Annotated in this window: 182 protein-coding genes and 2 pseudogenes (2 of these 184 only partly in view); 101 read left to right on the top strand and 83 right to left on the bottom strand. The window is 73.7% G+C overall.

What is annotated here, in order from left to right; all coding sequences use genetic code 11:
• Together GXW83_RS17265 and GXW83_RS17260 are read left to right on the top strand one after the other, a co-directional pair.
• Positions 1 to 85, top strand: the final stretch of a protein-coding gene (locus GXW83_RS17265; RefSeq protein WP_182443946.1) for a hypothetical protein. The gene continues 473 nt to the left of window position 1, outside the view; the window shows 85 of its 558 coding nt (coding positions 474-558); the start codon falls outside the window, past its left edge; the stop codon is at positions 83 to 85.
• Between the two features lie 56 nt (positions 86 to 141).
• A complete protein-coding gene (locus GXW83_RS17260) occupies positions 142 to 528 on the top strand; it encodes a hypothetical protein (RefSeq protein ID WP_182443945.1) in 387 nt (128 codons plus the stop codon).
• Between the two features lie 39 nt (positions 529 to 567).
• Here the strand turns inward: GXW83_RS17260 and glgX (GXW83_RS17255) are convergent, their stop codons facing one another.
• The gene (glgX, locus tag GXW83_RS17255) at positions 568 to 2,664 is read right to left on the bottom strand and encodes a glycogen debranching protein GlgX (protein WP_182447380.1); all 2,097 of its coding nucleotides are present in this window, start codon (positions 2,662 to 2,664) and stop codon (positions 568 to 570) included.
• 114 nt (positions 2,665 to 2,778) lie between these two features.
• Between glgX (GXW83_RS17255) and GXW83_RS17250 the strand changes: the two genes are divergently transcribed.
• A complete protein-coding gene (locus GXW83_RS17250; RefSeq protein WP_182443944.1) occupies positions 2,779 to 2,982 on the top strand; it encodes a hypothetical protein in 204 nt (67 codons plus the stop codon).
• 22 nt (positions 2,983 to 3,004) lie between these two features.
• Here the strand turns inward: GXW83_RS17250 and GXW83_RS17245 are convergent, their stop codons facing one another.
• Positions 3,005 to 4,270 (bottom strand): MFS transporter, encoded by a 1,266-nt coding sequence (locus GXW83_RS17245; protein WP_225447055.1) that lies wholly within the window; start codon positions 4,268 to 4,270, stop codon positions 3,005 to 3,007.
• A 155-nt stretch (positions 4,271 to 4,425) separates the two neighbouring features.
• On the opposite strand from GXW83_RS17245, the gene GXW83_RS17240 reads away from it, so the two are divergent.
• The 3 genes from GXW83_RS17240 (at position 4,426) to GXW83_RS17230 (ending at position 7,216) form a co-directional block, all read left to right on the top strand.
• Positions 4,426 to 5,193: a helix-turn-helix transcriptional regulator gene (locus GXW83_RS17240; protein WP_182443942.1), complete on the top strand. Its 768-nt coding sequence runs from the start codon at positions 4,426 to 4,428 to the stop codon at positions 5,191 to 5,193.
• Positions 5,194 to 5,259: 66 nt separating this feature from the next.
• On the top strand, positions 5,260 to 5,763 hold the full coding sequence (locus GXW83_RS17235; RefSeq protein ID WP_182443941.1) for a metallophosphoesterase: 504 nt from the start codon (positions 5,260 to 5,262) through the stop codon (positions 5,761 to 5,763).
• A 199-nt stretch (positions 5,764 to 5,962) separates the two neighbouring features.
• Positions 5,963 to 7,216: a PP2C family protein-serine/threonine phosphatase gene (locus tag GXW83_RS17230; protein ID WP_182443940.1), complete on the top strand. Its 1,254-nt coding sequence runs from the start codon at positions 5,963 to 5,965 to the stop codon at positions 7,214 to 7,216.
• 74 nt (positions 7,217 to 7,290) lie between these two features.
• On the opposite strand, the gene GXW83_RS17225 is transcribed toward GXW83_RS17230, so the two are convergent.
• Both GXW83_RS17225 and GXW83_RS17220 read right to left on the bottom strand, forming a co-directional pair.
• Positions 7,291 to 8,304 (bottom strand): sensor histidine kinase, encoded by a 1,014-nt coding sequence (locus tag GXW83_RS17225; RefSeq protein ID WP_182443939.1) that lies wholly within the window; start codon positions 8,302 to 8,304, stop codon positions 7,291 to 7,293.
• Entirely contained in the window at positions 8,301 to 9,191 is an 891-nt protein-coding gene (locus tag GXW83_RS17220) for an MEDS domain-containing protein (protein WP_182443938.1), read from the bottom strand. Before GXW83_RS17220 ends, GXW83_RS17225 begins: the two co-directional genes overlap by 4 nt.
• Positions 9,192 to 9,407: 216 nt before the next feature.
• On the opposite strand from GXW83_RS17220, the gene GXW83_RS17215 reads away from it, so the two are divergent.
• The 5 genes from GXW83_RS17215 (at position 9,408) to GXW83_RS17195 (ending at position 12,293) form a co-directional block, all read left to right on the top strand.
• Positions 9,408 to 9,776 carry a hypothetical protein gene (locus GXW83_RS17215; protein ID WP_182443937.1) on the top strand — a complete coding sequence of 123 codons (369 nt, stop codon included), beginning with the start codon at positions 9,408 to 9,410 and terminating at the stop codon, positions 9,774 to 9,776.
• 186 nt (positions 9,777 to 9,962) lie between these two features.
• Positions 9,963 to 10,679, top strand: coding sequence for a DUF1345 domain-containing protein (locus GXW83_RS17210; protein WP_182443936.1), 717 nt, complete (start codon positions 9,963 to 9,965; stop codon positions 10,677 to 10,679).
• A gap of 103 nt (positions 10,680 to 10,782) precedes the next feature.
• On the top strand, positions 10,783 to 11,202 hold the full coding sequence (locus tag GXW83_RS17205; RefSeq protein WP_182443935.1) for a phage holin family protein: 420 nt from the start codon (positions 10,783 to 10,785) through the stop codon (positions 11,200 to 11,202).
• The gene (locus GXW83_RS34125) at positions 11,199 to 11,669 is read left to right on the top strand and encodes a DUF3618 domain-containing protein (RefSeq protein ID WP_225447054.1); all 471 of its coding nucleotides are present in this window, start codon (positions 11,199 to 11,201) and stop codon (positions 11,667 to 11,669) included. Before GXW83_RS17205 ends, GXW83_RS34125 begins: the two co-directional genes overlap by 4 nt.
• A gap of 165 nt (positions 11,670 to 11,834) precedes the next feature.
• The gene (locus tag GXW83_RS17195; protein ID WP_182443934.1) at positions 11,835 to 12,293 is read left to right on the top strand and encodes an SRPBCC family protein; all 459 of its coding nucleotides are present in this window, start codon (positions 11,835 to 11,837) and stop codon (positions 12,291 to 12,293) included.
• 123 nt (positions 12,294 to 12,416) lie between these two features.
• Here GXW83_RS17195 and GXW83_RS35070 read toward each other — a convergent pair whose 3' ends face one another.
• Entirely contained in the window at positions 12,417 to 14,762 is a 2,346-nt protein-coding gene (locus tag GXW83_RS35070) for a glycosyltransferase family 39 protein (protein ID WP_304940960.1), read from the bottom strand.
• A gap of 235 nt (positions 14,763 to 14,997) precedes the next feature.
• Positions 14,998 to 16,044 (bottom strand): aldo/keto reductase, encoded by a 1,047-nt coding sequence (locus tag GXW83_RS17185; protein WP_182443933.1) that lies wholly within the window; start codon positions 16,042 to 16,044, stop codon positions 14,998 to 15,000.
• Between the two features lie 72 nt (positions 16,045 to 16,116).
• Between GXW83_RS17185 and GXW83_RS17180 the strand changes: the two genes are divergently transcribed.
• A complete protein-coding gene (locus tag GXW83_RS17180; RefSeq protein ID WP_182443932.1) occupies positions 16,117 to 16,656 on the top strand; it encodes a TetR/AcrR family transcriptional regulator in 540 nt (179 codons plus the stop codon).
• A gap of 140 nt (positions 16,657 to 16,796) precedes the next feature.
• Here the strand turns inward: GXW83_RS17180 and GXW83_RS17175 are convergent, their stop codons facing one another.
• Both GXW83_RS17175 and GXW83_RS17170 read right to left on the bottom strand, forming a co-directional pair.
• Complete coding sequence (locus GXW83_RS17175) at positions 16,797 to 17,885, bottom strand: 3D domain-containing protein (RefSeq protein WP_182443931.1); 1,089 nt, start codon at positions 17,883 to 17,885, stop codon at positions 16,797 to 16,799.
• Positions 17,886 to 18,142: 257 nt separating this feature from the next.
• Positions 18,143 to 18,982 carry a polysaccharide deacetylase family protein gene (locus GXW83_RS17170; RefSeq protein ID WP_225447053.1) on the bottom strand — a complete coding sequence of 280 codons (840 nt, stop codon included), beginning with the start codon at positions 18,980 to 18,982 and terminating at the stop codon, positions 18,143 to 18,145.
• 270 nt (positions 18,983 to 19,252) lie between these two features.
• Between GXW83_RS17170 and GXW83_RS17165 the strand changes: the two genes are divergently transcribed.
• From GXW83_RS17165 to GXW83_RS17155, 3 genes are all read left to right on the top strand, one after another.
• Positions 19,253 to 20,509: an FAD-dependent monooxygenase gene (locus GXW83_RS17165; RefSeq protein WP_182443930.1), complete on the top strand. Its 1,257-nt coding sequence runs from the start codon at positions 19,253 to 19,255 to the stop codon at positions 20,507 to 20,509.
• 876 nt (positions 20,510 to 21,385) lie between these two features.
• Positions 21,386 to 22,615, top strand: coding sequence for a hypothetical protein (locus tag GXW83_RS17160; protein WP_182443929.1), 1,230 nt, complete (start codon positions 21,386 to 21,388; stop codon positions 22,613 to 22,615).
• 14 nt (positions 22,616 to 22,629) lie between these two features.
• The gene (locus tag GXW83_RS17155) at positions 22,630 to 24,846 is read left to right on the top strand and encodes a tetratricopeptide repeat protein (protein ID WP_182443928.1); all 2,217 of its coding nucleotides are present in this window, start codon (positions 22,630 to 22,632) and stop codon (positions 24,844 to 24,846) included.
• 295 nt (positions 24,847 to 25,141) lie between these two features.
• Here GXW83_RS17155 and GXW83_RS17150 read toward each other — a convergent pair whose 3' ends face one another.
• Together GXW83_RS17150 and GXW83_RS17145 are read right to left on the bottom strand one after the other, a co-directional pair.
• A complete protein-coding gene (locus GXW83_RS17150) occupies positions 25,142 to 25,618 on the bottom strand; it encodes a hypothetical protein (protein WP_182443927.1) in 477 nt (158 codons plus the stop codon).
• 31 nt (positions 25,619 to 25,649) lie between these two features.
• Positions 25,650 to 25,949: a hypothetical protein gene (locus GXW83_RS17145; protein ID WP_182443926.1), complete on the bottom strand. Its 300-nt coding sequence runs from the start codon at positions 25,947 to 25,949 to the stop codon at positions 25,650 to 25,652.
• 439 nt (positions 25,950 to 26,388) lie between these two features.
• On the opposite strand from GXW83_RS17145, the gene GXW83_RS17140 reads away from it, so the two are divergent.
• Entirely contained in the window at positions 26,389 to 27,351 is a 963-nt protein-coding gene (locus tag GXW83_RS17140; protein WP_182443925.1) for an NADP-dependent oxidoreductase, read from the top strand.
• Between the two features lie 12 nt (positions 27,352 to 27,363).
• On the opposite strand, the gene GXW83_RS17135 is transcribed toward GXW83_RS17140, so the two are convergent.
• Positions 27,364 to 30,552: a BTAD domain-containing putative transcriptional regulator gene (locus tag GXW83_RS17135; protein WP_255431303.1), complete on the bottom strand. Its 3,189-nt coding sequence runs from the start codon at positions 30,550 to 30,552 to the stop codon at positions 27,364 to 27,366.
• A gap of 368 nt (positions 30,553 to 30,920) precedes the next feature.
• Positions 30,921 to 31,151 carry a Sec-independent protein translocase subunit TatA gene (gene tatA, locus GXW83_RS17125; RefSeq protein WP_225447052.1) on the bottom strand — a complete coding sequence of 77 codons (231 nt, stop codon included), beginning with the start codon at positions 31,149 to 31,151 and terminating at the stop codon, positions 30,921 to 30,923.
• 278 nt (positions 31,152 to 31,429) lie between these two features.
• On the opposite strand from tatA, the gene GXW83_RS17120 reads away from it, so the two are divergent.
• The 3 genes from GXW83_RS17120 to GXW83_RS17110 all read left to right on the top strand — a co-directional run bounded on the left by GXW83_RS17120 (position 31,430) and on the right by GXW83_RS17110 (position 33,571).
• Positions 31,430 to 32,212, top strand: a complete 783-nt coding sequence (locus tag GXW83_RS17120; protein WP_182443923.1) for a ferritin-like domain-containing protein — start codon at positions 31,430 to 31,432, stop codon at positions 32,210 to 32,212.
• Positions 32,209 to 33,042: a ferritin-like domain-containing protein gene (locus GXW83_RS17115; protein ID WP_225447051.1), complete on the top strand. Its 834-nt coding sequence runs from the start codon at positions 32,209 to 32,211 to the stop codon at positions 33,040 to 33,042. Before GXW83_RS17120 ends, GXW83_RS17115 begins: the two co-directional genes overlap by 4 nt.
• A gap of 148 nt (positions 33,043 to 33,190) precedes the next feature.
• Positions 33,191 to 33,571: a cupredoxin domain-containing protein gene (locus tag GXW83_RS17110; RefSeq protein WP_225447050.1), complete on the top strand. Its 381-nt coding sequence runs from the start codon at positions 33,191 to 33,193 to the stop codon at positions 33,569 to 33,571.
• Positions 33,572 to 33,597: 26 nt separating this feature from the next.
• On the opposite strand, the gene GXW83_RS17105 is transcribed toward GXW83_RS17110, so the two are convergent.
• Complete coding sequence (locus GXW83_RS17105; RefSeq protein ID WP_182447375.1) at positions 33,598 to 34,164, bottom strand: TetR/AcrR family transcriptional regulator C-terminal domain-containing protein; 567 nt, start codon at positions 34,162 to 34,164, stop codon at positions 33,598 to 33,600.
• A gap of 79 nt (positions 34,165 to 34,243) precedes the next feature.
• Between GXW83_RS17105 and GXW83_RS17100 the strand changes: the two genes are divergently transcribed.
• Positions 34,244 to 35,557 carry an FAD-dependent monooxygenase gene (locus GXW83_RS17100; protein WP_182443921.1) on the top strand — a complete coding sequence of 438 codons (1,314 nt, stop codon included), beginning with the start codon at positions 34,244 to 34,246 and terminating at the stop codon, positions 35,555 to 35,557.
• Here GXW83_RS17100 and GXW83_RS17095 read toward each other — a convergent pair.
• Positions 35,531 to 36,895 (bottom strand): MFS transporter, encoded by a 1,365-nt coding sequence (locus GXW83_RS17095; protein WP_225447049.1) that lies wholly within the window; start codon positions 36,893 to 36,895, stop codon positions 35,531 to 35,533. The two genes, GXW83_RS17100 and GXW83_RS17095, sit on opposite strands and share 27 nt — an antisense overlap.
• 385 nt (positions 36,896 to 37,280) lie before the next feature.
• On the opposite strand from GXW83_RS17095, the gene GXW83_RS17090 reads away from it, so the two are divergent.
• From GXW83_RS17090 to GXW83_RS17060, 7 genes are all read left to right on the top strand, one after another.
• On the top strand, positions 37,281 to 40,370 hold the full coding sequence (locus tag GXW83_RS17090) for a bifunctional diguanylate cyclase/phosphodiesterase (RefSeq protein WP_182443920.1): 3,090 nt from the start codon (positions 37,281 to 37,283) through the stop codon (positions 40,368 to 40,370).
• Positions 40,367 to 43,777 carry an amino acid adenylation domain-containing protein gene (locus GXW83_RS17085; protein ID WP_182443919.1) on the top strand — a complete coding sequence of 1,137 codons (3,411 nt, stop codon included), beginning with the start codon at positions 40,367 to 40,369 and terminating at the stop codon, positions 43,775 to 43,777. Before GXW83_RS17090 ends, GXW83_RS17085 begins: the two co-directional genes overlap by 4 nt.
• Entirely contained in the window at positions 43,767 to 44,579 is an 813-nt protein-coding gene (locus GXW83_RS17080; protein WP_182443918.1) for a leucyl/phenylalanyl-tRNA--protein transferase, read from the top strand. Before GXW83_RS17085 ends, GXW83_RS17080 begins: the two co-directional genes overlap by 11 nt.
• Before the next feature lie 128 nt (positions 44,580 to 44,707).
• Entirely contained in the window at positions 44,708 to 44,926 is a 219-nt protein-coding gene (locus GXW83_RS17075) for a hypothetical protein (RefSeq protein WP_182443917.1), read from the top strand.
• A gap of 277 nt (positions 44,927 to 45,203) precedes the next feature.
• Positions 45,204 to 46,835: a glycoside hydrolase family 71 protein gene (locus tag GXW83_RS17070; RefSeq protein ID WP_225447048.1), complete on the top strand. Its 1,632-nt coding sequence runs from the start codon at positions 45,204 to 45,206 to the stop codon at positions 46,833 to 46,835.
• 42 nt (positions 46,836 to 46,877) lie between these two features.
• Positions 46,878 to 47,240, top strand: coding sequence for a UBP-type zinc finger domain-containing protein (locus GXW83_RS17065; RefSeq protein ID WP_182443916.1), 363 nt, complete (start codon positions 46,878 to 46,880; stop codon positions 47,238 to 47,240).
• An 86-nt stretch (positions 47,241 to 47,326) separates the two neighbouring features.
• A complete protein-coding gene (locus tag GXW83_RS17060; RefSeq protein ID WP_182443915.1) occupies positions 47,327 to 47,473 on the top strand; it encodes a hypothetical protein in 147 nt (48 codons plus the stop codon).
• A 19-nt stretch (positions 47,474 to 47,492) separates the two neighbouring features.
• Here the strand turns inward: GXW83_RS17060 and GXW83_RS17055 are convergent, their stop codons facing one another.
• Complete coding sequence (locus tag GXW83_RS17055) at positions 47,493 to 48,047, bottom strand: helix-turn-helix domain-containing protein (protein WP_182443914.1); 555 nt, start codon at positions 48,045 to 48,047, stop codon at positions 47,493 to 47,495.
• 100 nt (positions 48,048 to 48,147) lie between these two features.
• Between GXW83_RS17055 and GXW83_RS17050 the strand changes: the two genes are divergently transcribed.
• On the top strand, positions 48,148 to 49,659 hold the full coding sequence (locus GXW83_RS17050) for an MFS transporter (RefSeq protein WP_182443913.1): 1,512 nt from the start codon (positions 48,148 to 48,150) through the stop codon (positions 49,657 to 49,659).
• A 53-nt stretch (positions 49,660 to 49,712) separates the two neighbouring features.
• Here the strand turns inward: GXW83_RS17050 and GXW83_RS17045 are convergent, their stop codons facing one another.
• Both GXW83_RS17045 and GXW83_RS17040 read right to left on the bottom strand, forming a co-directional pair.
• Complete coding sequence (locus tag GXW83_RS17045) at positions 49,713 to 53,633, bottom strand: ABC transporter ATP-binding protein (RefSeq protein WP_182443912.1); 3,921 nt, start codon at positions 53,631 to 53,633, stop codon at positions 49,713 to 49,715.
• A complete protein-coding gene (locus tag GXW83_RS17040; RefSeq protein ID WP_182443911.1) occupies positions 53,630 to 54,121 on the bottom strand; it encodes a MarR family winged helix-turn-helix transcriptional regulator in 492 nt (163 codons plus the stop codon). The genes GXW83_RS17045 and GXW83_RS17040 overlap by 4 nt, the downstream gene beginning before the upstream one ends.
• A gap of 166 nt (positions 54,122 to 54,287) precedes the next feature.
• Between GXW83_RS17040 and GXW83_RS17035 the strand changes: the two genes are divergently transcribed.
• From GXW83_RS17035 to GXW83_RS17025, 3 genes are all read left to right on the top strand, one after another.
• The gene (locus GXW83_RS17035) at positions 54,288 to 54,572 is read left to right on the top strand and encodes a DUF3761 domain-containing protein (protein ID WP_182443910.1); all 285 of its coding nucleotides are present in this window, start codon (positions 54,288 to 54,290) and stop codon (positions 54,570 to 54,572) included.
• Between the two features lie 180 nt (positions 54,573 to 54,752).
• Complete coding sequence (locus tag GXW83_RS17030; protein WP_182443909.1) at positions 54,753 to 55,394, top strand: TetR family transcriptional regulator; 642 nt, start codon at positions 54,753 to 54,755, stop codon at positions 55,392 to 55,394.
• Positions 55,395 to 55,407: 13 nt separating this feature from the next.
• Complete coding sequence (locus GXW83_RS17025) at positions 55,408 to 57,078, top strand: acyl-CoA dehydrogenase family protein (protein WP_182443908.1); 1,671 nt, start codon at positions 55,408 to 55,410, stop codon at positions 57,076 to 57,078.
• Positions 57,079 to 57,106: 28 nt separating this feature from the next.
• Here GXW83_RS17025 and GXW83_RS17020 read toward each other — a convergent pair whose 3' ends face one another.
• The 3 genes from GXW83_RS17020 to GXW83_RS17010 form a co-directional block, all read right to left on the bottom strand.
• Positions 57,107 to 58,465: a DUF2254 domain-containing protein gene (locus GXW83_RS17020; protein WP_225447047.1), complete on the bottom strand. Its 1,359-nt coding sequence runs from the start codon at positions 58,463 to 58,465 to the stop codon at positions 57,107 to 57,109.
• Positions 58,466 to 58,641: 176 nt separating this feature from the next.
• Entirely contained in the window at positions 58,642 to 60,216 is a 1,575-nt protein-coding gene (locus GXW83_RS17015) for an ATP-dependent DNA ligase (RefSeq protein WP_182443907.1), read from the bottom strand.
• Between the two features lie 407 nt (positions 60,217 to 60,623).
• The gene (locus GXW83_RS17010; RefSeq protein WP_182443906.1) at positions 60,624 to 60,995 is read right to left on the bottom strand and encodes a hypothetical protein; all 372 of its coding nucleotides are present in this window, start codon (positions 60,993 to 60,995) and stop codon (positions 60,624 to 60,626) included.
• Positions 60,996 to 61,147: 152 nt separating this feature from the next.
• Between GXW83_RS17010 and gndA the strand changes: the two genes are divergently transcribed.
• The gene (gndA, locus tag GXW83_RS17005; RefSeq protein WP_182443905.1) at positions 61,148 to 62,629 is read left to right on the top strand and encodes an NADP-dependent phosphogluconate dehydrogenase; all 1,482 of its coding nucleotides are present in this window, start codon (positions 61,148 to 61,150) and stop codon (positions 62,627 to 62,629) included.
• Positions 62,630 to 62,660: 31 nt separating this feature from the next.
• Here gndA and GXW83_RS17000 read toward each other — a convergent pair whose 3' ends face one another.
• Positions 62,661 to 63,923 (bottom strand): NAD(P)/FAD-dependent oxidoreductase, encoded by a 1,263-nt coding sequence (locus GXW83_RS17000; RefSeq protein WP_182443904.1) that lies wholly within the window; start codon positions 63,921 to 63,923, stop codon positions 62,661 to 62,663.
• Positions 63,924 to 64,124: 201 nt separating this feature from the next.
• On the opposite strand from GXW83_RS17000, the gene GXW83_RS16995 reads away from it, so the two are divergent.
• Positions 64,125 to 65,435, top strand: coding sequence for a M23 family metallopeptidase (locus tag GXW83_RS16995; protein ID WP_225447046.1), 1,311 nt, complete (start codon positions 64,125 to 64,127; stop codon positions 65,433 to 65,435).
• 52 nt (positions 65,436 to 65,487) lie between these two features.
• Complete coding sequence (locus GXW83_RS16990; protein ID WP_182443903.1) at positions 65,488 to 66,240, top strand: glycerophosphodiester phosphodiesterase family protein; 753 nt, start codon at positions 65,488 to 65,490, stop codon at positions 66,238 to 66,240.
• 45 nt (positions 66,241 to 66,285) lie between these two features.
• On the opposite strand, the gene GXW83_RS16985 is transcribed toward GXW83_RS16990, so the two are convergent.
• A complete protein-coding gene (locus GXW83_RS16985; RefSeq protein WP_182443902.1) occupies positions 66,286 to 67,146 on the bottom strand; it encodes an SDR family NAD(P)-dependent oxidoreductase in 861 nt (286 codons plus the stop codon).
• 138 nt (positions 67,147 to 67,284) lie between these two features.
• Here GXW83_RS16985 and GXW83_RS16980 point away from each other — a divergent pair, with 138 nt between their 5' ends.
• Both GXW83_RS16980 and GXW83_RS16975 read left to right on the top strand, forming a co-directional pair.
• Entirely contained in the window at positions 67,285 to 68,346 is a 1,062-nt protein-coding gene (locus tag GXW83_RS16980) for a MerR family transcriptional regulator (RefSeq protein WP_182443901.1), read from the top strand.
• A gap of 133 nt (positions 68,347 to 68,479) precedes the next feature.
• The gene (locus tag GXW83_RS16975) at positions 68,480 to 69,043 is read left to right on the top strand and encodes a DUF4383 domain-containing protein (protein ID WP_182443900.1); all 564 of its coding nucleotides are present in this window, start codon (positions 68,480 to 68,482) and stop codon (positions 69,041 to 69,043) included.
• Between the two features lie 86 nt (positions 69,044 to 69,129).
• On the opposite strand, the gene GXW83_RS16970 is transcribed toward GXW83_RS16975, so the two are convergent.
• From GXW83_RS16970 to GXW83_RS16905, 14 genes and pseudogenes are all read right to left on the bottom strand, one after another.
• Positions 69,130 to 71,103, bottom strand: a complete 1,974-nt coding sequence (locus GXW83_RS16970) for an acyltransferase family protein (protein WP_182443899.1) — start codon at positions 71,101 to 71,103, stop codon at positions 69,130 to 69,132.
• 121 nt (positions 71,104 to 71,224) lie between these two features.
• The gene (locus tag GXW83_RS16965) at positions 71,225 to 71,539 is read right to left on the bottom strand and encodes a zf-HC2 domain-containing protein (RefSeq protein ID WP_182443898.1); all 315 of its coding nucleotides are present in this window, start codon (positions 71,537 to 71,539) and stop codon (positions 71,225 to 71,227) included.
• Positions 71,540 to 71,683: 144 nt separating this feature from the next.
• A complete protein-coding gene (locus GXW83_RS16960) occupies positions 71,684 to 72,013 on the bottom strand; it encodes an STAS domain-containing protein (RefSeq protein WP_182443897.1) in 330 nt (109 codons plus the stop codon).
• Positions 72,014 to 72,170: 157 nt separating this feature from the next.
• Positions 72,171 to 73,055, bottom strand: a complete 885-nt coding sequence (locus GXW83_RS16955; RefSeq protein WP_255431302.1) for an NAD(P)-dependent oxidoreductase — start codon at positions 73,053 to 73,055, stop codon at positions 72,171 to 72,173.
• A 51-nt stretch (positions 73,056 to 73,106) separates the two neighbouring features.
• Positions 73,107 to 73,331 (bottom strand): hypothetical protein, encoded by a 225-nt coding sequence (locus GXW83_RS16950; protein WP_182443896.1) that lies wholly within the window; start codon positions 73,329 to 73,331, stop codon positions 73,107 to 73,109.
• Between the two features lie 150 nt (positions 73,332 to 73,481).
• Positions 73,482 to 74,324 (bottom strand): PaaX family transcriptional regulator C-terminal domain-containing protein, encoded by an 843-nt coding sequence (locus GXW83_RS16945; protein ID WP_182443895.1) that lies wholly within the window; start codon positions 74,322 to 74,324, stop codon positions 73,482 to 73,484.
• Between the two features lie 67 nt (positions 74,325 to 74,391).
• Positions 74,392 to 75,189 carry an Asp/Glu racemase gene (locus GXW83_RS16940; RefSeq protein ID WP_304940958.1) on the bottom strand — a complete coding sequence of 266 codons (798 nt, stop codon included), beginning with the start codon at positions 75,187 to 75,189 and terminating at the stop codon, positions 74,392 to 74,394.
• Between the two features lie 32 nt (positions 75,190 to 75,221).
• Entirely contained in the window at positions 75,222 to 76,127 is a 906-nt protein-coding gene (locus tag GXW83_RS16935) for a fumarylacetoacetate hydrolase family protein (RefSeq protein WP_182443894.1), read from the bottom strand.
• Between the two features lie 44 nt (positions 76,128 to 76,171).
• On the bottom strand, positions 76,172 to 77,293 hold the full coding sequence (locus tag GXW83_RS16930) for a cupin domain-containing protein (RefSeq protein WP_182443893.1): 1,122 nt from the start codon (positions 77,291 to 77,293) through the stop codon (positions 76,172 to 76,174).
• On the bottom strand, positions 77,290 to 78,303 hold the full coding sequence (locus GXW83_RS16925; protein WP_182443892.1) for a carbon-nitrogen hydrolase family protein: 1,014 nt from the start codon (positions 78,301 to 78,303) through the stop codon (positions 77,290 to 77,292). The genes GXW83_RS16930 and GXW83_RS16925 overlap by 4 nt, the downstream gene beginning before the upstream one ends.
• Before the next feature lie 76 nt (positions 78,304 to 78,379).
• A complete protein-coding gene (locus tag GXW83_RS16920) occupies positions 78,380 to 80,773 on the bottom strand; it encodes an FAD-dependent monooxygenase (RefSeq protein WP_182443891.1) in 2,394 nt (797 codons plus the stop codon).
• Positions 80,774 to 80,831: 58 nt separating this feature from the next.
• Positions 80,832 to 81,170 (bottom strand): annotated as a pseudogene (locus GXW83_RS16915) (acyl-CoA thioesterase); the annotation flags it as partial.
• A gap of 184 nt (positions 81,171 to 81,354) precedes the next feature.
• A pseudogene (locus GXW83_RS16910) lies at positions 81,355 to 82,976 on the bottom strand (AMP-binding protein).
• Between the two features lie 139 nt (positions 82,977 to 83,115).
• Positions 83,116 to 84,636, bottom strand: a complete 1,521-nt coding sequence (locus GXW83_RS16905) for a peptide MFS transporter (RefSeq protein ID WP_182443889.1) — start codon at positions 84,634 to 84,636, stop codon at positions 83,116 to 83,118.
• Positions 84,637 to 84,860: 224 nt separating this feature from the next.
• Here GXW83_RS16905 and GXW83_RS16900 point away from each other — a divergent pair, with 224 nt between their 5' ends.
• From GXW83_RS16900 to GXW83_RS16815, 18 genes are all read left to right on the top strand, one after another.
• On the top strand, positions 84,861 to 85,691 hold the full coding sequence (locus GXW83_RS16900) for a methyltransferase domain-containing protein (protein ID WP_182443888.1): 831 nt from the start codon (positions 84,861 to 84,863) through the stop codon (positions 85,689 to 85,691).
• Positions 85,692 to 85,752: 61 nt separating this feature from the next.
• Positions 85,753 to 86,439 (top strand): GNAT family N-acetyltransferase, encoded by a 687-nt coding sequence (locus GXW83_RS16895; protein WP_225447045.1) that lies wholly within the window; start codon positions 85,753 to 85,755, stop codon positions 86,437 to 86,439.
• Between the two features lie 348 nt (positions 86,440 to 86,787).
• Positions 86,788 to 90,768, top strand: coding sequence for a type VII secretion protein EccCa (eccCa, locus tag GXW83_RS16890; RefSeq protein ID WP_225447044.1), 3,981 nt, complete (start codon positions 86,788 to 86,790; stop codon positions 90,766 to 90,768).
• Positions 90,769 to 90,827: 59 nt separating this feature from the next.
• Positions 90,828 to 92,228 carry a type VII secretion integral membrane protein EccD gene (gene eccD / locus GXW83_RS16885; protein ID WP_182443887.1) on the top strand — a complete coding sequence of 467 codons (1,401 nt, stop codon included), beginning with the start codon at positions 90,828 to 90,830 and terminating at the stop codon, positions 92,226 to 92,228.
• Positions 92,229 to 92,241: 13 nt separating this feature from the next.
• A complete protein-coding gene (eccB, locus tag GXW83_RS16880; protein ID WP_182443886.1) occupies positions 92,242 to 93,582 on the top strand; it encodes a type VII secretion protein EccB in 1,341 nt (446 codons plus the stop codon).
• 6 nt (positions 93,583 to 93,588) lie between these two features.
• Complete coding sequence (locus tag GXW83_RS16875; protein WP_182443885.1) at positions 93,589 to 96,591, top strand: hypothetical protein; 3,003 nt, start codon at positions 93,589 to 93,591, stop codon at positions 96,589 to 96,591.
• Positions 96,588 to 99,953 carry a right-handed parallel beta-helix repeat-containing protein gene (locus GXW83_RS16870; RefSeq protein ID WP_182443884.1) on the top strand — a complete coding sequence of 1,122 codons (3,366 nt, stop codon included), beginning with the start codon at positions 96,588 to 96,590 and terminating at the stop codon, positions 99,951 to 99,953. Before GXW83_RS16875 ends, GXW83_RS16870 begins: the two co-directional genes overlap by 4 nt.
• Positions 99,954 to 100,062: 109 nt before the next feature.
• A complete protein-coding gene (locus GXW83_RS16865; RefSeq protein ID WP_182443883.1) occupies positions 100,063 to 100,404 on the top strand; it encodes a WXG100 family type VII secretion target in 342 nt (113 codons plus the stop codon).
• A 47-nt stretch (positions 100,405 to 100,451) separates the two neighbouring features.
• A complete protein-coding gene (locus GXW83_RS16860; protein ID WP_182443882.1) occupies positions 100,452 to 100,739 on the top strand; it encodes a WXG100 family type VII secretion target in 288 nt (95 codons plus the stop codon).
• Between the two features lie 6 nt (positions 100,740 to 100,745).
• Positions 100,746 to 101,291, top strand: a complete 546-nt coding sequence (locus GXW83_RS16855; protein ID WP_182443881.1) for a hypothetical protein — start codon at positions 100,746 to 100,748, stop codon at positions 101,289 to 101,291.
• Positions 101,292 to 101,435: 144 nt separating this feature from the next.
• On the top strand, positions 101,436 to 104,348 hold the full coding sequence (locus GXW83_RS35065) for a WXG100 family type VII secretion target (protein WP_182443880.1): 2,913 nt from the start codon (positions 101,436 to 101,438) through the stop codon (positions 104,346 to 104,348).
• A gap of 54 nt (positions 104,349 to 104,402) precedes the next feature.
• The gene (locus tag GXW83_RS16845; RefSeq protein WP_182443879.1) at positions 104,403 to 104,840 is read left to right on the top strand and encodes a YbaB/EbfC family nucleoid-associated protein; all 438 of its coding nucleotides are present in this window, start codon (positions 104,403 to 104,405) and stop codon (positions 104,838 to 104,840) included.
• 43 nt (positions 104,841 to 104,883) lie between these two features.
• The gene (locus GXW83_RS16840) at positions 104,884 to 105,255 is read left to right on the top strand and encodes a WXG100 family type VII secretion target (protein WP_182443878.1); all 372 of its coding nucleotides are present in this window, start codon (positions 104,884 to 104,886) and stop codon (positions 105,253 to 105,255) included.
• On the top strand, positions 105,252 to 115,028 hold the full coding sequence (locus GXW83_RS16835; protein WP_182443877.1) for a hypothetical protein: 9,777 nt from the start codon (positions 105,252 to 105,254) through the stop codon (positions 115,026 to 115,028). The genes GXW83_RS16840 and GXW83_RS16835 overlap by 4 nt, the downstream gene beginning before the upstream one ends.
• A 107-nt stretch (positions 115,029 to 115,135) precedes the next feature.
• On the top strand, positions 115,136 to 116,278 hold the full coding sequence (locus tag GXW83_RS16830) for a glycoside hydrolase family 3 N-terminal domain-containing protein (RefSeq protein WP_182443876.1): 1,143 nt from the start codon (positions 115,136 to 115,138) through the stop codon (positions 116,276 to 116,278).
• A 109-nt stretch (positions 116,279 to 116,387) separates the two neighbouring features.
• Positions 116,388 to 116,552, top strand: coding sequence for a 50S ribosomal protein L33 (rpmG, locus tag GXW83_RS16825; protein ID WP_182443875.1), 165 nt, complete (start codon positions 116,388 to 116,390; stop codon positions 116,550 to 116,552).
• A 129-nt stretch (positions 116,553 to 116,681) separates the two neighbouring features.
• A complete protein-coding gene (locus GXW83_RS16820; RefSeq protein ID WP_182443874.1) occupies positions 116,682 to 118,382 on the top strand; it encodes a PP2C family protein-serine/threonine phosphatase in 1,701 nt (566 codons plus the stop codon).
• A gap of 52 nt (positions 118,383 to 118,434) precedes the next feature.
• Positions 118,435 to 118,917 (top strand): STAS domain-containing protein, encoded by a 483-nt coding sequence (locus GXW83_RS16815; RefSeq protein ID WP_182443873.1) that lies wholly within the window; start codon positions 118,435 to 118,437, stop codon positions 118,915 to 118,917.
• Positions 118,918 to 119,008: 91 nt separating this feature from the next.
• Here GXW83_RS16815 and GXW83_RS16810 read toward each other — a convergent pair whose 3' ends face one another.
• The 3 genes from GXW83_RS16810 to GXW83_RS16800 form a co-directional block, all read right to left on the bottom strand.
• Positions 119,009 to 119,386: an STAS domain-containing protein gene (locus GXW83_RS16810; protein WP_182443872.1), complete on the bottom strand. Its 378-nt coding sequence runs from the start codon at positions 119,384 to 119,386 to the stop codon at positions 119,009 to 119,011.
• An 89-nt stretch (positions 119,387 to 119,475) separates the two neighbouring features.
• Complete coding sequence (locus GXW83_RS16805; protein WP_182443871.1) at positions 119,476 to 119,910, bottom strand: STAS domain-containing protein; 435 nt, start codon at positions 119,908 to 119,910, stop codon at positions 119,476 to 119,478.
• A gap of 5 nt (positions 119,911 to 119,915) precedes the next feature.
• Positions 119,916 to 120,323 carry an ATP-binding protein gene (locus GXW83_RS16800; RefSeq protein WP_182443870.1) on the bottom strand — a complete coding sequence of 136 codons (408 nt, stop codon included), beginning with the start codon at positions 120,321 to 120,323 and terminating at the stop codon, positions 119,916 to 119,918.
• Positions 120,324 to 120,541: 218 nt separating this feature from the next.
• Between GXW83_RS16800 and GXW83_RS16795 the strand changes: the two genes are divergently transcribed.
• From GXW83_RS16795 to GXW83_RS16785, 3 genes are all read left to right on the top strand, one after another.
• Complete coding sequence (locus GXW83_RS16795; protein WP_182443869.1) at positions 120,542 to 121,396, top strand: PP2C family protein-serine/threonine phosphatase; 855 nt, start codon at positions 120,542 to 120,544, stop codon at positions 121,394 to 121,396.
• Positions 121,397 to 121,536: 140 nt separating this feature from the next.
• Positions 121,537 to 122,322 (top strand): DUF4389 domain-containing protein, encoded by a 786-nt coding sequence (locus GXW83_RS16790; protein ID WP_182443868.1) that lies wholly within the window; start codon positions 121,537 to 121,539, stop codon positions 122,320 to 122,322.
• A 30-nt stretch (positions 122,323 to 122,352) separates the two neighbouring features.
• Positions 122,353 to 122,985 carry a hypothetical protein gene (locus GXW83_RS16785; RefSeq protein ID WP_182443867.1) on the top strand — a complete coding sequence of 211 codons (633 nt, stop codon included), beginning with the start codon at positions 122,353 to 122,355 and terminating at the stop codon, positions 122,983 to 122,985.
• 60 nt (positions 122,986 to 123,045) lie between these two features.
• Here the strand turns inward: GXW83_RS16785 and GXW83_RS16780 are convergent, their stop codons facing one another.
• On the bottom strand, positions 123,046 to 124,476 hold the full coding sequence (locus GXW83_RS16780) for a S9 family peptidase (protein ID WP_225447043.1): 1,431 nt from the start codon (positions 124,474 to 124,476) through the stop codon (positions 123,046 to 123,048).
• 220 nt (positions 124,477 to 124,696) lie between these two features.
• On the opposite strand from GXW83_RS16780, the gene GXW83_RS16775 reads away from it, so the two are divergent.
• Positions 124,697 to 124,969, top strand: coding sequence for a DUF6296 family protein (locus tag GXW83_RS16775; RefSeq protein WP_182443866.1), 273 nt, complete (start codon positions 124,697 to 124,699; stop codon positions 124,967 to 124,969).
• Here GXW83_RS16775 and GXW83_RS16770 read toward each other — a convergent pair.
• The gene (locus GXW83_RS16770) at positions 124,966 to 126,186 is read right to left on the bottom strand and encodes a PP2C family protein-serine/threonine phosphatase (RefSeq protein WP_182443865.1); all 1,221 of its coding nucleotides are present in this window, start codon (positions 126,184 to 126,186) and stop codon (positions 124,966 to 124,968) included. The two genes, GXW83_RS16775 and GXW83_RS16770, sit on opposite strands and share 4 nt — an antisense overlap.
• Positions 126,183 to 127,808, bottom strand: a complete 1,626-nt coding sequence (locus GXW83_RS16765; protein ID WP_182443864.1) for an ATP-binding protein — start codon at positions 127,806 to 127,808, stop codon at positions 126,183 to 126,185. The genes GXW83_RS16770 and GXW83_RS16765 overlap by 4 nt, the downstream gene beginning before the upstream one ends.
• 176 nt (positions 127,809 to 127,984) lie before the next feature.
• Here GXW83_RS16765 and GXW83_RS16760 point away from each other — a divergent pair, with 176 nt between their 5' ends.
• Both GXW83_RS16760 and GXW83_RS16755 read left to right on the top strand, forming a co-directional pair.
• Positions 127,985 to 128,419, top strand: coding sequence for a response regulator (locus GXW83_RS16760; protein ID WP_182443863.1), 435 nt, complete (start codon positions 127,985 to 127,987; stop codon positions 128,417 to 128,419).
• A 70-nt stretch (positions 128,420 to 128,489) separates the two neighbouring features.
• Complete coding sequence (locus GXW83_RS16755) at positions 128,490 to 129,059, top strand: gluconokinase (RefSeq protein ID WP_182443862.1); 570 nt, start codon at positions 128,490 to 128,492, stop codon at positions 129,057 to 129,059.
• A 10-nt stretch (positions 129,060 to 129,069) separates the two neighbouring features.
• Here GXW83_RS16755 and GXW83_RS16750 read toward each other — a convergent pair whose 3' ends face one another.
• From GXW83_RS16750 to GXW83_RS16740, 3 genes are all read right to left on the bottom strand, one after another.
• Positions 129,070 to 129,522, bottom strand: coding sequence for a MazG nucleotide pyrophosphohydrolase domain-containing protein (locus GXW83_RS16750; RefSeq protein WP_182443861.1), 453 nt, complete (start codon positions 129,520 to 129,522; stop codon positions 129,070 to 129,072).
• Between the two features lie 72 nt (positions 129,523 to 129,594).
• On the bottom strand, positions 129,595 to 131,613 hold the full coding sequence (locus GXW83_RS16745) for a discoidin domain-containing protein (RefSeq protein ID WP_182443860.1): 2,019 nt from the start codon (positions 131,611 to 131,613) through the stop codon (positions 129,595 to 129,597).
• 241 nt (positions 131,614 to 131,854) lie between these two features.
• The gene (locus GXW83_RS16740) at positions 131,855 to 132,064 is read right to left on the bottom strand and encodes a hypothetical protein (RefSeq protein ID WP_225447042.1); all 210 of its coding nucleotides are present in this window, start codon (positions 132,062 to 132,064) and stop codon (positions 131,855 to 131,857) included.
• A 342-nt stretch (positions 132,065 to 132,406) separates the two neighbouring features.
• Between GXW83_RS16740 and GXW83_RS16735 the strand changes: the two genes are divergently transcribed.
• The 3 genes from GXW83_RS16735 to GXW83_RS16725 all read left to right on the top strand — a co-directional run bounded on the left by GXW83_RS16735 (position 132,407) and on the right by GXW83_RS16725 (position 135,900).
• Positions 132,407 to 133,627 carry an AI-2E family transporter gene (locus GXW83_RS16735; protein ID WP_370466722.1) on the top strand — a complete coding sequence of 407 codons (1,221 nt, stop codon included), beginning with the start codon at positions 132,407 to 132,409 and terminating at the stop codon, positions 133,625 to 133,627.
• A gap of 217 nt (positions 133,628 to 133,844) precedes the next feature.
• On the top strand, positions 133,845 to 134,207 hold the full coding sequence (locus GXW83_RS16730; RefSeq protein WP_182443859.1) for a hypothetical protein: 363 nt from the start codon (positions 133,845 to 133,847) through the stop codon (positions 134,205 to 134,207).
• A 67-nt stretch (positions 134,208 to 134,274) separates the two neighbouring features.
• Complete coding sequence (locus GXW83_RS16725) at positions 134,275 to 135,900, top strand: SDR family oxidoreductase (RefSeq protein ID WP_182443858.1); 1,626 nt, start codon at positions 134,275 to 134,277, stop codon at positions 135,898 to 135,900.
• An 82-nt stretch (positions 135,901 to 135,982) separates the two neighbouring features.
• On the opposite strand, the gene GXW83_RS16720 is transcribed toward GXW83_RS16725, so the two are convergent.
• The 5 genes from GXW83_RS16720 to GXW83_RS16700 all read right to left on the bottom strand — a co-directional run bounded on the left by GXW83_RS16720 (position 135,983) and on the right by GXW83_RS16700 (position 138,492).
• On the bottom strand, positions 135,983 to 136,390 hold the full coding sequence (locus GXW83_RS16720; RefSeq protein WP_182443857.1) for a PPOX class F420-dependent oxidoreductase: 408 nt from the start codon (positions 136,388 to 136,390) through the stop codon (positions 135,983 to 135,985).
• Positions 136,391 to 136,506: 116 nt separating this feature from the next.
• Positions 136,507 to 136,761, bottom strand: a complete 255-nt coding sequence (locus GXW83_RS16715; protein WP_182443856.1) for a WhiB family transcriptional regulator — start codon at positions 136,759 to 136,761, stop codon at positions 136,507 to 136,509.
• 93 nt (positions 136,762 to 136,854) lie between these two features.
• Complete coding sequence (locus GXW83_RS16710; protein ID WP_182443855.1) at positions 136,855 to 137,649, bottom strand: Fpg/Nei family DNA glycosylase; 795 nt, start codon at positions 137,647 to 137,649, stop codon at positions 136,855 to 136,857.
• 20 nt (positions 137,650 to 137,669) lie between these two features.
• Complete coding sequence (locus GXW83_RS16705; RefSeq protein ID WP_225447040.1) at positions 137,670 to 137,933, bottom strand: DUF6296 family protein; 264 nt, start codon at positions 137,931 to 137,933, stop codon at positions 137,670 to 137,672.
• 115 nt (positions 137,934 to 138,048) lie between these two features.
• Positions 138,049 to 138,492, bottom strand: coding sequence for an SRPBCC family protein (locus GXW83_RS16700; RefSeq protein WP_182443854.1), 444 nt, complete (start codon positions 138,490 to 138,492; stop codon positions 138,049 to 138,051).
• Positions 138,493 to 138,650: 158 nt separating this feature from the next.
• Here GXW83_RS16700 and GXW83_RS16695 point away from each other — a divergent pair, with 158 nt between their 5' ends.
• The 4 genes from GXW83_RS16695 to GXW83_RS16680 all read left to right on the top strand — a co-directional run bounded on the left by GXW83_RS16695 (position 138,651) and on the right by GXW83_RS16680 (position 144,140).
• Positions 138,651 to 138,878, top strand: coding sequence for a hypothetical protein (locus GXW83_RS16695; RefSeq protein WP_182443853.1), 228 nt, complete (start codon positions 138,651 to 138,653; stop codon positions 138,876 to 138,878).
• Positions 138,879 to 139,021: 143 nt separating this feature from the next.
• Positions 139,022 to 142,207, top strand: coding sequence for a glycoside hydrolase family 3 C-terminal domain-containing protein (locus GXW83_RS16690; RefSeq protein ID WP_225447039.1), 3,186 nt, complete (start codon positions 139,022 to 139,024; stop codon positions 142,205 to 142,207).
• A 47-nt stretch (positions 142,208 to 142,254) separates the two neighbouring features.
• The gene (locus GXW83_RS16685; RefSeq protein ID WP_182443852.1) at positions 142,255 to 143,139 is read left to right on the top strand and encodes a patatin-like phospholipase family protein; all 885 of its coding nucleotides are present in this window, start codon (positions 142,255 to 142,257) and stop codon (positions 143,137 to 143,139) included.
• On the top strand, positions 143,136 to 144,140 hold the full coding sequence (locus GXW83_RS16680; protein ID WP_182443851.1) for a 1-acyl-sn-glycerol-3-phosphate acyltransferase: 1,005 nt from the start codon (positions 143,136 to 143,138) through the stop codon (positions 144,138 to 144,140). The genes GXW83_RS16685 and GXW83_RS16680 overlap by 4 nt, the downstream gene beginning before the upstream one ends.
• 32 nt (positions 144,141 to 144,172) lie before the next feature.
• Here the strand turns inward: GXW83_RS16680 and glgX (GXW83_RS16675) are convergent, their stop codons facing one another.
• The 6 genes from glgX (GXW83_RS16675) to GXW83_RS16650 form a co-directional block, all read right to left on the bottom strand.
• Positions 144,173 to 146,302, bottom strand: a complete 2,130-nt coding sequence (glgX, locus tag GXW83_RS16675; RefSeq protein WP_182443850.1) for a glycogen debranching protein GlgX — start codon at positions 146,300 to 146,302, stop codon at positions 144,173 to 144,175.
• A gap of 46 nt (positions 146,303 to 146,348) precedes the next feature.
• Entirely contained in the window at positions 146,349 to 147,431 is a 1,083-nt protein-coding gene (locus tag GXW83_RS16670) for a B12-binding domain-containing protein (RefSeq protein WP_182443849.1), read from the bottom strand.
• Positions 147,432 to 147,550: 119 nt separating this feature from the next.
• Entirely contained in the window at positions 147,551 to 148,468 is a 918-nt protein-coding gene (locus GXW83_RS16665; protein ID WP_182443848.1) for an RNA polymerase sigma factor SigF, read from the bottom strand.
• Positions 148,469 to 148,679: 211 nt separating this feature from the next.
• A complete protein-coding gene (locus GXW83_RS16660) occupies positions 148,680 to 148,937 on the bottom strand; it encodes a hypothetical protein (RefSeq protein ID WP_182443847.1) in 258 nt (85 codons plus the stop codon).
• Positions 148,938 to 149,046: 109 nt separating this feature from the next.
• Positions 149,047 to 149,832 carry a mechanosensitive ion channel domain-containing protein gene (locus GXW83_RS16655; protein WP_182443846.1) on the bottom strand — a complete coding sequence of 262 codons (786 nt, stop codon included), beginning with the start codon at positions 149,830 to 149,832 and terminating at the stop codon, positions 149,047 to 149,049.
• A 43-nt stretch (positions 149,833 to 149,875) separates the two neighbouring features.
• Positions 149,876 to 150,292 carry an ATP-binding protein gene (locus tag GXW83_RS16650; protein ID WP_182443845.1) on the bottom strand — a complete coding sequence of 139 codons (417 nt, stop codon included), beginning with the start codon at positions 150,290 to 150,292 and terminating at the stop codon, positions 149,876 to 149,878.
• Positions 150,293 to 150,503: 211 nt separating this feature from the next.
• Here GXW83_RS16650 and GXW83_RS16645 point away from each other — a divergent pair, with 211 nt between their 5' ends.
• The 4 genes from GXW83_RS16645 (at position 150,504) to GXW83_RS16630 (ending at position 154,366) form a co-directional block, all read left to right on the top strand.
• Entirely contained in the window at positions 150,504 to 150,857 is a 354-nt protein-coding gene (locus tag GXW83_RS16645; RefSeq protein ID WP_182443844.1) for an STAS domain-containing protein, read from the top strand.
• A gap of 149 nt (positions 150,858 to 151,006) precedes the next feature.
• Complete coding sequence (locus GXW83_RS16640) at positions 151,007 to 151,432, top strand: SsgA family sporulation/cell division regulator (RefSeq protein ID WP_182443843.1); 426 nt, start codon at positions 151,007 to 151,009, stop codon at positions 151,430 to 151,432.
• Positions 151,433 to 151,744: 312 nt separating this feature from the next.
• The gene (locus GXW83_RS16635) at positions 151,745 to 152,662 is read left to right on the top strand and encodes an aldose 1-epimerase family protein (protein WP_225447038.1); all 918 of its coding nucleotides are present in this window, start codon (positions 151,745 to 151,747) and stop codon (positions 152,660 to 152,662) included.
• A 165-nt stretch (positions 152,663 to 152,827) separates the two neighbouring features.
• The gene (locus tag GXW83_RS16630) at positions 152,828 to 154,366 is read left to right on the top strand and encodes an MFS transporter (protein ID WP_182443841.1); all 1,539 of its coding nucleotides are present in this window, start codon (positions 152,828 to 152,830) and stop codon (positions 154,364 to 154,366) included.
• 56 nt (positions 154,367 to 154,422) lie between these two features.
• On the opposite strand, the gene GXW83_RS16625 is transcribed toward GXW83_RS16630, so the two are convergent.
• The 4 genes from GXW83_RS16625 to GXW83_RS16610 form a co-directional block, all read right to left on the bottom strand.
• Positions 154,423 to 154,665, bottom strand: coding sequence for a hypothetical protein (locus GXW83_RS16625; protein ID WP_182443840.1), 243 nt, complete (start codon positions 154,663 to 154,665; stop codon positions 154,423 to 154,425).
• Between the two features lie 60 nt (positions 154,666 to 154,725).
• Positions 154,726 to 155,793 carry a YihY/virulence factor BrkB family protein gene (locus tag GXW83_RS16620; protein WP_182443839.1) on the bottom strand — a complete coding sequence of 356 codons (1,068 nt, stop codon included), beginning with the start codon at positions 155,791 to 155,793 and terminating at the stop codon, positions 154,726 to 154,728.
• 125 nt (positions 155,794 to 155,918) lie between these two features.
• Complete coding sequence (locus GXW83_RS16615) at positions 155,919 to 158,282, bottom strand: SpoIIE family protein phosphatase (protein ID WP_182443838.1); 2,364 nt, start codon at positions 158,280 to 158,282, stop codon at positions 155,919 to 155,921.
• A gap of 78 nt (positions 158,283 to 158,360) precedes the next feature.
• Positions 158,361 to 162,932: a HAMP domain-containing protein gene (locus GXW83_RS16610; RefSeq protein ID WP_182443837.1), complete on the bottom strand. Its 4,572-nt coding sequence runs from the start codon at positions 162,930 to 162,932 to the stop codon at positions 158,361 to 158,363.
• 265 nt (positions 162,933 to 163,197) lie between these two features.
• Between GXW83_RS16610 and GXW83_RS16605 the strand changes: the two genes are divergently transcribed.
• Complete coding sequence (locus GXW83_RS16605; protein WP_182443836.1) at positions 163,198 to 163,779, top strand: hemerythrin domain-containing protein; 582 nt, start codon at positions 163,198 to 163,200, stop codon at positions 163,777 to 163,779.
• Between the two features lie 98 nt (positions 163,780 to 163,877).
• Here the strand turns inward: GXW83_RS16605 and GXW83_RS16600 are convergent, their stop codons facing one another.
• From GXW83_RS16600 to GXW83_RS16585, 4 genes are all read right to left on the bottom strand, one after another.
• Positions 163,878 to 164,318, bottom strand: a complete 441-nt coding sequence (locus tag GXW83_RS16600) for an ATP-binding protein (protein ID WP_182443835.1) — start codon at positions 164,316 to 164,318, stop codon at positions 163,878 to 163,880.
• 107 nt (positions 164,319 to 164,425) lie between these two features.
• The gene (locus tag GXW83_RS16595; RefSeq protein WP_182443834.1) at positions 164,426 to 164,806 is read right to left on the bottom strand and encodes an STAS domain-containing protein; all 381 of its coding nucleotides are present in this window, start codon (positions 164,804 to 164,806) and stop codon (positions 164,426 to 164,428) included.
• 81 nt (positions 164,807 to 164,887) lie between these two features.
• Positions 164,888 to 165,790 carry an RNA polymerase sigma factor SigF gene (locus GXW83_RS16590; RefSeq protein ID WP_182443833.1) on the bottom strand — a complete coding sequence of 301 codons (903 nt, stop codon included), beginning with the start codon at positions 165,788 to 165,790 and terminating at the stop codon, positions 164,888 to 164,890.
• A 117-nt stretch (positions 165,791 to 165,907) separates the two neighbouring features.
• On the bottom strand, positions 165,908 to 166,882 hold the full coding sequence (locus GXW83_RS16585; RefSeq protein ID WP_182443832.1) for an alpha/beta fold hydrolase: 975 nt from the start codon (positions 166,880 to 166,882) through the stop codon (positions 165,908 to 165,910).
• Positions 166,883 to 167,073: 191 nt separating this feature from the next.
• Here GXW83_RS16585 and GXW83_RS16580 point away from each other — a divergent pair, with 191 nt between their 5' ends.
• The gene (locus tag GXW83_RS16580) at positions 167,074 to 167,388 is read left to right on the top strand and encodes a hypothetical protein (protein ID WP_182443831.1); all 315 of its coding nucleotides are present in this window, start codon (positions 167,074 to 167,076) and stop codon (positions 167,386 to 167,388) included.
• 28 nt (positions 167,389 to 167,416) lie between these two features.
• Here GXW83_RS16580 and GXW83_RS16575 read toward each other — a convergent pair whose 3' ends face one another.
• Both GXW83_RS16575 and GXW83_RS16570 read right to left on the bottom strand, forming a co-directional pair.
• A complete protein-coding gene (locus tag GXW83_RS16575) occupies positions 167,417 to 167,860 on the bottom strand; it encodes a response regulator (RefSeq protein WP_182443830.1) in 444 nt (147 codons plus the stop codon).
• The gene (locus GXW83_RS16570; RefSeq protein ID WP_182443829.1) at positions 167,860 to 168,240 is read right to left on the bottom strand and encodes a hypothetical protein; all 381 of its coding nucleotides are present in this window, start codon (positions 168,238 to 168,240) and stop codon (positions 167,860 to 167,862) included. The genes GXW83_RS16575 and GXW83_RS16570 overlap by 1 nt, the downstream gene beginning before the upstream one ends.
• A 209-nt stretch (positions 168,241 to 168,449) precedes the next feature.
• On the opposite strand from GXW83_RS16570, the gene GXW83_RS16565 reads away from it, so the two are divergent.
• The 8 genes from GXW83_RS16565 (at position 168,450) to GXW83_RS16530 (ending at position 176,564) form a co-directional block, all read left to right on the top strand.
• Positions 168,450 to 169,295 (top strand): STAS domain-containing protein, encoded by an 846-nt coding sequence (locus tag GXW83_RS16565; RefSeq protein ID WP_182443828.1) that lies wholly within the window; start codon positions 168,450 to 168,452, stop codon positions 169,293 to 169,295.
• Positions 169,292 to 169,687, top strand: a complete 396-nt coding sequence (locus GXW83_RS16560; protein ID WP_182443827.1) for an STAS domain-containing protein — start codon at positions 169,292 to 169,294, stop codon at positions 169,685 to 169,687. The genes GXW83_RS16565 and GXW83_RS16560 overlap by 4 nt, the downstream gene beginning before the upstream one ends.
• Positions 169,684 to 170,094 (top strand): anti-sigma regulatory factor, encoded by a 411-nt coding sequence (locus tag GXW83_RS16555; RefSeq protein WP_182443826.1) that lies wholly within the window; start codon positions 169,684 to 169,686, stop codon positions 170,092 to 170,094. Before GXW83_RS16560 ends, GXW83_RS16555 begins: the two co-directional genes overlap by 4 nt.
• A complete protein-coding gene (locus GXW83_RS16550; RefSeq protein ID WP_182443825.1) occupies positions 170,082 to 171,254 on the top strand; it encodes an ATP-binding SpoIIE family protein phosphatase in 1,173 nt (390 codons plus the stop codon). The genes GXW83_RS16555 and GXW83_RS16550 overlap by 13 nt, the downstream gene beginning before the upstream one ends.
• Positions 171,254 to 173,065: an ATP-binding protein gene (locus GXW83_RS16545; RefSeq protein WP_182443824.1), complete on the top strand. Its 1,812-nt coding sequence runs from the start codon at positions 171,254 to 171,256 to the stop codon at positions 173,063 to 173,065. Before GXW83_RS16550 ends, GXW83_RS16545 begins: the two co-directional genes overlap by 1 nt.
• Complete coding sequence (locus tag GXW83_RS16540; protein ID WP_182443823.1) at positions 173,052 to 174,677, top strand: fused response regulator/phosphatase; 1,626 nt, start codon at positions 173,052 to 173,054, stop codon at positions 174,675 to 174,677. Before GXW83_RS16545 ends, GXW83_RS16540 begins: the two co-directional genes overlap by 14 nt.
• A 106-nt stretch (positions 174,678 to 174,783) precedes the next feature.
• Positions 174,784 to 175,602, top strand: coding sequence for an MEDS domain-containing protein (locus GXW83_RS16535; RefSeq protein ID WP_182443822.1), 819 nt, complete (start codon positions 174,784 to 174,786; stop codon positions 175,600 to 175,602).
• On the top strand, positions 175,599 to 176,564 hold the full coding sequence (locus GXW83_RS16530) for a sensor histidine kinase (RefSeq protein WP_182443821.1): 966 nt from the start codon (positions 175,599 to 175,601) through the stop codon (positions 176,562 to 176,564). The genes GXW83_RS16535 and GXW83_RS16530 overlap by 4 nt, the downstream gene beginning before the upstream one ends.
• Positions 176,565 to 176,605: 41 nt before the next feature.
• On the opposite strand, the gene GXW83_RS16525 is transcribed toward GXW83_RS16530, so the two are convergent.
• From GXW83_RS16525 to GXW83_RS16510, 4 genes are all read right to left on the bottom strand, one after another.
• Positions 176,606 to 177,937 carry an MFS transporter gene (locus GXW83_RS16525; RefSeq protein ID WP_182443820.1) on the bottom strand — a complete coding sequence of 444 codons (1,332 nt, stop codon included), beginning with the start codon at positions 177,935 to 177,937 and terminating at the stop codon, positions 176,606 to 176,608.
• A gap of 159 nt (positions 177,938 to 178,096) precedes the next feature.
• Positions 178,097 to 178,546, bottom strand: a complete 450-nt coding sequence (locus GXW83_RS16520; RefSeq protein ID WP_225447037.1) for an ATP-binding protein — start codon at positions 178,544 to 178,546, stop codon at positions 178,097 to 178,099.
• Between the two features lie 85 nt (positions 178,547 to 178,631).
• Positions 178,632 to 179,531 (bottom strand): RNA polymerase sigma factor SigF, encoded by a 900-nt coding sequence (locus GXW83_RS16515; protein WP_182443818.1) that lies wholly within the window; start codon positions 179,529 to 179,531, stop codon positions 178,632 to 178,634.
• 119 nt (positions 179,532 to 179,650) lie between these two features.
• Positions 179,651 to 180,316 carry a DedA family protein gene (locus GXW83_RS16510; RefSeq protein WP_182443817.1) on the bottom strand — a complete coding sequence of 222 codons (666 nt, stop codon included), beginning with the start codon at positions 180,314 to 180,316 and terminating at the stop codon, positions 179,651 to 179,653.
• Between the two features lie 124 nt (positions 180,317 to 180,440).
• Here GXW83_RS16510 and GXW83_RS16505 point away from each other — a divergent pair, with 124 nt between their 5' ends.
• Positions 180,441 to 180,797, top strand: a complete 357-nt coding sequence (locus tag GXW83_RS16505; protein WP_182443816.1) for a hypothetical protein — start codon at positions 180,441 to 180,443, stop codon at positions 180,795 to 180,797.
• A 44-nt stretch (positions 180,798 to 180,841) separates the two neighbouring features.
• On the opposite strand, the gene GXW83_RS16500 is transcribed toward GXW83_RS16505, so the two are convergent.
• Entirely contained in the window at positions 180,842 to 181,168 is a 327-nt protein-coding gene (locus GXW83_RS16500; RefSeq protein WP_182443815.1) for a hypothetical protein, read from the bottom strand.
• A 224-nt stretch (positions 181,169 to 181,392) separates the two neighbouring features.
• Here GXW83_RS16500 and GXW83_RS16495 point away from each other — a divergent pair, with 224 nt between their 5' ends.
• The 11 genes from GXW83_RS16495 (at position 181,393) to GXW83_RS16445 (ending at position 206,658) form a co-directional block, all read left to right on the top strand.
• Positions 181,393 to 187,737, top strand: a complete 6,345-nt coding sequence (locus GXW83_RS16495; RefSeq protein WP_225447036.1) for a non-ribosomal peptide synthetase — start codon at positions 181,393 to 181,395, stop codon at positions 187,735 to 187,737.
• Positions 187,738 to 187,837: 100 nt separating this feature from the next.
• Positions 187,838 to 188,593 (top strand): SDR family NAD(P)-dependent oxidoreductase, encoded by a 756-nt coding sequence (locus GXW83_RS16490; protein WP_182443814.1) that lies wholly within the window; start codon positions 187,838 to 187,840, stop codon positions 188,591 to 188,593.
• A gap of 37 nt (positions 188,594 to 188,630) precedes the next feature.
• Complete coding sequence (locus tag GXW83_RS16485; protein WP_182443813.1) at positions 188,631 to 189,650, top strand: TauD/TfdA family dioxygenase; 1,020 nt, start codon at positions 188,631 to 188,633, stop codon at positions 189,648 to 189,650.
• A gap of 55 nt (positions 189,651 to 189,705) precedes the next feature.
• A complete protein-coding gene (locus GXW83_RS16480; protein ID WP_182443812.1) occupies positions 189,706 to 199,824 on the top strand; it encodes a non-ribosomal peptide synthetase in 10,119 nt (3,372 codons plus the stop codon).
• Positions 199,825 to 199,869: 45 nt separating this feature from the next.
• The gene (locus GXW83_RS16475) at positions 199,870 to 200,097 is read left to right on the top strand and encodes an MbtH family protein (protein WP_182443811.1); all 228 of its coding nucleotides are present in this window, start codon (positions 199,870 to 199,872) and stop codon (positions 200,095 to 200,097) included.
• A gap of 164 nt (positions 200,098 to 200,261) precedes the next feature.
• Positions 200,262 to 201,584 (top strand): cation:proton antiporter, encoded by a 1,323-nt coding sequence (locus tag GXW83_RS16470; protein ID WP_182443810.1) that lies wholly within the window; start codon positions 200,262 to 200,264, stop codon positions 201,582 to 201,584.
• Positions 201,585 to 201,630: 46 nt separating this feature from the next.
• Complete coding sequence (locus GXW83_RS16465) at positions 201,631 to 201,840, top strand: hypothetical protein (protein ID WP_182443809.1); 210 nt, start codon at positions 201,631 to 201,633, stop codon at positions 201,838 to 201,840.
• Positions 201,837 to 202,646 carry a thioesterase II family protein gene (locus tag GXW83_RS16460; protein ID WP_182443808.1) on the top strand — a complete coding sequence of 270 codons (810 nt, stop codon included), beginning with the start codon at positions 201,837 to 201,839 and terminating at the stop codon, positions 202,644 to 202,646. Before GXW83_RS16465 ends, GXW83_RS16460 begins: the two co-directional genes overlap by 4 nt.
• Positions 202,633 to 203,877 (top strand): cytochrome P450, encoded by a 1,245-nt coding sequence (locus GXW83_RS16455; RefSeq protein ID WP_182443807.1) that lies wholly within the window; start codon positions 202,633 to 202,635, stop codon positions 203,875 to 203,877. The genes GXW83_RS16460 and GXW83_RS16455 overlap by 14 nt, the downstream gene beginning before the upstream one ends.
• Positions 203,878 to 203,928: 51 nt before the next feature.
• Complete coding sequence (locus GXW83_RS16450; RefSeq protein ID WP_225447035.1) at positions 203,929 to 204,210, top strand: phosphopantetheine-binding protein; 282 nt, start codon at positions 203,929 to 203,931, stop codon at positions 204,208 to 204,210.
• A gap of 3 nt (positions 204,211 to 204,213) precedes the next feature.
• Positions 204,214 to 206,658, top strand: coding sequence for an amino acid adenylation domain-containing protein (locus GXW83_RS16445; protein ID WP_182443806.1), 2,445 nt, complete (start codon positions 204,214 to 204,216; stop codon positions 206,656 to 206,658).
• 147 nt (positions 206,659 to 206,805) lie between these two features.
• Here the strand turns inward: GXW83_RS16445 and GXW83_RS16440 are convergent, their stop codons facing one another.
• From GXW83_RS16440 to GXW83_RS16410, 7 genes are all read right to left on the bottom strand, one after another.
• Positions 206,806 to 207,849 (bottom strand): class I SAM-dependent methyltransferase, encoded by a 1,044-nt coding sequence (locus GXW83_RS16440; RefSeq protein WP_182443805.1) that lies wholly within the window; start codon positions 207,847 to 207,849, stop codon positions 206,806 to 206,808.
• Between the two features lie 129 nt (positions 207,850 to 207,978).
• On the bottom strand, positions 207,979 to 208,998 hold the full coding sequence (locus GXW83_RS16435; protein WP_182443804.1) for a histidinol-phosphate transaminase: 1,020 nt from the start codon (positions 208,996 to 208,998) through the stop codon (positions 207,979 to 207,981).
• Positions 208,999 to 209,036: 38 nt separating this feature from the next.
• A complete protein-coding gene (locus GXW83_RS16430) occupies positions 209,037 to 209,774 on the bottom strand; it encodes a thioesterase II family protein (RefSeq protein WP_182443803.1) in 738 nt (245 codons plus the stop codon).
• A gap of 72 nt (positions 209,775 to 209,846) precedes the next feature.
• A complete protein-coding gene (locus tag GXW83_RS16425; protein ID WP_182443802.1) occupies positions 209,847 to 210,131 on the bottom strand; it encodes an acyl carrier protein in 285 nt (94 codons plus the stop codon).
• A complete protein-coding gene (locus GXW83_RS16420; protein ID WP_182443801.1) occupies positions 210,128 to 211,075 on the bottom strand; it encodes a chlorinating enzyme in 948 nt (315 codons plus the stop codon). The genes GXW83_RS16425 and GXW83_RS16420 overlap by 4 nt, the downstream gene beginning before the upstream one ends.
• A 17-nt stretch (positions 211,076 to 211,092) precedes the next feature.
• Positions 211,093 to 214,596 (bottom strand): non-ribosomal peptide synthetase, encoded by a 3,504-nt coding sequence (locus tag GXW83_RS16415; protein WP_182443800.1) that lies wholly within the window; start codon positions 214,594 to 214,596, stop codon positions 211,093 to 211,095.
• Between the two features lie 126 nt (positions 214,597 to 214,722).
• A complete protein-coding gene (locus GXW83_RS16410; RefSeq protein ID WP_225447494.1) occupies positions 214,723 to 215,928 on the bottom strand; it encodes a cytochrome P450 in 1,206 nt (401 codons plus the stop codon).
• 296 nt (positions 215,929 to 216,224) lie between these two features.
• Between GXW83_RS16410 and GXW83_RS16405 the strand changes: the two genes are divergently transcribed.
• On the top strand, positions 216,225 to 217,562 hold the full coding sequence (locus GXW83_RS16405; RefSeq protein ID WP_225447034.1) for an MFS transporter: 1,338 nt from the start codon (positions 216,225 to 216,227) through the stop codon (positions 217,560 to 217,562).
• A gap of 94 nt (positions 217,563 to 217,656) precedes the next feature.
• On the opposite strand, the gene GXW83_RS16400 is transcribed toward GXW83_RS16405, so the two are convergent.
• The 4 genes from GXW83_RS16400 to GXW83_RS16385 all read right to left on the bottom strand — a co-directional run bounded on the left by GXW83_RS16400 (position 217,657) and on the right by GXW83_RS16385 (position 221,301).
• Complete coding sequence (locus GXW83_RS16400; RefSeq protein WP_182443799.1) at positions 217,657 to 218,919, bottom strand: helix-turn-helix domain-containing protein; 1,263 nt, start codon at positions 218,917 to 218,919, stop codon at positions 217,657 to 217,659.
• A gap of 227 nt (positions 218,920 to 219,146) precedes the next feature.
• Positions 219,147 to 219,923 (bottom strand): thioesterase II family protein, encoded by a 777-nt coding sequence (locus tag GXW83_RS16395; protein ID WP_182443798.1) that lies wholly within the window; start codon positions 219,921 to 219,923, stop codon positions 219,147 to 219,149.
• Between the two features lie 198 nt (positions 219,924 to 220,121).
• Complete coding sequence (locus GXW83_RS16390; RefSeq protein ID WP_182443797.1) at positions 220,122 to 220,478, bottom strand: hypothetical protein; 357 nt, start codon at positions 220,476 to 220,478, stop codon at positions 220,122 to 220,124.
• 97 nt (positions 220,479 to 220,575) lie between these two features.
• Positions 220,576 to 221,301, bottom strand: a complete 726-nt coding sequence (locus GXW83_RS16385; protein WP_225447033.1) for a TetR family transcriptional regulator — start codon at positions 221,299 to 221,301, stop codon at positions 220,576 to 220,578.
• A 174-nt stretch (positions 221,302 to 221,475) separates the two neighbouring features.
• On the opposite strand from GXW83_RS16385, the gene GXW83_RS16380 reads away from it, so the two are divergent.
• The 7 genes from GXW83_RS16380 (at position 221,476) to GXW83_RS16350 (ending at position 230,007) form a co-directional block, all read left to right on the top strand.
• Positions 221,476 to 221,877, top strand: a complete 402-nt coding sequence (locus GXW83_RS16380; RefSeq protein WP_182443796.1) for an SHOCT domain-containing protein — start codon at positions 221,476 to 221,478, stop codon at positions 221,875 to 221,877.
• A 137-nt stretch (positions 221,878 to 222,014) separates the two neighbouring features.
• Positions 222,015 to 222,899 (top strand): universal stress protein, encoded by an 885-nt coding sequence (locus GXW83_RS16375; protein ID WP_182443795.1) that lies wholly within the window; start codon positions 222,015 to 222,017, stop codon positions 222,897 to 222,899.
• Positions 222,900 to 223,254: 355 nt separating this feature from the next.
• Positions 223,255 to 225,786 (top strand): class III lanthionine synthetase LanKC, encoded by a 2,532-nt coding sequence (lanKC, locus tag GXW83_RS16370; protein WP_225447032.1) that lies wholly within the window; start codon positions 223,255 to 223,257, stop codon positions 225,784 to 225,786.
• A gap of 124 nt (positions 225,787 to 225,910) precedes the next feature.
• Positions 225,911 to 226,036, top strand: a complete 126-nt coding sequence (locus GXW83_RS16365; RefSeq protein ID WP_182443794.1) for a SapB/AmfS family lanthipeptide — start codon at positions 225,911 to 225,913, stop codon at positions 226,034 to 226,036.
• Between the two features lie 161 nt (positions 226,037 to 226,197).
• Positions 226,198 to 227,985, top strand: coding sequence for an ABC transporter ATP-binding protein (locus GXW83_RS16360; protein ID WP_182443793.1), 1,788 nt, complete (start codon positions 226,198 to 226,200; stop codon positions 227,983 to 227,985).
• A 13-nt stretch (positions 227,986 to 227,998) separates the two neighbouring features.
• Positions 227,999 to 229,774, top strand: a complete 1,776-nt coding sequence (locus GXW83_RS16355) for an ABC transporter ATP-binding protein (RefSeq protein WP_182443792.1) — start codon at positions 227,999 to 228,001, stop codon at positions 229,772 to 229,774.
• A 32-nt stretch (positions 229,775 to 229,806) separates the two neighbouring features.
• Positions 229,807 to 230,007, top strand: coding sequence for a DUF6011 domain-containing protein (locus tag GXW83_RS16350; RefSeq protein ID WP_182443791.1), 201 nt, complete (start codon positions 229,807 to 229,809; stop codon positions 230,005 to 230,007).
• Positions 230,008 to 230,022: 15 nt separating this feature from the next.
• Here the strand turns inward: GXW83_RS16350 and GXW83_RS16345 are convergent, their stop codons facing one another.
• Positions 230,023 to 230,686: the 3' portion of an ATP-grasp domain-containing protein gene (locus GXW83_RS16345; RefSeq protein WP_182443790.1), read on the bottom strand. It continues 206 nt past the right edge of the window; the window shows 664 of its 870 coding nt (coding positions 207-870); its start codon lies off the right edge, out of view; its stop codon occupies positions 230,023 to 230,025.

Here is a 230,686-nt window from a genome sequence, read left to right as displayed (position 1 = left end):
CGATCAGGCCCTGCAGACCGACGACGAGCCGGCCTCGACCGACAACCCGCGCAGGCCCAACCGCTGGCACCGCTTCGCCCACTGACCAGCCGTCACGCACCGTCAACGCACCAGGGAACCGACAGGAACAGGAGAACGGTCATGTCGAAGGAGAACACCGAGCCGACCGCGCCGACGCAGGGCAAGCAGACGACGGGCATGCAGCGGGACGTCCCGGAGCACGGCTGGGGCCCGAGCGTGGACGCCACCCCCACCCAGGACAACCCGAGCGCGCACCGCTCCTTCCATCCGGATGAGTACGCCCCCAAGCCGGGCCCGGGCCGGACCGTCTCCAAGGAGGAGACCGGCAAGGTCACCGGCAACACCGTCAAGAGCGACGGCCGCCGGGGTGAGGACCACGCGAAGAAGGGCGGCCAGCAGGGCCACCACGACACCGGGCCCAAGGGCGCCTCGCAGCGGCCCAGCGGCGGCAGGGACGCCTCGTCCGTCACCGGAGTCGACCCGCAGGACCCCGCCCCCCAGGACTGACCGGGGAGCGAGGCCCTGACGGGTCACCGCGCGCGGTGATCAGCGGCGGATGAGGACCAGCGTGCTGCGCCCTTCGATGCGCACGGTGCTCTCCGCCTGCCGCTCCTCGGCGGCGCCCTGGCCGAGCGGGTCGGCGGTGTCGACGGCGACGGCCCAGGTCAGGCCGTACTCCTTGCCGGGGAGGCGGAAGTCCAGGGGTTCGTGGTGGCCGTTGAACAGGATCAGGAAGGAGTCGTCGGTGACCCGGTTTCCCTGCTGGTCGGGCTCGGTGATGGCGTCGCCGTTGAGGAAGACGGCGACCGAGCGGGCTTCCTCCCAGTGCCAGTGCGTGTCCTGCATCTGTCGGCCGTCGGGCAGCAGCCAGGCCAGGTCGCCGATCTGCTCGCCCTCGGCCGCGCCCTGGAAGAAGCGCCGACGGCGCAGGACGGGGTGGTCGCGGCGCAGCCGGACCAGCCGCCGGGTGAAGTCCAGCAGCTCCCGCCGTGCGTCGTCGAGGTCCCAGTCGACCCAGGAGAGCTCGTTGTCCTGGCAGTAGGCGTTGTTGTTGCCCTGCTGGGTGCGGCCGAGTTCGTCGCCGTGGGCGATCATCGGGACGCCCTGGGAGAGCAGCAGGGTGGTGAGCAGGTTGCGCTGCTGGCGGGCGCGCAGCTCCAGCACGGCCGGATCGTCGGTGTCGCCCTCCGCGCCGCAGTTCCAGGAGCTGTTGCTGTTGTCCCCGTCGTTGCCGTCCTCGCCGTTGGCCTCGTTGTGCTTGTCGTTGTACGAGACCAGGTCGCGCAGGGTGAAGCCGTCGTGCGCGGTGACGAAGTTGATGCTGGCCAGCGGGCGCCGCCGGTCGTGCTTGTACAGGTCGGAGGAGCCGGTGATGCGGGAGGCGAACTCGGGCAGGGTGGCCTCGGCTCCGCGCCAGAAGTCGCGGACGGTGTCGCGGTAGCGGCCGTTCCACTCGGTCCACAGCGGCGGGAACATGCCGACCTGGTAGCCGCCGTCGCCGATGTCCCAGGGTTCGGCGATGAGCTTGACCTGGCTGATGACCGGGTCCTGCTGGACCAGGTCGAAGAACGCGGAGAGCTTGTCGACCTCGTGGAACTGCCGGGCCAGGGTGGCGGCCAGATCGAAGCGGAAGCCGTCGACGTGCATCTCGGTGACCCAGTAGCGCAGCGAGTCCATGATCAGCTGCAGCACGCTGGGGTGGTGCATCAGCAGGCTGTTGCCGGTGCCGGTGGTGTCGAAGTAGTGCGCCGGGTCGTCGTTGACCAGCCGGTAGTAGGCGTTGTTGTCGATGCCCCGGAACGAGAGGGTGGGGCCGAGCTCGTTGCCTTCGGCGGTGTGGTTGTAGACCACGTCGAGGATGACCTCGATCCCGGCGGCGTGCAGGTTCTTGACCATCTGTTTGAACTCGGTGACCTGCTCGCCCCGGGTGCCGGAGGAGGCGTAGCCGTTGTGCGGGGCGAAGAAGCCGATGGTGTTGTAGCCCCAGTAGTTGGACAGCCCGCGCTCCCGCAGGTGGCCGTCCTGGACGAACTGGTGCACGGGCATCAGTTCGACGGCGGTGACGCCCAGTTCGCTGAGGTGCTCGATGATCGCGGGGTGGCCGATGCCGGCGTAGCTGCCCCGGATCTCCTCGGGCAGGCCGGGGTGGGTGCGGGTGAGCCCCTTGACGTGCGCCTCGTAGATCACCGAGTGGTGGTAGGCGAGGTCCGGGGCGCGGTCGTCCCCCCAGTCGAAGGCGGGGTCGGTGACCACGGAGAGCATGGTGTGGCCCAGGCTGTCGGCGGTGTTCGGCTCCCCGGGGTTGTCGAAGAGGTAGCCGAACAGGGAGGGGTCGTCGTCCGTCTGCCCGTCGATCGCCTTGGCGTACGGGTCGAGCAGCAGCTTGGACGGGTTGCAGCGGTGGCCCTGGTCGGGCTGGTAGGGGCCGTGGATCCGGTAGCCGTAGCGCTGGCCCGGGCCCACCCCCTCCAGGTAGGCGTGCCAGACGTAGCCGTCGACCTCGGTGAGGGTGACGCACTCCTGGGTGCCGTCGTCGGCGATCAGTGCCAGTTCTACACGTTCGGCGATCTCGGAGAAGAGCGAGAAGTTGGTGCCGGAGCCGTCGTAGGTGGCTCCCAGCGGATAGGAGCGACCGGGCCGCATCGTCGTCATGGGACGCGGCTGCCCCGTGGCGGCGTCGGTACACCGGTCCGGCGCCCGGTGCCCGCGCGGGTCGCCGCAGGCATGGCTGGGGCGCTGCGGGGGAACAGGTCCGCCATGACTGATCGACGTCCCTTGGGACTTCCGTCCTTCTCCGAGCCCGCGGCCCCGGTCGCCGCCACGGACAGGCCCCTGGTACCGCCGGTGGACCGAGCGCTGTTCCAGGCCCCGCCGCCGGATCCGTCCGACCGGCCCGCCCCGGCGCGGCGCGCCCTGGCGGCCGGGGGTCTGACGTTCTCCGACGGCGGCCCGTCGGCCTGACGGCGGCCCCGGACGTCCCGCCTCACCGATCAGTGCGGTAGTGCCAGAAGGGCCGGACGGCGAGGGCTGCGGCCAGGACCAGTACCAGGCAGAGCAGGGCGCTGCCGGACCAGGCGAGGGTGAGCGTGGTGGTGGCCGCCATGGCTCCGGCGCGGAGGTCCCCCAGCCGGGGGCCGCCGGAGACGACGACGGTGAAGACGCCCTGCATCCGTCCCCGCATCTCGTCCGGGGCGTGGGTCTGCAGGATCGTCTGCCGGTAGACGGCGCTGACCAGGTCCGCCGCGCCGGCCAGGGCGAGCAGCAGGACGGCGAGCCACAGGGTGCGGGCCAGACCGGCCAGCGCGATGGCGACCGCCCAGCCCAGCACGGCGAAGGTGAGCGCCCTGCCCTGGCGCCGCACGCGTCCGATCCACCCGCTGCACAGCCCGGCCAGCACCGAGCCGATGGCGACCGACGAGTACAGCAGGCCGACCCCGCCGTGGAACCGCGCCGCGGCTGCCTCGGGGAACAGGGCGTTGGGCATGGCCAGCACCATGGCGGCGATGTCCACCGCGAACGACATCAGCAGCACCGGGCTGCCGCTGATGAAGCGCAGGCCGTCGAGGACGGCGCGCGCGCCCGAACCGGCTGGCGTCCCCGTCGGTCTGATGGAGGGGAGCCGGTAGGTGGAGTACAGCGACAGGGTGAACAGCAGGGCGTCGACGCCGTAGGCGTAGGCGAAGCCGTGCGGCAGGGCGACGAGGGCGCCGGCGGCGAGCGGGCCGAGGATCTGGCTGACGTTGCCGACGGTGAAGCTCAGTGTGTTGGCGGCCGGGACCAGGTCGGGCGGCACGATGCGCGGGATGATGGCGCCGCGGGTCGAGGAGGACACGGCGAAGCCGGCTCCCTGGACGGCGACCAGGACCAGGACCAGCGGCACCGATCCGACGTCCCACAGGGTCCGGGCCAGGAGGGCCAGGGTCACCGCCCAGGTCACCAGGGACGACCACAGGCACAGCTGCCGGCGGTCGACGGCGTCGGCGACGGCCCCGCCGTACAGCCCGAAGACGACGATGGGCACGAACCCGGCGAGCCCGGCCAGGCCCACGTACAGCGACGAGTGCGACATGGCGTAGATCTGCACCGGGACGGCGACCTCGGTCACCATCGTCCCCACCAGCGACGCGCCCTGCCCGAGCACGACCCGCCGGAACTCGGGGACGGCGAGCGGGCGTACGTCCACGGCGGCGCGGCGCAGCCGGCCCGCGAGGCCCGGCTGCGGGGGCGCGGGCTGCTCGGTCGTCGTCACCGCTCGGCCCCGGGGCCGGCCACGGGCAGGGCGGGGGGCGTCGGCCGCCGGCGGTGGCGGCCGTGCCGTGGACGGGCCTGGGCCCCGGGTGCTGTGTTCATGGCGCCACGCTGTCATGGGCGCCGACCGCCGCACTTCCCATATTCTGCCTGATTGTGTCGCAGAACAGCCTTGGACCGCTCGCACCCACCAACGCCCACGATCATGCCCCCGGCGAGGTCATCGACCGCCACCGGCACGACTACCACCAGCTGGTGTACGTCAGCCGGGGCGTCCTCGCCGTCCAGACCGAGGGCGGGGCCTGGGTCGCCTGCGCCGACCGGGCGGTGTGGATCCCCGCGGACACCTGGCACGAGCACCGGGTCTACGGGCACTGCTCGGTGCACACCCTCGGGTTTCCGGCGGGCGAGCCGCCGCTGCCGGTCGCCGCGCCGACCATCGTGGCCGTCGACGGCCTGCTCCGCGAGCTGCTCATCGCCTCCACCGAGCCCGGCCTCCCGGCGCCCGAGTCGCAGCGGCTGCGGGCGGTGCTGGGCGATCGGCTGCGGCGCGCGCACGTCCAGCCCCTGACGCTGCCGGTGGCGCGCGACCCGCGGCTGGCCCACGCCTGCCGGCTGGTCGCCGACGACCTGAGCCGGGCCCGGACCATGGCCTGGCTGGCGCGCAGCGTCGGGGTCGGCGAGCGCACCCTCACCCGGCTCTTCCGGACCGAGTTCGGGATGAGCTACCCCCAGTGGCGCACCAACACCCGGGTCTTCCACGCCATGATCCAGCTGGCCGAGGGAGCGAGCGTCACCGCGACCGGGCAACGCTGCGGCTGGGCCACTGCCAGCGCCTTCATCGACACCTTCGCCCGCACCATGGGCCAGACCCCCGGCGCGTACCGGGCCGCAGCCGGTCTGGAGCCGCCGACCCGCCCCTGACCGGGGATAGTCGTAGCAGGCCGACTGTCCGGCACGGTCACGGCCGCTCATCCTCGGGAGACTCACGTGCGCCTTCTGCTGACCTCGGACACACACGTGCCGACCCGCGCCCGGCACCTGCCCCGTCCGCTGCTCGACGCGGTGGACGAGGCCGACGTCGTCCTCCACGCCGGCGACTGGACCGACACCGCCACCCTGGACCTGCTCCAGGCCAGGTCCAGGCGGCTGGTCGCGGTCCACGGCAACAACGACGGGCCGGCGCTGCGGGAGCGCCTGCCCCTGGTGGCGCGGGTCGAGCTCCAAGGCCTGCGCTTCGGCGTGGTGCACGAGACCGGCCCCGCCCAGGGCCGCGAGCGGCGCTGCGCGGCGCAGTTCCCCGACGTCGACGTCCTGGTCTTCGGGCACAGCCACATCCCCTGGGACAGTCAGGCCCCCGGCGGCCTGCGGCTGCTCAACCCCGGTTCACCGACCGACCGCCGCCGCCAGCCGTTCGCCACCTACCTGACCGCGCGCGTGGCCGAAGGCCGACTCACCGACGTCCTCCTGCACCGCCTGCCGCCCCGCTCCTGACTCCCCGGACGCCGCCGCGGCCGCCGGACCGCGCATCCGCCCCGCCCCGCCGCGCGGGCGGTGCGGGCCGTCCGGGTGAACGGCCCGTGTGGCTGCGGGGCTGAGCCGGGCCGGAGAGAATTGACTGGACAGGCACGGCCGCGCGGGGCTGCGGAGCGGGAGGGTCTCGCCCCGGGCGCGGGGCGCCTTGGAGGACGGCATGGCGGCAGACCGCGCGGGAGCCCCGCTGGACTTCGCCGCGCTGTTCCGCGCCGTACCGGCCGCGTGCGTGGTGCTGGACCGGGAGCTGCGCATCGTCGCGCTGAACGACGCCTACGCCCGGGCCACCGGCCGCACCGCCGGTGAACTGACCGGGCGCGGCTTCTTCGACGCCTTCCCGCCCGAGCCGGGCGCCCCGGAACCGAGCGGCGCCGAGGTCCACCGCCGCTCGCTGGAAACGGTGCTCGCCACCGGCCTGCCGGACGTGCTGGTCCTGCTCCGCTTCGCCATCCCCGGGAAGGCCGGAGAACAGCTGGAGCCGCGCTGGTGGAACGTGGTGAACGAGCCGCTGGCGGACAGCTCCGGAAAGGTCGAGCTGATCATCCACCGCATCGACGACGTGACCGAGTTCGTCCGGGCGGAGCAGCAGCAGGACAAGGCGCCCGGCTCGGACGGCCGGGCGGCGCCGGGGCTGCGCTCGCAGGTCTACATGCGCGTCCGGGAACTCCAGGAGGCGCACGCCAGGCTGGAGGAGTCGGCCGCCTGGACCAGCGGCGTCGCGCTGGCCCTGCAACGCACCATGCTGTCCGCCCCGGACCTGGAGGCGCACCCGGAGATCGCGGTGCGCTACCGCCCGGCGCTGCAGGGGATGAACGCCTGCGGCGACTGGTACGACGTGGTGGACCTGCACGACGGCCAGCTCGGCCTGACCGTGGGCGACGTAGTGGGCCACGGGGTGGCCGCGGCCAGCGTCATGGGCATGCTGCGCAGCGCGCTCAGTGCGGCGATCCGGGTCGCCGACAGTCCCAGCGGGGCCCTGGAGACGCTGGGGCTGTACGCCCGCTCGCTGGAGGGCGCGATGGCCACCACCACCTTCGCCTGCCGGATCTTCCCGGTCAGCAGGCTGCTGACGTACAGCAACGCCGGCCATCCGCCGCCGGTCCTGATGCACCCGGACGGGACGTACGAGCTGCTGGACCGGGCCACCGATCCCCCGCTCGGCGCGCGCCCGGAGCACGTCCCCCGCCCCCAGGCCAGCACGGACTTCCGCACCGGCGACACGCTGGTGCTCTACACCGACGGGCTGATCGAACGCCGGGCCGAGGACATCGACGTCGGCCTGGCCCGGCTAGTGGACGCCGTACGGGAGCTGCGCGGTCAGCCCCCGGAGCAGCTGGCCGACAGCCTGCTCCGGGCCATGGCCGACCCGACCGGCCAGCACGACGACATCTCCCTGCTGATCGCCCGGCTCTGACCACCGGTCCGACCCGGCCCGGCCCGGCCTGCCTGCCGACGACGGCGCCGGTGCGCAGTGCGGGGCGGGCGCGGTCAGGGCAGGCTGAGCTGCACGCGCACGGTGGTCGTGCCCCGGTCGGCGACCACCTCGACCAGGTCGCACAGCTGGCGCACCGTCCACAGGCCGTGGCCGCGCTGCTGCTCCGGGCCGGGCGGCAGGTAGCCCAGGTACCAGTCGACGTCGCCGCCGCCGGGGTTGGTGACGTCGCAGACGATGCGGCGCCCGCTGCGGCGCACGGCCACCCGTCCGCCGGCGCCGTGCTGGACGGCGTTGGTGGCGACCTCGTTGACGGCAAAGACCAGCCGCCGCACGCCGCTGCCGGGCAGGCCCAGGGACGCGGCCTCACGGGCCACGAAGGCCCGTACCGGGGCCAGCTCGGCGCCGAAGCGGAGCGCGGCCCCGCCGCCGTCGGCGGGCGCCGGGGCGAGCCCGCGCGTCCAGGGGCCGGCTGCCGCGTCGGGCGCGGCATAGCGGTCGCTGGCGTGTGGGGCCGGGCCTGTCACCAGCTGCGGATGGGTGCGCCGGGCGCCGGCCACCACCTCATCCGGCAGCACCCGGGTGTCGTAGGGGCAGATGATCCACGCGGGGCAGTCGGCGAAGGCGACGTTGATCACCGACTCGTAGCGGGCCCACTCGGCCCGTTCCAGCGCGTCGCGGCCGTGCCACACCGGCTCGCCGATCACCCGCGTCCGGCGGGGCCGGTCACCGGCGGCGTGCCGGTCGACATAGCGGTGGTAGGCGCCCAGCGTGCGGCCCGGCGCCCGGTACCACTGGTCGGCGTCGACGAACTCGATGTCCTCGGCGGCGTCCTTCAGCGCCCGGCGCAGCAGGCCGATGTTGGCGTCGGTCGTCACCGCCAGGACCGCGTCGCCCTGCTCCAGGCCGTCGAGGCAGAACGGCACCGTGGCGTCCAGGAACGCCTCGTCGTCCCCGTAGACCAGGCCCTGGTGCACCAGGCCCCGGTGGACCCGTCCCCGGCGCGCCCGGCCCGGCACCGCACCGCCGCGCACCGCGCGCGCGGGGCGCCCGGTCGTCGTGCCGGTCATGCGGGCCCCTCCCCCGCGCTGACGGTCAGCGAGGGGTGCTCGTCCCAGCCGATCACGCTGACCACCTGGCACAGCATCGGCGCCAGCTCCACCACGTGCATCCGCCGCCCGGCCGGAAGCCGCTCGGCGGCGCGGGCCAGCGCCCGCATCCCGGCCAGGTCGATGAACTCCAGGGCGCTCATGTCCACCCAGACGTCCCCGGGCCAGCCCAGTACCGTCTCCAGCACCCCGGCCAAGGCCTCGGTGGTGCGGTAGTCCACCGTGCCCACCACCCGCAGTGCCCGCTGACCGGCCCGGAAGGCCGGCACCAGCCGCAGCGCGGCATCGCTGTACAGCGCGTCCAGCTCCACCGCGCCGGGGTGGCGGCGGTCGAACTCGTGCAGCTGCGCGGTGCCGAAGCGGCGGGCGTCGTACTGGCAGATCGCCAGGGCCGGGCGTCCGGCGAAGACCGCGTTCACCTTGGTCTCGTACGCGCCCAGCTGCTCCGCTCCGGGCACCCCGCGCAGCGCCCAGCCCATCTCACCGCTGACCCGCAGGCCGTTCCAGCCGGCCGCCAGGGCGTCGTGGACCTCCTGCTGCAGGGTGGCGACCATGGTGTCGGCGTCGAAGGAGCCGGCCGCCAGATAGCTGTCGTCGGCGGTGGTCACCGTCAGCTGTCCGCGCCCCAGCGCCGCGCCCGGGTCGGCCCCGGCCGCCTCCAGCCAGCCCAGCACCTGCCCCGGCTCGTTCAGGTCGGCGAAGTACAGCACCCGCTCGCCGCGCTGGAGGCCCGCCGCCAGGTAGGCGGTCACCACCCGGCGCTGCTCGGCGTCGTCGGCGAACGCGAGGCACAAATGATCGCCATGGCCCATGTCCTGGACCTGGCGTTCTCCGCCCTGTCGCGTCATCACCTCGACCACACGGCACTCACCGCGTCCATTCCCGGCCAGATCTCCTTCGTGGCGCCGCCGACATGTCTGGACCACTGTAGCGGTGTTCCGCTGCGGGACCCGTACGTCGGACCGCCCCGGACGGCGGTCCCGGAATCCCCGGCACGGTGAGGGATGGTCATGGCGTTCCGGGGCAGATCGTCGCCAGGAAGCCTGTCTGGGAAAGGAATTGCCGTGAAGGTCTTCGGTCGTGAGCCCGTGCTGTGGCTGTCGCTGCTGGCGATCATAGTAAAGGTCGGGAGCGCGGTGGTGTTCCACGCCTCGGGCGATCAGCAGGCGGTGGTCAATGCCGTCGCCGCCGCGCTCGCCGGTCTGGGCATGGCGTTGAGCACGCACGACGGGATCGCCGCGGCGGTCCTGGGGCTGGTGCAGGCGATGGTGGCTCTGGGGGTGGGCTTCGGGCTGCACTGGTCGCCGTCCGAGCAGGCCATGGTGATGTCCACCGCCGCTGCGGTGGTCGGGATGTTCACGCGGACGCAGGTCACCGCCCCGGTGCCGGCGACGGCGCTTCCCCGGCCGGCGGCGGCAGGTCGGCTCACCTGACGCCCGGCTGCCGGTGGCCCGGGCGCGGTCCCGGGCCGCGGCGGCCTCGCCCGATCACGCATGAGTCGCCCGGAGCAGGACAGGAGGATCTTCACAACAGCGATACCGGTCGTGCCAAGGAGGAGATCACGGACTCCCCGGAGTTCGACAGGATGATCACCGGCGGCCGACAGGAAGAAGCACGACATGGGTCACCCGCGCGAGGAAGCACGGACCAGGCATCCGCGCCACGAACGGCGCGGCGAGGCCCGGCTGCCCGCGGTGGCCGCCACGCTGGCGGCCATGGCGCTGTACGTGCTGCTGCCGCAGAACCTGCTGTTCGCACCGCGTTACGTCCTGCCCGCCCTGGAGCTGCTGCTGCTGGTCCCGCTGGTGGTGGTCAACCCCCGGCGGATGACCCGGCAGACCAGGATCTCCCGGGTGCTCTCGCTGGCGCTGGTGGCGGTGATCGCGGCCAGCAACCTGGTCGCGCTGGGCATCCTCGTCCACGACCTGGTCTCGGCCGGCGTGCAGAACGGCGACTCGCTGCTGGTGGCCGCCCTGCAGGTCTGGCTCACCAACATCATCGTCTTCGGCCTGGCCTACTGGGAGCTGGACCGCGGCGGCCCCGTCAGCCGCACCCAGGTGCCGCGCGAGGAACTCCCGCTGGCGGACTTCCGCTTCTCCCAGGACGAGAACCACGACACCGTGCAGGAAGTCGCCGACGGCTCCAGCATCACCACCGACTGGGTGCCCACCCTCACCGACTACCTGTACGTCTCGGTGACCAACTCGACCGCGTTCAGCCCCACCGACACCATGCCGCTGTCCGCCCGGGTCAAGCTCATGATGGGCGTCCAGAGCATCGCCGCCCTGCTCACCTCCCTGCTGGTGATCGCCCGCGCGGTCAGCATCCTGCACTGAGCGTCCGCGCTGACGGGCGCGGATCGTCGGCGGGCGGCCGAGTGAGGCCCCGGCAGGCGGGTAGTCGCCCTTCCTGGGACACGGAAGGATCAGTGACCGGCACATGGAACACCTGGAGCACACGGCGGCCCCACGGACCGACGACCCCTCGGCAGGGGAGCTGGTCTCCCGCGTCACCCAGCAGCTCTCGCAACTGGTACGCGAGGAAATGCAGCTGGCGCAGGCCGAGATGAAGGAGAAGGGCAAGCGGTTCGGTATCGGCGGCGGCCTGTTCGGCGCCGCGGGACTGCTGGCCTTCCTGGGCCTGGCGACCCTGGTCACCGCCGCCGTCATCGCCCTGGCGCTGGTACTGCCGTGGTGGGCGTCGGCGCTCATCGTCGCCGGCGTCCTGCTGCTGGTCGCCGCCGCGCTGGCGGCGGCCGGGAAGAAGGAAGTGGACCGGGCCTCGCCGCCCGTGCCCGAGCAGGCCCTCACCGGCCTGAAGGCCGACGTCACCACCATCAAGGAGAACGCGAAGCGATGAGCAACGACCCGAAGGCCGAGACCGGCAGCCCCTCCCCCGAGGAACTGCGTGAGGCCGTGGAGGAGACCCGCGGCGAGCTGGGACGCACGGTCGACCAGCTGGCGTCCAAGGCCGACGTGAAGCGCCGCGCCAAGGACCGGGCCGCCGAGCTCGGGGCCCAGGCTCAGGAGGCGGCCGCCGACGCGAAGAACCAGGCCCAGCAGGCCGCGGCCGACATGGCCCAGCGCGCCCGGGACACGGTGCGGGCGTCCGAGCCCGCGCGCGAGAAGGCCGCCGCGGTCGCCTCCAGCATCACCGACAGCGGCGCCGCGGCAGCCGCCAAGGTATGGGCCCGCACCCCGGAGCCGGTCACCGACGCCACCGAGGCCGCCGCCGGCGCCGTACGCCGCAACCCCGGCCCGGCGATCGCCGCGGCGCTGGTGGCGGCCGCGATCGCCTTCGTGCTGGTGCGCCGCGGACTCCGCTGACGGCACGGCCGGGGCCGGTGCTGCGTCGCCGCGGCCCGCCCCGGCCCGCCCCGGCCCGCCCTGGCGCAGGAAATCCCGCCCCTGCGTCTGTGCCGGATGACACCGCTGTTGCCGGGCAGGCGCAGAGAGACCCATTCGCCGCACGACAACAGACAGGAGCCGACCGTGAGCACAGTGAAGGAATCCGTCGAGGTCGCGGTGCCGGTCCACACCGCCTACAACCAGTGGACCCTGTTCGAGGAGTTCCCCCGGTTCATGGAGGGGGTCGAGGAGATCGTCCAGATCGACGACCGCCACAGCCACTGGCGCACCAAGGTCGCCGGCGCGTCGCGGGAGTTCGACACCGAGATCATCGACCAGCTGCCCGACGAGCGCATCGCCTGGCGCACCGTCGGCGGCGAGGCCAGCCAGCGCGGGCTGGTCACCTTCCAGCGCCTCGACGACGGGCACACCAAGGTCAACCTGACGATGGACTTCGAGCCGGAGGGCATGGTCGAGAAGGCCGGCGACATGCTCGGCGTCGTCGACCGTCGGGTCAAGGGCGACATGAAGCGCTTCAAGTCCTTCATCGAGGACAAGGGCATGGCCGAGGGCAGCTGGCGCGGCCGGATCACCCCGGCCTGACCGGCCCGACCAGCTTGGTAGTACCTGCCCACGGCAGGAGGAGAAGCGATCGGCGGGCGGGGCGCACCACAGCCCCGCCCGCCGACGCATGCCCCGACGCCCCTGCCGACGCCTCCGCCGACGTCAGGCCGGGGAACCGCACGCGTACAGGGTGCCGGTGCCCTCGCCTCCGGCGGACCGGAAGAAGCCCATCGAGGCTGACGCCGTGGCGGAGGCGGCGCTGACCCCGTAGCTGGTGGAGGGCGTCTCGGTGCAGTGGCTCCGCACCCAGCTGTCGATGGCGGTGACGGAACCGGTGCCCCCTCCCCCGCCCGCGCCGGGGAAGCCGCCCCGCGCGCCGCCGGAGATCAGCACGTACCGCAGCTGCCCGTGCCGGACCAGGGACTCGAAGGCGGTCAGCGAGGGCTGCGGGATGGAGCCGCTGAAGCCGCCCATAGGCATGATCGTGTCGCCGGTGGCCAGGATGTACGGGGACGCCGCGTTCCAGCCGTCCGTCGCCAGGACGTACCGCGCGCCCTTCTGCCGGGCCTTGACGTAGTCGTAGAGCTTGCGCTGGTCGGCGGTGAGCCGGGTGGTGACCGTACCGCCGGGCGTTCCGATGGTGCCCCTGGCCGAGGGCCCGGCGCCGGCGTCGAAGGCACTGCCGGAGTACTCGGGGTCGAGCACCGAGGCCGACCAGGCGACCGGGGTCAGCACCGCGCCGACCAGGGCGGCGGCGGCGCCGACGGCCAGGACCCGGGAGCGTGCCCGGCGCGGGGCCCTGCGCCACACCAGGGCGGCCAGCCCGACCAGTCCGGCGGCCAGGGCCAGCCAGCGCAGCCAGGGCAGGAAACCGGTCTCCGCGGAACTGAGGTACCAGCTCCACGCCGTCTCGGCGGCGACCGCGACCGGCAGCGCCCAGCCGCTGCGGGCGCCCTTGCGGTAGGCGTCCCACATCAGCACGCCGCCGGCCCCGGCCAGCGCCGCCAGCGGAGGCGCGAGCGTCGCCATGTAGGCGGTGTGCGGGATCGAACTCATCCTGCTGAACACCAGGCCGACGGTGACCAGCCACGTCCCCCACATCAGGTAGCCGCCGCGCAGCCGGTCGGTGCGCCCGGCCCTGCGCCGCCACCACAGGCCGAAGCCCAGTCCGACCAGCGCGAACGGGTACATCCAGCCGATCTGTGGTGCGAACCGACCCTGGAACAGCTTCAGCCAGCCCGAGCCGCTCATGCCGCCGAAGCCGCCGCCGTGCCCGCCGCCCGGCAGCGCCCGGCCCCCGGGAAAGGTGCCCCCGGCCCCGGAGCCGCCCGGCACACCGCCGCTCGGCACACCGGCGCCGCCCGTACCCGCCGATCCGGGCGTCCCGGCCTGGCCGGACGCTCCGCCCGGCCCGCCCGAAGCGGTACCGCCGCCCGGCGCGGAACCGGCTGCGCCTCCGGCACCCGCAGCCGACCCGGCCCCCGGGAAGCCGCCGGAGCCGCCTGCCTGAGCGCCGCTCGTCCCCCCGCCGGGGAAGCCGCCCGCACCGGAGGAGCCGCGCAGACCGGCCCCCGCGCCGCTGCCGCCGCCCGGCGCACCGCCGCCCATCCCGGCGACGGCCCCCGGTACGTGGATGCCGAAGCGCTCCAGCCCGTTGTAGCCGAAGACCATGGCCACCGCGCTGTTGTTGGTGCTGCCGTCCACGTACGGGCGGTCCCGGGCCGGTACCACGGTCATCAGGGCCACCCAGGACAGCGACACCGCCGCGCACACCGCCCCGGCCGCCAGCAGGTGCCCGAGCCTGCGCGGCAGCCGCACCGGCGCGGCCACCGCGTAGCCGACGGCGAGGGCGGGAAGGATCATCCACGCCTGCAGCATCTTGGCCTGGAAGCCGATGCCCACCCACACACCGGCGAGCAGCAGGGAGCGCAGCCGTGCGTCAAGGACCGCCCGCTGGTAGCAGTCGGCCGCCATGACCAGGCAGAAGACGAGGAAGCCGTCCTCCATGGAGTGCCCGAACATCGAGGCGGCCACCGGGGTGAAGGTGAACAGCCCCGCGGCGGCCAGACCGGCCCGGGGGCCGGACCAGCGGCGGACCACCCGGTACATCACCAGGACGCTGATCACGCCCTCGACGCACTGCGGCAGCGTCACCGCCCAGGCGTGGAACCCGAAGATCCGGGCGGACAGCGCCTGCGGCACGAAGGATCCGGCGATCTTGTCCGGCGTGATGGTCGCGCCCGGGTCCAACGCCCCGAACAGCAGCGCCTTCCAGCTGACCGACATGCTCTTGACCGCGTCGGAGTAGAAGTACGCGTAGCCGGAGGAGGTGATGTTCCAGGTGTACAGCACCGCTGCCACCACGGCGACGGCCAGCAGCGCCGGCCTGGCCCAGCCGGGCTGCCCGGCCGGGGAGCGCCAGAAGCGCCAGGCCGGACGCCACCTGCGGCCGTCCGGGCGGGGGGTACCGGAGGAATCCCGTAGGGAATCCTCGACGATCGCAGACAAGGCGAACTGCCTCCGGGGAGAACCGAATGCGCCGGCGGGACGGCGGGCAAGGGGACATGACCGCTGCGGGAGGTGCGGGCCGGACGCGCGTGGCGCTGACGGCCCTTGGTGGTCCACCGCTCGATCGTGGCGAGCACGCCTGTGAAACCGCCATGAATTCGGTCACGAAGCGGTTGCAGCCGCCGCCGGTGGGCTGACCGAGCCACGGGCCGTGCGATGACCGGATGACGGTGTTTCAGATGACGGGGACGGCCGGAGCTTCGAGGAGCGTGCGGTCGCCGTCGATGCCGTGGCCCAGCGCGGCCGTGACGTCCTCGTGCGGTGTCCCCATGCGCACGGCGCTGACCTGGTCCAGGCGGTGGTGGTGCTCATCGCTCAGTTCGAGGTGGAGGGAGCCGAGGTACTCCTCCAGCTGGGTCAGCGAGCGGGGGCCGACGATCGGGACCAGGGCGGTGCGGGCCAGCGCGGCCCGGCGCAGCAGCCAGGCGAGGGAGACCCGGGTCGGGCTGGCGCCCGCCTCCTCGGCGACGGCCAGGACGGCGTCGACGACGGCGCTGCGCTGAGCGGTGCCCTCGACGGCGTCGCCGCGCGCACTCAACCGGCCCTGCTCGCCCAGCCGGTACTTGCCGGTGAGCAGCCCTCCGGCCAGCGGGGAGTACAGGAGCGCGCCCAGCCCGTGGGCCTGGGCCATCGGCAGCAGCTCCCGCTCGGCGGACCGTTCGGCCAGGCTGTACTCGGTCTGGATGCCGACCAGCGGGGCCAGGCCGCGCAGGTCGGCCCGCACAGCGGCACCGGCGACCCGCCACGCGGGGAAGTTGGAGAGCGCGCCGTGCAGGATCTTCCCGGAGCGGATCAGGTCGTCGAACCCGGCCAGGATCTCCTCGAGAGGGGTGGTTCCGTCGGGGAAGTGCGGCATGAAGACGTCGACGTAGTCGGTGTCCAGGCGGCGCAGACTGGCCTCCAGGGAGCGGACCATGGTCTTGCGGCTGTTGCCGGTCGTTCCCGGTCGGGGCCGGCTCTGCCGCGTCCCGCTGTACTTGGTGATCACCACGAAGTCGTCGCGCCGGCTGCCGAGCAGCCCACCGAGCACGGTTTCGGCCTGTCCGTCCTGGTAGAGGTTGGACGTGTCGAACGTGGTGCCGCCTGCGGCGACGAAGGCGTCGAAGATCTGCCGCGCGCCCTCGGGTCCGGCGCTGGCGGCCGACGTCCCGAAGTTCGCTGTGCCCAGGGCGTACTGCGACACGCGCAGTCCGGTCAGACGGCCGAAGGTGAGGTAGCGCATGGCAGCTCCTGAAAGGTGGTCGTGCGGTAAGATCACCCACTGTAGCAAGTAAAACGAGGGGTCGCTCTTTTTATGCCCAGGGTCAGTCAGGCGCACCTTGACGCTCGCCGCCAGCAGATCGTGGACGCCGCCCGTGCCAGGTTCGCCAGCCACGGCTTCGCCCGCACGTCCATGGCCGACATCGTCACCGAGTCCGGGCTCTCCAACGGAGCCATCTACCGGTACTTCACCAGCAAGGACGAGATCGTCGTCGCCGTCTGCGAGCAGGGCAGCGAGGCGCTGCCGAAGGCGCTCACGGCCGAGGCCGTCGAGGGCTTCCTCGAGCGGGTACGCGCTCTGGCGCGCGAGACGGACCATGCCCGGCTGGTGGCCCAGATCTATGCCGAGGCCGCGGTGTCGCCGTCGCTGGCTGCGGTCGTGCGGCAGCAGCTCTCCGCCATGCGGGCCGCAATCGCCGCCTTGGTGCCCGACCGTCGGCGTGGGCGGGCCGAGGAGATCGCCGAAGCGTTCGTGGCCATCAGTGGCGGCTACAACCAGCAACTGGCCGTCCGCGGCGACGTGGACCCTGCCCCCTTCGCCGCGGCGCTGATGGCGATCGTCAACGGCGTCTGACCGCGCAGCGGCGGCCCGGCCCGGACGCGGCGGGGTGCTCGACCGCGCGCTGACGCACACGCAGTCGAGCACCCCGCCTGCATCCCGTTGATCCCGAAGGACCGAGGCAGCCCGGGACCGCTGCCGTTCCAGCCGCAGGCTCAGCCGCAGGCTCCGTCGGCGGTCCACACGGCCCAGGAGGTCGGGGCGCCCGGGACGGCGCCGGTCGACCCGAAGGTCGCGGTGTAGTTCGCGCCGCTGTAGGAGACGACGGCGCCCCGCGCGTAGGTGGTGGACGCGCTCCAGGCCGCTGCGCAGGTCCCGCCGGTCGTGGGCGAGGCGGAGGCACTGGCCGAGGGGGACGGTGTCACGGTCGGAGTCGGGGTGGGCGTGACCGTCGGAGTGGGCGTGGGCGTCGGCGTGGGCGTCGGGCTGGAGGAGGCCGATGCCGAGGGGGTCGGTGCGGCTCCACCCGCGTAGGGGTTGGCGATCACCGTGACCGTCTTGTCCTGCACGCCCCAGTTGTTCGCCTGCGCGTCGGGCAGCCAGACGTCGACGGTGTCGTTCTGGATCCAGGTGCCGAGGTCGCCCGCGTAGCAGGTGCCGTACCCCGGAATGGTGAAGTACGTGCCCCACGGAATCACCCGCGGGTCGGTGGCGCAGACGCCGAGCTGGGCGTTGTAACCGGAGGCCGTCTGGCCGGTGTTGTCGTACGAGGTGACCATCATCGGGATCTGGGTTCCGACCGCGACGTCGCCCGCACCGGGCGCGAGCGTCCCGTCCGCGCCGAGCCAGTAGGGCACGGAGAGTTGGCCGAGCGAGGCGTCCGAGTTGCTGGTGTCGTACATGGCCACGACGTCATAGGACGCGCCCTGGCAGGGTGCGGTGTCGGTGACGGTCAGCGGGCCGGTCTGACCCCAGTAGCTGATGTAGCCGATGTCCACTCCGTCGCGCCACACCTTGTAGGCAACGGCGTTGGGCACCGGGCTCACGGTGACGGTGACCTGTCCGTTCACCAGCGAACCGGTGATCGTGGGAGCGGCCGGCCGGGTGGAGAAGTTCACGGCGGAGGCGGTCTGCAGCGGTGGCACCCAGGGCGTGGTGGTGCGGGGCGGCGGAGTGATCCCGGACGCCCAGAACGGACAGGCGGGCAGCGAACTCGCCGCCTCGGCCTGCCGGGCGGCCGTGACATGGGCGGAGGCGGGCGACCCGAGCAGCAGGGTGCAGACGGCGACGGCGGCCGTGGCCATCGCGGCGAACCATAACCGCGTGCGGGTGGGGAGTGGAGGCATGGGGGTGCTTCCTTCTCGACGGGATGTGGGGGAACCCGTGGGGTGCCATGGCAGGGACACCGTGAGGCTGTGCGGCTCAGTGAACTTGACCCCGCAGTCGCCGTCAAGGGGTCTAGACCACTATCGTCTAGACCAATCCCGGCGCGGCCCGCCCCCGCTTCTCACCCCGTTCGCCGTCGTAGCCGCCCGCAACGGCACGGGCCCCCGGCCTAGGGCTACTTGTACACCAGCCCGGGCTGCGGCTTTCCGGGCGCGAGCAGCTGGGAGACGGTGACGAAGGTGTAGCCCTTGGCCTGGAGCGCGGAGATGATGCCCGGGAGCGCGGCCACAGTGCCGTTGTAGCCGTGGTTGGTGGGGTCGACGTGGTCGTGCAGCAGGATGATCCCGTCGGGTTTGGTCTGGCCGAGGATCCGCTGGGTGATCAGCGCCGGGTCGGTCGTCTCGAAGTCCGAGGCGGTGGCCGTCCATTCGACCTCCGCCATGCCGAGATCGCGGCAGACCGCGGTGATCGCGTCGCTGGTGCGGCCCTGCGGCGGGCGCAGCAGCCCGGGCACCTCGCCGGTCACCTGCTTCACGGCGGCCCGTCCCTGGACGATCTCCTTGCGGACGTCGTCCTTGCTGATGCTGGTCAGGATCTGGTGGTCCCAGGTGAGCGTCTCCATCTCGTTGCCCTGCGCGGCCATGGCCTTGGCCGTCGCCGGGTACTTCATGACGTTCTGGCCGATGGTGAAGAAGGTGGCGTGCACGTGGTAGGTCCGCAGGATGCTCAGGATCTGCGGCGTGCGGATGCTCGGCCCGGTGTCGAAGGTGATCGCCACGCACTTCGCCCTGCGGCAGTCGACCGGGCCGTTCGGGCCCTGCGCGAACGCCGCCGCGGCGCCCGTGGCCGGAGTCTGCTTCCTGGCCGTGGCCGGGGAGGTCGCCTGGTAGCCGTTGCATCCGGACAACCCCAGGGCCAGCGCAGCCGCGACCACGGCGACGACCGAGCGGCGGGAGTGGAGCGCCGTAGCCGCGTTCCGCCGGGCAGCACGGATGGTCGAGGCAAGATGCGGCACCGTGCGGCTCCTGGTGGGTGTGGCTGGTCCATGGTCGGAGTTCTCGGTCAACAACCTAGCCCGTGGCGGATCACGGCTCGACAGCGGCTCACCCCGGCGTCCGGCGCCGGCGGCTCCGGCCCAGCCGACGAGGCACCGCCGCCGCAACCGACCGTCCGCACCCGTACCGCCGTCCGGGGCAACCTCGCTCCGACTCCGCGCGCCGTGCTGCCACTGTGCGTCGACTCCCTGTTACCTGGAGTGAATTTCACTGTCTCGGTGGGGATTTCCATGCGGATCGTGTGCGTTGGCGGCGGCCCGGCCGGCCTCTACTTCTCGATCGTGATGAAGCAGCGGCACCCGGACTGCGACATCACCGTCCTGGAGCGCGAGGCCCACGGCTCCACCTACGGCTGGGGGGTGACGTACTGGGGCACCCTGCTCGCCCGCCTGCGCCAGAACGACCCGCCGAGCGCCGAGGCGATCCGCGGCGCCTCGGTGCGCTGGGACGAGGGCGTGGCCCACATCCGCGGCGGGACGACCACGCACCGCTCGGACGAGGCGTTCGGCATCGGACGGCACCGGCTGCTGGAGATCCTCTCCGCACGCGCCGCCGAACTGGGCGTCCGCGTCGAGTTCCAGCGCGGGGTGGACAGCCTGGACCAACTGCCCGAGGCCGATCTCGTCGTCGCCGGCGACGGCGTCAACAGCCGGATCCGCCAGCTGTACGCGGAGCACTTCGGCACTGCTGTGACCGAAGGCCGGAACCGGTACGTCTGGTTGGGCACGAGCAAGGTCTTCGACTCCTTCACCTTCTCCTTCGTGGAGACCCCGCACGGCTGGATCTGGTTCTACGGCTACGCCTTCAGCGGCGAGACGAGCACCTGCATCGTCGAGTGCTCCCCCGAGACCTGGTCCGGGCTCGGCCTGGACCGGCTCGGCGACGAGGAGGGCACCGCTCTGCTGGAGCGACTCTTCGCCGCCCAACTCGACGGTCACCCGCTGCTCCGGCAGGCCACCGGTACCGGCGCGCAGTGGCTGAGCTTCCGGACGCTGACCAACCGGAGCTGGCACCACGGCAATGTGGTCCTGCTCGGGGACGCGGCCCACACCACGCACTACTCCATCGGCGCCGGAACCGTCCTGGCCCTGGAGGACGCCATCGGGCTCGCCGAAGCACTCTGCGAGCAAACGGAGTTGAGCGCCGCTCTGGCCGCCTACGAGCGCGGACGCCGGTACGCCATCCTCTCCACGCAGAGCGCGGCCCGCTACAGCGCCCGCTGGTACGAGAACATCCACCGCTACGCCCGGCTGACGCCCGATCAACTCTTCGCGCTGCTCGGCCAGCGCCACTCCCCGCTGCTGCCGTACCTCCCGCCACGGCTGTACTACCGGCTGAACCGAGCGGCGGAGTCCGCCACCGTTCTGCGTCGGCTGCGCGCCCGCCTCGGACACCGCCTCGCCCGCTCGCTGCACGCCCGACAGCAGCCCACGGACGCGGTGAGCGGCACGCCCGCCGTGGCGGCCGACAGCCTGACCCCGAACTGACCTGCACCTGGCAGAAGTTGTGGCCACCGAGTGGTTGACGGCCCCGGCGCGGCATGGAAATCTACAACCCTGTCCGACATTGAAGAGCAGCAGCACCATCTGCACCACAGCACCGGCACACGCACCTGCAGGGCGGGCCCGGCTCGGACCCGGGGACCGGTAGCAAGAACGCGCACTCACGGGGGGACTGCGGCGTCGGCGCGCACAGCGGCGCTCCGCCGGTAGCCGACTCCTCCGTGCCCCGCTGAGTTCGGCCGCTTTCATGTCGGCCGGGCGGAGCGATTCACCCGCGCCCGGGCCGGCCGGAACAGTCGGCCGCCTCGGCATGCGGGGCATTCCATCGCGTGGGCGATGCGATTCCGGGAACGCACCCGCGCTTCTGCGCGCGGTCACGGGATTGTGCCCGGTTATCGGCCCGGGGAAAAGCCCGACCCAGATTTTGTTCATTGTTGAATTACTGGGTGCGGGCTTTCCCCTGCCCTGCGAGTGGTAATCACCGGCGGTGAGTAATGCTTTCGGCATGCCCGGGTAACCCCGCCCCAATCGCCGCTCCTCGTCCGGGAAAACCGATCCGGTTCCACCCATTGACATGGCCGCGAAATCTCTCCGACTATATGCGTGGCGCCGCCGGGAAATACGCTGAAATATTCCCGGGGACTCCACTTTCCGCACATCTCGTCAAAGCCGAGCTTCCGGAAGGGGGTGCACACCATGAAGAAGGTCGTCGTCCGCAAGGCAGGCCCTGTCCGCCTGACCAGCACGGTCCGTCCGCTGTACGTCTGCGGCTGTCCCGTCGTCGTCGCCTAGTTGCGCAGCTGGGCCGGTCGCAGCGCGCGGTGGCCGGCCCAGCACCGATGAACCGAACCGAGGAGCGGTATGTCTTCCCCTGGTGACGGCGCGGCCGCTGGGCCGGACCTGGACCGCCCCCTGCCGCTGTACCCCCTGGTCTACCTGGAGGAAGGCGACGAGGTCACGGTCGGCCGGCTGGACACCGACTCCTACGCCGTCTTTCCCGCCGACGGCGCGCAGTTGCTGCGGAGCCTGGCCGACGGCGTCCCGCCCCGGGAGGTCGCCCGCTCCTACGAGGCCGCCAACGGCGAGAGCATCGACATGCTCGACCTGCTCTCCACCCTCGACGATCTGGGCTTCGTCCGGGCGGCGAGCGACCCGGCACCCGCCGCGAGCGCCGCCCCGGTCCGCTGGCAGCGGCTCGGCCAAGCGGTCTTCAGCAGACCGGCCCTGGCCTGCTACCTGCTGATCGCCGTCCTGGGCACGGTGGAGACCATCCGGGTGCCGCAGCTCGCTCCCCGCCCCGGCGACCTGTTCTTCACCTCGTACTTCTCCCTCATCGAACTCACCCTCTACCTCGGCCAGATCCCCTTCCTGCTGGTACACGAAGGCTTCCACGCCCTGGCCGGGCGACGCCTGGGCATCCCGTCCAAGCTGAGGATCAGCCACCGGCTGATGTTCGTCGTGCTGGAGACCTCGCTGGACGGCCTGGTCGCCGTCCCCCGCCGCAAGCGCTACCTGCCGATCCTGGCCGGCATGCTCGCCGACGTGCTGGTCGCCGCGCTGCTCACGCTCGCCGCCGACGCCACCCGCAGCGCGGACGGCGCACTCCCCTTCGCGGGCCGCCTCTGCCTCGCCCTCGCCTACGCCACCCTGCTGCGCCTGGTCTGGCAGGCCTTCCTCTACCTGCGCACCGACGTGTACGTCCTGCTGTGCACCTTCCTGCACTGCCAGGACCTGCACGGCACGGCCGGCGGCCTGCTCCGCAACGCCGTCCGCAGGGTGCTCGGGCGCCCGCTGCTGGACGAGTCCGCCTGGCACCCCTCCGACCGCCGGGCGGCCCGCTGGTACGTCTGGCTGATGGTCGCCGGATACGCCCTCACCCTCGTGCTGTTCGCGGAGGTGGCCCTCCCGGTCGGATACCGCATCGTCGCCGGGGTGTTCGACCGCTTCACCGAACACGCCCGGCTCGGGCCGCTGCTCGATTCCACCCTGCTGCTGGCGCTGACCGTCGGACAACTGCTCGCCGCAGGCGTCATCGCCGTCCGCGACCGCCGCCGCGCGCGTCCCCCTGCCCCTGTGACCGTCCTCGGATGAAAGGCCGCCCCAGCATGAGCACGACCGAGCAGCGCCACCACTGGATCGTCGCCCCCGACGCCGCGTCCCGGACCGCCGCCCACGAGCGGCTGGCCCTGCCGCCCGTGCTCGCCGCCGTCAGCGCGGACCGCCGCCTGCGCGGCCCGTACACCGCGGCCGGCAGCCTCCTGCGCGCCCTGGTCGCCGACGCACTGGTCCGCTGCCCGGCGGCGGTCGCCCGGCACGACATCGAAATCCTCACCGTGGCACCGGAGTTGAAGGGCTCCGTACCGGCCTCCCGGGAGACCCTGACCTCCCTGGCCGCGCCCAGGGAGCGCACCCGCTTCTACGCGCGGCTGCGCACCCTGCGGATCGCCCACGGCCTGGTCGAGTTCCTCAACCGGTACACCGCCACGCTCGGCGACGGGCCGCGCACCCTGGTCGTGGACGCGGCGCAGCACGCCGACCCGACCGACCGGGAGTTCCTGGCCGTCCTGCTGCGGCGCGCCGATCCGGCCCTGCTGGTCGTCGTCGTCACCACCGACAGCGACAGTCTGGACGAGCCGGAAGACCCGCTGGCCTCCCCGGACACGCTGCTGACCCGGGCCCTGGGCGAGTACTGCGTCCGTAGGGCGGACCCCGTGCGAGGCGAGGAGCCGGGCGGCGATCAGGGACTTGCGCAGCGGGTCGGCGCGGCGGACTACGTCAGCAGCGACGGCACCCACGAGAATCCGCGCGCGCTGGCGGCCTACCAGGCGCTGGAACCGGGTGCGCGTGCCCGGCTGCACGACGCGCGCCGCGCCGAGTTGGAGGCCCTGGACGAGACCTCGCTGCGGCTCGGCGCAATCGTCTGGCACGCCGAGCAGGGCAGCGATCCGGCCGGTACGGGCGCCGACGCGGCCGCCCACGCCCTCAACTACTGCATGGACTTCGGCTTCTACCATGCCGTCGTCGACTACGGGGTCCGCGGGCGGGCGCTGGTCGGCTACGACCAGAACCCGGACCACTGGTGGACCTTCACCAGCAAGCTGGCCATCGCCTTCTCCGCCCTCGGCCTGTCCGACGAGGCGCTGCCGCTGCTGGACGACGCGCGGGCGGTCAGCACGGAGCCGGAGATCCACCTGCAGGCGGCGTACGCCACCGCCATGCTCTACACCCGGCACCTGGACGCCGAACGCAAGGACCACCACCTGGCGCGCGGCTGGATCAACGAGGCCATCGCCTTCGCCAAGGCGCTGCCGGACCCGAAGGAGCGGGCCATGCGCACCGCCTTCAACCGCAACGGCCTGGCCCTGATCGAGACCCACCAGGGCCGCCCGCAGGCCGCCCTGGCCCTGCTGGACCAGTGCATCACCAGCCTGGACAGCTCCCTGGAACCGCACGAGCACGCCCTGCACCGCTCCGTCCTGCGCCACAACCGGGCCCAGGTCAACGCCGGTCTGCGCCGCTACGACGATGCCGTCGCGGACTACACGACGGTGATCGCGGCCGACCCCAACTACGCCGAGTACCATTTCGACCGGGGCGTCACGCTGCGCGGCGTCGGGCAGTTGGAGGAGGCGCTGACCGACTTCGACGCGGCGATCCGGCTCTCCCCGCCGTTCGTCGAGGCGTACTACAACCGCGCCGACGTACGATCCGCCCTCGGCGACGTCGAGGGCGCCGTCGCCGACTTCGGCTATGTCATCGAGCTCGACCCGGCGTTCGCCGACGCCTACCTCAACCGGGCAAGTCTGCACGCCGATCTCGGTGAGACCGACGCCGCCGCAGACGACGTCCGGGCCGGGCTGGCGGTAGCCGCCGACCACGCCGGCCTGCTGACCCTGTCAGGCCAACTGCACGCCGCCGCAGGGCGACCGGCCGATGCGCACACGGCGTACACGGCCGCGCTCGACGCCGACCCGCAGTTCGCCGCGGCCTGGGCCGCACGCGCCGAACTCGCCTACGAGCAGGGCGATCTGGCCGCCGCCATCGCCGGTCTGGAACATGCTGCCGAGCTCAGTGACGAACCGGGCATCGCCTTCAACCTGGCCGTGGCCCTGCACGACGGCAGCCGCTTCCAGGAGGCCGTCGACCGGCTCAGCGCCGTCATCGAGGAGACCGGCGACCCCTCGGCCCAGCTGCGCCGCGCCGCCTCCCTGCTCGCCCTGGGCCGCGCCGCCGACGCCCGCACCGACGTACGCCAGGCCCTGGAGGCCGACCCCGGCCTGACCGACGAGGCCACCGACCTCGTCCCCGAACTGATCGCCTGAGTCGGCGTCTCTGCGACGATTCCCCGGATATTGCCCGCCCTGTCCGTCCGGTCTCCGCAGCGCATTCGGAATCCGCCGTTCCCTGCCGAAGGCGACAGCTGAAACCCGGCCCCGGGCGTATACCGCCGTGCCATTTTCTCGAGGACGCCTCGAAATGCGATCGCGGCGGCCCGCCGGACCGGAAATGGAGCTGACTGGGGCACGACGACGTCAGCCCGGCGCGCAGAAGCGTGCCGGGCTGACGCCTTTCGATGCCGTTCTCCTACTGGGGTGCCGGTCCCGGAGGGGAACGGCGTCAGTCGGTACCGCTCTCGGTCGCCGCCGAGCCGACTGCCACGGCCACCTCCTCGGGGGTGGTGCGGGGGTTGCTCACCAGGTTCCCGAGGTCGTCGTCCACGGTGACCGTGGTGACCACCTGCGGGCAGCGGTGGCATGCCTCCACGCCGGACTGGCGCCACCACTGGCAGTTGGGCCTGAGGTGGCAGCGGGGCACGGACGCGGAGTCCGCCTGCGCCGGGAGGGCCGCCACCCGGTCCATCAGCGTGCAGTGGCTGCCCTCCCGGTTCCCGCATCCGGAGACGCAGTGGGAGGCGAACCTGAGGACCCGGGTGGGAGAGATGTCCTCCGGTACCAGGCTCAGCGCGTCCCGGGCCGGGATCGGCGCCGCGAGGTAGGTCAGCTGGCCCGGGGTCGCGTGCACTCCCAGGACAACGGACTCCGCCGCGTCCGCCCTGCCGCTCGGACACCACGTCATTGTGTCTTCACTGTCCACGGCTCCCCGCTCCTTCCGGTGCCGTCGTCCGTCAGGCGGAGAAGTAGCCGACAGGGCCGGTGCTGAATTCCGGGAGCTTGACGTTGGAGAGCACGTCGGATGCCAGGCCCACGGGGTGGGTGGCCAACTGCGGGGCGGCGTTGCTCCGCTCCGCGGTCACGGCCTGCTGGATTCCCTCCTTCAGCTGGGCGATCGAGGTGATCCGCGTCTGAGCGGCTCTGTGCGTCGCGGCCGGCGCGGTCTCCGCCGAGGCCACGCCGGTGCCGGCGATGCCGGCGGCAATGATCACGCCGACGGCGGTCGCCGCCCGTGCACCACGCTTGCTGTCCATTGCTTCCTCCGATTGCTCGATGTGCTCGGATTGCGTGCTGTGTACAGATCAGACCAGTACGGATCCCGCGAGTAAAGAGTGCGGATGGACATCCTTTGGCTCTTTCCCGACCATATGACGTAGCGTCACCAAGGCTTTGTACAAAGAGAATTCGCTGAACGCGCGCGACAGCCCTCCGCCGGGGGCGGATGCCGCCGGGGGCGAGCGTGACGGACACGTTCGCATGGGGGTTCCTCGCGGCAGCCGCGGGCCGACCCGACACCGCCTCGGGACACACCCATATGCATTAGCAGCAATATACTTATTGCTATAGCATCGAGGGACGGGGCGGACCAGCCCTGCGGGGCCGTGCTCCACCGGCTCCGGACTGCCGCGCCCCACGTCAGGCCCCTGCAAGCAGCCGACGACGAACCGCTCCGCCGTCCCCAGAGGAGTTGTCATGAGCAACCAGGCCCAAGCCGTCCGCTTCGACCAGTACGGCGACCGCAGCGTGCTGTACATCGCCGACATCCCCATGCCCCAGCCGGCCGCCGGAGAAGTCCTGGTCGAGGTGCGGGCCGCGGGGATCAACCCCGGCGAGGCCTCCATCCGGTCCGGCGCCCTGCACAGCCGGTTCCCCGCGACCTTCCCGTCCGGCCAGGGCAGCGACCTCGCCGGTGTCGTCACCGCCGTCGGAGCGGGCGTCACCGACTTCACGATCGGCGACGACGTGCTGGGCTACTCCTGGCAGCGCTCCAGCCACGCCACCCACACCGTCGTTCCGGTGACCCAGCTGATCCACAAGCCGCAGGCGCTCAGCTGGACCGCTGCCGGCAGCCTGTACGTCGCCGGCTGCACCGCCTGGGCGGCGGTGGAGGCAGTGGCCCCCAAGCCCGGCGAGACCGTCGCCGTCTCCGGCGCGACCGGCGGTGTGGGCACCATCGCCGTCCAACTCCTCGCCCTGCGCGGTGCGCACGTGCTGGGCATCGCCTCATCGGCCAACGCCCCCTGGCTGACCGCCCACGGCGCCGTCCCGGTCCCCTACGGCGACCGTCTCGCCGCAGACCTCACGGCAGCCGCACCCCGGGGGGTCGACGCCTTCATCGACCTGTTCGGGCCCGAGTACGTCCAACTCGCCGTCGACCTGGGCATCCCGCCGGAGCGGATCGAGACGATCATCTCCTTCGAGAAGGCGGCACAGTACGGCACCAGAACGGCCGGTAGCGCGGAGGGTTCCAGTCGGGAGGTGCTCGCCGAGCTGGCCGCCCTGGCCGCCTCAGGGCAGCTCGACATCCCGATCGCCGCCACCTACCCGCTCGACCGCGTCCGCGACGCCTACGCCGCGCTCGAGGAGCGCCACACCCGCGGCAAGATCGCGCTCATCCCCACCACCGACAACTCCGCGCCGCACAGCGGCGACTGACCCCGGCCGGTATCAGTCGCGGCGGGATTCGGGGGGAACGCCCATCGCGGTGAACAGCTCCTCCGCCGCCGCGCGGTGGGCCTCGGCCTGCCCACTGTTCCCCAGGCCCTCCTGCGCGGCAGCCATCCCCGCCAAGGCGTACGCCACCTCGATCCGGTACTCGATCCCGGACGCCGCCTCCAACGCCGACCCGTGCAACTCCAGCGCCTCACCGAACCGGCCCCGGCGCCGCAGCACCCGCCCCGCCATGTTCTCCACCTTCGCCCGCCGCAAGGCCGACGACCCCGACCTCACCAGCTCCAGCGCCCGCGCCATCTCCCCCAACCCACCGCCGTCCGCAGCATCGGTGTCGGTGCCTGCGGCGGCGGGCTCACCGTCCCGTGCCCGCAGGCGATCCCGCACGTCCACGCCCAAGGCCAGTACCAATGCGACGTTCCGCGGATCCTCGCCCCCGTCGCACAACACCCCGGCCCGCTCCACGCACTCCAGGGCTACCCCCAGCTCACCCAGCCCCACGCACGCAAACGCCAGATCGGTCAGTGCCACCAACTCGCTCCCCCGGCGTCCCGACCCCGCGTGCAACTCCACCGCCTCACCCGCCGCCACCCGCGCCAACCCGAACCGGCCCCACTGCTCGAACAACGTACTCAGCAACGTCAAACTGTCCGCCAGCGCCCGCACCGCTCCCAACTCCCGCTGTGCCGACACCGCCCGCTCCAGATGCTCCAACGCCACCGGAAAGCACCCCAACAGGCTGTTGAACTGCCCCAACGTCGCATCCGAATACGCCACCGTATAGCGATCCCCCAGGCACGCCGCCACCTCCCGCCCCTCCCGCGCCGCCTCCACCCCGTCCGCGAAACGACCCAACGACCAGCACGCCACCGCCAGATTCGACAGGCTCACCCCCAGCAGCTCGAGATCCCCCAACCGCCGCGCCGCCACCACCCCCACCCGCGCCACCTCGGCGAACTCCTCCAACCGCCCCCGCGCGTGCAGCTGGAAAACCACATTCCGCACCAAGCACACCACAAACCGGTCCAGCCCCCGCCGCTGCGCCAACGACACCGCCGAGACCAGCGCCCCCAGTTCACGGTCGAACCACAGTCGCGCACCACCCCCCGCACCCAGAACCGGCAGCTCGGCCGTCGACGGTTCGATCCCCGTCACCCGCCGCGCCCGGTCCGGGAACAGCACTTCGCACGCGACTTCCGTCGCCGTCAAATAGAACCCCAGCAGCCGCTCCACCGCACCGGACACCTCGTCCACCCCGGACTCCCGCGCCAAGCCCAGAGCAAAGCTCCGCACCAGATCATGGAACGCGTACAACCCCAACTCCGGCTGCTGCACCAAGTGCACGTCCAGCAACAGCTCCAGCAGGTCCTCCGCGTCCCGGCTCGCCACCCCCAGCAACGCCCCCGCCGAGAACACGTCCACCACCCCGCCCGGATGCAGGGCCAGCAACCGAAACGCCGACCGGCACTCCTCGTCCAGGGCCTGATACGACAACCGCAGCGTCGCCCCGACGCTCCGCACGCCCAGCGACAGCTCGTCCAACCGGCGTGTCTCGTCCCGCAGCCGGTCCACCAAGTACCGCACCGTCCACCGCGGACGGTTCCGCAGCCGCGCCGCCGCTATCCGCAACGCCAGCGGCAGATGACCGCACAACCCCACCAGCTCCCCCACCGCCTCCACCTCACCCAGCACCCGCTTCTCACCCAGCATCTCCACCACCAGCCCCACGCTGTCCCCCGGCTCCATCACCCCCACCGACACCCATCGCGCCCCGTCCAGATCCACCAGCCGCGCCCGACTGGTCACCAGCACCACACACTCACCCGAGCCCGGCAGCAACGGGACTATTCCTCCCGCATCCGCCACGTTGTCCACCAACAGCAACACCCGCCGCCCCACCAACAACCCCCGCCACAAGGCGGATCGCCCCGCCAAGTCCTCCGGCACCCGATCGCCCGGCACGCCCACCAAGCCCAACAACACACCCAGCGCCGCAAACGCCGACACCACCGGCTCCCCCGGCGTGTAACCCCGCATGTCCACATACAGACGACCGTCCGGAAATCCACCCGCCAACACGTGCGCCACCCGCACCGCCAACGACGTCTTTCCGCACCCGCCCATCCCATCCAGCGCCACCACCCGAACCCCACCACCCCCGGCGCCCTCACCCACACACCGCAGTACCTCGCCCAACTCCCGCCCGCGCCCGGTGAAATCCACCAAGTCCCCGGGCAGTGAATCCCCGACGCACCACTCCCAACCCCCACCCAGGACAGAGACAGGGGCAGGCGAGGCAGCGGCGGCAGGGGCGAGGACAGGGGCCGGAGCCACCGCCGCTGCCTCCGCGGGCTCCACCATGTCGGATATGTCAGCCGCACCGGGACCGGCAGGGGCCGAACCCCCCGACCCCGGCGACACCCTCCCGCCTGGCAACCGGCCTCCACCGAACAGCGAGCCACCGCCGCCCACGCCGACCCCCACCACCTCCGGGTCCTCCCGCAGGATCCCCTCGTACACCCGCACCAGCCCCGGCCCCGGATCGACCCCCAACTCCTCCACCAACAGCCCCCGCACCCGCCCGAACTCCTCCAATGCCTCCGCCTGGCGACCCGACCGGTACAACGCCAGCATCAACTGCCCCCGCAGCACCTCCCGCAACGGGAACTCCCCCACCAGACCCCGCAAATCCCCCACCAACTCGCCCGCCTCGCCCAGCCCCAGCCGGAGACCGAAGAACCGCTCGCAGACCTCCAGCCGGCGCTCCTCCCACACCGCACCCACCGCGCCCAGCACACCACCGCCCAACCCCGACAACACCGGCCCCCGCCACAGCCCCAGCGCCCGACGCAACCCCTGCACCGCCTCCACCATCCGCCCCTCCCCCACCAACACCCGTGCCCCCTCCGACAGTTCCACGAACTCCGCCACATCCAGCTGGCCCGCCCCCACCACCGCCCGGTACCCCGGGCCCTCCGTCACCAGCACGCCACCGCCGCCCGGCAGCCGCCGCCGCAGATCCCCCACACACTTCCGCACCTGATGCGCCGCCGTCACCGGCGGCGCCCCACCCCAGCCGACCTCCACCAACCGCGACACCGACAACACCCGGCCGTGCTCCAACAACAACGCACCCAGCACCCGTTCCTGGATCACCCCGCCCAGGCGCAATCGCACCCCATCCACCCAACACTCCAACACACCCAACACATTGAAACGCAAAGCACCCCCACCCACACCAGCACCACCGACCACCACACCCACCCCCTCCCAACACGCCACCCCGGACCCGCCATCCTAACCCCCGACACCCCCGCGCCAACACTGTCCCAGCACCAAACAATCGCCCGGCCCACACCGAACAGCCACCCCACTGAAACCGCCGTCGGAGCAGCCATCCCGACTGCTCACAAGGGTTTCTGAGCACAGCTCAGCAACAGCCGGGCCCCGACCACAGCACCGCCGACGTGCCCGCCGCGCCGGACGCCGCCCGCTGACACCGGCGGTCCGCCCCTCGCGCGGGCACATGCCGACCGCCGGGGCCGGCCGTACGGCTACGAACCGGCCGCGACCTCGGTCTCCCCCAGCGGCCGGGCGTCGGCGGCCTCGGCGGGCGCGCCCGGCCGGACCGGTACGTCGTCCGCCTTCATCGCGCCCACTTCGGACTTCAGGATGCGCAGCGACTTGCCCAGGGCGCGGGCGGAGTCGGGCAGGCGCTTGGCTCCGAAGAGCAGCAGCACGACGACGGCCAGGATGACGATTTCCAGTCCACGGCTCTCGAGCACGGGGTTCCCTCTCCATACGGTTCTCGGGCACGGGCCGTTCGGCCTCGCAGCTGACTCTTCGTAGCCGACCGCCCCGGCGATGGGTGGCATCGCCGACGAAGTGTCCGGCCGCCCTCGGCGGCGACCGCCGCGCATCACCCGTTCGAGTGAAGCGCGGTTTGAGTTGGCATTCGGACCAATCCGCCGGGGGGCTCGGTGGCGAAGGAGGTCTCAGAAGGTACCGCCGGGAGGCTGGTACGCCACCGGTTGGACGACCTTGTGAACAGAGATGGGGCGTGATGGGCGAGGAGAACCTCGATACCCGGTTGCTCGCGGAGCTGACCGAAGAGTCGCAGGATCTGAACAGCGACGCGGTCAGGATCACCCGTGAGGCACTCACCGAGTACGGGCAGCAGCAGGAGCCGGTGCGGCGCTGGTGGCAGCGCGGCGGGACCGTGGCGGCGCTGGCCGGGGGTGCGGCGCTGTTCGGCGTCACCCGGGCGGCTGCCGCGTCGAGTGACGATGTGATGGCGCTGCAGACGGCGGCGTCGATCGAGAACCTGGCGGTGAGCGTCTACACGACCGCCGCCGGGCTGCCGTTCATCAAGGACGGCAACAAGACGGTGGCGGCGTTCATCGCCAAGACCACCACCCAGCACCAGGCGCACGCGCAGGCGTTCAACGCGGCGGTCACGCAGGCGGGCGGTACGGCGCAGAAGAATCCGGACCCGAAGTACGCGGCGGTGGTGAAGCAGATGCTGCCGTCGATCAAGGGCCCGGGTGACGTGGTGAGTCTGGCGATCACGTTGGAGGACGTGGCGGCGCAGACGTACACCAGCTACACCTCCAAGGTGTCGGACGCGACGATGCGCAAGCTGTTCGCCTCGGTGGCGCCGGTCGAGGCGCAGCACCGGGCGACGTTGCTGGCGGTGCAGGCGCTGCTGGCCGGTGGGGACGCGTCGCTGATCGCCATCCCGACCGACCTGGCGAAGCTGCCTGCGGCGGCGGGCAGCGTGGGCTTCCCCGACGCCTTCTATCCGACGAAGAACGCTTCCCCGATCAGTGAAGGGGCTGTGCAGTGAGTGCTGGCAACGGCGGCTGGGAGCTGCCGATCTCCGAGGGCGAGCTGTCACGGCTCACCCGCGAGCTGGACCAGGCGCACCAGGAGTACCTGCCGCGGATGCACGCCGCCGCGGCGGAACTCACCGAGGAACTGCGCGACACCCAGCCCACGCAGGCGGGGGTGGAGCGGCTGCGGATGGGTTCGCGGCGCGGGTTCCTGCTCGGCGCCGGCGGCGTGGCCGCCGCCATGGCGCTGGCCGCCTGCTCCAGCAGCTCCACCAAGTCGGCGGTCGCGGCGCCCAGCGGCAGCCCGATGGCGTCGGGTTCGGCGTCCTCGGGCAGCATGTACACCGGCGATCTGCAGGTGGTTGCGTTGGCGACGGCGTTGGAGAACCAGGCCGTGGGCGCGTACGCGGCCGCGCTGTCCGCCGCCAAGGCCGGGAAGCTGGGCACCGTCCCGCCCGCGGTGGGGACCTTCGCCACCACCGCGATGGCCCAGCACGCCGACCACGCCAAGGCCTGGAACGCGGTGCTCACCGGCGCGGGCAAGCCCGCCATCACCAATGTGCCGCTGTCCAACCAGCCCGCGACCCTGAAGGCCCTGGGCGCCGCCACCAGCGCCGGCGCCGTGGCCCAGCTGGCACTGGACCTGGAGAACCAGGCCGCGCAGACGTACCTGTTCGCCACGTACAACGTCAGCAGCGCGGGCGGCATCGCCACCGCCGCCAGCATCGCCCCGGTCGAGGCCATGCACGCTTCCATCCTCAACTTCGTCCTGGGACAGTACCCCGTCCCCGACGACTTCCTCCCCACCGACAAGGCCGCCAGCCCCACGCTGCTGACGGTCTGACGGCACGACAGTTCAGCGGGGCGTCACCACCACATCTCAGCGGTGGTGGCGCCCCGTTGTCGCACCGTCATTTTTCGGCGGTGCGGCTCCGACCATCGACTCCCGAACGAGGATGTGTGTCTTGGCCCGTATACCGTTTCAGACCGCTGTGACCGCCGTCAGTGCCGGCGTGCTGGTGTTCGCGCTGGCCGCCTGTTCCAGCGGCGGCACGTCCGGCGGCTCCGCCGCCCCCGCGACGTCCGGGATGTCGACGGCCATGGCGTCGCCCGGCGTCTCCGGCACGCAGATCGTGATCAGCAACTTCGCCTACACGCCGATGGATCTGACCGTCTCCCCCGGCCAGAAGGTGACCGTGGTCAACCACGACTCCACCGCCCACACGCTGACCGCCGCCACCGGTGGCGCGTTCGACACCGGCAGCATCGCACCGGGAGCGTCCGGATCGTTCACCGCCCCTGCCAAGCCGGGCAGTTACCGGTACATCTGCAGCATCCACCAGTTCATGCACGGCACGGTGACCGTCCGTTGACCTGAGTTACGGAACGAGGTCTGCTCCTAGGCGTCATCGACGCGACACGCCAGGCCGTCCAGGATGAGGGCCAGCCCGGCTTCGAAGGTCGAGTCGTTGTCCGTGAGCAGGGCGTCGGCCGGGTGGTCGGCGCTGTCGCCGGGGTCGGGGGCGGCCTGTTCCTCCAGGACGCTGCCCAAGGTGTAGCGGCCGGCGGCCAGCATGGCCGTCCGGGCGGCCTGCTCCGGCACTCCCGACGCGATCAGGAACGCCGTCTTGCGGGCGAGCCGGTCGAGGTCCGTTCCGCCGGGCATGCTGCCGGCGTGGAGCCGCGCACCGTCGCGGCGTATCAGCAGGGTTCGCCGGAAGCTGCGCATGTTCTCCAGGAACCAGTCGCGCCAGTCATCGGCGGCCGTCGGCAGCGGAGCCGTCGCGTGGGGTGCCATGGCGGCCTCGGCCATCGCGCCGAGCAGCTCCTTCTTGTTGCGGAAGTGGTAGTAGAGCGACGGCTGTTCGACGCCCAGCCGCTTCGCCAGCTGTCTCGTGCTGACGGCGTCCAGGCCGACCTCGTCCAGCAGGTCGAGCGCCGTGGAGAGGACGGTCTCGCGGTTCATTTTCGCCACCTTGACATTCTATCGGTGATAGATGACCCTGGCAAGGGTCCACCTATCACCGATAGAAATGGAGTGCGGCATGGCATCCGACGCAGGAACCCCCTCCCTGAGGATCCTCATCTGCGGCGGCGGCATCGCCGGGCAGGCCCTGGCCCACGGGCTCACCCGGGGCGGCCACCGGGTGACCGTAGTCGAGCGCTTCCCGGCGCTGCGGGCCACCGGAGCGCAGGTCGACCTCCGTGGCCAGGGCATCGACGCGGTCAAGCGCATGGGGCTCCTCGACGCCGTCAGGAGCAAGCGCGTGGACGAGCCCGGCGTCGCCCTCGTGAACGCCCGCGGCAAGGTGCGGGCGACGATCATGGCCAACACCTCCGGCCAGGGGCGGCAGAGCCTGACCTCCGAGTACGAGATCATGCGCGGAGACCTGGTGCGCATCCTCCATGACGCGACGAAGCAGGACGCCGACTACGTCTTCGGCGTGAGCGTGGAGCGTTTCGAGCAGGACGGCAGGAAGGTCGTCGCCCACCTCTCCGACGGCTCCTCGGACGCGTTCGACCTCCGGGTCGGCGCGGACGGGCAGGGCTCGCGCATACGTCGGGCCATCCTTCCGCCGGGATCGCCCGATCCGTACTGGCCGGTGGGCATCCACATGGCCTACTGGTTCGTTCCGCGCGTCGCCTCGGACGGCAACATCCGGGACGCCTACATGGCCCCCCGCGGCCGCATGATCATGCGCAGGAGCCACAACCCGACCGAGACCCAGGCGTACTTCGCGCTGCGCGAGCAGTCCGCGGAGGCCTCGGCCGTCCACCGGGAGCCGGTCGAACGCCAGAAGCAGTTCTGGTCCGAGAGGTTCCGCGATGCGGGCTGGCAGACCGGGCGGTTCCTCGACGGCATGAGGACGACCGAGAACTTCTACTCCCAGGAGGTCGTGCAGGTACGCACGGACACCTGGTCGCAGGGGCGCGTGGTGCTGGTCGGAGACGCCGCGCACTGCGCCTCCCCGTACAGCGGCATGGGCATCTCCGGCGGCCTGGTCGGGGCCTACGTCCTGGCCGGTGAGATCAACCGGAACGCCGACGACCTGCCCACGGCCCTGGCGAACTACGACACCGTACTGCGACCGTTCGTCGACGAGATCCAGGCCACGGTGAAGCCGCGTCTGCTGCGGCTGGGCATGCCCACGAGCCGGCTGGCCATCGACGCCTTCCACTCCCTCGCGTCGCTGGCCTGCTCGCTGCACGTCCCCGACCTCCTCGCGCGCCGCGCCAAGGAGGATCGGGGCGGCAGTTGGCAGCTCCCGGACTACCCCTGGTCCTACGGCGGAGCCGCTGAGCAGGATGCTCCTCACCCGTCCGGGCGCGGGTCATCGCGTCGGGAGCAACGCCTTTGATGGTTGGTCAGTTTCCACGGTCGCCGTCTGCGCGTCCAACCGGCGCAGGCAGGTGCGTCGTTGGACGACCGACAGGGACGCCACCGCGGCGCCGAGGACGATCCAGCCGACCGGTCCGGCGGTCAGCACCGCGCCGGTCAGCAGCAGCGGTCCGGCGGATTTCTGGGTGGACTGCGCCATGCCCGCCACCCCGAGGTAGGACGCCCGCGCCTCTCGCGGGGCGAGCGACACCGCCAGCTCCCAGGAGCTGACCGAGCGCATCAACTCCGCTGCGGTGACCAGGATCGCCGCGCCCAGCAGGGCGACCGAGGCGCTCCAGGGGCCGCCCGCCGTGGCGGTGGCCAGGACGGTGCAGCAGGCCAGCATGGTCAGGCCGTATCCCAGCACCGCCCCGGCGGCCTGGCGCGGCAGCCCGACCCGGGCCGACACCCGCATCTGCAGCACGACCACGAGCACGGTGTTGACCACCAGGAACACCGGGACGAAGGCATGCGGCGCGGCGGTGCGGTTGACCAGCCACAGCGGCAGTCCGACGTTGAGGATCGAGTCGTCGAGGTTCATCGGCGTGTCCAGCAGCACGAAGAGCAGGTACCCCCGGTCCCGCCACGGGCTCGGCGCCCTGCCCCGGACGGCGGCGGCCTCTCCCGGAGAACCCGCAGAGCCAGCCACTTGACGTTCCGTCATCAGTCCCTGGTGCCGCGGCTCCTGGGTCCGCCACACCAGCACCGCCGCCGCCAGGAAGGACAGGGCGTCGGCGAGGATCAGCGCATGGTAGGCGTCACGGGTGCCCACGGCGAGCCCGATGGCGGCGATCCCGGCGCCGAGTGCGTACCCGGCGTTGGCCGCGCTGCGGGACAGCGCCTGGTAGGTGGAGCGCTGTTCGCCCGCGGCCCGGGTGGCGAAGAGCATCTCCAGTGTCTTGGCCGCCCGGTCGCCCAGGTAGGTGGCGGCGACCACGGGCAGCAGTTCGCCGAGGCCGCCGCAGACCAGCAGCAGGCACATCGTTCCCAGCCGCAGCAGGTGACAGCCGATCAGCAGCGAGCGCCCGGCGAAGCGGTCGGCCAGTCGGCCCGCCAGCGGGGAGCCGGCAATGCCCGCGACCCCGGCGGCTCCGAGCAGCAGGCCGAGCCGGCGGGCGTCCAGCCCCGCCACGAAGGTGAAGTACAGGACCGAGGAGGAGGCCCATACGCCCGAACCGGTCCGGTCCAGGAACTGGGCGAGCAGCATGGTCCGGGCGTCGCGGCCGCCGGGCGGGTGGCGCAGTTGCGCGGCCAGTCCGGCGCGGCCCTCGCGGGACGCGTTCCTGTGCAGGCTCCGTATGCCCTGGCCCCGCCGCATGCACGGCCTCCTCGTCCACTGAAAATCCACCGGGAAGATATCTCGACATCAAGAGATCACGGGGCAGCCTGCCGCAGCTTCATCTTGATGTCAAGATACTTGATGTCAACAGACATCGGCGGACGGGTGACGTGTTAATGCGAGGGGCCCGGGCCAGGTATAGCGTGTAATGAGGCTGTGTCGATCTCTTCAGGCGAAGGAGGCTCGCGCCAGGAGACCAGGGTCGCAATCCGACCACGGAGCGATCTGTGCTGCATACGCCCCCATCCCTCGGACCCGCCCGATCCCCGGCGCGCTCCGAGGCATGCCCCAGGGCGCGCAGGAGGAGGCAGCGTTGAGGACCCGGCAGCGGTGGCCTGTACTGATGACATGCTTCGGCGTGTGGATGGTCGCACTGACGTGCGTCTACTACGCGTTCTCCAGCCAGCGGCTGATCTTCGTGGGAATCGGGCTGAGCGGCGTCATCGGCATCCTCATCGGTGTCGCGTACCACCGCCCGTCGCACAGCCTGCCGTGGTACCTGCTCGCCGCCGCCAACCTCAGCTTCACCGCGGGCGAGTTCGCCCAGATCGTGATCATCCAGTATCTGCACGAGAGTCTGTTCCCGTCCGTGGCCGACGCCTTCTACCTGGCCACGTACGGCTTCTACGCGGCCGGGCTGCTGGGCTTCGTCCGCTGGCGCACCGCGTGGCGCGACCGGGCCAGCCTGATCGACGCGCTGACGCTCACCGTGGGCCTGGCGCTGGTGTGCTGGATCTTCGTCATCGTCCCCTACGCCAACTCCCCCGGCCAGAGCTGGATCCAGAAGGCCACCTCGATCGCCTATCCGCTCGGGGACATCCTGGTCCTGGCGATGCTGCTCCGGCTGCTGGCACCGCGCGGCGGCAAGAGTGTCTCGCTGGTGCTGCTGACCTTCGGCACGCTCGGGCTGCTCTCCGCCGACATCGCCTACGCCCTCATCCAGCTGCACGGCGTCTGGCGCACCGGCACCGCGGTCGACCTCGGCTGGGCGGTGCTGTACGGCGCCTGGGGCGCGGCGGCGCTGCACCCGTCCATGGTGACGCTCACCCAGCCCATGCGCTGGCGCCCGGACACCGGCGGCGTCAGGCTGGGCCTGCTCACCCTGGCGTCGCTGATCGCACCGGCCATGCTGCTGCTGGCCGCGGCGCGCGGCGACACCCGGAGCGCGGGGGTGATCGGCGCGTTCTCCGCCGTGCTGTTCCTGCTGGTCCTCTACCGCCTGGCCGGGGTGGCGGAGACGCACCGCCGGGCGCTGACCCGGGAGCGGGCGCTGCGCGGGGCGGTGGCCTCGCTCGGCGCGGCCGGCGAGGTGTCAGCGGTCTCGACCGCCGTCCAGCAGGCGATGAACGCCCTGGTGGGCGACAGCCCGCGACACCATGCCGTGCTGGCCCTGCGCAGCGGCGACCGGCTGAGCCTGACCCGGGCCGCCGACGGCTCGCCCATCGCGGCGCAGCCGCAGACCAGCGCCCTGGTCCACGCCCAGGCCGAGGGCGGCCGGACCAGGCTGCTCGGCGTGGACGCGCTGGGCGCGGAGCTGACCGCGCACTTCCGCCCGGTGCGCAGCGCGCTGGTGTGCCCGCTGGCGGCACGGGAGCAGTCGGCGCCGGATCCGCTGATCGGCGCGCTGATCGTGGCCGGTGACGAGCGGGATCTGCTGGTGCTGCGGGACAGTCTGACCACTCTGGCCACCCAGGGCGCGCTCGCGGTCGAGCGGATCGCGCTCAGCCAGGAGGTCAGCCGCCGCAACAGCGAGGCGTACTTCCGGACGCTGGTGCAGAACGCGTCCGACGTCATCCTCATCCTGGACGAGGAGAACCGGATCAAGTACGCCAGCCCCTCGGCCCGCCAGGTGCTCGGCTCCGGCACGCTGGCCGGTTCGCGGCTGGCCGACCTGATCCCCCCGCAGGAGAGCGGCACGGTCAGCCGGGCGCTCAGCCAGATGCGGATGCGCGACGAGCCGGACCGGCGCGAGCACTGGCAGATGCTGCGCACCGACCGGGCCACCATCGAGGTCGAGGTCAGGTGCAGCGACCTGCGCCGGGAGGCGACCGTCGCCGGTCTGGTGCTGACCCTGCGGGACGTCACCGAGCAGCGCCAGCTCGAGCGCGAACTGACCCACCGGGCCTTCCACGACTCGCTGACCGGGTTGGCCAACCGGGTGCTGTTCCAGGAGCGGGTGAACCACGCGCTGACCCAGAGCCAGCGGGAGGGGACCGTGGTCGGGGTGCTCTTCGTGGACGTGGACGACTTCAAGGTGGTCAACGACACCCAGGGCCACCCGGTCGGGGACGAGCTGCTGGTCGCCATCTCGCTGCGGCTGTCCACCGCGGTGCGGGTGTCCGACACCGCGGCGCGGATCGGCGGCGACGAGTTCGCGCTGCTGGTCGAGGATCCGATGACGCCGCGGGATCTGGAGATCTTCGCCGACCACGTGCTGGACGTCTTCGCCGAGCCGTTCCGGCTGAGCGTGGGGCCGGTCAGCGTCAACGCCAGCGTGGGCATCGCCACCACCGAGGACAGCTACGACTCGGTGGAGTTGCTGACCCATGCCGACCTGGCGCTGTACGAGGCCAAGACGGCGGGCAAGCGCCAGTGGCGCCGCTACCACCCGGCGCTGCAGAGCGGCATGGTCGAGCGGCACGAGCTGATGGAGAGCCTGGACCGCTCCCTGGTCGAGCAGTTCGTGGTGCTCTACCAGCCGATCGTGGAACTGGCCTCCGGGACGATCGTGGGCTTCGAGGCCCTGGTCCGCTGGCCGCACTCGACCCGCGGCACGGTGCTGCCGGAGCAGTTCATCACCCTCGCGGAGGAGAGCGGGCAGATCGTCCCTCTCGGCGCCTGGGTGCTGGGCCGGGCCGCCGCCGAGGCCGTCAGCTGGCGCGGCGCGACGGCGGATGCCGCCGGTCGGAGCGCCGGGCTGAAGGCGCCCTACGTGAGCGTCAACGTCTCGCCGCGGCAGTTCCGCGACCACGGCTTCCTGGAGGTGGTGCAGCACGTCATCGACCAGTCCGGGATCCAGCCGTCCTCGCTGGTGATCGAGCTGACGGAGAGTCTGCTGATGCGCCATGACGACCGGGTCCTGGCGGAGATGCAGTCGCTGACCGATCTGGGCGTGCGGATCGCCATCGACGACTTCGGCACCGGCTACTCGTCGCTGAGCTATCTGCGCGAGTTCCCGATCTCGATCCTCAAAATCGACAAGTCCTTCATCGACGAACTCGGGCACTCGACCCAGCAGTACGCTCTTGTCGACGGGATCACCCATCTGGCCGACACCCTGGGGCTCACCGTGATCGCTGAGGGCGTGGAGAACACCACCCAGCAGGAGCTGCTGGTCGCCATGGGCTGCCCGCTGGGCCAGGGCTACCTCTTCGCCAAGCCGGTCGGCGCCGAGGAGGCCCGGGCGCTCATCCTGGCCGGCGCCGCCCGGGCGGCCTCGGGCGGTGTCCGGTGAGCGCGGGCGACCCAGGCGAACGCACCGGCGAGCCGCATCTGCTGCTGCGCAACGGGCAGGACCAGTACGCCGTGTGGCCGACCCGGCTGCCCGTGCCCGGCGGCTGGACCCGCGTCGGGGAGCCCCGGCCGAGCGCGGCCGACTGCGCCGCCGCCCTGGACGCCACCCGCACCGAGACCTGGTCCACGTACACCCGCCGCCCCTCGGCCGCGACGCGGCAGGACGACGGGCCGGACGTCCGGGGGGCGGGGCCGGGGGCGCCCGCGCCGACCGTGACCGCGCTGGTGCGGGAGCAGCTCCGCCGCGATCCGCGCGCCTGGGCCGTGCTCTGCGACGGGGAGCGGCTGGACTACGCCGAGCTGGACCGGCGGGCCGCCCTGCTCGCCGGTCAGCTGCGGCGGCACGGCCGGCTGGAGCGCTCGCTGGTCGCGGTGTGCCTGGACCGCACCGTCGACCTGGTGGTCGCACTGCTGGCGGTGCTGCGCGGCGGCGCGGCCGTCCTGCCGCTGGACCCGGCCACACCGGCGCGCCGCCTGGCCCACCTGGTCCGGGACGCCGGGGCCGGCCTGGTGCTGACCAACCGCGCGCACCGGACGCTGTTCGCGGGCACGGCCCAGGGCCCGCACCCGGCCCGGGTGCTGACGGTGGAGGAGCTGGCGTCCGAGGCCCCGGTGTCCCCAGCGGCCGGGCCCGGGCCCGACGCCGGGGCGCCGCAACCGGACGACCCCGCGTACATGATCTACACCTCCGGTTCGACCGGTCCGCCCAAGGGCATCGTGACCAGCAACCGCGCCCTGGCCGGTTCGCTGACCGCGGCCGCCGGGTTCTACGGCCTGGCTCCGGGCGACCGGGTGGCGCACCTGGCGGCGCTGGCGTTCGACACCTCGCTGGAGCAGATCCTCGCCCCGCTGATCAGCGGGGCCGCGGTGGTGCTGACCGGCAACCGCAGCTGGGCCCCGACCGACCTGCTGCACCGGATCGGCCGGGAGCGGATCACCGTGGCCGACCTCACCCCCGCCTACTGGCGCGGGCTGCTGAGCGTGGTCGGGCCGGGCCCGGACGCGCTGGCCCCGCTGCGGCTGGTCATCGTCGGCGGCGAGGTCGTCCACACCGACCACTGCCGCGAGTGGCTGCGCCGGGTTCCCCGGACGGCCCTGGTCAACGCGTACGGGCTGACCGAGACCACGATCACCTCCACCGCCTGCGAGCTGACCGGGGCCGCCCTCGGCGACGGGACGGACGGCGCGCCCGCCCCGGTCGGCAGGCCGCTGGCCGGAACCCAGGTGCACGTGCTGGACGCCGAGTTGCAGCCGGTGCCGCCCGGGGTGCGCGGCGAGGTGTACATCGGCGGCGCGCACCTGGCCGAGGGCATCTGGAAGCAACCCGGCCTGACCGCACGGCAGTTCCTGCCCGACCCGCACAGCGGCACGCCGGGCGGCCGGATGTACCGCACCGGGGATCTCGGGCGCTGGCGCTCCGACGGCAGCCTGGAGATCATCGGCCGGGTGGACGACCAGCTCAAGCTGCGCGGGTTCCGGATCGATCCGGCCGAGGTCGAGGCGGTGCTGAGCGCCCAGCCGGGGGTGGGGCAGGCGGCCGTGGCGGCGCGCGACCGCGGCGACGGCGAGCGGGACCTGGTCGCCTTCTACACCCCCGGCACGGACCACGACGGCGCCCCGCACGACGGGCCCGGCGCGGGCCCGTCCGCCCACGGCGCGGACGGCGCGGACGGCGCGGACGGCGGCTACCGCGCCGCCCGGCTGCGCTCGGCCCTGGCCGAGGTACTGCCCGCGCACATGGTCCCGGTCGAGTACACCTCCGTCGAGCGGATGCCGCTGTCGCCCAACGGCAAGATCGACCGCCGGGCGCTGCCGAACCGCACCCATTTCGTCCGCGGCCCGCGCGAGGTGCGGCCGCAGCCGCCGTTCGTCTCGGGCGTGGCGCAGCTGTGGAGCCTGATCCTGGGCGTCGAGCAGGTCGCCGCGGAGGACGACTTCTTCGGGCTCGGCGGCACCTCGCTGCTGGCCATGGAGATGCTGGCCCGGGCCCGGGTGATGTTCGGCATCGGCGTCGGCCAGATCCGCGAGCTGACCCGCTCGCTGCTGAACGACGCCACCCTGGCGGCCTTCGCCCGGGACGCCCAGCTCGCCCGGGCCGGCACCCTGGCCGATCCGGAGAGCGACAGGGTGGACTTCGCCGCCGAGGCCCGCCTCGGCCTGCGGCTGCGGCGGGACGCCTCCGCCCCGGCCCCGGACTGGCGCCGGCCGTCCGATGTCCTGCTCACCGGGGCGACCGGCTACTGCGGCATCCACCTGCTGAACGACCTGCTGGAGCACACCGGGGCGCGGATCCACTGCCTGGTGCGGGCGGCCGACGCCGAGCAGGCCCGGGAGCGGATCAACGCGAGCGCCCAGCGCTACCTGCTGCACGACCTGTCCGACGAGCGGGTGGTGCCGGTGCCCGGGGATCTCGCCCGGCCCGGGCTGGGGCTCGCGGCCGGAGAGTTCGAGCGGCTGGGCGCGGTGCTGGACGTCGTCTACCACTTCGGCGCGCAGGTCAACTTCATCTACCCCTACGACCAGCTGCGGGCGGTGAACGTCGACGCCACCCGGGAGCTGATCCGGCTGGCCGCCCCGCGCGGCGTCCCACTGCACTTCGCCTCCAGCCTGGCGGTGGTCGCCGGGTTCGGCGCGGCCGGGGTGCGCGGCGTCACCGAGGAGACGCCGCTCGACTTCGCGGACTACCTGTCGGTGGGCTACGTCGAGACCAAGTGGGTGTGCGAGCAGTTGCTGCGGCAGGCGTCCGCGGCGGGCCTGCCGGTGAGCGTGCACCGCCTGCAGGACATCACCGGCGCGCTGCCGTCGGGCGTGCTCAACACCGCCACCGAGATCTGCGCGCTGATCAGGTTCATCGCCGACTCCGGCCTGTGCCCCAAGGTGGAGCTGCCGCTGGACTTCCTGCCCGCCGACAGCTTCGCCCGGGCGGTGGGCCACATCGGCGCGCACCACAGCGTGCCGGGGGCGGTGTACCACCTCACCGGCCCGCGCCCGGCGCTGCTCGGCGCGATGGCCGACCGGCTGCGCCGACGCGGCTACCCGGTCGAGGAGATCCCGTACGCCGCCTGGGTGCCGCGGCTCATCCACTTCGCGGCCGGGCATCCGACGCACCCGGTCACCCCCTTCGTCCCGCTGTTCGTGGACCGCTGCCGCCGCGCCGACATGACCGTCAGCGAGATGTACATGGCCGACGTCTTCCCGCAGTTCAGCAGGGACAACGCGGTGCGCGCGCTGGCGGACGGCGGGCCGGAGCTGCCGCCGGTGGACGACCGGATGCTGGACGGCTACCTCGACTTCCTGCAGTCCACCGGATACCTGGCGCCTGCGGGGAGCCCCGCCGATGGAGCGTAGCCGCGCGTCCTGGACCGGAATCGACCTGTCGCGGACCCCTGCCGACGGGCCGGTGGCGTTCTCGGCCGACACCGGCCCGGACAGCCTGCTGGCCGCCTACCGGGCGGGCGCCTACCCGTTCCCGACCACCGACGACTACGCCCGCACGGTCAACGAGATCGCCTACGCGGGCGAGGTCGCCTCCGGCCGGACCTGGCTGGTCGGCGCGGACGTCGCGGACCCGTACACCGTCTCCTGGTGGTCGCCGGACCCCCGGCCGGTGCTGGACGTCGGCGGGGTGCACCTCAGCCGCCGACTGGCCCGGCAGCTGCGCGGGCCCGCCCCGTGGGTCACCACCCTGGACCGGGACTTCGGGCAGGTGGTGCGCGCCTGCCAGGCGGGCCGCGATCCGCAGTGGCTGACCGACGCGCTGGTCGACAGCCTGGCCGCGCTGCACCGCGCGGGGTGGGCCCACAGCGTCGAGGTGTGGGAGGGGACGGCGCTGGTCGGCGGGGTGTTCGGGGTCCGGATCGGGGCGGTGATCAGCATGGACTCCATGTTCCACCGGCGTCCCGGCGCATCCACGACGGCGGTGGCCGATCTCGCGGACCGGTTCGCCGAGGCCGGCGGGGCCGTCCTGGACGCGCAGTGGGACAGCCCGCACGTCCGGGCCATGGGCGCGACCCTGCTGCCGCGCGAGCGCTACCTGGCCTTGCTGGCCGAGCAGCGTCCCGGCCCCGGCGCCCAGCCGGACGAGCCACCGCTGCCGACCGGGCCGCGCCCGGCGCGACGCCTGGCCGAACCCCGGTCGGCCGACCGGTAACGGCGGCGGAGCCGGGCGGTAGCGGCGGGCGTCCGGCGGCCGGGAAGCGCTGCGCGAGCGGTGCGAGATGCGCGGCAGCGGCGGCGGGGCGAGGCTGGTGGTGAGCAGCCGAACCGAGGGAGGTCGCCATGACCACCGCTCCTCATGCCACGACGCCGGTCAGCCTGGTCCGCGCGCCGCGCCCGCAGGAGACGCCCGAGTGCGAGTCGTCCACCTGCGCGGGCATCTCGGTGCACGATCCCGTGTACGAGCACGACTCCTGGTGGAACTGGATCGGCGTCGGCGCGGTGGCGCTGATCGCGGTCTTCGCCGCCGGATTCATGATCGCCCGGATCGTCACCTCCTGATCCACTCCGCCCCAACCGGGCCGAGCCGCCGGGCCGCGCTGCCGTCCGGCGGCTCTGTCATGCCCTGCCATCTCCCCCGAGTCGGCTGCAGCGCGCGGCAGTTGGGTCTAGTGTGCGGGACCACGCAAGCCGTCCGGGCATCCGGCCGGACGCCGCACCAGGGGAGGACACCGTGACCGGCAGCCGAAAGCGCTCACGGAACCGCACGTCGCCATCGGGCTTACCAGGCGGGCGCCACGCGCTGGGACGTCTGAGAGGAGCCTCCCTGGGGGCGCGGGTGGCGCTGGCCTGCCTGGCCCTGGCGCTGCTCTGCGGCGGCGGCATGGCGGCCTACGGCGCGGTCGGCGGCAGGTCCGCCACCGCGACCGCACAGGCCTCGCCGTCCGGGGGCTCCCCCGGCTCCGCCGCCCCGGCGCGCGGCGCGACGGGTGCCCGGGCCGGGTCGGCCGCGCCCAGCGGTGCCGCGCACTCCGCCCCGGCCGGGGCGTCCGCCGGGGCCGGATCGGGGACCGCCGCGAGCGGCGCCTCCCGCGCGTCCGGCGGCTCCGGCGCGCTGCCCTTCGACCTGCCGTCCGCCGCCGTGCTGCGCAGCTCCCCGCACCTGGTGTTCGCGCACTACTTCACGCCCTACCCGCTGTCGCTGGACGACCGGACGGCCGCCTCGGACTACTACGCCCGCGACTACCTGACCCCGACCGGCGAGGGCGACATCCACGACAGCTACGGCGGGCTGCTGCGGGACCGGCCGCTGCCGGTCCCCACCCGCTCCGGCGACTGGCGGCTGGACGATCTGGAGCAGGAGGTCCGCACCGCCTCCGGGGCCGGGATCGACGGCTTCACCACCGACATCCTCTCGCTCTCCGGGCAGAACTGGTCGCAGCTGAACCTGCTGGTCCGCGCTGCGGCGGCGGTCGATCCGGGGTTCCGGATCGTGCTGATGCCGGACATGTCCTCGCTGCACACCGATCCGGCGACGCTGGCGGCGGCCCTCGCCCAACTGGCCGCCTCCCCCTCGGTCTACCGGCTGGGCGACGGGCGGCTGGTGCTCTCGCCGTTCGAGGCCGAGGCGCAGTCCCCCGGCTGGTGGAGCACGGTCCTCTCCGACCTCGGGCAGCGCGGCGACCGGGTGGCCCTGGTGCCGCTGTTCCTCGACTTCCAGGCCCACGCCCGGGCCTTCGCCCCGATCAGCTACGGCTTCTCCGACTGGGGCGGGCGCAGCCCCACCGAGCAGTCCGGCATCGGCGCGGACATCCGGCTCGCGCACAGCCTCGGCAAGCTGTGGATGCAGCCGGTGTCGGTCCAGGACGAGCGCCCCGACCAGGGGATCTACGACGAGGCGGACAACACCGCCAACCTCCGCACGACCTGGGGCGACGCCATCGCCGACGGCGCCGACTGGGTGCAGCTGACCACCTGGAACGACTACTCGGAGAGCACCCAGTTCGCGCCCTCGGTGCACGACGGCTACGCCTACCTCGACCTGTCCAGCTACTACCTGACGCGTTTCAAGACCGGGCGCTGGCCGGCCATCGTCCGCGACACGGTCTACCTGACCAGCCGGGTGCAGTTCGCCGCCGCCGCACCGGCCACCGGCGAGTCGCTGCTGATGCGTCCCAGGGCGGGCACGGCCGCCCCGCGCGACGATGTCGAGGTGCTCACCTTCCTCACCGGCCCGGCCACGGTCGAGGCCACCACCGGGACGGTCGGCTCCCGCTACCAGGCCGGGCCGGGCGTCCAGGCGCGGCTGCTGCCGCTGCGGTACGGCTACAACGCGGTGACGGTGCTCCGGGCCGGGCGCGTCACCGCCCGGGTGTCCTCGGCGTTCCCGGTGGTGGCCCACCCCGCCGTGCAGGACCTGCAGTACTACGCGGTCACCAGCGGGCGCCCGCGGCCCGCCGCCGCGCCGTGAGCTCGCGCGCGGGTGCGGCGGGGCGGACGTAGGGTGGGCGGCATGGGCGAGCAGAGCGAGTTCAGCGAATCCGGCGGGTCCGGCGGGGCGAGCGCCTGGCAGGTCGCCGAGGTGCCGGGCGCGTCCGAGCAGCCCTCCTGCGGCCACCTGGACGAGGCGCGCGCGGTCGCCCCGGCGGACGGGCGCGGCTGCGAGGAGTGCCTGCGGATCGGCAGCCGCTGGGTGCACCTGCGCCAGTGCCTGGTCTGCGGCCATGTGGGCTGCTGCGACAGCTCGCCCAAGCAGCACGCCGACGCGCACGCGCACGCGGTGAGCGGCCACGACCTGGCACGGTCGGCGGAGCCGGGCGAGGACTGGGCCTGGTGCTACGCCGACCAGCTGTTCCTGCTGCCGAGCGGTTCCTGACGCCCGGGCGGGTGAGTGGCCACACCCTCACCGGCGCACGGGCGTTGTGCAGGGCAGTCTCGACCGTCCGAAAGGGAACCCCAGCCGTGAGCACTGCCCGCAACGCCCTGTTCGTCACCGCCGCCCTGTGCGGCATCCTGTTCGCCACCACCACCGCTGCCGTGGCCTGCAGCACGCTGGACGCCCTCGGCAGCCTGGCCCCCGGCTTCGGCAACAACTGCGTCAACCGCTGACCGGACCGGGCAGCGGACGTCAACAGGCCGGCTGCGGCCGGGCGTTCGCTGCCGCCGGGTGCACCGGCCGGAGCATCCGGTGCGGGGTGGCGAGGGCGGCGGTGACCGGGTCCTGGTCGGGGGTCTGCGGCGGCAGGCCGGGCCCGGGGACGATGGCGATGTCCTGCACGGGGACGTCCGCTCCGCAGACCGCGCACCGGCCGACGGCGTCCAGTTCGCCGTCGTCGTCGTGGTGGCGGAACAGCCGCCGGGGCCCGGCCGGGGCGTAGTTGTCGTCGCCCCAGGCGATCAGGCCCCTGACCACCGGCCACAGGGCGACGCCTTTGGCGGTCAGCTCGTACTCCTCCCAACGCGCCTCGCCGGGAACCCGGTTGAGGACTCCCTCGGCGGTGAGCGACTTGAGTCGGTCGGCCAGGACGGCGCGGGGCACGCGCAGGTGCGCGGCGAAGTCGCCGAAGCGGCGGACTCCGTAGAAGGCGTCGCGCACGATCAGCAGGGTCCACCGCTCGCCGATGATCTCCAGGGAGCGGGCCAGCGAGCAGGCCTGGTCGGTGTAGTCGCGCGGGAGTGCCATGCCTCCACTATGCCACGGGGAACCCTCCACGGTTCATTGACCAAACCATCCTCCGGTGCTTTGATGAGTTCATTCACCGAACCAAGAGGAGGGTGGGCCGATGGCACCCCCGACCGCTCCGCGCGCCCCCGGCGTCCCTGCCGGCCGCACCGCCCCACGGCCCGGCCGGGCATCGGCCGCCACCGCCCCCGGGACGGCGGACGGCGCGGGCCATCCGCGTCCCCGGCTGGTGCTGACCGTGCTGGCCGCCGTCGCCTTCATGGCGCAGCTGGACCTGTTCATCGTCAATGTCGCCCTGCCCGCGATGGGGCGGGACTTCCCCGGCGCCGGGCTGGGCGGCCTGTCCTGGGTGCTCAACGCCTACTCGATCATGTTCGCCGCGCTGCTGGTCCCGGCCGGGCGGCTGGCCGACCACTTCGGACGGCGGCGGTTCCTGCTGGCCGGGGTCGCCGTGTTCACCCTGGCCTCGGCGCTGTGCGCGGTCGCGCCCACGCTGACGGTGGTCGTGGTCGGACGCCTGGTGCAGGCCGCCGGGGCCGCCATGATCGTGCCCGCCTCGCTGGGGCTGCTGCTGGCGGCCTTCCCGCCGCGCCGGCACGGGGCTGTGGTCGGCATCTGGGCCGGGGTGGCGGCGGTCGCGGCGTCCTCCGGGCCGCCGATCGGGGGCCTGCTGGTGGCCGTCGACTGGCGCTGGATCTTCCTGGTGAACCTCCCCATCGGCATCGCCGCGCTGATCGGCGGCGCGCTGGTGCTGCCGGAGGTGCGGGCCGACCGGCACGCCCGGCTGCCCTCCCCGCTGTCCGCCGTCACCGTGCTGGCCGCCATCGGCCTGCTGACGCTGGCCACCGTCCAGGGCCAGTCCTGGGGCTGGGGCAGCCCGCGCGAGATCGCGCTGATCGTGGCCGCCGTGGTCGCGGTGGCGGCCGGGGTCCGCAGCAGCCTGGTCGACCCGCGGGCGCTGGTGGAGGCGTCGCTGTTCCGCAGCCGGGTCTTCACCGGGGCGTCGCTGGCACTGCTGCTGTTCTTCGTCGGCTTCGCCTCCTGGCTGTTCACCACCGTGCTGTTCTTCCAGGACGTCTGGGGCTGGAGCGCACTGCGGGCCGGGGTGGCCATCGCCCCCGGGCCACTGATGGCGGCGGTGTTCGCGGTGAACAGCTCACGGGTGGCCGCCGCCTGGGGGCGGCGCGTGCCCGCCGTGGTGGGGCCGCTGCTGCTGGCCGCCGGAGGGGTGTACTGGCTCTGCGCCGCCCAGGCGCACCCGGACTACCTGACCGGCTTCCTGCCCGGCCTGCTGGCGGGCGGCGCGGGCTCCGGGCTGACCCAGGCCCCGCTGCTGGCGGCGGCCGGGGTGCTGCCGCCGGACCGGGCCACCACCGGCAGCGCGGTGCTGAACATGGCCCGCCAGGTGGGCAGCGCACTCGGCGTGGCGCTGTCGGTCGCGCTGCTGGCCACCGCCCAGCCGCGCCGGCTGGACGAGATCCAGCGCACCTGGTGGCTGCTGATCGCCACGTGCGTGGCCGCGTCCGCGGTCACCCTGTGCACCAGGGAGCGCGGCACCGGGCAGCAGCGGGCCGCCGGGGAGCGGCGCCCGGCACCCGCCCGCACCCCCTGACGTCCGCCGCCCGGCCGCTGTCTGTCCGGCACCGGCCCGCCGTCAGTCCGCCGTCAGTCCGCCGCCGGGCCGCCCGGGGCGGGCTGCAGGGCCGGGCGGTCGCCGCCGAGCAGCTCGAACGCCTTCCACATCTCGGCGTAGCCGCCGCCCTCGGCCAGCAGCTGCTCGTGGCTGCCGACCTGCTGGACCCGCCCCTCGCCGAGGACCGCGATCCGGTCCGCGGCCCGGGCGGTCTGCAGCCGGTGCGCGATGACGATGGTGGTGCGCCCGTGCGCGACCCGCTGCATGGCCTCGGCGACCCTGGCCTCGGTGGCCAGGTCCAGGTTGGAGGTGGCCTCGTCCAGCAGCAGGATGACCGGGTCCACCAGTTCGGCCCGGGCCAGCGCGATCAGCTGCCGCTGCCCGGCCGACAGCGAGCGGCCCCGCTCGGAGACCTCGTGGTGGTAGCCGCCGGGCAGCGCGGCGATGAAGTCGTGCGCCCCCACCGCCCGGGCCGCCGCCTCCACCTCGGCGTCGGTGGCCGCCGGGCGGCCGTAGGCGATGTTGTCGCGCAGCGTGCCGGTGAACAGGAACGCCTCCTGCGGCACGTAGCCCAGCTGGGCGCGGAACGCCGGGGTGTCCAGCGCGCGCAGGTCGTGGCCGTCCACGTGCACGCTGCCGCTGTCCGGGTCGTAGAAGCGGGCCAGCAGCTTGATCACCGTGGACTTGCCCGCCCCGGTCTGCCCGACCAGGGCCACGGTCTCGCCGGCGGCGACCGACAGGTCCACCCCGCGCAGCGCCTCGGGCGGCTTGACGGCCGCGACGCCGTCCCCGGGCAGCGGCCGGGCGTCGGCCGGGCCCCTCCGCTCCGGGCCCGGCCGGACGGGCTGCGCCACCGGGTAGGAGAAGCGCACGTCGCGCAGGGTGACCGCGCCGAGCAGCCGCCCGGGGGCGACCGGCTGCTCGGCCTGCGGGGTGCGGGTGTCCAGGTTCATCAGCTCGGCGATCCGGCCCACCGAGATCCGGGTCTGCTGCCAGGAGTCGAACACCTGGGAGAGCTGCTGGATGGGCGAGAAGAACAGGTCGACGTAGAGGATGAAGGCGATCAGGGCGCCCGTGGTCAGATGGCCGGAGCTGATCATCCCGGCGCCGACGCCGAGCACGATGGCATCCGCCACCGCGGACAGGAACTGCACGAACGGGAAGTAGGTGGCGGCCAGGCGCTGCGCCCGGACCCTGGTCCGCAGGTAGTCGCGGCCCAGGCTGCGGAACCGCTGCTCGGTCAGCTCCTGGTGGACGAACGCCTGCGACTCGCGGACCCCGGACAGGCTCTCCTGGAAGTCGGCGTTGACCGCCGCCACCCGGTCCCGGGCCAGGCTGTACAGGCGCGCCGCCCGCCGCCGGAAGACGAGCGTCGCCAGCGTCAGCGGCACCACGATGGTCAGCGTGTACAGCCCCAGCTCGACATTGAAGGCGACCAGGGCGACGCCGACGCCGACGAAGGTCACGAACGACACCAGCGCGGACAGCAGCCCGTTCTCCACCAGGGATTCGAACTGGTCGACGTCGGTGGTCATCCGGGTCAGTACCCGCCCGGCCATCTCCCGCTCGTAGTAGTCCAGCGACAGCCGCTGGAGCTGGGCGAAGATCCGGATGCGCAGCGACAGCATCACCCGCTGCGCGGTGCGCCCGGTCACGAAGGTCTCGCCGATGCCGTCGACCAGGTCGGCCAGGGTGACCGCCAGGAACAGCGCCGACGCGGTGAACAGCACGCCGGACGAGCCGGCCGCGACGCCCTGGTCGATGCCGGTCTTCACCAGCACCGGGCCGACCAGCGAGGCCAGGGCGTCCAGCACCACCAGGACCAGGCCCAGCAGCAGCGGGCGGCGGAAGTCGCGCAGCAGCCGGGCCAGGGTGAAGCCGGGCATCCGGGCCGACTCGGCGGCCAGGTCCACCTCGGCGGTGTCGCGCACCGGCTTCAGCCGCGCCACCCGGGCCAGCAGCTCCGGCGTCGGCGCCAGCGTCCGCCGCCAGCCGCCCCCGCCGCTGCGGCCCAGGCCCGCGCCCAGCGTGGGCGCACCGATGGTCCGGGCGGTGTAGCGGCGTCCGCCGCTGTCGGCGCCGCCCGACCAGGCCGAGGCGGTGGCGGTCACGGCGCCGGTCACGGCGGCCAGCGCCTCGATCCGGTCCCCGGCCTGCTCGGCCGCGTCCTCGTCGATGCCGGTCAGCAGCGTCCGGTAGGCCGTACTGCGCTCGACCAGCTCCTCATGGGTGCCCTGGTCCAGGACCCGGCCGCCGTCCATGACCACGATCCGGTCGGCCAGGTGCAGCGTCGAGCGGCGGTGCGCCACCAGCAGGGTGGTGCGCCCGGCCATGACGCTGCGCAGCGAGGCGTTGATGGCCTCCTCGGTGGTGGCGTCCACGGCACTGGTGGCGTCGTCCAGGACGAGGATGCGCGGGTCGCTGAGGACGGCCCGGGCCAGGGCGATCCGCTGCCGCTGGCCGCCGGAGAGGGTCAGCCCCCGCTCGCCGACCACGGTGTCGTAGCCGGCGGGCAGGGCGTCGATGAAGCCGTCCGCGTGGGCCACCCGGGCGGCGGCCCGGATCTCCTCGTCGGTGGCGTCGGGCCGCCCGTAGCGGATGTTGGCGGCGACGGTGTCGGAGAACAGGAAGCTCTCCTCGAAGACCATGCCGACCTGGGAGCGCAGCGAGTCCAGCGCCACCGAGCGCAGATCGTGGCCGTCGATCCGGACCACGCCGTGGGTGGGATCGTAGAAGCGGGAGACCAGCAGGGTGGCCGTGGTCTTCCCGCTGCCGCTGGCCCCGACCAGGGCCACGCGCTCGCCTGCGGCGATGCTCAGGTCCAGGCCGCGCAGCACCTCGGCGCCGGCGTCGGCGTCCGTGTCAGCACCTGTGTCGGCGTCTGCGTCGCTGTCGTAGCCGAAGCGGACGTCCGCGAACTCGATCGCGCCGCGGAGCCGTTCCAGTTGGACGGCGTCGGCGGCGTCGGCGATGGCCGGTGCGCGGTCCAGCAGCTGGAAGATCCGGTCGACGCCCGCCCTGGCCTGCTGGGCGACCACCATCAGCCCGGCCAGCTGCCGCGCCGGTGCCAGCAGTTGGGCGACATAGGTGGAGAAGGCCAGGAAGGTGCCCAGGCTCAGGTCGTGCCGCAGCGCCAGCCAGCCGCCGAGGGCCAGGACGGCCACCTGCCCGAGCGAGGGGATGGCCTGCAGCAGCGGCTGGTAGCGCGCCGCCAGCCGGACCGCGCGCAGCTGCGCCCCGTACAGCACCCCGCTGGCTTCGGCCACCCGGCGCAGCTCCCGCTGCTCCTGGCCGAACGCCTTGACCACCCGGACGCCGTTGACGTCCTCGTCCACGATCTGCACGACGTCGCCCTCGCGCTGCTGGGCGTCCCAGGTGGCCGGGAACACCCGCCAGCGCATCCGGTAGGAGACCGCGAACAGGGCGGGCACCATCACCAGGCTGACCAGCGCCAGCAGCGGCGACAGCCAGACCATCACCCCCAGCGAGAGCAGCATCGACAGCACGTTGCCGCTGACGTTGGGCAGGTAGCTCAGCAGGCCCTGCACCAGGGTGGAGTCGGAGTTGGCGCGGGCCACCAGCTGCCCGGTGGGCATCCGGTCCAGCCCGGCGAAGTCCATCCGCTGGAGCTTGGCGTGCATGGCATTGCGCAGGTCCAGCTGTACCGAGAGGGCGACCCGGCTGCCGTGGAAGCGCCGCAGGTAGGCGAAGCCGAAACCGGCCGCGGCCAGCACCAGCAGGGCCGTCAGCCAGGGCCACAGCGCGCTGGTCCGGCTGACGATCACGCCGTCGACGATCTGCCGTTCCAGCAGCGGCACCACCACCTGGCAGGCGCTGCCCAGCACCGCCGCCCCGAGCGCCAGCAGCACGTCGCGCCGGTGCGCCAGCACCAGACCGCCCAGCTTGCGGATCCAGCCCGGTTCCGCCGCCGCGCCCCGCCCGCGCGCCTTCACCGCTCCTGCTTTCCGCGCGCGGCCCGGCGCTGCTGCTGACGCTCCGGATAGGTCGCGTCCAGCGCGTCGCCGAGCCAGGCCAGGGACTCGATCACCCGGTCGCCGTCCGGCGTGCTGGCGCACAGCTGGGCGACCCGGGCGATCATCTCGGCCTCGACCTCGTCCAGCAGTTGCCGACCCTGCGGGGTCAGCGACAGCGCGACCGCGCGCTGGTCCTCGGCGTCCTCGGTGCGCAGGAGCAGGCCGCGCCTGCACAGGGCGTCCACCGCCGTGCTGATGGTGGGCTTGCCCAGGGCCAGCCGGGCCGCCAGCCGGGAGGCCCGCTGGTCGCCCGACGCGACGGCCGACAGCACCCGGTAGTGCGCCAGGTTCAGCTCCGCACCGGCCCGTTCGACCACGCGTGAGACCCGGGCCAGCGCCCGTACTGCCCGCACGCTGCGCTGGTATTCGTCACTGGGGGGCGCCGGAGCGGGCGCTGAGTCGGCCATGGGGCGAACGTACCAAAATCTAGTTCGCCCGTCGAACCATATGCGCTTCACGGAATTCGCACACACCGTCACCGTTCGATCACAACTCGGGCGTTCGCCCGGCGCGCGGGGCCACCGGGGCGCGAGGATGCTGGTCTTTCGTCCGACCACCCCAGGGGAGTCGCCCATGAGCCGCACCGCCACCCTCACCCGCCCGACGACGCTGAGAAGCGCCGTCGCCGCGTTCGCCGTCGCCGCGGCGCTGCTGATACCCGCCGGCCAGGCCCAGGCCGCCACGGCCCACCCGGCGGCGACCAAGGGCTGCGCGCACCACACCACCGGCACCTGCAACCTCAAGGCCAAGCACCCCAAGGGCGCGACCGCCGAGTGCAAGGACCACACCTTCAGCTTCTCCGCGCACTTCTCCGGCACCTGCAGCCACCACAAGGGCGTCCTGTACTGGTTCAAGTGACCCTCCCCCCGGGGCCCCGACAGCGGCCCCGCTGAACCCCCGGTGCGGGCGGCCCCCAACCAACCGCCCGCACCCCGGGCACCGCCGCCGCTGGCTGCTGCCCGCACCACGCCCTTCCCCGCGTGACATCTTCCGTGGGCGGGCCTGGTGTGAAGGGCTGAACGGTGGTTCACTTCTTGTATGGCCTATCGCAGGACGCCCGCTGTGCACGAGCGGTTGCTGGCTGCCCGGGAGCGGTTGGTGGACCAGGCGATCGGCGTGGTGGCGGAGGTGGGCTGGGCCCAGGCGTCGGTGACGGCGGTGGCGGCGGCGGCCGGGATGTCGGCCGGGTCGGTGTACCAGCACTTCCCGTCCAAGGCGGCGCTGGCGGTGGAGGTGTTCCGGCGGGCCTCGGGCCGGGAGGTCGAGGTGCTGGGCGAGGTGTTGCGCGGCGGTGGCGGCGACGCGGTCGAGCGGCTGGCGCTGGGCGTCAGCGTCTTCGCCCGGCGGGCGCTGGAGCGGCGCGGGCTGGCCTACGCCCTGCTGGCCGCGCCCGCCGAACCGGCGGTCGGCCAGGAGCGCCTGGAGTTCCGCCGCCGCTACCGGGACCTGTTCGCCGAGGTGGTCCGCGAGGGCGTCGCCGCCGGGCTGCTGCCCTCGCAGGACGAGCAGGTCACCGCCGCCGCGCTGACCGGCGCCATCGGCGAGGTCCTGGTGGACCCGCTGTCCGCGCCGGACCAGGACGCCGCCGACGGGCTGGTCGCCGAGCTCACCGCCATGTCCCTGCGCTGCGCGGGCGCCGCGCCCGCCGCCGCCCGCACGCCCCCTGCCGCTGCCCGCTGATCCGGAGGACCCGATGACGACCACCGCCGACGCCCCGACGCACAGCCACCCCACCGCCGTCACGCACCAGGTGACCAACCAGGTCCCGCCGCTGGTCGGGCATGACGTCGCGGACGATCCGGTCCTGCTGGAGGGGGTCCGGCGGGAGGGCGCCGCGTGGTCCTTGGAGGATCTGCACCGGATCGGCCGGCTGGCCGGCAGCGAGCAGGTGCAGCAGTGGGCCGACGCCGCCAACCGGCACGAGCCGGAGCTGCGGACGCACGACCGCTACGGCAACCGGATCGACGAGGTCGAGTTCCACCCCGCCTACCACGCACTGATGGAGGTGGCGATCGGCGAGGGCCTGGGCGGCGCGCCCTGGGCCGACGACCGGCCCGGGGCCCATGTGGCCCGGGCGGCCGGGTTCATGGTGTGGAGCTCCGCCGAGGCCGGTCACGGCTGCCCGGTGTCGATGACCTACGCCGTCGTTCCGGCGCTGCGGGCCGCGCCCGAGCTGGCCGCCGTCTACGAGCCGTTGCTCACCAGCCGGGTGTACGACCCGGGGCTGCGCGCACCGCAGGGCAAGCGCGGGCTGCTGGCCGGGATGGGCATGACCGAGAAGCAGGGCGGCACCGACGTCCGGGCCAACACCACGGCCGCCGTCGAGCAGCCGGACGGCAGTTGGCGACTGCGCGGGCACAAGTGGTTCACCAGCGCGCCGATGAACGACCTGTTCCTGGTGCTGGCGCAGGCCCCGGGCGGCCTGTCCTGCTTCCTGGTGCCCCGGGTGCTGCCGGACGGCAGCCGCAACACCTTCCGCATCCAGCGGCTCAAGGACAAGCTCGGCAATCGCTCCAACGCCAGCAGCGAGCCGGAGTTCGACGACACCGTCGCCTGGCTGGTCGGCCCGCAGGGCCAGGGTGTGCGGACCATCATCGACATGGTCACCATGACCCGGCTGGACTGCATCCTCGGCTCGGCGACCGGTACCCGGACCGCCCTGACCCAGGCGGTCCACCATGTGCGCCACCGCTCGGTGTTCGGGGCCAGGCTGATCGAGCAGCCGCTGATGCGCAATGTGATCGCCGACCTGTCGCTGGAGTCCGAGGCGGCCACCACGCTGGCGCTGCGGGTCGCCGGGGCGGTGGACCGCGCCCAGCGCGGCGACGCGGGCGAGCGGGCCTTTCTGCGGCTGGCCACCGCCGTGGGCAAGTACTGGGTCTGCAAGCGCCAGCCCGCGGCGGTCGCCGAGGCCCTGGAGTGCCTGGGCGGCAACGGCTACGACGAGGCGTCCGGTATGCCCCGGCTGTACCGGGAGGCCCCGCTCAACGGCATCTGGGAGGGGTCCGGCAACGTCCAGGCGCTGGACGTGCTGCGCGCCCTCGGCCGGGAGCCGGAGTCGCTGGCGGCCTTCGCCGCCGAGGTCGAGGCCGCCGCCGGGGGTGACGCCCGGCTCGACCGGGCCTGGCGCGAGCTGCGCGACGCCCTGGTGCCGGGCGCCGACGCCGAACTGCGCGCCCGGAGCCTGGCCGAGCGGATGGCCCTGGTCCTGCAGGGCTCGTTGCTGGTGCGGCACGCCCCCACCGCCGTGGCCGACGCCTTCTGCGGCTCCCGGCTGACCGGCGACCACGGCCTGGCCTTCGGCACCCTGCCGACCGGACTGGACCTGGCCGCCGTCATCGACCGTGCACCCAAGGCGGACTGACGCTACGTCAGATACACGCGAGCGGCGGTCAGTCGGCGGAGCTGCCGAGGCGCTCGTACAGGGCGAGCAGGGCCAGGTACCGGCGGTGGACGTCCTGGCGGTCGGCCGGCTCCGGCACCGAGTCGGCGTTGACCCGCTCGATCATCCGGGCCTGGTCCAGCAGCACCTGGCGCTGGTCCGGGGTGGTGGTCTCGGTCATGATCGAGGCGAGGGCGTCCAGCTGCCGGATCAGGATCGCGGGCATTCCGCTCCCGGACTGCCGGATCTTCTCGAAGGAGCGCTGCACCAGGCGCTCGTAGCTGACCGGCACGGTGATCACCCGGATCCAGCCCTCGGCGTCGCGGTGGACCGGGTTGGGCTGCCAGTGTCCGGCGATCCGGCACAGGCTCTCCCCCAGCCAGTCGATGCAGGTCAGCGCGGTGAAGGTGTCATTGACCGCGGTGGACAGGGCGCGGATGGCGATCTCGACCAGCTGGTCGACGGCGAAGGAGATGTCCTGCGCCAGGGTCCGGGAGGAGCCGGTGATGTGCGCCTGGGCGAAGCTGTGGGCCACCTCCGGCGCGGCCTCGGCCGGCCAGACGGTGGCCAGCTGGTGCCCCTTCACCAGGAAGTGCCCGGGGCGGTGGTCGAGCCGGATGACCGCGCCCCGCTCGGTGGCGATCCGCACCAGCGTCCGGTGCCGGACGAACTGCAGGTAGCCGCTGGCCGGTGCAGGGACGGAGCCGCCGGAGGAGTCCAGCCGGACGTGCAGTTCCTCCGCCGAGGGGCCGCGTTCGATGCTGCCCTCGTACTCGGGCTCCCCCGCCCCGGCCTCGATGGCGTCGGACAGCTCGGCGGCGATGGTGGCGATCACCCGGGGCAGCTGGATGGAGGTGGCGATGTGGTGGATGAAGAAGATCAGCACGGCCAGGTCGGCCAGGACCAGCGCCAGGCAGACGGTGATCGACAGGTGCGGGACGAAGTCGCCGTGCGGTCCCGGGCCGATGGCGACCAGCGCCAGGATGGCGTAGACGAAGGTGGCGACGAAGGTGCCCAGGGTCAGCTGGGTGGTGCGGTCGCGGATGAAGGTGCGCAGCATCCGGGGGCCGAACTGGGTGGAGGCCAGGGTCAGCGTCACGATCATGATGGAGAACACCACGCCGACGACGGTGATCAGCGCCGCCGCGATGGCCGCCAGGATCTGCCGGGCGGCGTCGGAGCTGCCGCTGATCACCCATGAGGGCAGCGTCAGCGAGCCCCGGTAGGCGGCCCGGTCCAGTTCCCAGGTCCCCAGGAAGAGTCCGACCGCGAGCACCACCTCCAGCGAGGGGACCAGCCAGAGATTGGTGCGCAGCGCCTCTCGGCGCCACTGCGATTCGAGGTGGACCCCGCGTATCACTTTGCGCACCACCTGCTGCCGGGCGGGCCTGCGGACGTGTTTGTCCTATTTTTACGTACCGCTGACGCCGGGTCGCGTTCTACTCGGCCGTCCGGTTCTGCTGCGCCGTCCGGTCGGCCCGCGGGCTCGGGCCCGCCGTCAGTTCCCGTACGCGGCGGGCGGCGTCAGCCGCCCCGGCGGGCGGATCACAGCCCCTCGGCGGCCAGCCGGCGGACGGCGGCGATGGTGTCGGCGTCCTCGGGGCGCTTGTCCGCACGGTAGCGCAGCACCCGGGCGAAGCGCAGGGTCAGCCCGGACGGGTAGCGGGGGCTGCGCTGAAGGCCGTCGAAGGCGATCTCAACGACCAGCTCCGGGCGCACGTGCACCGTCCAGTCGTCCCGGCGGACCTCCCGCTGGAGCAGCTCCCGGGTCTGGAAGTCCAGCAGCTCGTCGGTCAGGCCCTTGAAGGTCTTGCCCAGCATCACCCACTCGCCGGTGCCCTCGGGCAGGTCCGGCGCGCCGTCCGCCCGCGCGCCCAGGTGCAGGTTGCTGAGCCAGCCCCGGCGGCGGCCGCTGCCCCACTCGGCGGCGAGCACCACCAGATCCAGGGTGTGCCGGGGCTTGACCTTGATCCACCCGGCTCCGCGCCGCCCCGCCTCGTAGCGTGCCTGGAGGTCCTTGACCACCACGCCCTCGTGGCCCCGGGCGAGGGCGTCGCGGAAGAACGCCTCGGCGGCGGCCGGATCGCCTTCGCCGTCGCCGTCGCCGTCCGCGGTGACCAGGCGGGGCACCCGCAGCTCCGGCGGGACGACGGCGGCCAGCTCGGCGAAGCGGCGCTCGCCGGGCGTGTCCAGCAGGTCCGCGCCGTCGAGGTGCAGCAGGTCGAAGAAGAACACGCTCAGCGGGGTCTCGGCGCGCAGCGCCTCGGTGTCCTTGCGGGAGGCGGTGCGCGCGGCGGTGACCTGGAACGGCCGGGGACGTCCCTCCGGGGTGAGCGCCAGCGCCTCGCCGTCCAGGACGACCGAGCGGACCGGCAGCGCGCGCACCGCCTCGACCACCTCCGGGACGCGCGCGGTGATGTCGTCCAGGCTGCGGGTGTACACGTTGACCCGGTCCCCGTCGCGGTGCACCTGCACCCGGATACCGTCCAGCTTCCACTCCAGCGCGGCGGGGCGGATCCGCTCCAGTGCGGAGGCCACGTCCGGTGCGGAGGCGGCCAGCATGGGCCGGATCGGACGCCCCAGCTGCAGGCCGAAGGCGCGCAGCGCGGCGGAGCCGCCGTCCATGGCGGCGTCGGCGACGGCCGCCGCCGAGCCCCGGAACATCAGCGCCCGGCGGACCTCGGCGACCGGCACCCCGGCGGCCTTGGCGACGGCGTCGCCCATGACCGCGTCCAGCGCGCCCTGCCGCAGCTCCCCGCCCAGCACGGCGCGCAGGAACGCCTGCTCCTCGGCGGTGGCGCGGGAGAACAGCGCGGTCAGCAGCCGGTGCCGCTCGGCCTGCGAGCCCGGCCCCTGGACCTCGGCGATGGCGTGCAGCGCCCGCTCGGTCTCGGCGATGCCGAGCTGCGGCTGCTCGCCCGGCGGGGGCAGCTCGCGCAGCGCGGCGGGGCCGACGCCGACCCGCATCCGCCGCGACTCGCCGGAGAGCAGCACGACTGCGGCGTGCCGGTCGTCCGGGCCGAGGCCCCGGAGCAGCTCGGCCAGCAGCCGCACCTTGGCATTGCGGGCCGGTTCCGCCGCGGTGGCCTGCGACACGGCGGCGACCTGCTGAAGCAGCATGGGCCCATTGTGGCCCGCACCCGGAGCAGCCGCCCGCCGGACGCGCCGCGCGGCACGGCGACCACGGCCGGGCCCGGCGCAGCGCGCCCGGGGGCGGCCCGGTACGGCAACCACCACCCGGCTCGGTGAGTCCGGAACGGCGCTGCCCCGCGCAGCGCGGGTCGGCACGGCATTGCCCCCACGAGACGGCCTGGCACGGGCACCGTCCGGCATGGTGAGCCCGATGCCGCCCAGCGGGGCGGCCCTGGGTCCGGGCACCGCCCGGCTCGGCGCGCCGGAACGGCGCCGCCCCGCGCAGCGCGGGTCGGCACGGCACTGACCCGCGAGGCGGGCTTGGGTACGGTGCGGAACGGGGCCCGGCGCGTCGCGGCTGCGGTGACGCCCGGAGGCCGTGCCCCGCGCAGGGGTCAGGCGGGGGACAGGGCGGTCAGGCGGAGGCGGACTTCGATCTCCTGGTCGCCGGAGACGGCGCCGCGGTCCTCCACCGCGAAGGCGTCGGTGAGGGCGGCGTGCACCTCGTGCACCTCGTGCGGGCTGCCGAACAGGTCGGCGCTGACCGGCCCGTGCAGGGACTCCGGGTGCGCGCCCGTGCGGTGGGTGCGCGGGTCCAGGCTCATGGACCAGACCGTGGGGCGGCCCGCGCCCTGCGCGGAGGGCCCGGGGACCGGCTCCGCCTGCGGGAACGCGGTCTCCAGGGCGTGGAAGACGGTGTCCGCGTCCTCTTCGTCGCAGCCGGTGAGCAGGACGTCGACGCGGGTGGAGGGGTCGTGTGCGGTCATCACGGGCTCCCAGGAGGCGGCGGATCCCCCGTCCCTTCGACTCTAGGCCGCGCTGGGGGCCGCCGCGTCCCGACGTGCCGCCTGCCCGCCGCGCTGCGAAGCTCCAAGGAGCGGCCCGTCGAGGCGAACCCGTGCGAGAGGACGTGGTGCAGATGCCCCCCACCCAGCAGTCCGGCAGCCGGCCGTCCGGCCAGGGAACGGCGCAGATCGGGGTGACCGGTCTGGCGGTGATGGGCCGGAACCTGGCCCGGAACTTCGCCCGCAACGGCTACACCGTCGCCGTGCACAACCGGACCGCCGCCAGGACCCGCGACCTGGTCGAGGAGTTCGGCCACGAGGGGTCGTTCGTCCCGGCCGAGAGCGCGGAGGAGTTCGTCGCCGCGCTGGAGCGGCCCCGGCGGCTGCTGGTGATGGTCAAGGCGGGCGATCCGACGGACGCGGTGATCGCCGAGTTCGCGCCGCTGCTGGAGGACGGCGACATCATCATCGACGGCGGCAACGCCCACTTCGCCGACACCCGCCGCCGCGAGCGGGAGCTGCGCGAGCGCGGCATCCACTTCGTCGGCACCGGCGTCTCCGGCGGCGAGGAGGGCGCGCTGCTGGGGCCGAGCATCATGCCCGGCGGCTCGGAGGAGTCCTACCGGGCGCTGGGGCCGATGCTGGAGGCCGTCGCCGCCAAGGCGCCGGACGGCGCGGCCTGCGTCGCGCACATGGGCCCGGACGGCGCCGGGCACTTCGTGAAGATGGTGCACAACGGCATCGAGTACGCCGACATGCAGCTGATCGCCGAGGCGTACGACCTGCTGCGGCACGCCCTCGGGCTGCCGCCGGAGCAGATCGCCGGGGTCTTCCGGGGCTGGAACCAGGGGCGGCTGGACTCGTACCTGATCGAGATCACCGCGCAGATCCTGGACCACAAGGACGCGGCCACCGGCAAGCCGTTCGTGGACGTGGTGCTGGACCAGGCGGAGCAGAAGGGCACCGGGCGCTGGACCGTGCAGACCGCGCTGGACCTGGGGGTGCCGGTCAGCGGCATCGCCGAGGCGGTCTTCGCCCGCTCGCTGTCCGGCCACGCGGACCTGCGGCAGGCCGCGCGTGGCCTGCCCGGCCCGACCCCGACCATGCTGGACAGCGCGGCCTACGACCGCTTCGCCGACGACGTCGAGCAGGCGCTGTACGCGTCCAAGATCGTCGCCTATGCCCAGGGGTTCCACCAGATCGCCGCCGGCAGCCAGGAGTACGGCTGGGACGTCGACCGGGCCGAGGTCGCCGCCATCTGGCGGGCCGGGTGCATCATCCGGGCCGCGTTCCTGGACCGCATCCGCTCCGCCTTCCGGTCCCGCCCGGAGCTGCCGACGCTGCTGGTGGACGAGGACTTCGCGGCGGCCCTGAAGGAGGCCCAGAGTGCCTGGCGCAGGGTCGTCTCCACCGCCGCCGAGCTGGGCATCCCCACGCCCGGCTTCGGCGCCGCGCTGACCTACTACGACAGTCTGCGGGCCGAGCGGCTCCCGGCGGCGCTCACCCAGGGCCAGCGCGACTACTTCGGCGCGCACACCTACCGCCGCGCCGACCGGCCGGGCGTGTTCCACACCCGCTGGGCCGAGGACGCCCGGCCGGAGGAGCAGACCGGCTGACGGTGCAGACCGGCTGACCGGCTGAACGGCGCTATGCGGACGGCCGCCGGGGCGCCGCCAGGTCGGCCAGGACCTCGCGGGCGGCCCGGGTGCCGGAGGCCAGCGCGCCCTGGACCGATCCGGTGGCCCGGTGGTCGCCGCAGACGTAGCGGCCGCCGCCGAGGCGGGTGCGGCGGATCAGCGGATGCGGCGCGGGCATGGCCGGCAGCGCGTCCTCGACCACATACGTGCGCAGGTGCTGCCAGCCGTCGGTGTCGGTGCGGTACAGCTCGGCCAGGCGCGCCCGGACCTCCAGCTCGCGGCCCGGGGCGTCCCGGCCCAGCCGTGAACTGGAGACCAGCGCCCGGCCGTCGGAGCCGTACGCCGGGGCGACCTCGGTCGGCACGCAGGTGTGCAGCAGCGGCCCGGCGCCGTCCACCAGCAGCGTGGGCTCGCGCAGCGGCGAGGCCGGGGCCGCGTGGTAGTAGGTGGTGACCACCCGCCCGGCCGGGATCTCCAGGCCGGGCAGCAGCGCCGCCGCGGTGGCCGCGCCGGTGGCGACGACCACGGCGTCGGCGCTCAGCGTGGAGCCGTCGCGCAGCCGGACGGTGGTGCCGTCCAGCTCGGCCGCCTCGGCCCGCAGCCGCAGCACCCCCGGCGGCAGGAAGGCGGCCAGCTGCTCGGGCACCGCGCGGATGCCGTCGGAGGGCAGGCACAGGCTGCCGCGCAGCATGCTGCGCCACACCAGGTGGAAGAAGCGCCCGGAGGTCTCCAGGCCGTCCTCCAGGAAGACCCCGGCCAGGAACGGCCGGAAGAAGCGCTCCACCAGCTCGTCCGACACCCCGGCCCGGGCCAGCGCGGTCCGGGTGGTCGGGTCGGCGCCCCGGCGCAGCAGCGCGGGAGGGGCCAGCAGGTCGCGCGCGCCGAGCGCGGCCAGGGCGGCGGTGTCGCGTACCGAGGCGAAGCGTCCGGGCAGCAGGTCGGCGACCCGGTACGGCGGCCGGGTGGGATCGCTCAGCCGCACCCGGGTGGGGCCGGTGTCCAGCAGCACGCCCGGGGTGAACCGGCGCAGCGCCAGGGCGGCCAGGTCGAGCCGGCGCTTCACCTGCGGGTAGGAGGTGTTGAACACCTGGAAGCCCCGGTCCAGCAGGAAGCCCTCGACCAGGTCGGTGCGCATCCGGCCGCCGACCGCGTCCGAGCCCTCCAGCAGCCGCACCGAGCGCCCGGCCCGCACCAGGTCGAGCGCGCAGGCGAGCCCGGCCAGACCGGCCCCCACCACCAGGACCTCGCTGCGGCTCTCCGTCGCCGACGCCATGGAACCACCTCTCCACCCCTCGGGGCTGCTCTGCGTGACCAGAACGCTACCGCCGACGGGCGGTCGTCGAGGCGGCGCCGGGCGGTGCGCGTTGCTGCGAATGCCGCAGTCGGCCTGCCGCCCGCCGGAGTGCGGCCGACGATGGAGCGACATGAGCTGACAGCTCATCAGATGCCGTCATCCCTCGAATGGACGCCCCACATGCTCGGATCGATGCCCTGCCGCCGGTCGGCGGGCACCCTGCCGCCGTCGCTGCCCCCGTCCCGCCGGTCCCGGCTGCGCCGCCTGGTCGCCGCCGCCCTCGGCGGCCTGCTGCTCCCCGCCCTCGGCGTGGCACCGTCCTCGGCCGCCGCCCCGGACCGGCTGCCGCCGACCACCGCCTTCACCCCGCTGACGGCCGCGCTGATCACCACCCCGGCGCCGTTCCGGGGGTCGGACGGCCTGACCCACCTCTCGTACGAGCTGCTGCTGACCAACGCCCTCTCCGCACGGGTGCGGCTGGACCAGGTCGACGTCGCCGACCCGCGCTCCGGCCGGGTGCTGTGGAGCCTGACCGGGCGTGCCCTGGTGGCGGCGTCCAACCCGGTGGGCATGCCCCGTCCGAGCGACGCCGACGGCGGCGACGCCTCGCCGCGGCAGCCCGACGCGGCGCCGGTCCTCGCCTCCTCGGCGACCTGGGTGGTCTGGCTGGATCTGGTGCTGAAGCCGGGCACGCCGCTGCCGCAGGCGCTGGTGCACCGGCTGCGGACGGCCGTCCTGGCGCCGGACGGCGGCGCGACGCCGGTGCGGGAGAGCGTGGGCCGCACCGCCGTCGTCCAGCACCCGCCGGTGGCGCTGGCCCCGCCGGTCCAGCCGGGCACCTGGTACGCCAGCGAGAGCTGCTGCGGCAACACCCACCACCGCCGGGGCCTGGCCCCGATCAACGGGGCGCTGTACGTGCCGCAGCGCTTCGCCGTCGACTGGTTCCGGCTGGGCAGCCGCAACCAGGCCTGGCAGGGCGACCCGCGCAAGCTGACCAGCTACCTCGGCTTCCGGCAGCCGGTGCTGGCGGCCGCCGCCGGCCGGGTGGTGGACGTCCAGGACGGGCTGCGCGACAACACCCCGCCGGTGCCGCCCGCCATCCCGCCGATCCAGGACACCGTGGGCAACCACATCACCCTGGAGGTCGCCCCCGGCGTCTACCTGCTGTACGCGCACCTGGAGGCGGGCAGCCTGGAGGTCCGCCGGGGCGACCGGGTGACGCCGGGCCGGATGCTGGCGCGGATCGGCAACAGCGGCAACTCCACCACCCCGCACCTGCATTTCCAGGTGATGACCACCCGGGAGTTCTTCCCGACCGACAGCCCGCCGTACGTGTTCCGCGCCTTCACCCTGCTGGGCCAGGTCGGGCCGCGGATCTGGGACGACAACCTCGGGCTGCAGCCCACCGGGGTGCTGCCGGTGGTCCCGGCCGCGCCGCCGACCCGGCACGCCCTGGAGCTGCCGCTGGACCGCAACGTCATCGCCTTCTGAGGTCCGCTCGTTAGACTGGCCGGGATTCGGAGGACACCGACGGGGAGCGGAATTGAGTTTCTTCACGCTGGGCCATCGCGGCGTCATGGGCGTCGAGCCGGAGAACACCCTTCGCTCCTTCGTCCGGGCCGAGCAGGAGGGGCTCGACGGCATCGAGCTGGACCTGCACCTCAGCAAGGACGGGGCGCTGGTGGTGATGCACGACGCCACGGTGGACCGCACCACCGACGGCACCGGCGCCATCAGCGACCTCACCCTGGACGAGCTGCGCACCCTGGACGCCGGGCGCGGCGAACGGGTGCCGGTGTTCGAGGAGGTGCTGGCGGCGGTCTCGGCGGAGCTGCCGATCCAGGCCGAGATCAAGGACGCCCGGGCCGCCCGGGTGCTGGCCGGGGTGCTGAGCGAGCGCAAGCTGCTCGACCAGGTGTCGGTGCTGTCCTTCCACGACGACGCGCTGCGGGAGATCCACGCGCTGCTGCCGGAGGCCCGGACGGTGCTGGTGGCCGGCCGTACCGGGCGGGACCTGGTGGACCGGGCCCGCGCGGTCGGCTCCCGGCTGGTCAGCCTGGAGCTGGGCAAGCTCTGCCTGGACACGGTCGAGGACTGCCGGCGCGCGGACGTCGAGGTGATGGCGTGGACCGTCAACACCCCGCAGGAGCTGGCACTGGCCCAGGCGCTGGGGCTCAGCGGCGCGGTCACCGACCTGCCGGGCACCAAGCGGATGGTCGAGGCGTCGCAGGGCCCGGCGGACGAGGGCGAGCGGACCGGGGTGCTGAACCGGATCCGCCGCCACCGGACCTGGTAGCGGCCGGTCCGCCCGCCGACCGCGCGCCCGCCGCCCGCGCGCCGGTCAGCCCACCCAGGCGCTGGTCATGCCGAGGATCGCCGAGCCGTCCAGGTCGGCCAGCTTGGGCGCGACGAAGCTCCGCGCCGCGTCCGAGGTCTGCACCCGCAGCGCGGGCCGCTCGGCGGTCAGCGCGGCCAGCACCGCCCGCGCCGCGTCCGCCGAGGACTGGGCGTTGGCGAAGGCCCCCGCGGTGCGCGCCAGGTATGCCTTGAGCGCGGGCGCGTACGGGCCCTGCCGGTCGGCGAGGGCGGCCAGCGCCTCGGGGGCGCCCACGTTGGCGACGAACTCGCTGGCCACCGCCGCCGGCTCGACGATGGTGACGCCCACGCCGACGGTGGCCGCCAGCGGCGCCAGCGACTCCAGGTAGCCCTCGACCGCGAACTTGGCCGCGCAGTACGCCTCGTTGAAGGGCTGCCCGACCACGCCGCCGACGCTGGTCACGGCCAGCACCCGGCCCCGGGAGGCGCGCAGGTGCGGCAGGGCGGCGCGGGTGACGTTCAGCACGCCGAAGAAGTTGACCTCCATCACCTGGCGTGCGGCCTCGACGCCGTCGATCTCCAGCGTGCCCAGGTGCCCGGCCCCGGCGTTGTTGACCACGGCGTCCAGCGAGCCGTGATCGCGGACGGCCTCGGCCACGCAGCGTTCGGCGGAGGCCGCGTCGGTCACGTCCAGCTGCCGGATCTCGATCCGCCCGTCCACCCCGGCGGCCTGTGCCGCCTCGCGCAGCCGCCCGGCCCTGGCCGGGTCGCGCAGGGTGGCCAGCACCCGCCAGCCGTCGGCAGCGGCGGCCAGGGCCGTCTCCAGCCCGATGCCGCTGGAGGTGCCGGTGATCAGGACGGTCTTGTCGGACGCCGGGTCGGACATCAGGGGCTCGCCTTCCGCAGGGGGTGGTCTGCGGTCCATCATGCCCAGCCGGTGCCGCTCCCGCGAGCAGCCGCCCGGCGCGCGCACTTGCACCGGGGGCCCGCCGCGTGCGGTGATGGAGGCGTGGAAAGCGAGGCCATGGCCATGCGTCACAACGACCCGGCCGGTCCGGCCGACGCGGACGCGGTGCTGACCACCGGCGCCGTCGCCCGCCGCCTGGGCGTGGCCCCGGCCACCGTGCGCAGCTGGGAGCGGCGCTACGGGCTGGCGCTGACCGGCGCCGAGCGCGCCCCCGGCAGTCACCGCCGCTACCGCCCGCAGGACCTGGCCCGGCTGGAGCACATGTGCCGGCTGACCGCCCAGGGCATCCCCCCGGCCGAGGCCGCCCGGCTGGCCGCGCGCGACACCGCCGCGCCGCCGAACTCCCCCGCACCGGGCTCCCCCGTCCCGGACTTCCCCGCGCCCGGCGCGGTCGGCCCGGCCGCTGCGGAGCCGGCCCGGGCCGGTGGCGGCAACACCCTGGCGCTGGGGCGCGCCGGGGCCGCCTGCCAGGGGCTGGCCCGGGCCACCGTGCGGATGGACCGCGAGGCCATGGAGGCCATCCTGGACGAGAGCCTGGCGGCGTCCGGGGTGGTGCAGACCTGGGACGCGCTCGCGGCCCCGGTGCTGCGCGCGGTGGGACGCAAGTGGGCCGGCTCCAACGGCCGCTATGTCGAGGTCGAGCACCTGCTCTCCTGCACCATCAGCCACTGCCTGCACCGCTTCCTGCCGTCGGCCGCCGCCCGCACCCCGGCGGCCGGAGGCCCGGCCCACGCGGTGGCGCTGCTGGCCGGGACCTCGGCCGAGCTGCACACCCTGCCGCTGGAGGCCCTGGACACCGCCCTGGCCTGCGAGGGGCTGCGGACCAGGATGCTCGGGGCGGCGGTGCCCACCGAGGCCCTGGTCTCGGCCTGCGGCCGGACCGGGGCCGCCGCCGTGGTGCTGTGGAGCCAGAGCCGGGGCACCGCCGACACCGGGGCCCTGCGCGCCCTGGCCGCCACCGGCTGGGGCCCCAGCGGGGCGCGCTCCGGCGCGGCGGTGGCGGCGGCCGGGCCCGGCTGGCAGGGCGTGGCGCTGCCCGCCCGGGTGGAGCGGCTGACCAGCCTGGAGGAGGCGGTCCGCCGCCTCGGCCGGGTGCTGCGGGCCGCCGACGGCCGGTGACGGCACCCCCGGCCGGGCGGGTCCGGCGGGGAAAACGGTGCACGAACGCCGCAACTTGCGGGGCCCGTGCTCCGGACGTCCGCTGGGAGGGTGGCGAGCCGACCGGACCGCCACCGCACTTCGGAGGTCAACCATGGATCTGCGCAACGACCTGCCTGTGGACCACAGGCTCGCCACGGTCTACCGCTACGGCGCGGGGCTGAGCGGCCTGGCCCTGCTGTGCTTCGGAGCCCTGGGCTTCGCCCAGCAGCTCAGCTTCTTCGGCACCAACGGCACCCGCATCGCCGGACTGTCCAGCAACGGGGCGCTCAGCCTGATCTCGGTGGTGTTCGGGCTGGTGCTGATCGTCGGCGCGGTCATCGGCGGCAACATCGCCTCGGCCATCAACATGGCGGTGGGCACGCTGTTCATCCTCAGCGGCTTCGTCAACCTCGGGCTGCTGGAGCGCTCGGCCAATGTGCTGGGCTTCCGGATGCCCAATGTCCTGTTCAGCTTCCTGATGGGGCTGATCATCCTGACCTTCGGCATGTACGGACGCGTCAGCGGCGGCCTGCCCGCGGACAACCCGTACTGGCGCCGCCGCCACCCCGAGGCGGCGCGCCGACTGGCCGAGCTGGGCGCGTCCCGCCCGCGCCCGACGACCGCCGCCTTCGCCGTCACGTCCCGGCCGGGGACCAGCCCCCGGAACCCGTCCTGAGCCGGGCCTGACCTGAGCCGGGCCTGACCTGAGGCGGGCCTGCCTGACCTGAGCCGGGCCGGGCCCCGCGCCGGGCGGACGACCGCTCAGCGCGGGGCCGCGCCCGGCCGCTGCCGGTCCAGGGCGGCGACCAGGGTGTCGGCGTACAGCGGGCCGCCCTCGGGCCGGGGATGGATGTGGTCGGCGTACAGCAGCCGCGGGTGGGCGGCGGCAGCCGCGCTCCAGGGGACCAGGACCGTGCCCGGGTGCTGCCGGACGTACCCGGTCAGGGCGGTGTTGACCTCGTCCTCCCAGACCCGGGGGGCGTGCACGTCCACCAGCGCCAGGGTGCGCTGCGGGCCCGCCAGCTCGGCGAGGCGGCGCAGCGTGGCCGGGTCCACGTCGCCGTTGGTGCCCAGGCCCACCACCACGGTGGAGCGCAGCCGTCCCTCGGCCAGGAGCTGCTCCAGCACCGCCGGCGCCTCGCTCATCTGGCGGCCGACCAGGGCGTGGATGTCGATGCCGGGCAGCGCCTGCTCCAGCGCGGGGGCCGCGGCCAGCATCACCGAGTCGCCGACGGCGGTGACGGACGAGCCCTGGACCGGCTCCTGGGCCTCCTGCCGGGCGTCGGGGGCGCCCGTGGCCCCCGGGCGCGCCCCGGCGGCGGGTGCGGCAGCGGGGGCGGCGGCGGTGACCGCGGCCTCGGTGGCCGCACGGCGCCCGGCCTGCAACTGGGCCTGGAGCGCGGTCGTCTGCGGGGCCGCCACCAGCGCGTGCACGGCCAGGATCGGGATCAGCGCGGACGCGGTGGCGGCCACGTGCAGGCTGCGCGGGAACCGGCGGCACTGCCGCCGCCAGCCGGCCCGGGACCGGGCCAGGGCGACCCGCCAGCCCCAGCGGGTGACCGGCTGCTGCAACAGCCGGAAGCTCCCCGCCGCCAGCGCCACCGGCAGGGCGAACTCCAGCACGTCGACGGCGGGGCCGGTGCCCAGGCCGGTGTAGCCGAGCGCCGCGATCAGCGGCCAGTGCCACAGGTAGATGCCGTACGAGCGGCGGCCGGTCCAGACCAGGGCCCGGACGGCGAGCAGCCAGCGCAGCGGCCCGGCCGCCACCGAGGCCGGGCACAGCGCTGCGGCGGCGAGCGCGGCGGCGGCGATCCCGCCCCGGTAGGCGGTGGACCCGGCGCCGTCCAACTGGACGGCCAGCAGCCCGAGGACGACCAGAGCGGCGAGGCCGGCGGCGCCCAGGGCCGTCCGTGCCCGGCGTCCCAGCGCGCGGACGCGCTCCGGCGGCAGCAGCAGCCCTGCGGCGGAGCCGAGCAGCAGCGGCCCGGCGTGGGTGTCGCTGCCGAAGTACAGCCGGGTGGTGTCCGCCCCGGCCAGTGATCCGGCGGCCATGGCGGTGAAGGAGGCGACGGCCAGTGCGGCGGCGACGGCGGCGGCCCGGCGGCGGTTCAACAGCGACAGGGCGGCCAGCACCGGCGGCCACAGCAGGTAGAACTGCTCCTCGATGCCCAGCGACCACAGGTGCTGGAGCAGCGGCAGCGGGCCGAACTGGGCGAAGTAGCCGGTCTGCTGCCGGATCTGCCACCAGTTGGAGTAGAAGCCCAGGGCGGCCAGCTCGCTGCCGCGCAGCCCGGCGGCGGCGTCCCGGCCGAGCGCGGCGGTGGCGGCGGCGGTGACCAGCAGCACCAGCAGCAGTTCCGGCAGCAGTCGGCGGGCCCGGCGGCCCCAGAACCGCCGCAGCCGGATCCGGCCGTGCCCGGCCCGTTCGGCGGTGAGCAGCGAGGTGATCAGGTAGCCGCTGAGGACGAAGAAGACGTCCACGCCGAGGAAGCCGCCGGACAGCCATCCGGCGTGGACGTGGAACACCAGGACGGCCGCCACCGCCAGCGCCCGGACGCCGTCCAGCCCCGGCTCCCGCCCGGTCCCGGCGGCGCGGACGCGCGGCGCCGGGCCGGTCGCCGGGTCGGTCTGCGGGTCGGTCTGCGGGTCGGTCGCCCGGGCGGCGAGGTGCGCCGGGGCGGGGGTGGCGGCCGGTCGGGCCGGAAGGGCGTACAGGCCCGCCTGATCGGCTGTCACATGCGTCTCCCGAACCGAACTCGCCCACCGGTACGACGGCTGCCGCTGTGTCAGCAGCCCAGGGAGAAACGGTTCCCCAGGGAGCCGCCCGGACAACGCCGCACTTCCGGCGCCGGAACGGTCAGCCCAGGTCACAGCCTCGCGGCGGGTGCACGCGGGCCGCCAGGTTCACCCGTACGGAGGTACGCCGGCCCGGCCGGGGCGGGGCGGCTGGTCTAGCGGCGGCGCTGCTCCTGGGGGCGGTGGCGATCCGCGCCAGCACCTGCCGCCGCAGCTCCGGCGGGGCGGGGAGGGCCGCCGCGACCCCCAGCCGGGCGGCCGTCTCGGCGAACTCGCCGACCTCCTGGGCGCAGGCGCGGCAGGCGGCCAGGTGGCGGCGCAGCCGGGCCCGCTCCGCGCGGGTCAGCGCGTGCAGGGCGAAGGCGCCGGTGAGCATGTGCGGCCCGGTCGCGGCCGCCTGTCCGGTGACACGCCCATGCAGACGGACGACCAAGCGCCACAGCCCCACTGCTTCCTCCGAACTCCCGCGCGTACAGCTCCTGAAGTCCCTTCGGACCCGGCGCGGCCGTGGATTGGCCGGTCAGCGGCTGTGATCCTGCTCGGCCCCGGGGTGCAGCAGCGGTTGCAGCAGGCCGGTGGCGGTCAGCACCCGGCGCAGCCGCTGGCTCGGGTGGGTGAGCCGGAGCCGCACGCCGCAGCGGGCGGCGTGGCGCTGGGCGCGGATCAGCGCGCTGAGCCCGCTGGAGTCGCAGAAGGTGGTCATCGCGGCGTCCAGGACGATCCGGCGGACCTGCGGATCGCGGAGGATGTCGGCGATGACCGGGTCGAGCACCGTCTCGGCGTCCAGGTCGAGGTCCCCGGCCAGCAGCACCTCCACGGTGCTGGATCCGTCCAGAACGAGTACGGCCATGCTCCGGCTGTCGCCCATTGCTTCCCCCGGTGTCCCAACTGTGCGGGGCATCAAGGTAGTTGAAGATGGCACTACTCGCACACGGCTCTTTCATGATCTGGATGCGATCGTGTCCTGGTCGTTATCAGGCCACCGACCCCGGCCGGAAAAGCACTGTTCAGCCGGGCAGGCCCGCGCGCCGCCGGGCCGCCTCGGCCACGGCCGACCAGTCCCGGTCCGCGTCGCCGTGGGCCAGGGCGTCCAGGAAGGCGTCCCGCAGCACGCCGCCGAACGGCAGCGGGACGTTCCGCTCCGCGCCGGTGGTCAGGGCCAGGTTGACGTCCTTGAGGCCCAGGGCCAGCCGGAACCCGGCGGGCTCGTAGCGGCGCTCGGCCACCATCGCGCCGTAGCCGGAGTAGACCGGGCCGGGGAACAGCGTCGAGGCCATCACCTCGACCAGCTCCGCGGGGTCCGCGCCGGACGCCTCGGCCAGGGCGCACGCCTCGGCGAGCGACTCGATGGCGCAGGCGATCAGGTAGTTCCCGGCGATCTTGACCGTGTTGGCCCGGTGCGGCTCGTCCCCCAGCCGCCAGGTGCGCTGCCCCATGGCGTCGAACAGCGGCTGCACCCGGTCGATCAGCGCCGGCTCCCCCGCCGCCAGGATGTTCAGCTTTCCGGCCTCGGCGACCTCGCTGCGGCCCAGGACCGGCGCGGAGAGGTAGCCGACGCCGTGCCGGGCGTGCAGCTCCGCCGCGCGCCGGGCCAGGTCGAGCGAGACCGTGGCCATGTTGACGTGGACCGCGGCGGCAGCCCCGGCCAGCAGCTCCGGCCGCAGCAGCAGCGACTCCACCGTCGCGTCGTCGGCCAGCATGGACAGCACGACGTCGTTGCCGAAGACGGCGTCCAGGTCGGCGGCGGGCCGGGCGCCCTGCGCCTCCAGCGCCCGGACCGGCCCGGGCGAGCGGTTCCACACCTGCACGCTGTGCCCGGCCCGGAGCAGGGTGCCCGCCATCGCACTGCCCATGGCGCCGAGCCCGACGAATCCGACGTTCATCCCGGTCATACCCGGTCTCCCTCGGTGGGTTGCTGACGGTCCGGCCGGTCCGGCCGGGGGCTACCGGGAGGGTCTGCGGATCAGCCGGCGCAGCTCCGGCCAGGAGCCCTCGCGGGCGGCCCGGCGGCGGTCCCAGTCCGCCTGCCGACGGGCGCGGACCACGTCCGGCGGATCCACCGAGTGGCCGCAGCGCGAGCAGCAGTAGCCGCCCTGCGGGCCGTCCACCACCCGCTCCCCGCAGTTCTCGCACACGGAGATGATCTGGACGTCCTCGGCCCCGCTCACCGGTGACCGCCCGCGGTGCCGACGGTGCCGGGCTGCCGCTGCCGCGCGCCCGCTGGCCGGGCCGGTCCCTGGTGCATCTGCCCTCCGCAGCTCGGGCGCGTCATCTCTCCCCGCCGATCCTAGCCCCACCACGGCCGGTCGGCGCGGTGCTCAGCGCTCTGCCTGCGCGGCCGGGGCCAGGCCGGTGAGGTCGGCGACATGGCGCAGGCTGGGCTCGGCCAGCAGGTCGTGCAGGTCGCCGAAGACCCGCCGGGCCCAGGCGGCGTTCCAGTCGGGGGGCAGCAGTTCGGTGGGCAGCCCCGGGTCGAGGTAGGGCAGCCGGCGCCACTGGGTGAGCATTGGCACGTACGCGCGGAACGCCTGCACCGGTTCGGCGGCGGGCTGTCGGTGCAGCTTCTCGGCGACCGGCCCCCAGGCGTCGGTGAAGGCGGCGTACTGCGCCTCGATCGCCTGGAAGTCCCACCAGTCGCTGACCGCGCCGCGCGGGTCGGCGAAGGCGGCGTAGTGGGCGGTGAACAGGTGGACGTACTCGCTCAGCCCGACCCGCCGCAGCATCCGCTCGGTGTCCGGCAGCAGCCGGGCGGGGGCCAGCCAGACGCCGGGCGAGACGGTGCCGAAGCCCAGCCAGGTGAGCCGGGAGCGCAGTTGGTGCCGGTGGGCCCGCTCGGACTCGGGCACCGAGAAGACGGCGATGACCCAGCCGTCCTCGACCCGGGCCGGCTCCCGGTGCCCGAAGATCCTGCGGTCGCCCTCGTCGAAGACCGGGCCCATGCTCGGGCCGAGCAGGTAGCCGATGCCGGTGCGGCGCTCCTGGACCAGCGCCTCGCTCTTCTTCAGCCGGGAGATCGCCGAGCGCACGGCCGGGCCGTCGACGTCCAGTTCGGCCATCAGCGCGATCAGGTCGGCGATGGAGATCCAGCCGCCGAGGCGGCGGACGAACTCGCCGTAGATCGTGTTGATCAGGGCGCTGGGCCGGGCCGCGGTCTCCGACATGGTCGCCTTTCCTCCGAGTACCGCGATGATCATACCGAGCGGTCCGGCCCGCCCTTCGGGGCCCGGCTCAGCCCCGGGCGGCCGCCGACCCGGGCCCGGCCGGGCCCTCGGCGTAGGCGCCGGAGAGCAGGCGGCCCGCGCCCGGGGCGAAGGCCGGCAGCTCCAGGGCCCGAAGTATTTGGTGGACGGTGCACACCGCGGCGGACACCACCGGCTTGCCGAGCAGCTGTTCGGCCTCCTCGACGGCGGACAGCGAGGGCATCTGCACGCAGGCGGACAGGACGACGGCGTCCGCGTCGGCGTGGTCCAGGCCCTTGGCCAGACCGGGCAGTCGGCCCGGGTCGTGCGCGGCCACCTCCAGGTTGTCCGGGATCTCCAGGGCGCGGTAGTCGACCACCTCGATGCCCTCGTGGGTCAGGTAGTCGACGACGGTGCGGGTCAGCGGCCGCAGGTACGGGGCGATCAGCGCGATCCGCCGGGCGCCGAGCGTGCGCAGCCCCTCGACCAGGGCCCCGGCGCTGGTCACCACCGGGGCCGGGGCGCCGTTGTCCACGGTGCGGGTGTGCAGCCGCTGCTGGGCCTGCCGGTGGTAGCCCGGTCCGGCGCTCATGAGGGCCACCAGGCAGGCGTAGCCGAGGACGTCGACCCGGGCGTCGGAGAGCTCGACGGCGCAGCGGTCCGAGTCGGCGTCCATGGCCCTGAGCTGCTCGGGGGTGACCCGGGTCATCCGCATCCGGCTGGAGTGGAAGGTGAAGCGCTCCGGCGCGACCCTCTCGCGGGCGCGCAGGATGGCGGGGACCTCGGTTTCCATGGTGACGTTGGAACTCGGGACGATCTGTCCGATCCGGTAGGTGCGCGGGGGCATGGGACTCCTCGTCGGGGCGGCGGGGCGGGCGGTCAGCGGGCGTCGATCACCGGGTTGGCCAGCGTGCCGATGGCCTCGATGGTGGCCTCGACCAGGTCGCCGGGGAACAGGAACTGCGGCGGGACCATCCCGGCGCCCACCCCGGAGGGCGAGCCGGTGGCGATGACGTCGCCCGGCTCCAGGGTCATCCCGGAGGTGATGTCGGCGATCAGGCGCGGGATGCGGAAGAGCATGTGACGGGTGTTGGACTTTTGCTTGGTCTCGCCGTTGACCCGCAGCGAGAGGTCCAGCGCGTGCGGGTCGGGGATCTCGTCGGCGGTGACCAGGCAGGGGCCGAGCGGGGCGTAGGAGTCCTGGCCCTTGGAGAAGAACCACTGGCCGGAGCGGCGCTGGTCGCGGGCGCTGATGTCGTTGGTGACGGTGTAGCCGACGATGTGCCGCCAGGCGTCCTGCTCGTCGACCCGGAAGGCGGTGCGGCCGATGACCACCGCCAGTTCGCACTCCCAGTCCAGCTGGACGGTGAGGTCGGCGTTGTGCCGGACGGGCTGGCCGGGGCCGATCACGGCGGTGCCGGGCTTGGAGAACAGCACCGGGCGCTCGGGCAGGTCCTTGGCGGTGTCCAGGCTGCGGCTGGACTCCTCCACGTGCTCCACGTAGTTGAGGCCGACGCCGACGATCTTGCCGGGCCGCAGCGGGGCGCGCAGAACCACCTGCTCCAGCCGGTGCGCGGCGTGCGCCGGGCGGGCGGCCGGGTCGGCGGCCAGCAGCGAGCGTGCGGTGTCCAGGGCCGGGTCGCCGGCCCGGACCAGTCCGAGCAGGTCGCCGGGCAGGTCGGCGCCGGCGGCCTCGGCCAGCGCGGCGAGGTCGAGCACGCGGTCGCCGTCCAGGGCGCCGAGGCGGTCGGGGGTGCCGTCGACGGCGTAGGTGACCAGTCGCATGGGTGTCTCTCCTTGGGTCTGCTGCCGTGGATGGGGCCCGCCGGCTACTGCTGGTCCGTCAGGACCGGCTGGTGGCCGTCGTGGTCGGGGTAGGCCTCTTCGCGGTGGAAGGCCAGCGAGCGCATCACCGGGAAGTCGTTGAACGAGAACAGGCAGGCGTCCTCGCCCTGGTCCAGGTTGGCGTGCTCGTGCCAGGCCCAGGAGGGGACGCAGAAGATGTCCCCCTGCCGCCAGTCGAACCGCTGCCCGGCGATCACCGAGAAGCCCCGGCCCTTGGCGGCCGTGTAGACCACCGAGCCGGTGTGCCGGTGGGCGCGGGTGGCCTGGCCCGGGCGCAGCAGCTGCATGTGGGCGCCCATGGTGGGCATCACCGGGCCGCCGGTGACCGGGTTGGTGTACTCCATGATCACACCGTCGTAGGGCGATCCCGGGCCGGTCAGGGCCAGGTCGAGCAGGGCCTGGTAGGTGGGCTCCCAGGGGTAGCCGAGCAGCGGCGAGTAGGGCCTGGTCCACTTCTCCACGCCGTACGGCAGCAGGTTGCCGCTGTAGGCCAGCAGCGAGGAGTTCACCACCGTGCCGGGGGTCTGGTAGAGGTCCGGGTGCACTTCGTAGAAGCCCGCGTCCAGGGCGTTGACCAGGGGGATGTCCAGGCCGTCCTGCCAGACGACGGGGGCGTCGGCGGATTCGTTGCCGTGCTCGTGCCAGGTGCCGTTGGGGGTGATGGCGAAGTCGCGCGGGCCCACCTCGAGCTTCTGGCCGTCCACCACTGTCCAGGCGCCGACGCCCTCGTGCACGAAGCGCAGCGCGGCGGCCTGGTGCCGGTGGGCGGTCATGGCCTCGCCGGGGCCCATGATCTGCAGCCCGGTGTAGAGCAGCCCGACGGCGGCGCTGACGTCCCGGCGGCCGGGGTTGACCAGCATCACCACGCGCCGTCCGGCGTCGTCGGCCTTGACCAGCGGCAGCGCCTTGTGGACCAGCGGGCGCAGCTCGTCGTAGCGCCAGAGCACCGGCACGGACCTGGGCTGCGGGTACCAGGGCTCGATCTCGTTGGCGACGGTCCACAGCGCCCCGGCGTCCAGGGCGGCCAGTTCGCGGTAGTAGGCGGTGAGTTCCGGGGTGTCGCTGACGCGGGCGCGGCCCAGCGCGGTGTCGTCCTGCGCGGTCACGATTCCTCCTGGGTGGCGGTGGGCGCGGGGGCCGGGGCGGAGGCCGGCCGGGGGTCGGTGAACGTCAGCGGGCTGAGCGGGCGGTTGTCCACGTGCAGCCGGAAGACGTCGAAGCGGTTGTAGTGGCCGACGATGTCGTGCATCTGCTTGGGCTGGATGCACTTCCTCAGGTCGATCTCGGCGTAGACGATGCCGTCGTCGTCGATCAGCGGTTCGGTGACCGGGCGGCCGTCGGGGCCGAAGACGCCGGAGAGGGCGCTGCGCGGGCGGCCCAGCAGCTTGCGGACGTCCGGGTCGTCCCCGGCGATGGCGTCCACGATCTCCGGGGAGATGGTGGAGCAGGCGACGACGGAGAAGACCTTGCCCTCGAAGCTGTGGGCGGCGGTGCGGACGGCGATAGCGTCGGCCATGTCGTAGTCCTCGGGCGCCACCGGCAGCGCGATGTAGCTTGCGGCGTGCACCAGTTCGCCCTGTGCCAGCAGGGTGAACCGGGCCAGGGTGTTGGTGTTCTCGCCGCAGGCGAGGACGCCGAGCGGGCCGACGGGGGTGCGGTGCACGGTCAGCGAGCTGCCGTCGCCGCCGGTCCAGGTGAGCTTCTCGGCCCAGGTCGGCACCAGTTTGCGGTGCACGCCCAGCAGTTCGCCCTCGGCCCCGATGGTCAGCAGGGTGTTGTAGAGGACGCCGAGGCTGTTGGCGCCGCGCTCGTTGACCCCGATCACCAGGACCACACCGTGGCTGCGGGCGGCTGCGCGCAACGCGTCCACCTCGGGGCCGTCCAGGTCGACCGAGGCCAGGTAGAGGCGTTCGAACCAGGGCGAGCCCTGGACCGGGTTCATCGTCCAGTTCCAGTAGGGGTATCCGGGCAGGAAGACCTCGGGGAAGACGATCAGGGAGGCGCCTCTCCCGGCGGCCTCGCCGATCAGCGCGACGGCCTTGGCGGTGGTCGCGGCCGGGTCCAGGTAGACCGGGGACGCCTGGACGGCGGCGGCGGTGAAGCGGGGCAGGTGCATCGGTTCCTCCGGCGGCGGTCGGTCTGGGCTTCTGGTCGGGGCTTTCTCGTCCGGGCTTCTGGTCGGGGTTCTCCGGTCAGGGGCGCGCCGTCGGGCGGTGGGGCAGCCAGCGGCGGTGGACCGGCGCCTCGGCCCGGCGCAGCAGGTGCAGTCGGGGTGGGACGCGGTCGGCGCCGGGGCCGGGCGGTTTGCGGCTGCCGGGCTGCCAGGGCTGCGGCCAGCGGGCGCCGGGGCCGGTGTAGCCCTGGTCGGCGGCGGCGTGCAGGGTCCACAGCGGGTCGTACAGCTGGGCGCGGCCGACCGCGACCAGGTCGGCCCGCCCGGCCAGCAGGAGCGAGTTGACGTCGTCGTAGCCGGAGATGGCGCCGACGGCCAGGGTGGGCACGCCGGTGGCGTTGCGAATCAGGTCGGCGTAGGGGGTCTGGTAGCTGCGGCCGTACTGCGGCCGCTGGTGGGGCACCACCTCGCCGGTGGAGACGTCCACCGCGTCCGCGCCCGCGGCGGCCAGCGCGCGGACGATCTCGACCGCCTCGGCCCCGGTGGTGCCGCCGTCGGCCCAGTCGGTGGCGGAGATCCGCACCAGCAGCGGGCGCTCGGCCGGCCAGGCGTCGCGGACCGCCGCCAGCACCTCCAGCGGGAACCGCAGCCGGTGGGCCAGGGGGCCGCCGTAGCGGTCGGTGCGGTGGTTGGTCAGCGGCGAGAGGAAGCCGGAGACCAGGTGGCCGTGGCCGAACTGCAGCTCCAGTACCGCGAATCCGGCCCGGGCGGCGCGGGCGGCCGCGTCGGCGAAGTCGGTCGCGGCGGCGCGCAGGTCGGCGTGGGTGGCCTCGCGCGGGGCGGGTCCGGCCGCGTCCCAGGGCAGCGGGGAGGCGGCGACGGTGGGCCAGCCGTCCGCGCCGAGGGACCGGCCGATGCCGTCCGGGCCGGGGACGGCGGTGGAGGCGCGGCGTCCGGCGTGGGTGAGCTGGATGCCCAGGGGGGTGTCGGTGAGTGCGCGGACCGCGCCGGTGATCTCCCGCCAGGCGCTCTCCTGGGTGTCGGTGTAGAGGCCGGGGCAGTGGGCGGTGGCCCGGCCCTCGGCGCTGACGGCGGCCATACCGGCGATGACCAGGCCCGCGCCGCCGAGCGCCTGCGCGGTGAGCTGGGCGCGTTCGAAGGCTCCTGGTACGGCGTCGGCGTCGGCGGTGTAGGTCGCCAGCGGCGGCACCACCACCCGGTTGCGCAGCCGCAGGCCGCCCAGGGTCAGCGGCCGGAACATCGGCGGGACGCCGCCGGGTTCATGGTCACGCTGGTCGTCGCCGCAGTCGTCTCCGCTGTCGGCGAACCAGGCGTCGGCGGCGGCGACGAAGGCCGGATCGCGCTCCCGCAGGTTGCCGTAGGTGACCCGGCGGCTGCGGGTGAGCAGGTTGAAGGTGAACTGGTCGGGCTGCTGGCCGGTGTAGCGGGCGATGTTCTCGAACCACTCCAGGCTGGCCTGGGCGGCGCGCTGGGCGGACTCGACCACCGGCCTGCGTTCCGCCTCGTAGGCGGCGGCCGCCCGCTCCACGGTGGGGTGCTCGTGCAGGCTCGCGGCCAGGGCCAGGGCGTCCTCCATGGCGAGCTTGGTGCCCGAGCCGATGGAGAAGTGCGCGGTGTGGGCGGCGTCGCCGAGCAGCACCACATTGCCGTGGCGCCAGCAGGCGTTGCGCACGGTGGTGAAGCGGATCCACCGGGAGGCGTTGGGGATCAGCCGGTGGCCGTCGAGGTGGTCGGCCAGCAGCTGTTCGCACAGCCGGACGCTCTCCTGGTCGCTCTCGCCGCGGCCGAGTTCGCGTCCGGCGAGGGCGGCGAAGCCCGCGCGGTGCCAGGCGTCCTCCTCGATCTCCACGATGAAGGTGGAGCGCCGGTCGTCGAAGGGGTAGGCGTGCACTTGCAGGACGCCGAAGTCCCGCTCCTCGACGATGAAGGTGAAGGCTTCGAAGACGCGGTCGGTGGACAGCCACATGTACCGGCCGTGCCGCTCGTCCAGGTCGGGGCGGAAGGTGTCGGCGTAGGCGTCACGGGCGGCCGAGCGGACCCCGTCGGCGGCCACCACCAGGTCGTGTTCGGCCGAGAGTTGGCCGACCGGTGGGGCGGGGGTGCCGTAGCGGACGTCCACGCCCAGGCGGGCGCAGCGCTGCTGGAGGATCTGCCGCAGCCGGTTGCGGTCCAGCGCGGCGAAGCCGTGCCCGCCGGAGGTGCAGACCTTGCCGTCGTAGCAGACGTCGATGTCGCTCCAGCGGGCGAAGTCGGCCGACATGGCGGCGAAGACCTCGGGATCGGCCTGGGCGATGCCGTCCAGGGTCTCGTCGGAGAACACCACGCCGAATCCGAGGCTCTCGTCCCGGGCGTTGCGCTCCCATACGGTGATCTCCCACTGCGGCGAGAGCTGCTTGGCCAGGGCTGCGAAGTACAGCCCGCCCGGCCCTCCTCCGATGACTGCGATGCGCACGGCGTCCTCCAGGGGCCTCAAGGCAAAGTATCGCGTGGATTTTTCGGTCGTCAAGGATTCACGACACTGCGCCGTCCGCATAGGTCTCCGCGGGCTGCGGGCCGGCCTCGGCGAGCCGTGCGCGCATCTGCGCGGGCCAGGGCGTCGGGCCGGAGGCCGTGGCCGCCGAGTGGACGACCGACATCCGCCCGACGGCGGCGGTGCCCGCCGGGCCTGCCACCTCGAAGGCGTAGTGCAGCGAGGAGGTGCCGACCTTGTCGACCCGCAGCGTGATCCGGACGGGATCCCCGAACCAGAGCCGTTCGCGGTAGTCGGCCTCGAAGTGCACCCGGGGGATGCTGCCGAACAGCTCGGCCAGGCCGAGCCTGCGCAGCAGCACCGCCTCGGCGGCCTCGGCCCAGCGCAGGACGGCGGAGAAGTGGTAGTGGCCGGCCGCGTCCGTGTCCGACCACTCGACACGGCGTTCGACCAGCACGCTGGGGAGGGAGGCAGGCGACTGCGGGCTGTCCATGGGCGGGGCGCCTTTCGGTTCGGCGGCATCGGTTCGGCGGCTGCGCCGGTCGGGCGGCGGGGCGGTGTCGTCAGTCAACGGTCTCGGCCCGGCGGCGCAGTTCGGCGCGCTGGAGCTTGCCGCTGGAGTTGCGCGGCAGCGCGGCCACGAACTCGACCTCGCGCGGGTACTTGTAGGGGCGATGGCCTGCTTGACGAAGTCCTGGAGCGCCGTGGCGGTGGCCGCGTCCGCGGCGATCCCGGGCCGCAGCACCACGTACGCCTTGACGACCCTCCCGCGCCGCTCGTCCGGCGCGCCGACGACGCCGCAGTCCAGCACGTCGGGGTGGGCGAGCAGGGCCTGCTCGACCTCGGGCCCGGCGATGTTGTAGCCGGAGGAGACGATCATGTCGTCGCTGCGGGCCTGGTACCAGAAGTAGCCCTCGGCGTCCCGGATGTAGGTGTCGCCGGTGACGTTCCAGCCGTCACGGACGTAGCTGGTCTGCCGTTCGTCGGCCAGGTAGCGGCAGCCGGTGGGGCCCTTGACCGCGAGCAGCCCTGGGCGACCGTCCGGCACCGGCGTCCCGTCCGGGCCGAGCACGGCCGCCCGGTAGCCGGGGACCGGGCGGCCGGTGGCGCCCGGCCGGATGTCGTCGTCGGCGGCGGAGATGAAGACGTGCAGCATCTCGGTGGCGCCTATGCCGTCGATCAGGCGCAGCCCGGTGGCCCGGTGGAAGGACTCCCAGACGGCAGCGGGCAGGGCCTCCCCCGCGGAGACGCAGCGGCGCACCCCGGCCAGCCGGTCGGCCAGGCCGGACGCCATGATCGCCCGGTAGGCGGTGGGGGCGGTGAACAGCACGGTCACCGCGTGCGCCTCGACCGCCTCCGCCAGCTGCTCGGGCGTCACCTGCTCCAGCAGCAGCACGGCCGCGCCGGCGTGCAGCGGGAAGACCACCAGGCCGCCGAGGCCGAAGGTGAACGCCAGCGGCGGTGTGCCGGTGAACAGGTCGTCGGGGCGGGGCCGCAGGATGTGCCGGGAGAAGGTGTCGGCATTGGCCAGCACGTCGCGGTGGAAGTGCAGGGTCGCCTTGGGTCTGCCGGTGGTGCCGGAGGTGAAGGCGATCAGCGCCACGTCGTCGGCGGCCGTCTCGACGGCGGTGAAGCTGCCGTCCTTGGCCGCGCAGCGGGCCAGCAGGTCGTCCGGGCCGGGGCCGCCGACGGTGACGATGCGCAGGCCCGGCGCCCCGGCGGCGGCGAGGTCCTCCTGGTGGCGGTGGTCGCACAGCGCGACCACCGGTGAGCAGATCCCGTGCAGGGCGGCCAGCTCGGGCGCCCTCAGCAGCGGCATGGTGGTGACCGCGACCCCGCCGGCCTTCAGCAAGCCCAGCCAACAGGCCACCAGCCAGGGCGTGTTGGGGCTCCGCAGCAGCACCCGGTTGCCGGGCACCAGCCCCAGGTCCTCGGTGAGCACCTGGGCGACCTGGTTGGCGCGGTGCTGGAGCTGGCCGTAGCTCCACTCCCCGGCCCGGGTGACCAGGCACCGGCGGTCGGGGCCGAAGCGGTCGACGGCGTCGTCCAGCAGTGCCCTGGCGCAGTTCAGCCGGTCCGGATAGACCAGTTCGGGGAGGTCGAAGAGGAGTTCCGGCCACTGGTCGAACGGCGGCAGCAGCTCACGGCAGAACGTGTCGACATGCGCGGAGGGGGACAGCTCCATGGGCGGCACCTCGTTCAGGTCGGCAGGGAGTGAGCCAAGTATGTCGCTCGTCTGACGCCAGTCAATACCCCGCGATATTCTTCCGGTGCGGCCCTCCCGCCGCTCCCCGCGCAGCGGTGCTCCCCCGGCGGACGCCCGCTCAGCGGACGCCGCCGAGCAGGCCGGTGATCCGCCACCGGTTGACCAGCACGGCCGCGCCGACCAGCAGCGCCAGCACCCCTTGCAGCGCGAAGGACACCGTGCTGAGGAAGGCGCTGCCCACCAGCTGCTGCAGCACCGCAGCCAGCGAGTCGCCGACGGTGCTGGCCAGGAACCAGACGCCCATCATCTGGCCGGCGTACTTCACCGGCGCCAGCTTGGTCGTGACCGACAGTCCGACCGGGGACAGCGCCAGCTCCCCCACCGTCTGGACCAGGTAGACCGCCGCCAGCCAGAGCGGCGAGACCCGGGCGCCGCCGGACGCGGCGGCCATGGCCAGCATCATCACCCCGAAGGAGAGCCCGATCAGCAGCAGGCCGCAGCCGAACTTGGCCGCCGTGCCCGGATTGCGGCCGCGCCGCGCCAGCCGCACCCACAGCCAGGCGGCGACCGGCGCCAGCGCCATCACCAGCAGCGGGTTCAGCGACTGGAACCAGCTGGAGGGGAAGCCGAGGCCGAACAGCCGGGTGCGGGTGTCCTCGGTGGCGAAGACGGTCAGCGTGGAGCCGGACTGGTCGTAGATCATCCAGAACACGGCGGCGGCCAGGAAGAAGTACACGTAGCCGGAGAGCCTGTGCCGCTCCTCCGCGTCCAACTCCTTGTCCCGCTTCATCCGCAGCAGCACCAGCGCCGGGACGACCAGGCCGACCACGGTCAGCGGCCGGATCACCCAGGCGATGGTGTAGTGGCCGCTGCCGACGACCACCGCGTAGAAGGCGACGGCCAGGGCCGTCCACCGGGCGGCCCGGCGCAGCACGGCGGCGCGCTCGGCGGGCGGCAGCGGCGCGCCCACTACGCGGCTGGCCCTGCTCAGACGGCGTCCGCCGAGCAGGTACTGGACCAGGCCCAGGGCCATGCCCAGACCGGCGAGGGCGAAGCCAAGCCGCCAGTCCACCCGCTGCCCGACCGTGCCCACGACCAGCGGCGCGGCGAAGGCCCCCAGGTTGATGCCCATGTAGAAGACGGTGAAGCCGCCGTCGCGGCGCGGGTCGTTCCGGTCCGGGTAGAGGTGGCCGACCATGGTGGAGATGTTGGCCTTCAGCAGCCCCGAACCGACCGCGACCAGGCCCAGCCCGGCGAAGAACCACCCCTCGCCCGGGACCGCCAGCAGGAAGTGCCCGGCCATGATGGTGCAGCCGCCGACCAGAACCGTCCGGTGCGCGCCCCAGAGCCGGTCGCTGACCCAGCCGCCGGGCAGGGTCAGCAGGTAGACCATGGCGTTGTAGACGCTGTACACGGCGGCGGCGGTCGCGGTCCCGAAGCCCAGCCCGCCGTCCGAGACCGGCGCCACCAGGTAGAGCACCAGCAGCGAGCGCATCCCGTAGAAGCTGAAGCGCTCCCACATCTCGGTCAGGAAGAGGGTGGCCAGCCCCCGGGGGTGGCCGAAGAAGGTGCGGCCGTGCACCGCCCGGAGCTGCGGTGTCAGCTCCGGATCGACCGGCAGCGTCTGTGTGGGCGGCATGCGTTTCCTCGCAGTTCGGCGGGCGCCTCCCCGGGAACACACGGCGGCGTGGCGCGGAATTCCGGAACCCTAGCCCAGCACCCCGGCCGTTCTGTCCCGGTAAGCGGCGATTCATCGACATCGTCACGCTGATGAGGGCATTGCTGCTCCTCTCGGCCCCACCGCTCGGCCCCACCGCCGCAGCCGCCCGAGGCCGCCCGCGCGGGGTCTGGCATGCTCGGCCCATGGCAGACCACGCAGCCGAGCAGGGCTACCTGCTCGACAACCAGCAGGAACAGGCCGGTATCCGCTTCGCCGCGCTGGCCGAACTGTTCGATCCGGTGACCTTCCGGCACGTCGACGCGCTCGGCATCGGCGAGGGCATGCGCTGCTGGGAGGTGGGCGCCGGAGGCCGCAGCGTGCCCGAGGGCCTGGCCCGGCGGGTGGGCCCCTCGGGCGCGGTGGTCGCCACCGACATCGACCCCTCCTGGACCGGGGCCGCATCCGCCTCCGACGACCGGCCCGGCGGCGTGATCGAGGTGCTGCGGCACGACGTGGCGGCCGACCCGCCCCCGCCCGGCGGCTTCGACCTCGTCCACGCCCGGCTGGTGCTGGTGCACGTCCCCGACCGGGCCGAGGCGCTGCGCCGGATGGTCCGGGCGCTGCGCCCCGGCGGCCGACTGCTGCTGGAGGACGCGGACCCCGTGCTGCAGCCGCTGCTGTGCCCGGACGAGTACGGGCCCGAGCAGCAGCTCGCCAACCGGCTGCGCTCCGGCTTCCGGACGCTCATGGCGGGCCGGGGCGCGGACCTCGGGTACGGGCGCACCCTGCCCCGGCTGCTGCGCGAGGCCGGTCTGGAGGACGTCCGGGCCGACGCCTACTTCCCGATCGCCTCCCCCGCCTGCACGGCCCTGGAGGCCGCCACCGTCCGGCAGATCCGTGGCCGCCTGGTCGCCGCCGGGCTGGCCACCGACGAGGAGGTCGACCGGCACCTGGCGAACGTCGCCACCGGACGCCTGGACCTGGCCACCGCCCCGATGATCTCCGCCTGGGGGCGCCGCCCGCTGGACGGGTGAGGTGGTCGCCCTCCCTCATCGGTAAGGTATGCACTACCACTTCGACTCTTACGTGGTGGTGATGAGTGCATCTGCGACCAAGTGGGGGTGGACCATGCAGAACGCCGCGATCGGCGACCTGGTACGCATGTGGATCGACGGCTGGACGGTCTCGCGGGGAGCCTCGGACCCCGGCGACCAACCGTGGGGGTGGACCATCGACGTCGGGCAGGAGCAGCATGTCAGCCGCCATGTCCTGCCCGAGCCGACCGAGACCGAGGTGCGCAAGCTGGTCGCGTCCACCAGCGCGCCCGGCACCTGGCTCAAGCTGTTCGCCGAGGTGGAGACCGTACGCCACTGGCTCGGGCCCGGCTGGCAGGTCACCGATCCGGGCTACCTGATGACGGTCCCGCTCACCGCGAGCCACCCGCAGCCCCCGGCCGGCTACACCTGCACCAGTTGGACCAGGGGCGGGGTGACCCGGGTGCTGGTGCGCACCGCCGACGGGCACTTCGCCGCGCGCGGCCAGATCGCCCCCACCGGGGCCACGGCCGTCGCCGACCAGATCTCGACCGCCCCCGGGCACCAGCGCCGTGGGCTCGGCAGCCTGGTGGTGCGCACCCTCCAGGACGCGGCGCTCCGGGCGGGCGCACAGACCGGCGTCCTGGTGGCCAGCCCCGACGGGCGGGCGCTCTACTCGTCCCTCGGCTGGACCACCCGCTCGACCATGACCAGTGCGTACCTCCAGGAGCCGTCCGCGACCGGCTGACCCCGCCGACCCGGCGGAAGCGCCGACCGCTGGACCGGTCGGTACGCGTGGAGCCGCCTGCCGGAGCTGTCCCGTTTCCGGGGCGCGCCCCGGCAGGCGGCTCCCTGCCGTTCCCGGCCCGGCCGGATCGCGCTCCGCTGCGCCCGCGAGGCCGGTTCACCGGGTTACGCAGCGCTGGCGCATCCATGTCCGGACAGTGACCATCCGTCAAAATTACCTGCTCAGGGCCATTTTCTGCTCGCCTGCCCGAACACGTGCGGGTCACAATGAAGTCGTTCGGGAGCATACGTAACGGGCTTGCCGGAAACGGGATCAGGGCGTCGTGCCCTCGCATGAAGGCGGACGGGTGTGAGTACGGTACTCGCCAAGCGCGCGTCTCGCGCCGAGGGGCCGGCAATGCCGGAGGGCCAGGTCGAGTTGGCCGAGCCGCCGGTGCTGGGCGAGCCCGCGGGGGCGGACTTCGGTTCGGCGCTGATGTACCTGCCGATGGGGCTGGGCACGGGCGCCATGGTGCTGATGTTCTCGATGCGCAGTGCGGGGCCCACGACGTACATGATGTCGGGGATGATGGGCGTGGCAATGGTCAGTATGACGTTGTCGCAGTTGGGGCGGTCGGGGGGCGAGCGGCGGCGCCGGATGCGGGCCGAGCGCCGGGACTACCTGCGGTATCTGGCGCAGCGGCGCCGGCAGGCGCGGGCAGCGGCGGCGGGCCAGCGGGCGGCGCTGGTGTGGGACGGTCCGGAGCCGGGCCGGCTGTGGGGGCTGGTGGGCGGCTCGCGGCTGTGGGAGCGGCGTGCGGGTCACGCGGACTTCGGCCGGGTGCGGATCGGCGTGGGGCTGCGGCGAGCGGTGCTGGAGTTCATCCCGCCGCAGACGCGTCCGGTGGAGGATCTGGAACCGTTGTCGGCGGTGTCGTTGCGGCGGTTCACCCGGGCGCACGGGAGCGTGCCGGCGCTGCCGGTGTCGGTGTCGCTGCGGCGGTTCACGAGTGTGGAGGTGGCGGGTGAGGGCGCGGCGGCGTTGGAGTTGCTGCGTGCGGTGGTGTGCCAGTTGGCCGTGTTCCACTCGCCGGACGAGCTGCGGGTGGCCGTGGTCGGCGATGCCACCGGGCTGGCGGAGTGGGACTGGGTGAAGTGGCTGCCGCACAACGCCCACCCGGGCGAGCAGGACGCCGCGGGTGCGGTGCGGTTGGCCGCGGGTGACGTGGAGGGCCTGTGGGAGGTGCTGGGCACGGACGTCCGCGACCGTCCCGACCATGATCCGACCGCCTCCCCCAGTGTGGCGGAACCGTTGGTGGTGGTGCTGGCGCAGGGGGTGCGGATCGAGCCGGGCTCACGCCTGCTGAGCGGCGGGCTGCGCAATGTGGTGCTGCTGGACGCGACCGGTGCGATGACCGGCGGCCCCAGGGTGCTGCGGTTGACGGTGCGGGCGGGCCGGGTGGAGTTCCCCTCCGGCGAGGAGACGGTCTCCGCCGAGGCGGACGGGTTGACCGGGGTGGCGGCGCTGGCGGTGGCGCGGGCGCTGGCGCCGATGCGCACCAGCGGCAGCGTGGACCTGGCGGATCGGGCGCTGGAGTCGGATCTGGACCTGTGCACGCTGCTGGGGGTGCGGGATCCGCGCGGCTTCGACGTGGCGGGACGGTGGCGCGGGCGGGTGGCGCAGGCGGCACGACTGCGGGTGCCGTTGGGGGTGACCGAGGACGGGGAGGTGGTGGAGCTGGATCTGAAGGAGTCCGCGCAGGGCGGGATGGGCCCGCACGGGCTGCTGATCGGCGCGACGGGTTCGGGCAAGAGCGAACTGCTGCGCACGCTGGTGATGGGGTTGGCGGTGACGCACTCCTCGGAGGTGCTGAACCTGGTCCTGGTGGACTTCAAGGGCGGGGCGACGTTCCTGAACATGGACCGGCTGCCGCACACCTCCGCGGTGATCACCAACCTGGCGGACGAGATCCATCTGGTGGACCGGATGCGGGACTCCATCAACGGGGAGATGATCCGCCGTCAGGAACTGCTGCGCGAATCGGGGTTCTCCTCTCTCTTCGAGTACGAGAAGGCCCGGGGCGCCGGGGCGGACCTGACGCCGCTGCCCTCGCTGCTGATCATCGTCGATGAGTTCTCCGAACTGCTGGCCAGCAAGCCGGAGTTCGTGGACCTGTTCGTGTCGATCGGACGGCTCGGCCGAAGCCTGGGAGTCCATCTGCTGCTGGCCTCACAGCGGTTGGACGAGAGCCGGATCCACAAGGTCGAGGGCCACCTGTCCTACCGGCTGGCACTGCGCACCTTCTCCTCGATGGAGTCCCGCAGCGTGATCGGCGTCTCCAGCGCGTACGAGCTGCCCTCGGCGCCGGGCAACGGCTTCCTGAAGATCGACACGACCAACCTGGTCCGGTTCAAGGCCGCCTACGTCTCCGGCCCCGCTCCCGAACCCACCCAGGCCTTCGAACCCGGCCCCGACACGACCGTCGTCCCCGACCAGGTCGCCCCGTTCACCCTGGAACGCCAGGGCGAGCTGCTCTCCGAACGCGCCGAACGCCTCACCACCCAGGCCGCCCTGCTGGCCGCGACCGCCACGGCCGACGACGAGGCCGCCGGCGGCAGTTCGGAGGAGGAGAGCCTGCTGGAGGTGCTGGTGGGGCGGCTGGAAGGGGCCGGGCCGCCGGCGCGGCAGGTGTGGCTGCCGCCGCTGACCTCCCCGGCCAGCCTGGACGACCTGCTGCCGGGGATCGTCCCCGATCCCGTGCGCGGGATGGCCGCGGACCGCGCACTGGGGCTGCTGCGGGTGCCGCTGGGCCTGGTGGACCGGCCGTTCGAGCAGCTGCGCGAACTGCTGGTGGCGGACCTGTCCTCGGCCCAGGGACACCTGGGCCTGGTCGGTGCGCCGCAGACCGGCAAGTCCACACTGCTGCGCACCCTGATCCTCTCCCTCGCCCTCACCCACACCCCGATGGAAGTGCAGTTCTACTGCCTGGACTTCGGCGGCGGCGGCCTGGTCTCCACCTCCGGCCTGCCCCACGTCGGCTCGGTCGCCACCCGGCTGGACCGCGACCGGGTGCTGCGCACCATCGCCGAACTGACCCTGCTGCTGGAACGCCGCGAACAGGAGTTCACCGACCGCGGCCTGGAGTCCATGAGCGCCTACCGCGCCCTGCGCGCCAACGGCACCGTCAAGGACCCGTACGGGGACGTGTTCCTGGTCGTGGACGGCTGGTTCACGCTGCGCCAGGACTACGAGGACCTGGAACCGCGGGTGATGGAACTGGCCGCCCGCGGCCTGTCGTTCGGCATCCACCTGGTGGCCTCCGCGGTGCGCTGGTCCGAGATCCGCCCCCGGCTGCGGGACATGCTGGGCACCAAACTCGAACTGCGCCTGGGCGACCCGATGGAGTCCGAGGTCGGCTCGCGCACCGCCGCCGCCGTCCCCCACCTGGCCGGGCGCGGCCTGACCAGCGCCGGCCACCACTTCCTGTCCGCCCTGCCCCGCCTCGACGGCGCCGCCACCACCGGGGACCTCACCCAGGCGACCAAGGCCGCCGTCGCCGAGATCGACACCTTCTGGACCGGCCCCACCGCCCCCGGCGTACGGCTGCTGCCGACCCGCCTGCCGCACACCCAACTCCCGCCCCCGGAAGGCGATCTGCGGATCTGCCTGGGCTGGGACGAACAACGCCTGGAACCCGCCTGGCACGACTTCGCCGCCACCCCCCACCTGATGGTCCTGGGCGACGGCGAGACCGGCAAGACCAACACGCTGCGGCTGGCCGTCCACGCCATCACCACCCGCTACACCCCGGACCAGGCCCGCATCATCGTCGCCGACCCCGGACGCACCCTGCTCGCCGGGGTGCCCCAGGACTACCGCGTCGGCTACGCCGTCGAACGCGACGCCCTGGCCCAACTCGCCGCCAACGCCGCCACTTCCATGTCCAAGCGCCTGCCGGGCCCCGACATCACCCCGGAACAGCTCACCCGCCGCGACTGGTGGACCGGGCCGCTGCTGTTCATCGTCGTCGACGACTATGACCTCTTCGCCGCCGCCGGCGGCGCGCCCTCGCCGCTCGCACCGCTGATCCCGCTGCTCGCCCAGGGCGCCCACATCGGCATGCACCTCGTCCTGGCCCGCAGTACCTCCGGCGCCATGCGCGCCATGATGGACCCCCTGCTGCGCCGCCTGTGGGAACTCGGCAACCCCGCCCTCCTCTTCTCCTACCCCAAGGAGGAGGGCAAGTTCCTCGGCGAGGCCAAGCCCCGAACCCTGCCCCCCGGCCGCGCCCAGCACGTCACCCGCCGGACCGTCCGCCTCCTGCAGACCGGCCTGGTCACCACGCCATGACCACCCGCAGCCCGCAGCCGCCCCCAGCGACAACCACCGCCCAGGTCAGGACCGCCCCCATGCCCACCGCCGCGCCCACCCCCAGCTCCGCGCCGCCCGGCACCGACGTCTGCTGCCTGACCATCACCACCCCCCAGGGCACCGCCGACCTCGCCCTGCCCCGCAGCACCGCGCTGTCCACGCTCATCCCGGCGCTCCTGCACCACACCCGCACCCCCGCCACCGAGACGCCCTGGACACTCCAGCGCCTCGGCGAGGACCCGCTCGACCCGGACGGCACCCCGGAAACCCTCAACCTGCACCACGGCGACATCCTCCACCTCCGCCCCGCCGACAGCCCGCTCCCCGCCCTGCACTTCGATGACATCGCCGACGGCGTCGCCCACGTCGTCAGCAACGGCCCCGGCCGGTGGCGTCCGCAGACCACCCAGCAGCTGGCGCTGACCCTGGCCGCAGGATCCCTGCTGGCCCTGGCCGCGGGCGTCCTCGGCGCCGGGCCCGGCGCGCTCACCGCCGCCTGCGCGGGCGCCGCCGCCGTCCTGCTGGCAGCCGGCTGCGCGGTGGTGACCCGCACCACCGGCAGGGACCAGGGAGCCGTCGTCGTCACCGGAGTGGGAGCGCTGGGCTTCGCCGCCCTCGCCGGGCTGGCCCTCCGCGCCGGGGCCCACGGCGGCTACGCACCCGGCGCACCCGGCGTGCTGACCGCAGCCGCCTACGTCACCGTCGTCGCCGCAACCCTGCTGGCACTGCGCGCCCTGCCCGCGCCCATCCCCGGAACGGCACTGCTCACCGCCGTCTCGGCGGCAGCGTGCACCGCCCTGATCCGCGCGGCCCACTGGGACGCCGCGCAGGCCGTCGCCACCGTCGCGGTCGCCCTGTTCGTGCTCGGCCACTTCGGTCCCCGCCTGGCCCTGCGCACCGCCCGGCTGCGGGTTCCGGCACTGCCGCACAACGCCGAGGAGCTGCAGCAGGACATCGAACCCGAACCGCTGGAGCGGGTCGAGCAGCGGGTGAACCTCGCCAACGCCTGCCTGGACACCCTCAACCTGGGCTCCGGCCTGCTGTACACGGCCGCGTTCTGGTACCTGGCCCGCACCCACGGCTGGATCAGCTGGGCCCTGCCGCTGGTCCTGGCCGGAGCCGTGCTGCTGCGCGCCCGCGGACTCGCCCGCACCCTGCAACGCGTCCCCACCGTCCTGGCCGGAGCGACCGGCCTGGCCCTGCTGCTGCTCGTCCGCGCGGCCCACGGCGGCGCCGCCGACCGCACCGCCGTCCTGGCCGTGCTCCTGCTCAGCACCGCCGCCCTGCTCCTGGCCGCCCGGCGGCTGCCCACCGCACGGCTGCTGCCCATCTGGGGCCACGCCGGAGACCTGCTGGAGACCGCCAGCACCGTCCTGCTGCTCCCGCTGCTGCTCCAGGCCCTGCACACGTACGCCTACCTCCGCTCGCTGGCCGGTTGAGGGCGGGGCCGGGATGCAGACACGACGCGACCACCTCCACGCCTACCGCTTCGCCATGGGCAGGCTGGCCACCGCCCTGCTCACCGGTGACCCCGGGCGCGGTGACAACCCGACCGGCCGGGCCGCCCTGGGTACCTTCCTGGGCGCCGGGGTGGTGGTGCTGCTGTGCGCCGGGTTCGGCGTCTACGGCCTGATCTCCCCTCCGGCGAACAGCAGTTGGCGCACCCCGGGGTCGATCGTGGTGCAGCAGCAGACCGGCAGCCGCTACCTGTACCTCGGCGGCCAGCTGCGCCCCGTCCTCAACTACTCGTCCGCGCTGCTCATCCTGGGCGGCGCAGCCACCGTGCGGGACGTCCCCGCCTCCTCGCTCGGCAGCACTCCCTACGGCAGCCCGGTCGGTATCGCCGACGCACCCGACGCACTGCCCGCGCCCGCCGCCCTGCTCACCGGGCCGTGGACGCGCTGCCTGCGCGGCGACCTGCCCGGCGGCGAAGCGGTCGACTTCGCCCCGGGCGGCCGCACCGCCGGGCTCCCGGCCGGACACCAGGCTCTGCTGACCGGGCCGGACGGCAGCCGCTACCTGCTGTGGGCCGGGGTCCTCCACCCGGTGCCGTCGGCGTCCGCGCTGATCGCCCTGGGCCTGGACGGCGACCAGGCCCTGCCCGCCCCGCAGAGCTGGCTCGACGCCCTTCCCGCCGGCACCCCACTGGCCGCAGCACCCGTCACCGACGCGGGCCGGGCCGCAGCCCCGGTCGCCGGGCAACCAACAGCGGTCGGCCAACTCTTCGCCACGGCAGGCGCCGGGAGCGACCACGACTACGTGATGACCGCCGACGGCATCGCCCCGGTCGGTGCCACCGAGGCGGCGCTGCTGGCCGCCCGCCCGGGGGCGGCTGCGGTCCGCACCGTGGCCGCGACGGCGCTGGCGGCCGCCCCGGTCTCCTCGCAGCCCGCGCCCGGCGGCGGCCTGCCCGACGTCCTGGACGCCCCCGCGCTCGCCACCGGCGGCGGCGCGGTGTGCCTGCGGCAGCAGGCCGACGGGGCCGCGCTCAGCAGCAGCGTCGTCATCGAGCGGGGCGCGGCGGCCACCGGCGGCCGGGCGGTGCTGGTACCGCCCACCGGCGGCGTGCTCGCCGTCGACCAGCAGCAGCTCGCCCAGCAGGTCTCCGATCCGCAGACCTACCTGATCACCGACCAGGGCATCGCCTACCCCCTCGGCGACAGCCAGGCCCAGCAGACTCTCGGACTGGGCAACGCCCCCGCGCTGCCACTGCCCAGCAGCCTGCTGACCGAACTGCCGCACGGCCCCACGCTGGACACCAGCGCGGCCCGACTCACGGTAAAGGGCGGGTGACCGGAGATGCGCACCGGACTCAAAACGGACCGGGCCGCAGGGCTCGCGCTGCGGATGCAGCCCGCCGGGCACGCCCTGCTGATCCACCCCAGGAGCGGCGCGGACCCGCAGGCCATCGCCTTCGCCTCGGGCCTGGCGCCCGACCCGCAGCACACCCTGGTGGTGGTCGACCTGCCGTTCGGCGGCCTGGAGGAGGGCTGGGAGCGGGTGGCCCGGCTGCTCGAAGGCCGCCCGGCCACCAGCCTGCGGCTGGTCTTCGGCCGCGCCACCCCGGCCGACGCCCGGACCGCCGGGCAGCGCATCGCCGAGCGGCTCGGACGGACAGTGCTCGTCCCCGACGGCGAGATCCTGCCCACGGCCGGGGGCGGTCTGTTCATCCCGGCCGACCACGGCTCGGGCTGGCTGCGGCTGCGGCCCGGACGCCCGGCGGAACGCGACTCGCACCGCTTCCCCAAGCCGCTGTGGGAGTTCTCCACCCTCGACCGCCCCTGGGAGACCAGCCCCTACGGCGTGGTCGAGGCCGTGCCCAGCGGCGTGTGGGTGCGCAGCACCCGGCCGAACCCGCCGTCGGCGGGGTGGCGGAGGCTGGTCGACCACCTGCCCAGCGACCCGCACATCATGAACGTGGTCCTCGGCAGCCCCGGCGGCCCGGCCGTGCCGCTGGCCGACATCGTCCGCTTCTGGGGCACGGTGCTGCACTCCATACGCTCCTGGGTGCGCTTCGTCCACTACGGACCGGTGTCGCTGCCCGAAGGCAGCGTCTCCCTGGGGCAGGAACTCGCCGACGCGTTCAAGCAGCGGGTGGTGCTGTACGCGGGCATGCCCACCACCGAGGGCGTGCCGGGCGGCCCGGCCCGGATGCGCGGCCTGCGCGCCGACGGCTCCCCCGGCTGGGTGCCCTTCGCCGCCGAACTCGTCTACTCGCCCAGGGACGGCGACGTCCAGGCACCGCCCCCGGCGCTGGTGGGCCTGCGCGTGCCGGTGACCGAGGTCCCCGAGATCACCGCGGGCGTCTACCAGTACGCCGCCGACGCGGTGCTGGAGATCGTGCAGGCCGGGCTGTGGCTGCGTCCCACCGAGGAGCCGCCCAGCGGCGACGACGTACGCCGACTCCAGGGCGGCCCGGGGCAGCCGGTCATCCTCTACGACCGCAGCACGCCGCAGACCGCCGAGCGGATGCGCACCCTGGCCCAGGACATGCTCTGGCACCTCGACCCCGAGAGCCGCGAGGCCTTCCGCATCGCGCCCGCCGACGACCCGGGGCTGACGACGGCGACCTCCGACGAGGATGCCTGGCGGCTGCCGCCTGCGGCGCTCACGGCCGAGCGGTGGCGCGTGGTCACCGCAGCCAGGGCAGCCCAGGGACGCCCCGCGCGCGAGGCGCCGTGGACGGCGGTTCAGACAGACCGAGATGACGTATCGTCACCTGTGCTACCAGCGGCAGCCATAGGTGGGGTGGAGCACGCCACGGCCGTCAACACGCCGGTGAGCGCGGCGAGTTCGGTGCCGACGACGGCACCGGGCATCGAACTGCCGGACGCCGCCGGACAGGCGGCAGCCCGGCCGACCGTCCCCGTGCGGGCGGCCTCCGTGGCGGCCGCTCCGGAGGCGGGCGCGACGCCCAGCACGCCGCCGGTCGCACCGGTCTTCGCCTCGGCGCAGCCCGGTCCGCCGATGGCTGCCCGTCCGCAGACGGAGTCCGCCCAGGGTGCCTGGAGCGGATCGGCCGCACCCGAGCCCCGGACCGCGACGGCAGCCGCCGCTGCTTCCACGCCGCCCGTTCCGCCGTGGGTCCAGGTTCCCCCGGCGCCCGTCGTCCCCGCGCCGCTGATACCCGACGCCACCACCGCGCCGAAGCCGACGCGTTCGCACAGCGTGGTCCCCGAGCCGACGCCCGCGAGCGCGGCGGTCACCCCGGTCTCCCCGGTCTCCCCGGCTCCCCCGGCGGAGCCCGCCGCGCCGCAGACCGAGCCTGCCCCGATGCCGGTGCCGACGGCCCGGGTCGAACCGGTACGGACGCCGCCGATGGCGATTCCGCACATCCGGATGGAATCCGAAGCACCCGCGCCCGCCGCCGTCCGGCCAGGGGGCGACGGCAACATCACCCCCGCCACTCCGGACGCCCCCGCACTCCCGGCGGCCCCGTCGCCCGCGCCGGGTGGGCAGAGCAACGGCGTGCGGGTGCAGGGGGTGCCGCGCGGGGCGGCGTGTGTGGCGGTGCCGGAGCGGGGCATCGAGCAGGAGCGGGCGTGGGTGCGCCGGACGTTCAGCGCGCAGTACAACGCGGTGGCGGGGTCGGTGGCGCGGGTGATGTCGCAGGCGCCGGGGCTGCGCGGGGCCGCGCGGGGTGCGGAGGGCGAGGCGCTGACGGACCTGGTGGCCGTGCGGCTGTACCTGTCCGGGGACACTGCGGCGGTGGACGCGGCGGTGCGCGCGGGCACGGTGGGACCGCATGTGCCGTTGGCCCGCTGCGTGGCCTCGGGGCTGGGCAGGCTGCCGTCCTACCGTGGCACGGCCCTGCTGCAGACCCGGGTCAGCGCGGCCGAGCTGGCCTGGTACCGCCCCGGCCGGGTGGCCACCGAGTGGGCGTTCTGCACGGCGCGCACCGACCCGCACCGCGGCCCGGACCAGGGCACCGACTTCCTGATCTGGTCGCTGACCGCACGCCGCACCAACCTGCTGGACCCCGAACCGGCCGTGGCCGACCGGGTGCTGTTCCTGCCCGGCACCGCCTTCAAGGTGCTGCGCACCGACGACGGCGACCGTCCCACCGTGCTGCTGCGGGAGCTGTCCCCGCAGGAGACCGCCGAGGACACCGGCGGGGGCGAGGGGCAGCGGGTTCCGCTGGACGAGATCGCCCTGGAGAGCCTGGAGCGCTCGCTGGCCCTCCTGTCCGCCGACGGCGGCTGCAGCACGACCGGCGGCCCGCTGCCCGGCCCGCCGGGGCTGATCACCACTCCTGCTTCTGTTTCTGGTTCTGGTTCGTCGTCCGGGGGGTCGGGTTCGTGAGTCGTCGTGTGCTGTCCGTCGCAGCCGACCGTGCGGGTGCCTACCGCACCATCGGGGCCGCCCTGGCCGACGCCGAGGAAGGCTCCCTGATCACCGTGGCGCCCGGCCGCTACCAGGAGAGCCTGGTGATCACCCGTCCGCTCACCCTGGCCGCCGAGGACACCGGCCCCGTGCACATCCACGCCGCCACCGGCAGCGCCCTGGTCCTGGACGCCGAAGCCGTGCAGCTCTCCCACCTGCACCTGTCCGGCGCCGACCCGCAGGCCCCGGTCCTGGACGTGCGCCGTGGACAGGCCGCCCTGGACGGCTGCCAGATCACCGGCCAGGCATGGGCCGCCGTCCTGTCCTGGCACAGCGGCGTCCTGGCGCTGCGCGACTGCCAGGTCACCAACACCCAGGGCGCGGGCATCGTGGTCACCTCCCCCGGCCCCAACACCATCGAACACACCCGCATCCACGACGCCGGCTCCTCCGCCCTGGTCGTCGCCGAACACGGACACCTCACCGTCCGCGACAGCCAGCTGCACCAGCCGCGCGGCAACGGCATCTGCGTCAACGGCAACGCCCGCGCCGAGATCCACACCACCCGCATCACCGGCAGCGGCAAACCGGCCCTCGCGGTCGAACAGCACGCCCAGGCCGAACTCCACCACACCACCATCACCGACAGCACCACCCTGGACGCCTACCTCACCAGCACCGGCAGCACCACGCTGGCCCACTGCACCCTGTCCGGGTCCGCCGCCACCTCGGTCCACGTCGGCTCCGGCGCCACGCCCGTCCTGGACACCTGCACCATCACGGCCGCCGCCACCGGCGTCCACCTCGCGCCCGGTGCCCGCGCCCGCCTGCAGAACTGCCGCATCCACGACACCCCGGTCGGCCTGCACCTCGAAGCCGACACCCACGCCGACTGCCACGACCTGACCGTCCACCACACCTCCACCACCGGCGCCCACGCCACCGGCACCGCCCGGCTCACGCTGACCCGCGCCGAACTCACGCCCCAGCCCGGCTCCACCGGCATCCAGCTCGACCAGGCCACCGCCCAGCTCACCGACACCCGCCTGAACACCACCGGCGGCACCGCGCTGAACCTGACCGACAGCGCCCGGGCCCAGCTCACCACCAGTACCGTCCACGGCAGCGCCACGCACCTCACTGCCGACAGCCAACTCACCGCCCACGACAGCGAATTCACCGGCTCCGACGCCGATGCCCTGCACCTGACCACCGGTGCCGCGCTGACCGCCACCGGCTGCCGGATCACCACCGCCCACCGCCACGGCATCAACCTGCACCCCACCACCCGCCTGGAGTTGACCGCCACCACCCTCCAGGACAACACCGGCGACGGCATCCGCTGCAACACCGACGAGCCGGTCACGCTCACCGACTGCCGGATCCACCACAACGGCGGCGTCCCGCTCAACCGGCTGCGGCCCAGCACCCCGTTCACCCTCCACCGCCTCGACACCGGCGACAGCGCCACCAGCGAGGACCCGGACGACGCCGGCGACACCAGCGCCGTGCGTCCCACCCCGGACGCGTCGGAGGGCGGATTCGCCGACGGCGCCCAGCACCCCGGGACCGGGCCGCTGGCCGATCTGGACGCCCTGGTGGGCCTGGACAGCGTCAAACGCGAGGTCACCGGCCTGATCAACCTCAACAAGATCACCCAGCGGCGGCAGGAGATGGGCCTGCCCATGCCCCCCATGAGCCGCCACCTGGTCTTCGCCGGGCCGCCCGGCACCGGCAAGACCACCGTCGCCCGCCTCTACGGCGCCGTCCTGGCGGAACTCGGCATCCTCAGCAAGGGCCACATCGTCGAGGTCGCCCGCGCCGATCTGGTCGCCCAGATCATCGGCGGCACCGCCATCAAGACCACCGAGGTCTTCAACAAGGCCCTCGGCGGCGTCCTGTTCATCGACGAGGCGTACACCCTGACCAACCAGTCCCGGGGCAGCGGCCCCGACTTCGGTCAGGAAGCCGTCGAATCCCTCATGAAACTCATGGAGGACCACCGCGACGAGATCGTCGTCATCGTCGCGGGCTACTCCGCCCAGATGGACCAGTTCCTCGCCTCCAACCCCGGCATGGCCTCCCGCTTCGCCCGCACCATCGCGTTCCCCAACTACAGCCCCGACGAACTGGTCACCATCGTCCGCGGCCTGTGCGCCAAGCACTACTACCACCTCACCGATTCCGCGCTGGACGCGCTGAACCGCTATTTCGTCGACGTCCCCAAGGGCGCCACCTTCGGCAACGGCCGCGTCGCGCGCCAGGTCTTCGAGGAAATGATCAGCCGTCAGGCTTCCCGCCTGGCCGCCCACCCGCCCCAGCACGACAACGACCTCAGCACCCTCACCGGCGACGACGTCATCACCGCACCCGTGCCCGCCGCCGCACCTGCGGTTGCGGCCACGCCACCGGCCAGGACGCCATCCGCGCCCGTGGCCGCCACGCCCACTGCGGCCCCCGGGGCCCCCGTGCCGACGCCGCCTGCCGAGTCCGCCGCCCCGCCCGCGCCCGAGCAGGCCAAGCCGTCGTCGCCGGTGCGCGCGCTGGCCGCGCTGACCGGGCTGGACTCCGCCCGGGAGACGCTGCGCGCGCGGTTGGAGGCGCTGGCCAAGCTGCGTGAGGCGGGTCAGCCCACCGAGGGGCTGGCCCACGTCGTGCTGGAAGGTCCGCGGGGCAGTGGTCGACGAGCCCTGGCGCGGGCCTACGGCCGCTGCCTGGCCGAGTCGGGGCTGCTGGCCACCGGGACCGTCCACCACCTGCCGCTGTCCGCGGTGCCGGTCCGCTGGGCCGAGCAGCCCCTGTTCCGCCTCGCCGCCGCCCTCACCGAAGCCGAAGGCGGCCTCCTGCTGCTGGAGTCGGACGCCGCCTTCGAGCAGCGTCGGCCCGCGCAGCGCACCGCCGTCCTGGACGCCCTGGTGAAGCTCGCCGGACGCCCCCACGGCGCGGTCCTGGTCCTCTCCGGCAGCGGCCCGCGGCTGATGGACCTGATGCGTGAACGGACCGACCTGGCAGCGGTGTTCGCCGAGTACGCCGAGCTGGCTCCCTACACCGCAGTCCAAGCGGTTCAGTTGATTGACCGTCAATTGCGCTCCCTCGGCTTCCGGTTGGGGGACGAGGCGGCGCGCGCACTGGTCGGCGGGCACATCCAGCTCGCGTCTCCCGGGGGCGTGTACGACCTGCACCGGTGGGCCGAGCAGCTGGCCGCGTCAGCGCGTTCGCGCACCATCACCCTCGACGACCTGCCGGGCCCGCCCGAGGCGCCCGCCCTCCGGGAGATGCCTGCGGAGCAGGCCCCGGACCACGCGCGCAGCGCGCAGACGGCCCCGCTGGTGCCGTCGTGAACGCCGCCCGCGACCCACACGTCCCGACCTCTGCTCGGGAGGCGGACTGTCCGCCCCCCGTCGCCACCCACGGCCGGTCCCGCACCGGCCACCAACGAAAGGACCCGACATGGCACTGACCTCCGTCGAACTGCAGGGCATGACGGCTGCCCAGAGCACCTTCCAGAGCGCCCTGGACGAGGCCACCAGCTCCTACGCCCAGATGGACGGCCAGATCGAGGGCCTGCAGGCCAGCTGGAGCGGCGACGCCGCCTCCGTCTACACCCAGGCCATGCAGCAGTGGTTGGAGGACTTCAACGCCGTCAACCAGGCCCTGCGCACCATGCTCGAAAAGCTCTCCGCCAACACCAACGTCTACGCCAACACCCACGAGAACACCCAGCAGGTCGCCAACCAGGTCGCCCAGACGATCGGTTCGGGCGGCTCCGGCCTGCCCGGCTTCCCCTCCTGACCAACTCCCGCCACCCGTACCGCATCCACATCACAAGGAGCCATCCGATGGCCACGTACACCGTCCAGATGGAGCAGGTCGACTACATCGTCGGCGAGATGAACTCCATCACCCAGAAGATCAACCAGACCCTGACCGACCTGGACAACCAGTCCAAGGTCAACCTCTCCGAGTGGACCAGCGACGCCCAGCAGACCTACGCCCAGGTCAAGGCCCAGTGGGACGCGGCCGCAGCCGACATGACCAGCAAGGCCGCCACCGCCACCCAGCTCCTGGGCAGCATCAACGAGTACTACTCCAACGGTGAACGCCAAGGCGTTCAGCTCTGGGGCTGATCGGCCATGCAGGGATCGAGGGGCTCCCAGCAGCCGGCGCACACGGCGCAGCAGTACGGCGGCGGCACCAGCGTGCCGGCCGGCTCCGGGCACGCCAACAACACCAACTCCTGGTCGGTGCCCGCGGTTCCGGTCACGTCCGGGCAGGGCCACGACACGTCGGTGGACACGGCCTCGCTGGACGTCTTCGCCAACAACATCGACCTGCTGATCGCGCCCACGCGGACGGCCTCGACCACCCTCGGGAACGTCGGCATCGCGCCCGGCGCCTTCTACCACGCCAACCAGATGCGGACCTCGGTCAACGGTCCCAACGGGGACGCGGGGTTGAAGGAGCAGTACATCAAGACCCTGGCCGACCTGGGCCAGGGCCTGGCCGACCTGCGGGACGGGGTGCGGCAACTCAGCGCCCAGTACACGACCATCGAGGACGCCAACACCATGACGGCTACCGACTTCCAGAGTGCCATGTCGTCGTCGCAGGGTGACTTCACCCAGATGATGACCGACGCCGGCGGCTCCGGGAGCAGCAGCACCTCCAGCGGCAGCTGAGCGGCGCAGCCGTTCGGCGAGCCGGCGGTCACCGGACGTTCCGGTCCTGTGCCGGGCGGCCGGTGGCCGTCGCTCCAACACCGTTGACAGCGGCAGGACTTACGACGGCGGACAGCGGCCGGTGACAGGGGAGACAGGCGGGCCATGAGTACGGACTACAACAACAACGGCTTCAACCAGGGCGACGACGGCGCGGTCTTCGGCGACCCGGGGTCCGATCCGGGCTCGGTGTCGGACTACAACACCTGGGACTGGAAGCAGATCATGGCCGCCATCAACGGCATGTCCGCCGGGGTGGACAACTCCGACAACGACACCCATGCGCTGTCCGTGTCCGATCCGAGCACGCTGCAGACGGCCGCGGACGCCTTCTACACCGTGCAGTTGACCCTGTCGCAGATCGCCCAGAGCCTTCAGGACCAGGCCAACGCGCTGGCCGGTCCGCACGGCCCGTGGACGGGTGACGCAGCGGACTCCTTCATCGACATGATGACCACGTTCTCCAAGCAGGTGAGCGCGACCGCCAACGTGCTGTCGGGCGGGGCCACCGGCACCGACTCGGTCCCGCAGCAGCTCGCCGACAACTCGGTCAACCTGCGGACCGCCCAGAACAAGCTCGTGGAGATCGACAACTGGTATGCCAACCAGGCGATCGAGATGGGCGTCCAGCCGATGAGCAACGGGCTGATCCCGATCAGCCAGAAGCCGCAGCTGGTCGAGATGATGACCAGCGACATGCGGGCCGTGCTCAAGAGCCTGGCCGGCGAGTACCAGGTCACCATCGACACGGTCCGCTCGCCCCAGCCGATCAACTCTCCCGGTGACAACAGCCCCAACGACCCCAACGATCCGGGCCTCAACGATCCCGACACGGGCACGGGGCCGACGGACGACATGCCGTTGAGCCCGGTGACGTCGGACCTTCCGAGGGATGCCGAGGCCGATCCGTCGCCCTTCCCGGGCGACCTGTCCACCTCGGACGCGGCCGGGCTGCCCGACAGCGGTCTGGACCCGGCCTCGCTGGACGCCGCGCTCAACCCCGGTGGCTCGGCCGACCCGTCCCCCTTCCCCGGTGGCACCGGCGTCAGCGATCTGGCCGCGCTGCCCGGCGACGGCACCGGGGTCGGCGACCCGTCCGCCTTCCCCGACGGCACCGGCGTCGGGGGAGCCGATCCCGATCCGCTGGGCTCGACCGACCCGCTCGGCGCGCTCAGCCCCTCCTCCTTTCCCGGCGGGACCGGTGTCGGTACCGGCGTCGGCGCGCTGCCCCTGGGCACCGAGGACGACGTCACCGACCCGCTCGCCGACGACACCGGGGAGTCCTTTCCGGGCGGCCTCGGCACCGGCGGCGTGGGCGGCCTGCCGGGCACGGCGGACGACCTGTCCACCGACGGCGCGGGCAGTCCTGCGGCCTTCCCGGGCGGCCTGTCCACCGAGTCGGGCGTGCCCGACGGCCTGGGCACCGGCGTGCCGCTGGACACGGGCGTGCCCGGCGCGGACGGCCTCGGGTCGCTGAGCGGCACCGGCGTCGGCGACACCAGCAGCGACGCGGCCAGTGACGGCATGCCGTACATGCCCGGCGCGGGCGGCGCGGCCGGTCAGCCGGGCGCCGGCGACGAGCGCAGCGACGCCTCCGGCCTGCTCGACGGCGATGTCGCGCCCTGGGAGGGGTCCACGGACGTCGGTGACGGCGACATCGGCTCTCCGCTGGGCACCGCCGCCGGCGGCAGCGGCCTGGACGGCCTCGGCGACCTGGGCGCGGACGGACTGGGCAAGGACGGCCAGGGCGCGGACGGGCTCGGCACCGGGCTGCCGGGCGCGGACGGCCTGGGCGCGCTCGGCGGGGTGGGCGCGGGCGACACCGGCGCGGACGCGGCGGGCGACGGCATGCCCTACATGCCCGGCGCGGGCGGCGCGCCGGGGCAGAGCGGCGACCCGAGCGGCGAGCGCAGCGACGCCTCCGGCCTGCTGGACGGCGACATCGCCCCCTGGGAGGGCGAGCCGGACCTCGACGAGGAGGTGGGTTCGCCGCTGGGCACCACCGCCGGTGGCAGCGGCCTGGACGGACTGGGCGGCCTCGGCGACCTGGGCGCAGGCAGCCCGGGCGCGGACGGACTGGGCGCGGACGGCCTCGGCGCCGGTGGTGCGGACGCCGACGGCCCGGGCTCGGACGTCCCGGCCGCGGAGTCGGGTGGGTCGTCCGCCGGTGACGGCATGCCGTACCTGCCGGGCGCGGGCGGCGCACCGGGCCAGGGCGGCTCCGACGGCGAGCGCAGTGACGCCTCCGGCCTGCTGGAGGGCGAGACCGATCCCTGGCAGGGGGAGCCGGGCACCGCCGACGAGGTCGGTTCGGCCCTCGGTGCGGTCGCCGGGGCTGCCTCGCTCGGCCTGCTGGCGGCCGGGGCCGTGGCCGCAGCCGCGACCGCCGCGCAGCACGAGGAGCCGCCCGCCCTGGCCCGGGCGGAGGCCGCCGCCTGGACCGATCTCCCCGAGGGGGTCGAGGCCACGGCCGAGGCGGTGCCGTCGTCCGCCCCCAACGCGGGGAGCAGCGCGCTGCTGGAGGAGGAGGGGGAGCCGCTCGCCGACGAGCAGGGGGCGCTGGCGGGCCAGGCGGAGGGCGAGGGCGCCGAGGAGAGCGCCGCCTGGGACACGGCCGGGGAGGCGCTGGTGCCGCTGCTGTGGGGGCTGGTCGGCGGCGAGGAGGAGCGCGATGTGCTCTCCTCCGGCTACTCCGGCGCCGAGGACGGTACCTGGACCGGGCAGCCGGCCGGGGCCGAGGCGCCGATCGCCGAGGGTGAGCCGGACGGCCCGGGCTGGGCGACCTGGCAGCCCAACCGCGCCCCCGCCCCCGGCGGCCTGACCGAGCGCGCCCTGGCGGCCACCTCGGCGCTGTCCGCGTCCTGCTCCGCCGAAGCCGTCGCGGAGGAGCCGGAGTTGCAGGAACCGGACGAGCCCGAGGAGCCCGCGCCGGTCCGCAGCATCGCCGATCTGCTGGTCCAGGACGGCGACACCTGGGGCGGCGGAGGGGCGGCGGAGGATGCCGATGCGTTCCTCTGACCGGACTGCCCGAACCACAGCGGCCCCGCACCGGCCCCGATCCCGGAGGGATGCATGAGCACACCGTACGACCAGGGCATCGAGGACCTCCTCGCGCTGTACCGCAGGCAGCGCGAGGAGGCGGCCGAGACCCGCCGCCGGATCAACGAGGTCAGCGGCGTCGGCACCGCGCCCCGGCAGAGCGTCAAGGTCACCGTGAGCGCCAACGGCGAGGTCACCGCCGTCGAGTTCCCGACCGGGGCCTACCGCCGGATGGCCCCCAAGGAATTGTCCGAGGCGATGATGGCGGCGCTGGCGCAGGCCCGCGAGAAGGCGCTGGAGCAGGTGGCCGAGCTGACGTCGCTGGGGCTGCCGCCCGGCGTGGGCGCGGGCGATCTGCTCCAGGGCCGGGCCGATCCCACCGCGCTGCTGCCGGACGACCCGGGCATGCCCGACGCGGTCCGCGACTACATCGACAACGGACGCCCGGACGGTCCGCGCGGCCCGCGCTGAAACCGTTTCCCACCCGCACCGACAGAAAGGCAGGAGGACCACCGTGCCCGACGCGTTCTCGGTCGACACCGAAGGTCTGAACAACCAGATCCCCTACATGCAGGAGCTGGCCGAACAGTTGCGTTCGGTCGGGACCACCCTGGAGTCCACGCTGGACGCGCTGGGCGAGTGCTGGGGCAAGGACGCCGCCGGACAGCAGTTCTTCGGGCAGTACGACAACCCGCACCAGGAGTGGGTGCAGGGCGTCGGCGGCGCCGGGGACGTGGTCGACAGCACGGCTCAGGGGGTCAGGACCATGGCCGTCCAGTTCGACCGGCTGGAGGACCAGAATGTCGCCGCCGTAAGGCAGTTGCAGCCTGCTGACGGCGGTTCGAGCAGCACCGACGACTACGATTCGAGGCCCGGCAAGGAATGAGCATCAACCTGCCCCCCGAGCTGTCCTGGGTCGCCAAGCTGGCCGTCGGCCAGTCCTGGCCCCAGGGCGACGAGGACAAAATGATGCAGCTCGGCGACGCCTGGAACCAGGCCGCCCAGCAACTGGTCACCATCAGCAGCTCGATCGACCCGGCCACTAGCGGCGTGCTGGCCAACCTGGGCGGGTCGGTTGCGGACCAGTTTCAGTCCTTCGTCACCCAGTTGCAGTCCAGCATGCCCGACATGTCGCAGGCCGCAGGCCAGTTGGGCGAGCTGGGACGCAACACCGGGGTGCAGATCGAATACTCCAAGTACATGATCCTGGCCCAGTTGGTCTGGCTGGCCGCAGAGTTGGTACAGCTGGCCTTCTGGGCGCCGGAGTTGGCACCGGCCGCGATCACCTCGGCACGGCTGGTCATCCAGATGATCCTGCGCCGGCTGATCACCGGGATCGCCACCGGCGTCGGCTTCATGGTCAGCATGGACGTCGCCATTCAGACCATCCAGATCCTCAAGGGCGACCGCACCAAGTGGGACACCCAGGACACCCTCTCGGCGGTGGAGAGCGGCGCCATCTCCGGGGCGATCGGCGGCCTGTTCTCCGGCGCGGGCGAGGTGTTCGTGCCCAAGTTCGCCGGATCGCTGATCGGCAAGGCCACGATCGGCGGCATCACCGGCGTGGTCAGCACCGCCGCCATGGACGGCATCTTCGGCGGCGAGGGCGACTTCGGTTCGACGCTCAGCTCCAGCATCATCGGCGCACTGGCCGGTGGCGGCGGCGGGCGCCGCCGGTTCGGCGGGGACGACGACACCGAGCACATCGACGTCGACCTGAAGCTCCCGACCATGCCCGACCTGGACCTGCACCTGCCCGGCCTCGACGACGACGTCAAACTGACGGACGACTTCGGCAGCGACACGGACACCGCCTCCCACACCGGCACCTCCGAGTTCGGCGACGCGAAGACCGGCGAGTCCGACGCGGTGGAGACAGCGGGCGCAGGGCAGGGCCGTACCGCTCCAGTGGTGAGCACCGAGAGCGGTGGCACGCCGGTCACGTCCGTCGGCAACGGCCTGGCCGGTGCGGGCCACGCCGACGGCCGGGCCGACACCCGGACCGGCCAGCAGCAGTCGGCAGCCGCCGGAAACCAGCGTGGCGCCGCTCCGGGTTCCGACACCGACGACGCAGGCCAGGTGCGCACCACGGTCAGCACGGCCACCGGGCACGCGGAGGGCGGCAGCGGTGCCACCGCCGCGCCGTCCGTGCCGCACGAGCAGACGGGCGAGACCGGCCAGACCCGCCAAACCGCCCAGACCGGCGGGGCGGGCGTCTCGCAGGTACGGACGGACTCCCCCACCGCGCAGAACCCGCCCGTCACGACCGTCGGCCGCGCTTCCGAGCAGGACGTCGACACCGAAACCCCCTCACCGGTCACCACCACCTCGACAGCGGCTGACGACCCGGCCCGCCCCGCCACCGGATCGACATCCACCAGCACGTCCGTCGGCACGTCACCCGGCACTTCCGCCGGACAGGTCCGCACGGTCTCCGACCCTGCGCCGTCCGCCGACCCCCGTACGGGCTCGACCTCGGCGGCCTCCGGCAACGGCTCCAGCGCCGAGGGGGCCGGGGCGCACACCCCTGCCCCGAGGGTGGCGACCGAGGCCGCAGGAGCGCCGCAGCCGGTGCGGGAGAGCGCGCATACGCCCTCGACCGCCGTGGCCGGAGCCGTTGCGACCGGGGCCGCTGCCACCGCCGGGCACGGGGATCTTCCGCCCGGCCCGGGCAACGGCGGGCCGGTACGCAACGCCTCCCCCACCGCCGGGGCCGACGTCGGAAGTCCGGTGCGGACCGACAACCCCGTCGTCCCGCCGCCCGCGCGGCTGGATCGGACGCCGCGCTTCGTCGTCCGCTCCGGCTTCGACCTGCGCCGGTTCAGCGTCAAGGGTCAGCCGTTCACCGACCTGACGGTCAAGGTCGCGTTCCGCAACGGGGAGGGGAACCCCGACGCGGAGGACACCCGCAGCCGGGTGCAGCGGGGCGTGCAGCAGTTCTTCAACGATCCGGCCCACCGGCTGCCCAACGGCGACCAGTTGCATGTGACGGTCGAACACGTCGGCGTGGACGAGGCCCCGCACCTGACCGTCGACCTGGTCAGCCAGGACGGGCCGATGGACCAGCGCAGCTGGCCGGTCGGTGCCGAACCGGCCGCCTACGCCCACGAGATCGCCCACCAGTTGGGGTTGCGTGACGAGTACCGCGACAGCTCCGGGCCGCAGCGCCCGCACATCCCCGGCTCCCTGCTGGGCGACTTCCGCGAGCCGTCGCCGGACGGCCTGGGTCAGGGCGGCCTGCGCAGCCGCCATCTGCACCTGCTCGGTGCCCTGACCAGCGGCGGCGGTTCGGACCACCGCGCCGTGCCCACCGACACGGCGGCCGAGGCCGCCCCGAGGGCGCCACAGCCGGCCGCCGCCGGTTCCTCGCACGATGCGGCAGAGCCGACCACCGTGCGCGAGGTCCCGGCCTCGGCCGAGGACATCCCACTCCCGCCGTCCCCGGTCGAGCGGCCCACCGAGCAGAGCACCCCCGGCACCTCGCGGGAGTGGCAGGATGCCCGCGAACAGGCATCCATGACGACGCGTCAGCACACCTGGGTGGACCCGGTGTCGGACCCCAACCGCGAAGCGGCGACTCCGCTGCCGACGCGGGCGCAGCAAGTGCAGGAGCAGCACACGCCGGTCAGCCCGCCCGAGACCACACCGCCGACCGTCGTCCGCCCGCTGGACGACGACGTGTCGGTACCGCCACCCGTCCCGGCCGCACCCCACACCGCCGACGGCTTGGCGGACACCGTCCGCCAGCCCGTGCCCACCATCGAGCACCCGACCGTGCACAGCACCGTCGAACCGCCCGAGGCCGCGCCGGTACGGCTGACGCAACCCGCCGCCACGAGCAGCGACGTCACCAGCGACCGTCCCACCACGGTCGAGGGTTCAACGCCGCCGACCGTGGCCACCCACGTCCCCGCGCAGCCCCTGGTGGTCCGCGACGCGTCCACGCTTCCCGCCACCAAGGCCCGCACCGCCGACGACACCATCGCCGACGACACCACCGGCGACGCCGCCACCCGTCCCACCACGGACGCAACTACCGACGACACCGCCACCCAGCGACCCACCCCCGTCGAGGCGCCGACGCCGCCGACCAGCTCCCGGACGCCCGCTCCGCCCCCGGTGACCCGCGACCTCTCCCGCGACGCCCTTCCGGCGCAGGATCCGACTCGGTCGGCGCCTCGGCCGAATCCGCGTACGGTCGCCCGGAAGCAGGTCAACGCGGTGGCCAGCAGTTCGCGGTCCACCCGGGACGCCGCAACCCAGCCGACCCACACCCCTCCGCCCGCACCCACGCGACCCGTGCCTCCGGTGCCGCGCCCGCACCCGACGACGTCGGGGACGCCGCCCTGGACCACCCATCACCTCTACGACCCCGCGTTCGCGCCCCGTGATCCGGTGGCGCCGGAGGACGTCCGTACGCCGCCCGCCCGGATCGTCTCCGGCAAGCAGCTCTCCGGCGGCGACCTGCTGGTCAGCCTGCACGAGGACGACAACGTGGTGGTCAGCCGGATCACCGCGCTCTTCGGCAGGGCCCTCGGCGACGACGAGGCCGGGCAGACCATCGCGCACAGCTTCTTCGGCAGCTCGACGGTGAAGCCCCGGCTGTCCGCCATGTCCCGGGGCGATGTCTGGGAGGCCCCGTTCAAGGCCAAGGGCTGGTCCGGCACGGTGACCATGAGGGTCAGCGTCGACAGCCACCTCTACCTGTCCGAGGCGCCGAAGCTGGAGTTCGAGGGCGGTTCGGAGCACCAGGTCGTCCTCGGCCGGACCAGCGACGGGCTCACCCGCTACCAGGGCGGCCTGTCCAGCAAGTTCAAGACCGGCAACGGCGACATCACTCCGCAGGTGACGTACACGCACGAGCGTCTGGACGGTTCCACCCGGACCGACGGGGCCCGGACCATCGCTCGGGGCAAGACCACCGAGGCGGCCTCGCTCTTCGGCACCTCCTTCCGGCTGTCGCTGGACTTCTCCGACGTCAAGAAGTTCGGCAAGAGGTACGAACTGCCTCTGGGCGGTCAGCACGCGTCCATGGACATCCGCGGCACGGTGGCGGTGCCCAAGCGCGACACCCTGGACGCGCGGGACCGCCCGGTTCGTCCGAAGACGCTGTTCGCACCCCCGCAGCGCATCGTCAACTCCCGCCGGATCGGCGGCTCGGACATCGTGGTGGACGTGTCGGCGACCCGGCTGGCCAACGGCGCCGTCACCACCAAGGGCATCGAGTCGGTGCTGGTGGACGCCGACACCGACGGGCGGGGGGTCTTCGGGGACATGTGGCCCAAGGTCCGCACACAGCTGGCCGAGCAGGTCGATCTGGGCCAACTGCACCAGGATCTCAAGGGCATGATGTCCGGTCAGCCGCTGCGGGTCGAGGTTCCCGGGCGTTTCGGCAGCAGCAGCAAGGGCGTTGTGGAGATCAGCGCCTCCGTTCACTCCATGTGGCATGTGGCCAACACCGATTCGACCGAGTTCAACGTCGGTACCGGCGTGGTCCGTTCGCAGTACGACCTCGGCACCCGGAGCCATCTGGGGCAGCTGCCGGTGCCGGGCAACATCGCCAAGATGATGCCCGGGATGCTCGGCGGCTCCGGCTCGGAACAGCGCGGACGGGACCGGACGGCGATCTCCGGTTCGTCCCAGGACGTCACGGTCACCACGAAGTTGAAGACCGGCGGCGCCGTCTTCGACGGCAAGAGCACGCTGCAGTTGCACTTCAAGCTGATGAACGGGAACGACACCGTCCGCGAGGCCCGGCCCACGTCGCAGGTGGACTTCACCAGCATCATCGAGCAGCACGAGGCGCGTGATGTCACCGGCCAGGCCGGGCCGTTGGATCCGACCCGCTTCGAGGCGGCGAACCCGCCGGCCGGCCCGGCGGGCAACAACCGGGTGTGGCAGACCGGGCAGGTCGTCGCCGAGCCGCCGCGCTCGGTGTGGGGCGCGGCCGGCCCGAACACCCCGCCCCCGGCCGGCCCGCACGGTCTGCGCGACACCGTCACCACGCGCGACCTGGGCGATGTGCGCCCGCTGCACGACCAGCTGGACCAGCTCGGCCTGACGCACTTCCCGGACGTCTGGAAAGACATCCGGGAGGAGGTGCTGGACACCTACAGTCACCCGATGGTGGCCGGGCACCTGACCTCCATGACGCGTGGACTCTCGCTGGAGACACCGGAGTTGAAGGCGGCCCTGCTGCGGCGCGGGATCAAGGTGTCAGCGACCGCCCGGGTCACCCGGATGGAGTTCAAGCGGATGGAGGAGAAGACCGAGCTGAACTCGGTCTCCGAGACCGGCGTCTCGGGCTCCAACCGCACGGTCTTCGAGCGCACCCGCGCAGGCAACATCCTGGGCGGCTACGAGGCCAAACTGAACCACCCGGCGACGGACTCCGCCGGAGGCTCCGCCACGGGCGCCGCCCACTCCTCGGGTGACGCCCCCGCGCACACCACCGGCACCGAGGGCGGCACGGCCGGGAGCGGGGACTCGCATCCGGAAGCCCCCACCGACGACATGGACATCGAGGGCTCCTACAGCCTCCAGCACCGCAACCGCATCGGCTGGCGTTCGGGCACGGCGGGCAAGGCGTACGCCAACGGCAAGTACAAGCAGCCGCAGGCGCTGTTCGACTCCCGGGTGGCGATCGACGTCCGTTTCACCCGGGGCGACGCCACCCACACCGCCACCGTGCCGCTGGACGCGGAGTTCAGCATGGACGCGCGGGACACCATGGCCCACACCATGACCGCGAACGGCCCCGCCGTCTTCGACCACCCGGCCGCCGCACAGGCCCACGGCCCCGCTGCAACAGCGCCGGTCCCCGCCCCGAGCACGCACCCGACACCAACACCGACACCGGCGCACCCGGCCACGGCACCGGCGCCGACGCACCCGGCGCCGGTGCCCCCTCCCCCGCGGCAGCCGTTCGTCGCCCGGACCCCGCCGGCCGACCTGCGCAGCGCCCCGGACCGGATCCAGCACCGCGGCGCCATGGGCGCGTCCGACGTCCTGCACAGTCTGGGCCCGGACGACTCCCGGCTGCTCAACCAGGTGGAGCGCACCCTGGCCAACCGCTTCGGCCGACCCGTCCCGGACCAGCTGCGGATGCAACTGCGCCAGCAGCTGGACCCGTTCGCGCTCAAGGGGCAGCTGTCCCGGATCTCCCGGGGGGGCTCGATCACCGTCCATGTGGACGCGGGCGGCTGGAAGGGCACCATCAAGGTCCGCGCCGGACTGGCCAACTTCCGACACACCGAGACCGTGGACCCCTTCGAGTTCGAGTTGGGCAACCAGTACCGGGCCTCCACCGGCATCTCCCGCGACCAGCGGACCCGGCACATCCTGGGCCTCCCGATCAAGGTCAAGGTGCCGCACGTCAACATCAACGCCTCCTACACCCGCGCCTTCGACTTCTCCCGCAGCATGACGACGGACACCGCGGGCTCCACGGCGAGCCGGGGCAAGAACAACGAACCGGCGGGGCTGTTCACCGGCCAGATCCACTTCGGCGTGGACTACGACCTGCGCAACAACCTCAGTCACTTCGAGCACCACCCCACCGTCGTCATGGACGGCGCCGTGGTCGCCGTGCCGCTGCGCGACGCCCCCACCCCCCAGGGGCTCCAGCAGCCGGCCCGGCCCATGGCGGTGCCCGACCGGATCAGCAGCAGCTGGCGGCTGGGATCGTCGGACGTGGTCACCGACGTCTTCCCGCTGCACGGCGGCGGCCCCCGCCACACCGTCGTCGAACGGACCGTGGACCGGATCGGCAACACCGGCAGGAACACCCTGCGCGGCGACTGGCCGGGCATGCGCGAGAAGATCATCCGGGCCATCGGGGACGACGCGCTCGTCCCCGCGCTGAAGCCGATGATGTCCGGTGAGGAGATGGTGATCCGGCACGGCCGCAGCGAGGTGCGGATCAGCTCGTACGTCAGCAGGCTGCGGCAGACCGGCGAGGTCCCGGTGACCGAGTTCAACACCGGCACCGCCGCACAGCGCTCCTTCGCCTTCGCCGACGACGACGGCGGCAGGGACCGGGGCAACAACCACACCGTCTCCGTCTCGGCCCAGGGCACCACCAACCCCCTGCCGCACGGCGTCGCCGGGGTGTTCGGACTGGGCGGCACCCGCTCGTGGGGCCACGACGAGGCCCGGGTGACGGCCGGGTCGGCGTCGACCGGCATGACCTCCAAGAGCAAGCGCGAGGGCGTGACCGCGGCCGGAACCGCGCAGCTGGTCTTCACCATGACCCGGCGGCCGCTGCTGAGCCTGCACAACAGCGAGCGGGTGGTCCTGGAACCCATGTCCCGCGCGTTCCGGCAGCAGGCCGTCGACCGCAGCAATGCCTACCTGCAGCGGGAAGCGCTCCGGAACCCGCCCCCACCGGGCGCCCCGCCCCGGATCGGGGCCGCCAGTTACCACGGCGGTGCGGAGCCGCCGCCGCGCACCGCGATCCGGATGATCGGCGACATGCCCGCCTCCTTCGTGCACGGGGTGCGCAGCATCGTCCACGGGGACAACGTACGGGTGATCCGCTCGGTCCGGCGGATGATGGCCCCGCAGCGGAGCAGCGCGCAGACCGAGGTGGGCTTCGAGGCGACGCTCCAGGCGTCCGAGACCCGACCCCTGGAGACCGGGGAGCCGCCGGTGTTCGTGGCCCGGCCGAACCCGGCCGAGCAGCAGCAGCTCGCCCAGTTCCGGGCAGCCCAGCCGCCCGCGCCCGCTCCTGGCCCCGCCCCCGTGCGGGTGCCGCCCGCACGCGTGTGGACGGAGGGTCTGCGGGACGTCGACGTGACCCGGTGGATCGGCGACTCCTCCGGCATCGGCGACATCATCCGGGCGCGCGGGCCGCAGTTCTTCGGCAAGGGCACCTGGGCCCGGATGAACGACGTCGCCCGGCAGGCGATCGGGCACAGCCAGCTGTCGTCCGGCTTCAACCCGGCGACGCGCGGCGACGACCTCAGCACCCCCAGCGCCGGGCACCGGCTGTTCGTGAACCAGGCCCAGGTCAAGGCGTCGGTGAAGCTGCTCAGCCTGGAGTACGAGGCCAGCGACAACAAGGTGGAGCTGAGCCCCGCCAGCGAGGTCGGCACGACGACCCGGCACACCGACCTGGACTGGACGCTCTGGGGCGGCCAGGGCCAGATCGGGGTCGAGGCGGACGCCGGACACGCCGAGGCGACGGTGCTGCTGACGGCCGGTGTGCAGCACCGCAACCGCGGCGGCCCCCTGCTGGAGCAGGGCGGACGCGTGATCGCCAGCGGCAAGTTCAACACCCCGATGGCCCGGTTCACCGGCCACGCCGAGGTGACGCTGACCTTCTCCGACGGAGGCCGCCAACTCCAGGAGAAGGGCGTCATCCCGGTCACCGTCGACATCCCCGAGCACGAGACCACCGGCGGCACCCGGCCCGGCGACACCTACCTGGTGTTCTCCGGAGCACACCAGCAGGGCGACCAGGTGCCGATGGTCCGCAACCCCCCGCAGCCGAACAACGGCGGCCAGCAGGCGGTCCCACCGCCCCCCGCGCGCACGGCCCCGGCCTCGACCCCGACTGCAACCCCGGTCTCGACCCCGGCCGCCACCCCGCTCGCCACCGACACCACCCGGCAGGCGCCGCCGCCGATGATGCACGGCGCCCTCCCCCCGGCCCTGCCGAACCGCCCGATCACCACCCAGCCCGCCGCGCCCGGCAACCCGCTGCCGAGCCGCACGGCGGACGACACCGTCGCCCCGGCCCCGCCCGACCGGGTCACGGTGCCGCTGCCCACCACTCCCGTCCCGGCCCCCACCGCCCCACTCCGACAACCAGCCACCGTCACGGCCCACGACACCGTCGTCGCCGCTCCGCCCAACCGGATCACGGTGGTGCAGCCCGCCACGCCGCCCGTCCCGCGCATCGTCGTCTCGCCCCCGAGCGACGAGACCGTCGCCGCGCCGCCCCCGGTCGTCCACGACGCCGCACCGCCCCCGGCCGCGCCCGGCTCCACCACCCTCGCCGACGTCCCGTTCCAGCCCGCGCACCCGGCGCCGCCGGAGCAGCCCGGCCCGCCGCCCGCACCGGAGGTGGTGCGCACGGCACCAGCCTCGACGTCTGCCGCGCCGGTGACGGTCGAGCCGGTGACGGTCGAGCCGGTGACGGTCGAGCGGGTGGCCAGCCAGGCCCTCGGCTTCGACGGCTCCTCGGCGGATCTGGGCGCGGGCCAGAGCACCGCGATCGAGTCGGTGGCCTCGCATGTCGCCACCAGCAGCCTGGTGCAGGCGCAGAGCGGCGGCCTGCCGCCGGTGGTCACCGTCGAGGCGCACGCGACCGTGACCCACGGCGGCCGAGCGCACTTCGGGCAGTCGTTGCAGCTGTCGGCGCTGCGCGGGGCGGCCGTCGCCGAGGCGTTCCGTGAGGCGCTGGGGCAGCAGTTGACCGATCTGCACGGCCCGGACACTCCGCAGGTGGCGGTCGAGTCCATTCCGATGACGGTGTTCCCGCGCGGCAGCCAGGGCCGGCCGCAGCTGCCGCTGCCCGCCGAGCACCTGCCGGGCGACCACGACCAGACCGTCCTGCACGTGGACCTGCCGCACCAGACGCCGCGCCAGCAGCCCGCACAGCAGCAGCCACCCGCAGGGCAGCAGCAGCCGCAGCCGCCCCCGCCGCAGGACTGAGCCGCCCAGGGGCCAATCGTCGGCGGCCGGGCGCGCCTCCCCTGCGCGTCCGGCCGTGCTGGGTAGACCGGAGCGGAGACGTCCACCCCTCTATGGAGGCACACAGCATGGACCACCCGGGGAATCCGCTCTCCCGCCGCAGCACCCTGTTCGCCGGGGCCGGTCTCGCCGCCGCAGCGGCCGGGCTGTGCTTCGCCGCGCCGACCGCCGCCGAGGCGGGCCCCGCATCCGACCTGGCCTCCCGGCTGACGCCGGAGCAGCTGGCCGGGCAGCGGGTCGTCTTTTCGTACCCGGGCACCACCGTGCCGCAGGCACTGCTGGACCGGATCGCCGGCGGCGTGGTCGGCGGGGTCATCCTGTTCGGCGAGAACGTCTCCAGCCTGGCCCAGGTCACCGCGGCGGTGCAGCAGCTGCACGAGGCCGCCCAGGGCAGCCCGGTGCGTGCGCCGCTGCTGGTGATGACCGACCAGGAGGGCGGCAGGGTACGGCGGCTGCCGGGCGGCCCGGTGCTCTCGCAGAAGCAGATCGGCGCGTCGCCGGACCCGGCGCGGGCCGCGGCCGAGGCGGGCCGGGAGGCCGGGCAGCTGCTGCGCGGCGCCGGGCTGAACGTCAACCTGGCACCGGTGCTGGACGTCTTCCGCGCGCCGGGCGACTTCATCGACCAGTTCGGGCGTTCGTACAGTTCGAACCCGGAGGTGGTGTCGGTCTGCGGGCGGGCCTTCATCGAGGCGCAGCAGGCGGCCGGGGTGGCGGCCACCGCGAAGCACTTCCCCGGGCTGGGCCCGGCCGCCACCGGTCAGAACACCGATCTGGGGCCGGTCACGCTGACCACGCCGCTGGCGGAGCTGCGCGGCGTGGACGAGCGTCCGTACGGCCCGGCGATCGCCGCCGGGGTGGATCTGGCCATGGTGAGCTGGGCGGTCCACACGGCGCTGGACCCGCACCGCCCGGCGGGGCTGTCCGCGCGGGTGGTCGAGGAGGAGCTGCGGCGGCGGCACGGCTTCCGCGGCGTGACCGTCACCGATGCGATCGACGCGGGCGCGCTGAAGCCCTTCGGCACCGCCCCGCAGAACGCGGTGGCCGCCGCCACGGCCGGGATGGACCTGATCCTGGAGGCATCCCGCGACGTGGCCAACGGGCAGGCGGTGGTGGACGGCCTGGCGCAGGCCCTGGCCGATGGCCGCCTGGGCTTCCCGGGGTTCACGGCCGCGCTGGACCGGATCATCCGGCTGCGCCAACGCCTGGCCTGAGCAGGCGGGCCGGTGCGTCCGTGTACGGGAATGCGGCGGCGGGTGGTGCTGTTGACGGGGACAGCACCGCAATGGAAACGACAACCATTGCAGAACGAAGGGACACACCATGGCCCGCAGTGACCTCCGCCCGGTCGTCCGGCTCCGTTCGACCGCCGGAACCGGCTACACGTACGTCACCCGAAAGAATCGCCGCAACGACCCCGATCGGTTGACGCTGCGCAAGTACGACCCGCGCGCCGCTCGCCACGTGGAGTTCCGCGAAGCGCGCTGACGTCCTGATCCCGGCCCGCGTTCCGGCTGGCACAGGTGGCCGGGGCCGGGCCGGACTTGCCTCAACCGCCGGAGGTGCGAGACGGTTGCGTCTGGACAACAGGTGTTGTCCCGACGAGAGGAGGCCCCCGTGTCGATCTCCCGACCTGTCGTGGACGCGGCCTCCCCGGAGCGGGGCGCCCGTCGAGACGCACAAGCCCGGGCCCTGGGCGTGCCGGTCCTGCGGGCGCTGGTCGACGCGACCACAGCCGCCCTGGTGGTCGCCCCCGAGCCGGGCGGCGGCCATACCGTACGACTGCACAACAAGGCGGCCGAGGCATTGTTCCCCGGCCTGCGGGAGCAGGAGTCCTTCGCCCCGCCGGTCGTGCCGCAGTGGCTGTGCGAGGCGCACGACTCCGGCGCGGCCGTGGTGGACGGAGCCGTCGGCGACCGCTCGGTGCGGGCCGTCTCGCAGCCGCTCCCGGGCACGTGCAGCGGCTGGCTGCTGACCGACGTGACCGAGGAGCAGGCGGCGGTGCGGCGGCTGGCCGACGAGCGCGCCCGGACGTCCTTCCTGGTCCGCGCCTCGGCCCGACTGCTCTCCTCGCTCAACCAGCGGCGCTGTCTGCGGGTGACCGCCGAACTCGCCGTGGAGGAACTCGCCGACGCCGCCGTCGTGGTCACCCCGACCCGGGGGCGCCGGATCGCCATCACCCGGCTGGTGCGCGGCGGGTCCATCGAGGAGGCGGCCCTGGCGGTGGACGTCTCCGAGGTCCCCGGCCTGGCGGAGGCGCTGAGCGGCTTCCCGCCGGTCCCCTCGCGCTGGGTGGACCCGGCGCTGGTGCCCGGCTGGCTGCTGCCGCCCGGCTTCGGCGAGCCCGGCTCCCTGGTCGTGACGCCGCTGCCGGGCAACGGCGTGGCCGCGGGCGCGCTGGTGCTGCTGCGCCGCTCGGGCCCGCAGGGCTTCAGCGAGGACGAGGAGCTGTTCGCCCGGATCTTCGCGGCCCGCGCCGGGGCGGCCATCTCCGCCGCCGTGCTGTACGCCGAGCGGGCCGAGACCGCGGTCGTACTGCAGCGGGCCCTGCTGCCCCCGGCGGCGGCCAGGTTGGACGGCCTCGACCTGGCCAGCTGCTACCGCCCTTCGCGGGCCGGGGAGTTGATCGGCGGTGACTTCTATGACGTGCACCCGCCGCTGCCGGGCAGCGGGATGCCCGAGGAGACCCTGCTGATGCTGGGGGACGTCTGCGGCAAGGGCCCCGGCGCGGCCGTGCTCACCGGCAAGATCCGCAACACCCTCTCGGCCCTGCGCCGGATCGAGCCGGACCACGAACAGCTGCTGGAGCTGCTGAACGCGACCCTGCTGGACGAGCAGGAGGCCCGCTTCGTCACGCTGGTGCTGGCCGGGGCCACACCGATCGGCAACGGACGGGTGGCGCTGCGGCTGACCGCGGCCGGCCATCCCCCACCGCTGCTGCTGCGCAGCGGAGGTGTGGTCGAGCAGGCCCGCACCGGGGGTACGCTGATCGGCGCTGTGGCGGAGATCACCAGCACGACGTTCAGCACCACGCTGGATCCCGGGGACATCTGCCTGCTGTACTCCGACGGCATCACCGAGGCCCGCGGCGGTTCCGGCGGGCGGGAGATGTTCGGCGAGCACCGCCTGCGCGACCTGCTGGCGGAGTGCTCCGGGCTGCCGGTGGAGGCCGTGGTGGAACGGGTGGAGATGGTCGTCACCGAATGGTGCGCCGGCGGCCCGCGCGACGACATCGCCGCGCTCGCGCTGGGTGCGCCTCGGCGCGGATCTCATCTCACCATGGTGGACGGCGCGGGTCCGGGTAGGTACACAGGATGAGTGCGCAACAACGGAGCGAACCGTCCTTCGAAAACGTGGTGGAGACGAACACGTGCACGAGCATGACCGGCCAACCCGCAACGACGGCGGCTGCGCCGAGGGCAGCAGTCAGCCGGACCGGGGGGCTGACGTGAGCCGCTACGAGCCGGAGCCGCTGACGATCACCGTCAACCCCACCGCCTCCGGGCGGATCACCCTGGCCCTCGTGGGCTCCTGCGACTACGAGACCGCCGGGGAGCTGCGCCAGGCCGCCGACGAGGCGCTGGCCGAGCTGCCGGTCGGCGGCTGCCTGACGGTGGACCTGACCGGGGTCGACAACACCGACTCGTCGGCGCTGTCGGCCCTCATCTGGATCATGCGCTGTACCGAGACCGACCAGGTCAACCTGCATCTGGCCGGGGTCAGCGACCACCTCCAGGGCATCCTGAGGATCACCGGGCTGGACGCGCACTTCGCCGACGCCCTCAGCTCGCCCGAGCAGCACCACGCCGCCGAGACCACAGCCGGCGCGACCACGCGGACCAACGGGGCCTGACGGCGATCCGGGCCGGATCACCGGCCCCGAACCGCCGCCGGGCGCCCGATCGGGCGCCCGGGTCAGGATGGCGTGGTCAAAAAAGACAGGCTCAGGACGCGGGCTCGGCACCGGCGAGGGAGGCGAGCGCGTCGCCGACCGTGGCGTAGAGCGGGCTGGTCAGGCTGACGCCGGTCAGGTCCAGCAGCCGCCGTACGGCAGAACCGGGCGCGGCCAGCAACAGGTTGCCGTCGTACCGCTGGGTCTCCGAGCGGGCGCGCAGGATGCTGTTGAGCCCGGAGGAGTCCATGAACGGCACCTGGGCCAGGTCGAGCACCACGTGCTTGCGGCCCTGCAGGACCAGGGCGGCCAGCTGGTGCTGCAGCGCCACGGCGGTGTCCACGTCGAGCTCGCCGGTGAGCGAGACGACCGCGCGGTCGTCTCCGTGAACGGTGGTGCTGACGGTCAGGACTTCGGACTCGGGGGACAAGGCCCACCTCCAGGACAGGACAGAAGGACGTTGCCTTTCCGCTGCCCCGAGATTCCCGGCCCATGCCTGCGCCGTCAGACTCTTCCCCGCTAGCCGACCGTGGTGCCCCCGCCGGGGTCGGTGCGGATGGCGAAGAGCGAGGTGAGGCCGACGGCCTCGAGGACCCGGGCGATGTGCTCCGGCGGCGGAAGCAGCTCCACGGTGGCGTCGGCCTGCTGGGCCAGACTACGGGCCGCGAGCAGCGCACCCAGGCCGCTGGAGTCGAAGAAGTCCACCGCGTCCAGGTCGAGCGTCAGCCGCTGACCGGGGATCAGCACCACGGTGTTCAGCAGGTCCCGGAGCGTGTCGGCGGTCTCGAAGTCCAGATCGCCCTCGGCCCGGACCAGCACGCCGGTGCTGTCGGGACGGCTGCTGACCGTCAGCGCCTGGCAGTCCGTGGGCGGCACCGAGAGCGGGGCGCCCGGATCCGTCCCCGCCCGCGGCTCGCGGGCGCCTGCTGCTGCGTCGCCTGTGGCACTGTCCATGGGGATCATCCTGCCATCGTCTCGCGCGACCTCGGCAAATCCAGGGCCAGCGTGGCGGACACGGTCTTGCCGTGCGGCGGGTCCAGCTGGACCCGGACCGCCTGCGACAGCCGCTGCACCAGGTGCCAGCCGAATCCGCCGTCGGCCGCGGTGAGGTCGGCCGCGCGCGGCTCGGGCAGGCGGGTGCTGCTGTCGCTCACCGCGATCGTCACCTCGCCCGGGCGGTCGGCCAGCTCCAGCGCGGCCGGGCCGGGGGCGTGCCGCATCGCGTTCGACACCAGCTCGGTGACCAGGATCAGGCCGTCCTGCAGCACCGTCTGGGAGACCCCGGGCAGCGCGTCCAGGAACTCCCGGGTGCGGTCGCGGGCGCGGGCGAGGGTGCCGGGCCCGCCGTCGAGCGGCCAGCGCTCCACGCGCGTCAGGGGATCCGGTTGAGCGTCCATGAACCAGTGGCCTCTCGTCCATCGGTGCGGTGACCGGGCTGCCCGCGCTGACCCGACCCCGGCCGGACAATCGTACGAGACGGTGCCGCACCGCCGGCCTGTGGCCCACAGCCTACTGACCGGCCGCGGCCCCGGCCGCCGCGCGGACGGCGTCTGGGCCGGTACGGGCCGACTCGTTAAGGTGAAGCGTGCTCCGAAGCCATGAGGATCCTACCGACGACGCCGCGGGCGAACCGCAGTCCGCCCAGGACGACGAGATCCGTCGGCTGCGGAAGCTCAACGCGGAGCTGCTGGCCGAGCTGGAGGAGACCAACCGCGGGGTGGTCGCCCTGTACCGCGAGGAGCACCAGCTCGCCCTCACCTTGCAGCGCACTTTCCTGCCGGAACACCTGCCCCGGTTGCCGGGGATTGAACTGGCCGTCCGCTACCTTCCGGCTGCCACCCAGACGGAGATAGGCGGCGACTTCTACGAGGCCATCGACACCCCCGGCGGACTGCTGCTGGCCGTGGGCGATGTGATGGGCCACAGCCTGCAGGCCGCCGTGGTGATGGGTGAGCTGCGTCACGCCCTGCGTGCCTTCGCCACCGAGGACCATCCGCCGCACGTGCTGCTGGAGCGGCTGGACACGCTGCTGAGCCGCCACCGGCCCGGGTGGACGGCGACCGTGTGCGTGGCGCTGCTGGAGCCGGGCACCGGGCGGCTGCGGATCGCCAACGCCGGCCACCCGCTGCCGCTGCTGCGCACCGGGCCCGGCCGGGCCGAGTTCGTCACCGAGCACGGGCCGCTGCTGGGCCTGGGGCTGCCGCAGCCGGTCGGCACCAGCCACCGCCTGGCACCCGGCGCCAGCCTGCTGATGGTCACCGACGGCCTGATCGAGAAGCGCGGCACTCCCCTGCCGGAGGCGCTGGAGAGCCTGCGCCGTGCGGCCGCCGACGGCCCTTGGGACTGCGAGGCGCTCTGCGACGCGCTGCTGGAGGGGTTCGGGGCCCAGCAGCGCGACGACATTGTCGTCTTCGCCGCCCGCCGCGCCGAGACGGGCTGAGCGACGGGCCCGATCGCGCCCTGACCGCCCCAGCGGGGATCGTCCAGCGGGATCGCCCGAACAGCCCACGCCGCAGGTGCGGACGCCCGGGCCGGGGGACGCTGGATCCGACCGGTGCGGGCGACAGCGGAGGAGCGGACATGGCGGAGCAGACCTGGGCGGCGCCCCCGGCGCCCGCGCTGCCGGACGAGACCCTGCCCGAGCTGGACGTCCCCGAGCCCGGACGCCAGCGCCGCTGGACGGTGCTGCTGCGCTGGCTGCTGCTGGTGCCGCAGTTCGTGGTGCTGTTCGTGCTCGGCATCGCCGCGGTCGTGGTCACCGTGGTCGGCTGGTTCTCCGCGCTGGTCCTGGGCCGGCTGCCGGAGCCGGTCGCCGGCTTCCTGCTGCGGTACCTGGCCTACCAGACCCGGGTGCACGGCTACGCCATGCTGCTGGTGGACCGCTACCCGCCGTTCGCCTTCGACGCCCCCGAGTACCCGATCCGGATCGAGGTGCGCCCGGGCCGACTGAACCGGCTGGCGGTGCTGTTCCGGATCATCCTGATGATCCCCGCGGCGATCGTGGCCGGGCTGCTGACCTCGGGCTACTACGCGGTCAGCATCATCATCTGGCTGGTGGCCCTGGTCCTGGGCCGGCTGCCGGTCCCGGTGTTCCAGGCCACGGCGGCGGTCACCCGCTACACCATGCGGCTGAGCGCCTACGTCTCCATGCTCAGCTCCGCCTACCCCAAGCGGCTGTTCGGCGACCAGCCCGGCCCGGCGCAGCAGCCGCGCTCGGCCACCAGGCCGCTGACCACCTCGGGCGGGGCCAAGGGCCTGCTGGTGCTGTTCCTGGTGGCGGGGCTGGTGTCCGGGGGGTTCTCCGGCAGCGGCTCAAACTCCGACTCCGGCACCATGGCGCAGCCGGGTTCCTCGACCGCCAGGTGACCGCGCCCCGAAGCCGGGAGGTACTCCCTCGTGAGCCAGTACGGACAGAGCAGTTCCACGGCGCCCCGCCCGATCGGCCGCAGCCAGAACATCTTCTTCGCCTTCGCGCCGTGGATCATCTTCGACGTCGTCGCGGGCCCCAGCACCTGGAAGCTGGCGGCCTTCTCGGCGCTGGTCGCGGCGGTCGTGCTGACCCTCCCCGACCTGCGGAGCGGGCGCGGCCTGCCGAAGCTGCTGGACGCCGTCGGCATCGTCTTCTTCGCCGTGGTCAGCGTCCTGGCCCTGTTCCTGCACCGCAGCAGGCTGCTCTGGCTGGAGACCTACGCCCAGACCCTCTCCAACGGCGTGCTGGCGCTGACCGCGCTGGTCTCGCTGGCCTTCGTGCCGTTCACCGAGCAGTACGCGCGTGAGTCCACCCCGAGGGAGGTCTGGGGCACGCCTGCCTTCAAGCGCACCAACCGGGTGCTGACGGCGGTGTGGGGGCTGGTGTTCGCGGTCACCGCGATCCTGGGCCTGGTCGCACTGCATGTGTCGTCCGGCACGGATTGGCTGAACTGGGTCATTCCCATCATCCTGCTGGTCCTCGCCTACCGCTTCACCCGCTGGTACCCGGCCTACATGCGCTCCCAGGCCCTGGCCCGGGGCGGTCGGCCGCCGGGCTGAGAGCAGGCCGAGGCGCGGGGAGCGCGGCGGGAGGCACCCCGCCGCGCTCCCGGCGCGGTCTCAGGGGCGGACGTCGAGGGTCTCGTCCAGCCAGTCGAAGATGGTCTCGCAGTAGTGCTGCGGGGCCATCGGCGAGCAGTGCAGCTGCGCGCCCTCGGCCCGGGTCATCCGGACGTACTCTTTGCGGCTGCGCAGCAGGTCGAACAGCTGCCGGGCCTGGCCGGGGAAGAACTGCTCGTCCTGGAAGTCGACCACCAGGGTGGGCGCGGTGATCCGTCCGGCGACCTTGGTGATGTTCATCGCCACCAGGACCTGGGCCGGGGTCCAGAAGTCGGTGAACATCCGGCCCTGCCGCGCTGCGCGCATGACCGCGGCGTCGTAGGGCTCGAACCGCTTCTTCAGCTGGAACGCCTCGTCGGCGGTGAGGCTGGGGACGACCTCGGTGTTCCAGATGTGGTTGGTCTCCGCCTTGGTGCCGACCAGGATGCTGCGCACGTCGGCCGGGAAGGCCAGCCACGGGTCGACCACGCCCGGCCCGGCCACCAGGGCGGCCAGCCGGTGGTCGAAGGCGGCGGCGCGCGGGGCCAGCACCCCGCTCAGGCTGAATCCGGTCAGCGCGATCCGCCTGCGGTCCACGTCCGGACGCCGGATCAGCAGGTCGACGATGGGGCGGACCACCTCCTCCCAGCGCGGCGTGAACGGCACCTGGTCCACGAACAGCATCTGGCCCTGGCCGGGGCCGTCGTAGACCACCGCGTTCCAGCCCCGGCCCAGCGCCGAGGCCACGCCGTAGGTCCACATGTCGACATTCTGGCCGTCGCTGCCGTTGGTGAGGATGACCGTGGGGCGGGGCACGCACGATGCGTCCGGCCGGAAGAACCACACCGGCATCCGGTGCGGGCCGTAGGGCGCGCTCAGCAGTTCGGCCGGGGGGTCGCAGCGGGCGACGAAGGCGTCCCACCCGGCCCTGACCGAGCGGTAGACGTCCTCCTCGTCGCCCGGGTGGTCGGTGCCGAGGACGTAGTACAGCGCCTGCTCGTAGTAGGAGGAGGAGCGCAGGGCCCGGAACCGCCGGGTCTGCTTCTGCCCGGGGCGGCCCGCCTGCGCGGACTCGCGGGCCAGCCGGTCGCCCCAGTACCGGAAGGTGTCGGTGAACGTCTGGAAGCTCAGCCCGGCCGCGTTGATCGAGTTGACCGCCGTGAGCACCTCGCCGACCTCGGTCGAGCCGTGCCCGGCCGCGCCGAGGGCGCCCAGCGCCTGGAAGTTGAAGTCGGAGTCGGTGAACAGCTCCATGGCGCCGGGCGCGGGGTTGCTCGCCGCGGGCGCGGCCGCCGGTGCAGCGGCCTTGGCCGCGGTACCGGCGGCCGAGGCGGGGGTGGTTCCGGCGACGCCCGCGGCGGCTGCCGTGCCGACTCCGGCAGCCAGCCCGAGCAGCGCCCGGCGCCTGCTGAACGGTTCGGCTACCACGCGGCGGAGAGGTTCATCGGTCATCTGTGCGTCCATCCTCGTGCAGGCTCGGCTGGTCAGCCGGTTGTCGGCGTACACGCTAGGGAGGCAGCGGCGGCACAGAGCGCCCGAACACGCGCCAATCGGCCGAATGGTCCTGTACTTCCCCCTCGCCGACGGCGATCCGGTGGTGTAGGCGCCGCGTTCCGGGACAGACGTGGCTCTGCAGGAACAGATTCGCTCAAGGAAACGGTGGACCCAGCCCATGACCGGTGACGACTGCTTCGAGCTGCACTTCGCAACCGCACTGCGCCCGGTGACCGCCACGGAGTCCGTGGTGGTCCGGCGCACGGAGGCGACGGGGCCGGGCGGCCATCCCATCTACACCGACGAGACCGGCATCGTCCGCGCCGAGATCAGCGACCGCTGCGAGGTGCGGATGATGCAGACCAGCGCGCGCCAGGAGCTGCGCCGCCCGGTCGCCTGCCGCCGCCCGATGGTGCAGATCGTCCGACAGCGCAGCTCCACCGCCGCTTAGCGGCGGTGGACCGGGGGGCCCTGGCCCCAGGAGAGGTGCAGGATGGCCAGGTCGTCCGAGTGGCGGCCGGCGTTGAGGGTACGGGCAGTGCCCACCAGGTGGTCCAGCAGGCTGTTCACGGCCGGCTCGGGGGCGGCGGCGATCAGCTCGATCAGGCCGGCCGCCCCGAGCCGTTCCAGGCCCGGGCCGCTGCGGCCCTCGATCAGCCCGTCGGTGTACATCATCAGCGCGCCGGCGGCGGGCAGCTCCAGGGTCGTGGTCTGCCAGCGGCGCCGCCCGGGCGTGATCCCGAGCGCCGGGCCGAAGCCCGCAGTGACCTCCCGGGCCGAGCCGTCCGCACAGAGCAGCGGCTCGTGGTGCCCGGCCAGCAGCAGGCTCGCCGACCGCAGGTCGGCGGCGATGCTGACGGTGGTGCAGGTGGCGAACATCTCGGTGCGCGGTCGCTCGGCGACCAGCACCTGTTCCAGCAGGTCCAGCAGGTCGGCGCCGACGTGCCCGGCCAGCACCAGCGCCCGCCAGGTGATCCGCAGGCAGACGCCGAGAGCCGCCTCGTCCGGCCCGTGGCCGCTGACGTCCCCTATGACGGCGTGGACGACGCCGTCGGGCGTCTGCACCACGTCCAGGAAGTCCCCGCCCAGCAGGGCGCGTTCGCGTCCGGGCAGGTAGCGGCTGTTGACGGTGACCCCGGCGGAGCGCAGCAGCGGGGTGGGCAGCAGCCCCCGCTCCAGGCGGGCGTTCTCGCGGGCGTGGATCTGGTTCTCGCGCAGTTCGGCCGCCGCGCGTTCGGCCTGCTTGCGGTGGATCGCGTAGCGCAGGGTGCGGTCCAGCAGGTCGGTGCTGACCTGCCCCTTGACCAGGTAGTCCTGGGCGCCGCTGGCCACCGCCGCGTTGGCGGAGCGGGCCTCGGCGAGGCCGGTGAGCACGATCACGGCGGCCCGCGGGCAGGCGGCCTGGATGGCCTCCACCGCCGCGACGCCGACGATGTCCGGCAGGCCGAGGTCCAGCAGGACGCAGTCCGGCGGGTTCGCGGCGATGTCGGCGAGCGCGGCGGCCAGATCCCGGCTCCAGCGCAGCACGTGCGGCAGCCGGGTGTCGGCCAGGTACTCCTGGACGAGCAGCGCGTCCCCGGCGTCGTCCTCGACCAGCAGCACCCGGTAGTGCTCGCCGTCGGCCGGGTCCTGCCAGGCGGCGGGGGCCGGGGTGGTGTCGAAGCTCACGCCTGCACCTCCGGCTCGGCCAGGGGCGCCTCCGGCGCGCTGCGCGGGAGGGTGAAGGCGATCCGGGTGCCGCCGGAGTGCCGGGGGTCGACGGCGATCGAGCCCCCGTGGAACTCCACGATCTTCTTGCACATGGCGAGGCCGATGCCGTTGCCCGGGTAGGCGTCCCGGGTGTGCAGGCGCTGGAAGATGACGAAGACCCGCTCCGCGTACTCGGCGTCGATGCCGATCCCGTTGTCGGTGAAGGCGAACCGCCACAGGTCCCGCTCCGGGTCCGGCTCGCAGGTCAGGGTGATCCGCGGCGGCCGGTCGGGGGCGCGGAACTTCACCGCGTTGGTGATCAGGTTCTGCAGCAGCATGCCCAGCTGGGTGGGGTCGCCGGCCACCGTGGGCAGCGGGTCGCGGACCAGCACCGCGCCGGTCTCGGCGATGCCGACGCTGAGCGAGTCCTCGGTCGAGGCCCAGACCTGCTCCAGGTCGACCGGGGTGTAGCCGTCGTGGACCCGCCCCACCCGGGAGAACGCCAACAGGTCGTTGATCAGGGTCTGCATCCGGTTGGCGCCGTCGACGGCGAAGCCGATGTACTGGTTCGCCCGCTCGTCCAGCTGTTCGGCGTAGCGGCGCTGCAGCAGCTGGCAGAAGCTGGCCACCTTGCGCAGCGGCTCCTGCAGGTCGTGCGAGGCCACGTAGGCGAACTGCTCCAGCTCGGCGTTGGAGCGGCGCAGGTCGGCGGCGTGGGCGTCCACCGCGGCCTGGGCGGCGCGGCTGTTGGCCAGCTCCTGGACCAGGTAGTGGCGCATCGCCTCGGCGTCACGGGCCAGCTGCCGCAGGTCGGCCGGGCCGCTGCTGGAGATCGGCTGGTCGAAGCCGCCCTGGGCGACCACCCGCAGCTGCCCGGAGAGCCGCTCCAGCGGCAGGTTGACGCCCCGGCGCAGGCCGGCCAGGACCAGCGCCGACACCACCAGGATGACCACCGCGATGGCGGTGAACAGCCAGTCGCGCAGGGTGCGCGAGTGGTTCAGGTCGGCCAGCGCGGCGTCGCGGCGCTGCTGCAGTTGCTGCTGCTGGGCGGTGAGCGCCGCCCGCAGCGCGTCGAACTCCTGCTTGCCCTTGTTGACCTGGGCGACGTCGTCCGGGACCGCCCGGCCCGCGGGCGAGGCGGCGATCGGCCGGGCGATGTCGTGCTGCCAGGTCTCCGCCCGGGCCAGCACCCGGTCCAGGGCGACGCCCGCCGCCCGGTCCCCCGCGGTGAGCTGTCGCAGCTGGGCGACGGCGGTGTTCTCCTGGGCCAGCCCTTCGGTGTACGGCTGCAGGAAGTCGGTCTGCCCGGAGATCGCATAGCCCCGGGTTCCGGTCTCCTGGTTGACCAGGGCCGCCTCCAGCTGCACGGCGGCGATCAGCGCCGGGCTGCTGCGGTTGACCAGCTGGCCGGTGACCGAGGAGGAGTGCGCGAAGAACCAGGCCACCAGCACACCGAGCACGAGCAGCACGGTGAGCGTCGCGGCCGTGCCGGCCGTGAGCCAGCGCCGGGTGGTCCACTCCCCCGTGCCGCGGCGGGCCGCCGCTGCGGGAGCGCTCCCCGCCCCGGCACCGGGGGCGGTCTGCTGCGGTTGAGCTGGCACTGCCGTCTCCGCTCTGGTCACCGGCAGAGCCCTGCACGGCGCTGATCCTGGTACGGTGCGCCGCACGGTGGACGCGCGGAACGGCGAAAGCCTACCGTCATAGCGACAACCCTCGTTGTCGCGGGGTGCGCACACACGTGCGACCCCGGCCCGTCACCACCGAAGGATGCCCCGAGATGGCCGCTGCAGCCCCGCCCCGCCCGTACACCGTGCTGCTGGTCGAGGACGACGACGCCGACGCGATGCTGGTCGAGGAGGCACTGCTCGACCGCGGCCTGGCGCGCAGCGTCCAGCGCGCCGCCGACGGCGTGGCCGCCCTGGCCTACCTGCGGGACGACGGGAGGCCCCGTCCCGACCTCATCGTCCTGGACCTCAACATGCCCCGGATGAACGGCCGCGAGCTGCTCGCGGTGCTCAAGGGCGACCAGGTCCTCGCCTGCGTCCCGGTGGTGGTGCTGACCACGTCCGCCGCCCCCGACGACGTCGCCGGGGCGTACCGGGAGCACGCCAACGCCTACGTCACCAAGCCGGTGAACCTGGACGACTTCGTCCAGGCCGTGCAGAGCATCGACGCGTTCTTCCTCGACACCGTCACCAAACCCGCCCCCTAGCGGGCCCGCCGACGGGCCGGCCCGCCGTCAGCCGTCCCTCGCCAGTCGTCCCTCGTCAGGAGCCGCCCGCATGGCCCGCACCGCAGCCGACCGCTCCCCCGCCGAGGCGGCGCCGCCCGCACCGCTGTGCGTGGTCGTGCTGGGGGTCTCCGGCGTCGGCAAGAGCACGGTGGCGCGGCTGCTCGCCGAGCGCCTCGGGCTGCCCTTCGCCGACGCCGACGACCTGCACCCGGCGCCCAACATCGCCAAGATGTCGGCCGGCGTCCCGCTGGACGACGAGGACCGCCGCCCCTGGCTGGCGGCGGTCGGCGGCTGGCTGGCCGAACGGCGGGCCGACGGCACCGGCGGCGTGATCGCCTGCTCGGCGCTCAGACGCCGCTACCGCGACGCCCTGCGGGCCGCCTGCCCGGGCGCGTACATGCTGCTGCTGACCGGCGACCGCGTCCTGCTCGCGGAGCGGATCGGGCGGCGGACCGGCCACTTCATGCCGCCCGCGCTGCTGGACTCCCAGCTCGCCGCGCTGGAGCCGCTGGAGGGCGACGAGCGCGGCAGCACCCTGGACGTCGGCCCGGAGCCCCGGGCGCTGGCCGGGGCCGCCGCGCTGCGGCTGCGCCCGACCGCCGGGGAGCCCCAGACCTGAGCCGGTAGCCCTAGGCCTGAGCCGGTGACCAGCCCTGGGCGCGCAGCACGGCGGCGACGTCCGGCGGAGTGTAGGAGTCGCCCTTGAGGACTTTGCCGTCGGCCCTGAGCGACGGGCGTCCGTCCGGGCCTAGCTTGCTCATGTTGGCACGGTGCACCTCGGCGATCACCGCGTCCAGGTCGATGCCGTGGACGGCGGCGGTGCCGTACGCGATGTAGACCACGTCGGCGAGCTCGTGAGCGAAGTGGTCCAGCCGCCCCTCCTCGACGGCCTCGGCCAGCTCGTCGACCTCCTCCCGCATCAGCTCCATCCGGTGGCGGGCGGCTTCCGAGGCGATCTCGGCGGGCTCGCTGCGGCAGTCGAGCCCGAAGGCCCGGTGGAAGGAGCGGACCCGCTCCGCGGTGGAGGGCTCGGCGGGCCGGGCGGCGGGTGCGTCGCGGGACTCTTCGGTTGAGGAAAGCACCGGCCGATTCTAGCCCGGTCGGTGGCCGCCGTCGGGGCGGGGGCGCCCTCCCGCCCCCGCCCCGACGCCCTGTCAGCTGCTGCCGAAGGCCCGGAGCTCCCAGAGCGAGTAGCCGTACTGGGTGGCCCGGGCGGTGCCGTACATCCGCAGGTACCGGCCGCTGCCCGAGACGTTCAGCGTCTGCGTGCCGCCGGTGCCGGTGGTGGTGGAGTAGATCGGCGTCCAGGTCGAGCCGTCGTTGGACACCTGGAGCTGGAACGCCGTGGCATAGGCCGTCTCCCAGTCCAGCACCACCTGGCAGATGGTCTGGGTGGAGCCCAGGTCCACCTCCAGCCACTGCGGGTCGGAGAAGGCGCTGGACCACCTGGTCCCGGTGTTGCCGTCGACCGCGTCCTGCGGCGGGAAGCTGCCGTTCTCCTGGGAGGAGGCAGTGGCCGTCCGGCCCAGGGCGAGGTTGGTGCTGCCGCAGCCGGCGGCGGCGGTCACCGTCCAGCCGAAGGAGGCGGAGCCGGAGGCCCCGGTGCGGTCCGTCGCGGTGACCGTGACGGTGGAGCTGCCCGGGGTGGTCGGCGTGCCCGAGATCAGCCCCGTGGAGGAGTTGATGGACAGTCCGGCGGGCAGGCCGGTGGCGCTGTACGTCACCGTCTGGCCCGAGGCCGAGTCGCTCGCGTGCACCTGCAGGCTCGCGGCGGTACCGGCGGTGGAGGTCTGGTTGCCCGGTCCGGTCACGGTCACGGTGTCGCCGCTGCCGCCGGCGGGCAGGGTCCACTGCTGGGCGGCGGAGTCGGTGCAGGTCTCGATGTCCAGCCGGGAGCCGGTGTTGCCGCCCGGATCGGTGAGGCACAGGCCGGAGTTGGGGTTCACCAGCTCGCCGTTGGCCTGGTGGGTCCAGCCCTGCGCGTTGGTGCCGTTGCAGGGGTACCAGTCGACGTCGGTGCCGCTGCTGGTCCCGGCGCTCACCACGTCCAGGCAGCCGCCCTGGACCCGCACGGTGCCGTCGGTGTAGGTGGACCACTGCTGGCCCGGGTCGCCGTCGCAGGCGCTGACCCCGATCGGGTTGCCCTCGGTGTTCAGCACGTTCTGGTTGCCGAGGCAGAGCCCGTTGATGCCCTTGACCGCCCCGGTGGCCGTGGCGGTGGCGGTGGGCGTGGAGTTGCCGCCCTTCTCGTACACGGCCACGTACGCCACGCTCATGGACGCGCCGGAGGAGGTGGCCGCGGTCGGCGTGGTGGAGCCGTAGACGCCGTCCGGGTAGTTGCCACCCATGGCCAGGTCCCAGATGATGAAGAAGCCGTGGTCGATGGCCTGCTGCCAGGCGGTGGTGCCGACGGACGCCTCGGTGACGGTCGACTCGACCGTGCCGTCCATCAGGAACTCCAGCGTCTCCGCGCTGGTGTTGGTCCGGTCCACGATGACCGAGTAGGTGTGGTAGCCGGTCTGGCAGCCGGAGCCGGCGGCGGGACAGGCGATCAGCGGGTGCCCGCTGCTGCCGGCCGCGTCGTGCAGGGTCTGTGACGCCTGGTTGGAGCCGTTGACGTCCTCCATCATGTCGATCTCGCCGGAGGTGGGCCAGCCCCCGCCCGCGCGCATCGGGGAGCCGAGGGCCCAGAAGGCGGGCCAGTAGCCCAGGCCGTTGGCCGGGTTCGGCTGTTCGATCGACGCGGTCATCTCCAGTTCGCCGCCGGCCGGGGCCTGGAAATCGTCGCGGGTGCTCTCCAGCCGGGCGGAGGTCCAGGTGCCGCCGTTGTCGACGGCCTTCAGCACCAAGTGGCCGTTGCCGTCGAGGTAGGAGTTGGCGGTCGAGGCGGTGGTCTGCTCGACCTCGCCCGTCCCGTAGCCGGTGCCGATGTCATAGAACCAGTTCGCCGACGAGGGGGCGGAGCCGGCCGGTCCGGCGAAGTCGTCGCCGAAGACGGTCGTCCAGCCGGCGGGGGCGGCCGGGACGGTGTCGGCCTGCGCGGGGCCCGCGCCCGCGAGGGCGGTGCCGGTCAGGTACCCGGCGAGCAGCGCCACGGTGGTCACCGCCGAGCGCCACCGGCGCGGCCCGGTCCGGCGGCGGGATCGGTGCCCGGCACGCGATAAGACGATCATGTTGCCTTCCCCTCAGCGCAGATAGCGCTTTCTCGGATCAGCAGGTCATGGCGCGCTCCTGGCCAGGCGGTACGACAGAACGGCTTGGGGGGTGGACAGTTCACCGGCCGTCAGCCGAGAGAGCGCTCTCTATCAGCTGATGTCTACGGCGTGGTTACAGACATGTCAACCCTGTGCGCACGGTTCCGGAATCGGACGCCCCGGCCGCCGGGGCGGGCGGCCGGGGCGGGAGCAGGACCGGCTAGGGGACCTGGCGCAGGTAGAGAGCGCCGCAGGTGTGGCAGAACTTCTCCTCGGTGTGGCCCCAGGCGTCCGTGGACAGCCGGGCCGCCCCCGGCTCCAACTCCCGCCCGCACAGCGCCACGGAGGCGCCGTCGGCGGTCATGTGCCACTGCCGGACCGCGCCGTCGGTGTGGTGGTCGTTCTCGGCCAGCATCTCGTAGACGTGCACTGTGACCCTCCATCGTCTCGCGGCCCCGGCCGGGTCGGACGCGGCCGCGAGTGCGTCCGTATACGCCGGAACGTACCCCGGTCAGGGCCTCGCACGCAGCGGCTGCCGACCCTGGCAGCGCCGTTCGGGTGAGTGCCGCGCCCGGACGGCGCGCACGGGCGGCAGCGGCGCGGACCTGGCAGCAGGATCGGATCGACACCCCCTGGCCGTGAGGAGCCGCACGCCATGCTGGAACGCACCCGGCGCACGAACACCGCCGACGGCCGCGACGGCCGCCTGCACTCCTGACCCACCTGCACACCTGACCGCAGACCGCCACGGCCACAGCTAAGGGGGCGTCCGGTGGGCGAGGGCGACGACTCCGGGCCCGGACCGGACCGGACCGGCCTCCGCAGGCCCCGCGCCGCACCGGGCGGACGCCGGGGGCCACGGCTGACCGCGCCGCCCGGCCGGCTCCGGCCGACCCGGCAGGCCCGGCCGACCGAGGCCCGCCGCTCTGCGGGCGTGCCCGTGCTGCTGCAGTCCGCGGCCGGGTACGCCTGGCGGCTGCTGGTCGTCGCGGCCGCCGCCTACGTGGTGTTCGTGGTGGTGGGCAAGCTGCAGCTGCTGGCGACGGCGCTGTTCGCCGCGCTGCTGCTGACCTCGGTGCTGCGTCCGGTGACCGACCGGCTGGCCCGCCGCCTCCCCCGCAAACTGGCCGTGCTGCTGGCCCTGCTGGGCTCGCTGATCCTGGTGGCCGGACTGCTGTCGCTGGTCGGGGACGCGGTGGCGATGGAGTCCAAGACCCTGGGCAGGGAGTTCAGCAGCGGGCTCACCCGGGTGGAGCACTGGCTGGAGCAGCCGCCGTTCAACGTCGACCCGAGCACCGTCTCCGGGCTGCAGAAGACCGTGGGCAACTACCTCTCGCAGCACCGCTCGACGGTGGTGAGCACGGCCGTCAACGGCGCCGGACGCGCCGTGGAGCTGGCCACCGGGGCCGCGCTGGCGCTGTTCTGCTCGATCTTCTTCATCCACTCGGGCGACCGGATGTGGCAGTGGTTCCGGGCGCAGATCCCCGGCGGCCCGCATCCGCGGCTGGAGCGGGCCGGCGGGGCGGCCTGGCAGACCTTCTCCGGATACACCCGGGGGATCGTCATCGTCGCCGCGAGCAACGCGGCCATGGTCGGCATCGCGCTCTACCTGCTGCGGGTGCCGCTGGCCCTGCCGCTGACGCTGCTGGAGTTCTTCGCCACCTTCGTCCCGCTGGTCGGCTCGCCGGTGGCCATGGCGGTGGCCGCCGTGGTGGCGCTGGCCGCGCGCGGCCCGGTGACGGCAGTGATCGTGCTGGTGCTCATCGTGGTCGTGGGCCAGATCGAGGGGCATGTGCTGCAGCCGCTGGTGATGGGCTGGGCGGTGCGGCTGCACCCGGTGGTGGTGGCCCTGTCGGTGCTGGGCGGGGGCATCCTCGCCGGGGTGGTCGGCGCGGTGGTGGCCGTCCCGCTGGTGTCGGTGGCCTGGTCGGTCGTCCGGGTGCTGCGCCCGGCCGCGGACCCGGCGCCGCCGGACACTCGGCCGACCGGCTGAATCGGCGGCTGCTGCCCCGGGCCTGGGGGGATGGGCCCGGGGCGCGCGCCGCGCGGTCGGCAACAGGGGGGAGACCGACCCGCAGCAGCACGCCTGTCCGCACCGGCGTCGGCCAAACCACCCCGTACCGGGAAAGGCCCCGCGCCGCGCACCGCGTAACCCCCGGCGATCAGGGCAGGAGCCGCCCGTACGAAGCGGAGCGAGGAGAGGACAGCCAGTGACCCAGAACCCCGAAGGCCCGGCCGTGGCCGAGGCGCTGCGCGAGAGGGCGAGCTCCTTCGTCAACAACCATGTGGACCTGTGGGTCACCGTGGACGACGACGGGACGCTGGAGCTGGCCGCCGACGACGCCGTCGCGCTGCTGCGGGCCGCCGCCGACTGGCTGGAGGAGGACCCGGACCAGAGCGTGGCCGATCTGCGCTGGGAGCGCCGGTCCAGTCGGCCCGGCTACACGCTGCGGCTGGCCCTGGACGGCATCGCCGCCGACCCCGCGCCCGCCCCGGCGGCGCAGCCGGCCCCCGCCGCCGATCCGGCCCCCGTGCACCTGCCCGAGCAGCGGCAGCTGCCGGGCGTGGAGTGACCGGCGGCCGTTCCCCGCGCCCCTCCCGGGCGGTCGCGGGCTGCGGCGCGGCGCCGCCCGGGTGAGGATGGAGAGCATCAGCGGGCGGGCGCGCCAGAGCGCCGGACCGGCGACGCCGACCGAGGGAGCAGCCGTGACCACAGCGGGGGCATTCGCCGAGGGCGAGCCGGGAGCTCCCGATCTCGCCGGACTGCGCTGCCTGGTCACCGGGGCCACCGGCTACATCGGCGGGCGGCTGGTGCCGGTGCTGCTGGCCTCCGGCGCGTCGGTGCGCTGCCTGCTGCGCGACCCCGGGCGGCTGCGCGACCAGCCCTGGGCGTCCGAGGTGGAGCGGGTGCGGGGCGATGTGACCCGGCCGCCGAGCCTGGACGGCGCCTTCGACGGGGTGGACGTCGCCTACTACCTGGTGCACGCCCTGGGCACCGGCACGTCCTTCGAGCGCACCGACGCGGATGCCGCCCGGGCCTTCGCCGCCGCCGCGCGGGCGGCCGGTGTGCGCCGGATCGTCTACCTGGGCGGGCTGATCCCCGGGGGCGTCCCCGAGGCGGAGCTGTCCGCACACCTGCGCTCGCGCGCCGAGGTCGGGCGCATCCTGCGGGACAGCGGCGTGCCGACGACGGAGCTGCGCGCGGCGGTGGTGCTGGGGTCGGGCTCGGCGTCGTTCGAGATGCTGCGCTACCTGACCGAGCGGCTGCCGGTGATGGTCACGCCCAGCTGGGTGAACACCCGCATCCAGCCGATCGCCGTCCGCGACGTGCTGCGCTACCTGGTGGCCTCGGCGCTGATGCCGCCGGAGGTGAACCGCACCTTCGACATCGGCGGCCCGGACGTGCTGACCTACCGTCAGATGATGCTGCGCTACGCGGCGGTGGCGCAGCTGCGGCGGCGGGTGATCGTGCCGGTGCCGGTGCTGACGCCGTCCCTGTCCAGCCACTGGGTGGGACTGGTGACGCCGGTGCCGAGCGCCATCGCCCGGCCACTGGTGGAGTCGCTGCGGCACGAGGTGGTGTGCGCGGAGCACGACATCGCCCGGTACGCGCCCGACCCGCTGGGCGGCCTGATCGGCTTCGAGGACGCGGTGGCCCTGGCGCTGGCGCGGATCAGGCAGGCCCGGGTGGAGACCCGGTGGTCCTCGGCGACGCTGCCGGGCGCGCCCAGTGATCCGCTGCCCAGCGATCCGCAGTGGGCCGGCGGCAGCCTGTACCAGGACCTGCGGGAGCTGGCGGTGGACGCCTCGCCGCAGGCGCTGTGGGACGTGGTCGAGGGCATCGGCGGCGAGAACGGCTGGTACTCCTTCCCGCTGGCCTGGGCGGTGCGCGGCTGGATGGACCGGCTGGTCGGCGGGGTGGGGCTGCGGCGCGGCCGGCGCGACCAGACCCGGCTGCGGGTGGGCGACTCGCTGGACTTCTGGCGGGTGGAGGAGCTGGTGCCCGGGCGGCTGCTGCGGCTGCGGGCCGAGATGCGGCTGCCGGGGCTGGCCTGGCTGGAGCTGGGCGTCGATCCCGACGCGGACGGCGGCGCGCGCTACCGGCAGCTGGCCCTGTTCCATCCGCGCGGCCTGGCCGGGCACCTGTACTGGTGGAGCGTGGCCCCGTTCCACTCGGTGGTCTTCGGTGGCATGGCCCGCAACATCGCCGGAAAGGCGCGCGGGGACGGCTCGGGTGAGCGTGCCCGGGTCACCGTTCCGGGGTGAGCCGGGGTGACCGTGCCCGGGTGGGCGGCGGCCCGCCGCCCCCGGTCGGGGCGGCGGGCCGGGGCCTGGGGGCGCCGCCGTCTCAGAAGGAGCCGACGACCTTGCGCGGGGTGACCCGGACCACGACCCGCTCGGCGTCCTGACCGGCGGTCGGGTTGAAGTCGCGGTAGTCCTTGCCGGTGTACTTGCGCGAGAGCCGGTCGATCAGCTCCTGCCCGCCCTCGGTGCTGAGCGCGGCGGTGCCGCGCACCTCGGCGTAGCTGTAGGGGGCGTCGGACGGGTTGATCATCACCGTCACCCGCGGGTCGCGGCGCAGGTTCTGCTCCTTCCTGCGGTCCACCGTGGTGGAGATCAGCAGGTCGTCGCCGTCTCGGGTGAGCCAGGTGACGGACAGTTGGGGGCTGCCGTCAGGCTGGACGGTGGCCACGGTCGCAAAGACCTGGGAGTCGTCGATGAGCTTCTTCAGCTCGTCGGGGAGTACAGCTGACACAGTCTGCGCCTTTCCGGGAAAAACGGACACTGCCTGACAGAGCGTCACCCTAGCGCCCGGACCGGGCCCCAGGCCGCGTCCCGGGCCGGGGACACCAGCCGCGTCGGGCCGTCCGGCTACGCGGCCTCGGCCCGGCGGGCGCGGGCCGTGCGGCGGCGCAGCGAGCGCCGCTCCTCCTCCGACAGGCCGCCCCACACGCCGCTCTGCTCCCCGTCGGCGATGGCCAGCTCCAGGCAGGCGCGCTGCACGGGGCAGCGGCGGCAGACCGCCTTGGCCTTCTCCACCTGCACCAGGGCCGGGCCGGCGGTGCCCACCGGGAAGAACAGCTCGGGGTCCTGCTCCAGACATGCCGCGCGGTCGCGCCAGTTCATCACGCCTCCTCTGCGTTCGGTCCTCCTCGCCTACCCCCGAAGGGCCGAACCGCACGGGCAATCCGCGAACCGGCTGCGTACACTTCAGCCGGCCTACGGGGTGGGCCCTTTCTGGCAGCGCGGGCACCAGTAGGCGACCCGGTCCTGCGGGGGGTCGCCGAGCGAGGACGTCCGGATGGCGGTGCCGCAGCGGCGGCAGGGGCGGCGGGCGCGTCCGTAGACCCACAGCCGCCGGTCGGCCCGGGTGTCTCCGGTGGTGGCCCGGCCGCTGCGGGAGCGGTTGACCAGCAGCAGCCGGTGTGCCAGCCGGACCAGGCGTTCCAGGCCGGGGGTGTGCTCCACCGGCGTCCAGGGGGTGATCCCGGCCAGGAAGCACAGTTCGTTGGCGTACACATTGCCGATCCCGGCCAGATTGCGCTGATCGAGCAGGGCGAGGCCGATCTGGCGCTCGGGCCGGTCGAGGATCCGCCGCAGCGCCTCGGCCTGGTCCCAGTCGGGCCCCAGCAGGTCGGGCCCGAGGTGGCCGACGGCCCGGCCCTCGTCGGCGGTGCGCAGCAGCTCCACCACCGGGAGCCGGTAGCCGACGGCGGTGGCGTCGCGGTTGCCCAGCACGGCCCGGATCTGCCAGTCGGCGCCGCCGCTCCAGCGCTGCCCGGCCGGGTAGACCTGCCAGCGGCCCTCCATCCGCAGATGGGTGTGCAGGGTCCAACCGCCGTCCACCCTGGTCAGCAGGTGTTTGCCGCGGGGGACGACCTCCAGTACCGGGCGTCCGGTCAGGTCCGCCGTGGCATGGGCGGGCACCCGCAGGTCGGAGACGGTCAGCGGACGGCCCGCCAGCGCGTCGTGCAGCCGCTGGGCCGTCCGGTAGACCGAGTCGCCCTCGGGCATGCGTGTCCCCCGGGCTGCCGCTAGGCGGCGGTCTTGGGCGGGAGCGCCCGGCACCCGACCGGACGGCGGACGTCCTGGTGGGTGCTGGTGGCGAGCATCCGGACCTCGCCCCGGTCGCTGATCTCGGCGCGCACGATCCCGGTGGCGTCCGCGTACACAGGGTGGCCGCCGGGGCCCTTCACCTGGGTGCGCATCACGGTCACCACGTCCGGGTGGCCGCGTTCGGCGTCCGCCGCCAGGGGCGCGAAGGAGAGTTCGAATCCTTGAGGCGTTTGTGTGCTCATCGGTCCGCCACCTTACTCAGCGAGCGCAAGAATCCACTCGAATTCATTTACCCACTTTCCAGGAACTGCACCGCCGATCCTACCGTCCGGTCGGAATTCCGCTGACTGGGGCGGTTCACACCGCGCGCGCAGCGGCCTCCCGGTCCTGCTGGGCCTCGGCGAAGCGCTTGAACTCGCGCAGGTCCAGCTGGACCTTGTGAGCGACGAAGCCGAGCTTGTCGCCGAGGACGTCCAGCACGCCGTGCGGATCGATGTCCAGTTGCAGCATCACCTTGGTCTGCAGGCCGCCGAGCCGGTGGAAGGTGACCACACCGGACTGCGCGGCGCCGCTGACCGAGGTCCAGGCGATGCGCTCCCCGGGGATCTGCTCGGTGATCCGCGCCTCGAACTCGCGGTGGATGCCGTCCACGTTGGCAACCCAGTGCGTCAGCCCCTCGCTGACCCACTCCACGCTCTCCACGCCGCTCATGAAGCGCGGGAACTCCGGGAACCGGCTCCACAGATCGTAGACGGTGCTCAGCGGCGCCTGGACCTCAACCGATTCCTCTATCTGGGACATGCCGGCCTCCTCGGCTCGTCGAATGCTCGTCGTACAGCGCCTGCCCCGCCCTGCCCCGGCCCACTCCGACGTTTCGACCTGCGGAGCGCGGCAAGCAGCAGGGAGAAGGCTCCTGGGCAAGGGAGTTGCACCAACCCACCGCGACGGAAGGCACAACCATGGGCATCGGCGGCTGCATCATCGTGATAGCAGCGGGGGCCATTCTGACCTTCGGCGTCAACTGGCATCTGGCCGGGATGAACATCCACATCGTGGGCGTGATCCTGATGGTGGCCGGGCTGTTGGGGCTGGCCACCTACGCCCGCATCTACCGCAGCCGCGTCCCCGGCCGGGGCCTGGGCGCCGACGAGGTGGTCGAGGAGCGGCGGTACTACGACGCCCCGTGACCGGGGCAAGCGTTCAACTTCTGTACTCACCAAGGGTTGTGTGACCGCGTCTGGTCAAAGTCATTGACGCGGGGGTCGGGTGTCGCCACAGTGCTGGAGGCGCGCCGTGCACCCAAACCCCCCGTAGGTGACAGGAGTTGCCCGTGAGTCCAGGACGCGTACCCCGTCGACGCCTGCCGCTGCTGCTGGCCGGTTCTGTGCTGGCAGCCGCCTTCGGCTGGGCGCCGGGCTCGGCGCAGGCCGCGACGCCGGCCCCGGCAGCGGCCTCCACCGCCTGTCCGTGGGTCGGCTCGAACGCGCCGATCGCCCAGCGGGTGAGCGAGTTGACGGCCCGGATGACGACCGCACAGGAAGTGTCGATGGTGACCGGCTCCGGCGGGTCCAGCTATGTCGGGTTCACCCCGGCCATCGGCGCGCTGTGCATCCCGGCGATGAACCTGGAGGACGGCCCGGCCGGGGTCGGCGACGGCCTGTCCGGGGTGACCCAGCTGCCCGCCCCGGTGGACGTCGCATCCACCTGGGACACCGCCGCCGAGCAGGAGTTCGGCGGGCTGATCGGCGCGGAGCAGGCGGCCAAGGGCACCAGCGTCGACCTGGGGCCGACCATCAACATCGTCCGCGACCCGCGTTGGGGCCGGGCCTTCGAGAGCATCGGCGAGGACCCTTACCTCAACGGGCAGTTGGGCGCGGCCGACATCCGGGGCGTGCAGTCGACCGGGGTGATGGCCCAGGTCAAGCACTACGCGGTGTACAACCAGGAGACCAATCGCAACACCCCCTCGGACAACGCGGTGGTCAGCGACCGGACGATGCAGGAGATCTACCTGCCGGCCTTCCAGACGGCCGTGCAGCAGGGTGCGGCCTCGTCGGTGATGTGCTCGTACAGCACCATCAACGGCTCCCCCGCCTGCCAGAACCCGTACACCATGTCCACCGTGCTGCGGCAGCAGTTCGGTTTCACCGGTTTCACCACCTCCGACTGGGGGGCGACCAAGTCCACGGCCGCCTCCGTGCAGGCGGGCCTGGACCAGGACATGCCGGGCAGTGACGGCTACTACGGCAGCGCACTGCTGAGCGCGGTCAACGCCGGGACGGTGAGCCGGGCGTCGCTGAACGCACTGGTCTCGCCGATCCTGACGCAGATGTTCGCCTACGGGCTGTTCGACCGGCCGGCCGTCGGCTCCCCCGGGCAGACCGCGACCGGCGCCATCGACCAGGGTGACGCCGCCGCGCTGGCGGAGGAGGGCACGGTGCTGCTGAAGGACAGCGGCGGCGTGCTGCCGCTGGCCTCGTCGGTGAAGTCGGTCGCGGTGATCGGCACGGACGCGTCCAGCAGCCCGCTGACCGCAGGCGGCGGCAGCGCCGGGGTGAACTCCAGCGGCACGGTCACCCCGCTGCAGGGGATCACCGCCCGGGCCGGAAGCGGCGTCAGCGTGGCCTACAACGACGGTTCCTCGGACTCCTCGGCGGCGGCGCTGGCGGCGGCCTCGGGTGTGGCGGTCGTCTTCGTCGGCAACGACGAGTCCGAGGGCAGCGACCTCTCCTCGATCGACCTGTCCAGCGCGGACAACGCGCTGATCTCCGCCGTCGCGGCGGCCAACCCCGACACCGTGGTGGTGCTGAACACCGGCTCGGCGGTCACCATGCCCTGGCTGTCGCAGGTCAAGGGCGTGCTGGAGGCCTGGTACCCGGGCCAGGAGGACGGCACCGCCATCGCCTCGCTGCTGTTCGGCGACACCGACCCCTCCGGGCACCTCACCGTCACCTTCCCGACCTCGCTGGCGCAGGTCCCCGCCTCCACCGCCGCGCAGTGGCCCGGCACGGGCGGGACGGTGCAGTACTCCGAGGGCGTGGACGTCGGCTACCGGTGGTACGACGCCAACAAGCTGACGCCGCTGTTCCCCTTCGGCTACGGCCTGTCCTACACCACCTTCGGTTTCAGCAACCTCAAGGTCACCCCGCTGAGCGCGGGCGGCGCCGCCACGGTGACCGCGACCGTGACCAACACCGGCTCGGTGGCGGGCGCGGACGTGGCCCAGCTGTACGTCACCGATCCGGCCGCCTCCGGTGAGCCGCCCCGGCAGCTGGAGGGCTTCGCCCGGGTCAGCCTGAAGCCCGGCGCCAGCCAGACCGTCAGCTTCCCGCTGACCCAGAGCAACCTCCACTACTGGAACGCCGCCACCAACGCCTGGGCGACCAGCACCGGCGGCTACACCGTCGCCGTCGGCGACTCCGACGCCGACCTCCCGCTGACCGGCACGCTCACCGTGACCGCCGCGCAGCTGGGCACGCCGGTCAGCGTCGGCCAGGTCGCCCCGCAGGAGGGCCCGGTCGGCGCACCGGTGTCGGTCCCGGTCACCGCCGCCGACACCAGCGGCGGCCAGGCCCTGGCCTACACCGCCACCGGCCTGCCCGCCGGGGTGTCCGTCAATGCCGCCACCGGCGTGCTGTCCGGCGCCCCGACCACCCCCGGTACCACCACCGCGCGGGTCACCGCCACCGACGGCGCGGGCGCGCAGGCCGCCACCTCCTTCACCTGGACGGTGGTCCCGGCCGCCGACACCGTCGCCTCCACCCCCCTGGTCGGCTACCAGGGCCTGTGCCTGGACCTCACCGGGGACGCCAACGCCAACGGCACCAAGGTGGAGATCTACACCTGCAACGGCACCGACGGCCAGCAGTGGACCGTGGAGCCGGACGGCACCGTCCGCGCCGACGGCGGCTGCCTGGACGTCACCAGCGGCGGCACCGCCAACGGCTCACTGGTGGACCTGTACGCCTGCAACGGCACCGGCGCGCAGGTCTGGCAACCGCAGCCGGACGGGGCGCTGCTGAATCCGCAGTCGGGCAAGTGCCTGGACGACACCGGGGTGTCCACCACGCCCGGCACCCAGGTGCAGATCTGGTCCTGCAACGGCAACGCCAACCAGTCCTGGACCTCCCCCGCCGACGCCACCGGCGCGGTCACCGGCGTCCAGGGCCTGTGCCTGGACGTCGAGGGCGACCACAGCGCCGACGGCACCGGCGTGGACGCCTACAGCTGCAACGGCACCACCGCGCAGCAGTGGACCACCCAGACCGGCCACACGCTGCAGGCGCTGGGCAAGTGCCTGGACGTCACCAGCGCGGGCACCGCCGACGGCACCGCGGTGGACCTGTACACCTGCAACGGCACCGGCGCCCAGACCTGGTCGCCGCAGCCGGACGGGGAGCTGCTCAACCCGCAGTCCGGCAGGTGCCTGGAGGACCCGGGCTCCGGCCCTTCCGGGACCGGCCTGGTGATCGACGACTGCTCCGGCGCAGCCGACCAGCTCTGGACCCTGCCCTAGCGGGGGCCGCCGCGTGAGGGCGGGGCGTTTCGGGGAATGGGCACTCCATGACCGACCACGCACCCGCCCCCGCGGGCTACGACTGCGCCTTCGTCCTCGGCGGCGGCGGCTCCCTCGGAGCCCATGAAGTAGGCATGCTCCAGGCCCTGCTGGACGCCGGGATCCGGCCCGACCTGGTGCTCGGCACCTCGGTGGGCGCGATCAACGGCGCCCTGGTGGCCGCCGACCCCTCCCCCGCCTCGGTCGAACGGCTGAGCGAGCTGTGGCAGGGCATGGGCCGGGCCGGGGTGTTCGCCGGATCGCTGGCGGACCGCGTCGGGACGGCTGTCCGCAGCCGGACCCACCTCTACTCCAACGGCCCGCTGCGCGCCCTGCTGGAGGAGGACCTGGGCAAGCTGGCGTTCGAGGACCTCGCGGTGCCGTTCCAGTGCGTCGCCGCCTGCGTCGAACGCTCGGCCGAGCGCTGGTTCAGCAGCGGCCCGCTGGTCCCGGCGATCCTGGCCTCGTCGGCCGTGCCCGGGCTGCTGCCGCCGGTCCGGGTGGACGGCGAGCACTTCCTCGACGGCGGGCTGGTCAACAGCATCCCGGTGGGGCGGGCGGTGGCGCTCGGCGCGCGCACCGTCTACGTGCTCCAGGTCGGCCGGATCGAGCAGCCGCTGTCGGTCCCCCGGCGGCCCTGGGAGGTGGCCTCGGTCTGCTTCGAGATCGCCCGCAGGCACCGCTTCGCCCGCGACATGGACGACCTGCCGGACGACGTCACGGTGCACGTCCTGCCCACCGGCTCCGACCCGGACCAGCGGCTCAGCCCGGCCCGGCAGCTTCGCCACCGGGACTTCGGCTCCACCCGGGAGCGGATCGAGCGCGCCCACCGGGCCACCGCCGCCTACCTGGAGGCGCTCGGCCCGGACCGGTCGACGGACCCCCGGCGGTGAGCGCGGCCCGTTGGCGCACCCTCGCCCGCCGGCTCGTCAGCGTCCCGGCCCTGCTGGTGCTGGTGCCGGTGGCGGCGGCCCTGTTCGCGCTGTGCCTGCTGCTCACCGGCCCGGTGTCTCTGCTGCTGCGCGGCGCCTGGCGCCCGGTGCGACTGAGCGGCTACCTGCTGCTGTACGTGCTGGCGGAGCTGTTCGGGCTGGCGCTGTCGGCGGCGGACCTGTTCGGCCCGGCGGCCGCCCTGCAGGCCCGCTCCTACGCCCGGCTGGGCTCGTTGCTGGACCTGCTGTGCCGGGCGGCCGTGCCGGTGTTCGGGCTGCGCGTCGAACTGGACGAGCAGCGGCAGCCGCAGCAGGTGCCGGTCGACCGCCCGCTGCTGGTGCTGGCCCGGCACGCCGGGCCCGGCGACTCCTTCCTGCTGGTGCACGCCGCGATCACCTACGCGCGGCTGCGCCCGAGGATCGTGCTCAAGCAGGCGCTGCGCTGGGATCCCTGCCTGGACGTGCTGCTCGGCCGGGTGCCGCACTGCTTCGTGCCGCGCACCGCCGCCCCGCACCGCACCGCCGAAGCCATCGGCGGGCTGGTCGCGGACCTGGGCCCGGGTGACGCGCTGGTCATCTTCCCGAGGGCGGCAACTTCACCGAGCGCCGCAGGCAGCGGGCGATCCGCTGGTTGCGCCGCCACGGCCGTCGGCGCGAGGCGGCCCGGACCGAGCGGCTCACCCATGTGCTGCCACCCCGGACCGAGGGGACGCTGGCGGCCCTGGCGGCGGCGCCCGGGGCGGACGCGCTGTTCGTGGCCCACACCGGGCTGGACGACATGGTGTCGGCGGGCACGTTGTGGCGCGGCATCCCGCTGCGTCGGCCGGTGCGCGCCACTTGGTGGCTGGTCCCGGCCGAGGAGATCCCGGCCGGTCCGGAGCAGCAGGCCGAATGGCTGCGCACGCAGTGGGCCCGGGTCGACGGCTGGATCGCGGACCACGGCTGACCCGGACCACAGCTGACCCGGGCCGCATCCGGCCCGGGCCGCCGTGGGTCAGTCGGCGGCGAGCGGCGGGCGGGTCAGCACCAGGGTGCTGCGGGCCTCGAGCAGCACGGCGCCCTCCGCCTTGTGCTCGCTCTCGTCGCCGCCCCCAGCGGGTGCGGCGGTGTCCACCGCCACCGTCCAGGCGGTGCCGTAGGCGGCGCCCGGCAGAAGGAACTCCAGCGGCTCGTGGTGGCTGTTGAGCAGGATCAGGAAGGAGTCGTCGACGACGCGCTCCCCTCGGGGCCCGGGCTCGCTGATGGCCTCGCCGTTGAGGAAGACGGCGACCGCGCGCGCCTCGTCCCAGTCCCAGTTGCGGTCCTGCATGGGGTTGCCGTCGGGGCGGAACCAGGTCAGGTCCCCCAGCCCGTCCGGGCCGCCGGCGCCGCGGAAGAACCGCCGTCGGCGCAGGACGGGGTGGTCGCGGCGCAGCCGGACCAGCCGCCGGGTGAAGTCCAGCAGCTCCCGCCGTGCGTCGTCGAGGTCCCAGTCGACCCAGGAGAGCCCGTTGTCCTGGCAGTAGGCGTTGTTGTTGCCCTGCTGGGTCCGGCCGAGTTCGTCGCCGTGGGCGATCATCGGGACGCCCTGGGAGAGCAGCAGGGTGGTGAGCAGGTTGCGCTGCTGGCGGGCGCGCAGCTCCAGCACGGCCGGATCGCCGGTGTCGCCCTCCGCGCCGCAGTTCCAGGAGCGGTTGGCGCTCTCGCCGTCGCGGCCGTCCTCGCCGTTGGCCTCGTTGTGCTTGTCGTTGTACGAGACCAGGTCGCGCAGGGTGAAGCCGTCGTGCGCGGTGACGAAGTTGATGCTGGCCAGCGGGCGCCGCCGGTCGTGCTGGTAGAGGTCGGAGGAGCCGGAGAGCCGGGAGGCGAACTCCGGCAGGGTGGCCTCCTCGCCGCGCCAGAAGTCACGGACGGTGTCCCGGAACCTGCCGTTCCATTCGGTCCACAGCGGGGGGAAGTTCCCGACCTGGTAGCCGCCCTCCCCCAGGTCCCAGGGTTCGGCGATCAGCTTGACCCGGCTGACCACCGGGTCCTGCTGGACCAGGTCGAAGAAGGCCGACAGCCGGTCCACCTCGTGGAACTGCCGGGCCAGGGTGGCCGCCAGGTCGAAGCGGAAGCCGTCGACGTGCATCTCCTGGACCCAGTAGCGCAGCGAGTCCATGATCATCTGAAGGACCGCCGGATGCCGCATCAGCAGGCTGTTCCCGGTGCCGGTGGTGTCGTAGTAGTGCGCGGCGTCGCCGTCCACCAGCCGGTAGTAGGCGGCGTTGTCGATGCCCCGGAAGGACAGCGTCGGCCCCGCCTCATTGCCCTCGGCGGTGTGGTTGAACACCACGTCCAGGATGACCTCGATCCCGGCCGCGTGCAGTGCCTTCACCATGGACTTGAACTCGGCCACCTGGCTGCCCCGGGTGCCCGTGGCGGCATAGCCGTTGTGCGGGGCTAAGAAGCCGATGGTGCTGTAGCCCCAGTAGTTGGACAGGCCGCGCTCCTGCAGGAAGCCGTCCTGGGTGAACTGGTGCACCGGCATCAGCTCCACCGCGGTGACGCCGAGCGAGACCAGGTGCTCGACGACGGCCGGGTGCGCCATACCGGCGTAGGTGCCGCGGATCTCCTCGGGCAGCGCCGGGTGCAGCCGGGTCAGCCCGCGCACATGGGCCTCGTAGATCACCGTCTCGTGGTACGGGCGGTCCGGCGGGGTGTCGTCGCCCCAGTCGAAGGAGGTGTCCACCACCACCGACAGCGGGGTGTGCCCCAGGCTGTCGGCCGGATTGCGCTCCCCCGGCTTGTCGAACAGATGGCCGAAGAGTGAGGCGTCGCCGTCCGGTTGCCCCTCCACCGCCTTGGCGTACGGGTCCAGCAGCAGCTTGGCCGGATTGCAGCGGTGGCCCTGCTCCGGCCGGTAGGGGCCGTGCACCCGGTAGCCGTAGCGCTGACCCGGACCGACGCCGGGCAGGTAGGCGTGCCAGACGAAGTCGTCCACCTCGGTCAGGGCGACCAGCCGCTCGGTGCCGTCGTCGGCGACCAGCGAGAGCTCCACCTTCTCGGCGACCTCGGAGAACAGCGCGAAGTTGGTACCGGAGCCGTCGTACGCCGCTCCCAGCGGATACGGTCGTCCTGGCCAGATCTGCGTCGGAGTGTGCATCCGAGGACGTTAACCGCCGCCGCGCGCCCGCCCCCCGCCGCCACGCTCAGGGCCGCTCCGGTTTCGCCCCGGCGGCCCCCGCCACCCGGATCATGCCCAGGGCCCTGGGCAGGTCGCGCAGCGGGGCGGCCAGCGCCTCCAGCGCGGCCGGGAGCACCGCCAGGGGCAGCCGCCCGGCCCGCCGGACCTCCTCGGTCCAGCTCAGGAAGTCCGTCAGCACCCGCGGATCGTCCAGGTACAGCGCGACGGCCAGGAAGTCGACCAGGTGGACGACGTCCTCGCGGCTGCGCTCCAGCTCCTCGGCGGTGCAGCCGCCCAGCTCCGGCAGGCGCTCCCGCAGGGCGTCCATGGTCTGCTCGACCACCGCCCGGCGGGCCCGGCTGAGCAGGGTGTACTCCTGGTCGATCAGGTGCACCAGCGATCCGAGCGGGTCGCTCGGCCCGACCGCGGCGGAGCTGAGCCGGCCGCTCGCCAGCCGGTCGGCCGCAGCCGTCGCGGTGGGCGCCCAGGCGTCGGCGCCCAGCAGCCCGGCGTAGCGGCCGCCGGGCCCGAAGCCCGCGCCGCCGACCAGGACCGGCACCCCGGCCGCCTGGCAGGCGGTGATGGTGGCGTGCGCCGCGGGCATCCGGGTGGGCAGCGAGCAGGACAGCGCGACCACGTCCGGGCCGGTGGCGTGCAGGTGCGCGACGAGCTGGGCGGCCGGTACGTCGGCGCCGAGGAAGTCCACCGTCCAGCCGCGCAGCCGCAGCGTCTCGGCGACCAGCCGGGCCGGCAGGGCGTGCCACTCGCCGTCCACGCAGGCGACGGTGGCATGCCCGACGGCGGGCCGGGAGCGCGGCGACCCCCGGCCCGCCAGCACGGCCACTGCCCGGTCGCTGATCGCGGTGGCGGCGTGCTCGCGCGCCACCGTGAAGCGCCCGGCCGCCCACTCCAGGCCGACCCGGGCCTGGGCCGGGGCGATGACGTCCAGCAGGACCCGCTCCGGGCTCAGGCCGAAGCCCGCCGCGCGCTCCAGCACGCGCAGCGCCTGCTCCTCGTCGATGACGGCCACGGCCGCGAAGAACTGCCCGCTCAACGCGGGCGCGTCGGCGGCCTCGGGCGCACCGCCGCCGTCGGGCTGGTGGGTCACGTCGCACCTTTCACGGGCGGTGGCGCCCACGGGCACCCGGCCGGGAGTCGCCGTCGCGGATGGTCCGGTCCGCCGGAGCTGTCCGGGGGCGGTTCCGCCCCCACGCTACCGGCAGGCCGTCACTCCTCGTCGAGCAGGCCGCTGCGGAGCTTGGCCAGGGTGCGGTTCAGCAGCCGCGAGACGTGCATCTGGGAGATGCCCAGCTCGGCCCCGATCTCGGTCTGGGTCATCTCCGCGCCGAAGCGCATCGACAGGATCCGGCGCTCCCGGTCCGGGAGTTGGGCGATCATCGGCTTCAGGCAGAGGAGGTTCTCGATCCCCTCGATGCCCGGGTCCGGCTTGCCCAGACGGGAGAGGAACCCGGACTCCTCGTCCTGCGCCTCGGAACTCAGCGCCTTGGCGTCCAGCGAGCTGGGCGTGTAGCCGTTGGCGGCGACCATGCCCTCGCGGACCTCGTCCAGCGGGAGGTCCAGGTGCTCGGCGAGCTCGCCGGCCGTGGGCGGGCGCCCGATCAGCTGCTCCATGCTGTCGCTGGCCCGGGCCAGCACCAGGCGCAGCTCCTGCAGTCGGCGCGGCACGTGCACGGCCCAGCTGGTGTCCCGGAAGAAGCGCTTGATCTCGCCGGTGATGGTGGGCAGCGCGAAGGTGGTGAACTCGATCTCGCGCTCCGGGTCGAACCGGTCGATGGCCTTGATCAGGCCGATCGTGCCGACCTGGACCATGTCCTCCATCGGCTCGCTGCGGGAGCGGAAGCGCCCGGCGGCGAACTTCACCAGCGCCATGTTCAGCTCGATCAGGGTGTTGCGCACGTACTGGTACTCGTGCGTGCCCTCCTCCAGCGCCGCCATCCGCGCGAACAGCACCTTGGACATGGCCCGTGCGTCGCCGGGCGACGCCTTGGCCGGGGCGGAGAGGTCCAGGCCGGGGAAGTAGTCGACGTGCTCCCCGACGGCGGGGGCGGCCGGGGCCGCCGGTTCCCCGACCTCGGCCCGGAAGGTCTGGGCACTCACTCGCTCGGCCGTCGCACCCGTGTGCATGGTACCTCCGGATTGGTCTCGGACTGCCGTGTGCGGGCCCGGCCGTCATGACGCGGCCGGCACCCCGTTCCGGCCGTATCCCCCGGTTCCGCTGTCCCATGCAGCCGATCTGCGCAGCACGGCCGAAAATCCTTTCGACAGGGCTGTGGGGTCCACCCGTTCGGGTGGACCCCACAACCCTGTGCGCGCGCTCCCCCGTCCCGCGGCCGGGCTAGGCGGCGCCGTGGTGCCACTCCGCGGTGGCGATCGGGTCGCCGCGCAGGTGCCCGGACCAGACCTGGATCTCGATGGACTTCGGGGCCGGCTCCTGGGCGGCGTAGCCCGGGGCGATCAGCCCCAGCACCCGCTCGGCGACATGCTGGGCCGGCTCGTCCGAGATGTAGGGGTTGGGCAACATGTCGGAGGTCGAGGGGTCCTTCCGGCCCCGGGAGTCGGTCACCACCATGCGCCATACGTACTTCTCGGACATGCTTCGCTCCTGTCTGTGTGGATCCCATGCTTCAGCGGATGCGGGCTCTGCGCGACTCGCGCGCGGCGAACGGAGGGGCTGGCAGGGAACGGACCCCGAGCGCCGCCGGTCACGGCTGCGCGGCGGGCCCGGCGGCCGGTGCGTCCGGCGCGCCCGGCGCCGGGGCCTGCGTCTGGGCCTGGGCCTGGGCCGGCACCGGCGGCGCGGCGGGAGGCGCGGCCAGGACCGGCCCGTCGCCGGGGGCGATGGCGGCGCTCAGCACCGCGCTGTTGGGCAGCAGCACCGTGCCGTCCGGGGTGCGCAGCTGGACGAAGAGCAGCGTCATGTCCGTGACCCGCCCCTGGACGGCGCCGCCGAGCGCACCGGCCCGGATGGTGACGTCCTCGGCGATGTGGAACGGCCGGGCGGTGAGCAGGACCAGCCCGGCGAAGATGTTGCCCAGCACCGGCTGGGCGGCGATGCCGACGATGACGCCGGTCAGCGCGCCGCCCAGGATGAGCTTGCTCCAGGGCACGTGAAGCAGGCTCAGCGAGCCCAGCACCACCATGGCGTAGCCGGTCAGCAGGCACAGCATCCGCAGGGTGGTGACGCGGGTGTCGCCGAAGCGGTCGGGGACGAGCGAGACCAGGTCCTCGGTGGCCCCCCGGACCGCGATCAGCGCGAAGACCAGGAAGACCACCGCGCTGCCGCCGGCCACCACCCGGTCGGCCAGCGGATGGTGCGGTCCGGGCTCGCCGAGCAGCCCCCCGTAGTGGGTCGAGACGCCGAGGCCGAGCAGTGCCAGAAAGGTGGTCAGCACGGCCTTGCGGACCCGGATACCGCTCGGCCGCACCCGGCGGGCCACGTCACGGCCGGGGAACCTTCGGACGGAGAACTTCTTCTGTGTGGTATCCATTCCTCCGCGCGTACCCGGATCCCGGCAGCCGACTCGGGGCAGATCAGGTGGTCGGCGGCAGCAGGGTCGCGGTGACGGACTTGCCGCCGCCCTCGTGCGGCTCCACCACGACCTGCTGGGCGATCCGGTGCAGCAGGTGCCAGCCGAAGCCGCCGTTGCCGGACGCCAGGTCCGGCGCGCGGCCGACGGGCGCGGCCGAGCTGCTGTCGGTGACCGTCACGGTCAGCCGCCGCCGGTCGTCGGCGAGGGTGAGCGTGCACGGGCCCGGCGCGTGCCGTACCGCGTTGGTGACCAGCTCGCTCACCAGCAGCAGCGCATCGTCCAGGTCGGCCCGGGAGAGCGGCGGCCGGCACCGCTCGAAGAAGCCCTGGGCCAGCTCCCGGGCCGCGGTGATGGTGCCGCTGCGGCCGTCGAACGCGTGCACGGCATGGCGCGCGGGGAACTGCGTCTGCTGTTCCATGCGTGCTCCCCGTGTCCCTCGTCGTGAATGCCGAGCCGTGCCGGTCCCTTGCCCGGTATGTCGCCGTCGGCACGCCCGTGTGCCGCACCCCGCCGACCGGTATGAGTTCGCCGACCGGGCTTCCGCCGGAGCGGCCCCTGCGGGGATCATAGACTGGGCAGCCCGCCCCGCGGCAGCCACGGCGTCCCAACCACCGTCATCCGGAGTTCACATGCCCTGCGATCTGACCGCCACCGTCCAGCAGGCGCAGGGCACGCACGCGGTGGTGGCGGTCGGCGGGTCGATGGATTTCGACAGCGCCGGGAGCCTGCACGACGTGCTGGTCGAGCTGATCGACGAGGGCCGGCGCCATCTGGTGCTGGAGATGTCGCAGGTCGGGTTCTGCGACTCCAGCGGGCTGAACGTGCTGCTCCAGGTGTTGCGCCGGGCGCAGGCGGAGCAGGGGTCGCTGGCGCTGGTGTCGGCCACCGAGGCGGTCGGACGGGTCCTGGAGATCACCGCCGTGGACACCGTCATCGCGCAGTACCCGAGCGTGGCGGCGGCCCTGGCGGGCTCCCCCGGCTGACGGCGGCGGCGCTCCGGCCCCGGATGTCCACCGAACGGCCCAGCGTGCGCCCCGGGAGTCAGGGTAGACGAGCCGCATCCCCGCCACCTTTGGCGTGCCCGCAGCCGGTGCGGGGAGTTGTGTCCGCCCTTGCCCTGGAGACTCTGCCGATGCTTCCGACGATCATCCGTCCCGTGGACTTCACCCTGCTCGGCCCGAGCAGCTCGATCGACTTCACCGCCTGGCTCAGCTACGCCCCGAACAACCCGTTCTGTGTCCGGGCCCGCTTCCCCGGCATGCTCACCGCGGACGGCGCCGACGCCGTCTGGGAGTTCAGCCGGGACCTGCTGACGGAGGGTCTGACCCGTACCAGCGGCGAGGGGGACGTCCAGGTGAGCCCGGTCGGCAGGGACCGCACCGCCATCCGGCTGCGGACCGCGCAGGCCCGCGCCGAGCTGGTCGGCGCCACCGAGCCGCTGCGGACCTTCCTTCAGGCCAGCTACGCGCTGGTGCCGTTCGGCCGGGAGCGGCTCGACCTGGACTGGGACCGGCTGCTGGCGGCCGGGAGCGCCGCCGACCCGCAGGAGCCGCAGTGACGCCGGGCCCGGAGCGGGCCGGGGCAGCGCGGCCGGGCGGGCTGCGGACCGGGGACTGCGGAAGGGCCCGCGGCGGGGGGAGCCGGGGCCCTTCCGGGGCGGCCCCGGGGACCGACCCGGGGGGAGAGGGTCGCGCCGGACGGCCGCAGTGAGCGCCTAACCCCCTTGCCGCAGGCGAAACCTGCCGTGCTGCCGTGACCCGCCGGGCGCCGACGAGGAGTCGGGCGGGGACCAGGAGTACCGTGCCGACTGCGTTCCCGACCGCACGCCCGCTCCCCCGCAGGCGGCACCATGGATCAGGAGAGTGACACCGTGCCCACACCCCCTTCCGGACAGCAGTACGAGATCGGCTTCGGCGACCAGCGGGCCACGGTGGTCGAGGTCGGCGGGGGCATCCGCTGCTACCGGGCCGGCGACCGCGACGTCCTGCACCCGTACCCGCTGGACGCCCTGTGCGACGGCGCGCACGGCACGCCGCTCATCCCCTGGCCCAACCGGCTCGGCGACGGCCGCTACCGCTTCGACGGCGTCGACCACCAGGTGCCGCTGGACGAGCCGGAGAAGCAGAACGCCATCCACGGCTTCCTGCGCTGGCGCTCGTGGCAGCCGGTCCAGGCGGACCAGAGCCGGATCACCATGGCCACCGTGCTGCACCCGATGCCGGGCTATCCGTTCACGCTGGACGTGCGGGTGGAGTACCGGCTGGACGAGGACGGCCTGACCGTGACCACCACCGCCCGCAACGAGGGCGACCGGCCCGCGCCGTACGGCAGCGGCCAGCACCCGTACCTCTCGCCGGGCAGCGGCACCGTCGACGCCTGCACGCTCACCCTGGCCGCCGCCACCCGGATCACCACCGACCCCGAACGCCAGCTGCCCACCGGCACGGAGGCGGTCGCGGGCACCCCCTTCGACTTCCGCCACGGACGCCCGCTGCGGGGCCTGGAGATCGACTACGCCTTCACCGACCTGGAGCGCGACCCGGACGGCCGGGCCTGGGTCCGGCTCACCGGGGCCGACGGCCGGACGGCGGAGCTGTGGGTGGACGAGGGCTACCCGCTGGTCGAGATCTACACCGCCGACACCCTGGCCCCGGAGCGCCGCCGGCACGGCCTGGGCACCGAGCCGATGACCTGCCCGCCGGACGCCTTCCGCAGCGGCGAGGGCGTCGTCCGGCTGGAGCCGGGCGGCTCCACCGTCACCCGTTGGGGCGCCCGGCTGGCCCCCTGACCGCCCCGATCGGCCGCGTTGCCGGGGATGTGAGCCGACGTTAGCCTGCGAGGGAACCGGGCAGGGGCTGGTGGGGCGGGAGGCCGCCCCACCCACGCAGTGCCGGCGCAGGCGGCGGACAACCGCCACGCGTCGGCCCCCACCCGCGATTTCGGAGGCCGGCCGATGACCAGACCCGCGAATTCTGGACCACCTGCGGAGCAGCCTCCGCCGTCGTCGGGCGGCTCCGGTTCGTCGGGCGGCTCCGGCGGCGTGCTCAGCCTGATCCCGGCCCGGCTGGACCGGCTGGGCTGGTCCGGCTTCCACACCCGGCTGGTGATCGCCCTGGGCGTGGCCTGGGTGCTGGACGGCCTGGAGATCACCATCGCCTCCAACGTCACCAGCATCCTGACCCAGAAGGACACGCTGAACCTGTCCTCGGCGTCGGTCAGCTTCTCCGTCGGCACGGTCTACCTGCTGGGCGAGGTGGCCGGGGCGCTGTTCTTCGGGTGGCTGTCGGACAAGTGGGGCCGACGCAACCTCTTCATGATCACCCTGGGCGTCTACCTGGCCGGCGGCGCGCTCACCGCGTGCACCGCGGGCCACTCCCACGGCTGGGTGCTGTGGCTGGACGCCACCCGCTTCATCGCGGGCATGGGCATCGGCGGCGAGTACGCGGCCATCAACTCGGCCATCGACGAGCTGATCCCGGCCCGCTACCGGGGCCGGGTGGACATCGCCATCAACGGCACCTACTGGGGCGGCGCGCTGCTGGCCACCGTGTTCACCCTGGCCGTGGTGAACAACCTGCCCGCGAGCTACGCCTGGCGGGTGGCCTTCCTGCTCGGCCCGGTACTGGGCTTCGTGATCATCTTCGTCCGGAAGAACCTGCCGGAGAGCCCGCGCTGGCTGATCATGCACGGCCGGGTGGACGAGGCCGAGGCGGCGGTGGCGCAGATCGAGCGCAGCGTGGACGACAGCGGCGGCACGCTCGATCCGGTGGACGAGTCCAAGGCCGTCAAGGTGGTCGCGGCGGACAACATCGGCTTCGTCACGCTGGCCCGGACCCTGTTCTCGCGCTATCCCGGGCGCTCGGTGCTGAGCGCCTCACTGATGATCACGCAGTCGTTCCTGTACAACGCCATCTTCTTCACCTACACCCTGGTGCTCACCAGGATCTACGGCGTGCCCAGCGGCGACACCGCCTACTACTTCATCTTCTTCGCCCTGGGGAACCTGATCGGCCCGCTGACCATCGGCCGGCTGTTCGACACCGTCGGCCGCCGGAAGATGATCTCCGGCACCTACTTCCTCTCCGGCTTCCTGCTGGCCGTCAGCGCCTTCCTGTTCAAGGCCGGGCTGCTGAACGCGGTCACCCAGACGGCCGCCTGGTGCGTCATCTTCTTCTTCGCCTCGGCCGGGGCCAGCGCCGCCTACCTGACGGTCAGCGAGGTCTTCCCGGTGGAGGTGCGGGCCAAGGCCATCGCCGTGTTCTTCGTCATCGCCCAGTCCTTCGGGGCCTTCGGTCCCTGGCTCTACGGCCAGCTGATCGGCACCGGGCAGGACCACTTCAAGCTGTTCCTGGGCTACCTGATCGGCGCCGGAGTGATGATCATCGGGGCGGTGGTCGAGGTGTTCCTCGGGGTGGACGCCGAGGGCCGCTCGCTGGAGGAGATCTCCGGGCCGTCGTCCGCCGAGGCGGCGCCCGCGGCGAGCCCCGGCTGACGAGCGGCCCGGCCCCGGGCGCCCTGCTGCACCGCGGTGGGCTGCACCGCGGTGGGCTACACCGCGGTGGCGACCTGCCAGACCACGACCAGCCTGGGCCGTTCCAGGACCAGCCAGTAGAAGGTCGTGCCCGGCAGCAGTTCCGCGTAGCGCCCGGGGCCGTCGGCTGTGCCGGCGGCCATCGCCGACTCGTCCGACAGCATCTCCAGCGCCGCCTGGATCAGCGGCTGGCGCTCCGGCCCGTAGGCCCCCAGCTCCTTCGAGACCTCGACCGTCGTGGTCACCCTGAAACCGCTCATCTGCTGCTCCTCGCGTGGTTCGATCACCGGACAGCCCACCCCTGCCCACGGACGGCGGTTTCAGCCGTGACCCTCGAGGCCCGCCTCCGGCTCCGCGCCCGCCGCGGCGGCGGCAGCGGGCGGCTCGGCCCGCTCGGGCGGCGCGGCCGGCACCGCCTGCGGCGCTTCGACGGCGTCGACCACGAAGAAGCTCTCCACCCGCTGCTCGGGGCGGCGCTCCTCCTGGTGCACCAGCGCGTCCAGGACCCGGCGGTCGGCCTGGGTCAGCGGCGGCTGCAGCAGCGTCCGCGGCCACAGCCGCCGGGTGCGCACCACGTTGATCTCGGCCGCGCACATGGTGATCTGCGCCCCCAGGTAGAGCCAGGACAGCAGGCCGAGGACGGTCCCGAAGAAGCCGTAGACCTGGGTCGAGTGCCGCAGCTCATGGGCGATCAGATAGCCGCCGCCGGTCTGCAGCGCGGTCCAGGCCGGGCCCGCCAGCAGGCAGCCCGGCAGCAGCTGCCGCAGCGGGATCTCCTCCGGAGTCAGGATGCGGAAGCTGACCAGGTAGAGCCCGGTGTTGACGGCCGCCGACCCGAGCAGCCCGGCCGCGTAGGCCAGCGGCCCGCGGGCCACGAAGCCGGCCAGCCCGGCGGTGGCCGCGCTGAGCAGCAGGCCCGCCGCCAGCGCGACCAGCAGCAGCAGGCCGCGCCCCAGCCGGTCCAGGTAGCCGGGCCGGTCCACCTCGGGGATGTTCCACACCTGGGCCATGGCGAACTGCAGCGCCTGGGTGACCCCGAGCGAGCCGTAGAGCAGGCCGAGCCCGCCCGCGACCACCGCCGCGCCGGTGCCGTGCAGCGAGTGGACGTTGGCGGTGAGCTGGTTGCCGATGATCGGGAAGTCGGCCAGGGCGGAGTCCAGCACCGCGCGCTGGGCGGCGGTGTTGCCGCGCAGCACGAAGCCGAGCGTGGTGGTGAGCAGCAGGAGCAGCGGGAAGACCGCGGTGAAGCCGTAGTAGGTGATCAGCGCGGACAGCTGGCCGGTGCGGTCGTCGCCCAGCTTGCGGACCACGGCGACGACGAAGGCGGGCCCCCGGTGGGCCTGCTGCAGGCGGTCGAGCCTGTGCAGGGACTTCGACAGCGGGTTCATACGGCGTGCTCCTGGTCGCGGCTGGGTCGAACGGCGGGCGGCCCGGCGCACCGGACCGCCCGCTGGGCGCCTGCCCCGCCGGGGCAGGCGGATGGATACGGGCCGCGCACGCGGCCGGGGGTCGATCAGGGCAGCGGGTCCGGCGCCAGCTGGACGCCGATGACGCAGGTGTCGTCGTCGGTGTCGGCGCTGCTGTGGGTGAGCAGGTAGTCCAGCCGGTCGTCCAGGGTGCTGGCGCTCCGCTGCGCGGCCGCCACCAGCAGGTCCAGGGAGCTCTGCACAGAGCGGTCCCGCTGCTCGATCAGGCCGTCGGTGTAGATGAGCAGGGTGTCATCCGGCTCCAGCTGCACCTCGCCCTCCTGGTACCGGGCCTCGCCGACGGCGCCCAGCAGGATGCCCTTGACCATGGGCAGGGCCTGCGCCTGGCCCTGGCGCACCAGCACCGGGGGCAGGTGGCCGGCCCTGGCCCAGCGCAGGACACGGGTGGCGGGGTCGTACAGGGCGACCACGGCGGTGGCGGTGACGTTGTCGGTGAGGAAGTGGGCGACGGTGTTCAGCCAGCCCAGCAGCGGCCCGGGCCCGGCGCCGGTGGCGGCGAGCCCGCGCAGGGCGTTGCGCAGCACCACCATGGAGGTGGCGGCCTCGATGCCGTGCCCGGCGATGTCCCCGACCGAGAGCATCACCTGTTTGGACGGCAACGTGACGATGTCGTACCAGTCCCCGCCGACCATGTGGTCCTTCTCGGCCGGCCGGTAGCGGACCGCGACGTGCAGGCCGAGGGTGTGGATCGGCCCGGTGGTGGGCGGCATGATGGCGTGCTGGAGCTGGAGGGTGAGCCGGTTCTGCTCGGCGGCCTGCCGCTCGCTGTGGGCGAGCTGGTCGCGGGTGGCGGCCAGGGCGACCTCGGTCCAGTGCTGGGAGGAGACGTCCTGGTAGGCGCCGCGTACGGCGGTCAGCTCGTCGTCCTCGCCGAGGACGGGCTCGGCGACCACCCGGATGTAGCGGGCGGAGCCGTCCGGGCGCTGCATCCGGAACGCGGTGGAGGCGGGCCGCCGGTGGTGCAGCAGGGTCCGCAGGAAGCGGCCGATGGTGGCGGCGTCGTCCGGGTGGGTGTGCTGCGGGAGCTGGGTGACCGGGATCGGCGGATCGGTGGGGAGCAGCCCGCACAGGTCGAACAGCTGGCTGTTCCAGATGATCTCCCCGCTGCGCAGGTTCTCCTCGAAGCCGCCGATGCGGCCCAGCCGCTGGGCGTGCTGCAGCAGGTCGGCCAGGCGGGTGGCCTCGTCGTCGGCGCGCCAGGTGAGCAGCACCTCGTCGCCGTGCCGGGTGATGCTGACCCGGGCGTAGGTGGTCAGCGGGACCTGGTCGACCAGGGTGGTGGTGGCCATCCGCCGGGCCCGGAACGGCTCGCCGGTCGCGTAGACGTGCTCGAGCTTCTCGAAGACCCCGCCGCTCTGCACGGTCATCGGGTACGCCTCCAGCAGCGAGGAGCCGCTGAGGCTGGACCGCTGGCGCCCGGCCAGGTCGGCGACGTGGCTGTTGAGGTGGTGGATGCGGAAGTCGCTCAGGGTGCCGTCGGCGTCCAGCACCGGCCGCAGCACCATGGCCGGATCCCACAGCCCCTCCACCAGCTCCGCCAGCGGCGACAGCGGCGCGGCGGCGGTCGGCTGGTGGCCGTCCAGGGTGTGCGCGCACAGCTCGGCCAGGGCCTCGACCTGCCGCTCGATCTGCGGGCTCTGCGGGGTCAGCGGGCCGGGCCAGCTGATCTCCAGCACGCCCAGCAGCCGCCCGCCGGTGCCGGCCGGGACGGCGACCCGGCCAGCCTCCTGGGTGGCCCTGCCGCCGATGGACGGCAGCCGGGTCTCGGCCAGGGTGCGGGCCCACAGGGTCCGGCGGTCGTTCAGGGCGCGCCGGGCGAAGGTGGCCACGCTCGGCGGAACGTAGTGCCAGCGGCCCGCCTCGGCCTCGGGGAAGCCGGCGCTGCCGGCCAGCCGCAGCGATCCGTCGGGGGCGGCGGCCCAGACCGCCACGGCGGTGGCGTCCAGCGGGGCCAGGGCGTACTGCAGCAGTGACTCGGCGACCGCCTGGGTGTCCTGCGCGGCCAGGACACCGCTCTCCGCGGTGCGCAGCCGGGTGGCCTCGGGGGCCGGGGCGCGGCTGCCGGGGGCGGCCGGCAGGGTGTCGGCGATCTCGCTGAGCTCGTCCTGGGCGGTCTGGTTGACGATGTCGGCGGCCAGTTCCAGCAGCGAGACCCCGGCGCTGTCGGCCAGGGCGTCCAGCTGCCGCCCGGCCGCGTGCGGCCCGCAGTGCAGCCGTTCCACCAGCACGCCCCGGGCCATGTCGATCAGCGCCCGGCCGCCCGCCGCGGCCTGCGCCTCGTCCACCTGCCGCCGCAGCCGGGCGACGGTGGCCGCCAGGCGGTCGAGCCCGTCCTCGGACGCGGGCGGGGCGGCGGCGGTGTCGGTCGGCTCACCGGGGCGGGCGGGCATGTGAAGCTGGCTCCTTGAAGGGTGCTGCGGTACGGGGTGGTTCGCTGGTCCCGTGGCTGCGCCGCGGTGACGCCCAGGCTAGACCTGGAGCCACCGCTGCATGCAGGCGATCAGGGTGTTGGCGTCCACCGGTTTGGTCACGTAGTCGCTGGCGCCGGAGGCCAGGCTCTTCTCCCGGTCACCGTGCATGGCCTTGGCGGTGACGGCGATGATCGGCAGCTCCGCGTGCTCCGGCAGCGCGCGGATGGCGGTGGTGGCGGCGTAGCCGTCCATCTCCGGCATCATCACGTCCATCAGTATCAGTTCGACGTCGGGGTGGCGGGAGAGCGCGTCCATGCCCGCGCGCCCGTTCTCGGCGTGCAGGACCCGCATGCCGTGCAGTTCCAGGATGCCGCTGAGGGCGAAGACGTTGCGCGGGTCGTCGTCCACGACCAGCACCTTGCGTCCGGCCAGGGTGCCGTCGACCTCGTTCAGCACCGGCCTGCTGCCGGTCTGCGGGCGGACCAGCGGGACGACGTCGCCGGGCTGCTCCACGCTCAGGTGCAGCGCGATGCGCTCGCGCAGCTCGTCCAGGCTGGGCAGCAGCTCCAGCGGCTGGGCCTCGGCCCGGGCCTGCAGCGCCTGCTCGTGCGCGGACTCCAGCCGACGGCTGTTGTGGGCCAGGACCGGTACGCCGCGCAGGGCGGCGTCGCCGTCCATGGCGGCCAGGAAGTCGAAGGCCGCGCCCTGCGGCATGTCGAGTTCCAGGACCACGCAGTGGCAGGGCTCGGCGGCCAGCGCGGCGGCGGCCTCGGCCGCGCCCACCACCGAGACCACCTCGACCCGCTCCTGCGCGCCGGTGGCGTCGCGTCCGGCGCCCAGATCGGCCACGGCGCTCTCGGCGACCAGGGAGAGCAGCCCGCGCGGGCGCTCCTCGATGACCAGCAGCCGCCGCTGCTGGGCCGGGACGACGACGGCGGCCGGGCCGGGGGCGGGCACGTCCGGGTCGCCCTGGGCGGCCGGGCCGGTCTCCGCCGGCGCCTCGAAGTCCGGCCTGGCCAGCGGGAGGTAGAGGGTGAAGACGCTGCCCTCGCCGGGGGTGCTCTGGGCGGTGATGGAGCCGCCGAGCAGCTGGGCGATCTCCCGGCTGATGGACAGCCCGAGGCCGGTGCCGCCGTACTTGCGGCTGGTGGTGCCGTCGGCCTGCTGGAAGGCGCCGAAGATGGTCTCCAGCTGCTGTTCGGCGATGCCGATGCCGGTGTCGCTGACCCGGAAGGACAGCGCCGGGCCGTTGTTCCGCACCCGCTCCGGGAGCCGTTCCGGGGCAGCCGGCTCGATGTGCAACTCGACCGTCCCGCTCTCGGTGAACTTCACCGCGTTGGAGAGCAGGTTGCGCAGCACCTGGCGCAGCCGGGACTCGTCGGTGAGCAGTTCAGCGGCCGTCCCGGGCGCGGTGGTGACCCGGAAGTCCAGACTCTTCTGGCTGGTCAGCGGGCGGAAGGTGGCCTCGACGTAGTCCAGCAGCTGGCGCAGCGGGACGCGTTCGGGGGTGACGTCCATCTTCCCGGCCTCGACCTTGGACAGGTCCAGGATGTCGTTGATCAGCTGCAGCAGGTCCGATCCGGCCGAGTGGATCACCCCGGCGTACTCCACCTGCTTGGGCGTCAGGTTGCGGGTCGGGTTCTGCGCCAGCAGCTGGGCCAGGATGAGCAGGCTGTTCAGCGGGGTGCGCAGCTCGTGGCTCATGTTGGCCAGGAACTCCGACTTGTAGGTGGACGCCAGCGACAACTGCTGGGCGCGGGCCTCGAGTTCCTGCCGGGCCTGCTCGATCTCCAGGTTCTTGGCCTCGATGTCGCGGTTCTGCGTGGCCAGCAGGGCTGCCTTCTCCTCGAGTTCGGCGTTGGAGCGCTGCAACTCCTCCTGCTGGGTCTGGAGTTCCTCGGAGCGGGCCTGGAGTTCCTGGGCGAGCCGCTGGGACTCGCCGAGCAGTTCGTCGGTGCGGGCGTTGGCGACGATGGTGTTGACGTTGACGCCGACGGTCTCCATCAGCTGTTCCAGGAAGTCCCGGTGGACCGGGGTGAACCGGTTGACCGAGGCCAGTTCGATCACGCCGAGGACCTGCTCCTCGACCACGATCGGCAGCAGGATCAGGCTGGTGGGCGCGGTGCGACCGAGCCCGGAGCCGATGGTGACGTAGTCCGCCGGGACGTCCTCGACGGCGATGGTGCGGCGGCTGCGGGCGGCCTGGCCGACCAGCGATTGGCCGGGCAGGAAGTGGACCGGGCGGTCGTCGCCGGGGCCGGCCGGGTGGCCGTAGGAGCCGACCAGGCGCAGTTCGCTGGTCCGGGCGGCCTCGTCCACCTCGGCCAGGTAGAAGGCGCCGTACTGGGCGGAGACCAGCGGGGCCAGCTCGTCCATGACGAGTTCGGCGACCAGCGAGAGGTCACGCCGCCCCTGCATCAGGCCGGAGATCCGGGCCAGGTTGGACTTGAGCCAGTCCTGGTCGTGGTTGGCCCGGGTGGTCTCGCGCAGCGAGCCCACCATGGAGTTGATGTTGTCCTTGAGGTCGGCGACCTCGCCGGAGGCGTCGACGGTGATCGAGCGGGTCAGGTCGCCCTCGGCGACGGCGCTGGTGACCTCGGCGATGGCGCGGACCTGCCGGGTGAGGTTCCCGGCCAGCTCGTTGACGTTCTCGGTCAGCCGCTTCCAGGTGCCGGAGACGCCCTCGACCTCGGCCTGCCCACCCAGGCGCCCCTCGCTGCCGACCTCGCGGGCCACGCGGGTGACCTCGGCGGCGAAGGAGGACAGCTGGTCCACCATGGTGTTGATGGTGGTCTTCAGCTCCAGGATCTCGCCCCGGGCGTCCACGTCGATCTTGCGGGTCAGGTCGCCGCGGGCGACGGCGGTGGTGACCTGGGCGATGTTCCGGACCTGGTTGGTCAGGTTGTTGGCCATGGAGTTGACGTTGTCGGTGAGGTCCTTCCAGGTCCCGGCCACGTTGGGCACCCGGGCCTGGCCGCCGAGCATGCCCTCGGTGCCGACCTCGCGCGCCACCCGGGTGACCTCGTCGGCGAAGGCCGACAGGGTGTCGACCATGGTGTTGATCACCCCGGCCAGCGCGGCGACCTCGCCCTTGGCCTCGACGGTGATCTTCTGCGACAGGTCGCCGCGGGCGACGGCGGTGGCGACCTGGGCGATGGAGCGCACCTGGCCGGTCAGGTTGGACGCCATCACGTTGACGTTGTCGGTCAGGTCCTTCCAGGTCCCGGACACCCCGCGCACGGTGGCCTGGCCGCCGAGGTTGCCCTCGGTGCCGACCTCGCGCGCCACCCGGGTGACCTCGTCCGCGAACGCGGACAGCTGGTCGACCATGGTGTTGATGGTCTCCTTCAGCTCCAGGATCTCGCCACGCGCGTCCACCCGGATCTTCTGCGACAGGTCGCCCTTGGCCACCGCCGTGGTCACCTGGGCGATGGAGCGCACCTGGGCGGTCAGGTTGTCGCCCATGACGTTGACCGACTCGGTGAGGTCCTTCCAGGTGCCGGAGACCCCCTCGACCTCGGCCTGACCGCCCAGCCGCCCCTCGCTGCCCACCTCGCGGGCCACCCGGGTGACCTCGGCGGCGAAGGAGGACAGCTGGTCCACCATGGTGTTGATGGTGGTCTTCAGCTCCAGGATCTCGCCCCGGGCGTCCACGGTGATCTTCTGCGACAGGTCGCCCCTGGCCACTGCCGTGGCCACCTGGGCGATGGAGCGCACCTGAGCGGTGAGGTTTCCGGCCATGAAGTTGACCGAGTCGGTCAGGTCACGCCAGGTGCCGCCGACGCCGGGCACCTGGGCCTGACCGCCCAGCGCCCCCTCGGTGCCGACCTCGCGGGCGACCCGGGTGACCTCGTCGGCGAACGAGGACAGCTGGTCGACCATGGTGTTGATGGTGTTCTTGAGCTCGAGGATCTCGCCCCGGGCGTCCACGGTGATCTTCTGCGACAGGTCGCCCTTGGCCACCGCCGTGGTCACCTGGGCGATGTTGCGGACCTGGTCGGTGAGGTTTCCGGCCATGAAGTTGACCGAGTCGGTCAGGTCACGCCACACACCGCCGACACCGGGCACCTCGGCCTGGCCGCCGAGTCGGCCCTCGCTGCCGACCTCGCGCGCCACCCGGGTCACCTCCGCCCCGAACGAGGACAGCTGGTCGACCATGGTGTTGACGGTGTTCTTCAGCTCCAGGATCTCGCCCCGGGCGTCCACGTCGATCTTCTGCGACAGGTCGCCCTTGGCCACCGCGGTGGCCACCTGGGCGATGTCGCGGACCTGGGTGGTGAGGTTTCCGGCCATGGCGTTGACCGAGTCGGTCAGGTCGGCCCAGGTGCCGGAGACGCCGGGCACCTCGGCCTGGCCGCCGAGCCGGCCCTCGCTGCCGACCTCGCGCGCCACCCGGGTGACCTCGGAGGTGAACAGCGACAGCTGGTCCACCATGCCGTTGAAGACCGTGGCGATCTCGCCCAGCAACCCCTCGCCGTCGCCCGGCAGCCGGGTGCCGAAGTCGCCGTCGCGCACGGCGGTCAGCCCGGCCAGCAGCTGGCGCAGTTCCGGCTCGCCCACGCCGGCCCCGGCGCCCGGGGTCGCGCTCCGTACGGCTCCGCGCGCGCCCCCGGCATTCCTGTCGCCCATGCCCACCCTTGCAGCCCACCCTCGCCGTACGTGCCTGCCTGAACACGGCATTCCGATCCTCAGCCGAGGATACCCGGCGGGGACGGCCCCCCGTGTCTGTCCGCACAGGCGGGCGGCGGTCGGGCCCGTCCGGTCCGAGCTGCGGCGGCTGTTCGATCGGGCCACACTGGAGCCGGGCGCTGCCGCGGTCCGTGCCGACACGGACCGTTACGGACCGTCGGGGCGGGGCAGGCGGGAGCCGATCCCACGATCTCAGGAGGACCTCATGAGCGGCGACATCCTGGACGAACTGGAGGCGGACCACGAGTCCGTGCGCCGGTTGTTCGGCTCGTTCACCGGCCACGGCTTTCACGATCCGGAGCGCAAGCGGATCATCGACGAGGCCGGGGCCTCACTGCTGCGGCAGGCCCACCTCGAGGAGGCGTACCTGTACCCGCTGGCCCGGGAGCTGCCCGAGGGCGAGGAGGACGTCCGCCAGGGCCTGGCGGAGAACGCCGAGATCGAGGCCCTGCTGGCGGAGCTGGAGAGCTACGACCAGGACACCCCGGGCTTCGAGCACCGGGTGGCCCAGCTGGTGGAGCGAGCCACCGGCCACATCAACCAGCAGGAGGCCCGGCTGTTCCCGCTGCTGCGCGCGCAGGTGCCCGCGGCGTCGCTGGAGCAGCTCGGCGCGGACGCGCGGACCGCGCGGCAGGCGCCGCCGAGGCGGCCGCGCCGGGGCACCGCCGCGCTGCCGCCGGACGACCTGCCGGAGCCCGAGCGGCCGCTCACCGAGCGGATCCGCAGCCTGCTCAGCGGCGCCGGCCCGGGACGCGACCAGTCCCACCCCGCCGGACGGATCGGCTGACCGAGGCGCGCGCCGACCGGGCCGGAAACGCCTGAGCCGCCCTCCGCCGTAGCGGGAGGGCGGCTCAGCCGCGTTCGGGCCCGGTCGGCGCGGGGCCGTCAGGGGGTGGCCACCTCGATCCACACCGACTTGCCGGTGGCCCGCAGCTCGCTCCCCCAGGCGTCGGAGAGCCGGGCGATGATGTGCAGGCCGTGGCCGCCGGGGCGGGATGCCTGGTAGGGCGTGCGCGGGACGGGCTGCTGCAGGCTGTCGTCGCTGACCTCCACCCGCAGCCGCTCCTTGGTGCCGTGCAGCAGCAGCTCCACCGCTCCGCCGGCGTGCAGATTGGCGTTGGTGACCAGTTCGGAGACCAGGAGCAGGACGTCCTCGGCCACCTCCTGCTGCTCGTCGGTCACACCGGGCAGCCAACTCCAGTCGTGCAGCGCCTGCCGGGTGAAGTCACGGCTGCGACCCACCGCGCCCTTGGTGCCGATCAGGGCCAGGCGCCGGATCTGGCCGCCTTCGGGGAGTCCGCCCAGCGGCGGGCGCGTGTCGGGCATGCTCATCGCGACTCACTTCACTGAGGGTCCGGCAGCGACATATGCATCGCCAGTCACAGATCGCCTGCCCGGAATCGGACAGCGGATACCAGAAAGCTGGGTGCCGTTCACGGCGCGTCCAAAGCCGCCGTGACGTCGGGGTGCAGCCGGAACACGGTGTCGGCGCCGGTGATGCCGAACATCCGGGCGGTGGCGGTCGGCACGGCGGCCAGGCGGATCTCCACGCCCAGGCCCTCGGCCCGCAGCCTGGCCGCCAGCAGCGCGTTCAGGCCGGTCGAGTCGCAGAACGACATGCCGTGGCAGTCGACGACGACCGCGGTCACCCCGTCCCCGTCCATCGCCGCGTTCAGTTCCGCGCTGAGTGCGGGGGCCGAGTCGAGGTCCAGCTCGCCCACCACGGCCACCACGACGGCGCCGCCGGTGCGGCGGCTGCCGACGGTGAAGCCACTGGTGGCGGGGGGCTCCGCCGCGGCGCTTGCACGGTTCATGTCCATCCTTCTGCGTACTCTTCCGGCTGACGCCACAACAGGTGCCGCTGGGCGGCGGGGTTCATGCCCGGGGGCGGGGTCTCACTGGTCCACGAGCAGGTGCGCCCGCAGCGTGCCGACCGCCCGGGCGAGCAGTCGGGAGACCTGCATCTGCGAGATGCCCAGCTCGGCGCCGATCTGCGACTGGGTGAGCTCCGCGCCGAAGCGCAGCGACAGGATCGTCCGCTCGCGCTGCGACAGCAGGGCCATCAGCGGCTTGAGCGACTCCAGGTTCTCGATGCCCTCCATGCCCGGGTCCACAGCCCCGACCCGGTCGGCGATGGAGGCGCCGGTCTCGCTGTCGTCGTCGCCCGGCTGGGCGTCCAGCGAGCTGACCGAGTAGCCGTTGGCGGCGACCAGGCCCTCGCTGACCTCCTCCACCGTCAGGTTCAGGTGCGCGGCCAGCTCGGCGGTGCTGGGGGCGCGGTCCAGCCGGTGCGACAGCTCGTCGGTGGCCCGTGCCAGCGCCAGCCGCAGCTCCTGCAACCGGCGGGGCACGTGCACGGCCCAGCTGGTGTCCCGGAAGAAGCGCTTGATCTCGCCGGTGATGGTGGGCAGCGCGAAGGTGGTGAACTCGATCTCGCGCTCCGGGTCGAACCGGTCGATGGCCTTGATCAGGCCGATCGTGCCGACCTGGACGATGTCCTCCATCGGCTCGCTGCGGTTGCGGAACCGCCCGGCCGCGAAGCGCACCAGCGTGAGGTTCAGCTCCACCAGGGTGTTGCGCACGTACTGGTACTCGTGCGTCCCCTCCTCCAGCGCCGCCATCCGCGCGAACAGCACCTTGGACATCGCCCGGGCGTCCGCCGGGCCGACCGTACGCGGATCGACTGTGCGCGGATCGACGGAGCAGGAGTGGGTAGGCGATGGGTCGGTGGACGGTGTCAGCGGGGCGCCCTCGACCGGCGGGACGTCGTGCGACGCGACTGCGGGGACGCAGTGCATGTCGTTCCTCCTCGTGCCGGGTTCCGGGTGCCGGGGTGACACCGCTACGGGCGTCGTTTACCCCTGTTCCGACGCTCCATGCTACCCAGTCGCGGGGGAATTACGGCAGCCGGGTGATCAACCGGAGTCGCGTCCGCGCGGTTCGACGCCAATGGCGGCCTGTTCCCAACGGCCGGTGCGGAGCAGCTCGCGCCATTCGTCCACGCTCCAGCGGCCGGGCAGGGTCGTCCCGGTGAAGTCCTCGACCAGGGCCAGGAAGCGGCCGGGGTCGGCGTGGAAGGGGAAGTGCCCGGCGCCCTCGAAGATCTCCAGCCGGCTGTCGGGCAGGGCCGCGTGCGCGGCGTGGGCGTGTCCGACCGGCAGCACGCTGTCACGGGAGCCCCAGACCAGCAGGGTGGGCACGTCGTGCAGCAGGTAGCAGCGGTCGAGCATGCTGACGACCTGGCCGTGCCAGTCGACCACGGCCCGCAGGGTGCGCACGAAGGCGTTGCGGGAGGTGGCGTCGGGCAGCGCGTCCACCAGGTTCATCAGATCGGGGGCGTCCTGGCCGAGGTCGGTCCCGAGCAGGCTCATGGCCTGCACGAACACATGGGTCTGCAACCGCATGGTGGGCAGTTTCAGCGCCGACAGCAGCAGGTCCGCCCCGGGCAGGGAGGCGGCGCGCAGGGCGGGGGTGACCTCGGTGCCCACGCCGCCGGTGCTGACCAGCACCAGTCTCTCGGTACGTTCGGGGTACTGGTAGGCGAACTGCATCGCCACGCCTCCGCCGAACGAGTGACCGACCAGCGTGGCCTGGTCCACGCCGAGGACGCTGAGCAGGTCGCGCAGGCCGTTGGCGTAGGCGGCGACCGAGTAGTCGGCGCGGGGCTTGTCGGAGGCGCCGTGGCCGAGCAGGTCGGGGGCGATGACGGTGTGGTGCCGGGCCAGGGCGGGGATCAGCCGGGCCCAGGTGGCCGAGGAGTCGCCGATGCCGTGGATGAGCACCAGCGCGGGGCCGCTCCCGGCGATCCGGTAGGCCCGGCGGTAGCCGTGCAGCACCCGGTAGTGGAGGTCGACGTCGTCCTCGGCGACGGGGCGGAGCTGAACAGCCATGGTCGAGCCTCCCTGCTGCTGGCCCTGGTCGGGCACTGGCCGACGCCTTACCGCCTTCCTTCCCCGTTCTTGCCCGCTTTCCTGTCCTGATTCGAGATTAGGACCCCGGCCGGGCAGCGCGCCCGGTCGCGTGCTTGGGAGCGGGCACCCGGGGCAGGTGACCCGGGAACGCAGGAAGGACGGTGGACGCCATGACACCAGCAGCGGGCGCGGGCCCCGGGCAGCAGGCCGCCGAGGCCCCGGCGACGACGGAGACCACGGGGACGACGCGGGCGACCGAGGCGGCCGAGGCCGCGGAGTCCGTCGAGCCGGACGACCATCTGCGCCACATCATCTGCATGACCTGCTTTCCGGCCTTCGACGGCGCCCGGCAGGCCCCGCACGACGCGGTCTGCGTCTGCGGCAGGCGCATCCGCAAGGGCGACCGGCGCAATCCGGCCGACACCGCGCAGTGCATCCTGTGCAACGAGCTGTGGCGGCACCACAAGGCGACCGCCCACCCGTAGCCGCCGGGCCCCGGCCCCGCCCCGGGCCTCAGGCGCTGGGGCGGGTCGGCGGGGTGGCGGTGTCCAGGAAGAAGGCGTCGATGTTCTGCACGGCGTGGACGAAGTCGTCCAGGTTCACCGGCTTGGTGATGTAGGCGTTGCTGTGGCTGCGGTAGGCCCCGGAGACGTCGTCGGGCGCGTTGGAGGTGGTCAGCACGACGACCGGGATGACCTTCAGCTCGTCGTCGTTCTTCAGCACGTCCAGCAGTTCGCGGCCGCCCATGCGCGGCATGTTGAGGTCCAGGACGATGAGGTCGGGCCGGGGCAGGGCCGGGTCGCGCAGCCGCTCCAGGGCGGCGACGCCGTCGGACACCTGGGTGATGCTGCGTGCCGCGCCCCGGTGCAGCAGCGCCTCCTCGATGAGCATCGCGTCGGCGAGGTCGTCCTCGACCAGCAGGATGTCGAAGGGGCGGGGGGCTGCCAGTGCGGCCATCAGTGGCTCCGGTCCGTCGTCGGGAGGTGGTCTCGGGTGTCGTCGGGCTGGGCGGCGGCGACCAGGCCCGGCCAGCGGCGGCGGGCGCCCTGGCGGCTCATGTTGCAGGCCGCGCCGAGCTGCGGGTAGCCCGCCCCCTCGCGCGCCGCCAGGCCGGCCGCCTGGTCCTTCTGCCGTTCCACGGCGTGCTGCAGGTGGACCAGGGCGTGCAGGACCGCCAGTGCGTCCCGCTCGGGGGCGTCGCCCGGCTCCGCCTGCGGATCGCCCATGGGACGGAAGGCACGCTGTGCCAGGCGCTGCGCCAGGTCGGCGACGGCCGCGTCGGCGATCGCCGCGATCTCGCTCTCCGGCAGCACGACGTCGAACCGATTGCTGGGCATACGTGTCAGTCTAGGGCTGTAGGCTGACCCCGACAACAACTGTTGTCATGGGTCAACAACGGCCCGATCGGTCTACGAGGCGAAAGGGCGTCAATCCGCTGGTCGCAGGCGACCGTTTCGGCGGTCCTCGACCATGGCATACGCTGCCGTAGATCGTCCCGGAAGCAGCAGGCCGTTCCCGGGAAGCCCCTAGCCTTAAGGAGCCCGTCGTGGCTGATCAGGAAGAGTGCGCGCGACTGGTGCGACTGCTGACCGTCGAGGGTGAGGACCTGGCCTCGGGCTGGGTCTCGTCGGTCGCAGCCACCCTGCACGGCCGGGCGAGCCGGGTCGAGATCGAGAGCGAGCTGCGCGAACTGTACGCGGCCCTGGTGGCGGCGCTGGGCAAGGGCAGCCTGGACGCCCGCGGCGAGTCCTTCGGCGAGGTGCGTGCGCTGCTGTCGGAGCTGTCCCGGGCCAAGGCCAAGCAGGGCTTCACCCCGACCGAGACCGCCATCAGCGTCTTCGAGCTGAAGGCCGCCCTGGAGCCGCTGCTCACCGACTCCCCGGACCCGGCCGACATCCGCGCCTACGTACAGCTGGGCCGCCTGCTGGACGCCCTGGGGCTGTTCACGGTGGAGACCCACACCCGCGCCCGGGAGGAGCTGATCAGCGCCCAGGCCGAACAGCTGCTGGAGCTGTCGACGCCGGTGGTGAAGCTGTGGGACGGGGTGATCGGCGTCCCGCTGGTGGGCACCCTGGACTCGGCCCGCACCATGGTGGTGATGGAGAAGATGCTCCAGGCCCTCATCGACACCGGCTCCGAGCAGGCCATCATCGACATCACCGGCGTCCCCGCGGTGGACACCCAGGTCGCCCAGCACCTGCTCAAGACCGTCGTCGCGGCCCGGCTGATGGGCGCCGAGTGCACCATCTCCGGCATCCGCCCGCAGATCGCGCAGACCATCGTCGCCCTGGGCATCGACTTCGGCGACATCGCCACCAAGGCGACCCTCGCCGACGCCCTGCGCCACGCGCTGAAGCGGTCCGGCGTCGCCCTGGGCGGGCAGAGCCGATGAGCGAACGCGTACCGGTTCTGCAGATCGGCGATGTGCTGCTGGTGTCCATCCAGACCGACCTGGACGACGAGGCGGTGGTCAACCTGCAGGACGACCTGGCGGCCCGGGTGGTCGACTCCGAGGCCCGGGGCGTGGTGATCGACATCACCGCGGTGGAGATCGTGGACTCCTTCGTCGGGCGGATGCTGGCGACCATCGCCTCCATCTCCCGGCTGTTGGACGCGGAGACGGTGGTGGTGGGCATGCGCCCGGCCGTGGCGATCACCCTGGTGGAACTGGGCCTGTCGCTGGGCGGGGTCCGGACGGCACTCACGCTGGAGAAGGGGCTGCGGGCGCTGCAACGCTCCGTCGCCGGGCCCGCCGACGGCCCGGCAGATCCGACGGCGCCGTGACTCCCGGAGAGCAGCTGACCGAGGCCCCCATCGCGTCCAACGACGACGTGGTGCGGGTCCGCCAGGCGGTCCGCGCGCTGGCCCAGGAGTGCCGGCTCTCGCTGGTCGACCAGACCAAGCTGATCACCGCCGCCAGCGAGCTGGCCCGCAACACCCTGGTGCACGGCGGCGGCGGATCGATGGCCACCGCCCTGGTCGACAACGGCTCCCGCCGGGGCGTGCGCGTGGTCTTCCGGGACTCCGGGCCCGGCATCCCCGACATGGAGCTGGCCCTCACCGACGGCTGGACCTCGGGCAGCGGGCTGGGCCTCGGCCTGTCCGGCTCCCGCCGGCTGGTCGACGAGTTCGCCATCGACAGCGAGCCGGGCCGGGGCACCACCGTGACCATTGTCAAGTGGGCACGGTGACTCTCTCCCTGCTGGACTCAGAGGACGTCGCCTGGTTCCGTGAGCTCTCGGCCGCGCGCGGCGCGGCCGCCGCACTGGCCCGCCGGGTCGGGCTGGACGAGCAGCGCGCCGGGCAGGTCGCCCTGGCCGTCTCCGAGGCGGCCACCAACCTCGCCCGGCACGCGGTCGACGGGGCCATCCTGCTGCGCGCGGTGCGCGGCGCCGAGCAGGCGGGCGTGGAGTTCGTCGCGGTGGACTCCGGTCCGGGCATGTCCGACGTCCCGGACGCCATGCTGGACGGCAGCTCCTCCGCCGGAACCCTGGGCATCGGACTGGGGGCGATGGCCAGGCTGGCCGACGTCTTCGACATCCACTCCGTCCCCGGGCGCGGCACGGTGACGGCCGCCCGGTTCTGGCCGCGCAGCGCCGCCGAGCAGGCGCCGAGCGGGCGTCCGCAGTCCTACGGGACGGTGGTGGACGGGGTGATCCGGCCCATCAGCGGCGAGCAGCAGAGCGGCGACGCCTGGGCCGCCCGACTGGACTCGGGCGACACCGCCGCCGATCCCGGCCGCTCGGCCGGGGCCCCGGCGGAGCCGCGTCCGGCGGTGACCGACTGGAGCCTGCTCACCGGCGCCCGACCGACCCGGATCGCCGCCCCGGCCGCCCGGCCGGGCGGGGGCCCGGCGGTGCTGGTGATGATGTGCGACGGCCTCGGCCACGGCCCGCTCGCGGCCCGCGCCGCGGAGGCCGCCGTCCGCGCCTTCCGCGAGGGCCGCTCCACCATGCCCGAGCAGGCCATCCAGGAGATCCACCGCGCTCTGCGCGGCACCCGGGGCGCCGCCGTTGCCGTGGCCCGGATCGAGCCGGAGGCCAGGAGGGTGCTGTTCTGCGGGGTCGGCAACATCTCCGCCGCGCTGCTCGGCGAGGGCAGCCGGTCCAACCTGATGTCCCACCCGGGCATCGTCGGCCACCAGATGCGCAGCATGCGCACCTTCGAGCAGCCGCTGCCCCAGGGCGGCGCGCTGGTCATGCACTCGGACGGGCTGATCGAGCGCTGGAGCCAGGACAGCCTGCCCGGCCTGCTGCAGCACTCCCCCGTGGTCGTCGCCGGGCAGCTGCTGCGCGAGGCCGGCATCCGGCACGACGACGCGGGCGTGGTCGTGGCCAAGGGCGGCTGGTGATGGACGGCTCGGCGACCGGTGCCGGAGCGGAGCCGGAGTTCCTGCTGCGACTGGAGGTCTCCTTCGAGCAGGACGTCTTCACCCTGCGCCGGCAGGCCAAGGCGGCGGCCCAGGCCGCCGGGATGGAGACCCGCGACCAGGTCCGGCTGGCCACCGCCCTCAGCGAGCTGGGCCGGGACCTGCTCCGCGCCGACTCGCCGATGTCGGCGGAGTTCCTGCTGACCGGCGGCCAGGGGGCACTGGTGGTGGCGCTGGCCTGGCCGGGCGACCGGATGCCCAGCCAGGAGTCGCTGGATGCCGTCGCCCGGCTGCTCCCCCAGGTCGGCTGCGCCCCCGAGCGGGGCAGGCTGACCATCGCCTGCCCGCTGTCCCGCGAGCCCGGCGCCGGAGCGGGGCCGGTCCGGGCGGAGCGCATCCGGCAGGCGCTGCGCAGCGGCGCCGGGGCCAGCCTGACCGAGGATCTCCGCGCCCAGACCCGCGACCTGGTGGCCGCCCTGGACGAGTCCCGGCGGCAGGGCGAGGAACTGCAGCGGCTGAACGCGGAGCTCGAGGAGACCAACCAGGGGGTGGTGGCGCTCTACAGCGAGCTGACCGAGGAGCTGGAGACCACCAACCGGGGCGTGCTGGAGCTGTACGCGGAGCTGGACGAGAAGAGCCGGCAGCTGCGCGAGGCCAGCGAGTCCAAGACCCGGTTCTGGTCGAACGTCAGCCATGAGCTGCGCACCCCGATCAACTCGGTGATCGGCCTGACCAGGCTGATGCTCGACCCGGGCTCGGATCCGCTGACGGCGGAGCAGCAGCGGCAGGTGGCGCTGGTGGGCGCGGCCGGGAACATCCTGCTCACCCTGGTGGACGAGCTGCTGGACGTGGCCAAGGCGGAGGCCGGGCGGATGGAGCCGCAGCCGGTGCCGGTGGACCTGCGGGCGCTGCTGGTGCAGCTGCGCGGGATCATGACGGCCACCGCGGTGCAGCCGGGCGTCCGGCTGCTCTTCCCCGACCTGGACGCCCCGGGCAGCCCCGACCTGCCGGACCTGCCCGACCTGGTGACGGACGAGGTGATGCTCGCCCGGATCCTGCGCAACCTGCTGTCCAACGGCCTGAAGTTCACCTTGCGGGGCGAGGTCAGGCTGGACGTCCGGCGCGAGTCGGAGCAGTGGCTGACCTTCACCGTCACCGACACCGGGGTGGGCATCCCGGAGGACCAGCTGGAGAAGGTCTTCGAGGAGTTCTACCAGGTCAAGGGGGCGCACCAGCGCAACCGGCCGGGGACGGGCCTCGGCCTGCCGTACGCCCGGCGGCTGGCGGCGCTGATCGGCGGCACGCTGACCCTGGACAGCCGGCTGGGCGAGGGCACCCGGGTGGTGCTGCGGCTGCCGGTGGGCGAGCGGCCCGCGGCGGCCGACGACGCCGCCCCGCGCCCGCTGGCGTCGGTGCTGAGCGCCGACGACGACCCGGTCTTCCGGGAGGCGTTCCGCCCGGTGCTGAAGCGCCTGGCCGAGCGGGTCGTGGAGCTGGACGACGGCCGGCAGGTGGTGTCGTCGGCGCGGCGGGAGCAGCCCGAGGCCGTGCTGCTGGACCTCTGCATGCCCGGGGCCGACATCCGCTCGGTCCTCGACGGGCTGGCCGGCGACCCGGCGCTGCGGCACATCCCGGTGATCATCATCACCTCGACCGACCCGTCCTCGGTGGACCTGCGCGGGCTCGGCCACGCGCGGGCCGTGCTCGGCAAGGACGGACTGACCGCCGAAAGACTCGCCGACCTCGTCGCCGCCGCGACCGGGGAGAGGAAGCACCACCATGAGCACCCCTGAAGCCGCTGAGACCCCGGCCGTGCTGCTGGTGGTCGAGGACAACCCGGCCAACCGCTACGTGCTGTGCAGCTGGCTCAGGCGGGCCGGACACACCGTGATCGAGGCCGCCGACGGCGGCCAGGCGCTGGCCCTGCTCGACGCCGCCGACCCGGCCGACCTGCCGGAGCTGGCCGTGATCGACGTGCGGCTGCCCGACATCAGCGGCTACGAGGTCTGCGAGCACATCAAGGCCGCCCCGGCGACCGCGGCCATGCCGGTGATCCACGTCTCGGCCACCGCCATCGCCACCGGCGACCGCACCCAGGGGCTGTTCCGGGGCGCGGACGCCTACCTCACCGAGCCGATCGCCCCCAGCGAGCTGCTGGCCACCGTCACCGCCGCGCTGCGCTACGGCCGGGCGCGGGCCCAGGCCGAGCGCCTGGCCGAGCGGCTGACCACACTGAACCGGGCGACGCTGGAGGTGTACGGCGCGGCGGACAGCGAGGGCCTGGCGGAGGCCGCCGTGCGCGGGGCGGCCGCGCTGTTCCGCTCGGGCGCGGTGGTCCTCACCCAGGTGCCGCAGACCGACAGCGTCCGGCTGACGTACGCGGCCGGCGGCCGGGCCCCGGTCTCCTGCCCGGTCCCGGGCGGGCTGCTGCCGGAGCTGACCAGGATCGGCCTGGGCAGCCGGACCGGGGTGGAGATCAGCCGGGTGCCGGGCTCGCTGTGGCGCGAGCGGCTGCCCGACGGCCCGGCCGACCTGCCGCTGGACGGCGACACGGTGCTGGTGGCGGCGCGCACCAAGCGCGACCGGCCGGCCGTGTGCGTCGCGCTGGACGCGGGGGCGGTGCAGAGCGACGAGGACCGGATGCTGCTCACCCAGTTCGCACAGGCGTGCGCGCTGGCCCTGGAGGCGCTGCGCAGTTACAGCGAGGAGCACACGCTGGCACTGACCCTGCAGCGCTCGTTCCTGCCGGTGCGGCTGCCGCAGCTGCCCGGGATCGAACCGGCCGTGCGCTACGTCCCGGCCTCCACCCAGAACCGGGTCGGCGGCGACTTCTACGAGGCCCTGGCCACCGCTGACGGCTTCCTGGTGGCCGTCGGCGACATTGTCGGGCACTCGCTGCAGGCCGCCGTGGTCATGGGCGAGCTGCGGCACGCGCTGCGCGCCTACGCCGTCGAGGGCCACGATCCGCGGACGGTGCTGGAGCGCCTGGACGCGCTGCTGCTGCAGGAGTGGCCGGGCTGGACGGCGACGGTGTGCGTGGTGCTGGTCGCCCCCTACAACGCCAGCGTGACCATCGCCAACGCCGGGCACCTGCCGCCGCTGCTGCTGGGCCCGCCGGGGGAGGCGGCCTTCGCCGAGGAGCACGGCCCGCTGATCGGCATCGGCCGTCCGCAGCCCCCGGCGACCGTCCGCGAGATCGCCGACGGCACCCGGGTGCTGCTGGTCACCGACGGCCTGATCGAGACCAGGAACAGCGACATCACCGACCGCCTGCAGGCGCTGCGCAGCGCCGCCATGGCCGCGCCGGAGGCCCCGGACGCCCTGTGCGAGGCACTGCTGGCGGCCTTCGGCGCGGAGCAGGACGACGACATCGTCCTGCTCGCGGCCCGGGTGAACCGGCGGTGAGGCCGGGGCGGCGGAGGGTTGCCGGGACCGGTCTGCCGTCGCCGATATGCTGTGGGCCGTGTCATCGGCCCGGCGACGGCCCGTGCGGCGGACGGAGGAGGTCGGCGTGAGGAGTGCACGCACGGTGCCGACCCTGGACCCGGTCGAGGTGGGGGACCACGTCTGCTGGCTGGTCGGCCCCGGCGACGACTTCACCGGCACGGCCCGGGCCTTCCTCTCCGACGGCGCGCTGTTCGGCGACAAGGTGCTGGTGGTCGGCGCGCCCGGGAGCCGCTGGCTGCAGCAGGGCACCGCCCAGGGGCTGGTGCTCGATCCCGACCTGGGCCGCGCCGAGGGCGGCTGCTGGGATCCGGAGGCCATGCTCGGCGCCGTCCGCCGGGAGGCCGACACCGCCACCCGGGAGGGCTTCCGCGCGCTGCGGGTGCTGGCCCGGATGGACCGGGTGTGGCCCGGCGGGGCCAGCCCGGCCGAGGTGGCCCGGCACGAGCTGGGCCTGGACGCCCTGGTCGCCGAGGGCGGGGCGCTGGTCGTCTGCGCCTACCACCGGCAGAGCTTCCCGGGCGCGGCGCTGGATCAGTCCGTGGGCGTACATCCGCATACTGTGGGCATGAGGCCGGTGATGCCGGATTTTCGGATGTTCAGCGCTGAACCGGACTGCTGGAGCGTGAGCGGCGTGGTGGACAGCGACGGGGCCGCGACCTTCCGCACGGCTGTCAGCGGGCTGCTGTCCCGCTCCACGACCGTGCGGCTGCGCTGTGACGGACTGGAGCTGATGGACGCCGCCGGCATGCAGGCCCTGGCCGAGGCCGCGGCCGCCTTCCCCGGCCGCAGGATCGTGGTGGAGGGAGCGAACGAGACGGTGCGCCGCTGCTGGACGCTGCTCGGCTTCGACGCCCCGCAGATCCCGGTGGAGCTGACGCCATGAGCGACACCGTCGGCCCCGCCGGCGCCGGGACGGACTCCGGCGACGGCTTCCGCCACGAGCTGTACCCGTACGCCGGGGAGGCCGAGTTCCTCTCCGGGGCGCTGTCCTTCATCGACGACGCCCGGGCCGGGCGGGAGCTGGTGCTGGTCGCGGTCGCCGACTCCAAGGAGCAGATGCTCCGCGCCGAGCTGGAGGGCAGCGGCGCGGCGGACAGCGTCTCCTTCATGGACACCACCGCGCTGGGCCGCAACCCCGCGCGGCTGATCCCGGCCTGGCAGGACTGGATCGCCAAGCGCGCCACCGAGGGCCACCAGGTCCGCGGGATCAGCGAGTCGTCCTGGGCCGACCGGAGCACCGCCGAGGCCGGTGAGCTGCACTACCACGAGTGGCTGCTGAACCTCGCCTTCGCCCGCTCACCGGCCTGGTGGCTGCTGTGCCCGTACGACACCGCCGCGCTGGAGCCGACCGTGCTGGAGGCGGCCGAGCGCTGCCACCCGCTGCTGCTGAGCGCCGGGAACCACGGTCCGAGCAGCGGTTTCGTGGACGAGCCGTACGCCTTCGCGGAGCTGGGATCGCCCTGCGACCCCTTGCAGGAGCTGGACTTCCGTCGCGGTGAGCTGGCGGCGGTGCGGGCCCGGGTCACGGCCTGCGCCACCGAGCACGGGCTGGAGGGCGCGCGGCTGCGGGAGCTGCTGATCGCCGTGACCGAGGTAGCCTCCAACAGCATCAAGTACGGCGGCGGCCGGGGCTCGCTCCGGGTCTGGGCCGAGGAGACCAGCCTGGTCTGCGAGTTCCGCGACTCCGGCCACCTGGAGGACCCGCTGATCGGGCGGATCCGGCCGACCGTGGACCAGATCGGCGGCCGGGGCATGTGGCTGGTCCAGCAGCTGTGCGACCTGGTGCAGATCCGCTCCACGGCGGAGACCGGGACCGTGGTCCGACTGCACGTCGCCCTGGGCTGACAGCCCCGGCCGGCTCCCTCGACCGGCTCTCCCCCGGCGGGTCAGCGCACGGTGCCGGAGGTGCCGGAGTCCGCCCCGGCCGCCGGGCCGGTGCCCGGCTCGGCCGCGACGGTACCCGGACCGGCGGCGTCGGCCACCGGCGCCGCAGCCGCGGCAGCCGCGCGGCGGCGGTGGAACAGCACTGCTCCCCCGGCGGCCACCAGGCAGGCCAGCCCGCCGACGGCGATGCCGGTGCGCGGATCGGACTGCGCGATGATCCAGCCGACCAGCGGTCCGCCGATCGGGGTGGTGCCCTGGAAGGCGACCTGCCACAGCGCGACCACCCGGCCGCGCATGTCCGGGCGGGCCGACAGCTGGATGGTGGAGTTGCCGATGGCGATGAACGACACGCTGGCCCAGCCGACGAACAGCAGCCCCACGCAGGCCAGCGCGAACGCCGGGGCGTAGGCGCTGAGCAGCATGGCGATGCCGAAGCCGGTCGCGGCGACGACCATGGACCGCAGCCCGGTGCGTCCGCGCGCGGCGGTGAACAGCCCGCCGATCACCGCGCCGACGCCGGTCGCGGCGGTCATGAAGCCGTACGCCTCCGAGCCGCTGTGGAAGGTGTGCGCGGCGAAGACCGGCAGCGTGACCTGGAACTCGTACGCCAGCAGGCCGACCAGGGCCATCATCGCCAGCGGCACGGCGATGGTGGGCACGCCCGCGGCGTACGCCAGCCCCTGCCGCAGCTGGTGCGGGGCCCGGGGCGCGGGCGGGCTGGGGCGCAGCGCGGAGCGGTCCAGCAGCAGCAGCGAGGCGACCACGGCGACGTAGCTGGCCGCGTTCAGCAGGAAGCAGATGCCGATGCCGACGGTGGCGATCAGGACGCCGCCGACGCCGGGGCCGATCGCCCGGGCGGCGTTGACCGTCACCGAGTTCAGGGTGATCGCGTTGCGCAGCTCGCCCTTGCCGACCATCTCCTGGACGAAGGACTGCCGGGCGGAGTTCTCGAAGGCGTTGTTCAGCCCGAGCAGTACCGCCAGCACGCAGACCTGCCAGAAGCGCACCGCGCCGAAGACCGTCAGCAGCCCCAGCACCAGCGCCTGGACGCCCATGGCGATCTGCAGGCCGACCATCAGCCGCCGCTTGTCGGAGCGGTCGGCGATCACGCCGCCGTACGGGCCCAGCAGCAGCACCGGCAGGGTCTGCAGGGCGACGGTCAGGCCCAGGTAGGTGCTGGAGTGGGTGAGCGTCAGCACCAGCCACGACTGGGCCGCCATCTGCATCCAGGTGCCGATGAGCGACACCGACTGCCCGAGGAAGTACCTGCGGTAGTTCGGGACCTTGAGCGAGGAGAACGTCACCCGCCAGAAACCACCGGACTGCCGATCCACTGCCACCGTTCCTCCGGACGCGAGGCGGCGCCGCCTGCTGCGACCGCCGCCTGGCACAGCCTAGCGAGATGATCACCGCGTCGCCGGTCAGGGTGGCCGGAACGGCGGCGCCCGGCTCCGGCGCAGAGCTCCGGCTCGGGGTTTCGGCTCAGCGCGGGTTCAGGGCGCGGCGACCTCGACCCAGACCGTCTTGCCGCCCGGGCCGGGCGCGAAGCCCCAGTCGGTGCCGAGCCGGGCGACGATGTGCAGTCCGTGGCCGCCGGGCCGGGCGGCCTCGTGCCAGGGCCGGGGGCGGGGCGCGGGCGGCACCGGGCTGGCGTCGGACACCTCGATCCGGAGCCGGTCACCGCTGCACCGCAGCACCAGCCCGGTGGGGCGACCGGCGTGCAGGCAGGCATTGGTGACCAGCTCGGAGACCAGCAGCAGCACGTCCTCCGCCACCTCGCACTGCTCACGGGAGCCGCCCGGCAGCCACTGCCAGTCGGCCAGGGCGTCCCGGGTGAAGGCGCGGCTGCGCCGCACCGCGCCCTGGGCCCCGGGCAGCAGCAGCCGCCGGATCTGGCCGCCCGGGGGCAGCCCGGGCCGCAGCGCGGTCGAACCCGGGGGCATCGACTCAAGCATCATTACCACGGCTCACCTCTCCGAGGACTGGGGATCACGACTGGGGGGACGTCAGCTGTCAGGGGGCGAAGGCTCACTCCTCCACGAGCAGCTGGCTGCGCAGCCGGCCCAGTGCCCGCGACAGCAGCCGGGAGACGTGCATCTGCGAGATGCCCAGCTCGGCGCCGATCTGCGACTGGGTGAGCTCGGCGCCGAAGCGCAGCGAGATGATGGCGCGCTCGCGCTCGGGCAGCAGGGCCATCAGCGGCTTGAGCGACTCCAGGTTCTCGATGCCCTCCATGCCCGGGTCCACAGCGCCGACCCGGTCGGCGATGGAGGCGCCGGTCTCGCTGTCGTCGTCACCGGGCTGGGCGTCCAGCGAGCTGACCGAGTAGCCGTTGGCGGCGACCAGGCCCTCGCTGACCTCCTCCACCGTCAGGTTCAGGTGCGCGGCCAGCTCGGCCGCGGTCGGGGCCCGGTCCAGCGTCTGCGACAGCTCGTCGGTGGCCCGGGCCAGGGCGAGCCGCAGCTCCTGCAGTCGGCGCGGCACGTGCACCGCCCAGCTGGTGTCACGGAAGAAGCGCTTCATCTCGCCGATGATGGTCGGCAGCGCGAAGGTCGGGAACTCGATGCCGCGCTCCAGGTCGAACCGGTCGATGGCCTTGATCAGGCCGATCGTGCCGACCTGGACGATGTCCTCCATCGGCTCGCTGCGGTTGCGGAACCGCCCGGCCGCGAAGCGCACCAGGGTCAGGTTCATCTCCACCAGGGTGTTGCGCACGTACTGGTACTCGTGCGTCCCCTCCTCCAGCGCCGCCATCCGCGCGAACAGCACCTTGGACATCGCCCGGGCGTCCGCCGGGCCGACTGCGGACGCCGTAGAGGTCTCGGGCAGCGGCGGCACCCATGCTTCCCCGGTCTCCTGGTGCGCCTCGGTACCGGTTCCGGTACCGGCCTCGGCGGCCGTCGACACGGCAAATGCGGTGCTGGTCATCGCGTTCCTCCCTGGCGGCGGACCGGCACCCGTTGACCTCGGTGCCGCTCCGCGCAACTCGACGTTCTGAACTCCGACGCCGCGTCTACCCCCGCTTCCCGGATCCATTCACTCCGATCTCAATCTGTTTTCGGTGCTGTTTTCGGGGCGTCCGCCGGGCCGTCCCGCCCGGCCCGGCGACGGCGCAGCACCCGGCGGGTGACCAGCACCGCGACGCCCGCGACGAGCAGCGCCAGGACGTAGAACTGGTAGCGGATGACCTCGGTGTAGACCGCGCCGATGTGGGTTCCGGTGGAGTAGCCGAGCCCGGCCCACACCCCCACCCAGAGCACCGCCCCGGCGACGTTGTAGGCGGCGAAGCGGTGCCAGCGCATGCCGGTGATCCCGGCCAGGGCCCCGCTGGTCTGCCGCAGCCCGTCGATGAACCGGGAGAACAGGACGACCTTGCCGCCGTTGCGGGTGAAGAACGCCTCCACCGAGGCGAAGCGGTCCGGCGGGAGCAGCACGTAGCGGCCGTAGCGGTGGATGAAGGCCCGGCCGCCGGTGCGGCCGATCACGTAGCCGAGGGTGTCGCCGACCACCGCGCCCAGGACGGCCACCGCCACCACCGCGGCCAGGTTCAGGCTGCCGGCTCCGGCATAGACGGCGGCGGCGATCAGCAGGGTCTGGCCGGGCACCGGGACCAGACAGTTGTCCAGCAGCACCAGCAGGAACACCGCCGCGTATCCGTAGTGCTCCAGCAGCGGTGCCAGCCGGGCCAGCGCACCGGGCAACTCGGGCGTCATCGCCCCTCCTCCGCCGGGTACCGTCCACCTACCCGCGTCCCCCGGCCGCAACCGGCTCGGGAGGCGCGCCGGATCGGCTGCCCCGCGGAGGCATTCCCGGCTGTTCCGCGGCTAGACGACTCTTATGAAGGCCACACCGAACCACACCCACGGCACCCAGGTCATCGGCGCGCGGTCACGGACGGAGGTGGAACGCTCCCTGGACTCACTGCACGGCACGGTGGGCTCGCACCAGACCCAGACCCAGTTCTACCGGGGCATGGAGAGCGGGCTGCTCTGGGCCCTGGGCCGGGCCGAATCCGCGCCGATCACCGGCGCGCGCGGCGCCCGCGAGCCCGGCATGGGCGCCATCACCGCCGAGGTGGACGCCGCTACCGTCCAGTTGGAGAACCAGACGCTGCGCACGGTGGCCCGCGACTACGTCCAGGGGGCGCACGACGCGCTGGTTTGGATCTGCGGCTACAGCAACGACCAGCCCTGAGCGCCCGTCGGCCGTGAATGCCGGCCGGTCCGGGCGCGGGCCGGTCAGCGGGCCGGGGCGTCCGCCGGGACGGTGAGCAGCAGCCCGTGGTCCGGGCCGCGCAGCTCTATCCGCGCGGGCGGCTGCTTGGAGCGGGCCGCGAAGTGCGAGCAGATGGCGGCCATGGCGTCGGGCAGGGCGGCCTCGGTGTCCGAGGACACCGGCCCCTCCTGCAGCCAGTGCAGGCACAGCACCCAGCCGTCGGCCTGGTCGGCCGTCTGCGGCCGGGTGGCCTCCGCGGTGACGGCGATGCCGTCGAGGGCGGCCAGTACGGCCGCCATGTCGTCCCGGTCCATGCGCCCCGGGTCGCGTTCCACCAGTGCCTCGGTCATGCGGCACGCCTGCCCCGTCCCACGGACCCCACACGCAGCAACCGGCGACGGCCAGCCGACCGGCAGCGGACGCGGCCCGGCACCTCGCCCGGCACTCCCCAGTTGCCGCCGCGCTGCCTGGAGCCGGCCCGGCGCAGTCGGCAGGATCCGGAGTGGTCCCTGGAGGAGGTCCCGCCCCGATCGGACGCTCCGTGACCGCCGAGGCCCGATTGGAGAGTCCGACAGTGTCGCAGTCACCCCTGGAAGCCGCTCTGCCGCTGACACCGCTGCAGGAGGGGATGCTCTTCCACGCGCTGTACGACGACGACAGCGTCGACGTCTACACCATCCAGGTGTCCTTCGGCCTGGAGGGGGAGCTGTCGCCGCAGGTGCTGCGGGCGGCCCTGACCGAACTGCTGAAGCGGCACGCCGTGCTGCGGGCCGGCTACCAGCTGCGCAAGAACGGCAAGCCGGTGCAGCTGATCCGCCGCACCGTCGCCCTGCCCTGGTCCGAGCTGGACCTGCGCGGGCTGGACCCGGCCGAGCAGCAGGCCCGGCTGGGCCGCCACCAGGCCGAGGACCGGGCCCGGGGATTCGACATGGCCCGCCCGCCGCTGCTCCGGGCCACCCTGGTGCTGCTGGCCGAAGGCAGTTGCGCGCTGGTTCTGACGTACCATCACATCCTGCTGGACGCCTGGTCGTTCCAGCTGGTGATGCGCGACCTGTGGGCCCTGTACGAGCAGGGTGCGGACGCCGCCGGGCTGCCGCCGGTGCAGCCCTTCAGCCGCTACCTGGCCTGGCTGGCCGACCAGGACCGGGCCTGCGCCGAGAAGGCGTGGTCGGCCGCGCTGGCCGGGCTGGAGGAGCCGACGCTGGTGGCCCCCGGCGGCGCGGCGCAGGGCTCCACCGGCATGCCCGGGTTGGCCGTGCACGAGCTGCCCGAGGAGCAGACCGCGCGCCTGGTGCAGGCCGCGCGGACCGCCGGGCTGACCCTCAACTCCGTGGTGCAGAGCCTGTGGGCGCTGCTGCTCAGCGATCTGACCGGACGTCAGGACGTGGTGTTCGGGCAGACGGTGTCCGGGCGGCCGCCGCAGCTGGACGGGGTGGAGGAGATCGTCGGCCTGCTGATCAACGCCGTCCCGGTGCGCGTACGGCTGGACCAGGCCGAGCCGCTGTCGGCACTGGCGGCGCGGATCCAGCGCGAGCAGTCCGAGCTGGAGCCGCACCACCACCTGGGGCTGACCGAGATCCGGCACCGCGCCGGGCTGGGCGAGCTGTACGACACCGCCGTGGCCTTCAGCAACGCCGGGCTGGGCTGGAACGAGGAGGAGACGCGGGCCGGGAGGGTGCGGATCGCCCCGCTGGCCGAGCAGCAGGAGGGCCCGGAGCAGACCGGCACCATGCATTACCCGCTCAGCCTAACCGCCGCCCAGGGCCGCACCCTGCAACTGGGCATCAGCTACCGCGCCGACCTGTTCGAGCACGCCGTGATCGAGCGGCTGACGGCCCGGTTGGCGATCCTGCTGGACGCCTGCCTGAACGCCCCGGACACCCCGGTCGGCCGGATCGCGCTGATGCCCGACCCGCAGTGGACCCGTACCGTGCGCGACTGGAACGACACCGCGCGGCCGGTGCCGGAGACCACCCTGCCGGACCTCTTCGAGGCGCAGGCCGCCCGCACCCCCGGCGCCACCGCCGTGGTCTTCGCCGAGGAGTCGCTGAGCTACGCCGAACTCGCCTCCCGCATCGACCGGTTGGCGCAGGAGCTGCGCTCGCGCGGGGTGCGCCCGGGGGACTACGTGGCCGTCGCCGTGCCCCGCTCGGTGGAGCTGGTGGTGGCGCTGCACGCGATACCGGCGGTGGGCGCGGCCTACGTACCGGTCGACCCGGAGTACCCGGCGGAGCGGATCGCCTGCATCCTGGAGGACTCCGCGCCCGCGCTGCTGCTGACCACCGGGCCGGTCGCCCAGGCGCTGCCGCCGGTCCCGCTGCCCCGGCTGCTGCTGGACGCCCCGCTGCCGCCACTGCCCGCCCCCGCCGCGGCGCAGGGCGCGGGCGCCGAACGCCGGGAGCGCGGGCTGGTCGGGAGCAGCCCGGCCTACGTCATCTTCACCTCGGGCTCCACCGGCCGCCCCAAGGGGGTGGTGGTCTCGCATGCCGCCGTGGTCAACCGGCTGCTGTGGATGCAGCACCAGTACCCGATCGGGCCCGGCGACCGGGTGCTGCAGAAGACGCCCTCCGGCTTCGACGTCTCGGTCTGGGAGTTCTTCTGGGCGCTGCAGACCGGGGCGGCGCTGGTGGTGGCCGCGCCGGGCGGGCACCGGGACGCGGCCTACCTGGCCGGGCTGATCCGGCGGGAGTCGGTGACCACCGCCCACTTCGTCCCGTCCATGCTGCAGGTCTTCCTGCAGGAGCCGGCGGTGCGGGAGTGCACCAGCCTGCGCCGGGTGTTCGCCAGCGGGGAGGCCCTGCCGCCCGAGGTGCAGAACCGGTTCTTCGAGACCCTGGACGCGGAGCTGCACAACCTCTACGGCCCCACCGAGGCCGCCGTGGACGTCACCTACTGGCCCTGCCGGCCGGGCGAGGAGGCGACCACCGTGCCCATCGGCCGACCGGTCTGGAACACCCGGGTCTACGTGCTGGACCAGGCGCTGCGGCCGGTCCCGCCGGGCATGCCGGGCGAGCTGTACCTGGCCGGGCGCCAGCTGGCCAACGGCTACGCGCACCGGCCGGTGCTGACCGCCGAGCGCTTCGTCGCCGACGGCTTCGGCGCCTCCGGCGGGCGGATGTACCGCACCGGGGACGTGGTGCGGTGGACCGCCGAGGGCGATCTGGAGTACCTCGGCCGGGCCGACGACCAGGTCAAGATCCGCGGCCTGCGGGTGGAGCTCGGCGAGATCGAGGCCGTACTGGCCCGGCACCCGGCCGTCGCCCGGGTCGCGGTCGTGGTCCGGGAGGACCAGCCGGGGGTGAGGCGGCTGGTCGGCTACGCCGTCCCGGACACCGCCGCCGAGGCCGTCGAGCCGGAGCAGCTGCTGGCGTACGCCGCCGAGACGCTGCCCGACTACATGGTCCCGGCGGCTCTGGTGCAGCTGGCCGAGCTGCCGCTGACTCCCAACGGCAAGCTGGACCGCAAGGCACTGCCGGCCCCGGCCCTGGTCCGGGCGGCCGACGGCCGGGCACCCTCGGGCCCGGCCGAGGAGCTGCTCGGCGGCCTCTTCGCCGACCTGCTCGGCCTGCCGCAGGTGGGCGCCGACGACAGCTTCTTCGACCTCGGCGGGGACTCCATCGTCTCCATCCAGCTGGTGGCGCGCGCCCGCCGGGCAGGTCTGGTGCTCACCCCCAAGGAGGTGTTCACCCACCGCACCGTCGCCGAGCTGGCCCGGTGCGCCCGCCGGGCCGAGGGCGCGGCGGGCGAACCGCCGGAGGCCGGGACGGGGGCGCTGCCGCTCACGCCGATCATGCACTGGCTGCGCGGGCAGCAGGGCCCCACCGACGACTTCCACCAGTCCACGCTGCTGCGGGTGCCCGCGCGGCTGGGGCTGGAGCGGCTGACGGCGGCCGCCCAGGCGCTGCTGGACCGGCACGACGCGCTGCGGCTGCGCCGCACCCGTACCCCCGGCGGGCAGTGGGCGCTGGACATCGCCCCGCCCGGCTCGGTCCGGGCCTGGGACTGCGTCCGCCGGGTGGACGCCGAGGGGCTGGACGGCGAGGCGCTGCGGGCCGTCATCGGCGCGGAGGCCGCCCGCGCCCGCGCCGAACTCTCCCCGGACGAACGGCAGACGGTGCGGCTGGTCTGGTTCGACGCCGGCCCCCGCGCCGCCGGACGGCTGCTGGTGACCGCCCACCACCTGGTGGTGGACGGGGTGTCCTGGCGCATCCTGGTGCCCGACCTGCGGGCCGCCTGGGAGGCGGTCGCCGCGGGCGGCGCGCCGCAGCTGCCGCCGGTGCCCACCTCGCTGCGCACCTGGGCCGGGCGGCTGGCCGAGGCCGCCGTCGAGCCCGCCCGCACCGCCGAACTGCCGCTGTGGGCAGCCCAGTCGGCCCGGCCGGACCAGCCGCTGGCCGACCGGCCGCCGGACCCGGCGCGGGACGTCTTCGGCACGGCCCGCTCGCTGACCTTCCGGCTCGGCCCGGAGCACACCGAAGCGCTGCTGACGACCGCCCCGGCCGCGTACCACGCCGGGATCAACGACGTGCTGCTGACCGCGCTGGCGCTGGCCGTCGGCTCCTGGCGGCGCGGACGGGATCCGCTGCGCCCTGCGCTGGGCGGCCGGGAGCGCACCGACGTGCTGGTGGACCTGGAGGGCCACGGCCGGGAGGATCTCGGCGGCGGGCTGGACCTGTCCCGCACCGTGGGCTGGTTCACCAGCCTGCACCCGGTCCGGCTGGATCCCGGGGCGAGCGGCTGGGAGCGCGCGGACGCCGCCGACCCGCGCCTGGGCGGCGCGCTCAAGCGGGTCAAGGAGCAGCTGCGCGCCCTGCCCGACCACGGTCTCGGCTACGGCATGCTGCGCCACCTGGCCCCGGGGACGGCCGCCCTCCTGGAACGGCTGCCCACCCCGCAGATCGGCTTCAACTACCTGGGCCGCTTCGCCGCCCCGGGCGGCGCCGGTCCCGAGGAGGCCGGGGCCGTGTGGCAGGAGGCGGCCGAGTCGGACGCCACCGGCCCGGCGGCCAACGCCCGGATGTCGATGCCGCACGCGCTGGAGGTCACCGCGGTGACCCAGGACTCCCCCGCCGGGCCGCACCTGGTCACCTCGCTGACCTGGCCCGGAGAGCTGCTGCACGAGCAGGAGGTGCAGCAGCTCGGCGAGGCGTGGCTGTCGGCGCTGCGCGCCCTGGTCGGGCACACCGCGCTGCCCGGCAGCGGCGGACTGACCCCCTCCGACGTCGCCCCCGCCGAGCTGACCCAGCAGGAGCTGGAGCGGCTGGAGTCGCGCTGGGCAGCCCAGGGGCTGGACGACGTGCTGCCGCTGACGCCGCTTCAGCAGGGCCTGCTGTTCCACGCCCGCTACGACCGCGACCGCCCGGACGTCTACCACGTGCAGCTGGTCGTCGACCTGGGCGGGCCGCTGGACCAGCGTCGGCTGCGGACCGCCTGCCAGGCGCTGGTGGACCGCCATCCGGCGCTCCGCGCGGCCTTCACCCCGACCGGCGCGGGCATGCCGGTGGCGGCGATCCCGGGCACCGTGGCCGTCCCCTGGCAGGAGCACGACCTGCGCGGCCCCGGCCGGGACGACCGGCTCGGCGGCTTCCTGGCCGAGGACCGGCTGCGCCGGTTCGACCCCGAACAGCCGCCGCTGCTGCGCTTCGCCCTGCTGCGGCTGGACCGCGACCGGCACACCCTGGTCTTCACCAGCCACCACCTGCTGGCCGACGGCTGGTCGCTGCCGCTGCTCCTGCGCGACCTGTTCCGGCTGTACGCGGGCGACGCCCTGCCGCCCGCCGTCCCGCTGCGCCGGTACGCCCAGTGGCTGGCGGAGCAGGACGTCGCCGAGGCCGAGGCGGCCTGGCGATCGGCGCTGGCGGGGCTGCCCGGCCCGACGCTGCTGGCGCCCGGCGCCGACGCCGCCGCGCTGCCCACGCTTCCGCTGACGGTCGGCAGCGAGCTGCCCCGACCGCTGACCGAGGCGCTGACCGCCCGGGCCCGGAGCTGCGGGCTGACCCTGAACACGGTGGTGCAGGGCGCCTGGGGGCTGCTGCTGGCCGGGCTGACCGGGCGGCGGGACGTGGTGTTCGGCGCGACCGTCTCGGTGCGCCCGCCGGAGCTGCCCGGGGTGGAGGAGATGGTCGGGCTGCTGATCAGCACGGTGCCGGTGCGGATCCGGCTGGAGCCCGGGGACACCCTGGCCGGGCTGCTCGGCCGGGTGCAGGCGGAGCAGGCCGAGCTCTCCCGCCACAGCCACCTGGGGGCCGCCGCGATCCAGCGGCTGGCGGGCCTGGGCCCGCTCTACGACAGCTCGATGGTGTTCGAGAACTACCCGCAGGACGCCGCCGAGCAGGCCGTGCCCGGCGCCGGGCTGCGGATCACCGGCCTCTCCGGCTGCGACGCCTACCACTACCCGCTGAAGTTGATGGCCGCCCCCGGTGAGCGGCTCCAGCTGACGGTCAGTCACCGTGCCGAGCTGATCGGCTCCGGGCAGGCGGCCGAGTTGCTGCGGCGGCTGGAGTCCCTGCTCGGGGCCTTCGCCGCCGACCCGGGGGCGCGGGTGAGCGGCCTGCTCGCCGACCCGCCGGGCCCTCGACCGGTACGGGCTCCCGCGCCGACCGCTGCGCTCCCCCGGCCGACGGCCGGGCCCGACGCCCCGCCGCAGGACGCCCGGCCGCAGCAGGCGGCGCTGTTGGCGCTGGCCGCCGAGGTGCTGGAGCGGGACGGGCTGCGGGCGGACGACGACTTCTTCGCCTGCGGCGGCGACTCGCTGCGGGCCCTGCGGCTGGTCGGGCGCATTCAGCAGGAATACGGGTACGCCCCGGACGTCAGCCTGGTGTTCCGCTGTCGAACCGTCTCCGCCCTGGCTGCCCGCCTCGAATTCCCCTGCTCCGGGCCGGGACGGTCCGGCGGCAATGCGCAGCGCATTCCTGCCTGATTCTGCGGGGAATTGCCGGAACACTGCCTGGGATGCGCTCCCGGCGACTGCCACCCTTGTCGGAGAAAGACCCGAATGACCACCGGAAAAGGAGACCGCCATGCGGACCGTCGTGGTGTCAGGAGCGTCGAGCGGCATAGGCAGCGCGACCGCCGAGCGTTTCGCCCGGGCCGGCGACCGGGTGTACAACCTCGACGTCAACAAGCCGCACGCCCGCTCCGAGGGGATCACCTGGCTGGAGACCGATGTCGCGGACTGGGCCGCCGTGGAGCAGGCCATCGGCCGGATCCACGCCGAGCAGGGCCGGATCGACGTGGCCGTCGCTAACGCCGGCATCAGCGTCCGGCACGGTGTGCTCGCCATCGAGGAGGCCGAGGCCCGGCGGATCGTGGACGTCAACCTGCTGGGGGTGCTGGGCATGTGGCAGGCGGCGGCGCGGCGGATGGTCGCCCAGGGCTCCGGTGTGCTGCTGGCCACGGCCTCCGTCAACGGCCACCGCGGGTTCCCGTACTACGCCGACTACAACGCCACCAAGGCCGGCGTGGCCGCGCTCTGCCGCACCTTCGCCATGGAGCTGAGCCCCGCCGTCCGGGCCGCCTGCGTCTCCCCCGGCGCGGTGCTGACGCCCATGCAGCTCGCCGAGTACACCCCGGAGATGCTCGACGCGGTGAACGCCCGCATTCCGGCCGGACGGCACGCCGCACCCGAGGAGATCGCGTCCGCCTTCTTCTACCTGGCCTCTTCCGAGGCGCAGTTCATGACCGGCCAGGAACTCGTCATCGACGGCGGCGAGATCGCCGGTTCCACGACGTCCGACTTCGGTACGGCGGTCTCCGCGGAATCCGGCCCTCGATAATCGGGCCCCTGGGCGCACAACGATATCGGAGAATTCTATGAGCAAGATTTCGCCGACCACCGAGTACACGTTGAACGGCGACGAGGTGGACGATCTGCAGGCCGCCGTGAAGGAACTCAGGATCAGCGGGATATCCCCGGTCGACCCGGATTTCTACCTCAAGTACGGCGAATGCCAGGAGCTGCTCCCGAGCGGCCTGCGCCGCTTCCTGGAGGACTTCCGGGACGACCGCACCTCCACCGTCTGCCAGGTGCACGGCTTCCCGGTGGACGAGGCAGTCGTCGGACCCACCCCGGACCACTGGGAGCGGCCCGACGGCTACGAGTCGACCGTCGACTCCGACCTCTACATGGCGATGTGCGGCTCGGCACTGGGCCACCCGTTCTCCTGGGCGACCCTGCAGTACGGCCGGCTGGTGCAGGACGTCTTCCCGATCCGGGGCGACGAGAACCGTGAGAGCGGGCACGGCAGCGAGGCGTTCCTGATGTTCCACACCGACGACGCCTTCCGCCCGGACTCCTGCGACTACCTGCTGCTGTTCGGGATACGCAACCACGACGTGGTGCCGACGTACGTCGCCGCCGTGCGGGACGTCTCGCTGAGCGCCGAGGACCGTCGGCTGCTGTCCGAGAAGCGGTTCCACATCGTCCCCGACGACGAGCACATCCGGCAGTTGGAGCTGCGCGCCCCGGACGATCCGGCGCTGCTGCGCGCCGTCGAGATGCGCGACCACCCGGCGGCGGTGTCGGTGCTGTTCGACGACCCGGTCAACCCGCACATCCGGCTGGACGCGCCGTACATGCGCTGCATCGGCAACGACCCGGCGGCGGAGCGGGCGCTGACCGCGCTCCAGGCCGAGCTGGACCGGGTGCGGCGGCCGCTGGTGGCCGCCCAGGGCACCCTGCTGGTCCTGGACAACCGGAGCGTCGTGCACGCCCGGGAGTCCTTCACCGCGCGCTACGACGGCACCGACCGCTGGCTGCGGAAGATCATCATCAGCCGTGACCTGCGCCCCGTCGGGGACGACGGCACGCCCTGCGCCCGGGTGCTGCTGTAGCCCGCCGCCGACGCATTCCCCGCTCTCCCTGCTGACCAGGAAAGGTACCGAAGACATGGACCACGCCGCCGTGCAGGCTGCAGAGGCACCGGAGTTCACCGGCTTGGCGGACCGCCGAGCGCCGCGCACGGCGCGGGAGGCCCTGCTGTGCGATCTCTTCTCCACCGTCCTCGGGACTCCCGACGTCGGGGTGGACGACAGTTTCTTCGAGCTGGGCGGGGACTCGGTCACCTCGATCGCGCTGGTGACCCGGGCCCGCGAGGCCGGGCTGGTGCTGGAGTACCGGCACATCTTCGAGGGCGAGACGGTGGCGGCCCTGGCGCTGACCGCGTCCGAGGTGGAGGAGGGCACCGGCTTCGTCCCCCGGCAGGGGCCGCTGGTCGATCTGGACGAGGAGGGGCGGGCCGAGGTCACCGCCGGTTTCGCCTCGGTGGACGAGGTGCTGCCGCTCACCCCGCTCCAGGAAGGTTTGCTGTTCCACGCCCTCTACAACGAGCAGCAGGCCGACCCCTACGTGATGCAGGCCCCGCTGACCCTGTCCGGTGCGCTGGACCCGGACCGGCTGCGGGCCGCCTTCCACGGACTGATGGACCGTCATGAAGGGCTGCGGGCCGGGTTCGTGGTCCGCCGCTCCGAGGACCCGGTCCAGGTGATCGCCTCCCAGGTGCAGATCCCCTGGCAGGAGGTCGACCTGGCCTGCCTTCCGCACGACGCCCAACAGGTGGAGTTGGCAAGGCTGTTGGGTGAGGACCGGCTGGTGCGTTTCGACCCGGCCAGGCCCCCGCTGCTACGCGTCATGCTGATCCGACTGGCCCCCGAACAACACATCCTGCTGCTCACCAGCCACCACATCCTGTGGGACGGCTGGTCCATGTCCCGCGCCCTGAACGACCTCTTCACCCTCTACCAGACCCACAGCGACCCCACCACCCTGCCCACCCCCACACCCTTCCGCGACTACCTCGCCTGGCTCACCCAACAGGACCACACCACCGCCCTGCACGCCTGGAACCAAGCCCTCCACAACCTCGAACACCCCACCCTCGTCGCCCCCGGCGCCACCACCAACACCACCACGCTGCCCGCACGCGCCATCGCCACCCTCGACCACCACACCACCACCACCCTCACCACCACCGCCCGCACCCACGCCCTCACCCTCAACACCATCGTCCAAGGCGCCTGGGCCCTCCTCCTCAACCACCTCACCGGCCACCACGACATCGTCTTCGGCGCCACCGCCTCCGGACGACCCCCCGAAATCCCCGGCATCGAAAACATCGTCGGACTCCTCATCAACACCATCCCCGTACGCGTCCACATCAACCCCACCGAACCCCTCACCACCCTCCTCACCCGCATCCAGGAACAACAAGCCGCACTCACCCCCCACCACCACGTCAGCCTGCCGGCCCTGCAACGCCACCTCGGTATCGGCGAACTCTTCGACACCTCCATGGCGTTCGAGAACTTCGCGCAGGGCTCCAGTGAGGGTTCTGCCGACGGCTCGGCCGAGGGCGGCTTCTGGGACGCGGGCTTCCTGCGCGGGCAGGAGCTGGACGTCCTTCCGGGCGACGACGGCGAGGCCCGGGGGTTCACCCACTTCCCGCTGAGCCTGGCCGTCTTCCCCGGCGAGGGGCTGCGGCTGGAGCTCAGCCACCGGCCGGACGTGTTCGACGCCGCCACCGCCCAGGCGCTGGCCGACCGGCTGCGGCGGCTGCTCGAAGCCTTCGCCGCCGACCCCGGCCAGTTGGTCGGCCGGATCGACATGCTCTCCCCGCTGGAGAGTTCGCTGCTGCGGGCGTGGAACGACACCCGCACGCCGATCGAGGACGCCACCGTCGTCGACCTGTTCCAGCGCCGGGCCGCCCGCGACGGCGCTGCGGTGGCCCTGGTCAGCGGAGCCGAGGAGGTGACCTATCGTCAGCTCAACGAGCAGGCCAACCAGTTGGCCCGGGAGCTGGTGGCGGGCGGCGTCGGCCCGGAGGCCCGGGTAGCCCTGGCCCTGCCGCGCGGCGTGGACTGGGTGGTGAGCATCCTGGCCGTACTCAAAGCCGGAGGCGCCTTCGTCCCCATCGACCTGGCCTACCCGCCCGAACGCATCCACCACCTCCTCACCGACGCCGCACCCGCCAGCCTGATCACCACCAGCGACACCCCCTGGGCCCACCACCCCTTCCCCGGACAACGCCTGCTGCTGGATTCCGAGGCGGTGCGGGCGTCGGTCGCCGACCGGTCCACGGCGGACCTCGGCGACACCGAGCGGCCCGGCCCGCTGCGCCCGGACACGGCCGCCTACGTGATGTTCACCTCCGGCTCCACCGGCCTGCCCAAGGGCGTCGAGGTCACCCATGCCGATGTGACGGCACTGGCCCAGGAGAGCCGCTTCGCCCGGGACCACGGCTGCGTGCTGATGCACTCCGCGCAGACCTTCGACGCCTGCACCTACGAGCTGTGGGTGCCGCTGCTGTCCGGCGGCCGGGCCGTGCTCGCTCCGCCGGAGCCGCTGACCGCCGCGCTGCTGCGGCAGCTGGTCGACCGGCACGGCATCACCGCGGTCTTCCTGACCGCCGTGCTGTTCCACCTCTACGCGCAGGACGACCCCGGCTGCTTCCGGGGCCTGCGCGAGGTGTGGACCGGCGGCGAGGCGGTGCAGGCCGACGCCGTGGAGCGGGTCCGCGCGGCCTGCCCGGAGCTGGTGGTGGTGGACGTCTACGGTCCGACCGAGACGACCACCTTCGCCACCGCGTACCGCGTCGAGCCGGGGGCACCGCTGCCCGCGCCGGTGCCGATCGGCCGCGCGCTGGACAACATGGGCATGCACGTCCTGGACCAGGCACTGCGGCCGGTGCCGCCCGGCACCGCCGGTGAGCTGTACATCGCCGGGGCCGGGCTGGCCCGGGGCTATGTCAACCGGCCGGAGCTGACCGCGGAACGCTTCGTGGCCTCGCCGTTCGGGCCGCCCGGCGCACGGATGTACCGCACCGGCGACATCGTCCGCTGGACCCCCGACGGCCAGTTGCAGTTCGTCGGACGCGCCGACGACCAGGTCAAGATCCGCGGCTTCCGGATCGAACTCGGCGAGGTGGAGACCGCGCTGCGGGCGCACCCGGCCGTCGGGCATGCCGCGGTGGTGGCCCGCGAGGACCAGCCGGGGGTCAAGCGGCTGGTGGCGTACGTGGTGCCGGCCGACAGCGGCGCAGCGCTGGACACCGCCGCGCTGCGGCAGCACCTGGCGGCGCGCCTGCCCGCGTACATGGTGCCGTCCGCGTTCGTCCGGCTGGACGCGCTGCCGGTCACGGCCGTGGGCAAGCTGGACCGCAAGGCGCTGCCGGAGCCGGAATTCACCGCCGCGGCGGACAGCCGCGCCCCGCGCACCCCGCGCGAGGAGCTGCTCTGCGAGCTGTTCGCCGATCTGCTCGGCGTCGACCAGGTGGGCATCGACGACAGCTTCTTCGAGCTGGGCGGCGACTCCATCACCTCCATCCGCTTCGCCACCCGGGCCCGCCGGGCCGGGCTGGCGCTGTCGCCGCACGATGTCTTCACCGGCAGGACGGTGGCAGCGCTGGCCCTGGTCGCGGACGAGCTGCCGGGCGGCGAGGAGCCGGTCCCCGCCCGTGGGCCGCTGGTGACCCTCGCCGAGGGGGAGCGCGCCGAGATCGAGGCCGGGTTCGCCTCCGGCTCGGTCTCGGTGGACGAGGTGCTGCCGCTCACCCCGCTCCAGGAGGGCCTGCTGTTCCACGCCCTCTACGACGAGCCCGGCGCCGGGGGCGGCCACAGCGGAGCGTCCGGGGACGGCCCGGCCGACGCCTACATCGGCCAGATCCCGATGCAGCTGTCGGGCGCGCTGGATCCGGCTGCGCTACGGGCCGCGTTCCAGGGGCTGGTGGCCCGGCACGCCGGTCTGCGGGCCGGGTTCGTGGTCCGCCGCTCCGAGGGCCCGGTCCAGGTGATCGCCTCCCAGGTGCAGATCCCCTGGCACGAGGTGGATTTGACCGACCTGCAAGGCGATGCCCAACAGGCTGAGCTGGAGCGGCTGTTGGCGGCGGACCGGCTGGTGCGCTTCGATCCGGCCCGGCCCCCGCTGCTGCGCGTGACGCTGGTCCGGCTGGCCGCCGAGCGGCACGTCCTGCTGCTCACCAGCCACCATCTGCTGTGGGACGGCTGGTCCATGTCCCGCGCCCTGGGCGACCTGTTCGCCCTCTACGAGACCGGCGGCCACGACCTGACCCTGCCGGACGTGGCGCCGTTCCGCGACTACCTCGCCTGGCTGTCGGTGCAGGACCGCGAGGCCGCCCTGCGGGCCTGGGGCGAGGCGCTGCACGGCCTGGAGGAGCCCACCCTGGTGGCGCCCGGGCTGGACGCCTCCATGGGCGCCCTGCCGGCCCGCGCCGCCGGCGGGCTCGACCGGCGCACCAGCGGTGCGCTCAGCGCGGTCGCCCGCAGCCGGGGGATCACCCTCAACACCGTCGTCCAGGGTGTCTGGGCACTGCTGCTGGCCGGGCTCACCGGCCAGGACGACATCGTCTTCGGCTCCACCGTCTCCGGGCGGCCGCCGGAGATCCCCGGCGTCGAGGACATCGTCGGCCTGCTCATCAACACCGTCCCGGTGCGGGTCCGGCTCGACCCCGCCGAGCCGCTGGACGCGCTGCTCGCCCGCATCCAGGACACCCAGGCCGCGCTCACCCCGTACCATCACGTCAGCCTGCCGGCCATCCAGCGGCACCTGGGGCTGGCCGAACTCTTCGACACCTCCACGGTGTTCCAGAACGCCCCCTGGGACGAGGGGGTGCTCGGCGCCGCCGGTCTGGAGGCCACGCCCCTGGACGGCGCGCAGGGCTTCACCCACTTCCCGCTGAGCGTCGACGTCTTCCCCGGCGCGGAGCTGCGGTTCGAACTCAGCTACCGGCCCGACGTGTTCGACGCCGCCACCGCCCGGGCCCTGGCCGAGCGGATGCAGCGGCTGCTGACGGCCGTCGCCACCGACCCCGCCCGCCCGGTCGGCCGCGTGGACGTGCTGTCCGCCCAGGAGCGTTCGCTGCTGGACGCGTGGAGCGGCACCGAGGCCGGCCACCCGGACCGGAACCTGGCCGAGCTGTTCGAGGCGCAGGTGCGGCTGACCCCCGACGCGATCGCCCTGGTCCACCGGGACGAGGCGTTGACCTTCGCCGAACTCAACGCCCGCGCCAACCGGTTGGCGCACCGGCTGATCGGCCTGGGCACGGGCGCCGACCAGTTGGCGGCGGTGCTGCTGCCGCGCTCGGCGGCGGCGGTGACGGCCCTGCTGGGCATCCTCAAGGCCGGGTACGGCTACCTGCCGATCGAACTGGGCTGGCCGCAGGAGCGGATAGCCTCGCTGATGGCGGACGTCCGCCCTGCGGTGGTGCTCACCGACCGGGCCACCGCGCCCGTGCTGCCGGACGACGTGGGCCCGGCAAGCCCCGGGCCAGCGGGCTCCGGATCGGCGGGCTCCGGGCCGGCCGTCCTGCTGATGCCCGACGACCGCGACGACGGCCCCGCGCACGACCCGGACGACGCCGACCGGGGCTTCCCGCTGCTGCCCTCGCACCTGGCGTACGTCATCCACACCTCGGGTTCCACCGGCCGCCCCAAGGGGGTGGCGGTGACCCACCGCAACATCGTCAACATGTTCCACGCCCAGAACAACGGCTACATGCTCCCGGCCGTGGCCGCGGCGGGCGGCCGTCGGCTCAAGGTCGCGCTGGTCTCCGGCTTCGGCTTCGACGGCGCCTGGGCCGACCTGCTGCGGATGCTGGCGGGCCACGAACTGCACCTGATCGCCGAGGAGTTGCGCCGTGACGCGCAGGGTCTGATCGAGTACACGGCCGCGCACGGCATCGACTCGCTGAGCATCACCCCGATGCACGCCAAGCAGTTGCTGGCGGCCGGGCTGCTGGAGACGGCCGGGCACCGGCCCGGGCTGATCTCGCTGGGCGGCGAGGCGGTGGACGAGTCGCTGTGGAACGAGCTGGGCGCGAGCCCGGCCCTGGCGTACAACTTCTACGGGCCGACCGAGTGCACGGTCGACTCGACCTTCAGCCGGATCGGGGACGGCGTCCGCAGCAGCATCGGCCGACCGGTGGAGAACGCCCAGGCGTACGTCCTGGACAGCGCCCTGCGGCTGGTGCCGCCGGGTACGGCCGGTGAACTCTACCTGGCGGGCGCGGGGTTGGCCCGGGGCTATGTCAACCGGCCGGAGCTGACCGCGGAACGCTTCGTGGCCTCGCCGTTCGGGCCGCCCGGCGCACGGATGTACCGCACCGGCGACATCGTCCGCTGGACCCCCGAGGGCCAGTTGCAGTTCGTCGGACGCGCCGACGACCAGGTCAAGATCCGCGGCTTCCGGATCGAACTCGGCGAGATCGAGGCCACGCTGCGCAGCCACCCGGCGGTCGGCGAGGTCGCCGTCGTCGCGCGGGAGGACCAGCCGGGCGTCAAACGGCTGGTGGCGTACCTGGTGCCGGCCGACAGCGGTGCGGCCCTGGACACGGCGGCGCTGCGCGAGCATGTCGCCGCCGGCCTGCCGGACTTCATGCTGCCCTCCGCGTTCGTCCGCCTGGAGGCACTGCCGCTGACACCGGTCGGAAAGCTGGACCGGCGCGCCCTGCCGCAGCCGGAGTTCGCCGGCTCGGCCGACAGCCGCGCCCCGCGCACCCCGCGCGAGGAGCTGCTGTGCGAGCTGTTCACCGCCGTCCTCGGACTGACCCGGGTCGGCATCGACGACAACTTCTTCGAGCTGGGCGGCGACTCCATCACCTCCATCCAGTTCGCCACCCGGGCCCGCCGGGCCGGGCTGGCGCTGTCGCCGCGCGATGTGTTCACCGGCCGCACGGTGGCGGCGCTGGCGCAGGTCGCCACCGAACTGCCGCCGTCCGCACCGGAGTCGGCGGCGCTGCCGAAGGGGCCGCTGCTGGAGCTGGGCGAGGAGGAGCGGGCCGAGGTCACCGCCGGTTTCGCCTCGGTGGACGAGGTGCTGCCGCTCACCCCGCTCCAGGAGGGCCTGCTGTTCCACGCCCTCTACGACGAGGAGAAGGCCGACCCGTACGCCATGCAGGCGCCGTTGGCCCTGTCCGGCGCGCTGGACCCGGACCGGCTGCGGGCCGCCTTCCACGGCCTGATGGATCGTCATGCCAGTTTGCGGGCCGGGTTCGTAGCCCGCAGGTCGGCCGATCCGGTGCAGGTGATCGCCTCCCAGGTGCAGATCCCCTGGCGCGAGGTGGATCTGAGCGGCCTGGACGAGGGTGTGCGGCAGCAGCGGATCGCCGAAGTCCTGGACGAGGACCGGCTGGTGCGTTTCGACCCGGCCAGGCCCCCGCTGCTACGCGTCATGCTGATCCGACTGGCCCCCGAACAGCACATCCTGCTGCTCACCAGCCACCACATCCTGTGGGACGGCTGGTCCATGTCCCGCGCCCTGAACGACCTCTTCACCCTCTACCAGACCCACAGCGACCCCACCACCCTGCCCACCCCCACACCCTTCCGCGACTACCTCGCCTGGCTCACCCAACAGGACCACACCACCGCCCTGCACGCCTGGAACCAAGCCCTCCACGACCTCGAACACCCCACCCTCGTCGCCCCCGGCGCCGACACCTCCACCACCACGCTGCCCGCACGCGCCATCGCCACCCTCGACCACCACACCACCACCACCCTCACCACCACCGCCCGCACCCACGCCCTCACCCTCAACACCATCGTCCAAGGCGCCTGGGCCCTCCTCCTCAACCACCTCACCGGCCACCACGACATCGTCTTCGGCGCCACCGCCTCCGGACGACCCCCCGAAATCCCCGGCATCGAAAACATCGTCGGACTCCTCATCAACACCATCCCCGTACGCGTCCACATCAACCCCACCGAACCCCTCACCACCCTCCTCACCCGCATCCAGGAACAACAAGCCGCACTCACCCCGTACCACTACCTGGGGCTGCCGGCCATCCAGCGGCAGGCCGGGCTGGGCGAGCTGTTCGACACCTCGACGGTGTTCCAGAACGCCCCGTGGGACGAGAGGGCGCTGCGCACGGCCGGTCTGGACATCTCGGTCCACGACCACGAGGATCCGCCGGTCATCCACTACCCGCTGAGCCTGGCCGTCTTCCCCGGGCCGGAGCTGCGGTTCGAGGTCGACTACCGGCCCGACCTGTTCGACGCCGAGACCGCGCAGCGGCTGGCCGAGCGCATGCAGCGGCTGCTGGAGCTGGTGGCGGCCGATCCCGGCCGGCTGGTCGGACGGATCGACGTGCTCTCCGCGAAGGAGCGGGCCCAGCTGCAGGGGTGGAACGAGACCGGTGCGTCGGTCCCGGACGCCACCATGGCGGAGCTGTTCGAGCGGCAGGTCGCCCGTGACGGCGGTGCGGTGGCCCTGGTCTGCGAGGGGGCCCGGCTGAGCTACCGGGAGGTGGACGACCGGGCCAACCGGCTGGCCCGGGAGCTGGCGGCGGGCGGCGTCGGCCCGGAGGTCCGGGTCGCCCTGGCCCTGCCGCGCGGCGTGGACTGGGTGGTGAGCGTCCTGGCCGTACTCAAGGCCGGAGGCGCCTTCGTCCCCATCGACCTGGCCTACCCGCCCGAACGCATCCACCACATCCTCACCGACGCCGCACCCGCCAGCCTGATCACCACCAGCGACACCCCCTGGGCCCACCACCCCTTCCCCGGACAACGCCTGCTGCTGGACAGCGCCGGTCTGCGCGACTCCCTGGCCGGGCGGCCCGGCTCCGCGCTCGGGCCGGACGAGCGGGCCGGCGCGCCGGGGCCGGACAGCACGGCGTACGTGATCTACACCTCCGGCTCCACCGGGGTGCCCAAGGGCGTGGTGGTCCCCCACCGCGGCATCGCCAGCCTGGTGGCGATGCAGATCGCCGCCACCGGCGTCACCCCGGCCAGCGTGGTGCTGCAGTTCTCCTCGCCGGGCTTCGACGCCATCGTCTTCGAGCTGTCGATGTCGCTGCTGACCGGGGCCCGGCTGGTGCTCGCCCCCGGGCACGCGCGGCTGCCGGGCGACCAGCTGGTCGAGCTGATCCGGGAGCAGCAGGTGACCCATGCGGTGATGGTCCCCTCGGTGCTCTCGGCGATCGACCCGGCCTCGGTGCCGTCGGTGACCTCGCTGGTGGTGGCCGGGGAGGCGTGCCCGCGGGAGCTGGTCAACCGCTGGGCTGTCGGGCGGCGCGTCCACAACGCCTACGGGCCCACCGAGACCACCATCTGCGCCACCATCTCCGACGCGCTGCCGCCGGGCGCCGACCCGGTCATCGGCGGGCCGATCCGCAACACCCGGGCGCACGTGCTGGACGCCGCGCTGCGGCCGGTGCCGCCCGGCACCGCCGGTGAGCTGTACGTCTCCGGGGCCGGGCTGGCCCGGGGCTATGTGAACCGGGCCGAGCTGACCTCGGAACGCTTCGTGGCGCTGCCGTACGGTCCGGCCGGGGCACGGATGTACCGCACCGGGGACGTGGTGCGCTGGACGCCCGGCGGTGATCTGGAGTTCCTCGGACGCGCCGACGACCAGGTCAAGATCCGCGGCTTTCGGATCGAACTCGGCGAGATCGAGGCCGCGTTGCACGCCGACCCCGCGGTCGGACGGGCGGCCGTGATCGCCCGCGAGGACCAGCCGGGGGTCAAACGGCTGGTGGCCTACCTGGTGGCGGCGGGCGGTGGCGGGCCGCTGGACACCGCGGCACTGCGCGACCGGCTCGCCGCCGGACTTCCCGAGTACATGGTGCCCTCCGCCTTCGTCCCGTTGGACGAGCTGCCGCTCACGGTGACCGGCAAGCTGGACCGCAGGGCCCTTCCGGCGCCGGAGTTCGCCGGGTCGACGACCAGCAGGGGCCCGCGCACCCCGCGCGAGGAGCTGCTCTGTGAGCTGTTCGCCGACGTCCTCGGACTCGCCCGGATCGGGATCGACGACAACTTCTTCGAACTGGGCGGCGACTCCATCACCTCGATCCAGCTGGTGGCCCGGGCGCGCAAGGTCGGTCTGGCCCTGGCGCCACGGGACGTGTTCGCGGGCAGAACGGTCGCCGGAATCGCGGAGGCCGCCGCCGAACTGCCCACCGGCCCGCCCGAACCGCGACCCGAACGGGAGGAGCCCCTGGTCTCCCTGAGCCCCGAGGAACAGGAGGAGTTCGAAGCGCTCTGGGAGGAGTAGCCACCTCCGCACCCTGTCAGCACCACACAGAAGGAGCACACCGTCATGGCAAATCCGTTCGAAAATGAGGAGCAGCCCTACCTCGCCCTCGTCAATGACGAAGGCCAGTACTCCCTGTGGCCCGGCTTCGCCGAGGTCCCGGCGGGGTGGGAGGTCGTCCTCGGCCCGGACGAGCGCGCCGCCTGCCTGGCCTACATCAACGAGCACTGGACCGACATGCGGCCCAAGAGCCTGGTCGCGGCCATGAACGCGGCCCGGTCCGACCAGCCCTGACCCGAACGCCGTCGACCGGGCCGTGCGAGCCGCGCGGCCCGGTCGTCCCGTCCTCCCCGGTAGATCCAACGCCCATGCTGCCGCCGACAGTTGCCGGGGCATTGCCTGGAGCGGGCCCCGGGCGGCTTGCACAATCGCAGACACAACCCCTCGTCGAAGGAGGCATGGTGGCAACGCCCAGCAATCTCCCCGTGGAAGCCGTCGTCCTGGCCGATGTCGCCGTCGTCCTGGCGGTCAGCGTGCTCATGGTCCAGCTGGCCAAACGGCTCGGCCAACCCCCGGTCGTGGCCGAGATCCTGGCCGGGCTGATGCTCGGCCCCAGCCTGCTGGGGCTGCTGCCGGGCGACCTCCCGGCCCGGCTCTTCCCGGCCGACGCCCGCACCCCGCTGTCCGCCATCGCCCAACTCGGCCTGGCGCTCTTCCTGTTCAGTACGGGCTGGGAGCTGGACCTGCGCCGGCTGCGCGGCAGCGGACGGACGCTGGGCGCGGTCGCCGTCTCCTCGATGGCGGTGCCGTTCGCCGTGGGCGGGGGGATCGCCGCGCTGCTCTACCGCTCCCAGGCGCCGCGCGGGGTGAGCAGCACGGTGTTCGTGCTGTTCCTGGCCACCGCCTTCTCGATCACCGCCTTCCCGGTGCTGGCCCGGCTCATCCGGGACCGGGGCCTGTCCCGGACCAGGATCGGCTCCATGGCGATGGCCTGCGCGGCCGGCTGCGACGTCGCAGCCTGGTGCGTGCTGGTCCTGGTGACGGCCATGGCGACCGCCAAGGGCACCGACGGCTTCGTCACCACCGTCGCCCTCACCCTGGTCTACGCGGCGGTGATGGTCTTCGCGGTCCGGCCGCTGCTGCGGCGCGTGCTGCGCGGCGGCTCGGTGCGCTGGGACAGCACCACCCAGCTGGTGCTGATCGCCGCCGGGGCGCTGCTGTCCTCGTACGTCACCTCCTGGATCGGCGTCCATGCCTTCTTCGGGGCGTTCGCCTTCGGCCTGGTGATGCCGCGCAGGCACGCCGACACCACCGGCCTGGAGCAGCGGATCGCCGCTCCGTTGGACAAGGCGGCGGCGCTGCTGCTGCCCGTCTTCTTCGTCATCACCGGCCTGTCCGTCAACGTCACCGTGCTGGGCCGGTCCGGGCTGCTGGTACTGCTGCTGGCCCTGGCTGCGGCGGTGGCGGGCAAGTTCGCCGGGACGGCGCTGCCGGCCCGGCTCGGCGGCATGGGCTGGCGCGACGCCAGCCTCCTCGGGACGCTGATGAACACCCGCGGCCTGACCGAGATCGTCGTCCTCGGCATCGGCAACCAGCTGGGGATCATCGGCCCGGAGCTGTTCACCGTCATGGTGCTGATCGCGCTGATCACCACTGCGATGGCGGGCCCGCTGCTGCGGCTGATGGGCGTCGGCGGGCCGGACGCCCCCGAGGAGCCGCTGCCGGTGCCGCGCCCGCGCCGCGCCCGGGAGCAGGAGCCCCTGGACGCCCAGCCGGTCTGACCGCGCGCCGCCCGCTCCACTCCTCCCATGTGAAAGGTAGGAAACCATGCCTCACCCGCGGTACTTCGGCTACCAGAGACGCCACGACGACGTGCTGATCACCCACGGCTGCCGGGTCGTCGGGAGGGTGCAGGGCGACGACCGGGTGCACGCGCTCCTCGCCGAGCTGCAGCAGGACGACCCGCAGCAGGTGCTCACCCGCTGGATCGCGGTCGTCGGCCGGTCCGCCCCCGCCACCGAGGGGTGCGCGCCGTGACGCCGACCGCCGGGCGCTCGGCCAGCGCAGCCCCGACCGCCGCCGCCCCGACCGCCCTGGTCTGCCTGCCCTTCGCCGGGGCCGGGGCCACCTTCTTCCGTAAGTGGCGGCGGTTGACGCCGCCGGAGCTGACCCTGGTCCCGGTCCAACTCCCGGGCCGCGAGGAGAAGTTCTACGAGCCGCCGTACACCGACGTGGGCAAGGCCATGGACGAGGTCTGCCCGGCGGTGCTGCCGCTGCTGGACGGCGTCGGGCGGGTGGCGCTGTTCGGCCACAGCCTGGGCGCCGAGCTGGCCTACGAACTGGCCTGGCGGCTCACCGACAGCGGCACGGACGTCGCCCGGCTCTTCGTCAGCGGGGCCCCGGGCCCGCGCGACCGGAACGTGGACCGGGTCAGCCAGTTGGACGACGCGGGCTTCCTGGAGGGGCTGCGCCGGGTCGCGGGCTACCGCCACCCGGCCATGGACCACCCGGAGATGCTGCAGGTGATGATGCCGTTCCTGCGCGCCGACTCGGAGATGCACGAGAACTACGAGTCCGCCCACGTGGAGCGACTGGCCGTGCCGATCACCTCGCTGCGCGGACGCGACGACGAGCTGGTGAGCGCCGACGAGGCCGGCGAGTGGGCCGGGGAGACCAGCGCCGGGTTCCGCTCCCGCGAACTCGACGGCGGCCACATGTACTTGACCGAGGAGAGCAGTGCGGTGGCCCTGCTGCGGACCGTCGCCGACGAGCTGGCCGACCGGCCCGCAGGACAACTCGCAGGGCCGATCCGCAGGGGAGGAATGATCCATGACGCCCGGTAACGGCGCCGCATCCGGCTGCCCGGTCCGCTTCGGATCGCCGGACCTGGTCGATCCGACCCTCTACAGCAGCGGCGAGGCGTACCACGTCTGGCGCGAACTGCGCGCCCAGGAGCGGCTCCAGTGGCAGCAGGTGGACGAGGAGCGCGGCTTCTGGTCCGTGGTGAAGTACGCCGACGCGGACCTGGTGCTGCGCGACACCGGCCTGTTCACCTCCGAGCGGGGCACCCTGCTGGAGCTGCTGGGCACCGACGACCCGGCCGGCGGCCAGCAACTCGCGGTCACCGACCCGCCGTTGCACACCCAGCGGCAGGCCCGGCTGAAGCGGGCGCTGACCATCAAGGCGGTGGACCGGCAGCGCGAGATGATCCGGCCGCTGGTGGCCGAGCTGCTCGCGCCGCTCGGCGACGGCGGGGTCGTCGACTTCGCCGACGCCATGCTGGCCATGCCGATGTGGGTCACCGGCACCATGATGGGCCTGCCCCGGGAGGACTGGGCGTGGCTGACCCGGATCACCACCATGTGCATCGCCGCGGACGATCCGGAGTTCCAGGACAGGGGCGGCAAGGAGGCCACCCTGAACCGGGCGCACCTGGAGCTGTTCGGCTACTTCCAGGACGTCATCGACCACCGCCGCCGCCACCTCGGCGACGACCTGCTCAGCGCGCTGCTCTCGACCCGGTTCGAGGGCCGGACCATGTCCCCGGGCGAGGTCATCTCCAACTGCTACAGCCTGCTGCTGGGAGCCAATGTCACCACCCCGCACGCGCCGACCTTCGTGATGGCGGAGTTCGTCGACAGCGGGGTGCTCACCGACTGGGCCGCCCACCCGGAGCTGAACGAGTCCGCCTACGCCGAGGCGCTGCGCTGGGCCTCGCCGGTCAACCACGTCATGCGCTACGCCACCGCCGACACCGTCGTCCGCGGCACCCCGGTCGCCGCGGGCGAAGCGGTGGTGGTGTGGCTGGGCTCGGCCAACCGCGACGAGGAGGTCTTCGCCCGCTCCGAGACCTTCGACATCCGCCGCAGACCCAACAAGCACCTGGCCTTCGGCATCGGCCCGCACTACTGCGTCGGCCACAGCGTCGCCCGGGTGACCCTGGGCATCCTGTTCCAGGAACTGCTGGGCACCTACCAGGACTTCGAAGCGGCCGGCAAGCCGGAGCGGCTCATCTCGACCTTCGCCTCCGGCTACAAGCACGTCCCGATCACCGCGCGCCGACGCGCCCGCTGACCCGCGCGACCTGCCCCGCCCTTCCCCCTTTCCCTTTCGCGGAGGATCACCGTGTCCGAACTTCCCGTAGTCACAGCGTCCGACGAAGCGGCCCTCGACGGCGGCTCAGACCGGCTCGACCTGGTGCGCTCGCTGTGGCGTGAGGTCCTGGGCCTGGACGAGATCGCGGACGACGTCAACTTCTTCGAGGTCGGCGGCGACTCCCTGCTGCTGGTCGCCCTGGTCGAACGGATCAGGCAGCTGACCGGCGTTCCGGTGAAGACCATGGACGTCCTGCGTGCCGGGACCGTCCGCGGCCAGGCCGGTCTGCTGGCCGTCCCGGTCGAGGCCTAGCCCATGGCCACCTGGGAGGAGCTCGTCCGCGACGTCCTGGGGGCGGACGTCGACCGCGCCGCCGTCGACACGCGGACCTTCACCGAGCTGGGCGGGGATCCGCTGCGCGCGGTACGGCTCTCCGCGCTGGCGCGGCAGCGCCTGGGCCTGCTGGTGCCCGTACCGGAGCTGCTGGCCGACACCCCGCTGGCCCGGGTGCCGGCGGCGGCCTCCCCCGCCGAAGGGCCGCCGGGCTCGGACTGGGACCGGGTCACCCGGCTCTGGCTGGCCCGGCTGGAGGGCGTGCCGACCGTCCTGGAACTGCCCACGGACCGGCGCGAGCCGACCGGTCCGGCCCCGGGCGGGCGAGCGGCCCGCTCCGCGCCGCTGGTCCTGGCCCCGGAGGTGGGCGCGGAGGCGGCGGAGCGGGCCGGGAAGCTGGGCATCCCGCCCCTCGCCCTGCTGCTGGCCGCCTTCGGGCTGACCCTGGGCCGCTGGACCGGCGCCCGCTCCCTGCTGGTCGGCGTACCGGCACCGGACGCACCGGACGGGGCCGGGCCGGATGCCGGGGTCGGGCTGCTGCCGGTCCGGCTGGACATCACCGACGACGCCCCCGCCGACGACTTCCTGACCGCCGTCCAGCGGTCGCTGGAGCTGAGCGCCGAGGCCGGGCCCCTGCCGTTCGAGGGGCCCGGCCATCCGCTGCTCCAGGCCGTCCTGGGCCGTACGGGCGGGTTCGATCCGGACGGCTTCGACCTGGCCCTGGTGCTGGACCGGTCCCGGCCGCCGCTGGCCGGACCGGCCGACTGCGTCAGCCGGGTGTGGAGCCGGGCGGAGGTCGCGGGCTTCGCCGCCGACGTCGGAACCGCCGTCGGGGAGCTGGCCGCCACGTCCGGACCGCTCGGGGACGTGCGCTGCATCTCCGCCGAGCGGCGCCTTCAGCTCATCGAGGCCAACGACACCCGGCAGGACCAGCCGGTGTCGTCCCTCGATGAGCTGTTCCGCGTCGCGGCCCGGCGCTCCCCGGACGCCGTGGCCGTCCGCGACGGCGCCGCCGAGCTGACGTACGCGCAGCTGGCGGCGGCCGCCGCCGAGCAGGCCCGGCGGCTGCGCCGGGCCGGGGTCGCGCCCGGCGACACGGTGCTGATCGGCCTGGACCGGTCGGCGGCCGAGGTGGTGGCCGTGCTCGGCACGGTCTGGGCGGGCGCCGCCTACGTGGGCGTGGACCTCTCGCTGCCCGCCGCGCACACCGACCGGATCATCGCCACCTGCCGCCCCGCCGCCGTCCTGACGCACCATCGGGCCACAGTGGACGGCCTCACCGCGGTGGACGTCTGGGACCCCTCCTGGACGGCGGCGCAGGAACCGCCGGTGGAACCGCCCGCGGCCGACCCCGGGCGGCTCGCCTACGTGGCCTTCACCTCGGGCTCGACCGGCGCGCCCAAGGGCGTCTGCGTGCCGCACCGCGCGGTGATCCGGCTGGTCTGCGGGGCCGGATACGTCCGGTTCGGCCCCGGTGAGCGGGTGCTGCGGCTGTCGCCGCTGGCGTTCGACGCCTCCACGCTGGAGCTCTGGGGGGCGCTGCTGAACGGCGCCACGCTGGAGGTCTACCCGGAGGCGCTGCCCTCGCCGACCGAGCTGGGGACCTTCCTGCTGGAGCGCCGGGTGACCGTCGCCTGGCTCACCGCAGGGCTGTTCCGGCTGCTGGTGGAGTTCGCCCCGGACTCGCTGGCGAGCCTGCGGCAGCTGCTCACCGGCGGCGACGTCGTCCCGCACGACCACGCCGCCCGCGCGCTGGCCCGGCACCCCGGGCTGCGGATCACCAACGGCTACGGACCGACCGAGAACACCACCTTCACCACCACGCACACCGTCACCGGCCCGGAGCAGATCGACGGCCCGCTGCCGATCGGCACGCCCGTCCCGGGCACCCGCGTGTACGTCCTCGACGCCGCCGGACGCCGGCTGCCGCCCGGGGCGGTCGGCGAGCTGTACACCGGCGGCGCGGGCCTGGCCGACGGCTACCTCGGCGACGAGGCCGAGACCGCCCGGCGCTTCGGCCGCTTCTCCCCCGACGTGCCCGAGCGGCTCTACCGCACCGGGGACCTGGTGCGGTGGGACGCCGAAGGCCGGCTCTGCTTCCTCGGCCGGACCGACGACCAGGTCAAGCTGCGCGGCTACCGGATCGAGCCGGGCGCCATCGGCGAGGCGTTGGCCGCCCACCCCGGCGTCCAGGACGCCCTGGTCTTCGCCCACGGCGCGGACAGCGCAAGCAAGCGGCTGGTGGCGGCGGTGGTCCCGGCCGCCGGGGCGCGGGTGGAGCCGGCCGGGCTGCGCGCCTCGCTGGAGCGGCAGCTGCCCGCGTACATGGTGCCCACGCTGTGGACCCTGGTCGAGCGGCTGCCGGTGACCCCCAACGGCAAGGTGGACCGCCGGGCCCTGGCCGCCGGGGCCCGCCCGGCCAGGTAGGACCCGGCACCGACCGCAGGAGGCCACCGCCGTCACGGCGGTGGCCTCCTTGCTGCGCTCCCCCGCCGCCCGGCAGCCGGGCACGGCGACGCCGAGGGGCGGGCACTCGCGGTGGCGAGCGCCCGCCCCTCGGCGGTCGAGCGGGTGCTACTTCTGCTTGGACAGCAGCATCCCGAACTGCAGGCCGGTCGAGTCGGCGCGCGGGTCCGGGTGGGCGACGACCTCGGCGGTCAGGCCGAGCCGCTCGAACAGCCCGTCCCACCACTCGCGGGTCTCCAGCCGCTGCTCGGTGACGGCGTGGATGAGGAAGTACGGGTTGTAGAAGTTGAGCGCCAGCCCGTGCGAGCCCATCACCGGGGAGAGCGGCTTGTGGTCCATCTCCACCACCAGCCAGCGCACCTCCGGGTACAGCTCGAAGGCGCTGGCCAGCAGCTGCTCGATGGCCTCCTGGCCCTCCTGCTCCATCAGCTCCTGCAGCACGAAGGCGGTCATGAAGGCGCTGCCGCGGCCGCCGTCGGGCAGGTCCACCAGCTTCAGGGCGTCCTGCGCGGAGCCCTGCTTCAGCGTCATCCGCTCGCCCAGGCCGAGCTCGGCGCGGCGGCGCTCGCCGAGGACGACGGAGCCCTCGTTGGGCTCGACGCCCACCCCGCGCAGCCCGGGCCGGGCCACCAGCAGGTCCATCAGGAAGCTGCCGTCGCCGCAGCCCAGGTCGATGACGGTCTCCGGGCGGCTGCCCGGGTCGGCCTTGTCGATCAGCTGCTCCACCAGCGGCAGGGCGTCGTAGCGGCCGATCCCGCAACTGCCCTCGCCGACCTTGGTGGTGTTCCGGGAGGCGTAGAGCGTGCCGTCCTGGAGGATGTCGCCGAGCTGCTCCATGGACGGGGCGTAGCCGCCGACCAGCATCTCGAACCAGGGCGCGAAGACCTGCACCTCGCGCCCCTTGGCGCTGAGCGACCAGCCGTCGGCGAGGACGGTGTAGCCCTCGTTGCGCAGGTAGCGCAGCAGTGCCTCGGTGCGGTGCTGATCGAAGCCGAGGCGCTGCGCCAGGGCGTCGGCCCGGGCGCCGGGCTCGGCGTCCAGGGCCGCGAACAGGCCCAGGTGCAGGGCGTGGTGCAGGGCCTGGGCGAGGAAGAAGTAGCGGACCGGCTGGGTGTTCTCGATCAGCCGGCGCTCGAAGTCGTCAGTCAGCATCGGAATGGGCCTTCCTTGGTGGTTGGTCGCGGCCGGGGCGTCCCCGGCCGTCGCTGCGGGATGCGGGGCGGTGCACGGTGAAGCAACGGGGTGCGGTGCGCGGGGCGGAACAGGTGCGGTCGGACCGGGTCAGACCGGCAGTGCCTGCACGACCCGGTCCAGGCTGGCGTCGAAGCGGGCCCGGTCGTCCTCGGAGCTGACGCTGATCCGCAGCCAGCCGGGCATGCCGAGGACGGTGCAGTCCTTGACCCGGACCAGGTCGGCCCGCAGCTGCCCGGCGAGGGCGTCCGCGGCCTGCGGGTACGGCTTGGCCAGGACGAAGTTGGCCTCGGACGGGCGGACCTCCTCGAACAGCCCGCTGGCGCGCAGCCGGGCGGTCAGCCCGGCCCGGGCCTCGCGGACGTACGCCGAGAGCCGGTCCATGAACTCCGGCTCCTCCAGCAGCCCGGCGACGGCGTTCAGGCTGACGGCGTCGATCGGCATGAACCGGCGCCGGGGCTCCAGCCGGGCGATGGTCTCCTGGTCGCCGATCAGGCAGCCGAGCCTGATCCCGGCCAGCCCGGCGGCCTTGGAGAAGCTGCGGTAGACCAGCAGCCGCGGATCCCAGGGCCGGTCGGCGCGGCGGCGCAGCGCGCTGGGCCCGGAGCAGAACTCCTGGTAGGTCTCGTCGATGAAGACGTGTCCGGCGGCGGCGCGGACCTGGGCGATCCACTCGGCCGGGTGCAGGTTGCCGGTGGGGTTGCCCGGCTGGGCCAGGTAGACGATGTCGTCCGGGCCGATCGCCGGGTCCGGCGCGGCGGTGGGCTGCCAGTCCGGGCCGAGCGGGATCGGGTGGAACTCCTTGCCGTTGGCGAGGACCCGGTCCTCGTAGCCGTCGAAGCCGGGCTTGACGCCCCAGGCCCGGGCGGCGATGGAGAGGGTGATGTCGATCGCCTCGTCCACGCCGGCGGTGAGCAGGACGTTGCCGGGGGCGACGCCGAAGTGCGCGGCGGCGAGTGCGGCGACCTCCTCCATCAGTCCGCGCGGGTAGCGGTGGAGCCGCCCGGCGGCGTCGATGACGCGTTTCACGGCCAGGGCGGGCGGGCCGATCGGGCTTTCGTTCCAGTCGAGGAGTGCTTCCTCGTCGGCCGAGGGATGGGCTGCAACCACGGTATGCCTCCTGCTGTCACCGGTGGGGCGGTGCGGACTCACGGGCGGATGAAGTCGGCCAGCGCCTGGGCGACGGCCGGGCGGTTGGCCGGATCGAGCAGGAAGAAATGATCGCCGGGGAAGATCATCACTTCGCAGGAACCGTTGGTGCGGTCGGACCACGGCTCGAGGTCGCCGGGGTCGACATAGGGGTCGTCGGCACCGCCGAGGGCGAGCAGGCGCTGGCTGAGCCGCTCGGACTCGATCACCTTGGACGCCTGGACGTCGAGCTCGGTGTCGTGCCGGAACAGCTGGATCAGGTGGTTGCGCCAGTAGGCGTCGCCGAGCAGCTGCGGATTGGTGCTGCCGACGGCGGTGAGGAAGGAGACCACCTCGTCGTCGTCCAGTCCCTGGAGCGAGCCGAGGGCCACGCCCAGCGGCTTGCGTCCGCTCATGACGATCCCGGTGCAGGCGTCGGGCTCGGCCAGGGCCAGCGCCAGCGCCAGGCCGGCGCCCATGCTGTGGCCGAGCAGGTAGGTGGGCAGCCGCTCGCGTCCGGCGAGGGCGGTGGCGACGCCGTCGACGACCTCGTCCAGGGTGGTCGCGGGCGGCTCGCCGAACCGGCGCTCCCGGCCGGGCAGGGCCACGCCGACCACTTCCACCGCGTCGGGGAGCCGGGTCACCAGCGGGCGCAGGGAGCTGGGGCCGGCCGCCGCGTAGGGGAAGACGAGCAGCCGGGCGCTCGGGTCGCCGCCGGTCTTGCGAAGGGGGAAGATCCAGTCCGGCTTGTCGCTCACGTGATCAGAACCTTTCTGCGTGCCGGTCGGCGGATCCGGGGCGCCGTGCCGGGCGCCCCGGATCCGCGGGGGTCAGCCGGCGTCCGGTCCCGCCGCCGGGGCGCTCTTGAGGATGACCGAGGCGATCTCCCCCAGGGCGCTGTGCTCGTAGAGGTCGTCCGGCGGCAGGGCGTCCTCGCCGAACCGCTCCTCGGCCGCGGCGATGAGTCTCATGGCCTGCAGCGAGGTCCCGCCAGCGGCGAAGAAGTCGCTCGCGGCGCCCTCCACCGTCAAGCCCAGCTCGCGGCACAGCCCGATGACCCACTGCTCGATCTCTCCCTGCGTCGCCGGCCGGTGCGCGGCCTCCGCGGCGCTCATGCCGACACCCGGGTGGCGCGGACCGGGAAGCGGTAGCCGTTGACCGTGGTGTCGACGAAGCGGTTGTGCCGGAACTCGTCGACGCCCGAGGTGAGGACGCTGCCGTAGCGCTCCAGGCTGATGGTGGAGCCGAACTCCTTCAGCTCGGTCAGGCCCGGGTAGACCCGCGCGGCCGTCGGCAGGTAGCGCACCGAGTAGCCCAGACGCGCCTTGTCGGCGCTGGTGTTCGGGTGCGAGGCGTGCATCAGGGTGGACCAGAAGATGATGAACTGGCCCGGGCGCATCACCTGGGAGACGGCCCTGGACTCGTCCGGCCTCCAGTTCGGGTCCTTCTGCAACTGCCGGTAGTCGTAGCCGAAGAAGCCGCGGCGGGTGCCGTCTTTCTCCAGGGCGTTGACGACGTCGGAGTCGTAGTCCATGCCCTTGGTCTCGTCGTAGTTCATCTGGGTGTGGGTGCCGGGGATGAACTGCAGGCAGCCGGTCTCGACGGACGCCTCGGTGAAGGCCGTCCACACGGTGACCGTGCCGCGCCGCTCCGAGCCCTCGGGCCACTGGATCTGCGGCGACTTGGAGTCGGTGAGGCTGGAGAAGTCCTCCGCCTGGTGCCAGTCGGTGCCCTCGTCCCCGGGGTACTTCATCAGGAACTCGGAGCGCCAGCACAGCGTGTCCGGGCCCAGGATGGAGGCCACTCGGTCGACGATCTCCGGGCGGGCGATGTGCTCGCCCAGCGCGTCGATGTCCAGGTGCCGGTCGTAGTTGGAGATGGCGGAGGCGGTCTTCTCGTCGCTGTAGACCGACTTCTTGGTGTTGAGCAGCTTGGGGCGCAGCGCCCCGAGGTTCTTCTCCATCTCGACCTCGTCGTAGAGGTCGAAGGGGCCGATGAAGCCGTCGCGCTCGAACTGCGCCAGCTCCTCGGGGCTCAGCGAGAAGTCACGTTCGTCCATGGGTGTGGTCTCCTTCTTCATTGCTGGTGGGTGCGGTGTGTCGCCCGCAGCTTGGCGGCCAGGTCGTCGATGGTGGAGCAGGCGTAGAGGTCGCCGACCGTGACCGGCCAGGGTGCGAGTGCGTGGCTGAGGATCGCCTGTACGCGGATCAGCAGCAGCGAGTCGCCGCCGACGTCGAAGAACCAGTCGCTGCGGCTGAAGTCGCTGTGCCCGAGTACCTCCTTCCAGGCTGTGGCGATGGCGTCCTCGATGCCGTCGGCGGCGTCGGTGCCGTCGGTGACGGCCGTGACGTCGGTGACGGCCGTGACGTCGGTGACGTCGGTGACGTCGGTGACGGCCGTGACGTCGGTGACGTCGGTGACGTCGGTGACGGCCGTGACGTCGGTGTTGTCGGTGGGGTCGGGGCCGTCCCCGGCGGGGGCCGGCTGCGGCGCGGCGGTGGCGGCGTCGTAGGGGGTGGCGGTCTCGACCAGCCGGGCCACGTCGAGCTTGCCGTTGGGGGTCACCGGGAATTCGTCCACCACGGCCCACAGGCCCGGCATGGCGTAGCCGGGGATGCGCTGGGCGACGAACGACCGGAGTTCGGGGGGCAGCGGGAGGCCGCCGGTGGTGGCGATCCCGGCCAGGATCTGCTGGTCGCCGTTGCCGAGGGGCACGACGGCCACGGCGGCGTCCCGCACGTCCGGGTGCTGCCGGAGCACTCCTGCGACGTGGTCGGGCTCGACCCGGAAGCCGCGGATCTTGACCTGGCGGTCGCGTCGGCCGAGGAACCTGAGGTTTCCCTCGGCGTCCCAGCGGACCAGGTCGCCGGTGCGGTAGAGCGGGCGGCCGTCGTGGCGGGCGAAGGCTCCGAAGGCGCGGGCGGTCTCGTCGGGCATGCCCGCGTAGCCGAGGGCCAGGCCGTCGCCGTAGGCGAAGAGTTCGCCGATGCCGCCGGGCGGCACCGGTCGGCCGCCGGGGTCGAGCACCAGCACGCCGGTCCCCTGGATCGGCCTGCCGATGGGCAGCGCGGGGCCGATGGCCCCGGCCGGGTCGTCCACGTGGTGCACGGTGGTGAAGGTGGTGTTCTCGGTCGGGCCGTAGCCGTTGCTGATCCGCAGCCCGGGGCAGGCGCGCAGCACCTGCGCCACCTGCGCGGGCGGCACCACGTCGCCGCCGGTGAGCAGCTGGGTGACGGCGCGGAAGGCGTCCGGGCGGTAGTCGGCGGCGAGCCGGAACAGCCCGGCCGACAGCCACAGCCCGGTGACCGCCCGGCGCTTCAGGAACGCGGCCAGGGCGTTGGGCAGCACCCGGTCGCCGGGGTAGACCTCGACGGTGCCCCCGGCCAGCAGCGGGGCGAAGATCTCCAGCGTGGACGCGTCGAAGGCCAGCGGCGCCAGCCGGACGAAGCGGTCGCTCGCGCCGGGCGACAGGAACGCCGGGCGGTGGGCCAGCCGGACGACGGCCCGGCAGGGGATCGTCGCGCCCTTGGGCCGGCCGGTGGTCCCGGAGGTGAAGGCCAGGTAGGCGATCCGGCCGGGGTCGGCCGGTGCGGGCGGCGGGTACGCCTGCGCCGCTGCCGGGTTCGTCTGCGCCGGTGCCGGGGCCAGCGGGTCGAGGACGGTCAGCGCGGTCCGGCCGTCGGTGGCGCTGCCCAGGGCGGCCAGGCGGTCGGCCTGGCCGAGGACGACCCGCACCCCGGCCCGGTCCAGGGCGGCGGCGGTGGCGGCGGGCGGGTTGTCGGCGTCCACGCCCACGTAGGCGGCGCCGGTGCGCAGGACCGCCAGGACGGCGACGACCTCCTCGGCCGAGCGGCGGGCCGCGATCGCCACCCGGTCGCCCTCGCCGACCCCGGCGGCGGTCAGCTCCGCCGCCTGCGCCGCTGCTGCGGCCATGAGTTGACGATAAGTCAGCGATCGGTCCGGGTCGCCGTCGCGGACCGCGACCGCCTCCGGGGTGCGCGCCGCGGCGGCCTCGACCAGCTGCCACAGCCCCTCCTCGGCCTCCGCGTCCGGGCCCTGGCCCAGGGCGCGCAGCCGCTGCTGCTGGTCGGCGGTGAGGGTGGTGACGGCGGCCAGCGGCTGCTGCGGGTCGGCGGCCATCTCGACCAGGGCGCGGTCGAAGCTTCCGGCCAGGGCCATGGCCTCGGCGGCGGTCAGGACCGAGGTGGCGTACTCCAGCTCCAGCTCCGGATCCGGCTCCCAGCGCAGCACGTGCAGCATGGCGTCGTAGGCGGTGCCGCCGGTGTGGCCGACCCGGACGTCGAAGCGCACCCCGCCCGCGGGCATTGCGGTGGGCACCAGCTCGTTGTGCGCCCCGAAGGCGATCTGCACCAGCGGGTTGCGGGACTGGTCGCCGCCCGCGGACAGCGCTCCGACCAGGTCCTCGAAGGGGACGTTGCCGTAGGTCAGCACGGCGCGCATGGCCCGGGCGGTCTGCTTCAGGTAGTCGGCGACGCTGCCCTCCTCCGGGATCTCGCAGGCGACCGGGCCGAGCCCGGTGGAGCCGCCGATCACCCCCATCGCGGCCTCCGAGGAGCGGCCCACCGTGGGCACCCCGACCAGCAGCCGGGTCAGCCCGGCGCGGCGGGCGACGACCAGCGCCCAGGCCGCCATCAGCACCACATTGCGGGAGACCCCGAGCGCGGCGGCGAGCGCGGTGCTGCCGGTGCGGGCGGCGTCGCTCGGCGCGAACGGCAGCCGGGTGCCGGCGAAGGTGCGCTGGGCGGGGCGCTCCAGATCGCCGGGGATCTCGGCGACGGTCGGCCAGTCGGCCAGCGCGACTGCCCGACGGGACGTCATATCCCGTCCCAGCGCTGCCTGTTCGGCCCGGACCAGCAGTTCCATGCCCGGCGCCGGCGGCTGCGCTCCCCCGCCGCCGTCGGCGTACCCGGCGGTGATCTCGTTCCACAGCAGCCCGATGCTCCAGCCGTCGACCACGGTGTGGTGGGCCAGGATCGACAGCACCGACAGCTCCGGGGCGACGGAGGTGAGCACGAACACCACCGGCGGGCGCTCGTACGGCCGCAGCAGCTGCGGTGCGGCGGGTGTGAGCAGCCGGTGCACCAGCTCGACGGTGTCGCCGCCGGCCGGCTGCTGCGGCAGCTCCTGCTCGAGGACGACCGGCTGCCACTGCGGCAGCACCCGGCGTTCCAGCACGCCGCTGCCGACGTTGCGGGCGAAGACCGTGCGCAGCGAGCTGTGGCGGCCGGTGACCCGGGCCAGCGCGGCCTTCAGCCGGGGGACGTCCAGGCGGCCGGTGACGGTGGCGCTGACCATGATGTGGAACGGGGTGGGCCGGCCCTCCAGCGGGCCCTCGACCGAGAGCATGCCTTCCTGGGCCCGGGTCACCGCGGTCTGCTCGCGGTCGGCGCCGGGGCCGGTCCGGGCGAACGGCGCGCTGCCCAGCAGCTGGTCGACGTCGACCGTCCGGCCGCATTCCAGGGACATCCGGGACGCGTACTCCCGGGCGTCGCCGCGGGTGCCGCCGATTTCCGCGAAGGATTCCGTCGCGGATTTCGCCGCGATGTCGGCGGCGTCCATTCCGAGAACAGTGGCGGCAATGGCCGTCCAGGGCGGACTGCTGATATCAAGGGAATACACGGGGAACTCTCCGATTCGCGGACCCGGTCGGTTTTCGGGCACAGCAGCAGTGGGGCAGTGCGGCATTCACGTCGTCCCGGCGGCGAGCCCGGCCAGGTCGGGTTCGAAGCTGACCGGCAGCGAGCTGAGCCCGGTCAGGAAATTCGAGTGGAAGTGCTTCACCGGGCCGGCGATCTCGAATCCGCTGCTGAAACTGCGCAGCGCGTCGAGCATCGCGGTGACCTCGGCCCGGGCCAGGTACGCGCCGATGCAGAAGTGCGGGCCGTAGCCGAAGGCCAGGTGCTTGTTGGGGGTGCGGGCCAGGTCGAAGCGGTCCGGCTCGGCGAAGACCGCCTCGTCCCGGTTGGCCGAGGAGTGCCACAGCGTGACGATGTCGCCCGGCGCGATCTCCTGGCCGCCCAGCACCGTCCGGTGGACCGCGCTGCGGCCGAAGTGCATGGTCGGCGTGGCCCAGCGGAGCACCTCCTCGGCGGCGGTCCCGACGGCGACCCGCCGCTCCCGCAGCGCCTGCCACTGCCCGTGCTCGACGGCGAGGGTGCGCACCGCGTCGTTCATGGTCAGCCGGCTGGTCTCGTCGCCGCCCAGGATCAGGCTGTAGCAGTTCAGTACGATCTCGTCCCTGGCCAGGTGCTTGCCGTCGACCAGGGCGTTGGTCAGGACGCTGATCACGTCGTCCGTCTCCCGGCCCCGGCGCTGCTCCATGAGGTCGGCGAAGTACAGCAGGATGTCGCTGCGGGCCGACCAGCCGTCCTCGTCGCTCTGGCCCGCGGTGTCCGAGCTGAGCGCGGACCTGGTCCGGGAGAGCAGGTACGCGCGGTCCGACTCCGGGACGCCGAGCAGGTCGGCGATGGTGGCCAGCGGGATGTGCTCGGAGACCTCGGCGGCGAAGTCGCAGCTGCCCCGGCGGACCGCATCGGCCACCAGCCGCCGGGTGTTGGCCCGGACCCGCTCGACCACGCCGGCCATGGCACGCGGGGTGAACGCCTTCAGCAGCACGTTGCGCACGTCGCGGTGGTGCGGGCCGTCGGTGACCGCCAGCATCCGGCCGGCCGCCGAGTCCTCCCCGGCGAGCAGGGTGACCAGCACATTGCCCTTCTCCGAGGTGTAGTTCCGGTTGTCCCGGTACACCGTGAGCAGGTCGGCGTAGCGGCTGACCACCCAGAAGCCCGGGCGGCCGGGGGCCGCCGGGTGCCAGTGGACCGGGGACTCCCGCCGCAGCCTGCGCCAGTGGTCGCCCAGGTCGGCCCGGGCGAAGGTCTCCGGGTCGGTCAGGTCGACCGCGTCGACCTGACCGACCGCGTCCGTCCCGTCGGCCGCCCGGTCGGGGCGCGGGACGTTCAGAGCCTCGGCATACACAAGACAGCCCTCCGCTGCTCGACAGGTTGAGCGGTGCCCCTGAATTACATTCCGGCGGGCGCCGCGGCGGCCAGGCAGCGGACCGGCAAGTGCCGCTGCCGCAGAAATGCCCGTGTCCTGCCCGGGCCCTTCCTGGACACCGCGCGCCGGGCGCGGAAGAGTCGGCGCTCATCGCTCCATATCCCGCACCGGAGAAACGGAGAACTGCGGCAGTGGTCACAGCAGAAGAGGCAGAACCGCAGCCGGAACTGCCCGAAGGAAAGCAGGGCGTCCGCTCGCTCTGGCGCAATCCGGACTATGTCGGGTGGTGGACCGGGAACACCCTTTCGGCGCTGGGCACCAGCGTCTCCGCCATCGCCTATCCGCTGCTCGTCCTCTCCCTCACCGGATCGGTGACCGAGGCCGGGGTGATCGGTTCGGCGAATCTGGTCGGCATCCTCGTCATGACGCTGTGGGGTGGCGCGCTGGCCGACCGGGTCTCCCGGCGGGCCATCCTGGTCGCCGTCCCGCTGGTGCAGGCGGTGGTGCTGGGCGGGGTCGCCGCGCTGGTCGGCTCGGGCCGCGCCGCGGTGCCGCTGCTGGCGGTCGCCGCCGCGGTCAGCGGGCTGTGCGCGGGGCTGGTGCTGGGCGCGAGCACGCCGGCGCTGCGGCGGATCGTCCCCAAGGAGCAGTTGGCGTCGGCCAACGGGCAGGCGATGGGCCGCGACATGGCGGCGCAGCTGCTGGGCTCGCCGCTGGGCGGCGTGCTGTTCGCCGTCGCCCGCTGGTTCCCGTTCGCCGCGGACGCGGCCTCCTTCGTCTTCGCGGCGCTGGGCGCGCTGAACATCCGCAAGCCGCTGGGGCCCGACCGGCAGGAGGACGCCCCGGCGACGACCGTCACCCAGGACGTCGCCGAGGGGGTGCGGTTCGTCCGGCACCAGCCGTTCCTGCGCTTCGTCGTGGTCATGGCGTCGGTGCTGAACATGGTGGCCCAGGCGTTCCTGCTGCTGCTGATCGCCCTGGTGCGGCACCGTGGCGGCGGCCCGGACGCGATCGGCGTGGTCAGTGCGCTGACCGTGGCCGGCGGGCTGGTGGGCTCGGTGTTCGCCCCGGCGGTGGCCCGGCGGATCGCGCCGCGGCTGGTGCTCTGCCTGGCGATCTGGGCGTTCACCCTGGGGCTGGCGGTGACCGCCCTGGTGCCGCAGGTCTGGCAGATCGCGGTGGTGGTCGCGCTGGCGGAGATCGCCACCGTCCCGGCCAATGTGGTGCTGCAGACGTACGTCATGCAGCTCGTCCCGGACCAGCTGCTGGGCCGGGTGGCGGCGGTGAACCGCTTCGGGGCGTACGCGCTGGAGTGGACCGGGCCGCTGCTGGCCGGGCTGCTGGCGTTCCTGTTCGGTGTGCCCGGCGGGATGCTGGCGCTGCTGATCGTGATGGTGCCGCTGGGGGCCGCGCTGGCGCTGTCCCGCTCGCTCGACGTGCTGGGCACCCCGATCGGCGAGGTCCAGGAGCTGGCGCCGGTGCCGGGGGCGCGGGAGGAGGTCCGGCCGGAGCCGCAGGGCGCGGTCTGACCGCCGCGAACGGCCGCGGTCCCGTGCCGTTCCCGTCGGACGCCGGAGGGCGCCGGCGACGGGAACGGCACGGGACCGCGCCGTTCTTCGGCGGCTACCCGGCGGGAACGCGGTGCTCCTCCCGCCCGGCGCCGACCAGCACCGGCTCCGGGCCGGCGGCGAGCAGGGCCTGCACATGGCGCAGCAGCCGGTACTGGTACTGGCGGCCCCGGTCCACCTGCAGCAGCGAGGAGTCGGCCAGGTCGGCCAGCAGCTCCACTTCCGTGCTGGACAGCCCGGCGGCCCCGGCCCCGGCGGCCTCGTCGTCGGCGTCCAGCCGGATGCCCTCGGGCCGCCGGGCCAGCCGGGAGAGGAAGCTCTGGTGGCGCTCGTCCAGCAGCTCCAGGCTCCAGCGCACGCTCGCCTCCAGGGTGCGCTGGTGCGGCAGGGCCGCCAGGTCGGACGAGCCGAGCAGGTTCTTGGCGCGGCTGTCCGAGAGCAGGGTGGCCAGCGAGACCAGCCGCAGCCGGTGCGCGGCGAACTCCACCAGCCGGGGCAGCCCGTCCAGCTGCCGGCACAGCTCCGCGACCTGGGACAGGTCCTCGGAGAGGTCCAGCGTCGGGCAGCTGGTGCGCAGCCGCTGCACCATCAGCTCGACGGCCGCCTCGCAGCTGAGCGGGGCCAGTTCCCAGATGCCCGCGCCGTGCAGCTTGGGCGGCCGCCGGGAGGTGATCAGCAGGTGGACCGCGCGGTAGTCGCTGAGCAGCCGCTCGACCAGCAGCGCCGTGGTCCGCGGCAGGTGCTCGGCGTTGTCGAGGACCAGCAGCAGCCGCCCGCCGGCGGGTCCGGGGCCGTTCTCCAGCAGCCCGCCGACCGCCTTGAGCGCCAGCTCGGTGGCCGACTCGCTGTCCAGGTGCTGCTCGGTGGGGATGCGGCCCATCTCGACCACGGCGACGCCGTCGGCCAGCCGGTGCCCCACGCTCTCGGCGACGGCCAGGGCCACCCGGGACTTGCCGACCCCGCCCGGGCCGGTGACGACCACCACCTGGTTGGCCATGACCAGGCCGCCGAGCTGCTCGACCTCGTGCTCACGGCCGATCAGCGAGGTGCGCGGGGGCCGGGAGCCCCGCCACACGCCCGCGCCCCGGCCCGTCGGCTGCGTCCACTCCGGGTCCAGGGCCGAGGGCACGCCCAACTCGTCCACCAGCGTGGCGCGCTGGTCCGGGCGCAGCTCCGGGTCGAGCACGGCCAGCAGCATGTCGACCGAGCTGCGCCGAGGCCTGGCGATCTGGCCGCGTTCGAGGTTTCTTATGGTGCGCACACTGATGCCCGAGTGCTCGGACAACTCCTCCTGGGTGAGGCCGCGTTGGAGCCGCAAGCGAAGCAACAGGTTATTGGTCAAGACAATCCACCCCTCCTTGTGAGACTGGTGCTGCCGTCTTCAACCGCACCGACACCCGCACCTCGGGGACCTGGGGTGTGAGGAAGGTGTAGCGACTGGTTCGAAGTGTCGAACGCCGCATTCCCGTTCCCCTCCCGTGCCGGTACCGGACCAGGAGGGAGGTCCGGGACCGGGCCGCCGCGCGGCGGCCGGGGCGGGGGCGGCTAGGGCAGCGGCGGCTGGGGCAGCACGGCGCGGACGGCGGGCACGGCGCGGACGGCGGCGAGCATGGCCTCCGGGTCCGCGTGCGGGAAGCCGTGGCCGCCGGGCAGCATGGTGACGCCGAACTCCCCTGCGGCGCAGCGCTGCCAGCGCGGCAGCTGCTCGGGCGGGGTGATCTCGTCCTCGGTGCCGCCGAAGACGTGCAGTGGCCAGCCGAGCGCCGCCGGTTCGGGCACCAGGTACTCCTCGGCGTAGCGCAGGTCGGCGCGCACGGCCCGGATGATCTCCTCGACGAAGCCCGGGTACTCCAGCAGCTCCTCCGGCAGGCCGCCGTTGCGCAGCACCCACGCCAGCAGGGCGTCGTCGGCGGCGGCGGACATGGTGCGCAGCGAGGGCGTCTGCGGCGCGCGGGAGCCGGAGACCAGGGTGGCCAGCGGGGCGGGCAGCCCGGCCTGCTGGATCCGCCGGGAGGCCTCGTAGGCGAGCGCGCCGCCCAGGCTGTGGCCGAACAGCAGGTAGGGCGGGTCCAGTTCCGGCAGCAGCCCCTCGAACAGGGCGTCGGCAAGCGCGTCCACGCCGTCCGGCATGGGCTCGCCGTAGCGGGTGCCGCGTCCGGGCAGTTCGACCGGGGCCATCTCCACGCCGTCCGGGAGGTGCTTGCGCCAGCCGGAGAACGCCCCGGCCCCGGCCCCCGCCTGCGGTACGCAGATCAGCCGTACCCGCGGCTGCCCGACGGCGTACCGACCGGTGATCCAACGACCGCCCGAGCCAGAAGTCATGCCCCCGCCCCTCCTGTGAGTGCTGTGCGCCGATCGCAGCCGGACCGGTTCCCTGGTCCCCGGCAGCCTGTCATCCGCGCCGGGCCGGGCGCCAGGCAGCCGAGCGGCAAGCCCACGGGCAACTGCGCGGCCCCCGGCGGGCGGCCCGGGCGGGCTCGGGCCGGGGGCTCGGGCCGGGCGGGCTCGGGCCGGGCGGGTTCAGGCCAGCCGGAACTCGACCGCCTGCGGGCCGGCGCCCAGGCCGCGCAGGCAGACCCGCGCGCCGAGCGGGACGACGGTGGGGCGGTCCTCCGAGAGCAGCGCCGGGATGGTGAAGCCCTCGTCGAGGGTGACCACGCAGGCGTGCGGCGGCTGGTGCACCAGCTGGCAGGAGCCCCTGGTCGCGCCCAGCCGGCTGACCACCCCGTACCCGGCGCTGACCTGCTCATCGAGCTCGCTCTCGCCGCACACCGGGCACAGGAAGCTGGAGTGCACGGTGGCCGAGCGGCACCAGCGGCAGCGGCGGTAGCGCAGGACCTCCCCGGCCTCCTGCCGGTCCGACATCGTCACGCCCATGTCCGCCCCCACCTATCCACGCGCCGGAGTGTGCCGTCAACCCAGGGAGACCATACGACACTCAGTGCCACTCGACAAGGCACTCAGTACCCTCGGTTCAGCTGGCATCGACCGCCGCCTGGACGTCCCGCACCACCCGCCACATCGGCGTGCCGCGCCGGGCGACCATCACCACCACCTCCTCCGGCTCGCCCTCCGCGGCGGCCGGGCGGGCGCTCCGGTCGCCCCAGGCCCGGGCGACGTACTGCAGCGCCTCGTCCACCGCGCCCTCCGGCTCGTAGCCCGCGCCCGAGCGCAGCCAGGCCCGCAGCGCGTTGTTGTGCGCGGCCACCACCGCTGCGGCCACCACGTCGGCCCGCAGCCTGCCGTCCGAGCGGGCCGCGAAACGGGTGCGCAGATAGGCCGCCAGCGCCCGCTCGTAGCGCCAGACCACGGACAGCTCGTGCGCGCGCAGCGCCGGGACCTGCCGGGTCAGCCGGTAGCGGCGCACCGAGAAGGCCGGATCCGCGGCGTACATCCGCAGCACCAGCCGGGCCGCGTCGCAGACCCGGTCGACCGGGTCCTCGGCGTCCCCGGCGCCGTCCGCCAGGTAGGCGTTCATCTCCTCCAGGCAGCCCTCGTGGTCCGGGAAGACCACCGACTCCTTGGACGGGAAGTAGCGGAAGAACGAGCGCCGGCCCACGCCGGCCAGGGCCACGATGTCGTCGATCGTGGTCTGCTCGAAGCCGCGCTCGGCGAACAGCCGGAAGGCCGCCGTGACGAGGGAGTCGCGCATGGGCGGCTTGGCCGCACCCGCACGGCCGGAGGGTTCGTCCTTGGTCATGGTCGGGACGGTAGCACCCGGCGGCCGTACGGCGTGCCGTTCGGCGGCACTACGTGCGCAATGCCGAGGGTACCTGGTGCCATCGCCGCCACCCTGCATGCATGGGGTGATATGTGGTGATATGCCTGTTTCGACAGCCCGCTCACTGCTGCGGGCCGAACGGCGGGAGTGACCATGACGAACTATCCGTTGCTGGACATCTTCTGGACCATGCTCGAGCTGTTCCTGTGGATCCTGTGGTTCTTCCTGCTCTTCAAGGTGCTCGCGGACATCTTCCGCAGCCACGACATGAGCGGCTGGGGCAAGGCGGGCTGGATCGTGCTGGTGATCATCCTGCCGTTCCTGGGCGTGCTGCTGTACGTCATCTTCCGTGGCCGCTCCATGGGCCAGCGCGACCTGGAGCAGGCCCAGAAGGCCGACGCGGCGTTCAAGCAGTACGTCCGGGACGCCGCGGGGCCCTCAGCCGCCGGGGCGGCCGGCCACGTCGACGAACTGGCCCGGCTGGCCGATCTCAAGGCGTCCGGGGCCATCACCGAGCAGGAGTTCCAGCGGGCCAAGGACAAGCTGCTCAACTGAGCCCGCCGGGTGACGGGTGGGGCCGGACGGGCCTGTGCGAGCACCGGGATTCGCGGGCACAGTGGAAGTACGGGGCGCAGCCCGTTCCGGGTGCAGCCGCGTGACCGGTCCCACCCAGCACCGGCAAGGAGACAGCCATGAACCGCCCCTACACCCCCGGATCGCCCGTCGTCGCGGGCGTCGACGGCTCCCCGCTCGCCGAGCGGGCCCTGGATCTGGCCGCCGACACGGCCGCGATGCGGGAGGCCGAACTGCACATCGTGCACGCGGTCAGCGGTGCCAAGCTGCGCCGCGCGGGCCAGGACCCGGAGCAGGCAGAGACCGCGGCCCGGGTGCCCGCCGTCGACCTGCTGGCGGCCTACGCCGACCGGGCCCGGGAGCGCTGCCCCGGCCTGGTGGTGACCACCGAGCTGGTCACCGAAGGCCCGGTGGCCGGGCTGGTGGAGCGCTCCGAGCGGGCCGCGCTGGTGGTGGTCGGCTCGCGGGGGATGAACCGGTTCGCCTCGCTGGTCCTCGGCTCGGTGAGCCAGGCGCTGGTCGCGCACGCGCGCTGCCCGGTGACCGTGGTGCGCCCCACCCCGGACGGCGGCGCGGCGCCCGAACAGGGCCCGGTCGTGGTCGGGGTCGCCTCCGACGAGGACGCCGCGCCGGTCGAGTTCGCCTTCGCCGAGGCCGAGCGCCGCGGCGCGCCGGTGCACGCCATCCGGACCTGGATGGCCCCCCAGGTGTACCCGGGGCACATGGCGGTCCCACCGGACGAGGAGGCCGAACGCAACCTGCGCGAGGCGGAGGAGCTGGAGGCGGCGCTGGCCGCCGCCCGCAAGGCGTACCCCGAGGTGCCGGTGGCCACCGCGGTGGGGCTGGACGAGCCGGAGGCCGCGCTGGTCGCCGCCTCGGAGCCGGCCGGCCTGGTGGTGGTCGGCGCGCGCCGCCACCGCGGCGTGCTCGCACTGCCGCTGGGGCGGGTCACCAGCCGGGTGCTGCACCACGCCCACTGCCCGGTCGTGGTCGTCCCGGTCTGACGGCCGCCCCGGACCTGACCGGCCGCCCGCCGGAACGGACGGCAGGGGCGTCCGGGCGCGCGGGACCGGCGCGCGCCGCCGGAGCCCGATCCGGCGTCCGCTTCGGCGTGCGGCCCCGGGGAAGTGCCTCCGGCATGCGCCAGGGGGCGGACGATGCGCTGCGCACACGCCCTGTCGGGGCCGCCCGGCGGACCCCTACCTTGCTGAGTGGCGGTCGCAGCCGCCCCCGACGGCTGCTGCGATCCGGCCGGCCCCGGCGGTCGCGGATGCGGGCGAAGGCCCGACAGGCGGACCGGCGGCGGCGCAGCCGCATGTGCGGCGGGGCGGGCACGCCCATTCTGGTGCGAGGGGACCCATGATGGACATGCGGTACGAGGCATACTCCTATGCCGACAGACTGTTCTACGACTCACCGGTCCGCTGGAGCGCGGTCGAGGAGTTCCCGGCGGCGGTCGAGCCGCTGCCGCAGGGCTGGCTGCGCAACCCGCAGGAGGTGTGGGTCGCCCTCCACCCGGTCGGACAGGCCCTGCCCGACCAGGGCTGGAAGATCCACGTCTCCGCCTGCCTGGGCAACGCCGAGGAGATCCTGGCCGTCGTCCGCGCCTACTGCTTCGAACACCGGGTGGCGTTCAAGTTCCTGCGCAGCCCGGCGCTGGTGCAGACGCAGAACGGCAAGTACGCCGCCCGAGGCTCCAGCGGCAAGTTCATGGCCCTCTACCCGGTCGACGACGAGGTCCTGCGCCGATGTCTGGACGACCTGGGCACCGCACTGGAGGGGCAGCCGGGACCGTACATCCTCAGCGACCTGCGCTGGGGCAGCGGTCCGCTGTACCTGCGCTACGGCGGATTCACCGAGCTGTACTGCCGCTCCGAGACCGGCGAACTGGTGCTGGCGCTGCGCGAGCCCTCCGGACGGCTGCGCCCGGACGTGCGCCGCGCGGTCTTCGAGGTGCCGCCGTGGGCCCCGGTGCCGGAGGTGCTGGCCCCGGCGCTGGCCGGCCACGGCACCGACAGCACGGCCGCCTTCCCCTACACCATCGAGCGCGCCCTGCACTTCTCCAACGGCGGCGGCATCTACCTGGCCGTGCCGCTCGGCGGGGAGCAGCGGGTCATCCTCAAGGAGGCCCGTCCGCACGCCGGACTCGACCAGCGCGGCGAGGACGCGGTGTGCCGCCTCGGCCGCGAGCGGGACATCCTGCGGCGGCTGCGCGGCGTGGACGCCGTCCCCGAGGAGCTGGGCCACCTCACCGCCTGGGAGCACGACTTCCTGGTGCAGGAGTACATCGAGGGCGTCCCGCTGAACCTCTGGTTCGGGCAGCGGTACCCGCTGGTCCACCCCGACACCGACGAGCACACGGTGGCCGCCTACCGCGAGGAGGCACTGCGGGTGATGGCGGCCGTCGAGGAGGGGCTGCGGGCCATCCACGCCCGGGGCGTGGTCTTCGGCGACCTCCACCCGCGCAACCTGATCGTCCGCCCGGACGGCCGGGTGGCCTTCATCGACTTCGAACTGGCCTCCCCCGCCGACGAGTTCCTCCGTCCGGCGCTGGGAGCGGCCGGCTTCGCCGCCCCGGCCGACGTCACCGGCTACGCCGTGGACGAGTACGCGCTGGCCGCGCTGCGGCTGTGGATCTTCCTGCCGCTGGTGCCGCTGATCGCGCTGGACCCGGGCAAGGCGCCCGAGCTCGCCCGGGCCGCGCGCCGACGCTTCGGCCTGACCACGGAGCCGGGCGCCCCGGCGGATCCGGCGTCAGGCCGACAGCCGGAGCGGTCCGCCCGGCTGGAGCTGCTGCTGGACGGCGATCCGGCGAGCTGGCCGCACCTGCGCGACTCGCTGGCCGCCGCCATCACCGCCAGCGCCACCCCGGAACGCGCCGACCGGCTGTTCCCCGGCGATCCCGGCCAGTTCACCCACAGCCCGCTGGGCCTGGCCTACGGCGCGGCCGGGGTCTTGTACGCCCTGTCCGTGGCGGGCGCCGGGGCGGATCCGGAGCATGTGCAGTGGCTGGTGGACGCCGTCGGGCGGGAGCGCGCGCGGCCCGGTCTGTACCTCGGCTCGCACGGCGTCGCCTACGCCCTGGACCTGCTGGGGCGCGGCAAGGAGGCGCTGAACCTGCTGGACCAGCTGCTGGACCGGGTGGCGGAGGACCCGGGCAGCGATCTGGCCGGCGGCCTGCCCGGAGTCGGGCTGACCCTGCTGCACTTCGCCGGGAGCACCGGCGAGCGCGGGCTGCTGGACGCCGCCACGGACGTCGCCGACCGGCTGGGCGGCGGCCCGCCGCCCACGGCCGGCGGCCGGGCGGCGGCGGGACTGATGCGCGGCGGCAGCGGCGCGGCCCTGTTCTTCCTGCGGCTGTTCGAGCGCACCGGCGACACCGGCCTGCTCGACCTGGCCCGGGAGGCGCTCGACCGCGACCTGGCCCGCTGCGTGGTCGCCGAGGACGGCACGCTCCAGGTGGACGAGGGCGCACGGGTGCTGCCCTACCTGGAGTCCGGCAGCGCCGGGATCGGCGCGGTGCTGCACGACTACCTGGCGTACCGTCCCGAGGAGCCCTGGCGGCAGAGCCTGGAGCAGATCCGGCGGGCCGCCGAGCCCGAGTTCGTGGTCCAGTCCGGGCTGTTCAACGGCCGCGCGGGGCTGATCGCCCACCTGGCCCAGCTGCAGGACGGCACCGCCCGGCACCGGTCGGTGATCCGCCGTCACATTCAGCGGCTGACCTGGCACATGGTGCCCTACCAGGGCCATGTCGCCTTCCCCGGAGAGCAGTTGCTGCGACTGTCGATGGACCTGGCCACCGGTTCGGCCGGGGTGCTGCTGGGCGTCGGCGCCGCACTGGCGGACGTCCCCGCGCTGCCCTTCTGGACGCCCTCCCCCGCGGCCCGCTGAGCGCCCACCGCGCCGCGGCCACGGCCCCACCGGGCCGATCCCCACCGCGACGGCACCCGCCGCCGCCCACGAGTTCCGGCAGCCCTGCCGGGAAACCAGCACCACCGACCGTTGGGAGACCATCATGTCCATCCTCAGCCTGCAGGCGCTCGAATCCCCCGAGGAGAGCACCGAGTACCAGTCCGTGCTCAGCACCCTGAGCGCCGTCAACTGCACCAACAGCACCGTCAGCACCCTGCTGTGCCTGTAGTTCCCTCCCGCGGGCCGCGCGCGGCCCGCTGAGAGCGAGACAGGCGGGAACAGAGCCGGTCCGGGCGGTCTCAATCCGCCCGGACCGGCGTCTTCCAGCCTACCCATCCGGAACGTCCCGATCCACGGCCGGACCCGGCGCACCGCCACGGAGGAGCCACGATGCGCAGCACCGCGCCGCCCCGGCCGCTCCCGCCGCGCTCCGGCGCTCCGGGGGCGCGCGCCGACCTGCGCCCGGCGGACCGGCTGCTGCGACGGGTCGCCCGGCGGCAGCCGCGGTGGCCGCTGACGCTGGCGGCGGCGGTACTGGCCGGGACGGCGGCCACGCTGGCCCTGCCGATCACCCTGGCCCGGGGCGTCAACGGCGTGCTGGCCGGTCGCAGCACCGGGCCCTGCCTGCCCTTCTTCGTGACGCTGGCGGTGCTGGTGGCGGCCGAGACCCTCACCCAGCTGGCCGACCCGTACACCACGGCCGGCGCCACCGCCTTCCTGCGCTCCGCGTTCGTCCGGCACACCCTGGCGGCCGGGCCGTTCGCTGCCGAACTCCCTTCCACCGGCGACCTGGTGGCCCGGCTGACCGGCAGCACCGCCGAAGCGGCCACCGCCGCGCCCTCGGTGGTCTACTCGCTCTCGCAACTCGCCCTGTCGGTGGGGGCGGTGGTCGCACTGGGGCTGCTCGATCCGTTGCTGGCGGTGACCTTCCTGGTCACCGCGCCCGCCTGCTACCTGCTGGTCCGGGGCTACCTGCGGCGCACCACCGGCCTGGTGGTGGGCTACCAGCAGGGCCAGGCGGCGGTCGCCGCACGGCTGCTGGACGCCCTGGCGGGCATCCGCACCATCGCCGCTTCCGGCACCGTGGACGCCGAGATCGAGCGGGTGCTCCAACCCGTGCCGCAACTGTCGCGCAGCGGACGGGCGTTGTGGGACGGCCAGCGCCGGATCGCCTGGTACACCTCGCTGCTGGCCCCGGCTACCCAGGTGGCGGTGCTGGCGGTGGCCGGGTACGGGGTCGCCACCGGCGGCTTCACCCCCGGCGGCCTGGTCGCCGCGCTCGGCTACGCCACCGTGGGGCTGAGCTTCTTCGGCAACGCGCAGAGCCTGCTGGGGCTGGCCCGGGCCCGGGCCGGGGCGTCCCGGCTGGCGTCGGTACTGGACCGGCTGCTGCCGACGGCGGGCATGCTGCCGCTGCCGCCGGGGCCGGGACGGCTGGAGTTCCGGGCGGTGAGCGTACGCCGCTCGGGCACGACCGTCCTGGACCGGCTGGAGCTGACCGTCCCGGCCGGGCAGTGCCTGGCCCTGGTCGGGCGCTCGGGCTCGGGCAAGTCGCTGCTGGCCGCGCTGGCGGGCCGACTGCTGGACCCGGACGAGGGCGCGGTCCTGCTGGACGGCGCACCGCTGGAGCGGGTCGACCCGAGGGAGCTGCGCGCCGCCGTCGCCTACGCCTTCGCCGACCCCCGGCTGTGCGGGGCAACCGTCGAGGAGGCGGTCGCCCCGGTCCCGGAAACCGCCGCAACCGGGCAGCCGGAGGGCGAACCGGCTTCGGCCCTGGTGTGCGAGGCGCTCCGGGCGATGCAGGCCGAGCCCTTCGTCAGCCGCCTGCCCGAGGGCGCGCGCACCGCCCTCGACTTGGCCCCCATGTCCGGCGGCGAACGCCAGCGTCTGGGCCTGGCACGGGCGTTGGCGCAGGCACTGGCGGCCGGCAGTCGACTGCTGGTGCTGGACGACGCGACCTCCAGCCTGGACACCGCCGCCGAGGCCCAGGTGGGCCGCGCCCTGGAGCGGCTGCTCGGGGACCGCACCCGGCTGGTGGTCACGCACCGGGCGGGCGTCGCCGCCCGCGCCGACGCCGTGGCCTGGCTGGAGGACGGCCGCGTCCGCGCCGTGGCCCCGCACGCCGAACTGTGGCACCTGGCGGACTACCGCGCGCTGTTCCACCACCCCGAGGACTGAGGGAGAACCGCCGATGCGCCGCACCGACCCGCCCCCGCCGCCGGGCCGCCGCCGCTGGGAGCCGGTGCGGCGGCTGCTCCGGGACGGGCTGCGCCGCAACCGCCGCGCGGTGCTGCTGCTCACGCTGTGGACGCTGCTGTCCGCCGCGCCCGCGCTGGTCTGCGGCAAGGCCCTGGCGTACGCGGTGGACCGGGGCTTCCTGGGTCGGCAGCCCGCCGCGGCGGCCGAGTGGCTGGGCGTGTTCGCCGCGGTGACCGTGGCCGGGGCGTGGGCTGGACGGCAGACCTACCCCTGGCTGGCCGAGATCGTCGAGCCCATGCGCGACGCGCTGCTGCGGGACGTGGTCGGCGGGACGCTGCGCCGCGCCGCCGACCGGGCGGCCCCGCGCACCCACGCCGACGCGGTGGTGGTCGCCCAACTGACCCGGCAGGTCGAGGCGGTGCGCGATTCGGTGGCCGGACAGCTGATGATCGTCTGGCAGTTCACCCTGACCGCCGCCGCCGTGATCGGCGGCACCGCGGCGCTGGCCCCGGCCGTGGTGCCGCTGATCGCGCTGCCGCTGGTGGCGGCGCTGTGCCTGTTCGCGGCGCTGATGCCGACCATGGTCCGGCGCCAGCGTGCCGCCTTCCTGGCCGAGGAGCGGCTCTCCCGGGTGGCCGTGGACACCCTGGAGGCGCTGCGCGACCTGGTCGCCTGGGGCGCTGGGGAGCGCAGCGAGGCGGAGGCGCTGCGCGCGGTCGAGGCGCAGGCCGCCGCGGCCCGGTCGCTGGCCTGGGCCGCCGCCGTGCGCCGGCTCGTGGTCGCCCTCGGCGCGCACGTGCCGCTGCTGCTGATCCTGCTGGCCGCTCCGGCGCTGGTGCGGCACGGGCTGAGCGCGGGCGCCGTCGTCGGCGTGCTGTCCTACGCGGTGAGCACGCTGGAACCGGCGCTGCGGCTGCTGGTGCAGGGCGTGGGGGCGTCCTGCCTGCGGTTGGGCGTCGCCGCCGAGCGGCTGGCCGAGGCCGCGCGGCCGCCCGCCGTCCGGGCCGAACCGGAGGGCACGGCCCGCCCGGCGGACGGCTCGCTGCGGCTGCGGCACGTCAGCTTCGCCTACGGGCCGCAGGCCGAGCCGGTGCTGCGCGACCTCGGCCTGTTCCTGGCCCCCGGCGAGCACCTGGCCGTGGTGGGGCCCTCCGGCATCGGCAAGTCCACCCTGGCCGACATCCTGGCCGGGATCACCGCGCCGGACCGGGGCAGCGTCCGACTCGGCGGGGTGCCGCTGCCCCGGATCCCGGCCCGGGAGCTGCACCGGGCCCGGGTGCTGCTGCCGCAGGAGGGCTACGTCTTCGCCGGGACGCTGCGGGAGAACCTGCGCTACCTCGCCCCGGGCGCCGCCGACCGGGCGCTGGCCGAGGCCGCCGAGCGCCTCGGGCTGGGCGCCACGCTGGCCCGACTGGGCGGGCTGGACTCCCCGGTCGACCCGGCCGGGCTCTCCGCGGGCGAGAAGCAGCTGATCGCTCTGGCCCGGGCCTACGTCTCGACGGCCCGGCTGGTGATCCTGGACGAGGCCACCTGCCATCTGGACGCGGCCGCCGAGGCCCGCGCCGAGGACGCCTTCCACGACCGCCCCGGCACGGTCGTCACGGTGGCCCACCGGATCAGCTCGGCCCGCCGGGCCGATCGCATCCTACTGCTGGACGGCGGCCCACCGCGGATCGGCACGCACGCCGAGCTGCTGGCCGGGGCGCCGCTGTACGCGGAGCTGGTCGGCCACTGGGAGGCGGTCCCGGCCGCCCGCCCGGGCCGCTGACAACCCCCCGCCCCGGCTGCCACACTGGCCCGGTGACCTTCGACGAGGTGCCGCTGCCCGGAACCCAGCCGCTGGACACCGGGGTCCGCCTGGTGCGCTGCTCCCGCTGCCACCGCGAGCTGAGCGACGCCGAGTCCCGGCTGTACGCACTGGGGCCCGGCTGCCGCCACCCGACGCCGCCGACCCCGCGCGGCTGGGACGTGGAGCAGGATCAGCTCCCCGGCGTCGGCTGAGCCCGCCCCGTCCGGTCAGCCGGCGCCCAGCAGCGGCCCCAGCAGCACGCCCGGATCCAGCCCCTGGGGCAGTTCACTGACCTGCCCGTCGCCGACCTCGACCACCCGCCACCTGCCGTCGGCGTGCCGGGCCAGGTCGGTGCTGACGAACCGGCAGCCCAGCGCGGCCACCAGCGGTTGGACGCCGTCCAGTTCGGGTTCGGGCCGCAGCGCGGGGGTGTCGGGGTGGGCCGTGGTCAGCAGCGGGCGGCCGTCCAGCCACCACACCCGGGCCTCCCCGAGGTCGCGCCGCAGCGGCTCGAAGGCGCGCAGCACCACGCCGCCCGCCAGCCACTCCTCCTGCAACTCCACGAAGCGGGAGACCACGGCGTGCACGGCCGCGGTGTCGGCCAGATCCGGCAGGTAGCAGGCGTCGTCCCAGTCGTGCTTGCGGGACTTCACGTAGTCCTTGACGATCCCGGGCCCGGCCGGGAGCGCGGCGGCGGCCCGGGCCAGGGCCTCCGGCGCGGGGGCCCGGAACGGCTCGCAGGCCAGCCAGCTGCCGGCCGGGGTCGCCCCGGCGAAGGCGGCGTACCAGCCGGGCAGTTCGTGGGCGGTGCGGTACTGCTCGGCGGTCGTGCACAGCCGGGCGCCGCGCGCGGCGAGCGCCTCGGCCAGCTCGCGGTAGCGGGCGGAGGGG

Source organism: Streptacidiphilus sp. PB12-B1b (assembly GCF_014084125.1).
Lineage (GTDB): Bacteria > Actinomycetota > Actinomycetes > Streptomycetales > Streptomycetaceae > Streptacidiphilus.
This window is presented reverse-complemented; position numbering and strand designations above follow the sequence as displayed.

Bases quoted from the DNA above. Each gene is read 5' to 3' on its own strand.
- GXW83_RS17260 (WP_182443945.1), top strand. From the start codon at position 142: ATGTCGAAGGAGAACACCGAGCCGACCGCGCCGACGCAGGGCAAGCAG.
- glgX (WP_182447380.1), bottom strand. From the start codon at position 2,664: ATGCGGCCCGGTCGCTCCTATCCGCTGGGAGCCACCTACGACGGCTCC.
- GXW83_RS17250 (WP_182443944.1), top strand. From the start codon at position 2,779: ATGACTGATCGACGTCCCTTGGGACTTCCGTCCTTCTCCGAGCCCGCG.
- GXW83_RS17230 (WP_182443940.1), top strand. From the start codon at position 5,963: ATGGCGGCAGACCGCGCGGGAGCCCCGCTGGACTTCGCCGCGCTGTTC.
- GXW83_RS17225 (WP_182443939.1), bottom strand. From the start codon at position 8,304: ATGACCGGCACGACGACCGGGCGCCCCGCGCGCGCGGTGCGCGGCGGT.
- GXW83_RS17220 (WP_182443938.1), bottom strand. From the start codon at position 9,191: ATGACGCGACAGGGCGGAGAACGCCAGGTCCAGGACATGGGCCATGGC.
- GXW83_RS17210 (WP_182443936.1), top strand. From the start codon at position 9,963: ATGGGTCACCCGCGCGAGGAAGCACGGACCAGGCATCCGCGCCACGAA.
- GXW83_RS17205 (WP_182443935.1), top strand. From the start codon at position 10,783: ATGGAACACCTGGAGCACACGGCGGCCCCACGGACCGACGACCCCTCG.
- GXW83_RS34125 (WP_225447054.1), top strand. From the start codon at position 11,199: ATGAGCAACGACCCGAAGGCCGAGACCGGCAGCCCCTCCCCCGAGGAA.
- GXW83_RS17185 (WP_182443933.1), bottom strand. From the start codon at position 16,044: ATGCGCTACCTCACCTTCGGCCGTCTGACCGGACTGCGCGTGTCGCAG.
- GXW83_RS17180 (WP_182443932.1), top strand. From the start codon at position 16,117: ATGCCCAGGGTCAGTCAGGCGCACCTTGACGCTCGCCGCCAGCAGATC.
- GXW83_RS17175 (WP_182443931.1), bottom strand. From the start codon at position 17,885: ATGGCCACGGCCGCCGTCGCCGTCTGCACCCTGCTGCTCGGGTCGCCC.
- GXW83_RS17165 (WP_182443930.1), top strand. From the start codon at position 19,253: ATGCGGATCGTGTGCGTTGGCGGCGGCCCGGCCGGCCTCTACTTCTCG.
- GXW83_RS17160 (WP_182443929.1), top strand. From the start codon at position 21,386: ATGTCTTCCCCTGGTGACGGCGCGGCCGCTGGGCCGGACCTGGACCGC.
- GXW83_RS17155 (WP_182443928.1), top strand. From the start codon at position 22,630: ATGAGCACGACCGAGCAGCGCCACCACTGGATCGTCGCCCCCGACGCC.
- GXW83_RS17145 (WP_182443926.1), bottom strand. From the start codon at position 25,949: ATGGACAGCAAGCGTGGTGCACGGGCGGCGACCGCCGTCGGCGTGATC.
- GXW83_RS17140 (WP_182443925.1), top strand. From the start codon at position 26,389: ATGAGCAACCAGGCCCAAGCCGTCCGCTTCGACCAGTACGGCGACCGC.
- GXW83_RS17120 (WP_182443923.1), top strand. From the start codon at position 31,430: ATGGGCGAGGAGAACCTCGATACCCGGTTGCTCGCGGAGCTGACCGAA.
- GXW83_RS17105 (WP_182447375.1), bottom strand. From the start codon at position 34,164: ATGAACCGCGAGACCGTCCTCTCCACGGCGCTCGACCTGCTGGACGAG.
- GXW83_RS17100 (WP_182443921.1), top strand. From the start codon at position 34,244: ATGGCATCCGACGCAGGAACCCCCTCCCTGAGGATCCTCATCTGCGGC.
- GXW83_RS17095 (WP_225447049.1), bottom strand. From the start codon at position 36,895: ATGCGGCGGGGCCAGGGCATACGGAGCCTGCACAGGAACGCGTCCCGC.
- GXW83_RS17090 (WP_182443920.1), top strand. From the start codon at position 37,281: ATGGTCGCACTGACGTGCGTCTACTACGCGTTCTCCAGCCAGCGGCTG.
- GXW83_RS17080 (WP_182443918.1), top strand. From the start codon at position 43,767: ATGGAGCGTAGCCGCGCGTCCTGGACCGGAATCGACCTGTCGCGGACC.
- GXW83_RS17075 (WP_182443917.1), top strand. From the start codon at position 44,708: ATGACCACCGCTCCTCATGCCACGACGCCGGTCAGCCTGGTCCGCGCG.
- GXW83_RS17065 (WP_182443916.1), top strand. From the start codon at position 46,878: ATGGGCGAGCAGAGCGAGTTCAGCGAATCCGGCGGGTCCGGCGGGGCG.
- GXW83_RS17055 (WP_182443914.1), bottom strand. From the start codon at position 48,047: ATGGCACTCCCGCGCGACTACACCGACCAGGCCTGCTCGCTGGCCCGC.
- GXW83_RS17050 (WP_182443913.1), top strand. From the start codon at position 48,148: ATGGCACCCCCGACCGCTCCGCGCGCCCCCGGCGTCCCTGCCGGCCGC.
- GXW83_RS17040 (WP_182443911.1), bottom strand. From the start codon at position 54,121: ATGGCCGACTCAGCGCCCGCTCCGGCGCCCCCCAGTGACGAATACCAG.
- GXW83_RS17035 (WP_182443910.1), top strand. From the start codon at position 54,288: ATGAGCCGCACCGCCACCCTCACCCGCCCGACGACGCTGAGAAGCGCC.
- GXW83_RS17030 (WP_182443909.1), top strand. From the start codon at position 54,753: ATGGCCTATCGCAGGACGCCCGCTGTGCACGAGCGGTTGCTGGCTGCC.
- GXW83_RS17025 (WP_182443908.1), top strand. From the start codon at position 55,408: ATGACGACCACCGCCGACGCCCCGACGCACAGCCACCCCACCGCCGTC.
- GXW83_RS17015 (WP_182443907.1), bottom strand. From the start codon at position 60,216: ATGCTGCTTCAGCAGGTCGCCGCCGTGTCGCAGGCCACCGCGGCGGAA.
- GXW83_RS17010 (WP_182443906.1), bottom strand. From the start codon at position 60,995: ATGACCGCACACGACCCCTCCACCCGCGTCGACGTCCTGCTCACCGGC.
- gndA (WP_182443905.1), top strand. From the start codon at position 61,148: ATGCCCCCCACCCAGCAGTCCGGCAGCCGGCCGTCCGGCCAGGGAACG.
- GXW83_RS17000 (WP_182443904.1), bottom strand. From the start codon at position 63,923: ATGGCGTCGGCGACGGAGAGCCGCAGCGAGGTCCTGGTGGTGGGGGCC.
- GXW83_RS16995 (WP_225447046.1), top strand. From the start codon at position 64,125: ATGCTCGGATCGATGCCCTGCCGCCGGTCGGCGGGCACCCTGCCGCCG.
- GXW83_RS16985 (WP_182443902.1), bottom strand. From the start codon at position 67,146: ATGTCCGACCCGGCGTCCGACAAGACCGTCCTGATCACCGGCACCTCC.
- GXW83_RS16980 (WP_182443901.1), top strand. From the start codon at position 67,285: ATGGCCATGCGTCACAACGACCCGGCCGGTCCGGCCGACGCGGACGCG.
- GXW83_RS16975 (WP_182443900.1), top strand. From the start codon at position 68,480: ATGGATCTGCGCAACGACCTGCCTGTGGACCACAGGCTCGCCACGGTC.
- GXW83_RS16965 (WP_182443898.1), bottom strand. From the start codon at position 71,539: ATGCTCACCGGCGCCTTCGCCCTGCACGCGCTGACCCGCGCGGAGCGG.
- GXW83_RS16960 (WP_182443897.1), bottom strand. From the start codon at position 72,013: ATGGCCGTACTCGTTCTGGACGGATCCAGCACCGTGGAGGTGCTGCTG.
- GXW83_RS16955 (WP_255431302.1), bottom strand. From the start codon at position 73,055: ATGACCGGGATGAACGTCGGATTCGTCGGGCTCGGCGCCATGGGCAGT.
- GXW83_RS16945 (WP_182443895.1), bottom strand. From the start codon at position 74,324: ATGTCGGAGACCGCGGCCCGGCCCAGCGCCCTGATCAACACGATCTAC.
- GXW83_RS16940 (WP_304940958.1), bottom strand. From the start codon at position 75,189: ATGCCCCCGCGCACCTACCGGATCGGACAGATCGTCCCGAGTTCCAAC.
- GXW83_RS16935 (WP_182443894.1), bottom strand. From the start codon at position 76,127: ATGCGACTGGTCACCTACGCCGTCGACGGCACCCCCGACCGCCTCGGC.
- GXW83_RS16925 (WP_182443892.1), bottom strand. From the start codon at position 78,303: ATGCACCTGCCCCGCTTCACCGCCGCCGCCGTCCAGGCGTCCCCGGTC.
- GXW83_RS16905 (WP_182443889.1), bottom strand. From the start codon at position 84,636: ATGCCGCCCACACAGACGCTGCCGGTCGATCCGGAGCTGACACCGCAG.
- GXW83_RS16900 (WP_182443888.1), top strand. From the start codon at position 84,861: ATGGCAGACCACGCAGCCGAGCAGGGCTACCTGCTCGACAACCAGCAG.
- GXW83_RS16895 (WP_225447045.1), top strand. From the start codon at position 85,753: ATGAGTGCATCTGCGACCAAGTGGGGGTGGACCATGCAGAACGCCGCG.
- eccD (WP_182443887.1), top strand. From the start codon at position 90,828: ATGCCCACCGCCGCGCCCACCCCCAGCTCCGCGCCGCCCGGCACCGAC.
- eccB (WP_182443886.1), top strand. From the start codon at position 92,242: ATGCAGACACGACGCGACCACCTCCACGCCTACCGCTTCGCCATGGGC.
- GXW83_RS16875 (WP_182443885.1), top strand. From the start codon at position 93,589: ATGCGCACCGGACTCAAAACGGACCGGGCCGCAGGGCTCGCGCTGCGG.
- GXW83_RS16865 (WP_182443883.1), top strand. From the start codon at position 100,063: ATGGCACTGACCTCCGTCGAACTGCAGGGCATGACGGCTGCCCAGAGC.
- GXW83_RS16860 (WP_182443882.1), top strand. From the start codon at position 100,452: ATGGCCACGTACACCGTCCAGATGGAGCAGGTCGACTACATCGTCGGC.
- GXW83_RS16855 (WP_182443881.1), top strand. From the start codon at position 100,746: ATGCAGGGATCGAGGGGCTCCCAGCAGCCGGCGCACACGGCGCAGCAG.
- GXW83_RS35065 (WP_182443880.1), top strand. From the start codon at position 101,436: ATGAGTACGGACTACAACAACAACGGCTTCAACCAGGGCGACGACGGC.
- GXW83_RS16845 (WP_182443879.1), top strand. From the start codon at position 104,403: ATGAGCACACCGTACGACCAGGGCATCGAGGACCTCCTCGCGCTGTAC.
- GXW83_RS16835 (WP_182443877.1), top strand. From the start codon at position 105,252: ATGAGCATCAACCTGCCCCCCGAGCTGTCCTGGGTCGCCAAGCTGGCC.
- GXW83_RS16830 (WP_182443876.1), top strand. From the start codon at position 115,136: ATGGACCACCCGGGGAATCCGCTCTCCCGCCGCAGCACCCTGTTCGCC.
- rpmG (WP_182443875.1), top strand. From the start codon at position 116,388: ATGGCCCGCAGTGACCTCCGCCCGGTCGTCCGGCTCCGTTCGACCGCC.
- GXW83_RS16805 (WP_182443871.1), bottom strand. From the start codon at position 119,910: ATGGACAGTGCCACAGGCGACGCAGCAGCAGGCGCCCGCGAGCCGCGG.
- GXW83_RS16790 (WP_182443868.1), top strand. From the start codon at position 121,537: ATGGCGGAGCAGACCTGGGCGGCGCCCCCGGCGCCCGCGCTGCCGGAC.
- GXW83_RS16780 (WP_225447043.1), bottom strand. From the start codon at position 124,476: ATGACCGATGAACCTCTCCGCCGCGTGGTAGCCGAACCGTTCAGCAGG.
- GXW83_RS16775 (WP_182443866.1), top strand. From the start codon at position 124,697: ATGACCGGTGACGACTGCTTCGAGCTGCACTTCGCAACCGCACTGCGC.
- GXW83_RS16760 (WP_182443863.1), top strand. From the start codon at position 127,985: ATGGCCGCTGCAGCCCCGCCCCGCCCGTACACCGTGCTGCTGGTCGAG.
- GXW83_RS16755 (WP_182443862.1), top strand. From the start codon at position 128,490: ATGGCCCGCACCGCAGCCGACCGCTCCCCCGCCGAGGCGGCGCCGCCC.
- GXW83_RS16745 (WP_182443860.1), bottom strand. From the start codon at position 131,613: ATGATCGTCTTATCGCGTGCCGGGCACCGATCCCGCCGCCGGACCGGG.
- GXW83_RS16725 (WP_182443858.1), top strand. From the start codon at position 134,275: ATGGAGAGCATCAGCGGGCGGGCGCGCCAGAGCGCCGGACCGGCGACG.
- GXW83_RS16715 (WP_182443856.1), bottom strand. From the start codon at position 136,761: ATGAACTGGCGCGACCGCGCGGCATGTCTGGAGCAGGACCCCGAGCTG.
- GXW83_RS16710 (WP_182443855.1), bottom strand. From the start codon at position 137,649: ATGCCCGAGGGCGACTCGGTCTACCGGACGGCCCAGCGGCTGCACGAC.
- GXW83_RS16705 (WP_225447040.1), bottom strand. From the start codon at position 137,933: ATGAGCACACAAACGCCTCAAGGATTCGAACTCTCCTTCGCGCCCCTG.
- GXW83_RS16700 (WP_182443854.1), bottom strand. From the start codon at position 138,492: ATGTCCCAGATAGAGGAATCGGTTGAGGTCCAGGCGCCGCTGAGCACC.
- GXW83_RS16695 (WP_182443853.1), top strand. From the start codon at position 138,651: ATGGGCATCGGCGGCTGCATCATCGTGATAGCAGCGGGGGCCATTCTG.
- GXW83_RS16685 (WP_182443852.1), top strand. From the start codon at position 142,255: ATGACCGACCACGCACCCGCCCCCGCGGGCTACGACTGCGCCTTCGTC.
- glgX (WP_182443850.1), bottom strand. From the start codon at position 146,302: ATGCACACTCCGACGCAGATCTGGCCAGGACGACCGTATCCGCTGGGA.
- GXW83_RS16665 (WP_182443848.1), bottom strand. From the start codon at position 148,468: ATGCACACGGGTGCGACGGCCGAGCGAGTGAGTGCCCAGACCTTCCGG.
- GXW83_RS16660 (WP_182443847.1), bottom strand. From the start codon at position 148,937: ATGTCCGAGAAGTACGTATGGCGCATGGTGGTGACCGACTCCCGGGGC.
- GXW83_RS16655 (WP_182443846.1), bottom strand. From the start codon at position 149,832: ATGGATACCACACAGAAGAAGTTCTCCGTCCGAAGGTTCCCCGGCCGT.
- GXW83_RS16650 (WP_182443845.1), bottom strand. From the start codon at position 150,292: ATGGAACAGCAGACGCAGTTCCCCGCGCGCCATGCCGTGCACGCGTTC.
- GXW83_RS16645 (WP_182443844.1), top strand. From the start codon at position 150,504: ATGCCCTGCGATCTGACCGCCACCGTCCAGCAGGCGCAGGGCACGCAC.
- GXW83_RS16640 (WP_182443843.1), top strand. From the start codon at position 151,007: ATGCTTCCGACGATCATCCGTCCCGTGGACTTCACCCTGCTCGGCCCG.
- GXW83_RS16630 (WP_182443841.1), top strand. From the start codon at position 152,828: ATGACCAGACCCGCGAATTCTGGACCACCTGCGGAGCAGCCTCCGCCG.
- GXW83_RS16625 (WP_182443840.1), bottom strand. From the start codon at position 154,665: ATGAGCGGTTTCAGGGTGACCACGACGGTCGAGGTCTCGAAGGAGCTG.
- GXW83_RS16620 (WP_182443839.1), bottom strand. From the start codon at position 155,793: ATGAACCCGCTGTCGAAGTCCCTGCACAGGCTCGACCGCCTGCAGCAG.
- GXW83_RS16615 (WP_182443838.1), bottom strand. From the start codon at position 158,282: ATGCCCGCCCGCCCCGGTGAGCCGACCGACACCGCCGCCGCCCCGCCC.
- GXW83_RS16610 (WP_182443837.1), bottom strand. From the start codon at position 162,932: ATGGGCGACAGGAATGCCGGGGGCGCGCGCGGAGCCGTACGGAGCGCG.
- GXW83_RS16605 (WP_182443836.1), top strand. From the start codon at position 163,198: ATGAGCGGCGACATCCTGGACGAACTGGAGGCGGACCACGAGTCCGTG.
- GXW83_RS16600 (WP_182443835.1), bottom strand. From the start codon at position 164,318: ATGCCCGACACGCGCCCGCCGCTGGGCGGACTCCCCGAAGGCGGCCAG.
- GXW83_RS16595 (WP_182443834.1), bottom strand. From the start codon at position 164,806: ATGAACCGTGCAAGCGCCGCGGCGGAGCCCCCCGCCACCAGTGGCTTC.
- GXW83_RS16590 (WP_182443833.1), bottom strand. From the start codon at position 165,790: ATGCACTGCGTCCCCGCAGTCGCGTCGCACGACGTCCCGCCGGTCGAG.
- GXW83_RS16585 (WP_182443832.1), bottom strand. From the start codon at position 166,882: ATGGCTGTTCAGCTCCGCCCCGTCGCCGAGGACGACGTCGACCTCCAC.
- GXW83_RS16580 (WP_182443831.1), top strand. From the start codon at position 167,074: ATGACACCAGCAGCGGGCGCGGGCCCCGGGCAGCAGGCCGCCGAGGCC.
- GXW83_RS16575 (WP_182443830.1), bottom strand. From the start codon at position 167,860: ATGGCCGCACTGGCAGCCCCCCGCCCCTTCGACATCCTGCTGGTCGAG.
- GXW83_RS16570 (WP_182443829.1), bottom strand. From the start codon at position 168,240: ATGCCCAGCAATCGGTTCGACGTCGTGCTGCCGGAGAGCGAGATCGCG.
- GXW83_RS16560 (WP_182443827.1), top strand. From the start codon at position 169,292: ATGAGCGAACGCGTACCGGTTCTGCAGATCGGCGATGTGCTGCTGGTG.
- GXW83_RS16545 (WP_182443824.1), top strand. From the start codon at position 171,254: ATGGACGGCTCGGCGACCGGTGCCGGAGCGGAGCCGGAGTTCCTGCTG.
- GXW83_RS16540 (WP_182443823.1), top strand. From the start codon at position 173,052: ATGAGCACCCCTGAAGCCGCTGAGACCCCGGCCGTGCTGCTGGTGGTC.
- GXW83_RS16530 (WP_182443821.1), top strand. From the start codon at position 175,599: ATGAGCGACACCGTCGGCCCCGCCGGCGCCGGGACGGACTCCGGCGAC.
- GXW83_RS16520 (WP_225447037.1), bottom strand. From the start codon at position 178,546: ATGCCCCCGGGTTCGACCGCGCTGCGGCCCGGGCTGCCCCCGGGCGGC.
- GXW83_RS16515 (WP_182443818.1), bottom strand. From the start codon at position 179,531: ATGACCAGCACCGCATTTGCCGTGTCGACGGCCGCCGAGGCCGGTACC.
- GXW83_RS16510 (WP_182443817.1), bottom strand. From the start codon at position 180,316: ATGACGCCCGAGTTGCCCGGTGCGCTGGCCCGGCTGGCACCGCTGCTG.
- GXW83_RS16505 (WP_182443816.1), top strand. From the start codon at position 180,441: ATGAAGGCCACACCGAACCACACCCACGGCACCCAGGTCATCGGCGCG.
- GXW83_RS16500 (WP_182443815.1), bottom strand. From the start codon at position 181,168: ATGACCGAGGCACTGGTGGAACGCGACCCGGGGCGCATGGACCGGGAC.
- GXW83_RS16490 (WP_182443814.1), top strand. From the start codon at position 187,838: ATGCGGACCGTCGTGGTGTCAGGAGCGTCGAGCGGCATAGGCAGCGCG.
- GXW83_RS16485 (WP_182443813.1), top strand. From the start codon at position 188,631: ATGAGCAAGATTTCGCCGACCACCGAGTACACGTTGAACGGCGACGAG.
- GXW83_RS16480 (WP_182443812.1), top strand. From the start codon at position 189,706: ATGGACCACGCCGCCGTGCAGGCTGCAGAGGCACCGGAGTTCACCGGC.
- GXW83_RS16475 (WP_182443811.1), top strand. From the start codon at position 199,870: ATGGCAAATCCGTTCGAAAATGAGGAGCAGCCCTACCTCGCCCTCGTC.
- GXW83_RS16470 (WP_182443810.1), top strand. From the start codon at position 200,262: ATGGTGGCAACGCCCAGCAATCTCCCCGTGGAAGCCGTCGTCCTGGCC.
- GXW83_RS16465 (WP_182443809.1), top strand. From the start codon at position 201,631: ATGCCTCACCCGCGGTACTTCGGCTACCAGAGACGCCACGACGACGTG.
- GXW83_RS16455 (WP_182443807.1), top strand. From the start codon at position 202,633: ATGACGCCCGGTAACGGCGCCGCATCCGGCTGCCCGGTCCGCTTCGGA.
- GXW83_RS16445 (WP_182443806.1), top strand. From the start codon at position 204,214: ATGGCCACCTGGGAGGAGCTCGTCCGCGACGTCCTGGGGGCGGACGTC.
- GXW83_RS16440 (WP_182443805.1), bottom strand. From the start codon at position 207,849: ATGCTGACTGACGACTTCGAGCGCCGGCTGATCGAGAACACCCAGCCG.
- GXW83_RS16425 (WP_182443802.1), bottom strand. From the start codon at position 210,131: ATGAGCGCCGCGGAGGCCGCGCACCGGCCGGCGACGCAGGGAGAGATC.
- GXW83_RS16420 (WP_182443801.1), bottom strand. From the start codon at position 211,075: ATGGACGAACGTGACTTCTCGCTGAGCCCCGAGGAGCTGGCGCAGTTC.
- GXW83_RS16415 (WP_182443800.1), bottom strand. From the start codon at position 214,596: ATGGACGCCGCCGACATCGCGGCGAAATCCGCGACGGAATCCTTCGCG.
- GXW83_RS16395 (WP_182443798.1), bottom strand. From the start codon at position 219,923: ATGACTTCTGGCTCGGGCGGTCGTTGGATCACCGGTCGGTACGCCGTC.
- GXW83_RS16390 (WP_182443797.1), bottom strand. From the start codon at position 220,478: ATGGGCGTGACGATGTCGGACCGGCAGGAGGCCGGGGAGGTCCTGCGC.
- GXW83_RS16385 (WP_225447033.1), bottom strand. From the start codon at position 221,301: ATGACCAAGGACGAACCCTCCGGCCGTGCGGGTGCGGCCAAGCCGCCC.
- GXW83_RS16380 (WP_182443796.1), top strand. From the start codon at position 221,476: ATGACGAACTATCCGTTGCTGGACATCTTCTGGACCATGCTCGAGCTG.
- GXW83_RS16375 (WP_182443795.1), top strand. From the start codon at position 222,015: ATGAACCGCCCCTACACCCCCGGATCGCCCGTCGTCGCGGGCGTCGAC.
- lanKC (WP_225447032.1), top strand. From the start codon at position 223,255: ATGATGGACATGCGGTACGAGGCATACTCCTATGCCGACAGACTGTTC.
- GXW83_RS16365 (WP_182443794.1), top strand. From the start codon at position 225,911: ATGTCCATCCTCAGCCTGCAGGCGCTCGAATCCCCCGAGGAGAGCACC.
- GXW83_RS16360 (WP_182443793.1), top strand. From the start codon at position 226,198: ATGCGCAGCACCGCGCCGCCCCGGCCGCTCCCGCCGCGCTCCGGCGCT.
- GXW83_RS16355 (WP_182443792.1), top strand. From the start codon at position 227,999: ATGCGCCGCACCGACCCGCCCCCGCCGCCGGGCCGCCGCCGCTGGGAG.